The sequence below is a fragment of the Variovorax dokdonensis genome (assembly GCF_030316895.1).
GTDB lineage: Bacteria > Pseudomonadota > Gammaproteobacteria > Burkholderiales > Burkholderiaceae_C > Variovorax > Variovorax dokdonensis.
Genome location: NZ_JASZYV010000001.1, coordinates 1,476,145 through 1,704,759, shown reverse-complemented (window position 1 = coordinate 1,704,759; position 228,615 = coordinate 1,476,145). Strand labels below are relative to the sequence as shown.

Sequence of the window (228,615 nt, the reverse complement as noted above, 5' to 3'; positions counted from 1 at the left end):
AGGCGTGCCAGCCGTTCCTTGCCGGCGGCGGCGGCTTCCGAATTCGGATAGGCCTTGCTCAGGTCTTCCAACGTGCGGCGAGCACCCTTCATGTCCTTCAGCTCGATCTGGCAGTTGGCGATGGACAGCACGGCTTCGGGAGCCTTGGCATGGTCCGGCGCCAGCGACAGCATGGAGCGGAAGTTGGCGATGGCCTCGTTGTAGTTGCGCGTGGCGTACTGTGCGTTGCCCAGCCAGAACAGGGCCGAGGGCGTGTAGCCGCTCTGCGGATAGCGCTTGACGAAATCGGCGAACGAAGTCTGCGCCTGCGCGAACTGGCCAGCCCGGAAGATGCCCAAGGCTGCGTCGAAGTCGGCCTTTTCTTTCGGGTCGGCATTGAACTCGCGACCGTCCACGTTGACCGATGACGGACCGGCCGCCTTGGCGGCTTCGGTCTGCTTCTGTTGCAGGTCCGACAACGCCTTTGTCAGCTCTTCGTTCTTGCCGGTCATGCGCTGCAATTCGCCGCGCATGGCTTCGATCTGCGTCTGCAGATCGAGCAGGCTGCGGCGCAACTGCTCGCTATCTTCCGTCGAGCGCTGGCGCATGGTCTCGACCCGCTGCCGCAGATCGAGAATGGCGCGACGCGCCTCTTCGTCCTCGAACAAGGCGGCGTTCGCGCCAGCCGTGGCGCTCACGAGTGCGGCAGCCAGAACCAGCTGCCGCCAGGCGAGGCGCGGTTTCATCGACGGTAGACGATCTCGGCGCGGCGGTTCTGCGCCCAAACGTCTTCACCCGTACCTTGCGCCGCGGGCTTCTCCTTGCCGAAGCTCACCGCTTCGATCTGCGAGTCGTTCACGCCCAGGAGGGTGAGCGCACGGCGCACAGCCTCGGCACGCTTCTGGCCCAGGGCCAGGTTGTACTCGCGGCCACCGCGCTCGTCGGTGTGGCCTTCGATCTGGATGGCTCGGCTGGGGCTGGCCTTGAGGAAGCGGGCATGGCCATCGATCACCGATTGGTATTCGGGCTTGATGGTGTAGCTGTCGTAGTCGAAGTAGACGATGCGCGCCACGCCGACCGGGCCGGCCGCGTTCATCGCATTCGGATCGACCGTGACGGGGGCCACGCCACTGGCTGAACCGCCGGCGCCTCCCTGGCCGTCGGTGACCGGCGCTTCATTGAGCTTGGTGCTGGAACAGCCCGCGACGAGCGCGAGGGCAGCCAGGGAAAGGATTGCACGATTCAACATTCTTGAACTCCTCTGAGTAGATTTCTGCGTCATTGCTTCTGGAACGGACCCCAGTCCGGCTCACGGATGTCTCCCGCCTGCCCCGCCAACCGCGCCTTGATCTTTCCGTCGAGTGTGGTGGTCATCAATGCCTCGCGCCCTTGCAGGTTCGTGGCATAGACGATCAATTTACTGTTGGGCGCGAAGCTCGGGCTTTCGTCCGAGCTGGTATCGGTGATGGCGGTGGCGGTGCCGCCGGCAAGGTCCATGACGTAGAGCTTGAAGGCGCCGCCGACTCGCGAGATGTAGGCGAGCCAGCGTCCATCGGGACTGATGGCCGGGGAGATGTTGTAGCTGCCGCTGAATGTGACGCGCTCGGGGTTGCCGCCGCTCGTGCCCATCCGGTAGATCTGAGGGGCGCCCCCTCGATCGCTGACGAAGTAGATGTAGCGTCCGTCCGCGGAATAGACGGGCTCGGTGTCGATCCCCGCGCTCTGCGTCAGCCGCTTGGGCTCGCCCCCGCTGGCTGGAATCGTGTAGAGCTGCGAGCCACCGTCGCGGCTGAGCGTGACGGCCAGCGTACTGCCATCGGGCGACCAGGCCGGCGCGCTGTTGGAGCCCTTGAAGTTGGCCACCAGTCGGCGCTGTCCGCTGGAGACGGTGTGCACGTAGACCACCGGCTTGCGCGACTCGAACGACACGTACGCCAGCTGGTTGCCGCTGGAGGACCAGGCCGGCGAGATGATCGGCTCCGGGCTGTTGAGCGCAGCCTGGGCGTTCTCGCCATCGGCATCGGCCACCCACAACGCGTATCGGCTGCCTGTCTTGGTGACATAGGCAATGCGCGTCGAGAAGATGCCGCGCTCGCCGGTCAGTTTCTCGTAGATGAAATCGGCGATGCGGTGCGCTGCCAACCGCAGGTCGGCTTGCGGCACGGTGTAGCTTTGCCCACCCAGGTCTTGGCCCTTGACCACGTCCCACAGGCGGAAACGCACCGAATAGCGGCCATCGCCCATGCGCTGCACGCTGCCGACGGCCAGCGAATCAGCAGTGCGCTGGCGCCACAGGTTCAGGTCGGGGCGCGAGTTCTCGTCGAGCTGGTCGCCCGAAGCGTCCACGCCGCGGAACTGGCCGCTGCGCTCCAGATCGGCCTTGATGATGGCGGAGATCTTCTGCGGTGATGAGCCTTCGCCGGCAAACGGCGCGATGGCGATCGGCAATTGCGTGAGGCCGACGCCGCTCACCTCGACTCTGAATTGAGCCAAGGCCGGGACGACAGGAGAGATTGCAAGAGCCGCCACGAGAGCGCGGCGAGAGACTGGGAATGCAGAAGGAGTCGTTTGAAATACTGGCAACGGCTTTTTCATGCGTATCGATGAGGGTTCGGAGCGAGAAAAGTTCCACTCCGGCAATTGCCGCCAATGGTACACAAGCTCCCGGAGGCCTCGTCACAAGTTGTAGAAGTTGCGGTGCGATCCTACAGGGGCGCCCGTAGAATTCTCGCGCATGCAGTCCCCCTCCCCCGCGGCCGATCCCGCCGCGAGTCTTTCCCTTCCCAAACGCCTGGCCCGACTGGCCGTCTGGTTCGTCGGCTCCAAACGCTGGTGGGCTTTGGGCGTGGGCGCCGCCTTGATCGCGGCGCTGACCGAGCCCCTCATGCCTGCGCTGGTCAAGCCATTGCTCGACCACGGCTTCTCCGGTGGCCTCGAGCTTTGGATGGTGCCTGCGGCCGCGATCTCGCTGTTTGCGGTGCGCGGCATGGCGCAGTTCACGTCGCAATATGCGTTGGCCCGGATTGCGAATGAAGGCATGCACGCCTTGCGCAGGGTGCTGTTCTCACGCCTCATGGACGCCGAGCTGGCGCTCTTCTCCCGCCAATCGGCCAGCGCGCTTTCGAACACCGTGGTCTACGAGATCCAGGCTGGTTCGATGATGCTCGTGCAAGCCATGCTGGGGCTGTCGCGCGACGGCTTCACGCTGGTGGCGTTGCTGGTCTACCTGATCTACCTGAACTGGAAGCTGACCCTCATCGTCGGACTGATGGTGCCGGGCGTGGCCTGGGTGATGAAGGTGTTCTCCAGGCGCCTTTACCACCTCACGAAGCTGGGACAGAAAACCACCGACGAACTGGCCTACGTCGTGGAGGAAAACGTGCTGGCCCACCGCATGGTGCGGCTGCACGGCGCGGAAGGCGCCCAGAAGGATCGCTTCGACAAGCTCAGCCAACTGCTGACGCGCCTGGCGGTCAAGTCAACGATCGCGTCGGCCGCCATGACGCCGATCACGCAGTTGCTGGCCTCGATCGCCCTGTCGGTGGTCGTGATGATCGCGCTCTGGCAAAGCGGAGACCAAGGCCTGACGGTGGGCGGCTTCGTCGCCTACATCGCAGCCATGGCGATGCTGATCGCGCCGATCCGGCGCCTCTCCGACATGGCCACACCCATCTCGCGAGGCCTGGCAGCACTCGAGCGTGGCCTGGGCATGGTCGACACGGTGCCGCGCGAAGGGCAAGGCAGCTTTTCGGTCGAACGATCCGAGGGGCGCATCGAACTGCGCGGTGTGGTGGTCGGCTACCGCGGCGAGGACGAAGCGCGCGCGCTCGACCGCGTCGACCTGGACATCGCCCCCGGCGAGGTCGTGGCACTTGTCGGCCCCTCGGGCTCCGGCAAGACCACCCTCGTCAACCTGCTGCCGCGTTTCGTGCTGCCCATGTCGGGGCAGATCCTGCTCGACGGCCATGACATCGCGCAGTGGAACCTGCAGAGCCTGCGCTCGCAATTCGCGATGGTCAGCCAGGACGTGGTGATGCTCAACGACACGCTGGCCGCGAACGTGGCGCTGGGCGCATCGATCGACCGCGAGCGGGTGCAGTCTTGCATCGAGGCGGCCAACCTTTCCGCGCACGTGCAAGGCTTGCCTGAAGGGATCGACACCATCCTCGGCCACAACGCCACGCAACTCTCAGGCGGGCAGCGCCAGCGCCTGGCCATTGCACGGGCGCTGTACAAGAACGCGCCCATCCTGCTACTGGACGAAGCCACGTCCGCGCTGGATACGGAGTCAGAGCGCCTGGTGCAGGAAGCGCTGGCGCGTCTGATGCAGGGACGCACCACGCTCATCGTGGCGCACCGCCTGTCGACCATCCAGCATGCCGATCGCATCGTGGTCATGGACCATGGCCGCATCGCCGAGCAGGGCAACCATGCCCAATTGATGGCCTACGACGGTTTGTACGCGCGGCTGCAGACCTTGGCGCAACGCAGCGCCGAGCCCGCGCAGGAAGTGATGCTCTGACGGCTAGAGCAGCACGATGTCGTACTGCCCCTGCCCTATCGCCTGCTCGGCCTGAAGCGAGATCGGCTTGCCGATGAAGTCGGACAGGCCTGCAAGGTGCTGGCTTTCCTCGTCCAGGAACAGTTCGATCACCTGCGGCGACGAGACGATCCGGAACTCGCGCGGCGTGAACTGCCGCGCCTCTCTCAGGATCTCGCGCAGCACGTCGTAGGCGACGCTGCGCGCGGTCTTGACGATGCCTTGCCCGCCGCAGGAAAGGCAGGGCTCGCACAACATGTGGGCCAGCGATTCGCGGGTGCGCTTGCGCGTCATCTCCACCAGTCCCAGCTGCGAGAAACCGCCGGCGGTGGTCTTGACCCTGTCGCGCGCCAGTTGCTTGCGGAATTCAGCCAGTACCTGCTCGCGATGGTCGTCGCGGGTCATGTCGATGAAGTCCACGATGATGATGCCGCCCAGGTTGCGCAGGCGCAATTGCCGCGCGATGGCCTGCGCGGCCTCCAGGTTGGTCTTGAACACCGTGTCGTCGAAATTGCGGGCGCCGACGTAGCCGCCGGTGTTGACGTCGACCGTGGTCAGGGCCTCGGTCTGGTCCACCACGAGGTAGCCGCCGGACTTGAGGTCGACACGCCGACCCAGCGCACGAGCGATTTCCTCATCCACGGAAAACAGGTCGAAGATCGGCCGCTCACCCTTGTACAGCTGGAGCTTCTCGGCCGCCTTGGGCATGAACTCGCGGCCGAACTTGAGCAGCACTTCATGCTGCTCGCGCGAATCGATGCGGATGCTCTGCGTGTCTTCGTTCACGAGGTCGCGCAGCACGCGCTGAAGCAGGCTCAGGTCCTGGTGCAACAGCGACACCGGCGGCTTGATGCCCGCCATCTCGCGAATGCGAAGCCAGGTCTTGCGCAGGTAGGCGATGTCTTCGGCCAGTTCGGCGTCGGACGCATCCTCGCCATTGGTGCGAAGAATGAAGCCGCCCGTGTTCGTGGGCACCACCCCGTTGTTCTCGGCGGCGGCCGCAGCCTGGCCCAGCGCCAGCATCCGCTGTCGCAGCGCCTCGCGCAGGTCGTTCGGAATCTTCTGCGACACGCCGATGTGATTGTCCTGCGGCAGGAAGACCAGCAGCCTTCCAGCGATGCTGATCTGCGTGGACAGGCGCGCACCCTTGGTCCCGATGGGGTCCTTGATGACCTGGACCAGCAACGACTGCCCCTCGTGCACCAGACGCTCGATGGGCACGGCCGGGCCATTGCGCTCGCGATGATCGCGATCGGGCGTGGCGGCGCTGTTGGCAGACCTCGACCCCGGCGCAAACGGCGCAATGATGTCGGCGACGTGCAGGAAGGCCGTGCGCTCGAGCCCGATGTCGATGAACGCGGACTGCATGCCCGGCAGCACGCGCGAGACCTTGCCGAGATAGACGTTGCCCACGAGGCCCCGTTCGAGCGTGCGCTCCACGTGGAGCTCCTGGACGGCGCCCTGCTCGATGACGGCAACCCGTGTCTCCTGCGGCGACCAGTTGATGAGTATTTCTTGCATGGTCAAAGCCTGAAGCCCGCCCCGCGCAGCAATTGCGCGGTCTCGAACATGGGCAGCCCCATGATGCCTGAATAGCTGCCGCTGATGTGCTCGATCATGGCTGCCGCCCGCCCCTGCACCGCGTACGCGCCGGCCTTGCCCATCGGCTCGCCGCTGGCCACGTAACTGGCGATCTGGGCGTCGCTCAGCACGCCGAAGCGCACCCGGGACTCGCTCAGTGCGGTCAGGCGCTTGCGCCCGCTCTGCAAGGCTATGGCCGTCAGCACGCGATGCGTGCCGCCTGAAAGCGCCTTGAGCATGCGGCGCGCGTCGTTGCCGTCTTCCGGCTTGCCCAGAATCTCGCGACCCAGGGCCACGGTGGTGTCCGCGCACAGGATGGGCGCTGCCGCCAACTCGCGCCTGCGATGCCGCGCCACGGCGGCGTCCAGCTTGAGTGCGGTGACCCGCTGGACGTAGGCCGCGGGTGCCTCGCCGGCGCGAACCGCCTCCAGGGCCTCGGCGTCTTCCTCGTCCGAAAGCGCCACCAGCAAGTGGTGCATCACGCCCAGTTGGTCGAGCAGTTGCGCTCTGCGGGGGCTTTGCGAAGCCAGATAGATGAAGGCAGGCGAAGCGCTCATTCTCGATGGTAGGGATGGCCGGCGTTGACCGACCAGGCACGGTAGAGCTGCTCGACGAGCAGCACTCGCACCATGGCGTGCGGCAGCGTCAGGTCGGACAGGCGAATGGATTCGTGCGCGGCGGCGCGCAGTGCCGGATCGAGTCCGTCCGGCCCGCCGATGACCAAGGCGACATCTCCGCCCTCTTCCTGCCAGGATTTGAGCCGACCCGCCAGTTGCTGAGTCGTCAGGCGTGCGCCGCGCTCATCGAGCACGACGAGCCGCATGCCCTTGGCGATGGCCGCCTCGATGCGCGAGCGCTCGGCCGCGTAGAGCGTTTCGAGCGTCTTGGAGCCACGAGGCTCGGTCTTGACCGCTCGCAGTTCCAGCTTCAGTTCGGGAGGGAAGCGCTTGGCATAGTCGTCCCAGGCGGTCTGCGCCCAGTCGGGAACACGCAGCCCGACCGCGACGACCAGCAGCTTCATCGGCCGCTGGCGGCCGTCTTGCGCGCAGGCGCCTTGCGGGCTGCGGTCGTCTTGCGGGCAGCCGTGGTGGTCTTGCGTGCCGGGGTCTTCTTGCCCGCCACCGGCTTGCCGATCACCTTCTGCACAGGACCTGCCGCCGGCTTGGGAGCAGCGCGCTTGCGGCTTGCCGCGCCGGAGCGGGTCGACGAGGCGGACTTCTTCGCGGCAGGCGTCTTGGCTGCCGGCGTGCGTTTGGCGCTCGCGCCCTTGCCTGCGCTGCTGCGGGCAGCCTTGGGCTCCGCGCTATCGCGCACGGCGGCCTGAGGCCTGACCGGCTTGGGGGCACCCAGTTTCACGCGAACAGGCTTTTCGCCCCAGATGTCTTCGAGGTGGTAGTACTGGCGGATGGCCGGCTGCATGATGTGCGCCACCGCGGCACCGCAGTCGACGATGATCCATTCGCCGTTGTCCTCGCCCTCGGTGCGCGGCTTGGCGAATCCGGCTTCGCGCACGGCGTCGCGCACGCTGGCGGCCAGGGCCTTGGTCTGTCGGTTCGAAGTGCCGGAGGCCACGATCACGCGCTCGAACAGCGGTGACAGATCCTCCGTGTCGAAAACCTGGATGTCCTGCGCCTTGACGTCCTCCAGGCCATCGATGATGGCCCGCTGCAATTTCTGGGTGTCTTTCTTGGCGGCGGATTCAGAGTTCATCAGGTGTTCGCATAAAGGTGGTGTAGATCAATATAGCGCGCAACGGCGGGCGGAACCAGACTGGAGAGGTCTTCGCCGCGCGCTGCGCGGGCACGGATGTCGGTGGCGCTGATTTCCATCGCGGGCAGTTCGATGGTCCAAAAGCGTGCGCCGCTTGGGCGTCCCGTCAGACTGTCGGGGTCGAATGCCGCGCTGCGGCCTGCAGGATCAGGACGCTGTGCTACACAAACGATAGCGAGCGCCAGGATCTCCTGCCAGCCGTGCCAGGTGGGTAGCGCACGCGCCTGGTCGGCACCGAGCAACAGCATCAATTCTGCATCAGGACGTTGCAGACGCATCTCGCGCAGCGTATCGAGCGTGTAAGTGGGGCCGCTGCGGCGGATTTCGCGGTCGTCGACCACCGCCCCAGGCAAGGCTTCGAAAGCCAACCGGGCCATGGCCAGGCGATGCTCGGCGGCGCTCAGGCCATGCGCCTTGTGCCATGCCTGCCCGGTCGGGAAGATCCGCAGTTCGTCCAACTTCAACTGGGTGATCGCAGCAAGGGCCAGCGCCGCATGGGCGTTGTGCGGCGGATCGAACGCACCACCGAAGATGCCGATGCGGGCAGCGGCCTCGTCGGCCGGGCCTGCGGGATTCAAAGCCATTCGCGGCGCACCAGGAAATCGCTATACAGGCGAGCCTCCGGCGAACCCGGCTCGGGCTCGCGCTGGTAGGACCAGCTGGCCAATGGAGGCATGGACAGGAGGATCGATTCGGTCCGCCCCCCCGATTGCAGTCCGAAGTGAGTACCGCGATCCCAGACCAGGTTGAATTCGACGTAGCGGCCGCGGCGGTACAACTGGAATTCGCGCTGCGCCTGTCCGTATTCGGCGTTCCGACGCCGCTCCACGATCGGAAGATAGGCTGGCAGGAACGCATTGCCTACGGCGCGCAGCATCTCGAAGCTCCGCTCGAAGCCGAGTTCGGAAAAGTCGTCGAAGAAGATGCCGCCGACGCCGCGTTGTTCGTTGCGATGACGCAGGTAGAAGTAGTCGTCGCACCAGGTCTTGAAGCGCGGATACTTGTCGTCGCCAAAAGGGGTCAGCGCGTCGCGGCACGTCGAGTGGAAATGCCGGGCGTCGTCTTCGAAGCCGTAATAGGGTGTGAGGTCCATGCCGCCGCCAAACCAGCAGACCGGCTCGCCCCCTTCGGGCAGCGCAGCCAGCATGCGGACGTTCATGTGGACCGTGGGCACGAAGGGGTTGCACGGGTGAAACACCAGCGATACCCCCATCGCCTCGAAGGCGACGCCGGCAAGTTCAGGTCGGTTCTGCGTGGCCGATGGCGGCAGCTTGGGGCCGCGCACCTGCGAGAAACCGCAACCGGCCCGCTCGAAAAGCTCGCCGCCTTCCAGGATGCAGGTCAGTCCCTCGCCTTGAAGCTGCTCCTGAGGCGCCTTTCGCCATGCGTCGCGCTTGCAGGCCTTGCCATCGGCTGCCTCTACGGCCGCCATGATGCGCTCCTGCAACTCGCGCAGGAACTGGCCGACCGCAGCGGGATCCGTTCCCTGCATCAGTTGGCTGGGCCGCGCGCCTGCACCGCTCGATACCCGATGTCCTTGCGGTACTGGGCGCCATCGAACTGGATCCTGGAGGCCACTTCGTAGGCCCTTTGCTGAGCCAGCTTGACGCTGTCGGCCAGCACGGTCACGCACAAGACTCGCCCGCCGCTCGTGCGCAGTTCGCCGCTGTCCATGGACGTGCCCGCATGGAACACCACGGCTTGAGGCGTCTCGGCCGGGATCCCGGAGATCCGGTCGCCTTTGCGCGGATCCAGCGGATAGCCCGCAGCCGCCATGACCACACCCAGGGCGATGTGACGGTCCCACTGCAGATCGACCTGGTCCAGCGTGCCTTCCACGCCGTGCATCAGCACTTCGTACAGGTCGGACTTGAGCCGCATCATGATCGGCTGGGTTTCCGGGTCGCCCATGCGGCAGTTGAACTCCAGCGTCTTGGGGTGACCCGCGCTGTCGATCATGAGGCCCGCGTACAGAAAGCCGGTGTAGGGAATGCCGTCCATTTCCATGCCGCGCACGGTCGGCAGGATGATCTCGCGCATGACGCGGGCATGGATCTCGGCGGTCACCACGGGCGCCGGAGAATAGGCGCCCATGCCACCGGTGTTCGGCCCCTTGTCGCCGTCGAGCAATCGCTTGTGGTCCTGGCTGGTGGCCAGAGCCACCACATTCTTGCCGTCGCACATCACGATGAAGCTGGCTTCTTCGCCGGCGAGGAATTCCTCGATCACGACACGAGCGCCACCGTGGTTGTGGGAGACGCCGAACTTGTTGTCCAGCAGCATGAAGTCGATGGCTTCGTGCGCCTCGGCCACGGTCTGGGCAACGACCACGCCCTTGCCTGCGGCCAGCCCGTCCGCCTTCACCACGATAGGCGCGCCTTCCTGGTCGACATAGGCATGCGCCGCCGCAGCGTCGGTGAAGGTTTCGTACTTCGCCGTCGGGATCTTGTGGCGCTTCATGAAGTCCTTGGAGAAGGCCTTCGAGCTTTCCAATTGCGCGGCCGCCTTGGTGGGGCCGAAGATGCGCAGGCCATTGGCCCGGAACTCGTCCACCACGCCAGCAGCCAGCGGGCCTTCGGGGCCGACCACGGTGAGCGCGATCTTTTCTTTCTTGGCCCAGGCGCACAGCTTGGCCGGATCGGTGATGTCGACCTGCGTATAGCGCGAGTCGCCTTCCGTGCCGCCATTGCCGGGAGCGACATAGACGCGGCTCACGCGCTCGCCTTTTGCCAGGCGCCACGCCAGTGCGTGTTCGCGGCCGCCGCCTCCGATGACCAATACCTTCATGCGCGCGCCTTATTCATCCAGGGAAGCGTTGTGATAGACGTCCTGGACATCGTCCAGGTCTTCCAATGCGTCCAGGAGCTTTTGCATCTTCTGCGAATCCTCGCCCTGGAGGTCGATCGAGTTCTCGGCGCGCATGGTGACCTCGGCCACCTCGGGCTTGAGGCCAGCGGCTTCGAGCGCGTTCTTGACGGACTCGAAGTCGCCCGCGGCAGTCAGCACCTCGATGGCGCCGTCATCACCGGTGACGACATCCTCGGCGCCCGCTTCGAGCGCCACTTCCATGAGCTTGTCTTCATCCGTACCCGGAGCGAAGAACATCTGCCCGCAATGCTTGAACTGGAAGGCCACCGAGCCTTCGGTGCCCATGTTGCCGCCGTACTTGTTGAATGCGTGGCGCACTTCGGCCACCGTGCGGACGCGGTTGTCGGTCATCGTGTCGACGATGATGGCCGCACCGCCGATGCCGTAGCCTTCGTAGCGGATTTCCTCGTAGGTCACGCCCTCGAGGTTGCCGGTGGCCTTGTCGATGTTGCGCTTGACGGTGTCGGCCGGCATGTTGGCGGCCTTGGCCTTTTCGACCGCCAGACGAAGGCGGGGATTGGCATTGAGGTCGCCGCCGCCCTGGCGTGCCGCGACCATGATTTCACGGATGACTCGTGTCCAGATCTTGCCGCGCTTCTCGTCCTGCCGGCCCTTCCGATGCTGGATATTGGCCCATTTGCTGTGTCCGGCCATGGCTTTTCTTTCTAGCTTTCTTTCGTTTCAAGGCAAGCTTCGATCTTACTTGGCCGGCGGCGTACCCAACGCGGAGGATCACAGATTTTCACAAGGGGGAATCTGCGCATAATCGGTCGATGCAGAACCCGCCCACGCCGACCGGCTCGTCCAACCTTGCGCCTCATGCGCAGCTGTCCGACTACTACAAGGACGAGTCGGAACACCGGGCCTTCCTCCAGCGTATCTTCGATGAGACAGCGCCCGACTACGAGCGCATCGAGCGGGTGCTGGCGTTCGGCTCGGGCCGGTGGTATCGCCGCAAGGCCCTCGAACGCGCGGGCCTCACCGCCGGAATGCAGGTGCTGGACGTCGGCATCGGTACGGGCATGGTGGCGGCCGAAGCGCTGGCGATCATCGGCCCGACTGGCAAGCTCGTGGGCGTCGACCCCAGTCCCGGCATGATGGGCGAAGTGCACCTGCCCGGCGTCGAGCTGGTGCAGGGCATGGCCCAGGCACTGCCCCGCCCCGATGCCAGCTGCGATTTCCTCAGCATGGGCTACGCACTGCGCCACATCGACGACGTGACGGCGTCCTTTGCCGAGTTCCATCGCGTTCTGCGGCCGGGCGGCCGTCTGGTCATCCTGGAGATCACGCGGCCGCGCACTTCGCTGGGTATGTCGGCGCTCAAGCTCTACATGCGCAGTGTGGTGCCCTGGGTCGCCAGGCTGGCCGGCCAGAAGAAGGATTCGGCCGAACTGTGGCGCTACTACTGGGACACCATCGAGGCGTGCATTGCGCCCGAAGCGGTGATGCAGGCACTGCGCAATGCCGGATTCCGGGATGTTCGCCAACATCTGGAACTGGGCATATTTTCCGAATACACCGCGAGCAAGGCCCCGTGAGCGTCTCCGATACCTTGAGTTTTTCCCCGCTGCAGGTTCGTCGCCTGCCTTTGAGCCAGCTGCGCGGCAGCATCGATGCCTCATTACCTGCACTGGGCGCCCTGGCCTATGGCGAAGGGGGCGGCGCCGACTGGATCGCCCCGGTCGAGGCCACACCCCTGGGCTCCGCACCCGCAATGGCCGACCTTTGGCAAGCCGGCGCCGAACTGCGCAGCGGCTGCGCAGGCGCTGCGCGTTGGCGGTCAGACGGCCAATGGAGCCTGGGCATGATCGAGCTGCACGAGCAGCGCCAGGGCGACCTGGAAGAGCTGGCCTACCAGGGCTACCGCCAACTGTTCGACGCGCTCAAACAGGCAGGCACGCCCCACCTGCTTCGACTGTGGAACTACCTGCCGCGCATCAACGAGGACGGCGGCGGCCTCGAACGCTACCGGCAGTTCAACGTGGGACGACAGCGCGCCTTCACCGACGCCGGGCTGGGTGTGCTCGAAGGCGCACCGGCGGCTTGTGCCCTGGGCGTGCACCGCGGCGGCCTGTCGATCCGCTTCCTGGCCGGGCAACGTGCGCCCGTTGCCATCGAGAATCCGAGACAGGTCTCCGCCTATCGCTACCCCTCGGACTACGGCCCACGTCCTCCGCTCTTCTCCCGTGCGGCACTGGCCGAACTGGGTGACGATCAACTGGCGCTTTTCATCTCGGGCACCGCCAGCATCGTGGGACACGCCAGCGTGCATCCGGGCGACGTGGCCGAGCAGACGCGCGAGACGCTGCGCAACCTGCAGGCGGTGCTGGACGCCGCGCATCGTCGCTGCGACGCCCGCTACTCACTGGACGAGCTGCACCTCGTGGTCTACGTGCGGCACCCCGCTCAGGCCCCGACCATCCGCGACGTCCTGGTCAAGGCCCTGGGCCCGCAAGCCCCCGCCCTGCGGCACGCGGTGTTCCTCGAAGCAGATATCTGCCGCCACGACCTGCTGGTCGAGATCGAAGCCCATGCCGTGGCGTCCGGGGCGCTCTCGCGCTGAGCAGCAAGGGTAGAAGATGCCGAACCTTGTGCGTGGCGCCGGGATGTACGCCCTGTTGCTGTTTCTCGGCCTGATCTCGCTCATCTGGAACCTGCTGGCGCTGCCCCTTCACCTGTTGCCCGAGCGCCAAGGCCGCGCCGTGGGGCGCGCCGGCATCGCGTATGGCTACCGGCTGTTCTGGTCGGCGGCCCAGGCCTGCGGCCTGATGCAGATCGACGACCACTGCCTGGACGTGCTGCGCAACGAGCGTGGCCTCATCATCGTGGCCAACCACCCCACCATGCTCGACGCGCTGCTGCTGGTGGCACGGCTGCCGCGAAGTGCCTGCATCATGAAAGCGAGCCTGCTGCGCAACATCTTCCTGGGCTCGGGGGCGAGGCTGGCGCGTTATGTCAGCAACGCATCGGCGCGCATCATGATCCGGCAGGCAGTCGCCGACTTGCGATCCGGCGGGCAACTGGTGGTCTTTCCGGAGGGCACCCGCACGGAAACACCACCGCTCGACACCTTCCGGCCCAGCGTCACCCTGATCTCGCGCATGGCGCAGGCGCCCATCCAGACCGTCTTCATAGAAACCGACACGCCCTACCTGCGAAAAGGCTGGCCCATCGGACGCGTCCCGCCCCTTCCGATCCGGTTCCGACTGCGGCTGGGCCGGCGCTTTTCGCCAGAAACCAACGGCAACAATCTTCTGGCCGAACTTGAACGCTACTATCGCGAGTCCCTTGAAGAGCGCGCCTTCGACGCTCCAGATGCATGCCCCAACCAGAACCTTCGCGTACCCACCTCGTCCTGATTCCCAGCTACAACACCGGCGAACGATTGTTCTCGACCGTCGCCGCTGCGCGCGCCCAATGGGCGCCGGTATGGGTGGTGATCGATGGCAGCACCGACGGTACCGGTGAGCGCCTCCAGACCATGGCGGCGCAAGACCCGGGCCTGCGCGTGTGGTGCCTGCCCACCAACGAGGGCAAGGGCTCTGCCGTGCTCCATGGCCTGCGCGAAGCGCATGCGGCGGGCTTCACCCACGCCCTGACCATGGACTCGGACGGGCAGCACCCGGCCGATCTCATCGCCGAATTCATGCGACGCTCACAGGCGCGGCCCGAAACCATGGTGCTGGGCAAGCCCGTCTTCGACGCCAGCGCGCCGTTGCTGCGCGTGCGCGGCAGGCGCATCTCCAACACCTGGACCCAGGTCGAGACGCTGTTCGCCGGCATCGGGGATTCGCTGTATGGGTTTCGCGTGTATCCGGTTGCCGAGTTGCTGTCCATCATGGAGGCGCAGCAATGGATGCGCCGCTTCGACTTCGACACCGAAGCCGTGGTGCGTCTGGCGTGGCGCGGCGTGAAGCCTGTGGACGTGGACGCACCGGTGAAATACCTCAAGCCCGAGGAAGGCGGTGTCTCGCATTTCAACTACGTGCGCGACAACCTGCTGCTCAGCTGGATGCACGTGCGCCTGATGCTCGGCTTCGTGCTGCGCCTGCCGGTGCTGATCGGGCGGCGCCTTTTGCGCCTGCCACCGTTTCAGGCCTGACCCCGCCCCGGAATCGCCGCCAGGCGCGACGATGGGCGGTCAATGGCCCAGTTGCGCCCAGGCCTTGTCCAGCCGCTTGATGCTCACCGGCTGCGGTGTGCGCAACTCCTGCGCGAAGAAGCTCACCCGCAACTCCTCGAGCAGCCAGCGAAATTCTCGCAGCCGCTCGTCCTGCACGCCCTTGCGCTCCGCCACGAGTCGCCAATAGCGCGACTCCTGCGGCCGCAGCTCGGCAAGCTTCTGGGCATCGCGGGCTGGATCGGCGCGCAACTTCTCCAATCGCAAGACGATGCCCTTGAGGTAGCGCGCGAAGTGCTGCAACTGCGTCCACGGCGTGTCCGCAATGAAGCGCTTGCCGACCAGCCGCTGAAGTTGCTGCGCCGCATCCTGCACCGATTCGGGCTGAACTTTCGTGTCCTTGATCTTGCGAGCGGCTTGCGCATATTCGGCAAGCACGACGCCCGCCAGCCGCGCGATCTCGTTGGCGATGAGCGTGAGGCGGCCGCGCCCCTCTTCCAGCCGACGCGCGAACGACGCCGCGTCGCTCGGCAATGGCTCCAGCAGAAACGCGCGCTCCAGCGCCACGTCGATGATCTGGGCCCGCAATTCCTCCATGGTGCCCAGCGGCATGAAGGCCATCGCCATCTTCTGCAGATCGGGGATGTTCTTCTCCAGATACTTGATGGCGTCGCGAATCTGCAGCGCAAAGAGCCTGCGCAGACCGGCGCGATGGCGCAGCGCGGCCACCTCGGGCTCGTCGAAGACTTCGATGCGCACGGCGTCGCCATCGTCCACCAACGCGGGAAAACCGATCAGTGTCTGGCCGCCGCGTCGCAGTTCCATCAATTCAGGCAGTTCGCCGAACGACCAGTCGGCGTAGCGCCGATCGGCTTGGCCGGCAGGCGCGTTGCTCTTGCCGGCGGCATCCGGCTTTGCCTCAGCCCCGGAACGCGATGCGACCGGCGCTGCCTTTTCCGTCGCCACGGATGGCGCTTGCGCGGCTTTTCTGGCTTGCAGGCCCGCCAGCGCCTGGAATGCGCCCCGCGCCTTGGTACCGAGCTCCGAGCGCAGCGCGCCCAGGTTGCGGCCAATGCCCAGCTGTCGCCCATGCTCGTCGACGACCCGCAGGTTCATGAACAGGTGCGGCGCCAGCATCTCGAGCTTGAAGTCGGCGCGCTTGACGTCGAGCCCGGTCATCTCGCGCACATGGCGCAGCAAGGCATCGGTCAGTGAACCCTTGCCAAATTCCTCCGGCGTGCCCAACAGCCCGGTCAGCTTGGAAGCGGACTCGGGCAGCGGCACCAGCCGTGCGCGGGGCTTTTGCGGAAGGCTCTTGAGCAGCGCCTGGATCTTGTCCTTGAGCATGCCTGGCACCAGCCATTCGCAGCGCTCTTCGGCAACTTGGTTGAGAACGAACAGCGGCACCGTCACGGTCAGGCCGTCGCGGGCGTCGCCCGGCTCGTGCAGGTAGGTGGCCGCGCAATCGACCCCGCCCAGCTTCACCGTCGGTGGAAAGGCCTGGGCCGTGATGCCGGCGGCCTGATGGCGCATCAACTCCTCGCGGGTCAGATGCAGCAGCTTCGGCTGCTCCCTGGAGGCGGCGCGCCACCAGCGTTCGAACTGGTCGCCACTGGCCACGTCCGCGGGCACCTGTGCGTCGTAGAAGGCGAAGATGAGCTGCTCGTCGACCAGCACATCCTGGCGGCGCGACTTGTGTTCGAGCTGCTCGACCTCGCGCACCAGCTTGCGATTGGCCTGCAGGAAGGGCAACTGGCTGTCCCAGTCCTGCGCGACGAGCGCCTCGCGGATGAACACCTCGCGGGCACCGGCCGGATCGACCTGCGCATAGTCCACGCGGCGGCCGCTGTAGACCACCAGGCCATAGAGCGTCGCACGCTCGAAGGCGACGACGCGCGCTTCTTTCTTCTCCCAGTGCGGATCGAGCACCTGTCTTTTCAGCAGATGGCCCGCAGCCTGTTCAATCCAGCGTGGTTCGACGTTGGCGATGCCGCGCCCGAAGAGGCGCGTGGTCTCCACCAGCTCCGCGCAGACGATCCAGCGCCCCGGCTTCTTCTTCAGGTGGGCGCCGGGATGCCGGTGGAACTTGATGCCGCGCGCACCCAGGTATTCGCCGGAGCCCGCGCCCTCCTCGTCCAGCTTGCAGCCGATGTTGCCCAGAAGGCCCGAGAGCATCGACAGGTGCAGTTGCTCGTAGGTGGCCGGCTGCTGGTTGAGCCGCCACTTGTGCTCGGTGACCACCGTCAGCAGTTGTGAATGCGTGTCGCGCCACTCGCGCACCCGACGCACGTTGACGAAGTTCTGGCGCAGCAGCTGCTCGTACTGCCGGTTGCTCAGCTTGTGCCGATCGCCCTCCTGACCGTGGCCGCCACGGGCCTCGTGGATCCATTGCCAGAGACGCAGGTAGCCGCTGAACTCGCTCTTCTCGTCATCGAACTTGGCATGCGCCTGGTCGGCCTGGGCCTGTGCTTCCAGCGGACGGTCGCGCACATCCTGCACCGACAAGGCTGACGCGATGACCAACACCTCCTGGAGCGCGCCGCGCGTGCGGGCTTCGAGAATCATGCGGCCGACCCGCGGGTCGAGCGGAAGTCGCGCCAGTTCGGCGCCGGTGGGCGTCAATTCGTTGGCGTCGTCGACCGCACCCAGTTCGCCCAGCAACTGGTAGCCGTCGGTGATGGCCCGCTTCGACGGCGCCTCCAGAAACGGAAAGCGCTCCACATCGCCCAGGTGCAGCGACTTCATCCGCAGGATGACCCCGGCGAGCGAACTGCGCAGGATCTCCGGGTCGGTGAAGCGGGGGCGCGCCTTGAAGTCATCCTCCGCGTACAGCCGGATGCAGATGCCATTGGCCACGCGCCCGCATCGGCCGGCGCGCTGGTTGGCCGCAGCCTGGCTGATCGGCTCGACCTGCAATTGCTCGACCTTGCTGCGCAGGCTGTAGCGCTTGACCCGGGCGGTGCCCACGTCGATCACGTAGCGAATGCCCGGGACGGTCAGCGACGTCTCGGCCACGTTGGTGGCCAGCACGATGCGGCGGCCGGCGTGGGCCTGAAATACGCGATCCTGCTCGGCCTGCGACAGGCGTGCGAAAAGCGGCAGGACCTCGGCATTGCGCAGCAGGGGCTGGTGCGCGAGGTGGCGCCTGAGATGGTCGGCGGCTTCGCGAATCTCGCGCTCGCCGGGCAGGAAGGCGAGGATGTCACCCGAGTCACGCGGGTCGCGCCACAGTTCGTCGACACCTTCGGCGATCGCATCGTTGACGTCGTGGTCCCGCGATTCCTCGAACGGTCGCCAGCGCATCTCCACCGGATAGGTCCGGCCCGAGACCATGATGACTGGCGCCGGCACGGGCTCGGCCGCGCCGGGCCGGAGCGAGGCGAAGTGTCGCGCAAAGCGGTCCGCGTCGATGGTGGCCGACGTGACGATCACCTTGAGATCGGGCCGCCGCGGCAGGATCTCGCGCAGGTAGCCGAGCAGAAAGTCGATGTTCAGCGAGCGCTCGTGCGCCTCGTCGATGATCAGCGTGTCATAGGCCTTGAGCAGCGGATCGGTCTGCGTCTCGGCCAGCAGGATGCCGTCGGTCATCAGCTTGACCGATGCGTCGCGCGACAGGCGGTCCTGGAAGCGAACCTTGTAGCCCACCACCTCGCCCAGCGGCGTGTTCAGCTCTTCCGCAATCCGCTTGGCCACCGAACTGGCTGCAATCCGGCGTGGCTGCGTGTGTCCGATCAGGCGGCCTTTTCCGGGCGCGGCATGGATCCGCCCGCGCCCCAGGGCAAGCGCGATCTTGGGCAGTTGCGTGGTCTTGCCCGAGCCGGTCTCGCCGCACACGATGACGACCTGGTGAGCTTCGATGGCGGCGGCAATCTCGTCGCGCCGGGCGGAAACCGGCAGCGCGTCGGGGAATTCGATCTTCAGTGCGGGCGGGGAGACAGTGGTGTCAGACAAACGAAATGGCCGGGCGGCAAGCCCGGAAGAAAAGCTTCGTGGACAATCGCGGGATTATCCCCGCCCGACGCTTGCGGCGTGGCGGATTGCCGCCGGCCCCACTGTTCCCAGCTGCATGTCCACTGTCTTCAACTTCACCTTCGTCCCGTGGTTCCGGTCGGTCGCGCCGTACATCCACATGCACCGCGGCAAGACCTTCGTCGTGGCCATGGCGGGCGAGGCCATCGCCGCCGGCAAGCTGCAGGCCATCGCCCAGGATCTGGCGCTGATCCAGAGCATGGGCGTGAAGGTCGTGCTGGTGCACGGCTTCCGGCCGCAGGTGAACGAGCAGCTGCGCGCCAAGGGGCACGAGGCGCGCTACTCGCACGGCATTCGCATCACGGACGAAGTGGCGCTCGACTGCGCGCAGGAGGCCGCCGGCCAGTTGCGCTATGAGATCGAAGCCGCCTTCAGCCAGGGCCTGCCCAACACGCCGATGGCCGGCGCCACGGTGCGCGTGATCTCGGGCAACTTCATCACCGCCCGTCCGGTCGGCGTGGTCGACGGGGTGGACTTCATGCATTCGGGGTTGGTGCGCAAGGTGGACGTGGCCGGCATAAGGCGTGCGCTCGACTTCGGCGCCATGGTGCTGCTGTCGCCCTTCGGTTTTTCTCCCACTGGCGAGGCCTTCAACCTGACGATGGAAGAGGTCGCCACCAGCGTGGCCACGGCCATCCAGGCCGACAAGCTGATCTTCCTGACCGAGGTGGCCGGCATCGCCCAGGACCCGAGCCAGCCGGCCAGCGAAGACAACCCCATCGACACCGAACTTCCGCTGGCGGACGCCAAGAAGCTGCTGGCCTCGCTGCCCGCGCCCCAGCGCCCGACGGACACCGCCTTCTATCTGCAGCACTGCGTGAAAGCCTGTGCTGGCGGCGTCGAGCGCAACCACATCATCCCGTTCTCGGTGGACGGCTCGCTGTTGCTCGAGGTGTACGTGCACGACGGCATCGGCACCATGGTGGTCGACGAGAAGCTCGAAAGCCTGCGCGAAGCCACGGTGGACGACATCGGCGGCATCCTGCAACTGATCGAGCCTTTCGAACGGGACGGCACCCTGGTCAAGCGCAGCCGGACCGAGATCGAACGCGACGTCAACCTCTACACCGTGATCGAGCACGACGGCGTGATCTTCGGCTGCGCTGCGCTCTACCCGTACCCCGAGGCGCGAACGGGCGAAATGGCCGCGCTGACGGTCTCGTCGCAATCGCAGTCGCAAGGCGACGGCGAGCGCATCCTCAAGCGCGTGGAACAGCGCGCCAAGGCGATGGGCATGGAAAGCATCTTCGTGCTCACCACCCGGACGATGCACTGGTTCATCAAGCGCGGCTTCAAGCAGGTCGACCCGGAGTGGCTGCCCGAGGCGCGCAAGAAGAAATACAACTGGGATCGCAAGAGCCAGGTGCTGGTCAAGCGGCTGGGCTGATCGGCTCTTTGCCCGGCGCGCAGTGCCCGGGCCCCGCGCCGCATCCGGCAACGTTGTCGAATCGTTGCGCCTACGTGCAGTGGCCGATAATCGGCGGCATGAATCCCCTGCTTGCCAAGCTGCAGCCGTACCCTTTCGAGCGGCTGCGGCAGCTGTTCTCCGGCGTCACGCCGGACCCGGCCTTCTCGCCCATCAGCCTGGGCATCGGCGAACCGCGCCATGCTACCCCCGGCTTCATCAAGGACGCCCTCACCGCCGGCATGGGCGCTCTGGCCGTCTACCCTGCCACGGCGGGCGACCTGAAGCTGCGCCAGTCCTTCACCCAATGGCTGCACAAGCGCTACGGGCTTGACCTCGACCCCGCCACCCAGGTGCTGCCGGTCAACGGATCGCGCGAAGCTCTGTTCGCGCTGGCCCAGACGGTGGTCGACGGGCGGCGCGAGCCTGCGCCCTATGTGCTGTCGCCCAATCCGTTCTATCAGATCTACGAAGGCGCGGCCCTGCTCTCGGGCGCCGAGCCCTACTACGTGCCCAGCGTGCCGTCGCGCAACTTCGCGGTCGACTGGGCCAGCGTGCCCGAAGACGTCTGGAAGCGCACCCAGCTGATCTTCGTCTGCTCGCCCGGCAACCCGACCGGCGCCGTCATGCCGCTGGACGAATGGAAGCGGCTTTTCGACCTGTCCGACCAATACGGTTTCGTCATCGCCTCGGATGAGTGCTACAGCGAGATCTATTTCCGAGACGAGGCGCCTCTCGGTGGCCTGGAGGCCGCCAAGCGCCTGGGCCGCGACGACTTCCGCAATCTGATCGCCCTGACTTCGCTGTCCAAGCGCAGCAACGTGCCCGGCCTGCGCAGCGGCTTCGTGGCGGGTGACGCGGCCATCATGAAGTCGTTCCTGCTCTACCGCACCTATCACGGCAGCGCCATGAGCGGCGCCGTGGCGGCGGCCAGCGTCGCCGCCTGGGGCGATGAGTCGCACGTGGTGGACAACCGTGCCCAATACCGCGCCAAGTTCGCCGCCGTCACGCCACTGCTGGAACCCGTGCTCGACGTTCGACTGCCCGACGCCAGCTTCTACCTGTGGGCCGGCGTGCCCGCAGCCTGGGAAGGCGACGATGCCGCCTTCGCTCGCGCCCTCTACGCTCAATACAATGTGACGGTCTTGCCGGGCTCCTACCTGGCGCGCGAGGTGAACGGCGTCAACCCCGGCCGAGGCCGAGTGCGCATGGCCCTGGTGGCCGACACCGCCGAATGCGTCGAAGCCGCCCGGCGCATCGTCCGCTTTGTGCAGCAAGGGCGCTGATCGCCCGCCCGCCAAATCCAGTTTCAACCTCCATCATCAACATGACCCAGCAACTCCAGCAAATCATCGACGCCGCGTGGGAAGACCGCGCCAACATCTCGGCCGCCGAGGCTTCCAAGGAAGTGCGCGATGCCGTCGAGCACGTGATCGCCGAGCTCAACAACGGCCAGTTGCGTGTCGCCACGCGCGAGTCCGTGGGCAAGTGGACCGTGCACCAGTGGATCAAGAAGGCCGTTCTGCTGTCGTTCCGTCTGCGCGACAACGAGCAGATCACCGCCGGCTCGCTGGGCTTCTACGACAAGGTGCCGACCAAGTTCTCGCACCTGTCGGCCAGCGAGCTGAAGGAAGCCGGCGTGCGCATCGTGCCGCCGGCCGTGGCGCGCCGCGGCAGCTACATCGCCAAGGGCGCGATCCTGATGCCCTCGTACGTCAACATCGGCGCCTACGTCGGTGAAGGCACGATGGTGGACACCTGGGCCACCGTGGGTTCGTGCGCGCAAGTGGGCAAGAACGTGCACCTGTCCGGCGGCGTGGGCCTGGGCGGCGTGCTCGAGCCGCTGCAGGCTGGCCCGACCATCATCGAAGACAACTGCTTCATCGGCGCACGCTCCGAAGTGGTCGAAGGCGTCATCGTCGAAGAGAACTCGGTGATCGGCATGGGCGTGTACATCGGCCAGAGCACCCCCATCTTCAACCGCCAGACGGGCGAGATCACCTTTGGCCGCGTGCCCACCGGCAGCGTCGTCATCAGTGGCGGACTGCCCAAGACCACGGCAGGCGGCGTTGCCTACAGCACCTACTGCGCGGTGATCGTGAAGACGGTCGACGCCAAGACGCGTTCCACCACGTCGCTCAACGACCTGCTGCGCGACTGAGTTTCGGGCGCCGCCATGAGAACCAATCCATTCGTTCTCCTGGCGGCAGCTGACAAGGATGGTCCAGGGAGGATGGGCACGGCGATTGCAGCCCGAGAAAGATTGCCAAAAAACGTCACCTCGAGGAGAAAGACCGCATGAGCACCATGGAGCGCATCCTTCGCCTGATGGCCGAGCGCAAGGCTTCGGACATCTACCTGTCGGCCCACGCACCGGCGCAGATCCGCATCAACGGGCAATGCCTGCCGATCAATGCCCAGGTCCTGCCGCCCGAGGCGCCTCTGTCTCTCCTGTCCGAAATCGTTCCCGCCGAAAAGGTGGACGAACTGAAAAAAAGCGGCGAGCTCAACACCGCGGTCGCCCTCGAGGGCGCGGGCAACTACCGCATCAGCGCATTGCGCCAGCGGGGCACCTATGCGGTCGTCGTGCGACACATTCCGGCACGCATCCCCTCCTTTGATGAGCTGAGCCTGCCACCAGTGCTCAAGACGCTGGTGATGGAAAAGCGCGGGCTGATCCTGATGGTGGGTGCCACCGGCGCCGGCAAGTCGACGACGCTCGCCTCGATGCTGGATTACCGCAACGAGAACGCCAGCGGCCACATCCTGACGGTCGAAGAGCCGATCGAGTACATCTACACCAACAAGAAGTCGCTGGTGAACCAGCGCGACATCGGCAGTGACACGCAGTCGCTGAAACTGGCCCTGAAGAACGCGCTGCGCCAGGCACCCGATGTGATTCAGATCGGCGAGATCCGCGACCGCGAGACGATGGACGCCGCGATCGCCTACGCCCAGTCCGGCCACTTGTGCGTGGCCACGCTGCATGCGAACAACGCCTATCGCGCGCTCAACCGCATCCTGAGCTTCTACCCCGTCGAAGTGCGCCCCACCCTGCTGGGCGACATGGCGTCGGCCATGCGCGCCATCGTCGCGCAGCGCCTGTTGCGCACGCCCTCGGGTTCGCGCGTGCCGGCGGTCGAGATCATGCTCAACACCCAACTGGTGGCCGAACTGATCGAGAAGGGCGACCTCTCCGCCGTCAAGGAGGCCATGGAGCAATCGCTGGCCGAAGGCTCCCAGACCTTCGAGGAAGACATCGCCCGCCTGATCATCAACAACCAGATTGACCGGGCCGAAGGCCTGGCCAATGCCGACTCACCCACCAACCTGATGTGGCGCCTGCAGAACCGCAATGCGCCGGCCAACGCGCCACGCCAGGAAGAACGCGCCCTGCTCGACCAGGTGGAGGAACCGACCTTCACCGAAATCACGCTGGACGTGAAATTCTGACCCTGCCGAATGCCCCGTACGCTGCTCCTTGCCGAAGAACTCATCGCCCTTTCCTCCGTCACGCCCGAGGATGGCGGTTGCCAGACCCTGATCGGCGAGCGGCTGGTACCGCTTGGCTTCGAACTTGAAACCATCGCCAGCGGCCCCGACGACTTCCGCGTGACCAACCTGTGGGCGCTGCGCCGTTCGGCCCATCCCGCGGCGCGCACCCTCGTCTTCGCCGGGCACACCGACGTGGTGCCTACCGGCCCGCTGGAGCAATGGACGACGCCGCCCTTCACGCCCAGCCATCGCGACGGCAAGCTCTACGGCCGTGGCGCCTGCGACATGAAGTCCTCGCTGGCCGCCTTCGTCGTGGCCATCGAGGAACACCTGGCGCAGCACCCCGAACCGCAGTTGAACATCGCGCTGCTGCTGACCAGCGACGAGGAAGGCCCGGCCGTCGATGGCACCGTGGTCGTATGCCGCCGCCTGGCCGAACGCGGCCAGAAGATCGACTACTGCATCGTCGGTGAGCCGACTTCGGTCGAGCGCTGCGGCGACATGATCAAGAACGGCCGCCGGGGCACCATGAGCGGCCGACTCACCATCAAGGGCGTGCAAGGTCACATCGCCTATCCGCACCTGGCGCGCAACCCGGTTCACCAGTTCGCACCGGCGCTGGCGGAGCTGGTCGCCATCAATGCGGCCGGCGGCTGGGACCAGGGCAACCGGTTCTTCCAGCCCACGAGCTGGCAGATCAGCAACTTCCACGCGGGCACCGGCGCCAGCAACGTCATTCCCGGCACTGCGGTGGTGGACTTCAACTTCCGCTTCTCCACCGAATCGACGCCCGAATCGCTGCAGCAGCGTGTGCAGGGCGTGCTAGATGCCCACGGGCTCGACTACGAGCTGAAATGGACCGTGGGCGGACTGCCCTTCCTCACGCAGCCGGGCACGCTGGTGTCGGCCGTGCAGCAGGCCATCCGCGACGAGACCGGCATCGACACCGAAATCTCGACCAGCGGCGGGACGAGCGACGCCCGCTTCATCGCTCAGATCTGCGAGCAGGTGGTCGAACTCGGGCCGGTCAACGCCAGCATCCACAAGATCGACGAGCACATCGCCGTCGCGGACATCGAGATGCTGAAGAACATCTACGCCCGCACCCTGGCCAGGCTGGGCCCGAACGCGTCGGACGCCGCGGCATGAGCACCGTCATCGAACTGGTCGACGAGGCAGCCCGCGAACTGGAAGCCGCGAAAGTCGCCTTCGGCCACGGCACGCAGAACGCCTTTGACGAAGCCGCCTGGCTGGTGTTGTGGCGGCTCAGGCTGGGCCTCGACGCGCTCGAGGAATCGGCCGAGCGCGAGGTTGCCGAAGCCGACGCCGCCAAAGTCAGGGCGCTGGTGCGCGAGCGCATCGAGCGGCGCGTGCCGGCCGCCTATCTCACGCGCGAAGCCTGGCTGCAAGGCATTCCCTTCTACGTCGATGAACGCACCATCGTGCCGCGCAGCTTCATCGCGGAGTTGCTCGCCGACGGCAGCATCGACCCCTGGCTGGGCGAGCACACCCGGCAGGTGCTGGACCTGTGCACCGGCAATGGCAGCCTGGCGGTGCTGGCGGCCATGACCTATCCCGAAGTGCGCGTGGAAGCGGCAGACCTTTCTACCGAGGCGCTGGAAGTGGCGGCGATCAACGTCACCCGCCACGGCCTGGACGATCGCATCACGCTGCTGAAGTCGGACGGCCTGGGCAGCGTCAACGGCCCCTACGACCTGGTGCTGTGCAACCCGCCTTACGTCAATGCCCGAAGCATGAGCGCTCTGCCCGCGGAATATCGCGCAGAGCCGGAAATGGCCCTGGCTGGTGGCTCGGACGGCATGGATTTCATCCGCAACCTGCTCGCGCAACTGCCCGAGAAGCTGTCGCCGCAGGGCGTGCTCGTGCTCGAGATCGGCAACGAGCGCGAGCATTTCGAGGCTGCCTTTCCCAAACTGGAAGTCGTCTGGCTCGACACCAGCGCGGGCGATGACCAGGTGCTGCTGCTGACCCGCGAAGCCCTCGTGAGTCGCTGACGCCCGTTTGATGCGCTTTGGACCGCGGCATGCGGCGCGGGCCGACGCGCCGGATCGACCGGGCCATCCTTGAAACAACGGCGCGCCCCGCCGCGCGCCATACTCCCACCGATGCTCGGCAGCGCAGCCTGCAAGTCGCCGCGCCCCATTCACTGTTCCACCACCATGATCACGCTCAAGAACGTCGTCTTGCGCCGAGGCAGCAAAGTGCTGCTCGACAACGCAAGCGTCACCCTCAACCCCGGCGAGAAGGTCGGCCTCGTTGGCCGAAACGGCGCCGGCAAGTCCACGCTTTTCGCACTGCTCAACGGCACGTTGCATGAAGACGGCGGCGACTATTCGCGCCCGGCGGGCTGGCAACTCGCCCAGGTGGCGCAACACATGCCCGAAACCGACGAACCGGCGACCGACTTCGTCGTGGCCGGCGACACGCGCCTCGCGCAGCTTCACGCCGAACTCGATCGGCTCGAAGCCGCCCACCTGGCCGCGCCGGACGACATGGACATCGGCATGGAACTGGCCCACGTCCACACCGACCTGGCCGACGCCGGCGCGCACGACGCGGTTCCGCGTGCGCAATCGCTCATCCTGGGGCTGGGCTTTCAGATCCACGAGCTCATGCAGCCGGTCAACAGCTTCTCCGGTGGCTGGCGCATGCGCCTGCAACTGGCCCGTGCACTCATGTGCCCGAGCGACCTGCTGCTGCTCGACGAACCCACCAACCACCTGGACCTCGACGCTCTGGTCTGGCTGGAAAGCTGGCTGCAGCGCTATGCGGGCACGATGATCGTCATCAGCCACGACCGCGAGTTCCTGGACGCGGTGACCGACGTCACCCTGCACATCGATCAGGCGCGCCTGACGCGCTATGGCGGCAACTACAGCAAATTCGAGGAGATGCGTGCGCTGCAGATGGAGCAGCAGCAGGCCGCCTTCGCACGCCAGCAGGAAAAGATCGCGCACCTGCATAAGTTCATCGACCGCTTCAAGGCCAAGGCCAGCAAGGCCAAGCAGGCCCAGAGCCGGGTGAAGGCGCTGGAACGCATGGAGAAGGTGGCTCCGCTTTTGGCCGAAGCCGACTTCAGTTTCGAGTTCAAGGAGCCGCAGAACATCCCCAACCCGATGCTCACCATCAGCGGTGGCGCATTCGGGTACGCACAAGAGGACAACGCGCCCAAGGTCATCCTGCGCGGCGTCAACCGCTCGGTGCTGGCCGGCCAGCGCATCGGCATCCTCGGCGCGAACGGCCAGGGCAAGTCCACGCTGGTCAAGACCATCGCACGGACGATGAAAGCCGTTGCAGGCACCGTGACCGAGGGCAAGGGCCTGTCGATCGGCTACTTCGCCCAGCAGGAACTGGATGTGCTGCATCCGTCAAGCAATCCGCTGGAACACATGGTCCGGCTGGCACGCGACCTGGGCGCCAACGCGCCCCAGCGCAGCACCGAGCAGGATCTGCGCGGTTTCCTGGGCAGCTTCAACTTCAGTGGCGAGATGGTCAAGCAGGCCGTCGGCACGATGAGCGGCGGCGAGAAGGCGCGACTGGTCCTGGCCATGATGGTCTGGCAGCGCCCCAACCTGCTGCTGATGGACGAACCCACCAACCACCTGGATCTGGCCACGCGCGAGGCGCTGGCCGTGGCCCTCAACGAGTTCGAGGGCACGCTGATGCTGGTCAGCCACGATCGGGCGCTGCTGCGCGCGGTTTGCGACGAATTCTGGCTCGTCGGCCGTGGCGGCGTCTCGGATTTCGACGGCGACCTCGACGACTACCAACGCTACCTGCTGGAAGAATCCCGCCGCTTGCGCGAGGCCGCGCGCGCTGCCGCACTGGTGGAGGCCGCACCCGAAGTGGTCCCGACCCCGGCGCCCGAGCAAGGCAAGTCAGCGCCGGTGCCGGCCGCCGCGCCCGAGAGTCCGGCGCTATCCGGCAAGGAGCAGCGACAGCAGGATGCGGCCGCGCGCCAGAAGCTGGCTGAACAGCGACGGCCGCTTCAACGCGAGTTGGCCCGGATCGAGGCCAGGCTGACGCCAGCAGGGGAAGAGCGCGATGCCTTGCAGGCCAAGCTATCTCAAAACCTGTCCTCGGAGCAGTTTGCCGAGACAGGCCGACAGCTGAAAGCGCGCGAAGACGAGATCGCTCAATTGGAGGAACAATGGATGCTCCTCTCGGAACAATTGCAAGGGCTTACGCAATAAACGTCCAAGTTTGTGGCCCCATTCGGAAAAGCCAGCCTGAGATTGCGTCAAGTCCTGCTTGCTTATGTTGCAATTATGAGACAATTGAGCCTTCGCGATCGGTGACGGTTGGCAGCAAAGTAGCCAACAGCGGGCCGGCGCCCCGACACTGGGGTGCGCGCTTTATGCCCGACGAACGAAGAGCGGGGACAAATACAGAGGAACTGAGGAATGAACGAAGAGGACATTGCTGCCTCGATCGAACGCCTGATGGCGCGCGTCGACTACTACCTGCACTGCGAGCTCGACGAGGAGTACGACCACGACCGGCCGGATTCAGCGCGCAAGCTGCTCGAAATCGCCATCCGTCACGAGTTGCTGCGCGCCAATGCCATCGGCATCGTCAGCAACGTCGTCACCAGCGCCAGTGAAGGCGGACCGGAAACGCGCTGACTTGCAGCCAGGCCGAGGCAGATGGTCGAAGGGGCGCTGAGCGCCCCTTGTTTTTTTCAGACCGCGCGTTTGCCTACTGAACGGCCTGAACGGCGCTCCAGTCCTGCGCGGCGCCAGCGCTTCTCACCTGGTTGGCCGCGCCTGCCGACCCCAACACCCGTTCGCGCACCACCCCGTCACCGCCGATCACGAAGGCGTGCACGCCATCCACGCCTTGGCGTGCCGGCCAAGCCAGGAAGCTGCAGCCCTTGTTGGCCGCTGCATCGGACAACAGGCGGTAGTGGTAGCCGTAGAGCGCCGCATCCACCGGTGTGTCGGCACCCATGACGAGCGCATCCGGCCCCAGGGGGCTTTCAGGGCCATCGACGGCAGGCCAATAAAGGCCGTCGCGCCGATCCGCACTGCTCACGATCCGGCTGGCCGGCTGCCCTTGGCTTTGGGCAAAGCGCGCCTGCGCCGCGCACAGTTGCTTGAGCGTCTCGATCGCGCCGAGTTCGTTGCGCCCGATCCGCCGCCGGTTGATTTCCGCCTGGGCCGCCTTCACATCGAAGGACCAGCCTTTCGCACTCTTGACCAGCGGTGCCGGGAAGTGCCAACCGTCACCCACCACCAGTTCGGCCCGCGTGTCGGAAGTCTGCTCGATCGAATGCGCTTTGTTCCAGGCTTCGAGGAAGGCATAGGCATCTTCCATGCTGACGTCGTGCTCGGGCACATAGCGCATGAAGTGGGCGCCCAAGACCGTCTGAACGCCATCCCGGTCGCTCAGTGCGATCGCCGAATTCAGCGCCTCGGCTGCGGCCTGCGGGCTCGCGTAGCTGGCCTGGGCGTACACCGCCGTCACGGGGCCCCACACCAGCGCGGTGGCCACAAGCATGGCGCGCAACATCGATTTCTTGCTGGTCATGTGAGATTACCTCCGCCGTCCGCCACCCATGTGCCCACCGCCGCCGGCGCGAGCACCGCCGCCCATACGGGCACCGCCGCCGCCCGAGAACGACCGGTTGGCGCCACCGCGCTGAGCGCTGGCGTGCTGGATATTTCCGCGCTGGGCCTGTTGCCGGACCTTGGCGCCATTGCCGGCATCGCGGAACGCGTTGTCGTGATTGGCTGCTCTCGAACGCGCCTGGGCCGACGCGCGATCCCTGTTCTGCCGCGATGCCGCGCTTTCGCGCGCCTGACCACCGCCCTGCCCGACGCGGTTTCCAGCCGCGCCTTGGCCGGACCGGTTCTGGGCGGCCCCGCCCTGAGCCATGCGGCCGCCGCCGTCGACACGATGGCCTGGAATCGACTGGCCGGTGCGCGATTGAAAAGACTGCGCCGCCCGGTCGCGCGCGGCATCACGGCCGCCTGGCGCAGCGCCTCGCCCACCTGCAAGATTGCCACCGCCACGATCGCGGTTGGCCAGGCCGGACTGGCGCTGAGCGTCGAAGCGATTGCGATTGGAGGCGCTGTTGTAGGGCGTGGACCCGCGGCGCGCCGCGTTGTGTTGGAAGTTGGTCTGGTTGGCGCTCAGTCGGTTGTTGACGTTGATGTTGTTGTACCGATTGACGTTGATGTTGACGTCTCCGCGGCCCCAGTTGAAACCGCCCCACATCGAATTGACCGCGGCCACGCCCAGCCCCCAGCCGATACCGGCCACCAGAGATGTGGCGAAGACCGAGCCTGGCAGCGGCGGGTAGTAGTAAGGCGGATAAGCGGGATACGCCCAAGCGCCGTAGACGACCGTCGGGTTGTACTGCGGCACATAGACGACCTGTGGATTCGCGGGCTCGATCTGGATGATCTGCTGCGGACCCTGCGACTGCACCGTCACGGTCTGCTGCTCATTGCTCTTGAGCGAACCGGCCGCCTGGGCCTGGCTGCGCAGGCGCTGAACGGAATCCATCACGTCATTGGGCTGATCGAGAAACGCGTTGCCCATCTGGACGACCCACTGCGGCTCTCGACCGGCCATGTCCATGACCGAGGGAAAGGCCAGCAGCGACTTGACGCTCGGGTCCCAGGGTTCGTTCTCGACCGCCTTGACGGCCGCATCACCACTCTGACTCGGATTGCGCTTGGACCAGTCCGCCGCTTCCTTGACGTCGTCCGGATAGGTGGAGGCCATCAGCAACTGCGACAGCACCGCATCCGGGTAGAGCGCTACCGGCGCCATCAACTGGTCGAGTTGAGCGTTGTCGAGCTTGGGCGCGTCCTGCGCCGAAGCCAGAGCTGTGCCGCACATGAGCAGCACGCAGGCCAACCATCGGGAAAATTGTCCAGTCATACCTTCTGATCCTCTCGCCTGACTCCCTGGGAGCGATGTGGACGACGCACCGACAACGTGCGTCTGGTGCGACGAGCATAGTCGATTGCCGGCCACAGTAACCAGACAGAGACAAGTGCACGAAGTTGTGCCAGCCGCAATCCCTTGAATGGAGCCGGGCGATGTCCACCGGGCCCGCCGCGGGGCGCCGCTTTCATGCAAGCTTGGCGCCTCGTCAAACATCGCCATTCGCAGGAGCATCAATTGAGCACTTCGACCGAAACCGCCATCCTCGCCGGTGGCTGCTTCTGGGGCATGCAGGAACTGCTGCGCCAGCATCCGGGCGTCATCAGCAGCCGCGTCGGCTACAGCGGCGGGGATGTGGCCAACGCCACCTATCGCAACCATGGCACCCATGCCGAGGCCGTCGAAATCGTCTTCGATCCGCACAAGCTGAGCTTTAGGCAACTGCTGGAGTTCTTCTTTCAGATCCACGACCCGAGCACCAGGGACCGCCAAGGCAACGACCGGGGCACCTCGTATCGCTCGGGCATCTACTACACCAGCGAAGCGCAGCGGCAGACGGCGCTGGACACCATCGCCGACGTCGACGCCTCGGGCCTGTGGCCCGGCAAGGTGGTCACCGAGGTCAAGCCGGCCGGCCCTTTCTGGGAAGCGGAGCCGGAACACCAGGACTACCTGCAGACCTACCCCGACGGCTACACCTGCCACTGGGTTCGCCCCGGCTGGGTGCTGCCCCGCCGCAAGGCGGCCTGAGCGCGCAGGCGCGTCCTCAGAGGCGTCGGATGCGCTGCGCCCAGGACGCAGCGCCGCGCGAGATGTTGCCGAAGGCCAGTTCGAAGGCCGGACGGGCCTGCCGGAACGGGTCGGCGATGTCGGTGTCGCCCAGGCGGAAGACCTTGCCGCGCACGACCGGATAGCGCCGCTCCAGTTCCTCTCGGTGGTGCTGCTCCATCACCAGGATGAGATCGGCGCGCTGGCACATCATGCTGTTGACCTGCTGGGCACGGTGCGCGCTCAGGTCCATGCCGTTTTCCTTGGCCAGCTGCACCGACAGCGGATCTGCCGGTTCGCCCACCAGCGCTCCCAGGCCCGCCGACCACACGGTGGCGCCCGAAAGCTCCCGCGCCAAGGCCACCTCGGCGAGTGGGCTGCGGCAGATGTTGCCGATACATATTGTCAGGATGCTCCTCATGCCCCAAGTTTAGGCTCGGGGTCGACCGAAGGTTAGATGGCCAGACGGTTCGTTGACCATGGTTTCGGCGCGATGCATACTTTCATCTGACATTTTCAAGGGGGCCGAGCCAATGTCCCTGACGCTTCAACTGACCACCATTTCGAATGCCCACCGAGGAGCGCTGCGCTCGCTGACCACCGCGTTCGGCCTCGGACTCGGCGCGCTGGCGCCCGCTTTTGGCGGTGACGATTCGTTGCGACTTGCCACGATGAGCGAGACCGAATTGCAATCCGGCATGCAAAGCGGCGTGCAGGCCGTCCTGCAGCATGTCCCGATGAAGATGGAAGATCATTCCGTGCTGGTGGGCGCCGAGTATTCGTCGGCCACTCGGACCGCCACGTACCACTACGTGCAGGCCACGCGACTCGACCCCGAAGTGCTGCGCCTGCGGCTCATGGCCAAGAACTGCAGCACCCCCAACACACGCGCCATGATGAAGCGGGGCATCCGCTTCCAGCACCTTTACAGCGTCGGCGATGACGAATACAGCGTCACTGTGAGCGACGAACACTGCCCGCCCACGGCGATGCCGAGAAGCTGACGGCGCGACGCCGTTTCAATCCAGCCGGGGCAGGTAGCGCACCGACAGCACGCCGTTGATGGCGGCCAGGTCGGCCAGCAGCGCGTCGCGAACGGCGCTGTCCACATCCACCAGCGTGTAGGCCATCTCGCCACGGGAGTGGTTGACCATGTTGTGGATATTCAGGCCCGCTTTGGCCATGGCGGTGGAGATCTGCCCCAGCATGTTGGGCACGTTGGCGTTGGCGATGGCCACGCGGAAGGCCGATTCCCGCGACATCCTGATCGACGGAAAGTTGACCGCATGCGAGATGTGGCCGTTTTCCAGGAAGTCGCGCAACTGGTCGGCCACCATCACGGCGCAGTTCACTTCGGCCTCGCAGGTGCTCGCGCCGAGGTGAGGCAGGCAGATCACGCGTTCATGGCCCAGCAGCGCCGGGCTCGGGAAGTCGCACACGTAGGCGCCGAGCTGGCCACTCTCCAGCGCGGCCAGGGCCGCCGCTTCATTCACCACTCCTTGGCGCGAGAAATTCAGGAGCACGCCGCCGCGCGGCATCAGGCTCAGGTTGTCGGCGTTGACCAGATCACGCGTTGCCGGCAGCAGCGGCACGTGCAGCGTGACGAAGCGCCCTCCGCGCAGCACTTCCGCCACGCTGGCCGCGCGCCGCACCTGCGACGGCAGGCTCCAGGCGGCGTCGACGGTGATCTCGGGGTCGAATCCCAGCACGTCCATGCCCAGCTTGATGGCGGCGTCTGCCACCAGGCTGCCGACCTTGCCCAGGCCGACGATGCCCAGGCTCTGGCCCTGCAACTCGAATCCGGCAAAGGCGCTCTTGCCGCCCTCCACCGCCTTCTCGACGTCGTCGGACTGGCCAGCCAGGGCGTCGACGAACCGCAATGCACGCGCCAGGTTTCGCGCGGCCATCAGCATTCCCGCCAGCACCAGTTCCTTGACGGCGTTGGCATTGGCTCCAGGCGCGTTGAACACCGGCACGCCACGCGCGCTCATGGCCGCGACGGGGATGTTGTTGGTACCTGCTCCGGCGCGCGCGATGGCCCGCACGCTGGGGGGAACCGTCATCGCATGCATGTCGGCAGAACGCACGAGCACCGCATCGGGGCAGGCGATGTCGCGGCCACAGACGTATCGCTGCGGCGGCAGCCGGCCCAGGCCCTTGGGGGAGATCTCGTTGAGCACGAGCACCTTGAAGATCGCGCCCGCCTCATCCATGGCGCGCCTCGAAGCCCTTCATGTAGGCCACCAGTGCCGAGACGCCCTCGAGCGACATCGCGTTGTAGATCGAAGCACGCATGCCACCCACCGAGCGGTGCCCCTTGAGCTGCACGAGTCCGGCAGCCTGAGCCCCCTTGAGAAAGGCATCGTCGAGCGCCGGATCGCGCAAGGTGAAGGGCACGTTCATCAGCGAACGGTCCGCGGGCGCCACCGGGTTCGCATAGAAGCGATTGCCTTCCAGGTACTGGTAGAGAAGGCCCGCCTTTTCCTTGTTGCGCCGCTCCATCGCGGCCAGCCCGCCCTGGTCCTGTATCCAGTCGAGCACCAGGCCGACCATGTAGATCGCCCAGGTCGGCGGCGTGTTGAGCATGGAGTCGGCCTGCGCCTGCAGGCCATAGTCGAAGGCCGAGGGCGTGATCGGCAGCGCATGGCCCAGAAGGTCTTCGCGAACGATGACAATGGTCACGCCCGCCGGGCCCAGGTTCTTCTGCGCGCCCGCGTAGATCAAGCCGAACTTCGACACGTCGATGGGCCGCGACATGAAGTCGCTGGACATGTCCGCCACCAGTGGCACAGCGCCGACGTCCGGGGTGAAGTGGTACTGCACGCCGCCGATGGTCTCGTTGGAACAGATGTGGACGTAGGCGGCATCGGGGTCGAGCCTCCAGCCCTGGCGTGGCGGAATGCAGGTGTAGCGCTTGGCCGCGCTGCTGGCGGCGATGTTGACGTGCGCGTACTTGCGCGTCTCCTGGATGGTCTTGAGCGACCATTCGCCGGTATCGACGATGTCCACGCTGGCATGCCCGCGCAGGAGATTCATCGGCACGATCGCGTTCTCGCCGATAGCGCCGCCTTGCAGGAAGAGCACCTTGTAGTGCTCCGGCACGCCCAGCAAGTCCCGCAACAGTCGCTCGGCATGGGCATGGATGGCGACGAACTCCTTGCCGCGATGGCTCATCTCCATCACCGACATGCCGCTGCCGTGCCAGTCGAGCATTTCCTGCGCTGCACGGCGCAGAACCTCTTCGGGCAAGGTTGCCGGGCCGGGACTGAAGTTGAAGACACGCTGAGTCATCGACGAACCTCCATGCCTGCTTCGAAGGGGGACCGACCGGCCACTCGCCTCGCTGGATCGTGAAATCTTGCATCGAACTGGCTTGGAGGCAATGAACGTTAACCCGAGCGACTTTTATAGTTCCAACTGTGCCACTTTGTGAAACGACGAACAGCGCGTTTCGCTGTCGAACCAGGCAGAAGCAACCCCACCCCGCATGCAACAAACCGGTTTCCTGACCATGCTGAACCCGTCCGGCGAGCCCTACTCGCTCGGACAGCCGCTGCATGTCTACGACCGTGAGCACCTGCTCGGCATCCTCGACCCGCTGCCGCTGCTGCACAACGGGACGCAGGTCCATATCGAGGGGTTCGTCGCGCAGCCGATCATCCTCAAGGAGGATCGGCACGTCGGACGATTGATCTTCCTGGAGGTCTGCGCCTTCCTGTTGGCCAACTTTCCGCAGATTCAGTCGATCAGCTTTCGACTGACGCGCCACATCGACGTGCTTGGCGCGGGGGAGCGGCAGGCGGCCGTTCGCACCGAGACGATGCTGCGCATCGGCGCTTCGGATGTGAACATCGCGCCGCACCCGGACGCGAGCCCGGGGCATTTCGTGGTGTCAGGCGTCTGGGTCTACAACAACCAGAACCTCGCCGCCCTGCACGAGGTGCTGGAAGAACAGCGCGCGCTCTACGCCGACGTGCCGATCGGCTCGCAGACGGCCACGCGCGCGGGGGTAGTAGCGCACCTACGGGCCCTCATCTTCGGCCGCAAGCAACGCTGAGGAGCCAGCCGGAGGCTCAGGCCGGCAGCGCGCGCTCCAGCAGCGCGTCGACATCGATGCCACGGGTGTCGATGGCACCCACCACGCGTCCCCACTGGGCATCGAGCCGCGTCGCCACGAAGGCATCGGCCACCGCCGCGGGCGCATGCTTGCGAAGAAGGACGGCCTGCGCGGTCAGCACCAGGCGCTGGGCGAAGCGGCGACCCAGCCCTTCAAGTTCGGACGGATCGGTGGCCAGCATCTTGCGGAGCGCCGCCACCTCGGCCTGCACGGCGGCGTCGGCGCTGGCGCCTTCGGCCAGTTCGTCCAGCAGGTCGAAAGCGGCCTGGGGCTCGCGGCCGATGGCACGCATGACGTCCAGGCACATCACGTTGCCCGAGCCTTCCCAGATCGAGTTGACCGGCGCCTCGCGGAACAGGCGGGCCATCGGGCCGTTGTCCACGTAGCCGTTGCCGCCGAAGACTTCCATGGCCTCGCCGGTGAGTTCGACGGCGCGCTTGCACACCCAGAACTTCGCAGCCGGTGTGATGACGCGCTTCCAGACACGCTGCGCGGGATCGTCGCCGTTTTCGTACGCCTGCGCCAAGCGCATGGCCAGCACCAGCGCTGCTTCGCTCTCGAGCGCCAGGTCGGCCAGCACACCGCGCATCAGCGGTTGCTTGACCAGCACGTTGCCGAAGGCCTTGCGCTGTCGGGCGTAGGCGATGGCCTGCACCGACGCTTGGCGCAACATGGCCGCGCTTCCCAGCACGCAATGCAGGCGCGTGTAGGTGGCCATCTCGATGATGGTGGGAATGCCCCGCCCCTCCTCCCCCAGGAGGATGCCCCAAGCGTCCTGGAACTCGACTTCACTACTTGAATTGCTGCGGTTGCCGACCTTTTCCTTCAGGCGCTGGACGTGCACCGGGTTCTTCGTGCCGTCCGGCTTCCAGCGCGGCACGAAGAAGCACGACGGGCCGCCGTCGGCAGTGCGGGCCACCACCAGGTGCGCGTCGCACATCGGTGCCGAGAAGAACCACTTGTGGCCGCGGATCAGGTATTCGCCACCGCGACCACCCGCGCCGACCGGCGTGGCCGTGGTGCTGTTGGCGCGCACGTCGGAGCCGCCCTGCTTCTCGGTCATGCCCATGCCGATCCAGATGGAGGACTTCTGCTCGATCGGCACGTCGCGCGGATCGTAGGCGTCGTTCATCAGCTTGGCGCCGTAGGTGGCCCACAACTGCGGTTCCTTGCTCAGCACCGGGATCGACGCCTGCGTCATCGACAGCGGGCACATGGCGCCCGCCTCGACCTGACCTTCCATGTAGAAGTGCGCCGCCCAAGCCGTCCAGCGGCCTGGCCTGGCCGGCTCCTTGAACGCCAGCGACACCGAGCCAGCCTCGCGGTGCATGCGCATGAGTTCGTGCCAGCTGGGATGGAACTCGACACGATCGATGCGTCGGCCGCGCGCGTCAAAGGCGTCGAACTCCGGTGTGTGCCGGTTCGCCAGTGCCGCCCATTCCCAGGTCCGCGCGTCGCCCAACCTGGCGCCGTAGGCAGAGAGCGCGTCGCCCGCCCAAGCTGCGCCTGCACGCTCCATGGCCTCGCGCAGCGGCGCATCGGTGGCGTAGAGGTTGTAGTTGGTCAGTTCGTCGAACTGATTGCTGATTTCGTGCGTCTGCCAATCCATGTGCGGCTCCTCGGGGCTCGTGCGGCGCGCAGCCGCGTTGGGTCGATCGACGAGTCTAAGAATTTCAGGCGGCACAGGTGTTCGGATTTGCACCGCGCCCGCGCCCGCGCCCGCGGACACGCCGGGGCGACCATCCCTGCGGTCATGCCGCGGCCACGCGTGCGTGTTCAGATTTGCCGGATCTGCGGCCTTGTGTTTTGATGAAAGCCGCCTTTGCTCATGGGATCGGAGATGGACCTTCAAGAACTGATCAAGCTTTGCCTGCAAGCCAGCGTCATCATCAGCGTCTATGCGCTGGGGCTGGAGGCGACACCGAAAGACCTCGTCTTTGTACTCAAGCGCCCTGCCCTGCTGGTGCGCGCGCTGCTGGCCATGTTCGTGATCATGCCGGTGGTGGCCATCGTGCTGTTGAAATGGTTCGACCTGCCCCATGCCTTGCAGGTGACGCTGGTTGCACTGGCCATCTCGCCCATTCCGCCGCTGCTGCCCAAGCGACAGAGCAAGGGGGGCGGGCATTCTTCGTACGCCCTGGGCTTGATGGTGTGCATGGCACTGCTGTCCCTCATCCTCATACCGCTGTGGCTGCATTTGCTCGGATCCATCTTCGGGCAGAGCTTCAGCGTGCAGATGGGCGCGGTGACGCTGGTGGTGCTCAAGATGATCATCGGCCCCATCCTGGCGGGGATGCTGGTGCGTGCGCTGGTGCCCGCCGCTGCCCAGGGCATGCTTCGCCCGGCCATCCTCTTGGCCGGCTGGTTGCTTCCGCTGGCAGGCCTGATCGTCCTGCTCGCCATGCACAGCGCCTTGCTCGAAGCGCTGGGGCATGGCGCGTGGATCCCGTTGCTGGTGTTCATCGTCATCGGCATCGCGGTCGGCCATATCCTTGGCGGACCGGATGCCGATTCACGCCTGGTGCTGGCGGTATCGACCGCCTCGCGCCATCCCGGCATCGCCTTCGCGCTGGCGGCCTTCAACTTCCCGCAGGATCGCGGTGTGCCGGCGTTGATCGCGCTCTACCTGCTGGTGAGCATCATCGCGACGATCGTCTACATGAAGTGGCTGGCCAAGCGCACAGCCGACCAGCCAGAGGCGGCCGAGTCCTAGAAGCCGCTTTCGCGGCGCAGCACGGCGGCCAGTCGTGTCAGGCCTTCGATCAGCACGCTGCGGCGTGCGCCTTCGACCTGCACCTGCCCGCGCGTTTCCTGCTGGGCTGGCGGGGCGGCGCTCAGTTGCACCAGCACATGGAAGAGCGCGGGCGTGGGGGTCAGTTCCTTGCCCGTCTTGGCCGTGGGCAGCGGTCCGCCATGACGGTTGGACAGCATCGGGCTTTCGAGCTGCGCGGTTCGGGTGGTGCCGATGGCGATCACCTTGCCGTCGATGGGCGTGAATTGCCCCTCGGGATAGAAGCGCACGCTCGCGCCCGGCTCGATGCGGTGCACCTCGTCCGGCTTGACGTAGGCATCCACCTGCCAGCTCGACGGGTCGTACAACACGCCGATGGACTCGCGCGTGCCGATCCACTGCCCTGATGACCACTGCGGATCCACGTCGCGCCACAGCCCCGCAAAGGGCGCCTGCAGGTGCAGGCGCTCGATCTCGGAGCGCGCCGCGCTTCCCTCCTGAAGCTCGACGCCCAGCCGCTGGCGCAACGCGGCTTCCTCACCCAGGCCGCCGGGATCGGCCAACAAGCCCAGCAGCCGTGCGTCGTAGCCGCGCGCTCCGGCTTCGCTGCGGCGCAGCTTCTCGTCCACGTCCGGGTGCCCCAAGGTCACCAGTGTCTGGCCTGCCGCCACCGTGCCGACAGGATGGATCTCCCGAAGCTGAGCCGGATAGGGCGCGAACACCCGAAGCTGACGCTCCGCGCGCGCCATGCCCCAGCCGTGCACCTGGGTCTGCCAAGGCAGCGCCAGCAGCACGATCAACCCACCCAGCAGCGCGCCCAGCACCCATCCGCGCGAGGTCGGGATGCCTTGGCGCGCCTGCCACCAGTGCTGCATCTCGCGCCAGATCGGCCGCAGGATGAACCAGCTGACCTCGACTGCGAACAGGAAGATGCCCAGCGCCTTGAAGAAGAACAGATACACCGCCACCGCGATGCCCGCGAAGATGATCAGCCGATACACCCACGTGGCGATGGCAAAGGCGATGAGCAGGCGCCGCTCGCGTGGCCGGAAGGGTTCTGGCCAGGGCTCTTTCAGGCCCAGCAGCCGGCGCCGGATGGCGACCTTGGCCTGTGCCTGCGCGCGCTCGTGCAGGTTCGGAAAATCGATCAGGTCCGACAGGATGAAGTAGCCGTCGAAACGCATGAAGGGGCTCGCATTGAGCGCCAGCGAAAGCACCCATGCGGTGGTCGCGAGGTAGAAGAAGGCGTCGCGCAGCGCGCCCGGTTCGCTCAGCGCCCAGCCCAGCGTGGCCAGGCCGGCGAGCCCCAGTTCGGTCAGTATCCCGGCGCTGGCGATGGCCAGGCGCGCGCGCGAACTTCGCAGCTTCCAGGCTTCACCGGTGTCGGTGTAGAGCATGGGCCACAGCACCACGAACGCGATGCCCATGTGCGCCACCTTCAGCCCCAGTCGCGTGGCGGTGAGCGCGTGGCCCATCTCGTGCAGCGTCTTGCCCACGATGAGCGCAAGCGCGAAGCCGAGCAGGCCCTCGGGCGAGAAGGACTCGATCACCGCGTTCTTGAAAGTGTCCCACTGGTGCGCGACCATCACCAAGCCGAGCAGGGTCAGCGCGACCACCAGCCAGGCCGTGAAGGGATGGAACAGCCCATCTAGCCGTCGGGCCAGCGACTGGAGCAAGCGCTGCGGCCGCACCAGCGGCACGCGGAAGAACAGGTAGTGATGCAGCCAGCCCTTCCAGGTCAGCCAGGGGTTGCCTTCGCTGCGCTGGCGAAGCCGGTCGACCGCATCGTCGCCAGGGCGCAGCAACTGGTGCTGTTCCAGGAACTGGCGGAACTGCAGCACCTGGTCCGCGTCAGGCTTGAGTGCGGTCTGGCTCGCAATCTGCTCGCTGATGCGACGCGGGCTCTGTCCCCAGCGCAACAGGCATTCGAATTCGAACCAACCGATGCGATAGAAGCGATTGACCACGGTGTCCTGGATCATCCAGGTCGGTTCGCCGTCCGCGCCTGCGGCCGCTTCGCCGAGGCGCAGGTCTTCGCGCAGCGGCGGCACCGGCAGCTCCGCGGCCATGGCGGCGGGATTGACCATCATGATCGCTACCAGCCCAGCCAGGCGCGCGCCGTCGAAATCGGCCGGCGCAGCAGGTAGTAGCCCAGCACCACACGCCCGCCATAGAGCTTGGCCGTGCCATGCAGGCCGAGCCGGCGCTCCGGCCCTTCGCCTTCCTCGATGCTGACCAGCAGCCGATAGGCGACCACGCCTTCGTCGGTCGTGCGCGCCTGGTAGCTGGTCTCGAGGATCTTGCCTTCCAGCGGCGTCAGCGGATAGGCGGCCAGATAGAGCGTGACGCGCGCACCCGGTTCGAGCGCGATGGCATCGGCCACGGGAAGCTCGACACGCATGGCCGGCTTGGACGGGTCGGCCACCTGCAGGATGCGCTCGCCGGTGCTGACGGGCTTGCCGATCCAGTCGTTGGGATCGCTGTACACCGCCACGCCAGCGCGCGGCGAGACCACCTGGGTGCGCTGCAACTGCGCCAGCACGCCCGACAGCTCCGACCGGCGCTGCTGCGCCTTGCCGGTCAGCACGGTCAATTCGCCCTTGCTCTGCGGATTGTCGAAGGCCCGCTGGCTCGCCGCGATGAGCTCGGCATCGGCCACCGCAACCTCCTTGCGCAGCACGTCGGCTCGATTGCGCAGCGTGGTCTCGTCGAGCGTGAACAGCGGCGTGCCGGCTTCCACCGGCTGGTTGGGGCGCACCTGCATCCTTGCGATCACGCCATCGATGGGCGAGCTGATGACCTGGGCCTCGCGCGAAACGATTTCGGCCGGCGCGAGCGCTGTCTGCCGCACCGGAACCAGCAGCAGCGCTGCCAGCACGGCCAGTCCAAGCAGGACTTGACGCTTGCTCGGCCGCCAACCCCGCAACTTGCCCTGCCCGCTCAAGGTGCCCCAGCAATAGGCCCAGGTGCTCCACAGGCCTTGCAGCGGCTGCAGCAAGGGCTCGGGCGGCGGCGCATCCTGAAGGAAAAGTGCCAGGCCCAGGCGCTCGCCGTTTCGGCCGTGCAGGGGCACGCACCAAGCGCCGGCCGGCCACCACTCGGCCCAGCCGTCAGCCACTTCGGCAGGTGGATCGAGGTCGGCGCGGGCCACCCAGGCCGGCTCCCGCCCTGTCACTTTCGGGCCCAGCCAGCGCATCGCGCGGCGCAGCCAGACCAGGTAGGGCGAGTCTTCCTGCGGCTTGGCCAGGCCCGACACGCAAAGCAGTTCGTAGTGCTGCGCGCCGTGCTGCGCAAACACCAGCGCCTGACGAAAGCGCAGCAGCGGATACAGGTCGTTGGCGATGCCGAACGCAAGCGCGTTGAGCGATTCGGCGGCCAGGGCCTTGTCGCGCAGCGCCGCGATGGTCAGCAGCAGTTGCGGGGGCGGTAGTTGCAGTCGGTCGTTCACTGCGCGGCCGGGAAGCGCGCCACGCCGCTCATGCCGGCGATGAGGTCCGGATAGGCCTTGTCGAGGCGGGCCTCGAGTTCGACCGTCTGGGCGATCGCGTCGACACGGGCGCTGATGGCACTGACCTTGGCGGGATAGGTCTTGCCCGTCTCCATGATGGTGACCTGAAACGCCTGGCCCGGCTGAACCTGCCGGATCATGGCCGAAGGCACATTGAGCCGCACCTTGAGCGCGCTGTCGCTCACCAGGTCGAACAACGGCGCTCCGGCCTGCACCGTCTGATAGGGCTTGGCGTAGACCTTGGCCACGCGCGCATCGAAAGGCGCGCGCACCTGGCAATAGCCTGCCTGGGTGACGGCCAGGCGCCGCTCGCCCAGGGCCTTCTGCATCGCGGTGTTGGCCATGGAGACCTCCAGGTCACCCACGGCGTTGAGGTCGCGCAGGCTTCGCTTGGCGTCGAGGTTCTCGCGCGCCTGCGCCAATTCGGCCTCTGCGATGTTGGCGCGCGCCTGCTGCTCGCGGCATTCCAGCGGGGCCATCAGTTCGCCCTTCGGCACGTTCTGGCCGAGCGAGAACTTGAAGGCGCCCAAGGTGCCGTTCATCTGCGCGGCCAGCGTGGTCTCGAGCTCAGGCACCAGCAGAACGCGGATGGCATTCGGATCGATGACGGCCGGCGTCGGCGGAACAGCGGGCGCTGCGCTCGATTGGGCAAATGCCGCGCTCGCCATGGCCATGCACAGGGCAGCGGCCCCACGGAACAGGAATCTCATCTTCACTTGGCCAGGTTGGGGCTGCCGTCGCCAGGCACCGCGCCGATCAGCCGGTAGGTCTCCATGTTGTTGGTGATGCGCTCGATCTCGGCGGCCAGCGTCTTCACGTCGTGGCTTTCGATTTCCTTGGGAAACACATCCAGGCCCACAGAGTTGTACAGGCGCCCCCAGGCGGCTTCCGCGGCCGACTGCGCTGCCTCGCGCTGGTAGCGCGACAACAGGTAGCGTCCCTCCGCACGGATGACTTCCAGCTCCGAGCCGACCGAAGTCTTCCTGGCCGAACGCGAGTAATCCAGCAGGTCGGTATCGACTTTCAGGCTCTGGTTGGCGAACTGCAGCTCCTGCATGGTCAGCGCATAGCGCAGCGCACCGATGCGCACTTGCGTCAGCACCGCCATCGACAAGGCGACGCGGCGCATGTCGTCGGTCTTGGCCTGCGACTCCTGCGCCGCATTGAGCGACGGCAGCTGCAGCAGGCGCAGCAGGTTGATCGACACATCGATGCCCGCGGCGCGCCAGTGCTCGTTGTAGAGGTAGGCGTTGGAGTCGTAGCGCGCGCCCAGCGACACGCCCACGTTGGGCCACAACTGCGCCTTGGCGATGTCGAGATCGCGCTGGTTGACCCGGGCGCGATACCACTCTTCCTGGATCTCCGGGCGGCGGACGAGGGCCAGTTGCTCCAGCTGCGAAAGATCAGCCCCGAGCTTGGGCAGGCTGGGGTCTGGCGCATCCACCAGCTGCATCGGCGCGCCCGGCGGCAGCGACATCAGGGCACGCAGTTCGGCCTGCGCGAACTCGAGGTCCTGCCGCCGCGCGGTCAGCAGCGAGACCGAGTCGAGCAAAGCACGCTGGTAGGCCAGGATCTCCTGGCGCGGCAACAGCCCCTTGTCCTGGGCCTCGCGTGCCTGGCGCAGCGCGTCCTGCGTGCGCGCCAGCAGCCCGTCCACCTGCGGCAGCAGGCGCTGGGCGCCCAGTGCCCGCCAGTAGGCGCTGCGCACGTCCTGCAACACGTTCTGTGCCACCTTGCGACGGCGCTCTTCGGCCATCAGCATCTGGTCGGCCTTCTGCGCGGTGCGGTAGTAACCCACGGCAAAGTCCAGCGTACTCCAGGAAAGCCCCAGGCCGGCGACCGTGTGATAGCGCTCCTCGGACGTGGAAGGCCGCAGGCTCACCTGCCGGTCCTCGATGCCGATGGACGTGCCGCCCGAATCGTTGTTGCGGCCCGACCTGCCTGCCGACGCCACGAGGCGCGGCAGCATTTCGTGGCTGGAGACATCGCGCAGGTTGGCGGCCAGCGCACTTTCCATCAGCTTGAGCCGATAGTCGAGGTTGTACTTGAGGGCTCGCGCCGCCGCCTCGTAGAACGTGATCGGCCCCGTCACGGGCTCCTGCTGCTCGTACATGCGCAACTGGTCGACCTTGGCGCGATCCTTGTTCTCGTCCTCCGTGAATGGCTTGGGCTCCTTCACCGCGGCGCATGCTGTCAGCAGCACGGCGATGCCGATCGAAACAGGCGTTCTGAGTCTATGGATGGGCATGTATCGGACTTTTTTTATTGAACGAGATGTGAATACAGGCGCGACGCCGCGAGCTTGAGCTGGTCGCTGAAGGCAGAGGCACTGAGCGCATGCGGATCAGCGTCGCCGTCGACGGGCACATCGGCGACGGTATCCAAGCCAAGCGGCCGCTGCGGTGGCTCCCCTGACGCAGCCTGTGCCAGCCGCGATTCGTCGGGCGACACGGCCGGGGCCTTGGCCAGCGGCGCGCGCTGGCCGCCCGCCTCGCCGTCGGGCACCAGGCGCTGCGACGGGCCGCGCGTGAGGCTTTCGGGCGTCTGCCCGAAAAGCGAGGGATCGGCCAGCAGGCCGTCCGCCGTCAACGCCACCCGGCCGTGGCGGCCCAGGAAGCGCGCCATCTCCAACTGCGCCAGCAGGTTGTTGTTGCGCACCACCTCGCCCACGTACTCGCCTTCTGTCGAGCCGAGCCCGTAGGTGACGGAAGCGGGTGGATCGAGCAGGCTGCGATCGATCACCAGCCCGATCTCGGTGCCATCTGCCGCCACGCGGTCCGCGTATTGCTGGATCGCGCTTTGGCGCACCACCGGCTGCACGAACAGGCCGGGCTCGACGCTGAGCGTGGTCGTCGGTTGCTGCGGGAACAGTTGAAAGCGGCCGAAGTAGTCCGGGCTGCCGCCATCCACGCGCGGCGCCGAGATGTCGAGGTGGATGACCAACTGCGCCAAGTCGGTCGCGCCGGCGCGGTCGACCAGCGTGTAGGTGAACACGTCCCGCAGGATCTGGCCGAACCCTGCTGCCGCCAGCACCTCGGGATTGGTCATGTCGATGCTGTAGATGTAGCTGCCGTCGGCATTGATGACCAGGGTGCCGTAGCGTCCGGCCAGGGCTTGGCCCAGCGTGCCGGTGGTGCCGCTGCCCGCCTCTTCGCCGGTGCGGATGGCGCCCACCTGCAAAGCGTCCCCGCCGTCCACGTCCGAATCGTTGGGCAGCACATTGCCGCCGGCCTGGGGCGCGACCACCTGGTCCGACGCGATGTTGCTGTCGTCGCGCGCCACCGGGTTGTCGTTGGCGCCGCGCACGACGATGAGCAGGTTGGCCTGCGAAGTTGCACCAGCGGTGTCCCGCATCACGTAGCTGAAGCTTTCGGTGAGCACTTCGCCATTGGTGCGCATGGCCTGCACCAACGGGTTGTCGTTGTCGACCACGTAGCGGAAGCTGCCGTCGGCGTTGATGACCAGCGTGCCGTAGAGGCCGGCGACGACGCCGCCCGCGTCGCCGGTCGCGCCGGTCTCGCTGGTATAGCTTTGCACCTGCTTGGTCTCGTCGTACTGCGTGCCGTCGACATCCGAATCGTTGTCCAGCACATTGCCGGTGCCGTCGCTGCCCGGGGTGCCGTTGTAGATGCCGCCGGCTTCCACCGCGACCGCTGCGTCGCTGCGGGCAACGGGGGTGTCGTTGCTGCCGTCGATGACGATCTCCAGCAGCCCGGTGTCGGTTTCTCCCAGCGGATCGGCCACCACGTAGGTGAACGAGTCCAGCAGCTTGTCGCTGCTGGTGCGCAGGGCCTGCACTTCGGGCAGGCTGTTGTCGAGGGTGTACGACCAGGTGCCGTCGGCAAAGATGACCAGGTCGCCGTACTGGCCGCGCAGCACCTGCCCGACCGTGCCCGACGAGTCGACCCGAAGCAGCGTCCCGGTGCGGATGCCGATGATGGTCATCTCGTCGCCGTCGAGGTCGAAATCGTTGTCCAGCACGTTGCCGCTGGGGTTGGTGCCGGGCGTGCCATTGTCGATGCCGCCTGCTTCCACGGCGACTGCCACATCGGGCACGGTGAACGGCGGGTTGTCGATGCCGAAGACTTCGATGTAGAGCTGTGCGCGGTCGGTCAGGTTGCCGTTGTCGCGCACCTCGTAGGTGAAGTACTCGTTGAGGAACTGACCTGGCTGCAGGCCCTGCACGTCCAGGTTCCGGGCGTCGACTCGGTAGACGTAGCTGCCGTCCGCGTTGATCGACAACGTGCCGTAAAGGCCGACGATGTCCACCGTCGTGGCCGCCACCGCGGTGAGCGTCGGGTTCGAGGCTTCCGACCCGACGCCGATGCCGGAGACCACCTTGCCATCCGGCACATCGACATCGGAGTCGTTGGGCAGCACATTGCCCACGGCGTCGACGCCCAGGGTGGGGTTGCGGATGGTGCCGGCAGCGGCGATGTCGTTGTCGTTCACGGCAAACGGCGCATCCCACGCACCGTCGATGGTCACGACCAGCTGGGCGATGTCGAACTGGCCGGCCAGGTCCACCGCGCGATAGCTGAAGGTGTCGGTCAGGCTGTCCTGGTTGCCGCCGCGCATGCGTTCGACCAGCACCGCGGCGTTGTCCACCACATAGGTGTAGCTGCCGTTCGCCTGCACGGTGAGCGTGCCGAAGCGCCCCACGATGCTGACCGGCTGCGCCACGCCCACGGCGGTGAAGGCGCCGCCGTCCGTCTCGGCGCCGGTGCGGATGCCATCCAGCCGGCGCGGATCGAGGTTGTCCACGTCGGTGTCGTTGCCCAGCAGATTGCCGCTGGGATTGATGCCCGGCGTTGCGTTGGCGGTGCCGCCCGATTCCATGGCGGCAGCCGTGTCGTCGATCGCGACCGGCGTGTCGTCCGTGCCCTGGATCGTGATGACCAGTTGCGCCGTGGCGGTCGCATTCAGCGCGTCGGCCACCGTGTAGTTGAAGGTCTCGGTCAGCGTCTGGCCAGGCAGCAGCGCCTGCACCGTCGTGTTGGCGTTGTCCACCTCATAGGTGTAGCTGCCGTCGGCATTGAGCGTGAGCCAGCCGTACTGAGCCGTGAACCGGGTGCCGACGGTACCGGCACCCGTGGCCGGCAAATCGAAGGCGGAGACACGCTTGGTCTCGCCATTGAGGTCGACATCGGTGTCGTTGGCCAGCACGTTGCCGGTGGCGTTGCTGCCCGGCGTGCCATTGGCGACGCCGCCGGCTTCGATGGCGGTACCGGCGTCGTTGGCGGCGACCGGGTTGTCGTTGGCGCCCTGGATCGTCACGGCCAGCTGCGCCGTGTCGATCAGCGTGCCGTCGCTCACCGTGTAGGTGAAGTAGTCCACCAGCGTGTTGCCCGACAGGCGCAGTGCCTGCACCGCCGCATTGGTGTTGTCCACCACGTAGGTGTAGCTGCCGTCCGCGTTGAGCGTGAGCGTGCCGTAGGCCCCGGCCAGCGCCGTGCCCACCGTTCCGGCCGTGCCGCTGCCCGTTTCCTGACCGGTGCGCACCGCCGAGACCGACAAGGCAGCCGCCAGGTTGTCGATGTCGCTGTCGTTGCCCAGCACATTGCCCGTGCCGTTGCTGCCGGCCGTGCCGTTGGCCACGCCGCCCGCCTCCACCGCGATCGCCACATCGTCTGTCGCCACCGGCGCATCGTCGGCGCCCTGGATGGTGATGGTCAGCACGGCCACGTCGGTCGCACCCAGCGCGTCCACCACGGTGTAGGTGAAGGTCTCCGTCAGCGTCTGGCCTGGGGCCAGCGCCTGCACGGTGGCGTTGGCGTTGTCCACCACGTAGGTGTAGCTGCCGTCGGCATTGAGCGTGAGCGTGCCGTACTGCGTCGCCGATGCACTGCCCACCACGCCCGCCGAGGACGTGCCATCGATCACGTAGCCCTGTACCGTCTTGGTTTCCGCGTTCAGGTCGACGTCGGTGTCGTTGCTCAGCACGTTGCCGGTGGCGTTGCTGCCGGCCGTGCCGTTGCCCGTTCCGCCCGCCTCGATCGCCGTGCCCGCATCGTCGGCGGCGACGGGGTTGTCGTTGGCGCCTTGGATCGTCACGGCCAGCTGCGCCGTGTCGATCAGCGTGCCATCGCTCACCGTGTAGGTGAAGTAGTCCACCAGCGTGTTGCCCGACAGGCGCAGTGCCTGGACCGCCGCGTTGGTGTTGTCCACCACGTAGGTGTAGCTGCCGTCCGCGTTGAGCGTGAGCGTGCCGTAGGCCCCGGCCAGCGCCGTGCCCACCGTTCCGGCCGTGCCGCTGCCCGTTTCCTGACCGGTGCGCACCGCCGAGACCGACAAGGCAGCCGCCAGGTTGTCGATGTCGCTGTCGTTGCCCAGCACATTGCCCGTGCCGTTGCTGCCGGCCGTGCCGTTGGCCACGCCGCCCGCCTCCACCGCGATCGCCACATCGTCCGTCGCCACCGGCGCATCGTCGGCGCCCTGGATGGTGATGGTCAGCACGGCCACGTCGGTCGCACCGAGCGCGTCCACCACGGTGTAGGTGAAGCTCTCCGTCAGCGTCTGGCCTGGGGCCAGCGCCTGCACGGTGGCGTTGGCGTTGTCCACCACGTAGGTGTAGCTGCCGTCGGCATTGAGCGTGAGCGTGCCGTACTGCGTCGCCGATGCACTGCCGACCACGCCCGCCGAGGACGTGCCATCGATCACGTAGCCCTGTACCGTCTTGGTTTCCGCGTTCAGGTCGACGTCGGTGTCGTTGCTCAGCACGTTGCCGGTGGCGTTGCTGCCGGCCGTGCCGTTGCCCGTTCCGCCCGCCTCGATCGCCGTGCCCGCATCGTCGGCGGCGACGGGGTTGTCGTTGGCGCCTTGGATCGTCACGGCCAGCTGCGCCGTGTCGATCAGCGTGCCATCGCTCACCGTGTAGGTGAAGTAGTCCACCAGCGTGTTGCCCGACAGGCGCAGTGCCTGCACCGCCGCATTGGTGTTGTCCACCACGTAGGTGTAGCTGCCGTCCGCGTTGAGCGTGAGCGTGCCGTAGGCCCCGGCCAGCGCCGTGCCCACCGTTCCGGCCGTGCCGCTGCCCGTTTCCTGACCGGTGCGCACCGCCGAGACCGACAAGGCAGCCGCCAGGTTGTCGATGTCGCTGTCGTTGCCCAGCACATTGCCCGTGCCGTTGCTGCCGGCCGTGCCGTTGGCCACGCCGCCCGCCTCCACCGCGATCGCCGCATCGTCTGTCGCCACCGGCGCATCGTCGGCGCCCTGGATGGTGATGGTCAGGTTCGCGATGTCGCTCAGCCCGCCCACATCGGTGATCTCGTAGCTGAACACGTCCTGCAGCGTCTGGCCTGCCGACAGCGCCTGGACGGTCGGATCGTTGTCGTTCACCACATAGGTGTAGCTGCCGCTCGCGTTGATGGTCAACGTGCCGTACAGGCCGGTGATGATGGTGGTCGGCGCCACGGGCGACAGAGGACCAGCCTCCCCCTCGGGCACGTTGCGCACGCCGGTGACGGTTCGGCTTTCACCGTTGGTGGGGCTGTCCACGTCCGTATCGGCCACGCCGCCGTTGGCATCGCCCAGCAGAACGTTGCCGGTGGCGCTGCTGCCGGCCGTGGTGTTGTTCGTTCCCCCGGCCTCCACGGCGGTACCGGCGTCGTCCGTCGCGACCGGCGTGTCGTTGGCGCCCTGGATGGTGATGGTGAGCGTTGGCGTGTTCAGCGCCGCGGCGTTCGCCGAATCAGCCAGGGTGTAGGTGAACACCTCGGTCAAGGTCTGGCTGCGCAGCAGCAACTCCTGGACCTGCGTGTTGGCGTTGTCCAGAACGTACCGGGCGGCGCCGTTGGCGCGCACGTACAAGGTGCCGTACTGACCAACGATCGCATGCTCGGTGCTGCTGTTGTCGTTGTCGGCGATGTTCACGGAACTGCCCGTCGACGGATTCGTCACGTTGGTCAGGTGCAGCACGTCCCCATTGGTGGCGATGTCGACATCGGTGTCGTTGGCCAGCATGCTGCCCGATGGATTCACGCCGGGCGTGCCGTTGAAGGTGCCGCCGGCTTCGATCGAGATGGCGACGTCGTTCACGCCGACCGGCAGGTCGTTGACCGGTGCCAGGACGATGGCCACGGTGTCCACGTCCTGCAACTGATCCTCGACGGGTTCGCCGGGCGTGCCGTCGTTGTCGGCATCGCCGTAGTTGCCCCGGTCTCGGGTCGTGACGGTCAGCGTGTCGTTGCCGTTGTAGTTGGCGTTGCCCAGGTAGGTCAGCCGGGCCAGCAGATTGTTGAGGTCGGCCACATTGCCGCTCAAGGTCATGGTCGCGGTGCCAGCGCCCGTGATGGTCAGGCCGGCGGGTGCCGTTCCACTGAAGTTCAGCACGCCGCGGGTCACGGCCAGCGTGACATCCAGGACCCCCGCGGTCGGGCCGTTGTCGATGTCTACATCGCCGACGGTGATGGCCCCGAGGTTCAGCACCACATCTTCCAGGCCGGCTTGTTGCCCCGGAACCGTGTTGACCGGCGCATCGTTGATCTGCACATAGCCCACGTTGGCGCCGTTAGTGCCACCCTCCCCGACAGTGCTGGCCACCTGCCCCAAGGTGCTGCCATCGGTGTCGATCCGTGGGCGCATCTGACCGATCGGGTCCAGCTGCGAGATCACCGTCGGGGCCTCGACACGGTAGTTGCCCGCCGCCAGCGCGCTGAAGTAGAAGACGCCGTTGCCGTCGGTGACGGTCGAGAACTCTCCGTCGTCATTTGTACCGAAGACGCCGTCGCCGCCCGCCCATCGCAGCGTGATGTTCTGCCCGGCCAGTAGCGGGCCGTCAGGTGTGAGGCTGGTGGTTGCCGACTTCGTGTCGTCCCACAGGGTGCCGGAGATCAGGCCCAGCCCTGCGCCTTCGGCAACGCGATAGTCGTTGACGCCTCCGCTGCCGTCGCGCTCTCCATCGGCACTCGCATCGGCACCGACATCGCTGCCGCCCCATTCGGTGAACGTCTCGGGCAGGCTGCTCCAGGTGAGCACCGCATCGGTGGTGGCGTAGGCCGTCTTCGCATCCACCGTCACGCTGTAGTTCACCACCACACTCGTGCCGGCGGCGATGCTCGCAAACTGCAGGTGGATGCCGGTGCTGTCGGACGTATTCGTGATGCCGGCGTCCACGAACTGCTGGGCAGTGGTCAGCACCTGGCCGTTGATCGTGATGCTCGACAAGGTGTAGCTATTGACCCCCGCAAAGGCGTCGTTCAACTGCACGTCGTAGGCCGTGGCGTTGCCGCTTTGCGTGAACGACACGGACACGTCAGCGGTGCTCGTCGTGGCACTGGCGTTGGACTCGAAATCGGTCACCTGCTTGACCATGCCAGTGAAGGCGGGCTCGACGATCACCTCGTTGAGCGTATCGGTTGCGCGAGCCCCGCTGCTGGCAGTCACGGCTTGCGCAGACACGGCGAGCGTGGTGCCCGCGACGTTGCCGGCTACGTTGGCGACCCGCGCATTGAACTCGATCACCACGCCTTCCAGATCCGAATCGGCTTCCGAATTGGTGATGTTCCCGAGTTGGAAAGTCACGACGGTCCGTCCATTGACCACTGCGGTCGTCACCACGCCGGCCGCGATCGTGGCATCCGGACTCTGGCCGCTCAGGTCGGGCTTGATGAACTGGCCAATCTCGCTTTCGCTGTTTCCTGTGACAAACAGCGTACCGTCGGCGTTGAGGGTGACGGTACTCGTCACACCACCATTGGAGACGATCGCGATCTTGATCGTGCCGTCGTTCTGGAAGACCAATCCAGCATCGAGCGTGACCTGCACGCGATAGCCGTTGTTCAGACCCTCGGGGATCAAGGACACCAGCCGGTAGCGCACAAGTTCTCCCACGGCCACCGTCTCCAGTGCTCCACCGGTGCCGCCATCCGCGGGCGGTGTCGAGTCGAGTCCACCGATGCGCGAAAGCTGCAATGCGCTCGCCACCGGCACCTTGGTGACGGCTTCGACGCGGTAGTCGTTGAGCGAACCCTGGTTCAGCAGCCCATCCGTGCCAGTGCGCTCGCCGCCCGCAGCGGTGACGGGAACGGTGTCGTTCAGGCTGGTCCATTGCACCTGGGCCGTGCTGTCGATGCTCTGGCCTTCGACGGCCTCCGGCGTGACTTGCGCCGTCACGCGCAGCGTGATGCTGCCGCCGGCCAGGATGTCGACGTTGGCCCCATCGGCTGTGCGCAGGATGCCGTCGGCACCGAGCACGAAATCGGGCCCGCCGTTGCTCGTCGCGCCGCCGCCGTAGACGGCCGAGCCGATCAGCGCAACGTTGGTCAGCAGCGGAACGGGGACGTTGCCAGCAGTCGGAAAGGCCTCCAGCAAGCTGATGTCGTAGGCGTCGTAGCCGCTGTTGTTGGTGATGGTGATCGTGTATTCGATCAGGTCGCCGCCATCCACGCCGATGGCCGAGTCGATCGCGGATGTCTGCGTAAGCGTCAAGGTGGGCTCGCGCAGCGTGACCGACGGCTGCGCGCCCGTCATGGCCACCGTGCGGTCCACGGCTGCGCCGGCGGGTGCATCGCCGTCCGGGTCGCTGTAGACGATCTGAGCGACGTTGCTGAGTACGCGGCCCGCCTGGTTGCCGCTTTCATTGCTCGCCACCAGGCGCACGCGGATCACGAAGCTGTTGTTGCCCGCGTTGTTGTCGGCCGAGGTGGCGTTCGCACTGAACGTCATGCGCGCATCGACGCCGTCTGTGCCAATGGCGCCGCCGGAGCTTACCGACACGCCGCTCACGCTGCCGTTGAAGTCGGCCGCCAGGGCGCCGCTGCCGCCCGCGCCGGCCACGGTGATCAGCTGATAGCCCTGGCCACCGCCGAAAGACATGTCCAGCGCCAAGCCGGGCGGAATCAGGTCGTCGATGCGAAGGCTGTTGGTCGTGCCCTCGGGCAAGGTGACGACGATGTCGTAGAGGATGGTTTCGCCCACCACGACGTCGGAGCCGACCGTGCCGGCCGAGCTGGTGTCGCTCGCGTCCAGCGTGCCATCCGCGAACACCTTGGTGATCGTCGGTGCCGCCACCTGCTGGGCCGAGATGTCGGTCGGATCCACGGGGGTGAAATCTTCTCCGCCCTTGACCGACGCGTATCTGTTGAGTTCTGCGACCGTCTGAAGCGTGCTGTCGGCTGCAATGCTCGACGTCACCTGGACGTCGTAGATCAGGACGAGCACGTTCGCTCCGCTCGCGTCCGCGGCGCTTCCCGGTCTGCCGGGCAGCAGAGAGGCACTGCCGGCCACCGGATCCTGAAAAATCACGACGTTGCCCGTCACGATGTAGTCGACGTCGTTCACCAGTTCGGTGCCGTCGCCGCGGAAGACGCGCAGCGTCCCGGACAGACTGCCCGTCGCGAAGGAAAGGCCCAGAGGCAGCGTGACCGTGGTCCTCACGTCGTAGGCTCCGCCGCCCCCGCTGTTTTCGAGGGCGGTGGCCATGCGAATGGTGTCGGCCCCATCGAGGCCGCTGATATCGCCGTTGACGTCGGTGATCTGCGTGACTGGCGACGTGAACGGCACGCCGGTGTCGCCAGGCAGGGCCCAGCCGTTGGCACCGGCGCCGGTGATGGTGCCAAAGCTGCTCGACACCACGCCTTGCGAAATCGAGACCACGGGCTCGGCGATGGACGAGATCGGCGCCGCGTCTTCAGAGGTGAGCGTATCGCCGGCCGAAGTCAGTTGGTTGGACTGCGCGATCACCGCCACCGTGCGCTGGTCGCCGAATGGCGTGTCGGACACCTCCATCGTGAACAGGATCTCGACGCGTCGGCCCTGCAAGAACGGCGAGTCGTGATCGCCGAAGTCGAACACGATGTAGTTGCCGTTGACCACGCTGGTCGGCGCGCCGACCAGGGTGTCCGTGATCGTGTGGTTGGGCCCATAGGCCCATTGGCCGACGGCGTTCCCGTTGGTCCAGCTGATGCCACTCACGTCGAACAACGGCAGCGGCATGTAGGCGCTGAGCGTGAAGCTCTCGTAGTCGCCGGTCTGCAGGTCGTAGCTGATGCGGAAGGTCACCACGTCGCCAGGCCGCAGCTCGACATTGGCCGGCGCCGCTGCGCCGTTGACCGTGTCCACGATGATGTCGATCTTGTTCACCGGCACGTCGATCGTCGTGCCATCGCTGTCGGAGGCCTCGCCCCCGGTGTTGAAGCGGTCCACCAGCACCGTGCCGGTGATGGTGGCGTTGTTGCCGATGGAGTCGCCTTCGTTGATGGAGCCGCCATCGCCGACGTAGCTCTGGTCGATCGTGGTCTGGTAGGTGATGGTCGCCACGGTCTTGCCGTCGACGACGCTGTCGAACGCCAGGTCGCCCACAAGCGCGGCCAGTGCGGCGCCGTTGTCGCGGATCGCCTGGGCCAGATCCAGCTCCATGGTCCACAGGCCGGTGGCCGGATCGTAGGTTCTGCTGGTGGGCGTGATGGGCACGGTGACCGTTGTGCCGTTCATGGTGAAGGTGAACACGCCGGAGCCATCCACCAGGGTCTGGCCGTTGCTCGCCTGGTCGATGATCACGAGCCGGCCTTCGTCCAGCGGCGTGCGCCCGAACGCAAAGTAGTCGGACATCTCGACGTTCAGCGTGTAGGTGACTGTGTCGCCTGGCGAAGCGCCTGTCGAGCCCACGTCGGTCGTGATCTCGGATTGCTTGTAGACCACCATCGGCAGGACCTGGAAGGCCTGCGAATTGCCGCTGCCGCTGAGCTGCGCGCCGTCGGCGGGCACGTCGCGGGTGTCGAGGGGCGTCCAGGTTGCCGTGGCGGTCGGCGCCGCGATGTTGACCGTGGCGGGCGCTCCCGTGACCGGATTGAGGATCGGAACACCGTCGGAGTCGACTTCCGGCACGTAGAAGTTGACCGTCGTGTCGACCGAACCGCTCAGCTGGCTGTACGTCACTTCGTAGTGGCTCAGGTAGGCGCCTGCGGCCAGCGTCGACGCGATCACGCCCGAATCGGTGATGACCGTGCCGTCCTGCAGCGTGATGGAGCTGACGGTGCCGTTCGCGCCAGGCACGATGCTGGTCACGATGATGTCCTTCGGCAGGTCCTGCTCGATCACCACATTCGTCAGTTGCTGATCGCTGGGCGTGCTGCCGGTCACGACGAAGCTGCGCGTGAAGTTGGGTCCGGTGGCGGTCTGGTCGTCCGGGACCATGTCCGTCAGCGTCAGATCCACCATGGTCGGATTGACCACGTAAGCGTGGGTTGCGCTTTCGAACTGCGACGGATCGACGGTCGGATCATCGGCCGAGGTGTTGCCGAACTGGAAGCCGCCGCGCGCACGAATGGACAGCTGCGGCGCGCCATCCGTCAGGCTGGTGTCGGCCAGGTCGCTCAACTGAAACGTGAGCACGACGTTGACCGGCGGCTGGCCCGAGATGATGCTGGCCATGGGCAACTGCACCACCACGAACTGGTCGCCCGCACGCAGGCCGTAGTCGGCGGCGTAGACGATCACGGGTTGCCCGGTGATGTCCTTGGCCAGCGGGTGCGTGGCCTGTCCGTTGGCGTCGAAGGTCAGCACATAGGACTTGATGACCTGACCCTGGTAGGTGGCCGAGACGAAGGTGACGCCATCGTCCACCTCGGCGCCCACGCCATCCTTGCCGGTCGCCGGGATGAACACGTCGATGAACGGGGCATAGCCCACTTCGGCCGCAGGGTTGGTGAACGACGCGGTGACGGTGAAGGTGCTGCCCAGCAGCACGTCGTCGCCGCCGGAGGACAAGGTCACCGTCGGCGTAGCCAGGAGGCCGTCGAACCCGGCCAGCGCGTCGGCACCGAGCACCAGCGCCTTGTCGACCTCGCCCGCGGTGGTTTCGAGAACCCAGTTGCCGCCGTCGGCGGTAGCGCCGGTGGCATCGGCGGACGCGCCGACATCGGCGCCGGTCCAGCGCGCGAGCTCGTTAACCAGTGTCTGGCCCGCCATGCCGGCGCCCACGTTGCAGCCGTAGAGCTGGATGTCGGCATCGACCGTCAGGTAGGCCTGCCAGCCTTGCAGTTGCGGCGCCAGGTCATCGACGTTGTTGGCGCTGATGAGCGCACTGCCCAGACTGAACTGGCCCGCCGCGCCATGCGACAGGATCTGGATCGAATCCACCTGCCCCAATTGGGCAAGGGCGGCAGAGATGGCCGCCAGACCATCCTGGGCAGCATCGACCACCAGCACTTTCACATCCGGGCCGACCTGCGACTGCAGTTGTTCCGCCTGTTCCACGCGGCTGTCGATCACCAGCAGATGCTGCGGCGCGATGGTGGGTGCGGCAGGTTCGCCCTGGGCCGCCTGCTCGCGCGCCGTGGCGGGCTTGGTGGTCTCGGCGGCGGGCGTGGGTTGCGTGTTGCTGCGCTCGGCGCTCGGGGCCTCGGTCGGTCGGGTGGTATCGCCCTGGTGCTGCTGGTCGGCGGCTGCAGCGGCAGCACCGTCGAACATGATGCGCGGCTCCAGTGCCAGAGCGCGGCTTTGCGGTCGAAGGACGGGACTGTCGCCGGTCGATGCGGATCGCGACTCGGGCACGGTCGCAGCTGCTCGGTCAATCAGCGCCTGGCCGCCGGAAAGCCCCCATGTCTTCATCAGTGCCCCGAACAGTCCCATGCCATCGTTCTCCTTGGTTAGGGCAGCTTCGACGGGCCGCAGGGAAAGATTGCCATGTGTCCCTGCCGCATCGTGTGTGCGTTCGCCCGCAAACAGCAAGCGGCGGCCCACTTATCCCTATTCAAGCCGGAGGATAAACGAGTCGAACCGGTATTTCAGACGAACTGCACAGGTGCAAGGGAAATTTCATCTTGCATGGAAACGCAATCGCTACAAGCTGCGACGCGCCAACTGAAGGCCGCCGCCGGTGGTGTTGAAAGAGATCGTGGGCGCGCTGAAATCGGACAACGCAGCGCCGAGGCCGATTTCCCCGCTGCCATGCAACACGCATTCGTCGCGCCGTAGTGCGATCTCGTTGCTCGCGCCCGTTGCGGTATGAAAGCGCACCCATGTGCCATAGGTGCTGATGTCAACCAAGACGCACGTCCCGTTGCGTGCCTCGATGCGCGCATGCAGGCGCGACACGCGTGGGTCGTTCACGACAAACTGGGCTTCGTCGACTCGGCCGAGATGGATGGGCAGATCTTCCGCGCGAAACCTGCCGCGCACGTCCAGCCATGTCAGCTCGATCTGGCCAAAGCCGGTATCGACAGGCTTGGCCGGCGGCATCAGCGTTGCCGGCATGGTGAGGAACTCGGTGACCTCGTCCTGCCAGTCGATCCGGTAGACCACCGGCATTTCGTTCTTGCCACGAATGTTGATGGGGCCGAGGTTGCGGCAGCGGGCATCGATGCCGTGCAACTGCTCGACGACCGATTCCGTGGCCCAGATCTGGCTGGGGCCAGCCAGGTCGCTGAGCCGCGACGCGAGGTTGACGGCGTCACCGTAGCAGTCGCCGTCGATCTCGACCACGTCACCAGCGGCAACGCCGATCTGCAGTTCCATGCGCAGGGCCGCCGGCCAGGTCTGAAGCCGCTTCTGATGGTTGCGCTGTAACTCAAGAACGGCATGAGTGGCTGACGCGCCATCGGCAAACACCGCGAAGACGCCATCACCAAGCGACTTGACGACGCGCCCGCCCTGCCGTTCGCATACACCACCGATCCACTGGATCAGGCGTGTGACGACATCGGTGGCACGAGCATTGCCCATGGCCTCGAAAACCCGAGTGCTGCCCGTCAGATCCGCGAAAACGACCGTGGCGTGGACGCCCATGTGAGTGTTGACTGTTTCTGGCCTGCCAAGAATGCGTTTTCATTATGGCAAAGCGGGAGTTCCATACGGAGAAAAGCTGCTTTGACGACGGCCCAGGGGTCCCTCGCCGATGCTTTTTTGCACTAACCGAACCGCCTCCGCGCCCCCATCTGCAGACGTTCAAAAAAAGTTAATACGAAGGTAGCCATTTCTGAGACGAGTTCGAGGAAGTGTGTGAAAAATGTTGTTTTCAAACAAGATTTCGGGGACCTCCTCCTTGTGAAGGATCGCAGCAACATTTAATGTCTCTCTGCAACCAATAGTCACCGGCATATCCGGAATCATGAAATTGCGAAAGCTACTGCGTCTCTTGCCACTGTCAGGTTTCGGTCGCCGCCGCACCGAAGATCGCCGTGCGGGCGAGATCCGCACGGCCATGCTCCAGATGCTGCGCACCCACGGCCGGGACTACGGCATTGTTCGCGTGGCCCAGAAGGTTCAGTTCGCAGACAACCTCGAAGCGCTCTGGTACCTGCGCCAGGACGTGATGACGGCGTTGAGTGATTTCGACGGAGAAAGTGCGGCGCGGCATCAGATGCGCCAGATCAACCGCATGTTCAAGGGCCGCCTGCCGGACGCCCTGGGTCCCCGCGACCATCGCCGCCTCGGCGCCTGAACGCGACTCGCCTTCAGTGAGCGTGGGGATGGCCGTGTGGCTCGTGCCCATGCCCCGCGTGCAACGGGCCATGCCCCCACACCATGAAGACATCCCGCTCATCCGCCGCGACTTCCACCTTCGCGCCGACGGGCAGAAGTACCTTGGTCGGGACATGACCGAACGGCAGGCCGGTCAGCACCGGCACCTTGATCTGGCTGCGCAGGCGCTCGACCACGCTTGAAAAACCGAAGCCGCGGTCGTAGCCCGCGATCTTGCGCATGCCAGTGAACTGGCCCAGAACGATCGCCTTCTGCCTTGCCAACACGCCTGCCAGGCGCAATTGCTCGAGCATGCGCTCGATGCGGTAGGGATGCTCATTCACGTCCTCGAGGAACAGCACGCCCTTGTCGATGGCTGGAAAGTACGGCGTCCCCAGCAACGAAGTTAGAACGCACAGGTTGCCGCCCCACAGCGTGGCACCCCGAACGGGCCGGGGCAGCGCCGCGGCGTCGCCCACGTCCTTCGCCGGCATGCGCCAGCCTGTGCCTTCGCCCTGCCCTTGCAGTAGGTCGTCGAAGCAAGCTTGCATGATGTCGTCCGCGCCCGGTTCGGCACCGAAGTCTTCGCCGACCGCAGGGCCTGCCCATGTCACGGCCCCGGTCTTCGCCAGCAAGGCGTTCTGCAGCGCAGTGAAGTCGCTGACGCCGACGAAGGCCGTGCCGCGCTCGCAAGCCTTGGCCAGCGCCTTGTAGGGCAATGCGTCGAGGATCCGGGTCAGCCCATAGCCCCCGCGGCTGATCAGCGCCACGTCGGCGCCGCTGGCTGCCGCCCGGCCGATGGCGGCCAATCGCGTGGCATCGTCGCCGGCGAACCGCTGGTGCACGGCCAAGGCTGCTTCGTCGATCTCGACGTCATGGCCCAGGGCGCGCAGTCGAGCCACCCCGCGCCGAAAGGCGGCCTTGTCGCGAACGGCGCTGGCGGGAGAATAGATGTAGATGTGGCGGTTGGTTTTCACGGGGCGAAGTATCCCATCGCCTCGTGCACGGCCCGCAGCGTGTGATTGGTGGCAACACGGCGCGGACCCTTGGCGCGCGCAAACCCTCGAAGCGCGGCCTCGTGGCCACGGTCCGGAAAGGGAGCTCGCCATTCGTCGACCATGCCTGGCGCGTCCTCTTCGGGCACGACGACCAAGCCCCGCACAGGAACGATGGCTGCGAGTGCCTCGGCCAGTTCCCGCATGCTCTGAACGGCAAGCAGCACGAGCGGCCCTGGCGCCTCGCGCGTCAGCCATTGGGCCAGCACGTCCCGGTGCCATTCGATGGTGTGGACAGACGCTCGTTTGGGCTTGTCGCTGCGGCCAAAGCCGATCAGGTCCGGCGCCAGCACCCGTGGGCAACCGGAGGCCAGCAGCGCCGAGACGAGCGGCAACATCTGCTGGCTCCATTGGCCGGCGCCGTGCAGACAAACCACCGTGGGACTCGCGAAGGCGCCCGCCCGAGCATCGGCCGCGGTGTCCAGCCATGCCAACTGCAACCCGGACAGCGCGGGCAGGTCACTGCAATAGCGCACCGGCCAATCCGGAGGCGGCAATGCCGCGAAGCGAGCCGCGGGCGTGCGCAATGCGTCGTCGCGCAGGGGTTGTGCGATATCGCGGGCGGCATTGCGGCGAGCCTGGAAAAAAGTCTGGAGCACCTCGGCGCACGCGGACGCCAGGACGCCGCCGACCACCTGGGTTTGATGATTGAGCCGCGGGTCCGCGAAAAGATCGAGCACCGAACCCGCCGCACCCGTACGCGGATCTGCAGCGCCGAACACGACGCGCGAAAGCCGCGCATGCAGCATCGCGCCGGCGCACATGGCGCATGGCTCGAGCGTGACGAACAGTTCGCATCCGTCGAGCCTGTAGTTGCCCAGAGTCCGCGCCGCTTCGCGCAGCGCAGCAACTTCGGCGTGGGCGGTGGGGTCGTGGCACGCCACCGGCGCATTGCGCCCGACGGCGAGCAACTGCCCGTCCTTGACCAGCACGGCGCCGACCGGCACCTCACCGTCGATTTCGGCGGCCCTTGCCTGCTCGATCGCCAAGGCCATCCAGCGCTCATCGCTGCTTACTGGCAAACCCTGCGGATGCTCGGCGCTCACCGCGCTTCGTCCGGCATGGGCCGGGGGGTCTGCATGGCGGCGTCCAGAGACTGCTTGAACTGCTGCTCCACCTGCCGCGGACTGCCCGAAGGAACCTGTGGCATCGCCTCGCCGCTGCCCGCCCGGGACGACGCTGGCGAAGCGCTTCCACCCAGTTGCTTGCCAACCAGCAGCGCCACGATGGCCAACGCGACAAGCAATGCTGCCAAGCCGAAGATCCGCATGAGTTCAGTTTCCCTGCGATTGCACCGAAACGCCTGGCACCAGGCCGCATGCGCGCATCCACTCCGCCAGGGCCTGCTCCTGGGCATTGCCGGCACTGTAGATCGCATGCATGGCCGCGTGCGCCTCCGGCCGATGCTGGTTGAGCTTGACGGCGCACTGCAACGACATCACCCGCAACTCCAACCCCACGATGCCGGTGAGCATCTTTTGCTGGAATTCTTCGCCGAGCGCCCGCCATTGGGCGTCATAGGCAGGCTCATGCTCCGAGATCAGACGCTTGAGCAATGCATCCTTTTCGTCGGGCGATTCGACCAGGCGCGCATCGACGACGCACTGTACGGACAGGTAGTTCCATGTTGGTACGCGCGCCAGATCCGGATAGACCGAAGGCGACATGTAGGCATGCGGGCCCTGGAACAGCACCCGTGCGCGCGGACGCGCCTGCAGATGGCGCCACAGCGGGTTCGGCTTGGCGCAGTGGCACCAGATCGTGAGGCCGTCATCGTCTCGTTCCTGGACCACCATGGGCAGCTGACTGATGAACGGCAGCCCCTCGTCGTCAACCGCGGCAAGCGCCGCAAACGGGTGGGCGCGCATCAACTGAAGAGCGACGGCGCGGTCGCGCGCTTCAAAACGAGATGGGAGATACATCGATCATCCTGCGGGCCGGATCTGGGTTGGAGGAATTCTGGGCAGCGGAGCCAGCGCCCTAGTTTGCCAGCACCCCGTAGCTTTCAAGCTTTTCCATCATGGCTGCATCGAACTCGGCCAGACTGGTACGCAGCGACTCGAGTGCCGACTGCATCGTCGCAAGATCTGCCTCCCGCCTGGCGGCGGACTCGAGCAGTTCGCAATCACGCACGACACGATCGGCACGAACGATCCTCGCCGCGCCACGAATCTTGTGCGCACAAGAGGCCGCCTCGGCATGCTCCCCGGCATTCACATGCTGCCCCAGCGCCGCGATGTCGCCTGCATTGGACTGGATCAGCGCCTGCAGGAAGCCGGCTTCCATCTTGACGTTCCCACCCGAAAAATCGTGCAGCAACTTCGCATCGAATGGCTCCGATGAATCCTGTTCGGGCTCCGGCGCGGGCTCGGGCTCGATGGAAGGCGCCACAAGCAACGGATCGCTGTCGAACGCGCCGAACTGGCTGCTCGGCCGATCCTCGTCAGGCGCTGGGGTGCCCGGCTCGTCGGGCAGGTAGCGCAGCAGCGCCTCCTGCAGCACGTCGATGCTCAGCGGCTTGAGAAGGCATTCGTCCATGCCGACGTCCAGCGCAAGGCGCCGCTCTCGCTCCTGCACGTGCGCGGTGCAGCCGAGCACAGGCGTATGCGGCAACATGCGTTCGCGTTCGATCTTCCTGATGCTGCGGGTGAGTTCATAGCCATCCATGACCGGCATCGAGCAATCGGTCAGGATGGCGTCGATGCCGCCGCGCTCCCATCGCTCCAGCGCAACGCGACCATCCTCGGCCAGATCGCAGCCGAATCCCAGGAAAGCCAACTGACGCTCGATGAGCAGACGATTGGCCGGATGATCGTCGACAACGAGCACCGTACTGCGCTCGCGCGATGCCACATGAGCAGCCGGCCGAGCCACGTCTTCCACCGGCTGCTCGAGTCGACCGGCGCTGCCGTGCTCGAACACGGGCAAGCGCAACGCGACATGGATGGACGTACCGACACCACGCTGGCTTGTCACCCACACGTCGCCGCCCATCCTCGCGCACAGCCGCTGGACGATGGGCAGTCCGAGCCCCGTCCCTCCCAGCGTGCGAGGCCCCGCCTCCTCCGCCTGGAAAAACGGCTTGAACAGGTTCTGCACATCTTGCGGTGCGATACCGATGCCCGTGTCGACCACCTGCAGTTCGATGGACTCGCGTTCAGCCTGGACGCCGTGGCTGGACAGGACGATCCGAACGCCGCCCTCATCGGTGTACTTGATCGCGTTGCTGACCAGGTTGTTCACGATCTGGCGCAGGCGAACCGCGTCGAACACGTGCCATTCGGACAAGGCGGGATCGATCTCAAGCTCAATGCGCAGCCCGCGCTGCCGAGCCAGGCTGCCAAACACATTGACCACATCTCGCACCACCGGAGGCAACTGCGCTGGGCTCGGCGAAATCTCCAGGGCGCCTGCCTCGATCTTGGAGATGTCGAGGATGTCGTCGATCAGGCCGAGCAAACCGCGCGCCGAACCGCTCGCCAAGTCGACGCTCGCGCGGTCGCGCTGCGACAGGTTGCCTTCGCGAAGCAGGAGTTCGAGCACGCCCAGCACCGCATTCATCGGCGTGCGGATCTCGTGGCTCATGGTGGCCAGGAAGTTCGACTTCGCCCGATTGGCCGCTTCCGCCTTGACGCGCGCCGATTCGATGAGTTCGACCAGATGATGCCGCTCGGTCATGTCGACCACGCCGGTCACCATCGCCACTCGCTTGCCGCCCGGCTTGAGCGAAATGGGCGCGGCCCAATGCATCAGGCGGCGATCCACGCCTTGCAACGAGACGTCAATGTCTTCATTGATGTGCGTGCCATCGGCCAGCATATGTAGATATCGCTCGTGGACGATATCCGCCATCTTCCGGGTTTCTTCGCTGTCGGTCGGGCGCGTCGACTCGGGCATCGTCTTGCCCATGAGCTCGGAGCGCTCCCTGCCAAGCAAACGAGAAAAAGCACTGTTGCAGTAGACCAGGCGCGCCCGGTCGTCACGCAGCGCAATGGCATGCGGCATGCCTTCGAGCATGGCCTCCTGGTACTCCAACTGGTCCCGAAGCTCTGCTTCAGCCGCCTGCCTGCGCTCCACCTGCTTTCGCAGCGCGGCTGCGCGCCACGCGAACAAGGCAAGCCCCAACACCATGAGTCCCAAGGCCAATCCAGCCCATTTCAGGTAGAGCGCCCAGTCGATGGAGGGCCGGCTGAAGAACATGCCGTTGGCACGGACGTGCCGCAGTTCATACTCCGGAATCGCGATCAGCGACTTGTCGATGATGGACAAAAGCAGTTGCTGATCCTGGCGAACCCCGAAAGCCACCTCGATCGGCGCGTCTTCCACCGAGCCCACCACCTTGAGACGGTTGGGATAGAACTGCTGGACGATGTAGTTGGCCGTGTCGATGTTGGCGAAGGTGATGTCGGCACGCCCGTTTGCGACGTAGTCGAACGTGGCGACGACCGACTCGGCCGGCACCAGGCTCAGGCTCGGCACGTCGCGCTTCATCTCCTCGGCCAGATTGTTCGGGGCGAAGTAAGCCAGACGCTTGCCTTCCAACTGCTGCGGCCCGTTGATGAACGGGTCCTGGGCATGCCCGACAAAGACCCAGTTGTCGGTGAAATAGGGGCGCGACAGCTTCAGTCCGACCGGAGCTTGGTCGCCGCCAACCACCACCGGAAAGATGTCTGCCTGCTGGCCCGGCTGCACCATTTCAAAGCGAAGGCCCGATCGCTCCTGGATTCGATCGAGCACCTGCAGCGACAAGCCCACGTAGCGCTTGTTTCGCGGATCGACGAACACGAAGGGCATGAAGTCCGTGGGATGCCACCGCACGACTGGGTGGGATTCAATCCACGCCTGCTCTGCCGACGTGAACTGCACCCGCTCTTCGAGCCCATGCAAGCTCGGTGCCCAACGCTCGGAGATGTCGGTCTTCATTCGCTCCGGCATGGCCGCCAATGCACGCCCGAACAACATGGGCAGCATGGTGCTTTGAGGTGCAAAACCGAAGTTCATCGAAGCGGACCGGCCTTCGTCGAACCCGCCAATCTGCAGCTTGGTGAGTTGGTAGTGATTCGACAAGTACCGGGTGGTGACATCGAGGTCGACAAACACGTCGAGCTTCTCGCTGGCAACGGCAGACATTGCCACCAGGCTGCTGCCGTAGGGGAAGAAGCCGGCCTGCGGATACGCTCGCCTCAAGCTATCCAGCGAAACGCTTCCTTCGATGTAGCCGACCCGCAGCAGTGAAGCGCTTGGGCGCGAGCGGCTGCGAAGCTCCACCTGTGCCCAGCGGTAGTTCGCATAGGGCAAGACCTGGAGCGCACTGCGCTTCGCTTCCTCGTCGGTCAGGGAGGGCAAGACATCCACTTCGCCGCTCGACAGGCCCCTGCGTGCGTCTGCCATCGTGGAATATCGGCGTAGGCTGACCTGCAGTCCAAGTGCGGAGGTCACCGCGGAAAGATAGTCCGCCGATATCCCCTTGTACTCGCTTCTCAGCCCGACCAGGTCATAGGGAATATGGGCGTTGGGCACCACCCCGACTCGCAAGACCGATTTGCTGTCCAGCCAAGCCCGCTGACCGGATTCGAGCCCTTCGACCAGTTGCGCCAGGCTGACTGTGGACTGCAAACTCAATCGAGATTGGTCTGACGACGCTCCGGACGCCGGCGCGGACCATGCCCCCACCAACAACAAGATGGCAGCGGAAACCTTCACCCAGGAAAGGCCACGGTCCCAAACTGCCAACGCAACCTTCATGGAAGAGCACCGGCTCCGGGGGGAGCCTCAAGTAACGAGATTATTGGCCCGCGCAAAGTCCACCAGCTCGACGAGCGTGGAAATATTCAGTTTCTCGAACAGGCGTGCTTTGTAGCTGCTGACCGTCTTGTTGCTGATCAGCAAGGCTTCTCCAATTTCCTTGTTGCTCATGCCGCGCGCCAATTGCTGAAGCACGGTCAGCTCCCGATCGGACAGCGTCTTGAGCAATTCGGCCCCACTTGTACCCGTGCCGCTTGTCGAGCTGGAAATGGCAGAACTTGGAAACACGCTGTAACCGGACATGACCGCCTGAGCGGCCTGGACGATCGACGTCATGCCCTCCGATTTACTGAGAAATCCGTTGGCGCCAGCCTGAAGTGCTCGCGTCGAAAAAATGGCTTCCTGCTGCGCAGAAAGCACCAGTACCTTGACGCTTGGTTGAGTCGCCTTGACGCGCTCGATGAGCTCGAGCCCGTTCATCTTTGGCAAGTCAAGATCCAGAAGCACCAACGCAGGCTGGAGTTCTCGAATCAAGCTGAGGGCGACCGGCCCGCTATCGGCTTCGCCAACGACTTTGTATTGGCCACTGCCTTCCATGACGGACCGCACGGCGAGCCGAATAGCAGGGTGGTCGTCAACGATAAGAATGCTGTGCATGTGATCCCCTTTAGGAATGGTTACTGCCCAGACTCGCTCGCTCCCCCTGCTCTGCCGCAAGCGCGTTCGATACCGGCTCCCTTTACCTTGTTGCGTGAAGATTCTAGGCGACGGGCCACGTCGCAGTACTACTTTTTGTTGCTATTTTTTCGTTGGTAACTCAGCTTTTATTGCCCGCATTGTGTCTTAAGCAGGATCAATGTTGTGCAAAGTTTCGGCAATGCGCTTGGCCCAAATTTCCGCGTCTTGGGCACCCCTTGCCTCCACCATGACTCGAAGCAAAGGCTCGGTACCACTGGGGCGAATCAGCACGCGACCGGAGTCGCCAAGCTCGAGTTCGGCCCGTTCGCTGGTCTTGATCAACTTGTCGTTGCTCTTCCAATCCTGACCCGGTTTGAGTCGGACGTTGATCAGCACCTGCGGAAAGAGCACGAGGCCCTCCAACAATTGCGCCACGGACTTGCCGCTGCGCACACACGCCTGCAGAACCTGCAGAGCACTGACGATGCCGTCTCCTGTCGTTTGACGATCGAGCGCCAGCAGGTGACCCGAGCCCTCCCCGCCAAGCAGCCATCCGCGCTTGTCGAGTTCTTCCAGCACATATCGGTCGCCGACCTTGGCTCGGACGAAGTCAACGCCCAACCGGCGCAATGCGACTTCCACCGCCTTGTTGGTCATCAGCGTCCCGACCACGCCGGGCACCTTGTCCCCTCGGCCAAGCCGCTCCTTGACCATCAACAGCAAGAGCTCGTCCCCGTTGAAGAGCCGGCCTTGCGCATCGACGAGTTGAAGCCGGTCCGCATCGCCATCGAGTGCAATGCCGTAGTCAGCACCATGCGCTGCGACGGCTTCGATGAGCGCCTGGGGATGCGTTGCACCGACACCCTTGTTGATGTTCAGACCGTCCGGCGCACCGCCGATGGCAACGACGTCCGCTCCGAGCTCATGAAAGACCTGGGGCGCCACCTGATAGGCCGCGCCGTGCGCGGAATCCACGACCAGTTTCATACCGCGCAGACTGAGGTCGGTGGCGAAGGTGCTCTTGCAGAACTCGGTGTAGCGGCCCGTCGCGTCATTCATGCGGCGAGCTCGGCCTAGGTTGGCCGAATCAGTCCACTTCGGTGGCTCTTCGAGCAACGCTTCGACTTTTTCTTCCCACTCGTCGTCGAGCTTCGTCCCGTGGGCGCTGAAGAACTTGATGCCGTTGTCCGGAAATGCGTTGTGACTGGCGCTGATGACCACACCCAGGCTGGCGCGCTGGGCACGCGTGAGATACGCGACGCCAGGGGTCGGCAAAGGGCCCAGCAGCACCACGTCGACGCCAGCCGAATTGAAGCCAGACTCGAGCGCACTTTCGAGCATGTAGCCGGAGATCCGGGTGTCCTTGCCGATCAGCACGACAGGCCGCGACTCGCTGGTCTTGAGCACTCGGCCCACGGCATGCGCAAGGCGAAGTACGAAGTCCGGCGTGATTGGAAATTGCCCGACGGTGCCTCGGATGCCATCGGTACCAAAGTATTTTCTGCTCATGTTTCGTTTTCCTCCGGGCCGCATTGTCCATTGCCTTGGACGCCGCAAACCTCATTCTTCTGATGTATGCGTCGGCCGCTGCTCGAGCATGGCCTGCCACACCGCCAGCGCGGCAACCGTGGCGGCCACATCATGCACACGCACGATGCGCGCCCCACGGTCGACAGCCAGGAGCGCCGCCGCCACGCTAGGCACCGCACGCTCCGCCGCAGGCCCGATGCCGGTCACCACACCCAGCGACGATTTTCGGGACCATCCGGCCAACACGGCGTGATTCAAGGACAGCAATTCCGCTTGCCGAGCCAGCAGTTCGAAGTTCTGCGCAACGGTCTTGCCGAAGCCGATTCCAGGGTCGAGCACGATGCGATCGGCCGACACGCCATTTGCCTGCAGCGTGATCGACCGCTCGCCAAGAAAGGCCTTGACCGGCGCCAAGACGGAATCGCTCATCGGTGCGGCCTGCATGGTCTGCGGGTCTCGGTGCATGTGCATCAGGCAGACACCGCAACTGGCGTGCTGCGCAACGACATCGAGCGCGCCCGGCTGCCGAAGCGCCCAGATGTCGTTGATGATGTCCGCGCCCGAATCCAGCGCTGCGCGCATGACGTCCGGCTTGTAGGTGTCGACCGAAACCGGCACGCCGAGGCGAACGGCTTCTTTCAATACGGGCATGACGCGCGCCAGCTCCTCTTCGAGAGGGACCGCCGGGCTGCCTGGCCGGGTTGATTCGCCACCCAGATCCAGGATGTCGCAGCCCTCCTCGAGCAACCGTTCGCAATGGCGCAGCGCGCTCGCCGGCCTGTCGTGGGTGCCGCCGTCCGAAAAGGAGTCGGGCGTGACGTTGACGATACCCATCACGCGTGGCCGCAACAGATCGATTTCGAAGCGCGAAGTCTTCCAGCTCTTCATCGATTCATTCATCAAAAAAAAACGGGGCACCAGGCCCCGTCATCGGTCTTTCCGCGTCGATCAGGCCGCCGAAGGCGCCGGATCGGGCTTGACCGCCGGCGTACCGCCGCCACCGCCCGAGGGTGGGATACGCGGGGTCCAATCCTTTGGCGGACGCGGTTCGCGGCCAGCCATGATGTCATCCAATTGCTCTGCGTCGATGGTCTCCCATTCGAGCAGGGCCTTGGCCATGGCATGCATCTTGTCCTTGTTCTCTTCGATGAGTCGGCGCGCCAGGGCGTATTGTTCGTCGATGATGCGACGCACCTCGCCGTCCACCTTCTGCATGGTGGTCTCGCTCATGTTGGTGGTCTTGGTCACCGAACGGCCGAGGAAGACTTCGCCTTCGTTCTCCGCGTAGACCATCGGGCCGAGCGATTCGCTCATGCCGTATTTCATGACCATGTCGCGTGCCAGGTTGGTCGCGCGCTCGAAGTCGTTGGAAGCGCCGGTGGTCATCTGATTCATGAACACCTCTTCCGCAATGCGGCCACCGAACAGCATGCTGATCTGGTTGAGCATGTATTCGCGGTCGTAGCTGTAGCGATCGTTCTCGGGCAGGCTCATCGTCACACCCAGAGCGCGGCCGCGCGGGATGATGGTGACCTTGTGAACCGGGTCGCACTTGGGCAGCAACTTCCCGATCAAGGCATGGCCTGACTCGTGATAAGCAGTGTTGCGGCGCTCTTCCTCGGGCATGACCATGCTCTTGCGCTCGGGGCCCATGAAGATCTTGTCCTTGGCGCGCTCGAAGTCCTGCATCTCCACCACGCGGGCGTTACGCCGCGCAGCCATCAGAGCTGCCTCGTTGCAGAGATTGGCCAAGTCGGCTCCGCTCATGCCGGGCGTACCGCGGGCGATGATGCTTGCAGACACATCCTGACCCAGCGGCACCTTGCGCATGTGGACATTCAGGATCTGCTCTCGGCCACGAATGTCCGGCAGCGTCACGTAGACCTGGCGGTCGAAACGGCCCGGGCGCAGCAAGGCGGCGTCCAGGATGTCCGGACGGTTGGTGGCCGCCACCACGATGACGCCGAGGTTGGTTTCGAAGCCATCCATCTCGACGAGCATCTGGTTGAGCGTCTGCTCGCGTTCGTCATTGCCGCCACCCAGGCCAGCGCCACGCTGACGGCCAACGGCGTCGATTTCGTCGATGAAGATGATGCAGGGAGCGTTCTTCTTGGCGTTCTCGAACATGTCGCGCACACGCGCCGCGCCGACGCCGACGAACATTTCGACGAAGTCGGAGCCCGAGATGGAAAAGAACGGTACTTTGGCTTCGCCTGCGATCGACTTGGCCAGCAAGGTCTTGCCGGTGCCGGGCGGTCCGACCAGCAAAAGCCCGCGCGGAATGCGGCCGCCAAGCTTCTGGAACTTGGCCGGATCCTTCAGGAAGTCGACGACCTCCTTAACTTCTTCCTTCGCCTCATCGCAACCAGCGACATCCGCAAACGTGACCTGGTTGCTGTTTTCGTCGAGCATGCGCGCCTTGCTCTTGCCGAAGCTGAAGGCGCCTCCCTTGCCGCCGCCTTGCATCTGACGCATGAAATACACCCACACCCCGATCAGCAGGAGCATGGGCCCCCAGCTCACCAGCAGGGTCATGAGCAGCGAGCCTTCTTCGCGCGGCTTGACGTCGAACTTGACGTTGTAGCGAATCAGATCGCCGATCAGCCCACGGTCGAGATACGTGGCGGTGGTGCGGATCTTCCGGTCGTCAGTCGTGATTGCCACGATCTCGCTGCCGCCCTGGCCTTCTTGGATGGTTGCGCTCTTGATGCGGCTGGCCCGCACGTCTTCCAGGAAATCGGAATAGCCCACATTGCCGGCGCCGGCTGCGCCACGGGTGTCAAACTGCTTGAACACAGTGAACAGCACCATGGCGATCACAAGCCACACGGCGACCTTCGAAAACCACTGATTATTCAAACGACGCTCCAGTCGAGGGAATCTGAAAAGACAAACACGCCGGGCTGGCATATTTGGACGGCCCCAATCGGCCATTTGGCGCCCATTTTAGGCTTTTCAACCTGCAAAATTCTGTAAAAGCCCTAGAGCCACCACAGACGCGTCGCGGATATGACCAAGGCCGTTGCTTGAGGCCAATTTGTCAAGCGCCTTTGAGGCCGATTCCGACGAGGAAAGTCTCCGACGATCGGTCTCTCGACGCCTTGGGCTTGATCGGCTTGACTACCTTGAAGATCGATTTGAACAGGCGAACCTGCTCGTCGTAGCCGCCCCCATGAAAGACCTTGGCAACCAGCACTCCTTCCGGACGAAGATGCTGCTTGGCGAATTCCGTGGCCAGCTCGATCAAATGGGTAATGCGCGCGGCATCGGCCGAGGCGATTCCGGAGAGGTTGGGCGCCATGTCGGAGACCACCAGATCGGCTTTCCGTCCTTCCATGGCCGCTTCCACGCGCGCAAGAACGTCCTCGTCCCGGAAGTCGCCCTGCAGGAACTGCACGCCCTCGATCGGTTCCATGGGAAGCAGATCGACGGCAATGATCGCGCCGTTGAGCTCGCCGACGGCAGCGCCCGCAGGGGAAAGGCGGCGCCGCAGGTATTGGCTCCAGGCGCCGGGTGTCGAACCCAGGTCGACCACCACCTGCCCGGGCCGGACCAGCCCCAGGCTTTCATCGATTTCCTTGAGCTTGTAGGCGGCGCGCGCGCGGTAGCCTTCCCGATGGGCGAGCTGGACCCACGGGTCGGTGACATGGTCGTTCAGCCATGCCTTGTTTATCTTCTTGCTCTTGGACTTGACTTTCATTGTGGGCCCGATAATACGGATATGCCCGCCATTCAACTCACCCCTGCCCAGCGCAAGGAATACCGCGCCCAGGCGCACCACCTGGATCCCATCGTGATGATCGGTGGAGACGGGCTCACGCCGGCCGTCAAGAAAGAGGCCGACGCCGCCTTGAAGGCCCATGGCCTGATCAAGGTTCGCGTGTTCTCCGACGATCGGCTGGCTCGCGAAGCCATGCTCAAGACGCTGGCCGAAGAACTCGACGCAGCGCCTATCCAGCACATCGGCAAGCTGCTGGTCCTCTGGCGCCCCAAGCCGGAAAAGGCCCGGCGCACGGAAGACGAAGAGCGCAAGCCAGGTCCTCGCGACATCAAGGTGCTCAAGTACGCCAAGCGCGCTGGCCAGAAGCCTGAAATCAAGACGCTGCGCGTGCTGGGCAATCAGCGCCTGACGGCAGGTGGCAGCATCAAGCGCGCCAAGCCTCGTCAGGTCTCGCCGAAAAAACGGGGGCTAGGCGATTGAGCACGCCCCCGACATTGCCTGCGACCGGCGCCATGCGGCACGTCGTCTGCATGAAGTGGGGCACCAAGTACGGGCCGGAGTACGTCAACAAGCTTTACGCCATGACCCGCCGGCACCTGAGCGGCCAATTCCGCTTCATCTGCCTGACGGACGACGCCGTCGGCATCCGCAAGGAAGTGGAGTGCTTTCCGATTCCGCCCGTCGAGATTCGGCCGGAGCTGCCTGGAGTGCGCGACCGTGCATGGCGCAAGCTGACGACCTTCAGCGCCGATCTGGGCGATAAGTACGGTCTCGAGGGCACGGCACTCTTCCTCGACCTCGACGTGGTGGTGGTCGGCAGTCTGGACGAGTTCTTCACCGTGCCCGGTGAGTTCCTCATCATCAAAGACTACCGTCGCCCCTGGCGCGTGACTGGCAACTCTTCGGTCTACCGCTGGAAAATCGGCGCACTCACGGATGTGCTGGCCTATTTTCGCGAGCACGAAGTCGCCATTCGGCAGAAGTTCCGCAACGAGCAGACCTACCTGTCTGACTACCTGCACGGCAAGGGCAAGCTCGCCTATTGGCCCAGCGAGTGGTGCCCTAGCTTCAAGTACCACGGCATTCCGCTGTGGCCCTCGAACTACTGGCGCCCGCCGTTCGTGCCTGAAGGCGCCAAGGTGATGGTGTTCCACGGGGAATGCAATCCGCCGGACGCCTTGGCAGGACGCCGCAACCGTCGGTTTCGCTACATCCAGCCGGCAACCTGGGTCGCCGAGCACTGGCACGAATAGGCGCAGGAAGACAGCGGACCGCGGCCGTGCCAGCGCTCTTGACTAGCGCGACTGAGGCGGTCGCAAGAGCCGCCAAAGCACAGCACCGGCGCAGGCCCATTGCGCCAGGTACAAGCCAGTACCCACGCCGTGCCACATCTTCAGGTTCTGTCGCGCAACGATCCGGGGCGCGACGCCAAATTCCACCACCAAAGCCAGAAGCAGTCCCAGGATGATGAAGAGCACGGCAGCGTCCACCGATGGCGCCGCGTCAAGGCTGCTGCGAGACAAGCCCAACAACAGCACCGCGCATCCCATCGATACCCAGGTCTGAGCCGTGAAAAGATGCGCGGCCATGTTGCCAGCAAGCGCAGGCGTCGGCAGGTGGCGAAACAGCAGCGGCACGACAAGAAATCCCACCACCGTCAGGCTGCACCACCAGAATGCAGCGGCAAGTACGGGTAGGCGCTCGTTGAAAGCTCGCATGAAGCCGGTGCCGCTCGGGGATCAAAGATAGCGGACGGAAACGATCTCGTAGCGCTTGATGCCGCCTGGCGCCTGAACCTCTGCGGTATCGCCCTCCTCCTTGCCGATCAGCGCGCGGGCGATCGGGCTCGAGACATTGATCAGCCCTTGCTTGAGGTCAGCCTCGTCTTCGCCGACGATCTGGTAGCGCACGGCATCGCCCGAAGATTCTTCTTCCAGGTCAACAGTCGCCCCGAAAACGACCTTGCCATTGCCATCGACCGCGCTCGGATCGATCACCTGGGCAATGGAGAGCTTGCCTTCGATTTCCTGAATGCGCCCTTCGATAAAGCCCTGGCGGTCCTTGGCAGCGTCATAGTCGGCGTTCTCGCTCAGGTCGCCCTGGGCGCGCGCCTCTGCGATCGCATTGATGATGTTCGGGCGTTCGACGGTCTTGAGTCGGTGCAGCTCTTCCTTGAGCTTCTCGGCACCGCGCTTGGTGATCGGAAAGGTAGTTGCCATGTCTCTTGATCTCTTAGGCGTCAAAAAAGCGAAACCGCCGAACGTCGCCGTTCGGCGGTGACAAAGTAGCTCGCCGGACAAGTGTAGAAAAAACTAGATCAGTTTTCGACCCGTCAGGCGACGGAGGATGCCCAAGGGGCTCGCCTCGGGATTGTATTGGCTCGCAACGGGCAGGTGCAGGGTCTGCTCCATCATGAATTGCCCTGACATGACCGCATGCGAAGTCTGGTCCGAAAAGCATACCCAGGTCGAACCTGGGGCGAATGGCACCGTCTCCTGGGGGCATTCGCGTTGATAGTCGAGATCGGACTTCATGCCGTCGTGCAGTTGAAGCATGAGGTGGTCGTACTCGCTGCGCAGCGACTTGGTCACATGCAGCTTGTGAAGCATCTTGGCCTGCCATGGCGAATAAGCCTTCGTGCGCGGCAGGAAGCGCTTCGCAACCGCCTCGAACGGCTCGCCCACGCGCCAGACCCTTGGCGTGCCGTGCGGGTTCAGGTTGGTGAACACTCGCAGGATCCGCTCCCCGTAGTTTGGACGCGACGGAAATGCATCGACATGCAGCCGACGATCGTCTGCGCGCCACGACTGAGCCCGCCCCTCCACCTGCATCGGGCGAAAGCTCGTCGGCGCCAGGCGAAGCGCCGGTCCGTAGGCAGGCAGAAGGCGGTCGATGAGTCCCATGGCCTGCGTACGAAAGCGCCCGATCATGTCGGCTGCTGCCTGTTGTGCAGCGGCTTCGCCTTCCACGCCCTTGATCCTGCCTTGCGCATCCAGGCTGATGTTGCGAACGCCCTTGGCAAGAACGGCAGGATCCAGCAGGCGCTGCTCTTCCTTCTCTGGGACAAAGCCCAGAAACGGAAACAGCAGGACCTTGCCAGCCTCCAGCGCTTCGATCCAGCGCTGCTGTGAAGCTGGCGTCAAGTCGCGCCACTCATCCTGGCCAATCGTGACGAGTTGCGTTTCCATGTGGGACCCTCGCCTTCGGCCTTCAGCCGGCTGCCAGTTGCGCGTGCATCTCCTGGACGGAAATGACACCGAGCTCGTCCAGGTAGCTCATGCCCTCGACCGCCGCTTCGGCACCGAAGATCGTGGTGATGATGTTCACCCGGGCGAGCAACGCCGAGGTTCGGATCTGCCGCGAATCGGTAATGGCGTTGCGGCGCTCCTCCACCGTGTTGATGACCAGAGCAATCTCGTTGTTCTTGATCATGTCCACGATGTGCGGACGACCTTCGGTCACCTTGTTGACCGTCGCGCAGGCGATGCCGGCAGCCTCGATGGCGGCGGCAGTGCCCTTGGTGGCGATCAGCTCGAAGCCCAGCTTGGCCAGTCCGCGGGCGACTTCCACAGCGCGCGGCTTGTCGTTGTTCTTGACCGAGATGAACACCTTGCCGGACTTGGGCAGGTGCGTCCCCGCGCCAAGCTGCGACTTGACGAATGCTTCGCCAAAGGTCTTGCCGACCCCCATCACCTCGCCGGTCGACTTCATCTCCGGCCCAAGGATCGGATCGACGCCAGGGAACTTGACGAATGGGAACACCGCTTCCTTGACGCTGAAGTAAGGCGGCGTGACTTCACGCGTCATGCCCTGCTGGGCCAGCGACATGCCGGCCATGCAGCGCGCAGCCACCTTGGCCAACTGGATGCCCGTGGCTTTGCTGACGTAGGGAACGGTGCGGGACGCGCGCGGATTGACTTCCAGCACGTAGATGACGTCCTTGCCATCCTTTTCCTGGATGGCGAACTGCACGTTCATGAGGCCCACCACGTCGAGAGCCTTGGCCATTGCGGCGCTCTGACGCTTGAGCTCCGCCACCGTCTCGGCGCGCAGGCTATAGGGCGGCAGCGAACAAGCGGAGTCGCCCGAGTGCACGCCGGCCTGCTCGATGTGTTCCATCACGCCGCCGATGAGCGTTGCGCCCTCGGCATCGCGAATGCAGTCCACATCGCATTCGACCGCGTCGTTGAGGAAGCGGTCCAGCAGAACCGGAGAATCGTTGCTCACCTTGACGGCTTCGCGCATGTAGCGCTCGAGGTCGCGCTGCTCGTGCACGATCTCCATCGCGCGACCACCCAGCACGTAGCTCGGGCGCACCACCAGAGGGTAGCCGAGCTCTGTCGCCTTCTCCAGGGCCTCCGCCTCGGTACGGGCCGTGGCGTTGGGAGGCTGACGCAGTCCGAGTTCGTGCAGCAGCTTCTGGAAGCGCTCGCGATCTTCGGCGGCGTCGATCATGTCGGGGCTGGTGCCGATGATCGGCACGCCGTTGGCTTCCAGGTCGAGAGCGAGCTTGAGCGGTGTCTGGCCACCGTACTGCACGATCACACCCGTCGGCTTTTCCTTGTCGACGATCTCGAGCACATCTTCGAGCGTGAGTGGCTCGAAGTAGAGGCGATCGGAGGTGTCGTAGTCGGTCGACACGGTTTCGGGATTGCAGTTGACCATGATGGTCTCGTACCCATCCTCACGCATCGCCAGTGCGGCATGCACGCAGCAATAGTCGAACTCGATGCCCTGGCCGATCCGATTGGGACCGCCGCCGAGCACCATGATCTTCTTGTTGTTCGTCGGCTCCGCCTCGCACTCATCCTCGTAGGTGGAATACATGTAGGCCGTATTGGTGGCAAATTCTGCCGCGCAGGTGTCGACGCGCTTGTACACCGGGCGCACACCCAGCGCACGGCGCTTTTCGCGCACGGCAGTATCGGTCGTGCGCAATTGCTTGGCGAGACGACGGTCGGAGAAACCCTTCTGCTTGAGCACGCGCAGCGTGTCCGCATCCAATTCGTCGAGCGACTTGGTTTCGAGTTCGAGCTCGATCTTCACGATCTGCTCGATCTGCACCAGGAACCACTTGTCGATCTTGGTCAGGTCATGCACCTCGTCGACGCTCATGCCTTGGGCGAAGGCATCGCCCACGTACCAGATGCGCTCGGGGCCGGGCTCGCCCAACTCCTTCTCGAGCACCTCGCGGTCTTGCGTCTTCTCGTTCATGCCGTCGACGCCGACCTCCAGGCCCCGCAATGCCTTCTGGAACGACTCCTGGAAGGTACGGCCCATCGCCATTACCTCGCCCACCGACTTCATCTGCGTGGTCAGTCGCGAATCGGCCTGGGGGAATTTCTCGAAGGCGAAGCGCGGGATCTTGGTGACCACGTAGTCGATCGAGGGCTCGAAGCTCGCGGGCGTTGCACCCCCGGTGATCTCATTGCGAAGCTCATCGAGCGTGTAGCCCACGGCCAGCTTGGCGGCGACCTTGGCAATCGGGAAGCCGGTTGCCTTGGAAGCCAGCGCAGAAGAACGCGAAACCCGCGGATTCATCTCGATGACGATCAGACGTCCGTCCTTCGGGTTGAGCGAGAACTGGACGTTCGATCCGCCCGTGTCCACACCGATCTCACGCAGCACCGCCAAGCTGGCGTCGCGCATGATCTGGTATTCCTTGTCGGTCAGGGTCTGCGCCGGAGCAACGGTGATGGAGTCGCCCGTGTGCACGCCCATCGGGTCGAGGTTCTCGATCGAGCAAACGATGATGCAGTTGTCCGCCTTGTCGCGCACCACTTCCATCTCGTATTCCTTCCAGCCAAGCAGCGACTCTTCGATCAGCAGCTCGTTGGTGGGCGAGGCTTCCAGGCCGCGCTTGCAGATGGTCTCGAACTCTTCGGGGTTGTAGGCAATGCCACCGCCCGTCCCGCCGAGCGTGAAGCTCGGCCGGATGACGGTCGGAAAGCCCACGTTCTTTTGCACCGCCCAGGCTTCGTCCATGGAATGCGCAATCCCGGAGCGGGCCGAGCCCAGTCCGATCTTGGTCATTGCATCCTTGAACTTCAGGCGGTCTTCGGCCTTGTCGATGGCTTCGGGCGTGGCACCGATCAGCTCGACCTTGTACTTGTCGAGCACGCCGTTGCGCCACAGGTCGAGCGCGCAGTTCAGCGCGGTCTGTCCACCCATGGTGGGCAGGATCGCGTCGGGGCGCTCCTTGGCAATGATCTTTTCGACGGTCTGCCAGGTGATCGGCTCGATGTAGGTCACATCCGCCGTCGCCGGGTCCGTCATGATGGTCGCCGGATTGCTGTTGATCAGGATGACCTTGTAGCCTTCTTCGCGAAGTGCCTTGCAGGCCTGCACGCCGGAGTAATCGAACTCGCAGGCCTGACCAATGATGATCGGGCCGGCGCCGATGATGAGGATGCTCTGAATGTCGGTACGCTTAGGCATTCATCGCCTCCGCCTTGTGTTTTTCCATGAGGGCCGTGAAGCGATCGAACAGGTAGCCGATGTCACGCGGGCCGGGCGATGCTTCAGGGTGACCCTGGAAGCAGAACGCCGGCTTGTCCGTGCGGGCGAGACCTTGCAACGTGCCATCGAACAGGCTGACGTGCGTCGCGCGCAGGTTGGCTGGCAGCGTTTTCTCGTCCACTGCAAAGCCATGGTTCTGGCTGGTGATTGAGACGCGGCCGTTGTCCATGTCCTTGACCGGATGGTTCGCGCCATGGTGGCCGAACTTCATCTTGAAGGTCTTGGCCCCACAGGCCAGCGCCATGATCTGGTGACCCAGGCAGATGCCGAACGTGGGAATCCCGGTATCGATCAGCTCGCGTGTGGCAGCGATGGCGTAGTCGCAAGGCTCCGGATCGCCAGGCCCATTCGACAGAAAGATGCCGTCCGGCTTGAGCTTGAGGACGTCTGCAGCAGGCGTTCTGGCAGGCACCACGGTGATGCGGGCACCGCGCTGGGCCAGCATGCGCAGGATGTTCTTCTTGACGCCGAAGTCGTACGCCACGACGTGGAACTGGGGCGTGATCTGCACGCCATAGCCGGCGCCAGGCTTCCATTCGGTCTGGGTCCACTCGTAAGTCTGCGCGACCGACACGACCTTGGCGAGATCCAGGCCGACCATGGCCGGTGCGGACTTGGCTGCGGTAATGGCCTTCTCGATCAGGGCTGGCGTCACAGCCTCCCCTTCAGCCAAGCCCAGGATGCAACCGTTCTGAGCCCCGTGGGTACGCAGATGCCGCGTCAGCTTGCGGGTGTCGATGTTGGAAATGGCAACCGTGCCGCTTCGGTTCAGGTAGTCCGACAACGACGAAGTGCTGCGGAAGTTGGACGCCACTTGCGGCAGGTCACGAATGATCAGGCCCGCGGCATGAATCTTGTCGGCTTCGATGTCTTCCTCGTTGACGCCATAGTTGCCGATGTGCGGATACGTCAGCGTGACGATCTGCTGGCAGTAGCTGGGGTCGGTGAGGATTTCCTGATAGCCGGTGATCGCGGTGTTGAACACCACTTCGCCGACTGTGGCGCCGGTGGCGCCGATCGAGTTGCCGAGAAAGACCGTGCCGTCTGCGAGCGCCAGGATGGCGGGCGGGAAGGCTCCCTTGAGGGACAAAAGCACTGGGTTCTCCGGAAGGATGATGGCCCACAGCGAACCCAAGAAACAACTCGGGCTTGCAACTTTCGTCGAAGGATTGGCGTGTGTTGCCTAGGTTGGCGCGGCGGGCGAGGTTCGAGCGGGAAAGCCGCTCATTATAGCCGGGCCATTCACGTTTCTACCGAGATGTGGCCGCCATTGCTGCACTCGCATGGAGGCAGATCGCCGCAGCCGCCGCCACATTGAGCGACTCTTCCCCTCCGGGCTGCACGATCCGGATGGAATGGGTGGCGCGTTGCTGCAACTCGGCAGAGACACCCTGGCCCTCGTGGCCCAGCAGCCAGGCGCAGGGATGCGGCAACGAGCGCTCGGCCTGCGCCTCGTGTAGCCATTGCCCCTGGTGCGAGCTGGTGGCCAGCAAGGGCAACCCCAAGCCGTCCAGTTGTTCCGGCAAGGCGGCTTCGATCAGCCGCAGTCCAAAGTGCGCCCCCATGCCCGCGCGCAGGACCTTGGGCGACCACAGCGCCGCCGTGCCTTTGAGCGCGATCACCTGCTCGAATCCGAAGGCCGCCGCGCTTCTCAGCACGGAACCTACATTGCCTGCGTCCTGCAGGCGGTCGAGCACGACGGCCGCCGCCCCCGGTCGCACCGTCGGCGCCTCCGGAAGATCGATCACGAAACCCATGGGAGCTGGCGACTCCAACCCGCTGACCTCGCGCAGGAGCGCATCGGGCACCACCACGGTCCGTGCAGCGCTGCCCGCCCATTCGGCCTCGGCTTGGGTCCAGGCCGACTCGGCAAACACGGCGGTCGAAGCGCGAAGTCCACGCACGAGCGCTGCGCGGCAGAGATGATCGCCTTCGAGCCAGATGCGACCGACGCGTCGGTAGGCGCCCGGATCCTGCGCCAGCCGACGCAGCTCCTTGAGCAGCGGGTTGTCCCGCGAGTTGATGTGCGTGGGGCCTGCTTCGCTCATCGGGGGACCGGAAGGGGCAAGCTCGATCCGGAGTCGATCTGCATGTTTGCCTGAGGCATCGTGGACGTGTACACCGGTACGACTGCGAGACTCGGCGCGGCGGCCACGGGCGCAAACGATCTGCGGTGATGCTCGCAAGCACCATGCGTGCGCAGCGCAGCCAGATGCTCGGGTGTGCCATAGCCCTTGTGCGCGGCGAAGCCGTAGTTGGGGTACTGCGCGTGCAACTCGTCGCAAAGGCGGTCCCGATGCACTTTGGCCAGAATCGAGGCTGCCGAGATCGCCCTAACGCGTGCGTCGCCGCCGATCACGGCTTCTGCCAGCACGTCGAGCACCGGCAGCCGGTTGCCATCGACCAGAACCTTCCCAGGCTTGAGGCGCAATCCGTCCACGGCGCGACGCATGGCAATCATCGTCGCCTGCAAGATGTTGTGAGCGTCGATCTCTTCCACACTGGCCGAGGCGATGGAGCAGCACAACGCCCTTTCCATGATCAGGTCGTAGAGCCGTTCACGCTTCAGCGGCGTGAGCTGCTTGGAGTCGGCCAGTCCGCGGATTGGCCGCCGGTCGTCCAGGATGACGGCCGCCGCCACCACGGGGCCCGCCAACGGACCACGACCCGCCTCGTCGACGCCGGCCAACAGCCCGGGCGTGTCCCAGGACAAGGTGGCTTGCTTAGCTTGCAAGAACTTTCTCGATCGCATCGGCACAGAGTGTGGGCGTGTCGCGCAGCAATTCTTCGTGCAGCGCGGTGAATCGTTGCGTCAAGTTACTCACCTTGGCCGGCGAGCGCAACCAATCGAGCGTCGAACGCGCCAGCGCCTCGGGGGTCGCTTCGTTCTGGATCAGCTCGGGCACCACGAAGTCGCGGCACAGGATGTTCGGCAAGCCGACCCAGGGCTGCAACTGCTTGGTCAGCATCAGCCGCCAAGTCAGATAGTTCATGTTGTAGGCGATCACCATCGGGCGCTTGAAGAGGGCCGCCTCGAGCGTCGCGGTGCCACTCGCAATCAGCGTCACGTCGCAGGCAGCCAGTACCTCGTGCGATCGTCCCTCGATCAGATGAACCTGCCCCTCCAGGCCTGCAGCACCGATCATCTGGCGCGCCTCGTCGATGAGCGTCGGCAGCGTCGGCAACACGAGCTGTAGGTGGGGCTCGGTCTTCCGCATCAGACGTGCGGCGTCGAGAAAGCGCGGCGCGATGTACCGCAGCTCCGATCGCCTGCTGCCCGGCAACAACGCCACGACCGGCGCCTGGGTCGACAAGCCCAATTTGGCGCGCGCAGCGGCCCGGTCCGGCTCCATCGGGATGACTTGCGCCAGAGGATGCCCAACGTAACTGCCTGCCACGCCGTGGCTGGCCAGAAGCTCAGGCTCGAAGGGGAAGATGCAAAGCACATGGTCCGCCGCAGCGCGAATGTTCTCGATGCGACCGGGCCTCCACGCCCAGATCGACGGACACACGAAATGCACCGTGCGAATCCCTGCGGCCCGCAAGTCCGCTTCCAGGCCCAGATTGAAGTCCGGAGCGTCCACCCCGATGAAGACGTCGGGGCGTTCGTGCAACACTCGCGCCTTGAGCTGACGCCGAATGCTCGCAATTTCCGGGTAGTGCCGAAGGACCTCGATATAGCCGCGAACCGCCAGCTTCTCCTGCGGCCACCACGTCTGGAAACCACGCGCAACCATCTGCGGACCGCCAATGCCGATAGCCTGAACGTCCGGCCACCGCGAATGGAACCCGTCGAGCATCCGACCGGCGAGCAAGTCGCCAGAAGCCTCCCCCGCGACCATCGCGAAGCGCCGCTGCGAAGCGTTCATGTCGAGAGGCTCAGCGCGCGATGCCGCGCGTCGCATCGGCCAGGAAAGCGTCCATCAACGCCACTTCAGCCTTGGCCGATGGCATCTGGCTACCGAGTTCGCGGATGGCCTGACGCGCCTCTTCGAGCGTCTTGCCCTGACGGTACAGCAGCCGATGCATCTGCTTGACCGCGGCCAACTGCTCGCTGTCAAAGCCGCGACGTTTCAAGCCGACGACATTGAAGCCTCGCACCGCCAAAGGGTTGCCGTCCACCAGCATGAACGGAGGCACGTCTTGCGTGACTGCGCTGGCAAAGCCGAGCATCGCGTGCGCACCAATCTTCACGAACTGATGAATCCCCGTGAGTCCGCCCACCGTCACCCAATCACCGAGGGTCACATGCCCGGCGAGCGTCGTATTGTTGGACAGCGTGGTGTGATCGCCGATGACGCAGTCGTGCGCGACATGCGTGTAAGCCATGATCCAGTTGTCGCTGCCGATGCGCGTCGTGCCGCCAGCCTGCGGCACGCCAAGATTGAAGGTGCAGAACTCACGCACCACGTTGCGATCGCCGATCACCAGTTCGGTATCTTCGCCCGCGTACTTCTTGTCCTGCGGCTGCGCGCCGATGGAGCTGAACTGAAAAAACCGGTTGTCTCGTCCGATCGTCGTCCGGCCTTCGACAACGCAGTGCGGCCCGATGGACGTGCCCGCGCCGATGCGTACCTTGGGCCCGATGATGGCGTACGGTCCCACCGACACCGAGGCATCGAGCTCGGCTGCGGCATCGACGATCGCCGTAGGATGAATCTGTGTCATGCGTCGAGCAAGGCCAGCGCGATCACTCGGCGTTGAGTGTCCGCATTGCGCACATGAGTTGCGCTTCGCAGGCCAGTTCTTCGCCGACCATGGCACGACCCGTGAACTTGGAGATGCCAGCCTTCATGCGGCCGATCTCAACCTCCAGCGTCAGTTGGTCTCCCGGCTCGACGGGGCGCTTGAAGCGGGCACCATCGATCGCGGCAAAGTAGTAGATGACGTTTTCGTCCGGCACGATGTCCAGCGAATGAAAAGACAGCAGCGCGGCAGCTTGCGCCATGGCTTCCAGCATCAGCACGCCTGGCATGACGGGGCGATGCGGAAAATGCCCATTGAAGAAGGGCTCGTTCATCGTGACGTTCTTCAATGCCGTGATGCGCTTTCCCTTTTCCATGCTCAGCACCTTGTCGACGAGCAGGAATGGATAGCGATGCGGCAGCAACTTCAGGATCTGATGGATATCGAGCGTGGTCGTCATGATGTCTTATCGTCGTTGCGCGCGAGGGCCTTCTCCAGGACCTTGACCCGTTCGCGCAACGCATGGAGGTTTCGCAGTGTGGCAGCGTTCTTCTCCCACGCCGCATTGTCATCGAATGGAAAAAAGCCGGTGTAGTGGCCCGGCTTGAGAATCGAGCGACTGACCAGCGTTCCCGCCGTCACATGCACGCCGTCGACCAGGGTGAGATGGCCGGAAATCATCCCCGCTCCTCCCACTGTGCAGTTGGCACCGATCCGCGCACTGCCTGCTACGCCTGTGCATGCGGCCATTGCTGTGTTGCGGCCGACATGGACGTTGTGGCCGATCTGGATCAGATTGTCGAGCTTGACGCCGTCTTCGATCACCGTGTCGTCCAGCGCGCCGCGGTCGATGCAGGTATTCGCGCCGATCTCCACGTCGTCGCCGATACGCACCGCGCCCAGTTGCTCGATCTTGACCCAGCCCTGGCTGGAGGGAGCCAGCCCGAAGCCGTCGGCACCGATCACGACGCCGGGATGGAGAAGGCATCGCGCACCGATGACGCAATTTTCGCTGACCGTCACGCTCGCCTTGAGCACAGTCTGCGCACCAATACGAGCGCCACGCTCGACCACGCACAGCGGCCCGACTCGCGCCGTTTCGTCGACCTGCGCGGTCGGATGAATCACTGCGCTGGGATGGATTCGTTCGACCTCGGGCGGCGCATGCCGCGCCTTCCACAGCTGCGTCAATCGCGCGAAGTAGAGATACGGATCGGGCGTGAGGATGTAGTCGCCGCGCAATCGGGCGGCCTCTTCGGCTGGCGCCGAAACGATGACGCAACCCGCCTGCGAAGCAGCCAGGTCCTTCGCAAACTTGGGGTTGGAAAGAAAGGAGAGCGCCTCGGCGGTAGCGGACTGCAACGGCGCCAGACGCTCGATCATGCGCCCGCCGTCCCCATGCAGTTCGCCACCCAAGGCGTCGACAATGGCCTCGAGTTGCAATGCCATACAAATAGCAGGCTTGCCTGCGTCTACCTAGGGTTGGACGCCGACGGATCGCTGCTGGCGCCGCCCGCGTTCAGTGCACGGATCACCTTGTCGGTAATGTCGTGCTTGGGGTTGATGTAGATCGCCTCCTGAAGGATGGCGTCGTAGCGGTCCGACTCTGCAATCTGCTTGATGACGCGATTGGTCCGATCGTAGACCGCCTGCAATTCCTCGTTCTTTCGAGCATTGAGGTCTTCCTGGAACTCACGGCGCTTGCGCTGGAATTCGCGGTCCTGATCGATCAGGGCACGTTGGCGCTGGGCGCGCTGCGTGTCCGAAAGCGTTGGCGCCTCGCGCTCGAAGCGTTCGGACGCAGCCTTGAGAGCTTCGCCCTGGGACTGAAGGTCCTTGTCGCGCTTGGCAAACTCGGCCTCCAGCTTGGCCTGCGCCGCCTTGGCCGGCAATGCCTCACGCAACACGCGATCCGGGTTGACGAACCCGATCCGGAAGCTTTCCTGGGCCTGCGCCGGACTGCCGAACAGTGCCAGCGCACAAGCCAGCACCGCAACGGCACGAAACAAATGATTCATCAGAAGGAAGTTCCGATCTGAAATTGGATGCGCTGAATTCTATCCTTGGGGATGTAGCCAACCTGGTTGACTGCACCCACCTCTTCGTCCTGATACTGGACCGGGAATGCATAGGCAAGGCGCAGCGGACCCAGCGGTGAAATCCAGCTGATGCCCACGCCCACCGAAGCGCGCAACTTCTTCTGCGCCTCCCATTGGGCGTCGGTGATACCGAGGGTGCGGTCGGTGAACACATTGCCAACGTCGAAGAAGCCGTACATCCGCAACGTCCGGTCATTGCCCGCCCCGGGGAAAGGCGTGCTCAGTTCAGCATTGAAGATGGCCTTCTTGGTGCCGCCCAGCGCAGCGCCGGTCACGGCGTCACGCGGACCCAGAGAATTCTGCTCGAAACCACGGATCGAACCCAGACCACCCGCATAGAAGTTCTTGAAGATTGGGTAGACCTCGTCGCCGTACGCCTTCGCGTAGCCCAACTCGCCGTTGAAGGCGAGCGTGTACTGCTTGTTGAGCGGGAAGTACTGCTGCAATTGGTAGCTGCCCTTGTAGTACTTCATGTCGCCGCCCACACCGACTTCGAGGCCGGCGCGTTGCACTCGGCCGCGAGTGGGCACCAAAGCACTGTCTCGCGTGTCGCGAGCCCAGGCGATGGTCAAAGGCACGCCGGTCTTTGTGTCGTCGGAGCACGCCGTGATGTAGTCGCCCTGAGTCGCGCAACCGAAATAGTCGCGGTAGGCCTGCGGCGTCTGCGAAGCGAGGTTGGAACCTGGCTCGAAGCTGTATCGCTCGAGACCGGCGCCAAAGTACACCGTATCGACTTCGCTGAACGGCACGCCAAATCGCAGCGTACCGCCCTCGTTGATCAGCCGGTAGTCACCATCCTGCGTGTAGTACGGGCGCGTGGTGCGGTAGTAAAGGTCGAACGTGCGCGAGATGCCTTCTTGCGTGAAGTACGGATTTGTACTCGTCAGCTGAATGTTGCGGTTGTATTTGCTGGTATTGACATTCAGGCCGAGGTAGTTGCCCGAGCCCAGGAAGTTCTCCTGCTGAATGCCGAAACTGAACGACACCTTTTCTGCCGTCGAGAAGCCCGCCCCCAACTGCAATGACCCGGTGGGCTTTTCAACCACCGACACAGCGAGGTCGACCTGATCAGGCGTGCCGGGCACTTCCTGGGTTTCGATGTTGACGTCAGTGAAGAAGCCCAGGCGGTTCACGCGGTCGCGCGACAGCTTGATACGGTCGCTGTCGTACCACGAAGCCTCGTATTGACGGAACTCACGGCGAATCACTTCGTCGCGCGTCCGGTTGTTGCCGCTGACGACAAGCCGACGCACATAGACGCGCCGGGCGGGTTCCGCCTGCAGGACCAGCGCGACGCGGTTGTTGGTCCGATCGATCTCGGGACGAGCCTGCACGCGCGCGAACGCGTAGCCGAAGCTACCGAAGTAGTCCGAGAAAGCCGTTGTGGTCTGCGTGACCTGCTCGGCGTTGTACGGCTCGCCAGGCTCGATGGTGATCAGCGACTTGAACTCATCGTCGCGGCCCAGGTAGTTACCCTGAAGGCTGACACTGGACACCACGTAGCGCTGCCCTTCCGTCACGTTGATCGTCAACGTGAGATCTTCGCGATCAGGGGAAACGGCGACCTGCGTCGAGTCGATGCGGAACTCGAGATAGCCGCGCTGGAGATAGTAGGAGCGAAGCGTTTCCAGATCGGCGTTGAGCTTGGCGCGCGAGTATTGGTTGGACTTGGTGTACCAACTCAGCCAGCCGCCCGTGTCCAGATCGAAAAGCCCGCGCAGCGTGGACTCGCTGAAGGCCTTGTTGCCGACGACGCGGATGTCCTTGATGCGGGCTGGCTCGCCCTCGGTGACCGTGAAGGTCAGGTTGACCCGGTTGCGCTCGATCGGCGTAACGGTCGTGACCACTTCGGCGTTGTAGAGGCTGCGGCTGATGTACTGCCGCTTGAGTTCCTGCTCGGCCCGATCAGTCAGCGCCTTGTCGTAGGGTCGACCTTCGGCCAGGCCGACTTCGCGCAAGGACTTGACCAACGCATCCTTGTCGAATTCCTTGGACCCGACAAAATCGACTCCGGCCACCGTGGGGCGCTCCTCGACGATGACCACCACCACATTGCCGCTGACATCGATCCGAACGTCCTTGAAAAGACCAAGATCGAACAGTGCGCGGATGGCGGCGGACGCGCGCTCATCGGTGTAGGTGTCGCCCACGCGGATCGGCATGGACGCGAAGATGGTGCCCGGCTCCACGCGCTGAAGGCCTTCGACGCGGATATCCCGCACCGTGAATGGCTCGACTGCCCAAGCCGCAAAGGCTGAAACCGCACCGGCCACCACAAGGACAACGCTGCGCAGACGGAAGCGGCTAGATCTTGTTTTCATTCTGAGATTTGGCCGACGGCGTTCGGCCACAAAGAGGTTAACCAAAGAGCCGGGTCACGTCGTTGAACAGCGCGATCGACATCATGAGCAGCAGAACGGCGATACCACCGCGCTGAAGCCGCTCCATCCATGCATCGGACACGCCGCGACCAGTCAGGCCCTCCCAAAGATAATACATCAGGTGCCCCCCATCGAGGACTGGGAGCGGCATCAGATTGAGCACACCCAGGCTGACGCTGATCAAGGCCAGAAAGCTCAGGTATTGCGTGAGCCCGAGGCTCGCGGATTTGCCAGCGTAGTCGGCGATCGTCAGCGGACCGCTGAGGTTCTTGATGGAGGCTTCACCGACCACCATGCGACCGAGCATGCGAACAGTCAGGGCAGAGACTTCCCAGGTGCGCACGGCCCCGGCCCAAATGCCGTCCAGCGGGCCCTGTCGCACCGTGACGGTCTGCGGGGCCGCGCCGACATAGGCACCAATGCGGCCAACGGCGGTCTCGCCCTCCATCCTTACATCGGGCTCGACGTCCAGGCTAATTTGTCGGCCGCCCCGCTCAATGCGCCAGACCTGGGCCTTCGGGCGAGCACCGTCCACCGAGGTCCGAATGGCCTCGCGCAACTGTTGGCCGTCGACGATGGAGGTTCCGCCGACCGAAAGCACCCGATCGCCCTTTTGCAATCCATCCCGCTCGGCCGCGCCGCCCTTGATGACCTCGCCAATGTCGGGCTGGGTCAACGGCGCGACGATGCCAATGCGGCGAAACATGCTCGCGTCTGCATCCTTGCCTTCGATCTGACTCAAGGCAAGACGGACGGTGTGCACTCGGCCTCGACCGTCGCTGTCGACCTCCAGGTCGAGGTCTTGCTGCTCCAGCGCACCGCGAGTGATGCGCCAGCGCAGACCTTCGAAGGATTCAACAGGCTCCAGGTCGCCGTCGAAACCGGCCCGGAGCACGCGCTCCCCACCGCGTAGACCAGCCTCTTCCGCGATGGTGCCGGCGGCAGGCCGTGCCAAGAGGGCGACTGGCTCCTCAATGCCGATCCAGTTGACGCAGGCGTAGAGCACGATCGCCAGCAGAAGATTGGCCAGAGGCCCCGCCGCCACGATCGCTGCGCGGGCCTTCAGGGACTGGGTGTTGAAGGCGCGATGTCGCTCATGGGCCTCGACCGGCGCCTCGCGCTCGTCGAGCATCCGCACGTATCCCCCAAGTGGAATGGCCCCGATGACGAATTCCGTGTCCTGCCCTGCTCGCTGGTGGCGTGGCTTCCAGCGATAGATGACTTTGCCAAACCCAATGGAGAAACGCAGCACGCGCACGTTGCAGGCCACCGCGACGCGGTAGTGGCCCCACTCATGCACAGCGACCAGCACCCCGAGAGCGACGATGAAAGCGATGATGGTCAGCATGGGGCGATGGTGGGCAAGGCGATGAGATCAGGTTGCCAGACGGTCTGCGGCTGAATGTGCTGCGCGGCGCGCCCTCGCATCCAGGTCCAGGAGATCGGCCAAGGACTGCGGCTTGGAGGGCAACACCGCCTGCAAAGTTTCCAGGTTCACGGCATGAATATGGTCGAAGCGCAGTCGCTCATCAAGAAAGCGCTCGACGGCCACTTCATTGGCCGCGTTGAGTACAGCGGTTGTGCCAGGGGCGGCACGCATCGCCTGCCAGGCCAGTTCCAGCCCAGGGAACCGGCGCTTGTCCGGCACCTCGAAGGTCAGCGATGCCATGGTGCGGAAATCCAGCCGCGCCGCACCGCTTTCCAGGCGCTCGGGCCAAGCCAGCCCGCATGAGATGGGCACGCGCATGTCAGGCGTACCGAGTTGGGCGATCACCGACGCATCCGTGAACTGCACCATCGAGTGAATGACACTCTGCGGGTGGATGACGACCTCGATCTGCTCGGGCCTGACGCCGAAGAGGAAACGCGCCTCGATCACTTCGAGGGCCTTGTTCATCATGGTGGCGGAATCGACCGAAATCTTGCGCCCCATGACCCAATTGGGATGAGCGCAGGCCTCCTTGGGCGTCACGCTGTGCATCGTCGAGGGGTCGCGCGTGCGGAACGGGCCGCCAGAGGCAGTCAGCAGGATCTTGTCGATGCGCCGCGCCCAGGTGCTCGCGTCTTCGGGGAGCGACTGGAAGATGGCTGAATGTTCGCTGTCGATCGGCAACAGCGTGGCGCCGCCCTGCTGGACCGCGGACATGAACAGTTCGCCCCCGACCACGAGAGCCTCCTTGTTGGCCAACAGCAGTCGCTTTCCTGCACGCGCCGCGGCAAGGCAGGGGGAAAGGCCCGCCGCGCCGACAATGGCGGCCATGACGGCGTCCACCTCGTCATGCGCTGCGATGGCTTCGAGTGCGTCAGGCCCACGCAATACCTGGGTCGGCAGATCGTTTCGCCGCAGCAAATCGGCCAGTTGCGCTGCATGCGCATCGCTGGACATCACGGCGTAGCGGGGGCGAAACCGGGCGCACTGTGCCAGAAGATCGTCAACCCGGGTCGCCGCCGACAGCGCAAAGACTTCGAAACGATCCGAATGTCGAGCAACGACGTCCAGAGTGCTGACTCCGATCGACCCGGTCGAACCGAGGATCGTCAGGCGCTGCCTCAAAGACATGTTCATAGAAAGGCCAGCATCATGGCCAGCGGAAGAGTCGGCAAGAGCGCGTCCACTCGGTCAAGCACACCGCCGTGACCTGGCAGGAGTTGGCTGCTGTCCTTGGCACCGGCGCTTCGCTTGACCAGCGACTCAGCAAGATCGCCCATCACGCTCATCGCAGCAAGGAACACCGCGCCGATGATCAAGAGAGGCCATCCACGATCCCACAGACGGGTATAGAGGCTCGCCACCTCGGCCCCCGCCGAGCGATCGGCCCAGACCCAGCAAAGTGCCAGCACCACGACACCAACCATGCCGCCCCAAACGCCCTCCCAGCTTTTACCCGGGCTGATGGCAGGTGCCAGGCGCTCCTTGGTCAGGCGCAATCCGAATGCACGGCCGGCGAAGTACGCAAAGATGTCTGCGACCCAGACAAGCACCAGAATCGAAAGCAGGAAATTGATGCCAACGAGCCGCGCCTGAACCGCCGCGAGCCAGGCCACCCAAAGTACGAGAACGCCGCCCGTAAGGCGCAACGCTCGCGGCAGTCGCGGCCAACCGCTGACTCCGATGCGCAGCAAAAGGATGCCACCGATCACCCACGCAGCGCCAACACACAGCCACAGCCCGCGCCAGGAGTGCTCGAGCCAGCCGAGCAACCATGCTGCACTGCAAAGCGCCGCGCAAAGCACACCCATGAGCACCGAGGCGCCGAAGCCGCAGCCGTTGAGCTTGCCCCATTCCCATCCAGCAGCGCCGATCAAGACGACCATCACGCAGGCGAACGGCACATACGACGGATAGAAGAGCGCAGGCAGAAGGATCGCCAGCAATACAAGCGCGGTAATGATTCGTAGCTTGAGCATGCGTTTCAGGCAGTAGGCTGGTCCGCGGCAGGCGATTCGGTCAGTTGAGCCGACGTCAGCCCGAATCGCCGCTCTCGCTTGGCAAACGCGCCGATGGCTTCATCCAAGGCAGCCTCGTCGAAATCCGGCCAAAGACGATCGCTGAAGTAGAACTCCGAATACGCGCTTTGCCAAAGAAGGAAGTTCGAGATGCGCTGCTCGCCGCCCGTGCGGATGAACAGGTCCGGATCGGGCACATGAGACAGTGCCAGCGCGCGATCGAGCGACGCCTCGGTGATGGCCTCGCCCTCCTCGGCCAGGCGAGCCGCCGCTTGCGCAATGTCCCATCGCCCCCCATAGTTGAAGCAGACGTTGAGAGTGAGCCGGGTGTTGCCGGCAGTAGCCTGCTCAGCCTTGGCAAGCCCTTGCGCAATGCGCTCGGAGAGGTTCGAGCGTTCGCCGACAAATCGCAGACGCACGCCGTCTTCGCGCAGACGTGGCACCTCACGGCCCAGCGCGAGCGCCATCAGTTCCATCAGGCCTGAAACCTCTTCTTGCGGCCGATTCCAATTTTCCGAAGAGAAGGCAAACACCGTGAGCACGCGCACGCCCCGATCGGCGCAAGCCTGCACGCAACGCCTCAGGGATTCAACGCCTTGGCGGTGCCCTGCCACTCTAGGCAGGAAGCGCCGAGTGGCCCAACGGCCATTGCCATCCATGACGATGGCGATGTGGTGAGGCGCAGCCGGCTGCGCGCGGCTATTGGCCATGCAATTTGGACCCTGGCCGTCAGACGGCCAGAACTTCCGCTTCCTTGGCGGCGACGAGCTTGTCGATCTCTGCGATGAAGCGATCCGTGATCTTCTGGACGTCGCCTTCAGCGCGCTTCTGGTCATCTTCCGAAGCCAGCTTGTCCTTGACCAGCTTCTTGACGCCTTCGTTGGCATCGCGACGCAGGTTGCGCATGGCCACCTTGGCCTGCTCACCCTCGGTGCGAACCAGCTTGGTCATTTCCTTGCGGCGCTCTTCGCTCATCGGCGGCATCGGCACGCGGATCAGATCACCCATCGATGCAGGATTGAGGCCCAGGTCGCTCTCGCGGATGGCCTTCTCGATTTTGGCGCCCATGCCCTTTTCCCAGGGCTGGACGCTGATGGTGCGCGAATCGAGCAGTGAAACATTGGCCACCTGGCTCAGCGGAACCTGGGAGCCGTAGTACTCCACGTGCACGGTGTCGAGCAACGCTGGATTGGCTCGGCCGGTACGAATCTTGGTGAGGTTGTTCTGGAAGGCAGCCAGCGACTGCTTCATCTTGGCTTCAGCCTGGGTGCGGATGTCGGCGATAGTGGTCATTTCTTGCGTTCCCGAAAGACAGATGCCGGCGCGCCACTGGGGCGGCCGGCACCCTGCATTGTGTCAGGTCAGGCGTGCACCAGTGTGCCTTCGTCCTCGCCCATCACAACGCGGCGCAGAGCGCCACTCTTCAGGATCGAGAACACCTTGATCGGCAGCTTCTGGTCGCGGCACAAGGCAAAGGCGGTGGCATCCATGATGCCCAGGTTCTTGCTGATGGCTTCGTCGAAAGACAAAGTGGCGTACCGGGTGGCGCTCGGGTCCTTGTTGGGATCTGCGCTGTAGACGCCATCGACCTTGGTGGCCTTGAGGACCAGTTCGGCGCCAATCTCGGCGCCGCGCAGAGCGGCCGCCGTATCGGTGGTGAAAAAGGGATTGCCCGTGCCTGCGGCAAAGACCACCACCTTACCCTCTTCGAGGTACTGAAGCGCCTTGGGGCGAACGTACGGCTCGACCACCTGTTCAATGGCGATCGCTGACATCACGCGGGCCACCAGACCCTGGCGATCCATCGCATCGGCAAGCGCGAGCGAATTCATGACGGTCGCGAGCATGCCCATGTAGTCGGCGGTCGCCCGGTCCATGCCAGCCGCTCCCGCGGCCATGCCCCTGAAGATATTCCCTCCCCCGATGACCACGGCCACCTGAACACCGAGGCCGACCACCTCGGCCACCTCGGCCACCATGCGCTCGATGGTGCCGCGATTGATCCCAAAGGCATCGTCTCCCATCAACGCCTCACCCGACAGCTTCAACAAAATACGCTTATGGGCGGGGCGGGGCTGGGACATAGGCACTTCCTTGATCTGGATGGGCGGAGGGAGTTTAAAGGGAGTTGGGTGCCACGCCACCCCCTACTGAGGGGGCATGGCGACAGGCCGTTACTGCGCGGCAGCAGCCTTGGCTGCAGCCACTTGGGCAGCCACTTCGGCCGCGAAATCGTCAGCCTTTTTCTCGATGCCTTCACCCACGACATAAAGGGTGAAGCCCTTGACGCTGGTATTGGCAGCCTTGAGCATCTGCTCGACGGTTTGCTTGTCGTTCTTCACGAACGGCTGGTTGTGCAGCGAAACTTCCTTGAGGTATTTCTGCACAGCGCCCTCGACGCGCTTGGCCACGATCTCGGCCGACTGAGCCGGCTTGCCTGCAGCCTCGGCGGCCTTGCGATCCTCGTCGGCCTTGCCGGCGGCAACTGCACGTTCCTTCTCGATCAGGTCGGCAGAGACGTCGGACGTCGACAGCGAGACTGGCTTCATCGCAGCGATGTGCATCGCGACATCCTTGGCAGCCACATCGTCACCCTCGAACTCCACGACCACACCGATGCGGGTGCCATGCAAATACGAAGCCAGCTTGGCACCCGAAGCGAAGCGCTTGAAGCGACGGAAGCTCATGTTTTCGCCGATCTTTCCGATCAAACCCTTGCGCACGTCTTCCAGCGTCGGACCGAAGCCATCCTGGCTATAGGCCATAGCACCGAGCGCGGCGATATCAGCGGGGTTGTTCTTGGCGACGAGTTCTGCGGCAGCATTGGCCATGGCCAGGAAGCTGTCGTTCTTCGTGACGAAGTCAGTTTCGCAGTTGATCTCGACCATGGCACCAGCGTTGCCGTCGACATAAGCGGTCACCACGCCTTCGGCGGTAACGCGCGAAGACGCCTTGCCAGCCTTGTTGCCCAGCTTGATGCGCAGCAGTTCTTCTGCTTTTTCCATGTTGCCGTCGGCCTCGGTAAGGGCCTTCTTGCATTCCATCATGGGCGCGTCGGTCTTGGCGCGCAGCTCGGCGACCATGCTTGCGGTGATTGCCATAACGTTTCTCCGTTACTTTCAGTGATCAGGTTAAAAAAAAGGGGCGTCAAGGCCCCTTTTCCAGGCGCTCAAGGCGCAGATCAGGCGGAAGCGCCCTCTTCGACTTCCACGAACTCGTCGCCACCCTCGGCAACGGCCTTGGCCACGTCGGACACTGCGCTTGCACGACCTTCGATGATGGCGTCTGCGATGCCGCGGGCGTACAACTGGACGGCCTTGGCGGAGTCGTCATTGCCAGGAATGACGTAATCGATGCCTTCGGGCGAATGGTTGGAGTCCACCACGCCGATCAGCGGAATGCCCAGCTTCTTGGCTTCGGCAACGGCGATCTTGTGGAAGCCCACGTCGATCACGAAGATGGCGTCGGGCAGCGCACCCATGTCCTGGATGCCGCCGATGTCCTTCTCGAGCTTGGCAATCTCACGTGTGAACGTGAGCTGCTCCTTCTTGCTCAGGCTGTCGAGGCCAGCTTCTTGCTGGGCCTTCATGTCCTTGAGGCGCTTGATGGAGGTCTTGACCGTCTTGAAGTTGGTCAGCATGCCGCCGAGCCAACGGGTATCGACGAACGGAACGCCGGCGCGGCGGGCTTCGTCCGCGACGATTTCGCGAGCTTGGCGCTTCGTGCCCACCATCAGGATGGTGCCGCGATTGGCGGTCAACTGCTTGGCGTACTTCATCGCGTCCTGGAACATCGGAAGCGACTTTTCCAGGTTGATGATGTGAATCTTGTTGCGCTGGCCGAAGATGAACGGGGCCATCTTGGGATTCCAGAACCGGGTCTGGTGGCCGAAGTGAACTCCGGCTTCCAGCATTTCGCGCATGGTGGTCGACATTTGAATGTGCTCCAAAGGTTGGGTCTTAAATCCGGCCCTTCCTTGCGCGCCACGCTCGAACTTGAGGAGCGGACTGCGCAACACCTTGGGCGGGCCGGTTTGCGGATGTGCTTCGCTCGATGACGCCAGACACTGCACAACTAGCAAAGCCGTTGCGCAAATGCATCAAATCAGGGTATGCGCCTGTTGAGCGAAACCCAAAGAGTATAGCACGCAGGACAACCCCGTTTAGCCACTTTTGCCCAGGTGCATTACGCTTGCAACCTATGTTGCCCGACCTCTTCCAGACCCGACAAGCCATCCGCAGTGGCGCACTTGGCGCACGCACCGAAATGGAGCGCTGCCTGAGTATTGCTACGTCCGAGGCTTGTCACCATGCCTTCATCGGTCCCCTATTCGAGAGTGCGCCGACGAACGCTGAGCGCGTCCCCGCCGATGCGGCGCTGGCGGGCCTCGCCGTATCGATCAAGGACCTGTTCGACATTGCCGGGCAACCGACCCCCGCCGGTTCCGTCGTTTTGTCTCACTCGCCACCGGCACCGGCAGATGCTCCCGCGGTCGCTCGGCTCGTCGCGGCAGGCGGTGTGCCCATCGGGCGAACCAATATGTCGGAGTTCGCCTTTTCGGGGGTCGGCGTCAATCCGCACCATGGCACGCCCGCCAATGCAGCTGACGGTTCGACGAAACGCGTGCCTGGTGGCTCGTCGAGCGGAGCCGCCGTTTCTGTCGCGACCGGAGCGGCGTTCATTGGCCTGGGCTCGGACACCGGCGGCTCGATTCGCATACCCGCTGCGTTGAACGGCATCGTGGGTTTCAAGAGCACGGCCCGATGGGTCCCGACGCAGGGTGCGCTACCGCTTTCAACAACTTTGGATACGGTCTGCGCCATGACCCGGTCGGTGCGCGATGCGATCCTCGCGCATGAGATTCTTGCGGCGCGCCGGGTCTCGGCCGGCCCAAACCACTTGCGCGATTGCCGCTTTGCTGTGGCTCGCGAACTGTTCCAGGACGGCATGGATCCTGCCGTGGCGCGAGCATTCGAAAGCGCGCTGAGCAAGCTGTCAGTGGCCGGAGCTCGCATCGAAGAGATCTCGCTTCCCGCGCTGGCCGACTTGCCCGCCATCAATTCCACCGGGGGATTTTCCGCGGCAGAAAGCTATGCCTGGCACCGACTCCTTCTGGAGCGCAGCGCCGCCGGCTACGACCCGAGGGTTGCGCAACGCATTCTTCGCGGTGCGCCGATGCGGGCATTCGAATACATCGACCTCATCCATGCCCGCGCCCAGTGGATCGATCGGATGACGGCAGCCCTTGAAGGCTTCGACGCAGTGCTCTCGCCGACGGTGCCCGTGACGGCTCCGCCTATCGCCGACGTTGCTCCGGGAGCCGAGCGCGACGATGCATTTTTTGCGCTGAACGCCCTGCTTTTGCGCAACCCATCGGTCATCAACATGCTCGATGGCTGCGCCATCTCCTTGCCTTGTCATTCCGCTGGGGACCTCCCGGTCGGACTGATGATCTGGCATGCGGGACTGCGTGACGATCACATTCTCGGCATTGCCCTGCTTGCCGAATCACAGTTGCGCGAGTAACTGCCGGCCGGCGCCAGATCTCGTGTGGCTCTGAAAGCTCATCAAAGTGCTTCAAAGCGCTGAATTAGGGTCAGATCCCTTTTAGGGCGCGAATTTATCAGGGTTAACCCTGCAATACTTCTCGGACCAAAGAGAACTAAAGGTTTCTTTCTTGGGCTAGCGCCATATCCTTACAACTGAAACTACAACAAGGAGCAGCCCAATGAACATCCAGTCCCGCCTTGATCGCCTTCTTGCCGGCCCCCCGGCGGAAATTGTCGACGCGGTCGCTGCGTCGCGGGCGCTGTTTCGTGTCTCGCACCTGCTCCAGGAGCGAATCGATGCCGAGCTGTCGGACTTCGGCATCGACATGCGCGAATACCTGGCACTCGTGCTCATCGCCGACGATGCCTCGGAGCCTCTCCGCCCCTCTGTCCTGAGCAGTGCTCTCGACGCGACCCGCACCCAGGTCACACGCCTGCTGGACGGCATGGAGCGCAAGGGCCTGGCTCGGCGACTTCCCGGCAGTCAGGACGACCGTCGCAGTCTGCACTTGGTGCTGACCCAGTCCGGCCGACAGACCCTGGAGCGCGTGACGCCAAGCGTCCATGCGGCCTGCTTGTCGGGATGGGCCGGTTTGGGAGCGGGACAGACCACCCAAACCCTCGCGCTGTTGCGCATCATGCTCAAGTGGCTGACGCCCGCGGCAACGCCGCCGGACCTGTCCATGGCCAGATAGTCAAGCGCGCCCACAAGGCCTCGCGCCCCTCTGCCGATTTGGCCCATTGCCTCGTCTATGCTCGCTCTTCCGCGCGGTCGGGAGCGCTGAAACCGATCCGGCCCCTGTCGCGCCTCACATAGACACAGTTCAGACTCATGAGAATCGCGATCGTGGGCGCCGGCGTCATCGGCGTAACCACCGCCTGGGAGTTGGCGCACGACGGACACGAAGTCGACGTCTTCGAGCGTCGAAGCGCCGTTGCCGAAGAATCCAGCTTTGCAAATGCGGGCGTCATCGCGCCCGGCTACGTCACGCCGTGGGCAGCGCCCGGCATGGCAGGGAAGGTCTTGCGTTCGCTGTTCTCGAAGCATGGCGCAGTCAAGCTGCGCTGGCCGCTCGGCGGATCGGAGCTCCAATGGATATCGCGCTGGCGTCAAGCCTGCGCCCTCGAGACCTATCTGAAGAATCGTGCGCGGATGCAGCGCCTGGCCTTCTACAGCCGCCAGCGTCTGCATGGCATCGTGACCGAACGCGAGATCGAATACGACCACAGCCAGGGCTACATGGTGCTGCTGCGCGGAGCGGCGGAACAAAAGCTCGTTCAGCCAGGCCTGGAGGTGCTGCGCGCAGCGGGAACCAAGTTCTCCGAGATCGACGCCGACGAGGCAAGGCGCATCGAGCCTGCCCTGAATACTCAGACTGAATTGACAGGCGCCATTCACCTGCCCGAGGACGAGGTGGGCAACTGCAGGCAGTTTGTCTCGCTGCTCAAGCGCGAGGCCGAGTCGCTGGGCGCCCAGTTCCATTTCGGCTGCGACATCGCGCCCCTCGACCGCGCCCATCCGCGATCGCTTCGGCTTGCAGCCGGCTCGCCTGAAATTGCTTACGACGCCGTCATCGTCTGCGCGGGCCTGGGAAGCGCCGACCTTCTGCGTCCCATCGGCGTTCACATCCCCATGGTGGCCGTCTACGGGCATTCAGTGGGCGCCGCCATCGGAGAAGCAGCTCTGGCGCCGGTGAGCGCCGTGATGGACGAACGATTCAAGGTCGCGATCAGCCGCATGGGGATGCGTCTGCGCGTGGCCGGCGGGGCCGAGTTGGGCGGGACGCCCGGGGAGCCGAACAAGAAAGCGATCCAGACGCTCTTCAAGGTGCTGCACGACTGGTTTCCGTCGGCCGCCCGCATCCAGACTGGGTTGCAGATCTGGAAAGGCGCACGACCCATGCTTCCCGACGGACCGCCCGTACTCGGGGCGAGCGGAGTGCCCGGCGTATGGCTCAACCTGGGACATGGGTCGAGCGGCTGGGCGCTTTCCTGCGGCAGCGCACGGGTGCTGGCCGATCTGATCGCAGGACAGGACGCCGGCATCGACCTGGAAGGTCTGAGCATCGAACGCCTCAGTCAAACCTGACATCGCTGCGATGGGAAAGGCAGATTTCAGACATGCATCGAATCACCGCCTACTATCAAGCCGACCTCTTCGACGTGGCCGCAACCCGTCGGATTGAAAGAGCCGCCGCAGCAAAGTTACCTGCGCATGCCCTGATGCGCCGCGCCGGCCTCGCTGTGGCGCGACTCGCCGCGGCACTTCATCCGCACGCCCGCGCGATCTGGATTGCCTGCGGCCCCGGCAACAACGGCGGAGATGCCTTCGAGGCCGCTGCGCAATTGCGCGAGCGCAGCTTTCATCCCATCGTGACTTTTGCAGGCGACGAAGCCCGCCTTCCAGACGACGCCAGAGATGCGTTGGCGCGCGCCCGAGCCGCGGGGGTTCCGATCCTCGAGGACGCGCCCACTGAGCATGACCTGGCCATCGATGCCCTCCTCGGACTTGGCGCCACCAGGGCGCCAGAAGGCCGCATGGCGCAATGGCTCACGCAGATCTATGGCGCAGGAAAGCCGGTGTTGGCCGTGGATCTTCCATCCGGCCTGGATGCCGACACCGGTCATTGCAGCTTCGACTTCGGCCCGGGCGCGCCGGGCCAGCGCCACTGCCTGAGCCTGCTGACACTCAAGCCGGGGCTGTTCACAGCCCATGGCCGCGATGCTGCGGGCGCCGTATGGTTCGACGATCTGGGCTGTTCTTCCGATGGCGAAGCGCCTTGTGCCCGACTCGCCGGAGAGCCCACGTTTCGCCCGCGTGCGCATGCCTCGCACAAGGGCTCCTTTGGTGACGTGGCCATCCTGGGTGGAGACCAGGGCATGACTGGCGCAGCGGTGCTTGCGGCGACTGCCGCGCTGCATGGCGGCGCCGGACGGGTGTTCCTGGCCTTGCTCGACCCGCGGCCGCCTTCGCTCATCGAGCCATGGCCCGAACTGATGCTGCGCAGGCCGGAGCAACTGGCGTTGGAACACCTGACCATCGTCTGCGGTTGTGGCGGCGGCGACGCCATCCGCACTCATCTCGCGCGCGTGCTCGCGCAAGCCCCTCGACTCGTACTTGATGCAGACGCCCTCAATGCCATCGCGGACGACGCTGCGCTAGGCACATTGTTGACGCAGCGCAGCCAACACCGGTTGGCGACAGTCATGACGCCCCATCCCTTGGAGGCGGCGCGCCTGCTGGGCTTGTCCACGGCTGTGGATGTGCAAGCGGACCGCCTTGCTGCCGCAGCAAGCCTGGCCAGGCGCTTTCAGGCTACGGTCGTACTCAAAGGGTCAGGGACCGTCGTTGCCTCGCCAAACGAGGTGCCGACGATCAACCTCACTGGCAATGCGCGCTTGGCCACCGGCGGCACTGGCGATGTCCTGGCGGGAATGATCGGTGCGGCCCTGGCTTCAGGCCTTCCTGCTTTGCAAGCTGCACAGGGGGAAGTTTGGCGCCATGGCGCCATCGCCGACGCCTGGCCTCATGACAAGCCACTCACCGCAGGGGCACTTGCAGCGACCTGACAGGGCTTAACGCTGGCTCAGCCACGCCCCACGAAGGGCATCTTGGTGGCCATCACCGTATGGAAGAGCACATTGGCCTCAAGCGGCAGATTGGCCATGTAGAGCACGGACTGTCCGACTACCGACACATCCATCAGCGGCTCTACGGCGATCTCGCCATTGGCCTGGGGCACGCCCTTGGCCATTCTCGAGGCCAGTTCGGTCATGGCATTGCCGACATCGATCTGCCCCACGGCGATGTCGTACTTGCGCCCGTCCAGCGACGCTGTCTTGGTCAAACCCTGAACGGCGTGCTTGGTCGCCGTGTAGGCCGGCGAGTTGGGGCGCGGCGCAGAGGCCGAGATCGAGCCGTTGTTGATGATCCTGCCGCCCCTCGGGTTCTGCGTCTTCATCACGCGGAAGGCGTGCTGGATGCAATAGAACATGCCGCTCAGGTTGATGTCGACCACGGCCTTCCATTGCTCAGGCGTCCAGTCTTCGAAAGGCCCGGGCGGATTGCCGACGCCGGCGTTGTTGAAAAGCAGGTCCACGCGGCCAAAACGACTCACAGCGGTCTTGAAGAGCGTTTCGACCGAAGCAGGATCGGACACATCGGTAGGCACAGCAACGGCGCGTTCGCCCGCACCAGACTCTTCGGCCACCGCCTTCAACGGCTCGGCCCGGCGCCCCGCCAGCGCGACGCGCCAACCGTCGCCCAGCAAGGCCAGCGCCGCGGCGCGGCCAATGCCGGTGCCGGCGCCGGTGACGATGGCAACTCGTTTGTCGGGAGTGGGTTCGGTCATGTGCAGATATCTCCTGGTTTTCTTTGAGGCATGAAAGCTTAGCGGCGCGCCGTGCGCCCCTTGCCCTTCATCTTGCCGGTGGCCTTCTTGACCGCGCTGCGCAGCGCCTGAATGGGTGACGCGGGCGCACGCTTGGCCTCGCCTTTGAGGCGGCCGGAGCGCTTGTCAGCCGCCTTGGTCGGCACGCCCGTGGGTATCGAGCCCTTGTCCTTGCCGGCTCGATGCTGCAACTCTTCTCCCTCGCGCACGAGGCGGAAGTCGATTCGGCGACCGTCGAGGTCCACGCGGCTGACCTGCACTCGCACGCGCGAGCCGATGGCATAGCGGATACCGGTGCGTTCGCCACGCAATTCCTGGCGCGCCTCGTCGAACTTGAAATATTCGCCGCCAAGTTCGGTGATGTGAACCAGCCCTTCCACGTACATCGCATCCAGCGTGACGAAGATGCCGAACGTGGTGGCGGCCGTGACCACACCGCCATATTCCTCGCCCAGATGTTCGCGCATGTACTTGCACTTGAGCCATGCTTCGACATCGCGACTGGCCTCGTCGGCACGACGCTCGTTGGCGCTGCAATGCAGTCCCGCAGCCTCCCAAGCCTGGACTTCCTGCGGCGAGGCCACGGCCGGCTTCGAGGCGCCGCGCGATTGCGGTGGCTTGACGCGTGCCGCCAGCCGCTTGGCCAGCTTGGCATGCGCCTCCCCGGGCGTAGGCAACATGGGCAACTGGTACTTAGTGCGGCCCATGATTGCCTTGATCACGCGGTGTACCAGCAAGTCCGGGTAGCGCCGGATGGGGCTGGTGAAATGCGTGTAGGCCTCGTACGCCAAGCCGAAGTGGCCGCTGTTGATCGGCGTGTAGATCGCCTGCTGCATCGATCGAAGCAGCATGGTGTGGATCTGCTGCGCGTCGGGCCGCTCCTTGGTGGCTTCTGCCACCGCCTGGAACTCGGCCGGACGCGGCTCGTCGCTGATCGACATGCCGACGCCCATCGCCTTGAGATAGTTGCGCAGCACCTCTTTCTTTTCGGGCGTGGGGCCTTCGTGCACGCGATACAAGCCCGGATGCTTGCCTTCAGCGATGAAGTCGGCGCTGCAGACGTTGGCCGCGAGCATGGCTTCTTCGATGAGCTTGTGCGCATCGTTGCGGGTGCGGGGCACGATCTTCTCGATGCGACCAGCGTCGTCGCAGATGATTTGTGTCTCGGTCGTCTCGAAGTCCACGGCACCTCGCGCGGTGCGGGCTTTGAGCAGCGCTCGGTACACGTCGTGCAGGTTCAGCAGATCCTTCACCCGGTCCTTGCGCTTGGCAGCCTCGGGCCCTCGCGTGTTGGCCAGAATCGCGGCGACCTCGGTGTAGGTGAATCGCGCGTGGCTGAACATGACGGCCGGATAGAACTGATAGGCGTGCACTTCGCCCGCCGCGTTCACCAGCATGTCGCACACCATGCAAAGGCGCTCGACTTCAGGGTTCAGCGAGCACAAGCCATTGGAGAGCTTTTCAGGCAGCATGGGAATCACGCGGCGCGGAAAGTACACGCTGGTCGCGCGATCGTAGGCGTCGATGTCGATCGCGCTGCCTGTGGTCACATAGTGGCTCACGTCAGCGATGGCCACCAGCAGGCGCCAACCCTTGCCACGGCCGACGCGCGCGGCCTCGCAATACACGGCATCGTCGAAGTCGCGCGCGTCTTCGCCGTCGATGGTGACCAAGGGCACGTCGGTGAGGTCGACGCGATGCTTCTTGTCGCTTGCCCGCACCCGGTCGGGCAGCGCCTTGGCCTGGGCGAGGCATTCCTCGGAGAACTCGTGCGGTACGCCGTACTTGCGGACCGCGATCTCGATTTCCATGCCAGGATCGTCGATCTCGCCCAGCACCTCCTTCACGCGACCCACAGGCTGGCCGAACAGGGCGGGCGGTTCCGTCAGTTGCACCACCACCACCTGACCGACCTTGGCGGGACCGGTGGCGCCCTTGGGAATCATGACGTCCTGACCGTAGCGCTTGTCTTCCGGCGCGACGAGCCAGATGCCGCCTTCGTGCAGGAGCCGGCCAATGATCGGCTGCTCGGAACGCTGCAGGATCTCGACCACTCGCCCCTCCGGACGCCCTCGCCGATCGTGCCGCACGATGCGCGCCTTGACGCGATCCTTGTGCAACACGGCGCGCATTTCATTGGGCGGCAGATAGATATCTGCATCTCCGTCGTCACGCACCACGAACCCATGGCCATCGCGATGACCCTGGACGACTCCTTCAACTTCTTCCGACAGCCCGCCGGATTGGCCTAGATTTTTGATATGATTCCTCTCGTTCCTGAAATTCAACGTGTGTTGCAGGTAGACCCTCAAGGTTAACTCAGCAACACGCATGCCCAGGTGGCGGAATTGGTAGACGCACTAGTTTCAGGTACTAGCGAGTAACATCGTGGAGGTTCGAGTCCTCTCCTGGGCACCAAACACCAAGTCCCCTGTAGGTCTTTCTTGCAGGGGATTTTTGATGATGGGCTTGCCCGCATTCAGGAATACATCAGCCCAGGTGGCGGAATTGGTAGACGCACTAGTTTCAGGTACTAGCGAGTAACATCGTGGAGGTTCGAGTCCTCTCCTGGGCACCAAGCTCTCAGCAAGCTTCAGAACAGACCCCGTAGATCCATGATCTCCGGGGTTTTTCTTTTTCACGAGGCCGTGGCGGAGCCGCCACATCGCCAACCTTTCACCGCCCTCACGAACTGGCGCGCACCACCAGTTCGAAGCCCACGTCCACGCACGCCCGCTCCGGTAGCCCGCCTCGCATCAACGTGAGCAGCATCCTCGCCGCCGATTCGCCGATCTCCCGGCGCGGGGTGCGTACCGTCGTCAAGGGCGGCACCATCTGGTCGCTGCCGGTCAGATCATTGAAGCCGGCAATCGCAATCTGCCGCGGCACTTCGATGCCCATGCGTAGCGCTGCCAGCAACGCACCCTGCGCAAGATCGTCGTTGTTGAAGAAGATCGCATCCACAGCCGGCCTGACGCTGACGATCTGCTCGAACATCGCGGCGCCCAGCGCCAGTGATGACGGCGAGGCGTTCAGCCACTCGAGCGATGGCGCATACAGGCCAGCGCGCTCCATCTCGAGCCGCCAGCCTTCCTGACGGCTTATCGTGCGCGGATCGAGCTGGGCGGCTGCAAACGCGATGCGCCTGCGGCCTCGCCCCAGCAAGTGGCGCGTCATGGCTGCGCCTGCCTCCTGCTGCGAAAAGCCGACGGAATGGACGCCCTTGTCTGGCGCTATGTCCATGGCGTGCACGCACGGAACGCCGCTGGCTTCAATCAACGCACGGGTCGCCCTGTTCTGCTGCAGGCCAGTGACGATGAGCCCCGCCGGCCGATGCGGAAGCTGCTCTCGCAGCAATTGCTCTTCCTCGCCTTCGCGATAGTTGGTCACGCCAATCAACATCTGAAAGCCTGCCGCTCGCAGTACACCCTGCGCAGCGTCGATCAGGTCGACGAAGAGCGCATTCGAAAGCAGCGGGATCAACACCGCCACATGCGTGCCGGAACGCGATGCCAGGGCGCGCGCGGCCGGATCTGGCACGTAGCCGAGGCGAGCAGCAGCCTCTTTGACCTTGGCGACCAGCTCAGGCGCCACCGCCCGCTCACCGCGAAGGGCTCGCGAAACAGTGATCGGGCTGACGCCCGCGACGCGCGCGACGTCCGCCAACGTGACTCGCCCGCTGGCCCGCGGACGCAATGGATTGACGCTCATGATTCGGGCAAACCCCTAAGACAACGGCATGGTTAAACTATAGGATAGCGCTATCCCAAAAGCCCTCACTAAAGGGCAAACCCTTCCCAAGAGACAAAACTTCACACGCATTGCGTCTTTGGACCGAACTGGTGGTTCTGGCGCCCAATTCGGATAGCGCAATCCAATATGCAAGCATCCTCCTTAGTCGTGATGGGCGTCGCCGGCTGCGGAAAGTCGAGCGTCGGTCATGCAGTGGCGCAGGCGCTCGGCTGGTCGCTGATTGAGGGCGACGACTTCCATAGCCCGGCCAATCGGGACAAGATGAGCCGTGGCGTCGCGCTGACCGACGAGGATCGCGCCGACTGGCTGTCGGCGCTCGGTCAGCAGATCGGCGGATCCGACACCCCGGTCGTACTCACCTGTTCTGCGCTCAAGCGCGCCTACCGCGACGGTCTTCGGCAGGCCAATCCGAAGGTGCTTTTCCTGTTCCTCAAGCTTGATCGCGCGAGTGCTGCGCAGCGCGTCGCTTCGCGCGGCGAACACTTCTTCTCTCCTGCCCTGGTGGACAGCCAGTTCGCCGCGCTGGAGGAACCGGACGCCGAAGCCGGCGTCCTGACCGTTGACGCCACGGCCTCCCTCGCACGCATCACCCAGGAAGCAGTGCGCTGGCTCGAACAGAACGACAGCCAAGTCAACTCAGCCCCGGAGAAAACATGACCTCCCCTGAATCCCAAGCTCCCGTCGGCCGAGCCCAGCGCACGCTGAACATTCTTATGGCCGCCTGCCTCGCCGTGATGGCACTGGCGGTCTTCATCAACGTGGTCCTCCGCTACGGCTTTGGCAGCGGCATCGCGGCCAGCGAAGAGCTGTCGCGACTCTTGTTCGTCTGGATGGTGTTCATCGGCGCAACGGCCGCCTATCCGGCCGGCGAACACATGGCCTTCACCGGGCTCGTCGGGCTGCTGCGCGACCGGCCCGCCGCCTTCATGGCAATGACGGTCCTGATTCGCCTGCTGGTCATCCTGGGCTCAAGCCTGGTGGCGTGGGGCGCGTGGCAACAAGTCGTCGTGGGGATGGGCAGCCGCTCGGTGGTGCTCTCCTATCCGACCGCGCTCCTGCCTCTGCCCGCTCTGCTCTGCTCTGCCGCGATTGCCTTGATGGCCTTGCGCCAGCTGTTGGTTGGCGAGCCCCTGGACCTGGGCCACGCCCACGAAGCGGAGTAATGCAATGAGCAGCGAAGCCTTGGCGTTCATCGTCTTCTGCGGCGGCATGCTGGTGCTGATGGGCATCGGCATGAACATGGCCCTTGCGCTGGTGCTGACCGGCGCCGGCATGGCCTGGGTACTCGGCTTCTGGGACACCCAGTTGCTCGCGCAGAATCTTGTCGCAGGCGTTGACAGCTTTCCCCTGCTGGCCGTGCCCTTCTTCATCCTGGCCGGCGAACTCATGAACGCCGGCGGCATCAGCCGTCGGATCATCGACATGGCGCAAGCCTGGGTCGGCCACATCCGCGGCGGCCTGGGCTACGTCGCCATCGGCGCGGCAGTGCTGATGGCCAGCATGAGCGGCTCGGCGCTGGCCGACACCGCCGCGCTGGCGACCATCCTGCTGCCGATGATGCGCAAGGAAGGCTATCCGCTCAGGACATCGGCCGGCCTGCTGGCATCCGGCGGCATCATCGCGCCGATCATCCCGCCATCGATGCCCTTCGTCATCTATGGCGTGACCACCAACACGTCCATCTCCGCACTGTTCCTGTCAGGCATCGTGCCCGGCCTGCTGATGGGCGTGGGACTGATCATCACCTGGCGTCTCGTGCTCGGTCGCCTCGAGATGCCGCACGGCAACCCCATTCCCATGGGACAGCGCCTGCGAGCCACTGCGAGGGCGTTCTGGGCCATGCTGATGCCGGTGATCATCATCGGCGGCATGAAGAGCGGTCTGTTCACACCGACCGAGGCTGCAGTCGTTGCTGCCGTGTACGCCCTGTTCGTCGCCTTCTTCGTCCACCGCGAGATGAAGGTCGCCGAGCTCGAAGGCGTGCTGGTGCGCGCTGCCCGCACGACCGCCATCGTCATGTTCCTGTGCGCTGGCGCCCAAGTGGCCAGCTACATGATCACCCTGGCGGATCTGCCGGGCGTTCTGACCGGCTGGCTTGGCCCGCTGATCGAGCAGCCGCGGCTGTTGATGCTGGTGATGATGATCGTGCTGGTGCTCGTCGGCACGGCGCTCGACCTGACGCCCACCATCCTGATCTTCGCGCCAGTCATGCTGCCAATCGCCGTCAAGGCCGGCATCGACCCTGTGTACTTCGGCCTCATGTTCGTGCTCAACGGAACCATCGGCCTCATCACGCCGCCCGTGGGCACCGTGCTCAACGTGGTGGCGGGCGTGGGGCGGCTACCGTTGTCGGAGGTCATCCGCGGCGTCAACCCGTTCCTGCTGACCTACACGCTGCTCTTGCTCCTGTTCGTCGCCTTCCCGCAGATCGTCACCTTGCCGATCGCGTGGATGCGCTGAGTTGCTTCGTTCATTCCGCTTTTTCCGTCACCCAAGGAGACTTCCATGACGCTCACCCGACGCGCCCTGTGCGCCACCGTCGCAGCCGCAGCCCTGGCTGCCCCATTGCTTGCTCAGGCACAGGACATCAAGCCGCGCCTGATCCGCTTCGGCTATGGCCTCAACGAGAACAGCAACCAGGGTCGCGCTGCCAAGTTCATGGCGCAGCAGATCGAGAAGAACTCAGGCGGCAAGATGAAGATGCGCGCCATCGGCGCAGCTGCCCTGGGCCCGGACACCCAGATGCAGCAGGCCCTGATCGGCGGCGCGCAGGAAATGATGGTCGGTTCCACCGCGACGCTGGTCGGGATCACCAAGGAAATGGCCCTGTGGGACACGCCGTTCCTTTTCAACAACGCCAAGGAAGCTGACGCGATCCTCGACGGCCCCGTCGGCCAGAAGGTGATGGACAAGCTGCAGGAGAAGGGTCTCGTCGGCCTGGTCTACTGGGAAAACGGCTTCCGCAACCTCACCAACAGCAAGCACCCGGTGGCCAAGGCCGAAGACCTGGGTGGCATCAAGCTGCGCGTGATGCAGAACAACGTCTACCTCGACAGCTTCAAGTTGCTGGGCGCCAACGCCATTCCCCTGCCCTTCTCCGAGCTCTTCAGCGCGCTGGAAACCAAGACGGTGGACGGCCAGGAAAATCCGTACAACACGATCCTGTCCAGCAAGTTCTACGAGGTGCAGAAGTACCTGAGCGTGACCAACCACGTGTACAGCCCGTGGATCATCCTGGCCAGCAAGAAGTGGTGGGACGGCCTGAGCAAGGACGAGCAGAAGGTGCTGCTCGACGCTGCCGTCGCCGCGCGCGACTTCGAGCGCAAGGACACCCGCGAAGAAGGCGCGAAGGCACTGGCCGACCTGAAGGCCAAGGGCATGCAGATCAACGAAGTGCCGGCCTCCGAAGTGGCGCGCATGCGTGAAAAGCTGGCGCCGGTCAACACTGCCATCGCCAACGAGGTCGGCACCGGCCTGTGGCAGGAAACGCAGGCCGCGCTCGCCGCGCTGCGCAAGTAGGCAAGACGAAAGCGCCGCGCTGGCGCTTTGCCCTGCCGCTCCTCAGATCGGCAGGGCGACCAGATCGTGGCCCTCGGTGGCCACGACGCGAGCACGGGTGAACTCACCCACCTTGAGTTGCTTGCTGATCTTCTCGGGCGGCAGCAGGCGGACCACGCCGTCGATCTCGGGGGCGTCCGCATAACTGCGACCCACCCCGCCTTTGCGGCCCAGCGCGGGGGCCGAATCCACCAGAACCTGCATCGTCGCGCCGATCCGGCGGCGCAAGCGCTCGGCCGATACGGACTCCGCCACTTCCATGAAACGCGCACGGCGCGCCTCGCGCTCCTTCTCGGGCAGCATGCCGGGAATGTCATTGGCCGCCGCTCCCTCCACGGGGCTGTAGGCAAAGCATCCCGCGCGGTCGATCTGCGCTTCACGCACGAAGTCGAGCAGGTGCTCGAACTCTTCTTCCGTCTCGCCGGGAAAGCCGGCGATGAAGGTGCTGCGGATCACCAGTTCGGGGCAGAGCTCGCGCCAGCGCGCCAATCGATCCAGGTTTCTTTCGCCTGAAGCAGGCCGCTTCATGCGCTTGAGCACGGCGGGATGGCTGTGCTGGAAAGGCACATCCAGGTAAGGAAGGACGTGGCCGCTGGCCATCAGCGGAATGACTTCGTCCACGCTGGGGTATGGATAGACGTAGTGCAGTCGGACCCAGGCGCCATAGGGCTCGGCAATTTCGCCCAGCGTGCGGACCAGTTCCAGCATGCGCGTCTTGACCGGCTTGCCGTCCCAGAAGCCGGTGCGGTACTTGACGTCGACCCCGTAGGCGGATGTGTCCTGGCTGATCACCAGCAGTTCTTTCACGCCGCCTTCGAACAGAGCCTTGGCCTCCTTGAGCACGTCACCCACCGGACGCGACACGAGGTCGCCTCGCATCGACGGAATGATGCAGAAGGTGCAGCGGTGATTGCAGCCCTCGCTGATCTTCAGGTAGGCGTAGTGCTTGGGGGTGAGCTTGATGCCCATCGGTGGCACCAGGTCCGTGAACGGATCGTGCGGCTTAGGCAGGTGCGCATGCACCGCATCCATCACCTCCTGGGTGGCGTGCGGCCCGGTCACGGCCAACACGCTCGGGTGCATCTGCCGAACGAGATTGCCGCCGTCCTGGCCGCTCTTGGCGCCCAGGCAGCCGGTGACGATCACACGCCCGTTGTCCGCCAGCGCCTCGCCAATGGTGTCCAGGCTTTCCTTGACGGCGTCATCGATGAAGCCGCAGGTGTTGACGATCACCAGGTCAGCTCCTTCGAAGGTCTTGGCGGTCTGGTAGCCCTCGGCGCTGAGCTGGGTCAGTATCAGTTCGGAATCGGTCAGGGCCTTGGGGCAGCCCAGGCTCACGAAGCCTACCTTTGGGATGGCAGCTTCTGAAGTGGTCTTTTCGTGGGTGGCGAGTTCGCTCATGGGCCGTATTGTCCCAGGAGTGGCGGACGAAGGCACTTCTGGGCGCCATCGACCGTGGAACCCGTGGCGGTGCTATGGGCCCAAAAGGCCTTGGCCGCTCAGTTCGGCCGCTTGATGCCGAAGGCGCCCAGCACCTGCTCGGTGTTCTTCTGCATCTGGTCTTGCAACTGCTGAAGCGCCGTCTTCGATTGCTCTGCGTAGCTGCCCCAGAAATTCTGCAAGAGCGGCGACTGCATCGACATGAAGCGGGCCCAGCTTTCGGGCGTCAGGGTTTCCGCCCGGTCCGCCATCTGAGACTGCATCTCGGTCATCGCCTGGATGTTCTTCTCAAGATAGGGCCCCATGTAGCCCTGCAGCGCCTGCCCATAGAAGCGGATGATGCTGGCCAGCACCTGTTCGCTGAACATGGGCGTGCCGCCGGCCTCCTCTTCCAGAATGATCTGCAGCAGGATGCTGCGTGTCAGATCGTCGCCGGTCTTGGCGTCGCGCACGACAAATGCTGCTCGCTGCATCACCAGTTGCTTGACCTCGGCCAGCGTGATGTACGAGGAGGTCTCCGTGTCGTAAAGCCGCCGGTTCGGATACTTCTTGATCACGCGCTGCGCCGGTTTGGCGCCAGCCTTCTTGCTCTGCACAGAGAACTCCTTTAGATATCACGGATGCCCGAGGGCGCGAGCCATTCTAGGGAGCGACTTTGCTGCGCCGCGCCAAGGTTTTCCCTCTCCGGGATTCCATCAACCCAGCGTGCAAGCGTACTCTGCGCCGCAGACCTTGCAGTGTGCGGTTTCTGCCCGCTCCTGGTCGGCAAGCCGGAACTCCAGAAGGTGCTTGACGCCGTTGAACACCCAGCAGCGCGGGCAGTGCTCGTGCCCGGCCATCGGCAGGTAGGCCCGAGCGCGTTGCTCAGCGCGTTCGCGCGTCACGGGCACGCCATGCCGTTCCGTGCGCGCCACATCTTCGGCCGCCATGGTTTCGGCGCGACCGTTGGCGCGATCGTTGAGGCCGTAGACCACGCGGGCGAATTCCAATGGTGCCTGCCGGACGAGCGCGGCCAACCGCTCGCTTGCAGGCTCATCGAATTCGCTGTTGGGATCGGAAGACTGCATGATGGGCAGCATCTGTGGCCGTGAAATTTCCGCCAAGGTAACACAACCGGTGCTTCGTCAACCAGCGCCATCTGTAGGAGAAATGCGTCGCTGCGATCGAGCAGACCCACAAGAGCAAGGGCGCTCGAATTCGTGCCGAACGGCGGCCCAAAAATGCCAAAGGGCCCGTCGTTGCCGACGGGCCCTTTGGGTGCAATTCTGGTAGGCGCGAGTGGATTCGAACCACCGACCCCCACCATGTCAAGGTGGTGCTCTAACCAACTGAGCTACGCGCCTGGGAAGCCTCGCAGTATAGCAAAGAATTTGGCCCTCAATCAATCAAGGCCTAAAATCAACGACGCCGAGCCGAACGAACGCCCGAGACGGCGCGCACCGTTCCGAGCACTTGCGACAGTCGATTCGCATCCGTGATCTCGATGGTGAAAGTCATCCACGCCGTTCCTCGCACCGACTGGGTCTGCACGCCGATCACGTTCATCTTCTCGCGTGCGAACACGTCGGAGATGTCACGCAACAGGCCCTGTCGGTCGGCGGCTTCCACCGCCACGTCGACGGCGTAGACGGCGCCCACGTCGCCTTTGGTGTTGCCCCAAGCGACTTCGATGTCACGCTCAGGATGACCGCTCACCATGGTGCGGTAGTTGCTGCAGTCCTTGCGGTGGATGCTGACGCCATGCCCGCGCGTGACGAATCCACCGATGGCATCGGGAGGCGCAGGCCGGCAGCACTTGGCCAACTGCGTCATCAGCGAAGAAACGCCCACCACCAAGACGCCACCCGACGACTTGTCGGACGCACGCGACTTCTTGATCGACACGCCCTCATCCGCGGGCGGCGCTGGCTCTGCCGGACGCAGCAACGTCTCGATGCTGCGCAGCGAAAACTCATCCTTGCCCACCACCTCGAACAACTGGTCGGCCGTCTTGAAGCCAAGGCGTGCAGCCAAATCGTCGAGCTTGAGCGCTGTCTTGCCTTCGCGCTGCAGCAGCTTTTCGACCGCCTCGCGACCACGCGCGATGGTCTCGTGGGTCACCAGGGCGTTGAACCAGGCGCGCACCTTCGCACGCGCCCGATTGCTGGCCAGGTACCCAAGCTCGGCATTGAGCCAATCGCGCGATGGCCCGCCTTCCTTGGAGGCGATGATCTCCACCGTCTGGCCGTTGGACAGCGGCGTATTCAACGGAACCATCGCGCCGTCGACGCGCGCACCTCGGCAGCGATGCCCCAGGCTGGTGTGAACGCTGTAGGCGAAGTCAACCGGGGTTGCGCCCTGCGGCAGCTCGACGATCGCGGCGTCGGGAGTGAGCACGTAGATCCGGTCGTCGAACAGCCCCTTGGCCTGCTCGCCGCCGGACAGGTCACGTTCCCACGCCAGCAGCTGGCGCAGCACTGCAATCTTGGCGTCGTACTCCCCGCCAGCCCATACGCCCGCGTAACCCTTAGTGCCGGCTTCCTTGTACGCCCAATGCGCCGCTACGCCGTGTTCGGCATGCTCGTGCATCTGCTCGGTGCGGATCTGGATCTCGATCGGGCGCCCCCCCGCCCCGATGCCCATGCCGGATCCGCCGGCAGGCGCCGACTCTCGAACCACGGTGTGCAGCGACTGGTAGCCGTTGGGCTTGGGCCGCGCGATGTAGTCGTCGAACTCTTCGGCGATGGGCTGGAAGCGCGAATGCACCCACGCCAGCACCGCATAGCAGTCCTTCACGTCAGCCACAACCACGCGCAAAGCCGTGATGTCGAAGACCTGAGCGAAGTCCAGGGACTTGCCGCGCATCTTCTTGACGATGCTGTAGATGTTCTTCGGCCGCCCCTGAACCGTGGCGCGGATGCCTTCGGCGGCCAGGTCCTGTTCGAGTTGCAGCCTGAGTTGCTCGACGTAGCCTTCGCGCTCGGCCCGCTTCTCTTCCAGCAACTGGGCAATGAGCTTGTAGGTTTCCGGTTCGAGGAAGCGGAAGGAGAGGTCTTCCAGTTCCCACTTGACCTGCCAGATGCCCAGGCGGTTGGCCAGGGGCGCGAACACTTGCAACGACTCGCGCGCGAGGTTTTCCGGCACCGGCGTCTTGATCTGCGCGGCATAGCGCAGCGTCTGCAGCCGCGAGGCCAAGCGCAGCATCACCACGCGAAGGTCGCGCGAAAACGCCAGCAGCATCTTGCGCACGTTTTCGGTCTGCGTTCCCGCGCCTTCCAGCAGGTGCCCGGCGCCAGCCGCAGTGCGCGCCTGGGCCTGCACCTGGACGAGCTTGGTCGTCTCCACAGCCAGGGAGGCGAAGTTGTCGCCAAAGACCTTGGCAATGACTTCCTGCGGGCGATTCAGGTGCTGGCAGGAATAAACCAGATAGCTGGCCGCTTGCATGGCCTCGGAGCCACCCATGTGGGCAACGATGGCCGCCACCGCGTCCGCATGCGCCAGGGTGTTCTCCCCGGTATCGAGCGTTTCATCTGCAATGAGCGGAGCAGCAAAGGCTCGCGCACGGGCGAGCATGTTCTCGACCGGAGACAGCTCGGCCGTGGCGGCTGAAAGCGCGGTCTCGGCCATGGCCCCATCGGCCGCAACCACCGCGCTAGAAGAAGAGCGTGCCAAAGGCCTGTTTCCCCTGTAGTCAGTGAAGGAGGAAGTCGGCGACCACCTGACGCTGATTCAAGGCGACCAGCGTGGGCGCATGGCCCACATTCTCGAACTCGACCAGGCGGGCGCGCGGTCCGCGCTCAGTCATGGCTTGCGCCGTGGCGCTCGACAAAAGATCGGACTGAGCGCCGCGCAACAGCAAAGTGCGAGCCTGGATGGCGTCGTACAGCGCCCACATGATCGCCTCGCCTTGCGAGATGGCCTCGGGCGTCAGCGCACGGATCGGCTCGCCGATGGCGGGGTCATAGTGAAGCACGTAAGGCCCGCCTTGCTGTTCCGCCACAACCTTCGAGCGACCGTCGGCACTGCGCGACGAGGCTGCCACCAGCATGGGACGCGACAAAGCCAACCACTCCTCGGGCGTATGCGCGCCAAAGCCGGTCGACAGGGCCCACATGGCGTCGGCCGCCTGCTGCACGCTGTCATAGCTTCCACTCTTGCCGACGTAGGCGCCGATGCGCTCGATCGCCTCGCGATTGACGACGGGGCCGACATCATTGAGCACCAGGCGGCGGATCGGAGCCGGCATCGGCAACTGGGTATTTCCGGCAATGCCCATTCCGATCAGCCCCCCCATGCTGGTCCCCACCCAATCCAGGGACTCGATGCGGCTTGCCGCGTGCAGCTGCGTCAGCATGGCAAACACGTCTGCCGCATAGGTCGGCACTTGATACGCGTTGGGATCGCGCAGCCAATCGCTCTGTCCGCGACCCACGATGTCGGGACAGGCGATGCGAATGCGGCCATTCGAGCGCTCAAGAAGCGTCCGCGCCAGCGCGTCGAAGTCCCGGCCCTGGCGGGTCAAGCCATGCACACAGACGACCAGATGAGGCGCCTGCGCGTCGCCCCAGAGCCAGTACGCCATGCGGTGGCCGTCCTGATTGTCGGGACACGCCACGAATTCGAGCTGGGGTTCTGTCATGTTCTCGGGCAGCGTGTGACCATAATGTTCTCGTTGCATCTTATTCAATCTCCGGAGTTCGTTCACATGCTCAAAGGCAAAACTGCGCTCGTCACCGGTTCCACCAGCGGCATTGGCCTGGGAATCGCAAAATCGCTCGCCGCCCAAGGCGCCAACATCATCGTCAACGGTTTTGGCGACTCCAAGACACCCCAGGACGAGCTTGCGGCACTAGGCGTAAAGGTGGCCTACCACGGTGCCGACATGAGCAAGCCGGCGGACATCGAGGACATGATGAAGTTCGCCGCCAGCAAGTTCGGGCGCGTGGACATCCTGGTCAACAACGCCGGCATCCAGCATGTGTCGAACATCGAGGATTTTCCGCCGGAGCGCTGGGACGCCATCATCGCCATCAACCTGAGCAGCGCCTTTCACACCACCCGCCTGGCCATTCCGGCCATGCGCGAGGCCAACTGGGGCCGCGTGCTCAACATCGCCTCGGCGCATGGGCTGGTGGCCTCGGCGGGCAAATCGGCCTACGTCGCAGCCAAGCACGGCATCGTCGGCATGACCAAGGCGGTGGCGCTTGAAACGGCTACGACCGGCGTGACCTGCAATGCGATCTGCCCGGGCTGGGTGCTGACTCCGCTGGTCCAAAAGCAGATCGACGACCGTTCGGCCCGAGAAGGCATCACCGTCGAACAAGCCCAGAAGGACCTGTTGGGCGAAAAGCAGCCTTCGCTGCAATTCACGACCGTCGATCAGCTGGGAGGTCTGGCTGCGTTCCTGTGCTCGCCGGCTGCGGACCAGGTACGAGGAGTGGCCTGGCAGATGGATGGCGGCTGGACGGCCCAGTAAGCCCCGTCCGGCAGAACCAAGTTGGGCGCTGCCGGCGCCCAACTCAGACGGTCCTACTTCAGCTGGACCGAGCCGTTGACGTTGACCACCACATTGGCCTTGCCCGGTTCCACGGGGACAGGCGCATCGGCGGAAGCAGACGCCGCCATGGGCGCCCGCATGGCCATCACCTTCGGCATGGGCGAGCCTTGGTTGACTGAAACCTCGCGCAAGGTGTAGCCGGAAAAGCCAAATCCCTTGGCCAACTCTTCCGCCTTTTTCTTGAAGGCGGCGATCGCGAGGGTCTGCGCCTCGGTCTCGGCCTTGTCGCTCGCCTCCGGGCTCAGCGCAAAGGCGATGTTGCTCACGGTCAGCGTACTCACACGGCCCGCCGCCTGGGTGACGCGAGGAAAGTCCCGTCCCTGGAGCACCAGTTCGGCGTTTCCTTCCCAGCCATTCATGGCGCCGTCCCGCGTGTAGCGAGGATGCAGATTGAAGTTTCCGGTTCTGACATCCATCTGCCCGGCCTTCGCGTCCGGGCGCACGGCTGCCAACGCACTGTCCAGCGCCTGCTTCAACTCGGCCTGAACGCTTGTCGCATCCGTCCCGTTCTTGTGGGCGCGCAAGGTGATGCTGAGCAGATCCTGCTGAACCTCTACGCTGCCATCGGCCGACAACTGCAGCACGTTCATCGGGGGCGGGTTCGCGCCCGGCTGTGCCATGGTGGCCACCGTCGCCCACATGGCGACGCAGGCAAAGGCTGCTTTGGTAATAGCTCTCAAACCGAAAAGATCCCTTCAAAAAGTTTGTCCGTCATACAGACGAAGTGCGGGCAGTGGCGGGCTTCAACGCGCGATCGACCTTCCGCCGTCCTCCGCCAGCGGAAGCCCAGACGCAGCGTCCGGCCCCGAGCCGGACCTGCCCTGCATCCAGTGGGTACGCACCTGCTCGCGCAGTTTGGCCAATTCGGCAGGCGTCAGGTGGTAGCCATCCGAATCCTGCGCGGCCACCGGACTGTCGGCCTGGGAGACAGACACGCCGGTCACGGCGGCGCCCGCCCGCTGGGCCGCTCCCTGCTGGCGCGGCAGTTCGGCGGCCCCTGCAACCGTGGTCGCCAGGGTGCCAGCCAGCAAAACGGTCATCGAAAGCACGTCCGCACGGAGCATGGCTTGTCCAATTCCATCGAAAGTATCAAAGGAACCGACTTTGCCATCCAAAGGTGTCCGCTTGATCCTCCGACCGAATAAGACCGCAAGTTTTGTAACTTTGCGTTAATCCGAGATCAAATGGTCGTCAATTGCCCAACTTCGGCTACAGAATCGACGCTGTTACAAATTCAGTGTTGTTGAAATGACTCAGACACCTGCACGCACCGACAAGATCGTGATCGTCGACGACGATGCCCGCATCCGAGATCTGCTGCGCCGCTATTTGACGCAGGAGGGTTTCGAAGTCATCGTGGCCGAAGATGGCAAGGCGCTCAATCGCATCCTGCTGCGCGATACCGTCGACCTGATCGTGCTCGATCTGATGATGCCCGGCGAGGACGGGCTGTCTGTCTGCCGACGGTTGCGCGCGGCCAACGACCGGACCCCCATCATCATGCTGACCGCCAAGGGCGAGGATGTGGACCGCATCGTCGGTCTGGAAGTCGGCGCCGACGACTACCTGGGCAAGCCCTTCAACCCGCGCGAACTGCTGGCCCGCGTGCACGCCGTGCTGCGTCGCCGCCCGCCGATGGAGGCACCCGGCGCGCCGTCCACCGACAACGAGACCGTCACGTTCGGCCCCTTCAGCTTCGACCTGGGCTCGCGCACGCTGCGCAAGGACGGCGAAGAGGTGTCGCTGACCACCGGCGAATTCGCGATGCTCAAGGCATTGGTGCGCCATCCGCGACAGCCACTGTCGCGGGAAAAGCTGGCGCAACTGGCGCGCGGCCGCGAATTCGAACCGTTCGACCGCAGCCTGGACGTGCAGATCTCCCGCCTGCGCAAGCTGGTCGAAACCGATGCCGCCGCTCCGCGCTACATCCAGACGGTGTGGGGCGTGGGCTACGTGTTCGTGCCGGACGGCACGACCTGATGCCCGTGGCCGCAAGCGGCCCCCAGACGACCCAGTCCAGCCCTCTTGCGGAAGAGGGTTCGGCAGTCACGGTTTCCAGCCCGTTGGCCAATGCCGCTGGCCCGCGCAGGCGGCGCTTGCGTCTAGGGTTGAGTCTGTTCTGGCGGACCTTCTTCCTGCTCGCCCTTCTGTTGGTGGGCAGCACCGTCGCGTGGCTGCAAACCTTCCGGCAGCTCGAATACGAGCCCCGCGCCATCGAAACAGCCCACCAGATCGCCTCGCTGGTCAACCTGACCCGGGCGGCGCTGGTCTATTCGGACGCCATCACGCGCGTCTCGCTGATCAAGACCCTCGCCGAGCAGGAGGGCGTGCGCATCGTGCCGCGCGAGCCGACCGACCGGTTCGTCTCCTACGCCAACGGGACCCTCGACGTGCAGGTCACCGAAGAGTTGATCGCCCGGCTCGGCCCGGGCACGACCGTGGCCAGCAGCGTGAACGACGAGGCCGGCCTGTGGGTGGGCTTTGCCATCGAGGGCGACAACTATTGGCTGCTGCTGGATCCGGCGCGTTTCACACGCCTTGGCGGACGCACCTGGCTGGTCTGGCTGGCGACGGCGATGGGCTTGTCGTTGGCTGGCGCTGCCCTGATCACGAGCTTCATCAATCGACCGCTTAGCCAGCTCTCGCGCGCTGCGCGCCAGTTGCGCGAGGGCGAATACGAAGTCGAACGCCTGGACGAAGGCGCGCGTACCGCGGAGATCCGGGCCGTGAACATCGGCTTCAACCGCATGGCCGACCAGTTGGCCAAGATCGAGCAGGATCGAGCCGTGATGCTCGCAGGCATCTCGCATGATCTTCGAACCCCGTTGGCACGGTTGCGGCTGGAGACCGAGATGAGCGTCGCCGACGAAGATGCTCGCGCCCACATGGCAGCGGACATCGCGCAGCTCGACGCGATCATCGACAAGTTCCTGGACTACGCCCGGCCCGACCACGTCGACTTCAAGCCGGTCCAATTGCGCGATGTGATCGACGCCTGCTGCTATGCGCTCAAGGACCAGGAGGATGTGCGGATCGGTGTGGAAGTGTCGCCCGACCTGCGCGTGATGGCCGACGAAACCGAGTTGATCCGCGTGATCTCGAACCTGCTGGAAAACGCTCGCCGCTACGGAAAGACACCTGGAACCGACGCCACCCGGGTTTCCATCCAGGCGCAGGCGCACAACGACGCGGTGCTGATCAAGGTGCGCGACTATGGCCCGGGTGTCGCACCAGCCATGCTTTCGCAGCTCACCAAGCCCTTCTTTCGAGGCGACGTCGCGCGAACCTCTGCCGCCGGCGCTGGATTGGGGCTGTCCATCGTGTCCAAGAACATCGAACGGATGGGCGGCACCTTTGCGCTCACCAGCACACCAGGCCGTGGCTTGGCGGCGCACATCCGGCTGCCGCGGGCTGCGTCGATTCGAGCCAGCGCTACGCCCTCGCCAGCCAGCTCGACGGGGTCTCAACCGCCGAGCGGCACAGGCCAGGCCGGCAAGCCCCCACAGGCAGCCTGACGCCCGGGCCGGGTCGGCTTCAACGGTGAAGCAGAACGATGGCGCGCGCCTCCATGGCGCGGCCCTCGCCCACCGGGCCCATCTTCTCCGCTGTCTTCGCCTTGACGTTGACGCGTTCGGCCGGAATGCCCAGGCCCTTCGCAATGCGCTCGCGCATGGCCGGAATGTGCGGCGCCAGCTTGGGCGACTGGGCGACGATGGTGCTGTCGACATTGCCGATCAGCCAGCCCTCGTGTCGCACGCGCCTGGCCGCCTCGGCAAGGAGAACCATGGAATCCGCACCACGGAACGCCGGATCAGTGTCCGGGAAGTGGCGCCCGATGTCCCCCAGGCCCGCTGCGCCGAACAGCGCATCGGTAATCGCATGCAAGAGAGCATCCGCATCCGAATGGCCGAGCAGGCCCGCATGGTGCGCAATCTCGACGCCGCCGAGCACCAGCGGACGGCCGGCAACCAGTTGGTGAACGTCCCAGCCTTCGCCGACGCGGATGTCCATCGGGCTCATCTGGAACCCCTCGCACGCAGGACCGCCTCGGCCAGTTCGAAGTCCTCGGGATACGTGACCTTGATGTTCAGCGAACTGCCGTTGACCAGGAGCGGCGAAAGGCCGAGTGCCTCAATGGCTCCAGCCTCGTCGGTCACGGCGTCGCCGGCCTTTTCCAGTGCATCCTGCAAGATACCCAAGCGAAACATCTGCGGGGTTTGCGCCAGCCATTTGTCGGCGCGGGTCAGTGTGCTTTGAACCCGGCCTTCGGGGGTTGCCGCCTTGAGTGTGTCGGCAACACGAAGCGCCAGCAGACCACCGACGGCGTCGTGTTCGCAGGCTGCGACGAGGGCCTCGATCTGTGAAGGCGCCAGCAGGCAGCGCGCTGCGTCGTGCACCAGGACCCAGTCGCTGGGCTTGGCTCCCAAGCGGCGCAGTGCCTGCAGGCCGTTGCGGACCGACGCGGCGCGGGTGATGCCACCCACTTGCAGCAGTCGCTCGTTGGCGTCGCGCGGAAACGCCGGCAACGCGCTCGCCACTTCGGCGTCGCCCGGTGCCACCACGAGGGCCAACGTGGCCAGGCGATCCGTCACTGCCCGGAACGCCTCCAGCGTGTGCGCAACCAGGGGCCGCCCGGCCAGGCGCCGGTATTGCTTGGGCGTTCCGGCGCCGGCGCGACTGCCGTTGCCGGCACAAGGAATGAGAACGTGCAGGTGCGTAGGGTTAGGAGCGTGCATGCGGTGCGTCAGAGTTGGGGGCATTCTAGAATTGGTGCCGACTCATACACCCCGCTCCCCTTCGGCGCGGGGTGTTCTGCTTTGTTTGTCCAGTCACCCTCATGGATCTGCCTTCCATCGCACCCGGCAAGCGCTTCACCCTGCCCCGCCCTCCGCTGTCCGCCGACGCCCTTCTGCTCGCACGGCTTGCCGAACGCGAAAAGACAGCTGGCCGCGCGACAGCCGTGTTTGCCGCCGACGCCAATGATGCTCAGCGCCTCCTGGAAGAAGTGGCCTTCTTCGCGCCGGAGTTGCGCTGCGCCCTGTTCCCGGATTGGGAAACGCTGCCCTACGACAGCTTTTCACCCCATCAGGACCTGATCAGCGAGCGACTGGCCACCTTGTGGCGCATCAGCCAGCGCGAGGCAGACTTGGTGGTGGTGCCGGCCACGACGGCGCTATACCGTCTGGCGCCGCCGGCTTTCATGGGCGGCTACACCTTCCACTTCAAGACGGGGCAGAAGCTCGACGAAGCCAAGCTGCGCAGCCAGCTCACCTTGGCCGGCTACAACCATGTGACCCAGGTCGTCAGTCCGGGCGAATACGCGGTCCGCGGGGGCCTGATCGACCTCTTCCCGATGGGCTCGTCCATGCCGTTTCGGGTCGACCTGTTCGACGACGAGATCGACTCGATCCGCACCTTCGACCCCGATACGCAGCGCAGCCTCTATCCGGTGCCTGAAGTGCGCCTCCTGCCTGGCCGCGAGTTTCCGATGGACGACGAGGCGCGCGCGCGTTTTCGCAGCCGCTGGCGCGAACTGCTCGAGGGCGATCCGACCAAGAGCCGCATCTACAAGGACATGGGCAACGGCGTAGCTACAGCCGGCATCGAGTACTACCTGCCCCTCTTCTTCGAAGAAACCGCCACCGTCTTCGACTACCTGGGCGAAGCGGCCACCGTGGTGCTCCATGGCGAGCTGGAATCGGCTTTCCAGCACTTCTGGCAGGACACGAACGAGCGCTACCGGCTGGTGCGGGGGGATCCCGAGCGTCCGACCCTGCCGCCCGAAGCCCTCTTCCTCACCGCCGAGCAGTTCCACACCTGCGCCAAGCCGTACGCCCAACTGGCGATTCGCGGCGGCCCGGGCGAAGATGCGGCCCCGGCCTACGCAGAGTTCGATCGCCTGCCCGACCTGTCGGTCGTTCGCGGCGCCGAGGATCCGCTGTCGCGCCTGAAAGAGCATCTGGCTGCCAGTGCGAATCGGATGCTGGTACTTGCCGAGAGTGACGGCCGACGCGAAAGCCTTCTCGACTTCCTGCGTGCCAGCGGCGTTCAGCCGCCGGCCTTCGACAGCCTTGCCGAGTTCCAAGCCGACGGCAGCGAGAAAGTGGGCATCGCCACCGCCGCACTGGCTGCGGGATTCGCGTGGCGCGAGCGGGGCATCGACTTCGTCACTGAGACCGAATTGTTCGCAGCCGCGCCCGGCACGCGTCGACGCAACAAGCGCCAGGAGCAAGTCAGCGATGTCGAGGCGCTGATCAAGGACCTGTCCGAGCTCAAGGTGGGCGATCCGGTGGTGCACAGCGCGCATGGCATCGGTCGCTACCGCGGCCTCGTGAACATGGACCTCGGCCAGGGCACGGACGCCGAAGGCAGGCCACTGCTGCAGGAATTCCTGCACCTCGAATATGCCGACAAGGCCACGCTCTACGTGCCGGTGAGCCAGTTGCACCTGATCAGTCGCTACACGGGCGTCAGCGCGGACGAAGCGCCACTGCACAAGCTCGGCTCGGGCCAATGGGAAAAGGCCAAGCGCAAGGCTGCCGAGCAGGTGCGCGACACGGCGGCAGAACTGCTCAACATCTATGCCCGCCGCGCCGCGCGCGAGGGCTTCGCGTTCCGCTTCTCGCCACAGGACTACGAGACTTTCGCCAACGACTTCGGCTTCCAGGAGACCGCCGACCAGCAAGCGGCCATCCACGCCGTCATCCAGGACATGATCTCTCCGCGGCCGATGGACCGCCTTGTGTGTGGCGACGTCGGATTCGGCAAGACCGAGGTCGCACTGCGTGCCGCATTCGTGGCGGTGACCGGTGGCAAGCAGGTGGCGTTTCTCGCGCCGACTACCTTGCTGGCCGAGCAGCACTATCAAACGCTGGTTGACCGCTTCGCCAAGTGGCCGGTGAAGGTGGCCGAGATGAGCCGCTTCCGCTCGACCAAGGAGATCACGGCTGCCGCCAAGGGCTTGGCCGACGGATCGGTCGACATCGTCGTGGGTACGCACAAGCTGCTGTCGGAAAGCGTCAAGTTCAAGAATCTCGGGCTGCTCATCATCGACGAGGAACATCGCTTCGGCGTGCGCCACAAGGAGGCGATGAAAGCCATGCGGGCCGAGGTGGACGTGCTGACGCTCACCGCCACCCCGATCCCGCGCACGTTGGGCATGGCGCTCGAAGGTTTGCGCGACCTGTCGGTGATCGCCACCGCGCCGCAGCGGCGCTTGGCCATCAAGACCTTTGTTCGCAGCGAGAACAATGGCGTGATCCGGGAGGCCGTGCTGCGCGAACTCAAGCGCGGGGGGCAGGTCTACTTCCTGCACAACGAGGTCGAGACCATCGAGAATCGCCGCGCCAAGCTGGAGGAACTGTTGCCAGAAGCCCGCATCGCGGTGGCGCATGGCCAGATGCCCGAGCGCGAACTGGAGCGGGTGATGCGCGACTTCGTGGCACAGCGCTTCAACCTGTTGCTGTGCTCGACCATCATCGAGACCGGCATCGACGTGCCAAGCGCGAACACCATCGTGATGAGCCGCGCCGACAAGTTCGGCCTGGCCCAACTGCATCAATTGCGAGGGCGCGTGGGGCGCAGTCACCATCAGGCCTACGCCTACCTCATGGTGCCCGACCTCGACGGACTGACCAAGCAAGCCACGCAACGTCTGGAGGCGATCCAGCAGATGGAAGAACTGGGCTCCGGCTTCTACCTGGCCATGCACGACCTGGAAATTCGTGGAACCGGCGAGGTACTGGGCGAGAACCAGAGCGGCAACATGATGGAGATCGGCTTCCAGCTCTACAACGAGATGCTGTCGGAGGCTGTGCGCTCGCTCAAGGCAGGCCAGGAGCCTGACTTGCTCTCACCCTTGTCGGCCACGACGGAGATCAACCTGCACGCGCCCGCCCTCCTGCCTGACGACTACTGCGGCGACGTGCACCTGCGCCTTTCCTTCTACAAGAAGCTCGCAACCGCCAAGACGCCGACGCAAATCGATGCGTTGCTCGAAGAAATCGTCGACCGATTCGGCAAGCTGCCACCACAGACTCAAACCCTGATCGACGTCCATCGCCTGCGTGTGCTGGCTCGCCCCTATGGCGTGACCAAGGTGGATGCAGCGCCGGGCGTCATCAACATCACGTTCAAGAAAGATCCGCCGGTCGACCCGATGGCGATCATCGGCCTGATCCAGAAGAACCGTCACATCAAGCTGGCTGGCAACGAGAAGCTGCGCATCGAGCGCGAACTCAAGGAGCCCAAGGACCGCGCACAGATGGTGCGCGACGTGCTTCGCAGCCTCGGCCAGCCGACCACGCAAGAAAGCATCCCTGCATGAATGACAGATATCCAGCGACCGAATTTGCCCCCGGGCTCGTCGTCCAGCGTTTTGCGCCGCCGCTGCGGCTCTCGGACTTTCGCCTGATTGCCTTCGACATGGACTCGACGTTGATCAACATCGAGTGCATCGACGAAATTGCCGATGCGGTGGGCAAGAAGGCTGAAGTGGCCGCCATTACCGAAGCCACGATGCGAGGAGAGATTGCCGATTTCAAGGAAAGCCTGCGCCGCCGCGTCGCTTTGCTCAAGGGCGTGCCAGTGGCTGCGCTTCAGCAGGTCTATGACGAGCGCCTGCGGCTCAATCCTGGCGCGGAGCAACTGGTGCATGCCTGCAAAGCGCAAGGACTGAAGGTGCTGCTCGTCTCTGGCGGCTTTACCTTCTTTGCGAACCGTGTTCGCGACCGACTGGGAATCGACTTCGCCCGATCCAACCTGCTGGACGAAGCGGGCGCTCATCTGACGGGCCGGGTCGTGCAACAGAGTTGGGGAGACATCTGCGATGGTGCGGAAAAGCGCCGCACGTTGCTCGAAGTCGCCTCGCTCATGGGCATCTCGCCTGGCGAATGCATCGCCGTCGGTGATGGCGCCAACGACCTGCCGATGATGGGCGAGGCGGGGCTCTCGGTGGCCTACCACGCCAAGCCCAAGGTCCGAGAGCAAGCGATGGTGGCCATCAATGAAGGCGGACTGAACCGCCTGCTGGACGTATTGCTTTGAGGACGAGCCCGCCCTACTACTGATAGGACAGCGTGAACGTCGCGACGGCCTTGAGTGTCCCCGCGCGAAGCGCTCCGGTGCGGATGTAGCGGGCAGTCAGCGGAATGTTGAACGTACCCCCGGAGGCGAACGTTGGGCCGACATAGAACTGATTGGTATTGCCCGATGCTGCGGAGTCGGGACCGAACTTGACCGGCGAACCGCTGCGGAGCACTTGGACCCCAATGCCCTCCGCCGTCGCGCCGCTCGCCATCTTCAACACGTCGGTGCGATTGCTGATATCGGCCGCGTCCGTCAGCGTCATAAAGACGTTCAAGGACTTCTGGCAGTCTGCAGTCAGTTTGAATGACTTGGAGGCCCCGGTCGTCCCCACACCCGCTTGAAACTGACTTGCAGTAGCCTCGCCGAGATCCACCACGAGATTGTTCTGAGCGATCGTGCACGTTCCCGCCGAGATGGAGCCGCTGACCGCGCCGGACAACATGCCCGGTTTCGCCCAGGCGCCAGCCATGTCCGAGGACCGCAAGGTAATCTTGACCTTAGGTATTGATGTCAATGCACCAGGCGTCACACCGACCGTCGATGTCCGGACAAACTCGGTCACGATCGTGAAACTCCGAGGCTGGTATGTACCGGGTATCAAATTGAATGCGCACGAAAATGTCGTCGCACCTGTTCCGCGCAGAATGACGTCGTTGGCAGAGCATTCCGGCGCACTGACCGTATAGCGCACGCCCACGCCCTCCAGGTTGGTCGGGTACACGTCATCGAATCCGCTCACCGGCGCGGCGTCAACCCTGAGATCCGAGTAGCTGGTGTAGTTCGTAGTCACCGGAGATGCCCAGTCGCGGCAATTCAGGGTTGACGAGTTGAGGATGGTCGTGCCGATGCGGGTACCGGGACTCTCGTTGGCTGGCGTGGTGACGTTACCGGCGCTGACGGAGTCGTTGCCATCGAAAAAATCGCAATCTCCATATGCAAAGGCGGAAGAGCCAGTCAGCAGCAAGAACAAGGGAAGCAGCGCCTGAAAGAGCCACCGCCGAACAGAAGCTGGGTGGCCGCGCCTCGGGGCCCGGACTTTGCCCGGCTCAATGATTGTCTTCATGGTATTCCCTGAATAGATAATTTGTTGATGCCCTGAAGGCGTAGCTGCCTATTGGACGATGGCGTCCGCGGTGGCCTTGGCACTCTTGTCGCCGGGCATTTGTGCAGTCATGCCCGCCACGCAACCGGCCTGTACGGACACATACGAAGTCGCACCCTCTTCCGCCTTTGGCAAGCGATAGTCGACGCGGCATTGCTCGGAGGCACGGTCGCCCCACTTGACGATCAACGCGCCCTTGTCATCGACGCCGCGGACGAAGATGCGGCTGTCTTGCGCCACGACGCCAACATTGCGGCCATTGGCATCGAGCACGTCGGCGCCAAAGGGCAAAGCTTCGCCATTGACTTGAGGTGCCTGAATGAGCGCAGCACGTCCGGTCACCGTCTGGAACTGAACCATGGGAACAGCGCCAGCGCGAGGAACAGCCTGTTCCGAGGTCGATTCAAACTCCACGTTGGTGGAACTGCCCTTGGGGTCGATGCTCACCAGGTTGAGGGAGTAGGGTTGCATGTAGGGCACCACTGCATAGCCGCGGCTGTCCACTTCGACGCCCGATGCGCTGCTGACGCTCGCACCCTCCGCGCCAGGCGCATGCACGATGCCGAACGTATTGCCCACGGTCTGCGACAGCGTCACACCGCCGGGGTGCGCCACGATCGCGCCGCTGACGCCAGCGGAAACCTGGCTGGTCCTGGCGCCGGAACTGGCCGACGCCGTCATCTGACCAAGGTTGCCGGTATAAGTGCCGCTCACGCCTCCGTTGCCGGTGCTTTCGCCGTTGTTCTTGCCGTAGGAACCATAGGCGTTGTACGAAAGTCGACGCTCTTCGCCCACTGTGCCGCTGATGCTGGTCTGCGCGCTGGTGGTGTCGCCGTACTTGGAGACACTGCTCGTCATCATCGGCGCATACGCCGAGTGACCCAGCGGAATCGTGAAGTTGACGCCGACCTGGTCCGACACTCGCCCGATGCCGTCACGCGTACGTCCGGCCGTGATGCTGAAGCTCCCCCAACGGAAGGCATTGCTGTAGCCGGCCTGGTAGAAGACATCGGCCTTGTCGCGATTCCAATATTGTTGTGACGACGCCGTCAGGAACACGGATCCATAGCTGCCGAAGTTTTGGTTCAGCACGAGTTGCAGGCGGTCACGTTGACGTGCCAGCGCGTCGATGTCGCCGCCGTACTTCGCCAGATCACGCACCATGGCTGCATCAGAGAAACCGAGGTAGTTCGGCGTCGAATAGCGGTAAGCCGCCAGCGCGACGTTGGTGTTCGAGGACGCCAGGAATTTGTTGTACGACGCGCGCCAGCTCGTGCCGTTCCAGGATTGCGCGCCGGGAATTTGCGTATTGGCGGCGGTCACGTCAATGGCCACGGCCCCGTATTCGGAGTTGAGTGCTGCGCCAGCATTCAACGCCGTATAGCCTTGGGAGCCAATAGCGCCCCCATATGCCGTGATGCTGTTGCTCAAGCCACGTTGGAAGGTGGCCTGGCCGAACTCCGGAGCGTCTCTCAGAGCGTCGTTGCGCAACCGGCCTGCAGTCGCCGAAAAGCGGGAGATCCCCGGGCGCAGCGATTGAGGCACGGCGGCGTAGGGAACGACGAAGCTGTTCTTGCGCCCGTCGGCCTCAGTCACTGTCACGTCGAGGTTACCGCCGTAGCCCGTGGGGTACAGATCGTTGATCTCGAACGGCCCCGGCGAAACGCTGGTCTCGTAGATGACTTGGCCGTTCTGACGAATGGTCACGCGAGCATTGGTTTGCGCCGTGCCGCGGACGATCGGCGCGTACCCGCGTTGCGAGTCGGGCAGCATCCGGTCATCGGTGGCCAGTTGGGCGCCGCGGAACGAGACCGTGTCGAAGATCTCGCCAGAGGTGAACGAATCGCCGAGCGTCGCCTGTGCCCCCAGCGCCTGCACGTCGTGCTGCACATAGGTCGCAATGTTGTCGTAACGCGTGCCCGCGTGGGTTGAATTCGTGAGCGAGCCCTGGTTGCGCAGACGCCAGCCATTCAGATTCACGCCACCGTTGAGCCCCAAATAGTGGCTCTGCGACGTGTCTTGGCCATCGAAGTGGCTCACGTAGCTGTTGGCGCTGTAGTTCATGAAGGCCGCATTGACGCCATAGTCCCAACGGTCCGGCGACACATAGCCGCGCGCCGAACGCCGCATGAACTTCTGCGCGATGCTCAGATCCAGGCGCTGCTCGCCGAAGTCGAAGTCGACCGTGGCGCCAGGCACGTGCTGACCCACAGCCATGCAGGCACCCTTGTCGTCGGCAGCGGCCTTGTCCGCGCCAAGCGCTGCATCGACCTTTGCGAAGTCGACGCCCAGTTCCTCCAGCATCTTTCTGGTGAAGCACGGATAGGCGCTGGAACCGGCATCCGCAGCGACGAAGCGCACGTCATCGCGGATTCGCCGCTCGGTGTTGACCCAGATGTCGACCTTGTAGGTGCCGGGCGAGACCGTGTTGCCCTTTTCGAAGCGGCTGACATCCATCTTTTCACCGGCCCGCGCTCGCAGGAAGGTCGTATCGAACGACAGCGCGGGCTCATCGGCGCCAACTGCAGCCATCGCTTGGCCGGACATCACACACGCCAACACCGACATGGCGGACATCACCGTCAGGCGGCCCGCGGTCGCAGACGATCTACCTACGCCAGCCTTGTGGCGCGAAGGAGGCGAAGAGCAGCGTGTGGAGGTCTTTTGCATGTCTGTCTCGATGTCGTTGGTGCGCGGCAAATTCTTGGAAGGCGCGCGTCTCCAGCGCACGCGGCATCAGGCCGACGTGCGATGGGAAAAAGCTGGTTCGGAAGAAGTGGGGCGATGAACCGCCCCGGCCGGCTCAGCCGGTTGGGCTACTTGGCGATGGACGCCTCACCGGGCAATGCCGCGGAGTAGTCGCTGATCGCGGTGAAGCGCACCTTGGCGCCTTGGCCGACCGCATTCATCTTCGGCACCGTCAGGACGGTGGTGCCGGACGGCGCAACCATGCCGCCTTGATCGTTCTTGAAAGTCTTGTTGCCGTTTTGGACTTCGAACTCGCTGAACGAGACGAAGTAAGGCGTGGGATTGGTCACCTGAAGGGCTTGGCCGTTGCCTGAGGGATCGGCCACCACTGCCCAGGTGAGCTTGGCAGGCGCATCGACTGGCTTGCCTTCGAGTTTGTCAGGCCGCGCAAAGATCTTGATGCGGGTACGCAAGGCGAGTTGCAGCGTGTTGGCTTTCGCAGCTTCGCCGGTGGGCTTGGGCGGAACGTCAAGGACGTTGAGCCAATAGACCGACTCACGGTCTTGGGGCAATTGCCCGCCCGAAAAGATGACGCGGAGCGTCTGCGACTTTTGCGGCGCCATCCGGAAGATCGGCGGCGTCACCACAAAAGGCGCTTTGGTCTCGCCGGGGCCGGCGTCGGCATTGCCGTCGTCGACCCAGACTTGAACCAGCGAGGGTGAGGTGCTGTCGTTGTCGAGCTTGACCGAGACTTCACGGTCGGCCAGCGGGTAGATCACCCGCGTGCCGCCGATGATGACGCTGGCGTCGGCGTGACTCGCAACGAATGCTGCAGCCAGCGCAATGGCGGAGGTCAATTTGGACAACTTCATTTTTTCAGCTCGCTAAAGGAATTAATTGCAAAAAAGAATTCAAGAAATCAATGGCGGCACCCGGATTACCGGGTGCGCCAGATTCAAGAATTATTGGTATTGCATCGTGTATTGAACGGTGGAGCTCACGGAACCTGCCGTAGCGGCACCGGTGGCGTAGTAACGGCCGTAATAGACGAGGTTGGCAGCACCGCTGGCAATCGTGGCACCGTTGGCGGCAACAGCGTTGTTCGAGTTGGTGGTGACGTTGATCGGCTGCTGATCCTTGTTGAGCAGTTCGATTTGAACGTTCGTGGCAGCGCCAGCGCCAGCGGTGTTCACGAGGCGGCCGCTTGCTTGGTCAACGGTCGGGCCGTTTTCGAAGCGAGCCACAACCTTGGTCGCCGAGCCGGTGCAGCCGGTCAGCGCGAACTTGATGTCGGCGGGGCTCGAGGTACCGGCCGTTTGGCCAGCAGCGGCCAGCGAAGCCTTCGAGACGCTGGGCAGCGTGATGGTCTTGTCGCCTGCACCGGCAGCAGCGCCGTTGATCGAGCAGGTCGTGTCGGTCACGGTGCCGTTGAAGGTGATGGTGCCGTCAGCAGCTTGTGCGCCGATAGAAGCGAACGTGGCAGCGGCGACGATGGCGACAGCAGAGAGATTGAATTTCATTTGAATTTCCGAGGTTGTGATGGATTAATTGCCTCAACGCCCTCGCACTGTCTTTTCCATAAAGATCCGACAGGCGCCTCCCGCAACCAATGTGTCTTGAAGAACATCTTCGTTGACTCATTGATCACATCTGTTCGAGCGAGTGACAATTGAAGTTTAAGTACCGCAATGGTTCAAAGTTGTGCGACGCAACCAGCTTGCGGAGACGATGTTTCCTGTTGCGCTACAGAAATTTCTTCAGCGTGAACCTGTTCACGTATACAAACAATGCCGGCAGACGAAGGCAGCGTTGACCCCTTCGCGAGAGCAATTAACAGTTGCCTATTGCTGCATTGCCGAGCGATGGGCCTGACGCTTCCGGACAAACAGACAAGACCGCCGCGTGAAGGCCAAGAACCGGGGCCGGAAAACGAGCGATGGCATGCTGCTTGCTGCGCTCATGGTTTTCCTTGGAGGAACACTGTGCGGCTCGTGGCACAGTGGTCCGCTTGTTCTGAATCCGCAGGAAGACCATAGAACCATGACCCTCGTTAGAACTTCCGTGCGCCCCGTGCAATTGGGCGTGCGGCACCTCGTAGCCGCAGCTGCACTGATTGCCGTCGGCAGCACCGCAATGGCCCGCGATCTGGTGGTGGCACTCAAGACGGAACCGAGCTCGATGGACCCGCAGTACCACGCGCTGACGCCGAACATCCAGCTTTCGCAATCGCTTTTCGATCCGCTGGTGTGCCCGACGGCCGATCTGGCGCTCAAGCCTTGCCTGGCGACGGAATGGAAGGCGGACGGCAACACCTGGACCTTCAAGCTGCGCCCCAACGTGAAGTTCTCCGACGGCTCGCCATTCACCGCGCAGGATGTTCTTTTCAGCTTTGACCGCGTACCGAAGGTGCCGAACAGCCCCTCGTCGTTCAAGCTCTACCTGCAGCACATCACCAAGGTGGAGGCACCGGACCCGCTCACGGTGAAGATCACCACCGATGAGCCCTACCCCCTGCTGCCCAATAACCTGGGCAGCCTGCCCATCATGTCGGCCAAGGCTGCCGCGGGATCTGCGCCGGAAGGCAAGACCACCACCGAACTGAACAGCGGCGACGGCCTCGTCGGAACCGGACCCTACAAGTTCGTCAGCTGGAAGCGCGGGGCCGAGATCGTTTTCGAGCGCAACCCCAACTACTGGGGACACAAGGTCGATTTCGACAAGGTCATCTACAAACCGATCAGCAACCCGGCGGCGCGGGTCGCCTCGCTCCTGTCGGGCGACGTCGACCTCATCGAGGACCCGCCGACGGACGATCTGGAACGGCTGAAGAAGGAGCCGAAGCTCAACGTGATCTCCAAGGCATCGGTGCGCATCATCTATGTCGCGCTCGACCAGAACGGCGACAAGACCCCTGGCATCCCCGATGCCGACGGCAAGAACCCGCTTTTGGACAAGCGCGTGCGCGAGGCCATGTCGCTTGCCATCGATCGCAAGGCGCTGGTCGACCGCATCATGGGTGGCGTTGCCACGCCCGCGGCGCAGCTGTTGCCCTATCCCATGCTGGGCGCGAGCAGCAAGCTGACGAACGCGCAGAAGCCTGACGTGAACAAGGCCAAGGATCTTCTCAAGCAAGCCGGTTATCCCAACGGCTTCTCGCTGGTGCTCGGCACTCCCAACGGCCGCTACATCAACGACACGAAGATTGCACAGGCGCTGGCTTCGATGTGGACGCGCGTGGGCATCAAGACCACGGTGGACGCCGCCGCACCGCCCGTGTTCTTCAAGAACCGCAACGCCTACCAGTACAGCGCCTACCTGGCTGGCTGGGCCACGGCAACCGGCGAAATGTCGAACACGCTCAACTCGCTGCTGGTCACGCCGAACAAGGACAAAGGCGTCGGCACGACCAACATGAGCCGATATTCCAACCCTGCGATGGACAAGCTGGTCGAGGCCGCCGGCACCACGATGGACGACAAGCAGCGCGGCGCCCAGTTGGCACAGGCCAGCGAGATCGCGATGGCCGACTACGCCATGCTGCCCATCCACTTCGAGCACTCCGTCTGGGCCATGAAGAAGGGCCTGAAGTTCGACGCCCGGGCCGACCAGGAAACCCTGGTCCAGTACGTGACGGTCACCAAGTAAGGAACCGGGGGGCGGCGCAGCCGCGTCGCCCGCCACGCACACCATGCTTGCCTACATCATCCGGCGCCTGCTGCAGGCGTTGCTGGTCGTTTTCGTCATGTCGGGATTGGTCTTCATCGGCCTCTACGTCGTGGGCGATCCGGTTGAAATGATGGCCAGCCCCGAGGCGACCCAGCTCCAGCGCGACGAGATCCGGGCCAACTTCGGGCTGGACCGCCCGCTTGTCGAGCAGTACGCCATCTTCATGGGCCATGCGGTGACGCTGGATTTCGGGCGCAGCTTCCTGACCGGTCAGCCGGCAATGTCGCTCATCCTCGAACGCATGCCGGCCACCTTGGAACTGGCGTGCGTGGCCATGCTGATGGCGCTGCTGGTGGGCGTGCCGCTGGGCATGTATGCCGGATTGAGGCCGCAGGCACCGGCGTCGCGCGCCATCATGACCGGCTCTGTGCTGGGCTTCTCGCTGCCCAACTTCTGGGTGGCGCTGATGCTCATCATGATCTTTGCCGTGCAACTGGGGTGGCTGCCTGCCAGCGGCCGCGGTGACACGGGCGGCATTGGCCTGTCCCTGATGACCGCCGACGGCTGGTCGCACATCCTGCTGCCGGCGTTGACCATCGCGCTGGCCAAGGGCGCGTTGCTCGTTCGCGTGACGCGAGCGGCCACCCGCGAAGCGCTGCCGCAGGACTACATCAAGTTCGCACGCGCCAAGGGCCTCGCCTGGGGCCGCATTCTTCGCGTGCACCTGCTCAAGAACATTCTCATTCCCATCGTGACGATCAGCGGACTGGAATTCGGTCAGGTGGTGGCGTTCGCGGTGGTCACCGAATCCATCTTCGCCTGGCCCGGCATGGGCAAGCTACTCATCGACTCCATCGTCACGCTGGACCGGCCGGTGGTGGTGGCCTACCTGATCCTCATCGTGTTCTTCCTCGTGCTGCTCAATCTGGTGGTCGACATCCTCTACTCGGTTCTGGACCCACGCGTTCGTCTGACAGGAGCCAAGGCATGAGCGCCGTACTCCCACCCATCGACTCGACGGTGCTGCCGCCGCCCGAGACGCCCTGGCAGCGATTTCGCCGGGAATTCTTCGCCAGCCGGCTTGCCGTCATAGGCCTCGTACTTCTGGCGGTGGTGGTCGGTGCCGCCCTGGCCGCGCCCTGGATTGCGCCGCAGAACCCCTACGACATTGGCAGCCTCGACATCTTCGACGCCAAGTTGCCGCCGGGCAGCGCGAGCACCGACGGCCAGATCACCTACTGGCTCGGCACGGACGGCCTGGCGCGCGACCTGCTTTCCGCCATGCTCTATGGCATGCGCATCAGCCTGCTGGTGGGCGTGGTGTCGGTCGCCGCGGCACTGGCCATCGGTAGCGCCGTGGGGCTGACCGCCGCCTATTTCGGCGGCAAGGTCGACGCGGTCCTGATGCGCATCGTCGACATCCAGCTCTCCTTCCCAGCGATCCTGCTCGCGCTCATCCTGCTGGCCACCTTGGGCAAGGGGGTGGACAAGGTGATCATCGCGCTCATCGCCGTGCAATGGGCCTACTTCGCGCGAGCCGCGCGAGGCGCTGCACTGGTGGAGCGCGGCAAGGAATACATCGAGGCCGCGCAGTGCATGGCCCTGGGATCGCCGCGCATCCTCTTTCACCACATGCTGCCCAACTGCATGCCGCCGCTCATCGTCATCGCGACGATCGACCTGGCGCATGCCATCGCGCTCGAAGCCACGCTGTCCTTCCTGGGCGTGGGCGTGCCTGTGACTCAGCCTTCGCTGGGGATGCTCATCGCCAACGGATTCGAATTCATGCTGTCCGGCCACTACTGGATCTCGTTCTTCCCGGGCATCGCACTTGCCCTGGCCATCGTGGCGATCAACCTGGTCGGCGACCACTTGCGCGACGTCCTCAACCCGCACAACGATCGATGACGAGCAGCACCGACGCAGTCCTGGACATCCGGGGCCTGAAGACCCACTTCTTCACCCATGGCGGCGCCGTCAAGGCGGTGGACGGGGTGGACTTGCGTGTGGAAGCCGGCGAAATTCTCGGCCTGGTCGGCGAGTCCGGCTCGGGCAAGAGCATCACCGGCTTCTCGATCATCGGCCTGATCGACGCGCCCGGACGCGTGGTCGACGGCAGCATCCGCTTCCGCGGGGAAGAACTGGTGGGCGCCACCGAGGCGCGCCTGCGGGCGCTGCGCGGCAAGGAGATCGCCATGATCTTCCAGGACCCGATGATGACGCTCAACCCCGTGCTGCGCATCGACACCCAGATGATCGAGGCGATCCAGGCGCATGAAAAGGTCAGCCACGCCGGGGCGCGGGCACGGGCCCGCGATGCCCTGGCGCGCGTGGGCATCCCGTCGCCCGACGAGCGCCTGACCACCTATCCGCACCAGTTGTCCGGCGGCATGCGCCAGCGCGTGGCGATCGCCATTGCGCTGCTCAACGAACCGCGCCTGATCATCGCCGACGAGCCCACCACCGCGCTCGACGTGACGATCCAGGCGCAGATCCTCTACGAGGTTCGCAAGTTGTGCCGAGAGACCGGCACGGCACTGATATGGATCACGCACGACCTGGCCGTGGTTTCCGGGCTGGCCGATACCGTGTCGGTCATGTACGCCGGGCGCGTGGTCGAAAGCGCGCGCACGTCGCAGGTGGTTCACGCTCCCGCGCACCCCTACACGCGAGGCTTGATCGACTCCATCCCGACGCGCCAGACCCACGGCAGCAGCTTGCGGCAGATCTCGGGCATGACGCCATCGTTGCTTCATCTGCCGAAGGGCTGCGCCTTCCGACCGCGCTGCAGTCGCGCCAGCGATACGTGCCTGGAGGCGCCAGAGCCAACCGAGCCTCGTCCTGGCGTGACGGTGCGCTGCTGGCATCCACTGGGATGAATCCCAATCCTCGATGAACGAAACGCTCGAATCTCCCTCGGCCAGCGACGCCACCGCTAAGAACGACAAGGCGCCGCTGCTCACGCTGCGCGGCATCCACAAGCGCTATGTGCAAGGCGTCGATCTCGCCGGCCGCATTGCCAACCTGGTGGGGGCAAACAACCGGCCCGCAGTGGTGCATGCCGTGGATGGCGTCGACCTGGAAATACGGGCCGGAGAAGTGATCGGCGTCGTGGGCGAATCCGGCTGTGGCAAATCAACGCTGGGCCGGGTGGTGGCAGGCATCCATGCGCCCAGCGAAGGCGAAGTGCTCTGGGAAGGCCTGCGTGTCGCGCACGCAGCCGGCAGCCCGCAGCAGCGAAGCTGGCAGCTGGGCGTCCAGATGATCTTCCAGAACCCCATGGCGGCCCTCAATCCGCGCATGCGGGTGCTCGACATCATTGGCGAGGCGCCAGTGGTCCACGGCGTGATCGCCGCGCGCGACAAGGTCCGCTACGTCGGCGACCTGATGCTGCAGGTGGGCCTGGACCCGAGCTACGCGCAGCGCTATCCGCACCAGTTCTCGGGCGGGCAGCGCCAGCGCATCGGCATCGCCCGCGCACTCGCCGTCAAGCCGCGCATGATCGTTTGCGACGAGGCGGTCGCGGCGCTGGACGTCTCGATCCAGGCGCAGGTGCTCAATCTCTTTGCGCAGTTGCGCCGCGAGCACGACCTGACGTATCTCTTCATCAGCCACAACCTGGGCGTGGTGGGGCACATCTCGGACCGGGTGGTGATCATGTACCTGGGGCGCATCGTGGAATCCGCGCCCACCGAGACGATCTTCTCGCGCCCCAATCATCCGTACACCCAGGCACTTCTGGCCGAGTTGCCGACGCTGGACGCCAAACGCCGCGACTACCAGCCCATCCAGGGCGAGCTTCCGTCGCCGCTATCGCCCCCCAGCGGCTGCACGTTCCATCCGCGCTGCCCGCATGCCATGGCCCGCTGCAAGGTAGAAGCGCCCATGCTGAAATCGGTCGGTGGCGGCCAAAGCAGCGCCTGCCACCTCAACGACGCCGCGCCCGCGGCCTGAACCCCATGACAGACATCGTCCAGTCTCGAGCCACGACGCCCTTCCCGCCTTTCACGCTTCGCCTGCCCGAAGCCTACGCCATTCCGCTCATCTGCGACTCGCCGCACAGCGGCGTGCTGTACCCAGAAGACTTCGGCCATGCGATGCCTTTCGAGCAGCTTCGCTCGGGCGAAGACACCGACGTGCATGTGCTTTGGAACGCCCTGCCCTCGGTGGGCGCCACGTTGCTCGCGGCCGAATTCCCGCGCAGCTACATCGACCCCAATCGCGACATCGACGACATCGACCCCGAGATGCTCGACCGCCCTTGGCCGGGCGCGCCGCTGGCGCCCAGCGAGAAGACGCGTCTGGGCATCGGTCTGATCTGGCGCAAGGCCGGCCAGGCCAAGGAAGTGCCCATCTACGACCGCCAGCTCAGCCCCGCGGAGGTGCAGGCGCGCATCGACAACTACCACCGCCCCTATCACGCGGCGATGCAGACGCACATCGAATCCGCCTATGCCCGCTTCGGTTCGGTATGGCACCTCAACCTGCACTCGATGCCGGCCAACTCCTATGAAGGCCTGCAGATCAAGTCGGACCATCCGCTGGCCGACTTCGTCCTGGGGGACCGCGACGGCACCACCTGCTCGCCGGAGTTCATCCAGATGGTGGCCGAGTCGCTGCGCAAGCGCGGCTACAGCGTCGCGATCAACGACCCGTTCAAGGGCGTCGCGTTGATCGCGCGACTCGGCCGGCCGGCCGAACGCCGCCACAGCATCCAGATCGAGGTGCATCGCGGGCTGTACATGGACGAAGCCACGCGAGAACGCAGTGCGAACTTCAACCAACTGCAGGCGAACCTGGCCGAGGTGGCCGGCGACATCGCCGCCTATGTGCGTAGCCAGCTTCGCTGACCGCCCTACATCTTCACCTCCTATTCAGAAAGCCCCGCCATGAGCCTCATTTCCGAGATCGAGCACGAGCACGCGGCACTCACCGCCATCCGCCGCGACATCCATGCCAACCCCGAACTGGCCTTCCAGGAGCAGCGCACGTCAGACCTGGTCGCCGAGAAGCTGCAAAGCTGGGGCATCGAAGTCCATCGCGGCCTGGGCAAGACCGGCGTGGTCGGCGTTCTGCATGGCGCGCGCGGCCCCGGCAAGCGCAAGCTGGGTCTGCGTGCCGACATGGACGCACTGCCCATGCCCGAGCACAACCGGTTCGCGCACGCATCGAAGATCTCCGGACGCATGCATGGCTGCGGCCATGACGGCCACACCACCATGCTGCTGGGCGCCGCGCATCATCTGTCGCGCCACCGCGATTTCGAAGGCACCGTGCACCTGATCTTCCAGCCCGCCGAGGAAGGCGGCAATGCCGGTGCGCGCGCCATGATGCAGGACGGCCTGTTCGATCGCTTTCCCTGCGACGAGGTCTACGGCATGCACAACATGCCGGGCATGCCCGTGGGCATCTTCGGGTTCCGGCGTGGCGCGATGATGGCGTCGAGCAATCGCTTCGACATCACCGTGCGCGGCGTGGGCGGCCATGCGGCCATGCCCAACAAGGCGGTCGATCCGATCGTCATCGCCTGCGAGATCGTCGGCATGCTGCAGACGGTGATCTCGCGCCAGAAGGACCCGATCGACACCGCCGTGCTGTCGGTCACCCAGATCCATGCTGGCGACGCCTACAACGTCATTCCGGACGAGGCCGTGATCCGCGGCACGGTGCGCACCTTCAGCACCGAGGTGCTCGACCAGATCGAAGCCCAGGTGCGCCGGATCGCAGAGACCGTGCCGCAGGCATTCGGCGGCACTGGCGAACTGAGCTTCTATCGCGCCTATCCGCCCCTGATCAACCATGCCGAACAGACCGACTTCGCCAGTGCCGTGGCCGAGCACACCTTCGGCCAGGACCGGGTGCGGCGCGAGATCCCGCCTGTGGGCGGCGCAGAAGACTTCTCTTTCTTCCTGGAAAAAGTGCCCGGCACCTATGTCTTCGTCGGCAATGGCGACGGCGACCACCGCGAGGCCAGCTACCACGGCATGGGCCCCTGCCAGCTTCACAACCCCAACTACGACTTCAACGACGACCTGCTGCCGGTGGGCGCGACCTACTGGGTCAAGCTCACGGAAGCCTTCTTCGCCCGCGGCTGATCGCCGTCGAACGCGCCTTCGCCGGCGCGAATATCAGGAGACACGCGTGAGCAACGAAGCCGTGGTGCGCTACGACGCCACACAACTCACCGATTTCGCAGACCGCCTGTTGCGCGCCGCCGGCCTTGCCGATGACGCGGCCGCCTGCGTGGCGCGCACGCTGGTCGATGGCGACCTGCTCGGCCACGACACCCACGGACTGGCGCTGCTGGCCGGCTACGTGAAGGAACTGGAATCGGGTGGCATGCGCAAGAGCGGCGACCCGATCGTCATCTCGGACAAGCCCGCCGCAGTGCTGTGGGACGGCCAGCGGCTGCCTGGCCCCTGGCTGGTGCACCAGGGCATCGACTTGCTGCTGCCCAGGGCGCGCCAGTTGGGCAGCGCCACGCTCGTCATCCGGCGCAGCCACCACATCGCGTGCCTGGCCGCCTACATGCTCAGGGCCCTGGACGAAGGCATGTTGCTGCTCCTGGCCTGTTCCGACCCCAACACCGCCAGCGTGGCTCCTTTCGGCGGCACGCAGGCCGTGTTCACCCCGAACCCGCTGGCGCTCGGCTTTCCGCTCGACGAGGGCAGCGGCGTGATGGTCGACATCTCTGCCTCGATCACCACCAACGGCATGAGCAATCGCAAGCGCGCGGCCAAGGAGCGCTTCAACCACGACTGGCTGATCGACGCGCAAGGCCGGCCAGGGAACGATCCGCAACTGCTGTTCGACGATCCGCCCGGAACGCTGCTGCCGGTGGGTGGCCTCGACCACGGCCACAAGGGCTACGGCATGGCGCTGCTGGTCGATGCACTGACCGGCGGCCTTGCTGGACACGGGCGCGCCGACCCGCCCGAAGGATGGGGCGCCACCGTCTACCTGACCCTGCACGACCTGGATGCCTTTGGCGGAAAGGACGCCTTCCTGCGGCAGATGACGCACATCGCCAATGCCTGCCGCACCAACAGGCCAGTCGACGCGACCAGGCCGGTGCGCCTGCCCGGCCAGGCCGGACTCGATCGACGCGCGCGTCAGGCGGCGCTGGGCGTCGGCCTGCACCCCGGCATTGCACCGGCGCTGACACCACTGGGTGAGCGGCTGGGCGTGCCGTTCCCAGTGCCGCTCGTCAGCCCTTCCAGGTGAACGGGAACTTCAGCTGCTTGAAGAAGCCGTTGGGCACGTAGTCGCCCACGACACCGTAGCGCTCGGGCCAGAGACGGTCGCTCTTCACGGCCGTGCCGAACAGGTAGTCCAGGAACGCGTAATGCGCGGCGTAGTTCTTGTCGATCGCCTCGTCGTCCTGGCTGTGGTGCCAATGATGGAAGTTGGGCGTGACGATGAGGTAGCGCAGCGGGCCGAGCCGCACGCTCACGTTGCAGTGATTGAAGACCGCCTGGAAGCCCACGATGATGATGTAGGCGTCGATCACCGCCTTGGAAAAGCCCAGCACGAAGATCGGTGCCAGCACCAGGGTGCGGGTGATCAGCAGCTCCAGGATGTGCTGGCGCGAGCCGGCCATCCAGTCCATGCTCTTGACGCTGTGGTGAACCGCATGCAAGCGCCAAAGCAGCGGGACCTCGTGGTAGGCGCGATGCGTCCAGTACTGCACCAGATCGGCCACCAGGACGATGAGCAACAGCCCCGCCCAGAACGGTAGCTGAGCGACCCAGCCGCGAATGCCGTCGTTGGCGGCCCAGCCGAAGAACTCGTGCACCGCCAGGTTGGTGGCCAGCAGCACGAAGCCGACGATCATGTGGTTGACGATGAAGTGGTGGAAGTCGGTCTGCCACTCGGCGCGGAAGATCGGCTGGTCCTTGCGCAGGGCAAAGAGCTTCTCGATGAAGATGAAGATCAGCGACGAACCCAGCAGGTCGAGAATGAACCAGTCCAGGCCGATATAGGGCGTGCCATCGGGAAAGTTGGGATCCACGTTGACCTTGTGCCCACCCAGCAGCGCGGCAGCAGCCACCAGCAGGAAGGCAAAGCTCGACAGCCAGCGCGTGCGGTTGAAGACGATGTTGACCAGCGACAGGCCACCCGCCACGACCATCGCCGCCAGCAGCACGTAGCGCATCACGTTGACGTCGTAGCTCTTGCGAAGCTCCGGCGTCGACAGGTACTGCGGGAACAGGAACACCAGCACCGCCAGAAAGCTCAGGATGCCCAGGGTCAGGGCAATGATGCCGGTAACCAGGCCCTTGCCACGTTGCAGCTCGCCGTGGCCTTCGGCGAGCTTGTTGAGTTTGTCGATATCCAGCATTTCTGCCCTCCTCGTCTGTTGTTATTGCCATCGACAGGGCGGGACGTGATTCAGCCCTTGAGTGCCTGCCCCAGCCTGCCGATGCCTTCTTCGATTTTCTCGGCATTGGCGGTGGCAAAGCTGAGCCGGAACGTCGCCACGTCGGGGTCTTGTGCGAAAAATGGCGCTCCCGGCACGAAAGCCACACCCTTCTCGATGGCGCGCTTGGCCAGTTGGTTGGCATCGGCCAGCTTACCGCCCGCACCCGTCAAGCGGGCCCAGAAGAACAGGCCGCCCCCAGGCTGGGTGAACGAAACGGCGTCGCCCATTTCGCGCTTGAGCGCCGCGCCCATCGCGGCAGCGCGCTGTCCGTAGACCTCGCGCACATGCGCCAGCGTGGCCGGCATGCGGCCGCTCTTGAGGTACTGGGCGGCAGTTGCCTGCGCAAACGTGCTGGTGTGCGCGTCGCTGAACTGCTTGCACATGGTCGCCTTGGCCAGCAGTTCGGCCGGCGCGATCATCCAGCCGATGCGCAGCCCGGGGCTCAGCACCTTCGACAGGCTGCCGCAGTGCACGAGCAGCTCGCGGCTGCCAGGCACCTGGGCGGTGAGCGCCATGAGCGAAGGCGGAGGCGCTTCGCCAAAGTACAGGTCACCGTACGGATCGTCCTCGACGATGACGGTGCCGTGCTTGACGGCCGCCTGCAGCACCTTCTTGCGACGCTCCAGGCTCAGCGTGCCTCCGCTGGGGTTGCCGAAGGTGGGGATCAGGTAGACGAACTTGGGCTTGTGCTCGGCGATCAACGCCTCGAGCTTGTCGGCGTCCACGCCATTCGCATCGACGGGCGCGCTGATCAACTGGGCGCCGTAGAGGCGGAAGCACTGGATGGTCGCCAGGAACGTGGGGCCTTCGACGATGACCTTGTCGCCGGGAGAGATCAGCGTCTTGCCCAGAAGGTCCAGCGCCTGCTGGCTGCCGGTGGTGACGATCAGCCCATCGGGCGCCACGTCCACGCCCTTGTTCTTCATGAACGACGACAACTGGGCGCGCAGCGGCTCGTAGCCCTCGGTCGCGCCGTACTGGAGGGCGCCGCCAGGCTCTTCGTCGAGCGCGCGGCGGCTGGCTTCGCGCAGCCCCTCGACGTCGAACATGGCGCTGTCCGGGAACCCGCCCGCAAAGCTGATGATGCCGGGCTTGCCCAGGAGCTTGAACAGCTCGCGAATGGCAGAGGTTTCTACGTTGTCGAGGCGGGACGCGAATTGCATGGAGGTCTACCTGATGGACTGCGGGCACGCGGCGCGGGGCGCCGCAACACAAACACGCATTTTCAACCATCCCGCCTACAAGCATCCACGCCGTCGGCTGCGACACTGTCCGGCCAGCGCGGGAACTGCCGCCGCCTTATGGACTCCCATTGGCGCAAACCCCGCACATCAAGGAAGGAACACGATCGATGTTGAGTACAGAAGAAATCCGCGCCACGCTCACCCTGTGCCTCATGGCAGCCTATGCCGACGGCGACAAGCACGACCGTGAGCGCGAACAGATCCGCCAGGTGGCGGAAGGCTTGGCGCAAGACGCCCAGGTGAACCTGCCCGGCCTCTATCAGGACGTTTTGCTGCGGCGGGTGAATCTGCCCGACGTTCTGTCTCGATTGCAGGGCGACGACGCGCGGCAGGTGGCCTACGAGATGGCCGTGTGCGTGTGCGATGCCGACGGCCAGACCAGCCCTCGGGAACGTGCGTTCCTGGACCAGGTCCGCGATGGGCTGGGCATGGGCGCGGCCGCAGCCACTCAGGCACGCACCGCCGATCCGTCGGCCTTTGCCGATCAGGCCGAATCCCTGGCGACAGCGCCGCTGCAGTCGCCGCCCGTCGCCGTCGCGACGGTGCCCGTGCCCGAAGTCGTGTCGGCCGGCTTGCCAGTGCCCCATCCCGCCGCGGTCGACCAGCTCCAGAGCGCAGACGTTGCCGCCCCGAAGGCATCGGGCAAGGTGCCTCAGGCCGAGATGGACCGCAAGATCCTCAACGCATCCATCCTGAACGGTGCGATCGAGCTGCTGCCCGAAAACCTTTCCACCCTCGCCATCATCCCGCTGCAGATGCGCCTGGTCTACCAGGTGGGGCAGAACTACGGGTACGAACTCGACAGCGGCCACATCAAGGATCTGCTCGCCACCTTGGGCGTGGGCCTGACCTCACAGTACCTTGAGCAAGCCGGCCGCAAGCTGCTCGGCGGCCTGCTGGGCAAGGCGGGCAAGGGACTGCTCGGCGGTCTGGGCAAGCAGGCCGTGAGCAGCGGGATGAGCTTTGCCTCGACCTATGCGCTCGGTCATGTGGCCAACCAGTACTACGCCGGCGGGCGCACCCTGAGCACCCAGATGCTCAAGGATGCCTACGCCCACGTGATGAGCGACGGCAAGAACCTGCAGGCGCGTTACCTGCCACAGATGCAAGAGACGGCGCGCGGCCTGAACACGGCCAAGATCCTCTCGATGGTCCGCGGCGGCTGATCAGGCAGGCGCCAGCGGCACGAAGATGCCCGGCATGCCGATGAACCCCGACACGTGGCGCACATCGCGCACCCAGCGGCGCAGCGCGGGATAGGCATCGAGATCGATGCCGCCCTCGGGCGCCAGCGCCACATAAGGGAAGCAGGCCAGGTCCGCAATGGTCGGCCGGGCATCAGCGCCCTCACCCACCAGCCAGCGTTGACCCGCCGACGCACGCTCGGCGAGATGGTCGTCCATCAAGCGGAACAGCGCATGGGCGCCGGCCCTGGCAGACCGCACGTCCAGCGCATAGCCGAATGCGTCGTGAAGCCGGGCGGCCGATGCCGTCGCGGTGATCTCGTCGGCCGTTGCCAACCACATGGCGATCTCGCCGCGCAGCCTGGGCGACTCGGGATACCAGCGATTTTCCTGGTCGTAGCGGCTGGCCAGATAGACCAGGATGGCCTGCGCATCGCGCAGCATGAACCCGTCGTCATCGATCACGGGCAACTGTCCGCGCGGATTGACATTGGCCAGGAATTCGGAGGACTTGTGCGCCTTGCCGGGATGAAAATCCACGGCCACCGGCTCCCACGCCAGGCCCAGCCAGGACAGCATCTGCCGCACCTTGAAGCAGTTGCCCGACAGGGGATAGTCATACAGACGGATCATGCACCGCCCTCCATGCTTCGCGGCGTGGCCAGCGTCCCATACCGGTGCCCGCGCTCGCGCAGCCAGCGGCGGTAGGTCACCGACATGGTGTCGGCGCGCGTCGGCGTCTCCATGCGTCCTTCGAGCGGCAACAGCTGCGGTCGGTGGTTCTCCAGGATCGGCTTGTCCTGGCCGAAGATGGTGTGCTGGAACGCGACCAGTTCGGCATCGCTGCTCACGTCGTCGAAGTAGGCCAGCACCGTGTGGGCAATGACGCGAGTTTCGCTCACGGGCTGCACGAACAGGCCGATGGCGTCGCGCGCACCCTCGCGCGAGCTCGACTTGTAGAGCATCGCGGCAAATGGCTGCATGACGCGATAGATGTAGGCGGCATCGCTGCCCTCGGCATGCGCGGCCGACGAGCGCGGTTGCCAGAAGCGGCAGTCGGTCGCCCAGATCTCGCCGGTCGTCTCGTCGACATCGACCTTGTAGGGCGTGACCTCGGTGTGCGGCAACTCGCCCAGGTAGTGCGCATGCACGTAGGGAAAGTGCGCCATGTCCAGGAAGTTCTCGATCACGCGCAGGCCCGACGTTCCCACGCCCACCGGGCCGCAATCGACGATCCGGCGGCCTTGCTCTTCGTATTCGGGGAACGCGAACAGCTCGCGCGCCGGCCGGCCGCCGGGACAGATCCACGCATAGCCATAGCGCGCCTGCACCAGCAGCGGGTCGCCATCGCATCGCGCATGCAGCGCGCCTTGGGCGTCGTGCCAAAGCGCGACCTCCTGATCGAGCAGCATCGTGCGCCAAGGCTGGACCTCGCTCGCCGTAGCCATCGCGCCAAGCGAGCCCGCCACCAGCCAGCTTTCCGTCACGCTCGGATCGGTGCATCGAAGACTCATGGCTTGCCTCCGTTGACGGCTTCGATCTGTGCGCGCAACTGGCGCGCGGCGGCGTGGCGCGCACGCAGATCAGAGTGGGTTTCGCACCGCAGGTGCAGCATGGTCAGCTCGGGCTGCGCTTCGAGCAGCAGCGCCTGCGCCGGCTGCCCGTCCAGCGCGCCCAGCCATAGCACGTCACCGCCGTCGCGCTGCCAGCCGAACTGCGCCAAGGCAAGGCGCGTGGCCGTGGCGCTCGCACGCACCGAGAGCGTCCGCAGCGCCTGCCAACCTTCGGGCAAAGGATGCAGCGGCGGTTCGGTGGCAGGCGCTTCGGGCGAGTCCAGCCGGGCCCAGACGATGCCGCCGCGCTCGGCGCAGGCAAAGGTCTTGACGCACAGATTGGCCGGTGGCGTGCGGTCCGGATGCGCCGGAATGCGCTCGCACTGCGCGCTGTCGGCCGCGTACGACCAGCCGTGATACGCACAGCTGAGCCGACCGTCCACCACCTGGCCCAGCGTCAGGCGCACGCTGCGATGCGGACAACGGTTCTCCCACACCTGAGGGCTGCCCGCCTCGGAACGCCACACGGCCAGTTCCTGGCCCTGCGCGAAGGCCGCGACCACGTCGCTGGCGGGGGCCACATCGGTGCTCGGCAAGAGCGGGAACCACCGCCCGCGCGTCGCTTGGGTCGTGTCTTGCGGGGCCGACATCACTTGCCGCCCACGACGCCTTCGACGAACCAATCCATGCTGCCCAGCTCAGAATCCGCCAGGGACTTGCCCGCGGCGATGCGCAACTTGCCAGCCTGGTCCTTGATGGGGCCGCCGAACACCTGGAACTTGCCCGAGGCGATGTCCTTGCTCTTGGCCTCGAGCAGGTCCGCCGTGGCCTTGTCGACGCGCGGCCCCGGCGCAGCCATGCGGATCACCCCGTCCCCAATGCCGCCGAAGTAGAGCGAAGGCTTCCACGTGCCCGCCATCACCTCGTTGGCCACGCGCGTGTAGTAGCCGCCCCAGTTGTGCGTCACGCCGGTGATGTAGTTCTTGGGCGCGTACTTGCGCATGTCGGAATGGAAGGAGATGACGCCCACGCCGCGCTCCTCCGCGGCAGTCGCGACTGCCGGCGTGTCGGTGAAATGCGTCAGCACGTCCACGCCCTGGTTCATCAGCGCCGTGGCCGCGTCGCGCTCGCGCGGCGGGTCGAACCAGCTGTTGATGAACACCACCCGCACCGTCGCGTTGGGATTGACGCTGCGCGCGCCCAGGGTGAAGGCGTTCAGGTACCACATGACGTCCGGAACCGGCAAGGCGCCGACCAGACCCAGGTTGCCCGACTTGCTCACGCGCGCCGCAGCCATGCCGGCCAGGTAGCCGCCTTCGTGCCACTTGGCGTTGTAGCCGCCGAAGTTGGCGGCCGTCTGGTAGCCGCTGGCGATCAGGATCTTCACGTCCGGGTTGTCCTGCGCCACCTTGAGCATCGGCTTCATGTAGCCGAACGAGGCGCCGAAGATCAGCTTGCAGTCGTCCGACACCAGCTCGCGGGCCACGCGCTCCGCGTCAGGCCCCTCGTTGACGTCGGCAATGGCGCGCACGTTGACCTTGTTGCCTAGGTTCTTTTCCATTTCGGCGCGGCTGAGGTCGTGCTGGTGCGTCCAGCCCGAGTCGCCGACCGGCCCGAGATAGACGAACCCGACCTTGAGCGGATCGGCAGCCAGGCTGCGCATGCTGGTGCCCATGGCGGCCAGCGCAGAAAGAGTGATCAGGGTGGATCGGCGATTCATCATGGTTGTTGTGCGGTCGTCGGACGAAGACAAAGCGTGGACGATAGTTCGCCCGACCCTCCTGCAAAAGGGGCTTGCGCGGCATACTTCGTTTCATTTCTGAAACGATGATCGATCTTTGTGCCTGACGACCTGAAGTCCGTGGAAGCGTTCGTCCACATCATGAAAAGCGGCAGCCTGACCCGTGCCGAGCAATCGTCGGGCATGTCCAAGGCCAGCCTGTCGCGTCATCTGGCGCAGCTGGAGGCTTCGCTGGGGGCGGAGCTGATTCAGCGGGGATCCCGTCACCTGCGCCCCACGGAAGCGGGCCGTGCCTTCTTTGCGCGCTGCGAGCCCATGCTGGTCGAGCTGACCCAGCGCCTGGACGATGCCCGCACCGAGGTGCAGGACCTCTCGGCCGGGCGCACCGGCACCCTGCGCGTCCTGGCCGATCCTCAGTTCGGAACGGCATTCGTCTGCCAGGTGGTGCGGCTGTACATGGCGTCGTACCCCGGCGTGCACTGCCGGATGGACATCGCCGGTATGCCCGGGTCGCTCTCGCCCGAAGAGGCCGACTGCTACGTCTGCGCAGCGCCCCCCGATTCGCAGCAGTTGGTGCTCAAGTCGATCGGGCAACTGGGATTCGGCCTCTACGCCAGCCCGAGTTACCTGGCGCGTGCCGGCGCTCCCGATACGCCGGACGCTCTGGCGGAGCACGATGCCATCGTCCTGCACGACGCACTGGGCCGAGGCGACCTGACGCTGCTGCGCGGTCGCGCCCACGCCCTCATCCGCCCCAGGGCCGCCTTTTCCACCAACGACCATTGGGTGATGAAGACGCTCTGCCTCGACGGCCTGGGCATTGCACTGATGCCGGATTACTTCGTGCAGCCCGAACTGCGCCACCAGGGGTTGGTGCCGGTCCTGCCGGAATGGAAGCCCGCGCCCCGGCGCATCCACTGCGCGTTTCGGCGCCAGCGTTATGCAGGCTCGAAGCTGCGTGACTTCGTCGACCTGATGGCGCGATGCGTGGTCGACATCGATTCGTTCAATCTGTACGTGGGTGGCGCGCGGCCGGCCTGAGGCGTTTCGTTTTTTTGTCCCACGGCGGCCGTCCAATGAGTACTTTCGTGTGAAATCATTCACACGTCTTGGTTAACATTCACTCACAAAGTGTCAATTGACATACCAAAGTATTAGCGATCCACAACAATGGGGGTATGGACAAAGAACACGAAACCAATTTTGGATGGTGGACGGACAAGCCCGTTCGCGAAGACCGAGGCACCTCTTTCGCCCCCCTGTCGACGCCGCGAAAAGCGCCGGACGAACCCGTCTGGATCAAGGCCGCGGTCATTCTCACCATCATGTTCGTCTTCGGGATCTCGGTCCTGCGCCTGCTCCACCTCATTCCCTAACGCCCGCGATGACCACGCCGTCGAAGGACCTCCATTCCGACAAGAAACTGCGCCTCAACGCCGAGCAATGGCAGACCCTGCAGGGGCTGGCCACGGATCCGGCCGCGGCCAAGATCGAGCGCCACGCCGCGCGAATCGGCCGCCTGACCTCCAACGGCCTCGTCGCGCTGGACCGGCGCGGCTGCGCCTACCTGACGATCTTCGGCTTTCAGCGCCTGCGCCAGGGACGCTGAGCCCAAATGCACAGGGCCGGGTTGCGCTTAGGTACCGCCTGACTCAGCGCCCCAGCCCACTGGCAGACGCCGGCGCGTCCAACACCTCGCGCACCCTTGTCGCCAGTTCGTCGACAGTGAAAGGCTTGCCGAGCAGTTGCACACCCGGGTCCAACACGCCGTTGTGCACCACCGCATTGCGGGTGTAGCCGGTGGTGAACAGCACCCGCAGCCCCGGGCGACGCCGCAGGGCTTCTTCGGCCAGGCGGCGGCCATTCACCTCGGGCATGACCACGTCGGTGAACAGCAAGGCGATGTCCGGATGCGCATCCAGCAGCTTGAGCGCGGCCGCGGCGCCGTCGGCTTCGAGCACGCGATAGCCCAGCTCGCCCAGTGCGGCCACCGAAAACTGCCGGACGGCCGGCTCGTCCTCGACCACCAGCACCAGTTCCCGCCCATCGCCCCTGGGCGACTGCACTTCCGCAAGCGCAGGATCCTCATCCTGGGATGGGCCGGTCAGCCGCGGCAGGTACACCTTGACCGTGGTTCCGTCACCCGGCTCGGAGTAGATCTTCACGTGGCCGCCCGACTGCTTGACGAAGCCGTACACCTGGCTGAGCCCCAGCCCCGTACCGCGCCCGACCTCCTTGGTGGTGAAGAAGGGGTCGAAGGCCTTGGCCAGCACGTCCGCCGTCATGCCCGTTCCGGTATCGCTGACCGCGATCAGCACGTACTGCCCGGCCGCCAGCCCTGGCGCGTCGGCCGTGTAGCGCTGGTCGAGATGCGCATTGGCCGTCTCGATCGTGAGGCGTCCGCCCTCCGGCATGGCGTCCCGGCCATTGACCGCCAGATTGAGGATCACGCTCTCCAACTGATTCGGGTCGGCATGCGTGCGCCACAGCCCGCCGGCAAGCACGGTTTCGAGCCGCACGTCGCCGCCCAGCGATCGGCGCAGCAGGTCCGACATGCCGGCTACGACCTTGTTGGCGTCCAGCGGCTCCGGCTTGAGCGGCTGCTGCCGCGAAAAAGCGAGCAGCCGCTGCGTGAGTTGCGCGGCGCGCTTTGCGCCCTCGCGCGCCGAATCCACATATCGCCGGGCGCCGGGGTCGCCATCCACGAATCGGCGTGCCAGCAGGTCGAGCGAGCCCACCACCACCGCCAGCATGTTGTTGAAATCGTGCGCGATGCCACCGGTGAGCTGGCCGACGGCCTCCATCTTCTGCGCCTGGCGCAGCGCCTCCTGCGTGCGCGTGCGCTCCGCTACCTCCTCGGCCACCCTGCGCTCCAGCGTCTCGGTGAGCTCACGCAGGGCGATCTCGGCGCGGTGCCTCTTGGTGACGTCCTGGAACAGCACGGCGACCTGGCGGCGTTCCGGCGGCTCCAGCCGAAAGGACGCCAGTTCGAGATAGCGACCGGTGTGCACCAGCTCGCGCTCGAAGCGCACAGGCACGCCGGTCAAGAGCACGTTGCGGTAGATCTCCACCCAGCCGTCGGCCTCGTCGGGCACCATGTCGCGCACGCGTTGCCCCACCACATTGGGAATGCCGGCGTTGTCGGCATAGGCCGGGTTGGCCGCCACGTGGACGTAGTCGCTCAACGGGCCATGCGGACCATCCAGAAACTCGATGATGCAAAAGCCTTCGTCGATGGCCTCGAACAGGGCGCGGTACTGCCGCTCGCTCTCCAGCAGCGCAGCCTTGGTGGACTTGAACAGCTCCGCCTCGGCAGCCTCGAGCTTGTGGCGCTCGGCATTTCGCTCCGTCACGTCGAGCGCGAACTGGTAGATGCCCAGCGGCTTTCCCGAACTGTCCTGCAGCGTGCTGAAGGTCATCTCGTGCGTGCGCGGCGGCTCTCCCCATTCGAGCTGGATCGTGAACTCGTGCCCGGCCAGGGCGGCCCGCCACGCGCGCGCCACCTCGTCGGCGATGGGCCCTTGCAACGCATCGAAGACGCTGGCGCCGATCGTCGGAGGCGTCGAGTACAGCGGGGCCAACCCCCGCCGCGCCGCACTGTTGATGGCGCTCCAGCGGCCTTCGCGATTCACCGCCTGCACCATGGCATGGGTCGAATCGACGATGGTGGCGAACAGGCGCCGCTCGGCCAGGGCGGCCTCCATGCGCGAGACGAGCTTGCGGTTGCTGTCCTGCAGCGCCAGCTCGCTTTCGGCCAGCCGGCTGCGGGCGATGACCTCCTGCGTGGTCTCCCAGACGGCGCACAGCAGGCCGCAAATCTCTCCCCCCCGATTTCGCAGGGGGGAGTACGAGAAGGTGAACCAGGCTTGCTCGTCCTGCCCATCGCGGTTGGTGATCAGCAGCAGGTCACGCTGGTAGAGCGCCTGCCCGCGCATCGCCGTTGCCACCAGTTCGCTCACATCCGGCCAGACATCGGCCCAGACCTGGGCCAACGGCGCGCCCATCGCATGCGGGTGCTTTCCTCCCAGGATGGGGACGTACAAGGGGTTGTAGACCATGCTCAACGAAGGCCCCCAGGCCAGCCACATCGGAATGAGCGAATCGAGCATGAGCTGCACCGCCCCGGTCAGTTCCGCCGGCCACTCCTGCCTGGGTCCGAGATCACTGCGGGACCAGTCGTAACTGTCGAGGAATCCCTCTGTGCGCGCGACCGGTGCTGAGTTGGTGTCTTCTTGGTTCATCGAGCGCCCTGGCGCAACGTGGCGCCCATGCAAAATTGCGGCGCAGTATTGCATGGCCGCATCGCGGTTCTTGACAGACAAAGCCGCAGATTCAAGCGCTTGCGCCGGCACAATCGCCGTCCTTGCCCATCGTCCTCAAAGGCACCCATGCCCCTTCCGCCCGACCACCCCCTGACCTCGGAGGTCGTCACGACCGAGGCCGAGCTTCGTGCGCTGATCGGCGAGCCCGCCGCGCTGACCTGCGCGAAGATCAGCCAGCGCCTCAACGCGATGACGCGCAGGTTCGTCGAGCGCTCGCCCTTCGTCTGCCTTTCCACCAGCGACGCGGCGGGCCATTGCGACGTGAGCCCGAGAGGCGATCCGGCCGGCTTCGTGCGAATCCTGGACGACCGGACCCTGCTCATCCCCGAGCGTCCGGGCAACCGACTGGCCGATTCGCTGCGAAACATCCTGGCGAATCCCCGCGTCGGCCTGCTCTTCGTGGTGCCCGGCGTGAGCGACACCTTTCGCGTGAACGGCCGCGCCACAATCACCGTCGACGCCGCGCTGCTCGCCCCTTGCGCCGTCGAAGGCAAGCCGCCCTTGCTCGGCATCCTGGTCGACATCGAGGAGGCCTACACGCAATGCTCGAAGGCCTTCCTGCGCTCGCACCTCTGGGACCCGGCCCGGTTCGTCGATCCGGCCAGCATGCCGACCGGCGGCCAGGTGCACCGCGCGATCCAGGGCGAGCAGTTCGACGCGGAGCATTACGACCGCGAACGGGCCGAGCGCTACCGGCGCAGGGACGGGTTCTACTGACGCTACGCCGCCCGCCCGCATCGAGCGCGGCTCAGGGCGTCACAGTCGGCTCCGGCAGCACCGGGCCTGCCGCCCTGCCCTTGCGGCGCTGCGACCGGAAGAACGACCACACCTGCCAGGCCACCAGCACGCCGATGGCGCCCAGCAGCGTCGCGCTGATCGGCCGGGTGACGAAGATGCTGAAGTCGCCTCGGCTGAGCAGCATGGCGCGGCGGAAGTTCTCTTCCATCATCGGGCCGAGGATGAAGCCCAGCATCAGGGGCGCCGCTTCCATGTCCAGCCGCAGGAAGGTGTAGCCGATCAGGCCGAAGACGGTGGTCGTGTAGATGTCGTCCAGGCTGTTGTTGATGCTGAAGGTGCCCACGCAGCAGAAGAACAGGATGGCCGGGAACAGCACGTTGTACGGGATCTTGAACACCGACAGCCAGTAGCGCACCAGCGGCACGTTCAAAAGCACCAGGAAGCAGTTGCCCACCCACATGCTGGCCACCAGGCCCCAGAACAGGTCCGGGTGGCCGGCGATCATGTTGGGGCCGGGCTGGATGCCTTTGATGATGAAGGCGGCCATCATCAGCGCCATCACCGGGTTCTCGGGAATGCCGATGGCCATCAGCGGAATGAAGCTGGTGCGCGCAGCCGCTTCGTCCGCCGCTGCCTGGCCGGCCACGCCTTCGATGGCACCGTCGCCGATCTCGTGCTTGTACTTCGACAGCCGCTTGTCGGCCGCGTAGGCGGCGAACTGCGCGATGGTGGGGCCGCCGCCGGGAAGAATCCCCAGCGCCGAGCCGATCACGCTGCCGCGCAAGGCGCTCGGAATGATGCGCTTGAACTCGGCCCAGGTCGGAATCAGCTTGATCTTGCCGTTGAAGGGCGTGAGCGTGCTCTTGCTGTCCAGGTTCTTCACCACCTCGGCAATGCCGAAGCAGCCCAGCGCGATGCTGATCAGGCCGATGCCGTCGCTCAGGAACGGCAGGTCCATCGTGTAGCGCATCATGCCGCTGTTGACGTCGGTGCCCACCATGCCAAGCAGCACGCCGACCATGGCCATCGCCAGGCCGTTGAGCAGGCTGCCACTGCTGACGAAGCTCACGCAGAAAAAGCCCAGCAGCATCAACGCGCAATAGTCGGCCGGCCCGAACAGGAAGCCCACTTCGCCCAGCGCAGGCGCCATGGTCGACAGCACCAGGATCGCCACCGTGCCGCCGATGAAGCTGGATATGCCCGCGGTGAACAGCGCCAGGCCCGTCTTGCCCTTGAGCGTCATCTGGTAGCCGTCGATGCAGGCCACGATGCTGCTGGCATGCGGGATCTTCATCGTGATCGCGCTGACGCTGTCGCCGTACTGCGCGCCGTAGTAGATGCCGGCCAGCATGATCAGCGCCGAACTGGTGGGGATCGAATACGTGAGCGGCAGCAGCAGGCTGATGGTCGACAGCGGGCCCAGGCCCGGCAGCAGGCCCACCAGCGTGCCCACGGTGCAGCCCAGGGCGCAGTACAGCAGGTTCTGCAGCGTCAGCGCATGCTCGAACCCGAATGCGAGGTTGTGCAGGACTTCCATCATTGCCCCAGCAGCGGAAGGTTCAGCCCGAGCAGGTTCTTGAAGGCGAACGCCACGGCAATCAACCCGATGGAGATCTTCACGTTGCGCACCCATGAGTACGGCGTGCTGGCCGCCGTGCCGCAGAACACCAGGAAGACGATGCCCACCAGCATGTTCACGTGCTCGGACACGAAGGCGAAGCCGGCCAGGCTGAGCAGCACCAGGGCGATGTTCTTGACGCTGTGGTTGAGCGGCACCGGCGGCACGAAGTGCGAACGCACCACCGTCAGTAGGCCGATCAGGAACAGGATGCAGCTGATCATGAAAGGGAACAGCCCCGGCCCGCCCCGGCTGAACTGGCCGATCGGGTAGTGCCGATAGGCGATGCCGCCGAACAGCAATGCGATGGCCATCATGACGAGGCCACGGATGAAGTTTCGATTCTGGAAGTTCATGGTCCGGACCTGCGCGCGACAAGGGTCCGGCCGTCCGGGCGGTACGGCGATGCTGACAACATCTCTGAGTGCTCCTGGGGGTTGAGCGCGGCCTGCCACTGGCTGCGCGATGGAGCGCGATCGTAGGAACGGACGCTTTCAGTCAGCTACCAACAAAGGGGTCGACTTTCAAAATACGTACATCCACTAACCGGGCGATGCGGGAGTACCCGGATCACGTCATGAGGCAAGTCGATCTCAGGCGCCAAAAGGGGGCGCAGACCATCGCGATGCGCACCGCGCGCACCATGCCGGAGGACGGCGAGAGCCCCAGCGCTTCGCCAAGGGCGAAACTACATTTTCGAACAGCGTGCGGGGTTCGGTTCGCGGGTCTGTGTGCTAGAACGCCATGTGTGCCGCATGCGGTGGCGCGCATTTCTCACCATCATCCCGACAGCCGGAGGTTTTCATGAGCTTTTTTGGCAAGATTTTTTCCAAGATTTTCCCTTCGGCCAATGCCGCCGAGGTCACGGCCGCCCCACCACCGGCACCGGCCGCGACGACCACTGCGGCACCTCCGGTCGCTGCGCCGCCGCCTTCCATCCCGCTGGGTGATGTGGCCCCGATCCTCGACGCCATGCCCGGCGCTGCCGCGCTGAACTGGCGGACGTCGATCGTGGATCTGCTCAAGCTGCTCGGCCTGGACAGCAGCCTGGCCGCGCGCAAGGAACTGGCCACCGAGTTCACCTATTCCGGCAGCGACGAGCCCGGCTCGGCCGCCTGGAACATCTGGCTGCACAAGCAGGTGATGTCGCGCATCGCGGCCAATGGCGGCACGCTGCCTCCGGAACTGCGCGACTGATCCGGCACCCCCGCAGAAACAAGACGGCCCCGCGATGCGGGGCCTTTTTTTGCGCGCTCGCTCGACCCTAGAGCGCAGCCGGAGCGCCCGCCCTCTTTCTGAGCAGCCTCCGAATCAGCGGCACCACCCAGATCACCAGTGTCAGCACCGCCAGACCGGCGGCGATGGGGCGGGTGAAGAACAGCATCATGTTGCCGTCGGCCTTGATGAGCGAGGTGATGAAGTTCTCTTCCAGCATGCCGCCCAGCACCACGCCCAGGATGGTGGGCGCGATGGGAAAGCCGTTTTCCTCCAGCAGCCAGGCCAGGATGCCGGCCACCAGCATCACGCCGATGTCGAACACCGAGTTGTTGATGGCAAAGGTGCCGACGATGCAGAAGATGAGGATGAGCGGCATCAGCAGATTGGCCGGCACGCGAAGGATGCGCTTGGCCACCTTGATGCAAAGGATGCCCAGCGGAATCATGATCAGGTTGGCCATCACGAAGAGCATGAACACCGCGTAGATGTTCTGCGGGTTCGTGGTGAACAGGGTCGGGCCAGGGTTCAGGTTCTTCATGTAGAGCACGCCGATCACGATCGCGGTGATCGAATCCCCCGGAATGCCGAACACCAGCGCCGGGATCCACGCGCCGGCCAGCGCACTGTTGTTGGCCGCGCCCGATTCGACGATGCCTTCCACATGGCCGGTGCCGAACTTCTCGGGCTCCTTCGAAAACTTCTTGCTCACCGCATACGACATCCATGCCGCGATGTCGGCACCCGCACCTGGCAGCGCGCCCACCACCGTGCCCAGCGTGCTGCCGCGCAGGATCTGAACCGGATAGCGCTTGGCCAGCCGCCACTGGCCCGCCAAGACGCTGCCCACCTTTTCCACCGCCAGCTCGCCCGGCGGCGAGGTGTCGACGGCGTGGCGGATGACCTGCGAGATGGCGAACATGCCGATCATCATCGGGATCATGCCGATGCCGCCCGTCATCTCCGCGTTGCCCAAGGTAAAGCGGGGAAAGCCCGCCGGATTGTTCAGGCCGATGCAGGCCACCATGAGGCCCAGCAGCAGCATCACCACGCCCTTCAGCGGGCGATCCGACGTGATGAACACCGCGCAGGTCAGGCCCAGCAGCACCAGCCAGAAATACTCGAACGAGCTGAAGTTGAGCGCGAACTCCGCCAGCGCCGGCGAAGCCACGATCAGCACCACGGTGCCGAACAAGCCACCCACCGCCGAGAACACCAGGCCCGCGCCCAAGGCCACTTCGGCCTGCCCTTTTCGGGTGAGGGCGAAGGCTTCGTCGGTGTAGGCCGCCGAAGCCGGCGTGCCCGGTATGCGCAGCAGGCAGCCGGGAATGTCGCCCGAGAAGATGGCCATGGCCGTGGCCGTGACCATGGCGGCAATGGCCGGGATCGGCTGCATGAAGAAGGTCACCGGCACCAGCAGCGCAATGGCCATGGTGGCGGACAAGCCCGGCACGGCCCCCACGAACAATCCGTAGAGCGATGCGAGCACCATCACCAGCAAGGTGTAGGGGTCGAACACCATCGCGAAGGCTTGCGCCAGAGCTTGTTCCATCCTGCGTTCTCGTTCCCGTTGGGTCTAGGGTCAGGCGCGAAGCATTACCAGGCGATGGGCTGCAGCACGCCCCACGGCAGCGGCACGCGCAGCAGCTTGTAGAAGGCGAAATGGATGACCAGCGACGCAACCACCGCCACCAGCACGGCGAGGCCCGGCCGCACGCCCAGCGCCAGCATGCAGGCCAGAAGGACGAGCGACGCGCAGACCAGGAAACCCAGCGCCTGCCCGGCCAGCATGTAGAAGACCACGCCCACCACCACGGCCAAAAGGGCGAGCACATGGCGCGGCATGCGCGCCCATGGACCCAGCCGGACCCAGGGCTCGACCGCCCGCTCGCGCCAGCCGCGCAGGGTCAAGATGGCACCGCAGATGCAAAGGCCGGCGGCGATCAGGCCCGGGAACATGGCGGGGCCCACCTGCTGGCCCGGAATCTTCGGAAAGCCTTGCACCACCACCAGCACCACGGCGCCGATCAGCATCAGCAGCACGCCGAAGATGGCGTCGCTGATCTTCATTTGGCGATGCCGACCGCCTTCATCGTGGCGCCCAGCTCGGCGTCCGACTTGGCCATGAACTTGCCGAAATCGTCCGGTGCCGCGTAGGTGACGCCGAAGCCGCGCGAAGCCATGAAGTCGGTGTATTCCTTGCTCTGCGCGACCTTCTTGATCGCCGCGGCCAGCTTGTCGCGGATGTCGTTCGGGATGCCCTTCGGTGCCACGATGCCGCGCCACGCGGCCATCGACCAATCGCTGCCAATGGCGGACTTGAGCGTCGGCACGTTGGGGTATAGCGTGGAAGGCTTGTCGCTCATCAGCGCCAGGCTCTTGACCTTGCCGGCGTCGATCAGCGAGCGCGCCTCGGGCAACGAGACCGGCGCGATGTCGACGCCGCCGGCCACCATGTCCTGCAGGCCCGGCGCGGCGCCGTTACTCGGCACCCAGGGCACGGCCGCGGGGTCGATCTTCTGGTCGCGCAGCAGCCCGGCGATGGCCAGGTGCCAGATGCCGCCCTGCCCCGTGCCCGACGCCTTGTGCTTGCCCGGGTTGGCCTTGATGTCCGCCAGCAGTTCCTTGACGTCCTTGTAAGGCGCATCGGCGCGCACCTGCACGCCGGCCGGATCGGCGTTGACCAGGCCGATGGGCGTGTAAGACGCGCCGGTCAGCTCGGTCAGGCCCTGCCAGTGCATCATGCCGATCTCCACCGTGGCCAGGCCGATGGTGTAGCCGTCCGGCGGCGCGGAAGCGATGGCCGCATGTCCCACCACACCGCTGCCGCCGGTGCGGTTGACCACGTTCACGGGCTGGCCGAGGTCTTTCTCCAGAAGGCTGCCGATGATGCGGGCGGTGGCATCGGTGCCCCCGCCGGCGCCCCAGGGCACGATGAGGGTGATGGGCCTGCTGGGGTAGTTTTGCGCCATGGCCGGCGCGGCGGCGCCCCAGAGTGCGAGGCTTGCGAGCGCCGCGGTGGCGCCTTGGGCAAGGAAGGAACGGCGTGAACGCACTTGCATGCAAAGTCTCCTATCGTTCTTCGACAAGTAGCGGTTTTTCACACGCGTGTGCCGATGCGGCAATAGGGAATCAGCTTACTTGCGCCTGCCGCCAGACTGTGTTGTGAAAGCGGTTTCTTGACCGATGATCCCGGGCCATGAAAAAAGAAAACATCGCGCCGTTCTTCGCCTTGCTGCATGCGGCCAACCCCGCACCCGAGACCGAGCTCGAATACACCACGCCCTTCGAGCTGATGGCCGCCGTGCTGCTTTCGGCGCAGGCCACCGACGTCGGCGTCAACAAGGCCACGCGCCGCCTGTTTCCGGTGGCCAACACGCCGCAGGCGATCGTCGACCTGGGCGAAGAGGGATTGGCGGAGTACATCAAGACCATCGGCCTGTACAAAAGCAAGGCCCGGCATCTGGTTGAGGCGAGCCGTTTGCTGTTGGAACGGCACGGCGGCGAAGTGCCCAACGACCGCGCTGCGCTCGAGGCGTTGCCCGGCGTGGGCCGCAAGACCGCCAACGTGGTGCTCAACGTCGCCTTCGGCGAGCCGACGATCGCGGTGGACACCCACATCTTCCGCGTGGGCAACCGCACCGGCATGGCGCCAGGCAAGACGCCGCTCGAAGTGGAGAAGAAGCTCGAGAAGCGTGTCCCGCCCGAGTACCGCCTGCATGCACATCACTGGCTGATCCTGCATGGGCGCTATGTCTGCGTGGCGCGCACGCCCAAGTGCTGGGAGTGCGCGGTTGCGGCGCTTTGCGACTACAAGCCCAAGACGCCGGCGCCCAAGGCCAAGGCCAAGGGGCGCTGAATCGGCTCCATCGATCAGGCGCTACCGCGCTGAGGAAATCCACCGCCAAAGGCCATCAGATCGCCCCAGCCAATGGACTGCGACGGCCATTCGCTGGCCTGTTCAACGTGGCGCTTGCCGGCCTGCAAGAGCAGCACAGCGCGCATCACGCCCGCATGCGTGACCCACAGCGCAGGGCGCCCCGATGCGCGCCAGTCGTCATGCGCCTGCGCCACACGCGCCATGAAGATGCCGGTGCTCTCCCCGCTGCCGCCGGCACGCGCGTGGCCGAAGTCGTTCATCCACGCGTCGAAGTCAAGGCGGGGCACGTCGGCCCAGGGGCGACCTTCCCAGGTGCCGAAGTCCATCTCGGCGATGCGCGGGTCGATGCGAAGGCGCAAGTCGGGGCGCAGGGCCTGCAGCGCGTGCGCCAGCAGCAAGCAGCGCGCGCGCGGCGACGCGATCAGGTCCAAGTCCGGCGACAAGCCAGGAGCGATGCGCTCGGCGATCTCCTGCGTCGGCTGCACCAACGCGGCGACGTCCGAGCGGCCATAGCAAAGCCCCGCCGCGCCGTCGACCGGCCCATGCCGCAGCAGGCTGAGGCTCACGACAACTGCACCGCCAGGGCCAGGTAGATCGCCACCTCGCACAGCTGCTGGGTGGCGCCCAGGGCATCACCGGTGAAGCCGGCCAATCTGCGGCGCAGCATGCGGATCATCCAGGCCACCACGCCCACCACCAGCACCCCCGCACCCAGCACGTTTTCGAACGGTTGCGTCCACCCAAGCAGCGCCAGCGCCGGCAGCGACCACAGCAATGCCACGGTGAGCGCCTGGCTGCTGATCGAATCCGCAACCGGCTTGGCCTTGGCGTCGTCGCGGTCCACGTAGGGCAAGGCGCGCATCACGAAAAGCGGGCAAAAGCGCGACAGCACATGCGCCGCCACCAGGCCGGCCAACGCGGCCAGATCGTCCTGCGCTGCCAGGGTGGCGAGCAGCGCCACCTTCAGCCCGACCACCAGCACCATGGCCAACGTGCCGTAGCTGCCGATGCGCGAGTCCTTCATGATCTGCAGCGCGCGCTCGCGGTCCGCGGAGCCGCCCAGGCCATCGGCCAGGTCCGCCAGTCCGTCTTCGTGGAAGGCGCCCGTCAGGCAAGCCGTGACCATCAAGCCGATGAGCGCCGCCGCCAGTGCGCCCGCCTCGCCGGGCAGGAGCAGCAGGCCCGCCCACATCGCCGCCGCGCCCGCCGCACCGACCACCCAGCCCACGCCAGGAAAATGCCCGGCGCTGGCGCGCAGCATCTCCGGGCTGTAGCCCACCCAACGCGCCAGCGTGCCGGTCACCGGAATGCGGGTGAAGAACTGCAAGGCCACCAGAAAGTGCCGCAACCCCGTCACGCCGTACCTCCGCCGGCTTCGGACTGGCGCGAGACGCCCGCCGAATCGAAGCTGGCCATCTCGCGCAGGATGGCGCAGGCCGACACCAGCAGGGGCCAGGCCAGCGCGGCGCCCGAACCTTCGCCCAGCCGGAGGTCCAGCCGCAGAAGCGGCGAAAGGCCAAGTTGATGCAACAGCAGCGCATGGCCCGGCTCGGCGGACTCGTGCGAGGCCACGCAGCGCTGCGTGACCCAGGGCTGCAGCGCATGCGCCACCAGCACCGCGGCGCCAGTGATGAAGCCATCGACCACGATCACGCGCCGTTGGCTCGCAGCCTCGAGCACGGCGCCGACCAGGGTGGCGATCTCGAATCCGCCCAGGGCAGCCAGCGCATCGAGCGGACTGCGTGCCTGCTCGTGGCGCGCCAGAACCTCGGACAACACTTCGCGCTTGTGCCGAAGGCCCGTCGCGTCCAGGCCCGTACCGGGGCCGACGCACTGCGCCAGATCCAGCCCGCCCAGCCGCGCGAGAAGCAGCGCGGCCGACGAGCTGTTGCCGATGCCCATCTCGCCCAGCAGCAAGGCATTGCCAGGCAGGCCGCGCACGATCTCGCGGCCATTGGCGATGGCCTGAGCGCATTGCTCGGGCGTCATGGCGCCTTGCACCAGGGCGTCGGCGGTGCCCGGCGCGATCCGGCGCACCAGCAAGCCGGGCTGCGGTTCGAACTCGCGACGCACCCCGCAATCCACCACGGTCAGCGCCAGCGCGTGCTGCCGCGCGAGCACGCTCACCGCCGCTCCGCCTGAAAGAAAGTTGTGCACCATCTGCCAGGTGACGTCGGCTGGATAGGCCGACACGCCACGTCCGGCCAGGCCGTGGTCGCCCGCGCAGACCAGCATCTGCGGCTCGCGCAGCACGGGTTGCGCATCGCCCAGCACCTGCGCGATGCGCAAGGCCAGGGCCTCCAGCCGGCCCAACGCACCGACCGGCTTGGTCTTGTTGTCCAGAAGACGCAGCACTTCGGCGGTGAAGGCGGCATCGCGCAGGTCGCGAATGTCGGAATGCGCCGAGCCGGCGGCGTCGATGTTGTTCATGTTTTCGTTGGCGAGATGAGTCCGGCCAGAACGCCGGGCTCGAAGTATCGGTCCACATAGTCGGCCAGGCCGTCGAACACGCTGTCGAGCGTGGCGACGCCTTCGCCGAACAGGGCGCGCAATGCGCGGTCGTCCTCGAACAGGCCATGCAGGTAGCAGCCCAGTACGTTGCCTTGCGCGTTCTGCCAACCCAGGCCATCGGGCAGCACCACGCTGGGCACGTCGCCCGCCGCCACCAGCGAGGGATGCGGCGCGGTCTGCCCATGGTGGATCTCGTAGCCTGCCACCTCGACACCCGCCAGCGCGGCCCAGGATCCTGACATCGTGTCGGCAAAGCGCGCCCGGCGGCGGCGCACCGTCTTGTCCGGCTCGAACACCGTCACCAGCGGCAGCAGGCCGAGGCCGGCCGCATTGCCGTCGATGCCATGAGGATCGACGAGCGCCTCGCCCAGCATCTGCAGCCCGCCGCAGATGCCGAGCACCCGCCGCCCTGCCCGCGCATGCGCGACGATGGCGGCATCCAGGCCCTGCGCACGCAGCCAGGCCAGGTCGGCACTCGTGGCCTTGGAGCCGGGCAGGATGATGGTGTGCGCGCCTTCCACGTCGGCCGGCGAGCGCGCCCAGCGCAGCCGCACGCCGGGCAGCCGGCGCAATGGCTGGAACTCGTCGAGATTGCTGATGCGCGGATAGGCAATGACCGCGATCTGCATCGTGTCGCCGCTTGCGCGTGACTCGCCGGCAAACCGACCTTCGTCATACAGGCCGTCTTCTTCAGGCAGGCCGTGCTGCCACCACATCGGCAGCGTGGCCACGGTGGGCACGCCGGTCAGGCGCTGCAGGTCCTGCGGCGCCGGCGCGAGCAGCGATGCATCGCCCCGGAACCGGTTGAGCACGAAACCCGAAAGCCGCGCCCGGTCGGCCTCGGGCAACAGCGCCCAGGTGCCGTAGAGATGCGCGAAGGCACCGCCGCGATCGATGTCCGTCACCAGCAGGCTGCGCGCATCGGCATGGCGTGCCACGCGAAGGTTGACGATGTCGCTGGCCATCAGGTTGATCTCTGCCGGCGAGCCCGCCCCTTCCATCACCACCACGTCGTTTTCGGCGCGCAGTGCGTCGAGCGATTGCGAGATGGCCGGCCACACCAGCGGGCCACGCTCGCGCCAGGGCACGTCGGCCAGGGCGGTGTCAACCCGGCCGAGCAACACCACCTGGCTGCGGGTGTCCGCCTCGGGCTTGAGCAGGAGCGGATTCATCCGCACGTCGGGTTCGCAATGTGCGGCCAGCGCCTGGAAGTACTGCGCGCTGCCGATCTCCCCGCCTTCGACCACGCGCGCGTTGTTGCTCATGTTCTGCGCCTTGAAGGGCGCCACCTTCAGTCCTTGCCGCGCATACCAGCGGCAAAGGGCCGTCGCCAGCCAGCTCTTGCCGGCACCACTGGTCGTGCCCAGGACCATCACGCATCGGGAATTCATGGTGGAAGTGTCGCCCAGGTCGATGGCGCCGGCGACGAAGGCGGACCGGGAAGCACTCAGGTACGCGACAGCGCATTGCGGCCAGGCCGCGACGCCTTCGCGTCCGACGCCGCTGCCTTCAGCAGTTTCTGGAACGACGGGCATTCAGCGTGGCGAGGCGCCGGACACACCGCGGCATGCTTCAGGCTGCGGCTCATCGCGCGCAGCCGCGCAACAGTGCGGTCGATCTCGTCGGCCTTGGTGGCCAGTAGCCGGCGGTCGATGTCTGGCTCGCCATTGGGCAGGAACATCGAGCGGATCTCGTCGAGAGCGAAGCCTGCTGCCTGCCCCAGGGCAATGAGTGCCAATTGATCCAGCACCTCCGGCGCGTAGCGTCGGCGCGCGCCCTGCTCGCCCAGCGGCGAGATGAGCCCCTTTTCGCCGTAGTAGCGCAGCGTCGACGCAGGCACGCCCGAACGACGGGCGACTTCGGAAATGTCCATCGGCGAATCCATTGGTGACTTGACTTCAAGTTGACTTGAACTTGCATAGTGATGCCACGACACGCACCCGTCAACCGGAAGGAACCAACACCATGCAATTCGCCGACATCGCAACCACGCTGGCCGTCGGGCTCGGAGCCACCGCGCTCATGGACCTCTGGCTGTTGCTGCTCCAACGCGCCGGCGTGCCCACCGGCAGCTTTGCACTCATCGGCCGCTGGGTCGGCCACTTCCGGCAGGGGCGCTTCGCGCATGACGCCATCGGCAAGGCCCCGCCCATCGCCGGGGAAATGGCGCTGGGCTGGCTCGTTCACTACGCCACCGGCGTCGCCTACGCCGGGCTGCTGGTCGGCATCGTCGGCCCTTCCTGGCTCGATCGCCCGACCGTGTTGCCGGCCCTGGTCTTTGGCATCGCGACCGTCATTGCGCCACTGTTCGTCATGCAACCGGCGATGGGTGCCGGCTTTGCGGCGTCCCGCACGCCGACGCCCATGCTCGCCTGCCTCAGAAGCCTGGCCAACCACGCCGTCTTCGGCCTGGGCCTTTTCGTCAGTGCCGCCGCCGTCGCCTGGATGGCTCGGTAACGGCATGCATTCCCCCAAGCGCCGCATAGGCCTTCGTTCCGTGCGACATCAAGACCGCCCGGATGTTCAGTTGTCATGTCGCCAAAGCCTGGAGCGCCTTGGCGCGGCGCTTGCTTGCTAAGGCGAGTCACCCAGAATTCGATCCATGATTCCCAAGAAATACGCGCCGATGCTCTTCGGCTTCATCCTGTCCGGCCTGATGTCGCTGCTGGTCTCCGGCGTTTCCACCTATCGCGTGATCGGCGCGGCCGAAAACTTTCTGCCCACCTGGGGCACGTCGTGGGCGACCGCGTGGTCCATCGCGTTCCCGGTGGTGCTGGTGGTGGCCCCGCTGGCCCGTCGCCTGGTCGATCTCCTCGTGCGCGACACGCGCGAGGTCCACTAGCGCCCGTTGCCGCTCAAAAGCCGCGCAGGTCCGTCACCGGCAGCGTCAGCGCGGGCTGCTTGGTGATGAGGGCCAGCGTGCCGGCAATGGTGTCGATGTCGTTGTCGAAGCATCCGTGGCTGGCGCGGATGAACTGGTCGGGCTCGGCCACGCGGACCCGGTCGGCCTCCAGCAGGCGCGTCCGGTCGCCCAGTCCCGCCACGGCGAAGGCATTGCGCCAGTTGCCCAGCGCCTCGCCGGTGGCGGACGATCCATCCCACGCGGCATAGGCGGGATCGAGCACGTTGGCCATCCCAAGCAGCGGCGTACGGACATCCGGCTCCAGCGCGTTCGACACCAGGTACAGCAGCGACTTGCGGTAGATGGCCGCCACGCTGTCGTCGCGCTCGTTCTTCTCCGAGAGGATGTTGAGGTAAAGCCGCTTCATCAGTTCCTGGTGCGGCGCGTAGTAGCGATTGGCAAACTGCACGGTGCAGGCCGGCGCATAGAGGTGGATCGACGCGATGCGCTGCGACAGCCCGCGCTGCGTCAGCACCTGGAGCATGTGGCCCAGGATGATGGATCCCGCCGAATGCCCCACCAGGTGGATCTCCAACTCGTCACCCCACGTGCGGCAAAGGTTCTGCAGCGCGGTGACGAGCAGGTCGCAGCCGCGCGTGGGGTTGCAGGCGAAGTCGGCGTTCTCCTTCATCTCGCTCCACAGCGGGCGGGCCAAGGGACGGCCGATGGTCTTTTCCACCATCGCGTCGGTCGCTTCGATGAGGCTGTCACGCAGCCCTCCCGCGCGCGCGGGTTCGCGCCGGAACGCATCCCCGATGATGTCGCCGATGGACTCCAGCAGCCCCGTCTTCCACACGAGGAAGAGCGGGTAGCAGCCGTTGCCGATGAAGTAGCGCCCCATGACGCGGGCGCGCATGATCGCGTCGGCCTCGCTGTTGAGTCCGCCGTGGGCATAGATCACCAGCCGCCTCTTTCCGTCCGGCGACTTGGGCGACATCGGATCGCGGAACCACTGATCTGGCAAGCCGCAGGCCTGGAACAGCAAGGCGCGGCTCAACTCGTCCTGCGTCAGGTACTTCTGCACTCGGCCATCGTTGCCGAGAACGATGCTGTGTTCGTAGGCCCGCGCTTCGTCCCAGGCGCTGGCAGGCGCGGCAGCGCTGCGATCGTTGACTGCGACGGTGCGGCTCGACAGGCGCCCGACCACCACGCCTCGCACGCCCAGCGACGCCACCCACGCATCCATCGCGTTGGCCAGCCAGTCTTCATAGTGCAACAGCGCGAAGCCGCCGGCACCCCAGTCCGGTCCCCAGGAGTTCTGGATGACGAAGCCATGGGTGTTGAAGCCCACCAGCGCGAACGCATGCCCGCCGGTCTTGGAGGCCCGGCCGTCGAAGTCGATGCGCGGCAGCGTCTCGTGCGTGAGCTTGGCCGAGCGCGTCGGTCTGACGTTCTGCCAACCCTCATGGGTGAAGGCCGACACATACACCGCGCCGACCTGATGGATGGCAGCCTGCAGGTCCGTGATCGACTGGATGTCGACGCGGAAATAAACCCCCAGCGTCAGGTCGGCAGCGCGCTGCGCATAGCCGTAGCGCGGCCGGCTGACGCCGCCAGCGTCGTACGGCCAATCGTTTTCCAGGCAGACGCCATGGTGGAACCAGCCCTTGAGCGCGCCCCTGCAACTCGAGCCGTCGTAGTCCTCGCCGGCGTACTCGTCGTAGCGGCGCGCAAAGTTGTAGAGCATGCGCGGGCTCACCGATTCCAGCTTGGCCGGGCAATCGGCCTTGCGCCAGCGCGCGTAGTTCACGACACAGGCCAGCCCGAAGCCGGTGCAGGCGCCCTCCTGCCCCTGGTCGAGGATCAGCTTGGCCCGGGTGTAGATCGAGAGGTACTCGCCCACCTTCTCCTGCGATGGGCATTCGTCTGGCAAGGTCAGGGGTGGCGGCAGGTAAGGCCGGTCGCGCAGGTCGGTGGGATCCTTGCGCACGTCGAGCGTGCGGGCCGCCTTGACCGGCATCGCGCTGACTGCCTGCACCGCGGGCGCCACCGCCTTGCCGCGCCTTCCCTTGGCGCTGATGCGCGCGCCGGTAGAAGCCACCAAGGTCGGCACCGCCACCACCGGCCAGACGGTGCTGGCGATCTCGAACACGCTGCGAAAGCGGTCCAGCCCGTGCGAGCCGCCGTTGACCAGCTTGCGCGCCGCTGCGTAGTTGCTGGCCGCGAGCGCCTTGCGCATGGCGTCGACGCGGTCGGCCAGAAAGCTGACGAGCAGCATTGAGGCGATCTCCGGCGCGTTGGCCCAGTCGGGGTTACCCACCAGGTCGATGCCCAGGCGCTGCGAGTAGGTCCTGTAGTTGGCCTTGCCGGTCAACTGCACGAAGCCGCGGCCCCGGTAGCGCGCACCGTCGCCTGGCGCGTCGTTGCCCAGGCGCCCGTCGTACGCGCTGAAGGGCGGCAGGCCCGGCTTCGTGTTGAACTGCGACGGGTATTCGGAGATGGGCAGAAAGCCTTCGCTCTCGGCGCGGATGGTGCCCAGCGCGGCCAGGATCATGGATCGATCGGTCAATCCTGCTTCGGCCAGCGACGCACACACATAGGGCAGGTAGCGCGCAATGTTCGAAGGCTTGGTCGCCGGGAACAACCTGCGCACGGACGCAAGGTCCAGCGAGAGCTCCAGCGGCTGCGGTGCCTGCAGGCCCAGCAGCACCTGGCAATACGGACCGACGATGCCGTCGGCCAGAATGCCCACGCCGGCCTGCCAGCGGCGTGCCGCCGCCTCCGTGTCAGCGTCGAAGTCACTGCCGGTGGCGAGGCCCGGAAACACCGCCGCCTCGCTCCCCAGTTCCTTGGCCAGCCTGGCCTTGAGTGCCTTGACCTGCGCGTTGTCGTCGCCCTTGACCAGCAGCATGTCGGTCTCCTCCGCCCGGCATGAGCGGGCGACGCACATTAATCCTCCAACGACGCTCCCGGCAACCCGGCAAACGGACTAGCGCCAATGCACGAGGGCCGACCGCAGCGCGTCCTGGGACTCGGGCGGCATCACGTTCAGGCGCGCAAAGCCCGGCAGGCCCATCGTCGTGGTGTGGCGCAGCTTGATGCCATGCGCATGACGCAGATGAACCACCAGGTCGATCAGGTCACCCCCGATCCGATCCGGCGGCGGCCGGGCGCAGAAAAAGCTGGTGGTGCTGGGCAGGCAATGCCAGCCCATGGCTTCGAGGCATTGGATCTGCCGGCTCTTCCATTCCCGCAACCGCTCATGGCTGCGCGCCACCCATTGCTGCGTGGCGGCCGTCGCCCAGCTTTGCAGCAGCGCCACGCCATGCGCGCCCACCGGCCACGACGGCTGGAGGGCCTCGATCCGATCGGCCAGACCGCTGCTTCTGCCGATGCCCTGCTGGCGCGAAGGCGCGATTGCATACGCCCCGCGAACGCCAGTCAGGCCCAGGGCCTTGTTGGGCGTCCAAAGCGCCCAGGCTTCGGGGACATCGGCCGGCGCACCCTGCAGCTGCAAGGGCGTGTAAGCGCGGTCGATCACCACCGCCAGCGCCGATGTCATCGCCGCATGAGGCACGGGCGCAGCCTGCCCCGTGGGGCTCGACGGATCGCAGACCCAAACCAGATCCGCCTGCTCAGGCTCGACCAGCGGCAGCCCGTGCGCTTGCGCGGCGCGGGCGTAGTCGCCGTAGCCGGGCTTCGGCACCGCCACGCCACGGCCGCCGAGAATGGCGACGGCCGCGCTGATGCGCGAGATGAATTCGCTCGCGCTGGCGGCCAGGTGAACTCGCTCCGCTTCGACGCCGTGAAAGTCGGCAAGACGCGCTCGCAGATCCCGGTAACTCGGATCCGGGTAGCGCGTCGAATCCGCCGCGGCGACCGCCGCCAGCGCATCCGGGCACGGCCCACAGGCATTGGCGTTGGTCGAAAAGTCGTGCAGCGGAACGCCCAGCGCGTCCGGCCCGCCATGCACGGGAGCGGGCGACATCATCGCGGCATCGGCAGCGTCATCGCCGCGTCCGTCGTTGCATCCGACGCCCACAACGCGAGGCTGCCAGCCAGCGCACTCAGCACGACGGCCACGCCGGCAAGGCGCAGGGCGCGCGTCGTGTCGGCCTTGGCCGGCAGTCGGCCGCTTTCATTGAGCAGGTAGACGCCCGGTTTGCCCAACCGAACGCCCAGCAACATGGCCATCGCGGCCATGGGCCAGCCTCCGTTGGGCGATGGCGTGCGCCGGGCCTGCGAATGCAGGCCGATGATCCACCTGCGGTCGGCCAGTGCCAGCAACAGCGCGGTGACACGCGCGGGCACCCACGACAGCACGTCGTCCGCCCTCGCCGCGAATTTGCCGGCCCATTCCCAGTTCCGGCCGCCGCGCGCACCCCGGTAGCCCCACATCGCATCGGCCGTGTTGGCGAAGCGGTACAACGCGGCGCCGGGCAGGCCCGCCAGCACGAACCAGAACAGCGGCGCCACCACCGAATCGCTCAAGTTTTCTGCCAGCGATTCGATGGCGCTTTCTCGCACGCCGTGCTCGTCCAGCCCGCTCACGTCGCGGCTGACGAGGCGGCCCAGCCGCTCACGACCCACGTCGAGCGAAACAGCCAAGCCTTGTTCGACGGCCTGCACTTCGCTGGCAAGCATCCGCCAAGCCAGCATCGGCTTGAGCAGTGTGCCGGCAAGCGGCACGGCGATCCATGGCGTCAGTGGTTCCAGAAGGCGTTGCCCTGCCCAGGCCACCCACAGCACGATGCAGGCGCCCGCCGCCCAGGCCAATGCGCCCGCCAGGAAGCGTGTGGCCGGCCCGCCGTGCGGTGCGTGGTCGGCCGGCGCAATCCGGCGGCCCGCCCAACTTAGGTAACGCCCCATCCAGACGACCGGATGCAGCCGAGCCGGCGGCTCACCCAGCAGCCGATCGATCGACAGTGCGCACCACAGCACCAGGATCGGCACCCAGGCGCCGTCGCCGGTCACCAGATCAATCCTCGATGCCCCGCTGCGCGGGAATGCCGGCCTTGAAGGCATGCTTGACCATCTGCATCTCGGTCACCGTGTCGGCCAGCGCCACCAGTTCGGCCGGCGCTCGGCGACCGGTGAGCGCCACGTGCACCTCGCGCGGGCGCTCGCGCAGCGTTGCGAGCACCTCGTCGAGCGGCAGCCAGCCGTAGATCAGCGGATAGGTGATCTCGTCGAGCACGACCAGGAAGTAGCGGCCCGATAGGATCGCTTCGCGCGCCCTCGCCCATCCGTCGCGCGCGAGCTGGGCCGAGTGCTCCAGGTCCTGGCTCTTCCAGCTGAAGCCGTCGCCCAGTCCTTCGATGGGAATGCCGATCTGCTCGAACATGCGGTGCTCGCCGAAGCGCGCACTCGGTACCTTCATGAACTGATAGATCTTCACCGCCTTGCCGCGGCCGTGCGCGCGCAGCGCAAGCCCGAAGGCGGCCGTGCTCTTGCCCTTGCCGTCGCCGGTGTTGACGATGACCAGGCCGCGGCGTTCGCCCTCCGGCTTGTCGTAGGGCTTCGCGGTGGGTGGCGTTTCGATCTTCATGCTGGTTGCCCTTTTCCGGTTCTGTCTATTGCGGCAGCACGACCCACTGGCCCGCCACCTGATGAATCGCGATCCGATGGTCGAACACGCTGGCCAGCGCGGCCCGGCAGGCCGCATCCGCCGCGCGGCCCTGATGCACGACGCGGCCTTGCGCCAGCACCAGCAGCTCGTCCGCCTGCAAGGCCATGCCGAGCTCGTGCAGAACGCTCACGACCGTGTGGCCGGCGTCCACCAGGGCACGCACGGTGAGCAGCCAGTCGGCCTGGTGCGGCGCATCGAGGTTGGCCAGCGGCTCGTCCATCAGCAGCACGTCGGCGTGCACCGCGAGCGCGCGCGCCAACAGCACCCGCTGGCGCTCGCCGCCGGACAGTTGGCCCAGCGGGCGCTCACGCCAGTCCCAGCTTTGCGTCTGCCGCATCGCGTTTTCGACGGCGGCGCGATCGAGGGCACTCGGCGCGCCGAGCCAGGCCTGATGCGGCAGGCGCCCGAGCATGACCACATCGTGCGCCAGCAGATCGTCCGTGCCGCCCTCGTTCTGGCCTAGCCAGGCGAGCGTGCGGGCGCGGCTCCTGCCGCTCCAATCCTCCATGTCGCGGCCCATGAGTTGCACGCGCCCGCGAGCCGCGGGAAGCAGATGGGCCAGCGCCTTCAGCAGCGTGGTCTTGCCGGCGCCGTTCGGGCCGACCACCGCCGTCCATCGGCCCGCCGGAATGGCGAGCGCAGGCACATCGAGAATGCGCCGCCCATGCAGAACGACCTGCAGGTCGCGGGCGCCGATCGCAACCTGCGTCACAGGCGCCTCCGATGCATGAGCCACAGCAGGTAGCCACCGCCGAGCAGCGCTGTCACGCCGCCGACCGGCAATTCCTGGGGCGCCAGGACCCAGCGCGCCAACACGTCGGCCGCCAGCAGCAGTGCGCCCCCCATCAATGCGGACAGGAAGACGAGCCAGTTGTGCGTCGGCTTGACCACGCCGCGCACCAGGTGCGGCGCCACCAGCCCGACGAAGGCGACCAGGCCGACCTGCGCCACGGCCGCGCCGGTCGCCAGCGCCAGCGCCGCGATGAGCGCCACGCGGATCCACGGCAAGGCGATGCCGAGGCTGAGCGCGCTGGCCTCGCCGAGCGTGAGCGCATCCAGCGCACGCGCAAAACCCACCGACGGCACCAGGCACACCAGCAGCGCACCACCGAGCAACGCGACACTCGGCCAACCGAGGAAACCGGTGGTGCCCAGCACAAAGGCTTGCATGGCCCGCATGATGTCGGGCACCCACAGCACCACCATCGCCGCCACGGCGCCGAGCACCATGCTGACGACCACGCCCGCCAGCAGCAGCCGCAGCGTCTGCTGCACGCCGCGCGCCAAGGCCAGGGTCACCATCACGGCCAGCACGGCGCCGAGGAAGGCCGCACCGGTCATACCCAGCCGAGCGGCCCAGCTGCCGGCGCCGGGCGACGATCCAAGCAGAACCAGCAGCACAGACACGCCAAGGTTCGCGCCGGATGCGCTGCCCAGCAGGTAGGGATCGGCCAACGGATTTCGGAACAGGCCCTGCGCCAACGCGCCGCCGAGCCCCAGCAACGCACCAGCCAGCCACGCGCCGATGGAGCGCGGCAGCCGGATGTCGCGCACGATCTGCATCGCCGTCGCATCGCTCAACACCTGGCGCACGCTTTCCAGGCCGGTGCTGCCGATGCACACGCCGAGCACGACAAGGCCTGCGCCGAGCAGCGCCATGGCGCAGGCAAAGCCCGCCTTGCTGCTCATGCCCGCACCGCTCATGGGAAGTGCTTCTCCAGGCAACGCGCCATGATCTGCGCCGCCTCGACCATGCGCGGCCCGGGCCGCACAAGCACGTCACCCTCCGCGGCCGTGAAGACGCAGACGCGGTTGTCACGCACCGCGTCGATGGTGTCCCAGCCCGGTCGCGCGGACAACGCCACCGCATTGCGATCGCCCACCATGATCACCTGCGGATTGGCGCGCACCACGAATTCCGGGTTGAGCTTGGGAAACGGCCCAAGCGATGCAGGCACGACGTTGGCCGCGCCCAGGCGTGCGAGGGTCTCGCCGATGAATGAGGATTCGCTGGCTGCATACGGCGCGCTGTTGACCTCGAAATAGACGCGCTTGCCGCGCGCTCGCTTCGGCACCTGCGCGGCCGTTTCGCTCACGCCGGCGTCCAGCTGGCGCCAGAGCGCGTGCGCCTGCGGCTCACGGCCCAGCACCTGGCCGACCTTGCCCAGCACGCGCTCCATGTCCTTCATCGACTTGGGCTCCAGTGCCATCACCCGCAGGCCCAGGCCTTCGAGGCGGCCAGTCACGCGGGCCGACTTGGCCAGCAGCACCAGATCGGGCCGCAGCGCGACGATGCGCTCGACGCTGGCATCCTCCAGCCCGCCGACACGCGGCAGCTGCCGGGCCGCCTCAGGCCAGTTGGAATAGTCGTCAACGCCCACCAGCCGGTCGCAAGCGTCAAGCGCGCACACTGTCTCGGTGAGCGACGGCAGCAGCGAAACGATGCGCTGCGGCGGCTTGTCGATCGTGATGGCGACACCCCGATCATCGACCAGCGTCTGCGCGCTCGCCAGGCCCACCGTCCAGAACGGCATGGCGGCCAGCACGGCCTGCACCACGAGGAACCGCATCGCGCGCATCATGGCGCCGGCTCCTTGATGACGAGCGGCAGCCCGGCCACCATCAGCGTCACCCGCTCGCAGGACGCGGCGACGCGCTGATTGAGCAAGCCCAAGGCATCGACGAAGCGACGCGTGTCGCGGCCCAGGGGAATCACGCCCAGCCCGATCTCGTTGCCCACCAGCACCACCGGGCCGCGCGCCTCGCCCAGCGCCAGCAGCAGCGCGTTGATCTGGGCGTCGGCGTCGTCGGCAATGTCAGGCTCGGCACCCGCATCAGGGCCAGCCGGCATCAGCAGTTGCGTGAGCCAGACCGTGAGGCAGTCGATCAGCACCAGCGTGTGCGGTGCTTGATGCGCCCGCAGCGCCTCGGCCAGCTCCCGCGGCGCTTCCACCGTTTCGAGCCGAGGCACGCGCGCTGCCCGATCCAGGCGATGCCGCGCGATGCGCTCGCGCATCTCCTCGTCGCCGCCCAAGGCGGTGGCCAGCAGCACCGCGCGGTGCGCCGAAGACTGCGCCAGCCACTGCGCCGCGAGCGATTCGCCGCGCCGTGACTTGCCGCTTTTCTGGCCGCCCAGGATCAGCTCACGCCGAGCCGGTGCGGCCAGATCGCTGCGCTGCATGCTCAGAAGGTTGGGCTCCACTTCAGTCCCACGTAGAAGGTGCGGCCGTCGGTGGCGTAATTGCGCACCAGTTGGTAGTCCTTGTCGGTCGCATTGTCGAGCCGGAGCAGCAGGTCCAGATCCCGGCCGAGCTTGCGGCTCACGCTCAGGTTGAGCAGGCCGTAGCCGCCCAGCTCGATCGTGTTGGCCGCATTGGCATAGCGTGAGCCGGAGGCGATGACTTCGGCGCCCAGCAGCCACTGCCCCAGGCGCCAGTCCACACCCAGCGTGCCGTACTGTCGAGCACGTTGAACCAGCACGTTGCCGGTGTCCAGATCGCGCGGGTTCTGCCAGTCGAAGGAGCCGCGCAGCGACACGTCGCCGATGCGGTGCGTGGCCGTCAGCGTCACGCCTTCGTACTGGGCACGCGCCGTGTTGCCGTAGCAGCCGAAGAAGGACTGGCACGCGCTCGACGAATAGTCGAATCCGATCAGGTTGGTCACACGGTTGTGGAAAGCCGTGATGCCGAAGCTGCTCGCGTCCTGCCTCCACGTCAGGCCGGCCTCGTAGTTCGTGCTTTCCTCGGGCTGCAACGTGGCCACGCCGTATTCGCTGAAGCGCTGGTACAGCGTGGGCGCACGGAAGGCCGTGCCGGCCGATGCGCGGATTCGCCAGGCCGGTGTGATCGCGAAGCCGTAGGCGGCGCTGCCGGTCGTGAAGTTGCCGAACTCGCTGTCGTCATCCTCGCGAATGTTCAACTGCAGCGTGTGCGGACCCTGCGCGAAGCCGTAGCCCAGTGCCACCCCGTTCTGCGCACGCTTGCCCGACAGGCCCGGCGCCGCATAGGGGCCGATGCCGGGTGCGTTGTCCAGCTCGTCCTCACGTCGCTCCAGGTCGGCCGTCAGGCGGTGCGGGCCGAACTGCAGTTCGTTCTGAAGCAGGTAGCCACGCAGGCGCGTTTCGGTTTGATAGAAGTCCGGCGTGCTTCGGTAGAGGCTGTAGGAATCGGTGACGGACAACTTGGTGCGATAGTGGTCGGTCCATTGCGATGACCAGTTCAGGCCCGCGGTGCGCAACTTCTGATGGTTGCGGTCGTCCACCGGATTGGCCGGGTCCCAGCCGAAGTTGTCGTAGTCCGAATCCATCGTGTTCGCCAGCAGCGTGCCTTCGATGCGCTGGCGCGGATTGATCTGCAGGCCCAGCCTCACATTGCCGGAGGTGGTTTCGTAGCCGTCGCGGTCCGTGTCGAAGGTTGCGGCGTCGGTCGTCGCGTTGAAGCCCTTGCTGCGCTCGCTGCTCACGCCCAGCGAGTAGTCGAACAGACCGCTTGCGCCACTGACGCCGGTCTCGGCGCGCCAGAGCGAGTGGGAGCCGACGCCCACGCCCACATACGGCGCAACGCCGGCCTCGCCCTTCTTCGTGAACAGCTGGATCACCCCGCCGATGGCGTCCGATCCGTAGACAGCCGCGGCCGGGCCGCGCACGACCTCGATGCGGTCGATCTGCGACAGCGCAATGGCCTGCCAGGGCGCGCCGCCCGTCGACTGCGAATCGACACGAACGCCGTCGATGTAGACGGCGGCGAAGCGCGTTTCAGCGCCGCGGACGTAGACGCTGGTCGTGGCCCCCGGACCGCCGTTGCGGGAGATCTGGATGCCCTGCACCCTGGCCAGCACATCGGCCACGCTTTGTGCGCCGCTGCGCTCGATCGCTTCGCGGTCGATCACCGAGACATCGGCCAGCGTGTCGGCCAGGCGCTGCGGTGTGCGCGTGGCCGTGACCACGGTCTCTTGCAGGGCGGGGGCCGTGGTCGGCAACGCCGATTGCGCCCAGGCGCCGGCGGCCATGGCCAGGCTCGTGGAAACGAACAGGGGACGCGCAAGCGTGCGCGTGCGGCGGCGCGAAGCGGCACCGTTGCGGTTGGAAAACTGATTCATCGTGAATCCGAAAACAAGCAACCCGATCCGGCTTCCCCGCCGGATGTGTGGGCGTCATGGAACGCCCATCGCCGTGGCGACATGCGTTCCTCCTCGTTGGCCGGTATCCGGGCTGACAGCCTTTCGTCGCCTTCCCAGGCACCTGTTTCAGGGCGCCCAGTGGCTGATTGACGAAAGTGCAGGCGTGCGCGCGGTACGCCATGGCTGCTGTTTGACCGTTGCGGGGGCAGCGCAGGCCAGCCATGTCCGTGAAAACGGCACCAGGCTCCTGCTTCCCGTTGAACTGCGCCGCGTGAACCACGGCGCGAGCACCAACGGCGGCGATTCTAATGTCACCCGATGGTGGCGCCCCATACAATGCGCTCCCATGTCTGTCGCCAGCCCCATCGACCAGATCGCCGAACGCGTCGAGCGTCTTCTGGTTCGTCATGAAGAGTTGCAGCGCACCAACCTGCTGCTTCAAGAACAGGTCGATGCGGTCACCCGCGAGCGCGACGCGCTCAAGTCCCGGCTGGCCGCGGCACGCACGCGCATCGAGGCTTTGCTCGAGAAGCTGCCGACGGACGACAGTTCCCAAGACCAGGCATGAATCACATCGAAGTACAGATCATGGGGCAGAGCTACACGCTCGGCTGCCCCGAAGGCGGCGAGACCCAGTTGCGCGAGGCGGTGGCGCGCGTCGACGCCGCGATGTGCAAGATTCGAGACGCCGGCAAGGTCAAGGCGCGCGACCGCATTGCGGTGCTGGCTTCGCTCAATCTTGCTTTCGAGCTGGCGCAGTTGCAGGACGCCGCCAACGCCGCAGCGGCCGCGCCTGCGCCTTCCGCAACGGCCGCCGGGCCGCAGGAGTCCGATCCGCGGCTGTCGCAGTTGCTCCAGAGGCTCGACGGCGCGCTGGCCGGCGATGGCCACCTGCTCTGAGCAAAAACAACGCCGCGATCTCGGCCCGGCCTGCACGCGCTCGCCTCAACAGGCGTAAAATTCGAAGCGTCTGCGGTGCGCGTCGGGCTTTATATTTCCTTGAACCAATGCTCTATGGAGCCCGGGCTTGGTAAATTGCTTGGCGGGCGTGATCATCTCGCGTCAGATGAACCCGAAGCCCTGCTGCCCTCGCCCACCTGAACCCTGCGTTCAGGATGACGGTCCGGCGGCATTCGCAGACACCTTTTTCCTTGTGCGTGCCGCGTCGGCACCACATCTTGCGGCCGCCAAACCAACTGCGCGGCACGCATTGCCGGGTTGACCCCTATTGAACCGGGCGGCCCCGGGTAAACTCAGGCACTTGTTGCTTCCATGACCGTGGCGCCCGCTCACAGCGCGGCGCGATGCGCTCAGCGTCTTTCAGGCGCGCAATCCCTTCTTGGCAACGGCCCCGCATGTCGGGGCCGTTTCTTTGTCTTTTTCCATTTTTTCGTCCGCGCCTTCCCATGTCGATTACCCCCTGGATCATCCTTGAACTCGCCGCCCTGGGTCTGGGCTCGGGCTTCCTTGCGGGGTTGCTGGGGATCGGCGGCGGCATGGTGATGGTGCCCTTCATCACCATCATCCTGGGCGAACGCGGCGTGGCGCCGGGAATCGCGGTGAAGATGGCCATCGCGACTTCGATGGCGACCATCATGTTCACGTCCATTTCGAGCGTTCGCGCGCACCACAAGCGCGGTGCTGTTCGCTGGGACATCGTGCGCCATCTGGCGCCTGGCATCGTCGGCGGCAGCCTGATCGCGAGCATGGGTGTGTTCGCGCTGCTCAAGGGCGCATGGCTGGCCATCTTCTTCTCCGTGTTCGTCGCCTTCTCCGCCACGCAGATGTTCCTCGACCGCAAGCCGCCACCGTCGCGCCAGATGCCGGGCACCGTGGGCCAGGTCGGTGCGGGCGGCCTCATCGGCTTCCTGTCGGGCCTGGTGGGCGCGGGCGGCGGCTTCATCAGCGTTCCGTTCATGACGTGGTGCAACGTGGCCATCCACAATGCAGTGGCCACCAGCGCGGCGCTGGGCTTTCCCATCGCGGTGAGCAATGTGGTGGGCTATGTCATCAGCGGCCGCTCCGCTTCGGATCTGCCTTCCGGCTCGTTCGGCTACATCTGGCTGCCTGGGCTGCTCGTCATTGCGGTGTGCAGCATGCTCACGGCGCCGCTGGGAGCCAAGGCGGCGCATGCGCTGCCGGTCAAGCGGCTCAAGCGCGTGTTTGCCACCATCCTCTACGCGCTGGGCGCGTACATGCTCTGGAAGGGCCTGCACGCCTGACACTCCGGCGGCGCGTGGGGTCAATGGCCCTGCACTCGCGCCGCTTGTCTAAGATGGTGCGCACTGCGGCAGTGCGCCGTCCCACCCATCCTCAGAAGAGAGTGCGCATGAAGATCATCCTTGCCGTCGACGGCAGTGCCTACACCGCCAAGGCCCTCGACTACGTCGCCACCAATCGCGCCATGTTCGTGGACGGGCACGAACTGATCGCCGTGCACGTCTGCACCGGCATCCCTGGTCATGTGACGCGCCACGTCAGCAAGGACGTGGTCGACGACTACTACCGCGACGAACAGGACAAGGTGCTCGGTCCCGTCAAGGAGAAGCTCGCGGCGCTGGCCATCAGCAACTACCGGATCGATGCGCGCCACGGCCACGCCGCCAAAGAGATCATTGCTTCGGCCACGCAGAACGGGGCCGGCTTGATCGTCATGGGCACGCACGGCCACGGCATCTTTGGCCGCGCGCTGATGGGCTCGGTGGCGACCAAGGTGGTGGCCGAGAGCGACACGGCGGTGCTGCTGGTTCGCTGACGCGGCGCGGCGCCTGCCGCGCATTTGTCGTCAGTTGCCGAACAGGCCCTTGTGCTGCTCCCGAAGCAGCGCCTTCTGGACCTTGCCCATGGTGTTGCGCGGCAGTTCGTCGACGACGAAGCATCGCTTGGGAATCTTGAAGTTGGCCATCTGCGCCTTGAGGGTCGCGATGATCTGATCCGGATCGAGCTTCGCCCCCGCCCGGGCAATGACCACGGCCACGCCCACCTCGCCGAAGTCTGGATGCGGTGCGCCGATCACCGCGCTTTCGGCGACGCCAGGCATTTCGTTGATGACGCCTTCGATTTCTGCCGGATAGACGTTGTAGCCGCCGCTGATGATCAGGTCCTTGCTGCGGCCGACGATCGTGACGTAGCCCAGCCCGTCGATCTTGCCCACATCACCGGTCTTGAAGAAGCCATCGGCGGTGAATTCTTCCTGGGTCTTCTCCGGCATGCGCCAATAGCCCGCGAACACGTTGGGGCCGGCCACCTGAATCGCACCGATCTCGTCGGTGGTGCAGTCTTCATCTCGTTCGTTGCGCACGCGCAGCTGCACGCCCGGCAACGGAAAGCCGACCGTGCCGCCGCGGCGTTGGCCCTGCACCGGGCTGTAGGGGTTGGACGTGAGCATGACGGTCTCGCTCATGCCGTAGCGCTCGAGGATGGTATGGCCGGTGCGCTCCGTCCAGGCATTGAAGGTCTCGATCAGCAACGGCGCGGAGCCAGAGATGAACAGCCGCATGTTGCGCACGGCCTTCTTGTCCAGCGCGCGTTCACCCAGCATGCGCACGTACAGCGTCGGGACACCCATGAACACCGTCGCGTCCGGCAGCCGCTCGATGACGCGCTTGGGGTCGTACTTCGCAAACCAGATCATCTTGCTGCCATTGAGCAAGGCGCCGTGGATCGCCACGAACAGCCCATGCACGTGGAAGATCGGCAGCGCATGGATGAGCACGTCGCCACCCTCTTCCGCGCTGCGCCAGCCCCAGTAGTCCTTGAGCACGCGCGCATTGGACAGCAGGTTGCCGTGCGTGAGCATCGCGCCCTTGCTGCGACCGGTGGTGCCGCTGGTGTAGAGAATGGCGGCCAGGTCGTCCTCGCCCTTGATGGCCACGCGATGGCGATCGCTGCACTGTGCGGCCAGTTCGAGCAGCGTTCCGGTGCGATCGTCGTTCAAGGTAAAGACATGCTGCGTGCCGGCAGCCTGCGCCAAGGGTGCGGCCCAGGACGCGTTGGCGCTGCTGCACACCAGCACGGCCGGCTCGGCATTGCCGATGAAGTATTCGATCTCGCTGCTGCGATAAGCCGTGTTCAGCGGCAGGAAGACATAGCCCGCGCGCAACGTGGCGAGGTACAGCATCATGGCCTCGACCGACTTTTCCACCTGCACGGCGATGCGTGCACCGGGCTCCAGCCCCAGCGCGTCGAGCAGGTTGGCGATCATGGCGCTGGCCCGGTCCAGATCGCGCCAGGAGTAGAAAAGGCCGTTGTCCGTCTCGACGGCCACGGCGTCCAGATCGCGCGGGAAAGCAGCGCGCAGCGCGGCAAACAGATTGGCGTTGTCGGTGTTCTTGGTCATGGTTGCGCTCAGTTGTCTCTTCAGAATCTTGGGGTGCGTTTTTCCAGGAATGCGCCGATGCCTTCCCGATGCTCGAGCGTGTCGGCGTAGGCGTAGGCATCGGCCACCAGCGCATCGATGCCAGCGCCTCGCGCCAGGGCGGTGAAGGTGGCCTTGTTGGCGCGCGCCGCCCGCGGCGCCAGCGTTGCAATCTTGCCGGCATGCTCGACGGCGGCGGCGGCCACATCGGCATCGGGCAACACACGAAGCAGAAAACCCGCGTGATACAGCCGCTGAGCGTCGTGCACGCCGGCCGCGAACAGCATGTCGCGCGCCAGCACGTCGCCCACGGCGCGCTGCACGAGCGCCGCCTCGCGTGGGGCCATGGGAAATCCGAGCTTGGCGATGGGTGCGCCAAAGCGGCATGACGTGCCGGCGATGCGGATGTCGCAGCAGCTTGCGATCTCGACGCCTGCGCCCATGCAGGCCCCTTCGATCTGCGCGACCACCGGCACAGGGCAATCGAGCATCGCCTGCAAAGCGCCCCACACCTCCGCCTCATGGAACTGCGTCAGCTGCGCGGTGTCGTAGCGAAAGCCGGGGTACTCCGAGATGTCGCCGCCGGCGCAGAAGTTGCCGCCATCGCCTCGCACGATCACGCAGCGCAGTCGGGCATCGGCATTGAGCGACTCGAAAACCGCGCGAAGCGCGAGCCACATGCCGCGCGTCATGGCATTCAGGCGCGGTGGATTGGACAGGGTCACAATGGCCAACGCGCCGTCACGTGCAAGGCGCACGCCGTTGCTGCTCGTTGATTCGGCTCCGGCCACGTCGTTCGAAGTGTCTCGACTGTCTTGGTTCACGCAGCGCACTCCATCAATCCCGCAGGCCATCGATTTCGCGCGATACAGGAATCCGCCCTTGCGCCAGCAGGGTGCGATGCTTGTCCAGACGCTTGAGGTCGTAGAGGTAGTTCACCATCAGCCCATAGGACTGCTTGAGCCCCTTGGGCGATGGGTCGCCGCCCCAGTTGAGCCGCTCCACTCTTGCACCGTTGCCCAGATGGAAGCGCGCCACAGGGTCGAGGGGCTGTCCGTCCTTCAACTCGCTGCCGAGGTAGCGAGCGCTGGCGCGAACCAGCCATTGGCGGACGGGTGACTTGTTCTCCAGCGCCAGCGGCTGCTCGAGCGAACGCAGCAGGTCGGGTGCTTCCACCTTCGGCAGTCCCAGCGCACGCGCCAGCTCGGCGCGGCGCTTTTCGTCGGTCGCTTCCAGCAATGCGGCAGCGTTCTTGTTCAGCCATCCACGCAGGCCGGGAATGGGCGAGAGCGTGGCAAACACCTTGAGCTTGGGAAACTCCTCGGACAGCGTCTCGACCACGCGCTTGATCAGCGAATCGCCGAAGCTCACGCCGCGCAGCCCCACCTGCGTGTTGCTGATCGAATAGAAGATGGCTGTCGTGGCGCGCGTCAGGTCGCCTGCGGCCGCGGTCTCGTCGAGCAAAGGCGTGATGCCGTCGCTGATGTGGTCCAGCAGCGCAACCTCGACGAAGATCAGCGGCTCATTCGGCAGGCGCGGGTGGAAGAAGCCATAGCAGCGGCGATCGCTGTCCAGGCGGTTCTTCACATCCGCCCAGCTTCGGATGTCGTGCACGGCCTCGTATCGGATCAGCTTCTCGATCAGCGATGCGGGCGAATCCCAACTGATGCGGCGCAGTTCGAGAAAGGCCACGTCGAACCAGGTGGAGAACAGGTGCTCCAGTTCGGCTTCCAGCGCCACCAGCCGCTTGTCCTCGCGCAGGTGCGGCAGCAGTTCCTCGCGCAGGTCGATCAGGAAGCGCATCCCCGCCTCGCCCATCGAAAAGCGCTGCAGCAGTCGGGCGCGGGGCGACACCAGCGCGCGGCGCAGTCGCACCTCGGCCTGGCCCGCCTCTTCGCCGCGCTCCACGGCGGCGTCGAACTGCGCGCGGGCCGACTGGATCTTGTTGGAGTCGGGCGCAAAGCGCTCGCTCATCAGGATCCACACATCTCGCCGGCCATCGGCATCCAGCGAGGCATAGGCCTTGGCCACGTCCGCGGCGCGGCGGCCCGCTTCCACCTCGCTCAGGCGAGCATCGACGATGGCCTGCAGGTCGGACAGCATCTTGCGCAGGTCGCGCGGCGACAAGGCCTCGCCGGGGCGACGCAGCGTGGCTTCGAGCCGCTCTTCGAGCGAACGCGGGCCGCGTGGCGCGCGGATGCTCTCGGCCAGGCTGCGCATGCTGTTGCCGGTCATGGTGAGGATGGAGGTATTGCTCATGATGTGGCGATCCTTGATTTCGACAGGCGTGCCACCTCGCGCAGCGCCTCGCGTTGCCGGTTCAGGTGCGTGCGCATCGCGGCCTCGGCGCCCTCGCTGTCGCGGGCGCGCAGCGCGGCGAACACGGCCATGTGTTCGGACAGACTCTGGTCCAGCCGCCCAGGCGCGTGCAACTGCTGCAGCCGCGCGAGCTTGAGGATCTTGCGCAGATCGCCGATGACCTGCGCCAGCCAGCGGTTGTCCGCCAGGAGAATGATGGCTTCGTGGATGGCGTAGTTGGTGGCGTAGTAGTCGTTGATACGGCCCGCTCGGGCGTGGCGCTCCAGCTTCTCATGCAGCGCGGTCAGCGTCGCGATGTCGGCGTCGCTGGCGTTGCGCGCGGCCTCGAAAGCGCAGCGGCCTTCCAGCAGGGCGATGACCGGGAAAATCTCGTCCAGGTCGCGTTGCGTGACTTCGGCCACGAAGCAGCCTCGGCGCGGCTCGTGGCGGAGCAAGCCTTCGGCGGTGAGCACCTTCAGCGCTTCCCGCAGGGGCGTACGCGAGATCTCCAGCCGGGCACACAGCGCCGCTTCGTCCACGAAGCTGCCTGGGGCGAGGCGGCCGGCGAAAATCTCTTCGCGCAGCGTGGCCGCGACCTCGTCGTGAAGGGAGTTGTGAACCACGCGCAAGACTTCGTCCGAGATGGCTGCTGGATAATTACGCGTAATTATGAGAAAGACCGACGCGGCGGGCAACCCCCTGCCGCCCAAGCCAAGGCGCCGCGTGCGCGCCGTGTCGCCGCTTCCGATGCGCGATGGCGTGAGCGCTAGCTGGGTGATGCTGCCGGACGGTCCCTGGTCCACGCTGCTCGATTTCTTCGAGGAACGGTTTCCGCTCGTGACGCGCCAGCAGTGGCACGACCGCATGCGGGCTGGCCTGGTCGCCGATGCCCAGGGTCGGCCGGTCGAGCCCGAGGCGCCGTACCGCGCGCACCAGCGCCTTTGGTACTGGCGCGAACTCGACGACGAAGCGGACATCCCTTTCGAGGAGACGGTGCTGTATCGAGACGAGCGCATCCTGGTGGCGGACAAACCGCATTTCATGCCGGTGGTGCCGACCGGGCGCTATCTGCAGAGCAGCTTGCTCGTGCGGCTGAAGCGCCGCCTGGGCATCGAGACGCTCTCGCCGCTGCATCGGATCGATCGCGGCACTGCGGGCATCGTGCTTTTCTCGGTCGACAGCGCACTGCGCGAACCGTACCAGGCGCTGTTCCGAGACCGTGCCGCGCACAAGCAGTACGAGGCGATCGTTCATTGGCGGCCTGGGCTGGAGCTGCCGGCCGTGCATCGCAGCCACCTGCGCGACGACGAATCATTCCTGCGCACGTGCGAACAGTCTGGCGCGCCACCGAACTCCGAATCGCGCATCGAACTGCTGCGGGCCAATGGCCGCTTCGCGCATCTGAAGCTGGAGCCGGTCAGCGGCCGCAAGCACCAGTTGCGCGTGCACTGCGCCGCCCTGGGCGCGCCGATCGTGAACGACGACTACTACCCCAAACTTCTACCGGAAGGCCCGGACGACTTCTCGCGACCGCTGCAGCTGCTCGCCCGGGCGCTGAGCTTCGTCGATCCCTTGGACGGCCGCGAACGACACTTCGAGAGCCAGCGCCGCCTGGGCATGGAGTCCCAGGTGCACGCTACGGACAGTTGAAGTAGTGTCAGCGCGCCGCGGCCTGCGGCGCTGGAGTCACCCGGCCGGCACTCCAATAGAGCCAGACGCCGAAGGCGATCATCGGCACGCACAGCCACTGGCCCATGCTCATGTGAAGCGCCAGCAGGCCGAGGAAGTCATCGGGTTCGCGGAAGAACTCGGCAATGAACCGCATGGCCCCATAGCCCATCAGGAACACCGCCGACACCCGGCGCGGCAGGCGCGGCTTGCGTGCGTAGAGCCACAGGATGATGAACAGCAGCAGGCCTTCGAGCAGGAACTGATAAACCTGCGAAGGATGCCTGGGCATCATCGAGCCGCTTTGCGGAAAGACCATGCCCCACGGAAGATCGGGGCTGGAAAAGCGCCCCCACAGCTCGCCGTTGATGAAGTTGCCGACGCGCCCCGCCGCCAAGCCGGTGGGCACGCACGGCGCGACGAAATCCATCACTTGCCAGAATGGCCTGCCGCGCGAATGCGCATACCAGACCATGGCCGCGATCACCCCCAGCAAGCCGCCATGAAAACTCATGCCCCCCTGCCAGACGAAGAACACTTCGAGCGGATGCGTGAGGTAGTAGCCCGGCTTGTAGAAGAGGCAGTAACCGAGCCGCCCGCCCACCACCACGCCCATCACGCCCAGGAAGAGGATGTCTTCCACGTCCTTGCGCGTCCACGGCTGTGGCAGGGACACCGAGCGGAACGGCTCGTGCGCGAGCCGACGCGTGCCCAGAAAGTAGAACAGGCCAAAGGCGACGAGATAGGTCAGGCCATACCAGTGGATGGCGATCGGCCCGAGCTGCAGCGCAACGGGGTCGATGTGGGGATACATCAGCATCTCTTTATTGTGCCTGCGCGCGCTGACGCTGCCGTTGCACGAACTGCACGAAGCGCTGCAGCGCGGGCCGCTCGACCTCCGGCGGCCACACCAGGCTGGTCTCGCAATCGGGCAGCGTCGCAGCGACCTTCTTGCCGCGCCCGCCGCGCCGCACGGGCAGCACCAGTTCGTCCGCCTTTCGATAGACCACGCCGGCACGCCTGAACTGCATCACGCTTTCCGGCACCCAGGCCACGCCCAAGCCGCCCCACACGAGGTTGACGATGGTCTGCATCTGGATTGCCTCTTGTGCGACCACTGGAACGCGCCCCGTGCCGTGGTAGAGCCCCAGGATCGCATCGTGAAGCGACGGCACGATCCGCCGGGGAAAGATCACCAGCGGCTCGGCCAGGACTTCATCCAGGGGCACGTCGCTGCGTGAAGCCAACGGGTGCCGGGAAGGCAGTGCCAGCACCAGCTGCTCCTGCGCCACAGATAGGCTTTCAAGTCCGGGCGGGGCCGCGCCGGGTGAATGCAGCATCAGCCCGGCATCGATGTCGCCGCGTGCGAAGGCCTCCAGTTGCACGTCGCCGGTCGCCTCGACCAATTCAAGCGCCACATCGGGGCTGGCCGCGCGAAAGTCGCGCACCCATGCCGGCAGCTGCTCGAAGCCGATGGTGGAGACGAAGGCCAGCCGAACGCGCCCCACCTCCCCCGCCGCGGCGGCGCGCGCACGCTCCGGCAGCGAATTTGCCCGGGCCAGCAGTTCGCTCACTTCGGGCAAGAGTGCTTCGCCGGCGGGCGTGAGCGCCACCCGGCGGCGGGTGCGATCGAACAAGCGCACTTCGAGCGCCTTTTCGAGTTGCGCAATGGCCTGCGTGACGGGCGGCTGCGTCATGTGCAGCCGCGCCGCCGCACGGCCGAAATGCAGCTCCTCGGCGACCGCCAGGAACTGCCGCCAGGCACGAAGCTCAATGTTTCGACTCATTCACACAGCATATCAATGGCCCCAACTAAATGGATTGGAAGCTATCAATGAAGCAAGGGACAATGTGACCCCCACGAGAATCGATGGAAATACCGCGATGGACACCAAGACGATCCAGATCAACCGCCGCAGCGCCAACATCACCGAGGGCAAGGCCCGCGCCTCCAACCGCTCCATGTTCTACGCCATGGGCTACGAGGAAGGCGATTTCAAGAAGCCGATGGTCGGCGTGGCCAACGGACACAGCACCATCACCCCCTGCAATTCGGGCCTGCAAAAGCTGGCGGACGCCGCCATTGCCGGCATCGAGGAAGCCGGCGGCAACGCCCAGGTGTTCGGCACGCCGACCATCTCCGACGGCATGGCCATGGGCACCGAGGGCATGAAGTACTCGCTGGTCAGCCGCGAAGTGATCTCGGACTGCATCGAAACCTGCGTCGGCGGCCAGTGGATGGACGGCGTGGTCGTCGTCGGCGGCTGCGACAAGAACATGCCCGGCGGCATGATGGGCATGCTGCGCGCCAACGTGCCGGCCATCTACGTCTACGGCGGCACCATCCTGCCGGGCCGCTGGAAGGGCCAGGACCTGAACATCGTGAGCGTCTTCGAGGCGGTCGGCCAGAACGCGGCCGGCAACCTGAGCGACGAAGACCTCAAGGAGATCGAGCAGCGCGCCATTCCGGGCACGGGCTCCTGCGGCGGCATGTACACCGCCAACACCATGTCCAGCGCCTTCGAGGCGCTGGGCATGAGCCTGCCCTACTCGTCGACCATGGCCAACCCGCATGACGAGAAGGAAAACTCCGCCCGCGAATCGGCCAAGGTGCTGATCGAGGCGATCAAGAAGGACCTGAAGCCCCGCGACATCGTCACCAAGAAGGCCATCGAGAACGCGGTGGCAGTGATCATGGCCACCGGTGGTTCGACCAACGCCGTGCTGCACTTCCTGTCGATCGCCCATGCGGCCGGCGTCGAGTGGTCCATCGACGACTTCGAGCGCATGCGCAAGAAGGTGCCGGTGATCTGTGACCTCAAGCCCAGCGGCAAGTACCTCGCGGTCGACCTGCACAAGGCCGGCGGCATCCCGCAAGTGATGAAGATCCTGCTCAAGGCGGGCCTGCTGCACGGCGATTGCATGACCATCACCGGCCAGACGATCGAGGAAGTGCTCAAGGACGTGCCCGACACGCCGCGCGCCGACCAGGACGTGATCCGGCCGATCGACAAGCCGATGTATGCCGAGGGCCACCTGGCCATCCTCAAGGGCAACCTGTCGCCCGAAGGCGCTGTCGCCAAGATCACAGGCCTGAAGAACCCGGTCATCACCGGCCCGGCACGCGTGTTCGACGACGAGCAGTCGGCCCTGCAGGCCATCCTGGACGGCAAGATCGTCGCCGGCGACGTGATGGTGCTGCGCTATCTGGGCCCCAAGGGCGGACCGGGCATGCCCGAAATGCTGGCGCCGACGGGCGCGCTGATCGGCGCCGGCCTCGGCGAAAGCGTGGGACTGATCACCGACGGCCGCTTCTCCGGCGGCACCTGGGGCATGGTCGTGGGCCACGTCGCCCCCGAGGCCTATGCCGGCGGCTTGATCGCCTTCGTGAACGAAGGCGACTCCATCACCATCGACGCGCACCAGCTCAAGCTGGAACTGAACGTGCCCGAAGCCGAAATCGCCAAGCGCAAGGAGGGCTGGAAGGCTCCGGCGCCACGCTACACGCGGGGGGTGCTGGCCAAGTTCGCCTTCAACGCGTCGAGCGCCAGCTCCGGCGCGGTGCTCGACAAGTATTGAGCGGACGGCCCGCTTGCAAGGCCGTCGCCCGCGGCCTTGCCGGCGGGCGGCGGCGAGTCATGCGCCTCAGAGCGCCATCGACGGACGCTGCGCCATCGCGGCACGCCAGCGCAGGACGTTGGGGTGCCGCTGCTCGTCTGGCCGGATCTTCACCACCCGCGCGAAGTCGACGGCCACGACTGCCGTGATGTCGGCCACGCTGAAGCGCTCGGTCGCGACAAAGCCTCGGCCTTCGAGCCGCTGATCGAGCCAGAGCAGAAACTGCTGCACCCGGGCAAGGCCGCGCTGCGCCAGTTCGGGAATCTGCGCGTAGTCCACCGGCCCCGGCAGCGCCCGGTTGGCCATGGCCGGCGCGCTGTTTCTCATGGCCTCGGCAATCCCTAGCAGGCCTTCGAACTCGATGCGCCAGTTCCAGCTGGCGATCTCGGCTTTCTCAAGCGGCGTGATGCCCAGAAGCGGCGGCTCGGGGTAGCGCGCTTCAACGTAAGCCGTGATGGCCGCGTTGTCCGTCAGCGACGCGCCATCGTCGGCCACCAGCAGCGGCACCGTGCATTGCGGGTTGAGCGCACGATACGGCTCGCGCAGATGTTCGCCATTGCGCAGGTCCACTTGGACGGTGTCGTGCTTCACGCCCTTCTCCGCCAGGAAGATACGCGCACGGCGAGGGCTCGGCGCCGTGCTGCAGTCGTAGAGGGTGATCAACGCGGTCTCCTCGTTCCGCTAGGACTCCGCACCGTCCAGCTTGTCCTGCGTCCGCTTCTCGAAGTCTTCGGCATCGTGCCGCTCATGAAGCTGGCTGGACGGCTGTCCCCATGTACGGTTGACCATGCGCCCGCGCTGTACCGCCGGCCGCTTGGCGATCTGGTCGGTCCAGCGCAAGACATGGCTGTATTCGTGCACCTGCAGGAATTCGCCCGCTTCGTACAACTGCCCCTTGACCATCGTTCCGTACCACGGCCAGACGGCCATGTCGGCGATGGTGTAGGTGTCGCCTGCCAGAAACTCGTGATCCGCAAGGTGCTTGTCCAGCACGTCCAATTGCCGCTTCACTTCCATGGCATAGCGGTCGATGGCGTACTCGATCTTGACGGGCGCGTAGGCGTAGAAATGCCCAAAGCCGCCTCCAAGAAACGGTGCGCTGCCCATCTGCCAGAACAGCCACGACAAGCACTCCGCACGCGCGGGTGGGTCTGCAGGAAGAAAGGCACCGAATTTCTCGGCCAGGTACAGCAGGATCGCACCGGACTCGAAGACGCGAATGGGCGTTGGACCGCTGCGATCCCAAAGCGCGGGAATCTTCGAGTTCGGGTTGGCCGCGACGAAGCCGCTGCCGAATTGCTCGCCCTCGTTGATTCGAATGAGCCAGGCGTCGTACTCGGCGCCCCGTTGGCCTTGCTCGAGCAATTCCTCCAGCATCACGGTCACCTTCACGCCATTGGGCGTGGCCAGCGAATAGAGCTGGAAAGGGTGCCGGCCGACCGGAAGGTCCTTCTCATGCGTGGCGCCTGAAATCGGACGGTTGATGTTCGCGAACTTGCCGCCGTTATCGCGGTTCCACGTCCAGACCGTGGGCGGCGTGTAGCCAGGTGAAGCGCTCATCCATGGATCTCCTTAGCTGATGAACGCTGCAGTATGGGTGCAATGCCCGAGCGCTGCAGGCATGGGAGCGACGCGTTGTCGCGAACGCGAACAGCGAGCTGGTCGGGCGCGTGGCCGAAATCAGCGGCGCCGGTCGCGGGAGCGGCTGTTCAGCATGCCCAGTTGGCTGCGCTGGCGATCGATGCGGTCCTGGCGACGCACTTCCTCCCGCTCCATGGCCTTGCGTTTGGTATAGCCGGACCAATCCGCCCAGGCCCACCAGGCCAGCGCCAAGCCGAATGGCGACAGAACGACGAGCCAGCTCCACTGCGCGACCGGCCCCACCTCGAAGAATTTGAGGGCCACCAGCAGCAGGCCCAGGCCAAGGAACCACATCGTTTACGCTCCGCATTCAGCGGCAGATGTGCAACACCGACTCGTCGGGTGCCCATGCACTGCCTACAATGAACCAATAGTCACCAAATGTAGCGCAGCCTTGACTGCGCGAGGTTCCCATGATGCGCTCGCTGTTGTTTTTTCTTTGCCTGTCCGCCGGGGTCTCGGCGCCTGCTCTGGCCGACCTGGAACTGGCCAAGTCGAAGAACTGCATGACCTGCCATGCGGTCGACAAGAAGGTGATCGGCCCGTCATTCAAGGACGTGGCCGCCAAGTACAAGGACGATGCCGGCGCCGTGGACAAGCTTGCCACCAAGATCCTCAAGGGTGGCTCCGGCGTTTGGGGCCCAGTGCCCATGCCTGCCAACACGCAGGTGAGCGAGGCCGACGCGAAGAAGCTGGCCGCCTGGGTGCTTCAGGCGAAATAGCAGCCGGCTTCTGCTGCCCTGCGGGCTTTCAGATCTGAGGGTTGATGTCGGTCGGCGCCTTCTGGCGCTCGATGCGATCTTCCAATTGCCCGATGTGCGCGGCCGTGGTGTTGTCGGACTGATCGACGCGTGACTTGAACGCGGCCTCCAAGTGCTCCACCCGCGCGATGAACTGGCGCTGCGCCTCGGCCAGTTGGGCGGCGCGCGCCTGTTCCTGCGCATCCAGGTAGGTCCGCAGTTCGGTGAAGCGCGAGGCCTCGGCCTTGTCGGCCAGCTCGCGCTGAACCTGCATTTCCTTCGAATGCCGGCGCGTCTCGAGCATCACGGTGCTTTGCAGATACAGCACATAGGCCAGGCAGATGACGCCCAGCGCAATGGTCAGGCCGAGCATGATCAGCCCCAGCGGCGCAGTCGTTTCCATGAAGCCCAGCGACATGGTCGTGGGCGTTGAAAGTTGCGTCCAGTTGAGTGCCGCCAGTGCCGCAATGAGCAGCACGACGAGCAGGACGATTCCGGTTCGAAGACGCATGATTGAACTTCCTCCTGACGTTGGGTTTGTAGGTGCGTTTGTAACCCAAGTCCAGGTCCGGCCCGTGTGGGACACGGGCGCGGCCGCTGAAGGACTCGCACCGGCCGGGCGAGTCAGGGGTGCGCTCAGTTGGTCTGGGAAAGCTGATCGAGGATCGCCGGGTTCTCGAGCGTCGAGACGTCTTGCGTGATGGCCTCGCCCTTGGCAATGGAACGCAGCAGGCGACGCATGATCTTGCCGCTGCGCGTCTTGGGCAGGTTCTCGCCGAAGCGGATGTCCTTGGGTTTGGCGATCGGGCCGATCTCCTTGGCCACCCAGTCGCGCAGCTGCGCGGCAATCTGCTTGGCCTCGTCGCCCGTGGGACGCGACCGCTTGAGCACCACGAACGCGCAGATGGCCTCGCCGGTGAGGTCGTCCGGCCGGCCCACCACGGCGGCCTCGGCCACCAGATCGGTCTTGGCGACAAGCGCGGATTCGATCTCCATGGTGCCCAGGCGGTGGCCGGAGATGTTGAGCACGTCGTCGATGCGGCCCGTGATGCGGAAGTAGCCACGGTCGGCGCTGCGCACGGCGCCATCGCCGGCCAGATAGACGTTGCCGCCCATCTCCTCGGGGAAATAGCTCTTCTTGAAGCGCTCGGGATCGCCCCAGATATTGCGGATCATCGATGGCCAGGGCCGCTTGATAACCAGCATGCCGCCCGCACCATTGGGTAGGTCCTTGCCCGTCTCGTCGACGATGGCCGCCATGATGCCCGGCAGCGGCAACGTGCACGAACCCGGCACCAGCGGCGTGGCACCCGGCAGAGGCGTGATGACGTGGCCGCCCGTCTCGGTCTGCCAGAAGGTGTCGACGATCGGGCAGCGCTCGCCGCCGACGTTACGGTGGTACCACATCCACGCCTCCGGGTTGATGGGCTCGCCCACCGAACCGAGGATGCGCAGCGAAGACAGATCCCAGTTCTTGGGATGGACCTTCTCGTCAGAATCGGCCGCCTTGATCAGCGAGCGGATGGCCGTGGGCGCCGTGTAGAAGATCGACACCTTGTGCTTCTCGATCATCTGCCAGAACCGGCCGGCGTGCGGGAAGGTCGGAACGCCCTCGAACACCACCTGCGTCGCGCCCGCGGCGAGGGGGCCGTAGGCCACGTAGGTGTGGCCGGTGATCCAGCCGATGTCGGCGGTGCACCAGAACACGTCTTCGGGACGGATGTCGAAGGTCCATTCCATCGTCATCCGCGCCCAAAGCATGTAGCCGCCGGTGGAGTGCTGCACGCCCTTGGGCTTGCCCGTGGAGCCGGAGGTGTAGAGGATGAAGAGCGGATGCTCGGCGCCCACGGCGGTGGGCGGGCAGTGAATGTTCTGGCCTTCCAGCACCTCGGCGAAGGTCCTGTCCCGGCCTTCGACACGGTTCCAGGGGCTGAGCGTGCGCTCGTAGACCAGCACCGTCTTGATGCTCTCGCAGCCGCCCAGTGCGATGCCGTCGTCGACGATGGATTTGAGCGGCAGCTCCTTGCCGCCCCGAAGCTGGAAGTTGGCGGTGATGACGGCCACCGCACCGGCGTCGATGATGCGCTCGTTCAGCGCCTTGGCCGAGAAGCCGCCGAACACGACGCTGTGGGTGGCGCCGATGCGCGCGCACGCCTGCATGGCCACCACGCCCTCGATGGTCATCGGCATGTAGATGATGACCCGGTCGCCCTTGCCGATGCCCTGCGACTTCAGCGCATTGGCGAACTGCGAGACGCGCACCAGCAAATCCTTGTAGGTGATGCTGCTGACCTGGCCGTCGTCCGCCTCGAAGACGATGGCGGTCTTGTTCTCGACCGGCGTGCCGATGTGGCGATCGAGGCAGTTGGCGCTGGCATTGAGCTCACCATCGTCGAACCAGCGGTAGAAGGGGACGTTCGATTCGTCCAGCACGCGCGTGAAGGGCTTGGTCCAGTTCAGCTTTTCCTTGGCCTGGCGCGACCAGAAGCCCTCGAAGTCCGTCTCGGCCTCCTTGCACAGCGCCTCGTAGGCCTCCATGCCGGCAATGCGCGCGCCATTACGGGCGGCATCGCTGGGAGGGAACACCCGGTTCTCGACCAGCACGGATTCGATCGTGTTCGTTGCGTTGCTCATGCAGCTTGTCTCCAGTATTCAACGGGTACAGCGGAAATTATGGGCGCCTCGTACTTACGGGCCACTGACGCTCGCTGGATGGTAGCCCTTGCCAATCATGCCCGCGAGCTTGGACACAATCGCACCATAGAATCCCTGGCACTGCATCCAAGCCCGGATGTCTGACCATCCCTGATTTCCCCATGTCCATGCCCAACCCGTTGCTTCCGCCCGGAGGATCGTCCTCGCCGATGCGTCCCCTGCCCAAGCTGATCTTCGCCAGCCGCTGGCTACAACTGCCGCTGTACCTGGGGTTGATCATTGCCCAGGGCGTGTATGTGGTTCACTTCCTGGTCGAACTGCTGCACCTTGTCGAGGCGGCGTTCGGAAGCGAGAAGGCGCTGCAGGCACTGGTCACCAGCATCGGCTACAAGACCAGCGCTCCCATCACCACGCTCAACGAGACGGTGATCATGCTGGTGGTGCTGGCGCTGATCGACGTGGTGATGATCTCCAACCTGCTGATCATGGTGATCGTCGGCGGCTACGAAACTTTCGTCAGCCGCATGGACCTGACGGGGCACCCCGACCAGCCCGAGTGGCTCAGCCACGTGAATGCGTCTGTGCTCAAGGTGAAGCTGGCAATGTCGATCATCGGCATCAGCTCGATCCACCTGCTCAAGACCTTCATCAACGCAGACAACTACACCGAGAAGGTGCTGATCGCGCAGACGGTGATCCACGTCGCCTTCCTGCTGTCGGCCATGGCCATCGCCTATACCGATCGCCTGATGATGGGCAACGGCGAGAAGCACTGATTCGCAAGGCCGCTCAGCGCCCGATCATGTTTTCCGGCACCACCCACTGATCGAACTGCGCGGCCGTCAGGTGGCCACTGGCAATGGCCGCCTCGCGCAGGCTCGTGCCTTCCTTGTGCGCCTTCTTGGCAATGGCCGCGGCCTTGTCGTAGCCGATGTGGGTGTTGAGCGCCGTCACCAGCATCAGTGAGCGCGACACCAGTTCCTTGATGCGCTGCCGGTTGGGCTCGATGCCTGCGGCGCAGTGGTCATTGAAGCTGACCATGCCATCGGCCAGCAGGCGCACGCTCTGCAGGAAGTTGTGGGCCACCATCGGCCGAAAGACATTGAGCTCGAAATTGCCCGACGCGCCGCCGAAGTTGATGGCGACGTCGTTGCCGAAGACTTGCGCCGCCAGCATCGTCACCGCTTCGCTCTGAGTCGGATTGACCTTGCCGGGCATGATGGATGAGCCGGGCTCGTTTTCCGGGATGCTCAACTCGCCGATGCCGCTGCGGGGGCCACTGGCCAGCCATCGAACGTCGTTGGCAATCTTCATCATGCTGGCGGCCAGGGTCTTGAGCGCGCCATGCGCGTTCACCAGGCCATCGACAGAGGCCAGAGCCTCGAATTTGCTGGGCGCCGTCACGAAAGGCAGCCCGGTGAGCGCAGCCAGCTCTTCGGCCACTCCTTCGGCATAGCCTTTGGGGGCATTCAAACCGGTGCCCACGGCCGTCCCGCCAAGTGCCAGTTCGCACAGGTGCGGCAACGCATCCTTCACGTGGCGCTCGCCGTGCGCCAGTTGCGCCACCCAGCCCGACATCTCCTGCCCCAGCGTGAGCGGCGTGGCGTCCTGCAAATGGGTGCGCCCGATCTTCACGATGCCGTCGAAATCCCGCGCCTTCTTCTCCAGCGTACCGCGCAGCTTGGCGATCGCGGGCAACAGCCGATGCGTGATGGCCTCCACCGCGGCCACGTGCATCGCGGTGGGAAAGACGTCGTTGCTCGATTGGCTGCGGTTGACGTCGTCGTTGGGATGGACGAGCCGCCCTTCGCCGCGCTCGCCGCCCATCAGCTCACTGGCCCGATTGGCCAGCACCTCGTTGACGTTCATGTTGGTCTGGGTGCCCGAGCCCGTCTGCCAGACCACCAGCGGAAATTCGTCGGGGTGCTTGCCTGCCAGCACCTCGTTTGCGGCGGCAATGATCGCGTCCGTCTTGCGCGCATCGGCCAGGCCCAGTGAGTGATTGACCCTGGCGGATGCCCGCTTGACGAGTGCCAGTGCCCGGATGATCTCCGCCGGCTGCCGCTCGCCCGAGATATCGAAGTTCTGCAGCGATCGCTGTGTCTGCGCGCCCCAGAGTCGATCACCGGGAACCTCGATCGGGCCGAAGGTATCGCGCTCGACGCGGGGTGAGCTGGAGGTGCTGCGCATCTTGATTCCCGGATTGGTAGAAAGGTAGTCGCACCATAGCGCCGGCGAATGCCCCGCGCATGCGACGGCATGCTTTTCCCACGCCAGTTCCCTGGTTCGCCGGTTCGCACGTTTGACTTACCTCATGCCGTGAAGTTATTATCGACGGCTTCAAACGATTCGTTTGGGTATCTGGCGCGGCACTGCCGCTTCGGGATGCTCGAAGAATCTCGCCGGTGCTACTCGCGGACTGAACATGCGTCCCGTCGCGGCACTGGTTTGTTCTTTGCCGGGCCATGGGTGCCCCGGCCTATTGCCCCGGAACTTCCGGGGGCCGATGCCACGCCATCCCGCGCGCCGTCACCGTCGTCGATCTTTCGCCCCAGCCAAGTGCCAAAGCGATCGAGAAGCGACTTGGCGTCAGTGCGCGCCGCAGGGGCATCGCGCGTGTCACGAGAAAAAGGAGGAAAAAACATGGCCAAGTCCATCGAGATCGACCACGTCTTCAAGGTGTTCGGCGATCGTCCACAACAAGCCATGGAATTGGTGCGCAAGGGCGCCACCAAGCAGCAGGTGCTGGAGCGCACCGGCCAGTCCATCGGCGTCTTCGACGCATCCTTCGAGATTGGCGCCGGCGAGATCTTCGTCGTCATGGGTCTGTCGGGTTCGGGCAAGTCCACGCTCGTGCGCCTCATCAACCGACTGATCGAGCCGACCGCCGGCCGGATCGTCATCGACGGTGCCGACATCAATCGATACAGCGACGCGCAGTTGCGCGAGCTTCGGCGCAAGGACATCAGCATGGTGTTCCAGTCCTTTGCCCTGATGCCGCACATGAACGTGCAGGCCAACGCTGCCTTCGGACTTGAATTGGCCGGCGTGAGCCGCGCGGAACGCCTCCCGCTGGCAGATGCCGCGCTGGAACAAGTGGGGCTCGCAGGTTGGGGCCAGAGCTACCCCGATGAACTGTCGGGCGGGATGCAGCAGCGCGTCGGCCTGGCCCGCGCGCTGGCCTCCGACCCGTCGATCCTGCTGATGGACGAAGCGTTCTCGGCCCTCGACCCGATCATCCGCACCGAGATGCAGTCCGAGTTGCTGCGGCTGCAGCAGGTCAAGCGCCGGACGATCGTCTTCATCTCGCACGACCTGGACGAAGCCATGCGCATCGGCGACCGCATCGCCATCATGAAAGACGGCCAAGTGGTCCAGGTCGGTACGCCCGATGACATCCTGCGCAATCCCGCCAACGACTACGTGCGCGATTTCGTGCGCGGCGTGGACGCGTCGGTGGTGTTCAAGGCGGGCGACATCGCACGTCGGGCGCCCACCGTGGTCAGCGAGCATGCCGATCGCGGCTGCCGCGCGGCGCTGAGCATGCTGGAAGACCAGGATCGCGATTTCGCCTACGTGCTCAGCCCGGATCGACGCTACCTGGGCGCCGTCTCGGCCGACTCGCTGCGCGCCGCGCTGCGCGGCCACACCGGGCCACTGGGCTTGCATGCGGCCTTGCTGCCCCAGGTGCAGACGATCGAAGCCGACCAACCCGTGGCGGATCTCTTCGGCCATCTGGCGCAGGCGCCCTGCCCGTTGCCGGTGGTCCAGGACGGTCGCTTCCGTGGCGTCATCAGCAAGACCACCTTGTTGAAGTTCCTCGACCGCGACACCCCGCATATCGAAGCCGGCACCGCCGTGGCGCATTGAGAAACGAGGAGAGCCCTTCATGACCGAACTCGCATCCAACACCACGACCGCCGAATCCGCATCGACCGTGGCCGATCCCTGGGCCGCCGTCGGCCAGGCAAGCTCCGCCGTCAATGCAAGCGCTGCCGACCCATCGGCCAATGCCGGCGCAATGCCTGCTGTCCAAGCGGCCCCTCAGACCTACCTCGATCCCTGGACCGGCAGCATGGACCCGGTCGCAAGTGGCGCGGGCGCCATCGACGCACCGACCCAGGTCGCCCATGCGGCGAGCAACGCGGTTGCTGCTGCCCCGGACGCGCATTCGGCCGGCGGCTTCGCGCTCCATCAACTCTGGGATGGCACTTTGCCCGTCGAACAGTGGATCAACCAGGGACTGGATTGGGTCGTCACTCATTTCCGCCCTCTTTTCCTTTCAGTGCGCGTGCCTGTCGACCATGCGCTCGGCGGCATCGAAGACGCCCTGACCGCTCTGCCCGCGCCCGCTGTGATCGCGATCGTGGCCTTGCTGGCATGGCAATTCGCAGGCCGCGGCGTGGCCATTGGCATCGGCATTGCGCTTTCGGTGATTGCCATGCTCGGCATCTGGCCCGAGGCCATGACGACGCTGTCGCTGGTGCTGACGTCGCTTGTGTTCTGCATGGTCATCGGCCTGCCGCTGGGCGTGCTGCTGGCGCGCAGCGACCGGCTCCAGCGCTTCATGCGCCCGCTGCTGGACGCCATGCAGACCACGCCCGCCTTCGTCTACCTGGTCCCAGTGGTCATGCTGTTCGGCATCGGCAACGTGCCGGGCGTGATCGTCACTGTCATCTTTGCGCTGGCCCCACTGGTGCGTCTGACCGACCTGGGCCTGCGCCAGGTCAGGCCTGATCTGGTAGAGGCCGCGCGCTCGTACGGTGCGTCCCCCATGCAACTGTTGCTCAAGGTGCAGTTGCCGCTTGCCATGCCTTCGATCATGGCGGGCATTAACCAGGCACTGATGATGTCGCTGTCGATGGTGGTCATTGCTTCGATGATCGCGGTCGGCGGCCTGGGCCAGATGGTCCTGCGCGGCATTGGCCGGCTGGACATGGGACTGGCGACCGTGGGTGGGCTCGGCATCGTCCTGCTGGCGATCTCGCTCGACCGCCTCACGCAGGCGATGGGGCGCCCTCAACGCGCCGCAGGCCAGCGCTGGCGCAGCGGGCCGGTCGGCCTGCTGTTGGGACTGGCGAAGCCGCGCTCCGCCGCCTCGGCTGCTTCGGCCCCACCCGCCTCGCCGGGTATCGCCGCCGCAGCCTCCGGCGGAGGACTGGCCGCCACCGCTTCGCATTGAAATCCGCATTCACGTCAGAGAGGAGAGACTACCGATGACCATTCACACTCGATCCAACCTCAGCAGCCTGCGCACTTTGCGCAGCGCCGTCATCGCTGCATGCCTGGGCGCACTGGGCGCAACCGGCGCGCTGGCCGCCGACCTCCCGGGCAAGGGCATCACCGTCATGCCGGTGCGCAGTTCGCTGGCCGAAGAAGCCTTCCAGACGCAACTGGTGGTCCGTGGCCTGGAACGCCTCGGGTACAAGGTAGCGTCGACGAAAGAGATCGAGCCCGCCACCGCACACGTCGCGGTCGCCAACGGCGACGCCACCTTCATGGCCAATCACTGGACCGGGCTGCATGATGCGTACTACGCCAACACTGGCGGCGACGCCAAGCTGTGGCACCGGGGCGTGTACATCCGCGGCGCGGTGCAGGGCTACCTGATCGATCGCAAAACGTCCGAGAAGCATCGAATCGAGAACGTGGACCAGTTGCGCGACCCGAAGATCGCTGCACTGTTCGACACCGACCGCGACGGCAAGGCCGATCTGACCGGCTGCACGCCCGGCTGGGGCTGCGAACTGCTGATCGAGAACCACCTGACGGCTTACAAATTGCGCGATACGGTCACGCACAAGCAAGGCAACTACCCCGCCTTGATGGCGGACACCATCCAGCGCTACAAGGCTGGAAAGCCGATCCTCTACTACACCTGGACGCCCTACTGGGTCAGCGCCGAGCTCGTGCCCGGCAAGGACGTCGTGTGGCTGCAGGTTCCCTTCTCGTCCTCGCCTGGCGGCAAGAAGGTGGACACCCGCCTGCCCAACGGGAAGAACTACGGCACCCTGCCGTCGGAGCAATGGATCGTGGCCAACAAGGCCTTCATCGACAAGAACCCTGCGGCGGCCAAGCTGTTCTCGTTGATGACGCTGTCCATTTCCGACATCAACGCGCAGAACCTGCGCATGCGCGCCGGCGAGGACAAGCCCGCCGACATCGCGCGCCATGCGGACGCCTGGATCGCCGCGCATCAGAAGCAGTTCGACGACTGGGTCGCGCAGGCCAAGGCAGCCAGTAGCGCCGACTGATTCGCTCTGCCGCCGGTGCCTGCCGCCATGTCCCACGGCGGGCAGCCGGTGCGTGACGGATGGGATAATTGCGGTCTGCCCCCGATCGACCCATCCAATCACATGCCTACGACCATCCAAGCCGCAGACCTGACCGAATCGATCAGCGCCGCGCTGCAGTACATCAGCTACTACCACCCCGCCGACTACATCGCCCACCTGGCCCGCGCCTACGAGCGCGAACAGAGCCCAGCCGCCAAGGACGCGATGGCGCAGATCCTCACGAACAGCAAGATGAGCGCCACGGGCCACCGCCCGATCTGCCAGGACACCGGCATCGTGAACGTGTTCCTCAAGGTGGGCATGGACGTGCGCTGGGAAGGCTTCGAGGGCAGCCTGGACGATGCCATCAACGAAGGCGTTCGCCGCGCCTACAACCACCCGGACAACACGCTGCGCGCCTCGGTGGTGGCCGACCCCCAGTTCGCTCGCAAGAACACCAAGGACAACACGCCGGCCGTGATCTTCACAGAGATCGTGCCCGGCAACACGGTCGAAGTCACCGTGGCCGCCAAGGGTGGCGGCAGCGAGAACAAGAGCAAGCTCGTCATGCTCAATCCCGGCGACAGCGTGGTCGACTGGGTGCTCAAGACGGTGCCGACGATGGGCGCCGGCTGGTGCCCACCCGGCATGCTGGGCATCGGTATCGGCGGCACCGCCGAGAAGGCCGCGCTGATGGCCAAGGAAAGTCTGATGGACGACCTGGACATGCACGAACTGCAGGCCAAGGCCGCCAGCAAGGCAGACCTGAGCGATGTCGAGAAGCTGCGCCTGGAGCTCTACGAGAAGGTCAACGCACTGGGCATCGGCGCGCAGGGCCTGGGTGGCCTGGCCACCGTGCTGGACATCAAGATCAAGATGTATCCCACGCACGCGGCCAGCAAGCCCGTGGCCATGATCCCCAACTGCGCGGCCACGCGCCACGCGCACTTCGTGCTCGACGGCTCCGGCCCGGTCTACCTCGAGGCGCCCTCGCTCGACCTGTGGCCCAAGGTCGATTGGCAACCCGACACGCAAAAGAGCACCCGCGTCGACCTCGACACCCTGACGCCCGAAGTGGTGGCGAGCTGGAAGCCTGGCCAGACCCTGCTGCTCAACGGCAAGATGCTCACCGGCCGCGACGCCGCACACAAGCGTATTCAAGGCATGTTGGCCAAGGGCGAAAAGCTGCCGGTGGACTTCACCAACCGAGTCATCTACTACGTCGGCCCGGTCGATCCGATCGGTGACGAGGCCGTCGGACCCGCCGGTCCCACCACCGCTACCCGCATGGATGGCTTCACCGAGATGATGCTGGCGCAGACCGGCCTGATCGCCATGATCGGCAAGGCCGAGCGCGGCCCGGTCGCCATCGAGGCCATCAAGAAGCACAAGAGCGCCTACCTCATGGCCGTGGGCGGCGCTGCCTATCTGGTCAGCAAAGCCATCAAGAAGGCCAAGGTCGTGGGCTTCGAAGACCTCGGCATGGAGGCCATCTACGAATTCGAAGTGGTCGACATGCCGGTCACAGTGGCGGTCGACGCGGGCGGCACCAGCGCGCACATCACCGGCCCGGCCGAGTGGAGCAAGCGCATCGCCAGCGGCGAGTTCAAGGGCATCGAACTCACCACCGCTTGAACCCATCGGCCAACGCCGCAGCCCTGTCGCAAGACGCAGCCATCGGCGTCTTCGACAGTGGCGTCGGTGGACTGAGCGTGCTTCGCGCGATGCGCGAAGAGCTGCCTGACGAGCACTACGTCTATTTTTCCGATTCGGCCCATGCGCCCTACGGCGAGCGCGATCCGTCGCACGTCGTCGAGCGCACGGTGCATGCGGTCGAGCAACTGCGCAACGCCGCCCCGGGCATCAAGCTGTTCGTCATGGCCTGCAATACGGCCACCGCAGCAGCCGTCCACGTCGTGCGCGAGCGCTGGCCCGATCTGCCGGTGGTGGGCATGGAGCCTGGCCTCAAACCTGCAGCGACCTCAACCCGCAGTGGCACGGTGGCGGTTCTCGCAACGCGCAGCACGCTCCAAAGCGCCAAGTTCAATGCGTTGAGGCAAGTGATCGCCGAGCAATACCCCAAGCTCGTCGTCCGTGCGATTGCCTGCGACGGCCTGGCCGGCGCCATCGAGGTCGGGGATGCGCCGCTGGCCGAAGCGCTGGCGGTGCGCTACCTCGATGAAGCAGGCCCGCTGGGCAGCGGCTCGGGCGAGGCAGACGCCGTGGTCCTCGGCTGCACACACTATCCCTTCGTGCTGGACGCGTTGCGACGTCACGCGCCTGCGAACGTTGCCTTCATCGACACCGGCGCGGCCGTGGCTCGACAGGCACGGCGCAAGCTGGCGGAGCATGGCCTGCTGCGCAAGTGCGACCTCGACAGCCCCGCGACCATCGAGCTCCGAACGAGCGGCGATCCCCAAGCCTTGCATGCGTTTGCGGCGCAATGGCTGGGCTTTGCCGCGCGCCCCGAGAGCGGCGCCTAGGCCGCCGCGCGGCGTAGCGCGAGCGCCCTCAGGCTGGGCTCTTCTCGATCGCCGCTGCTCGGCCGCGCTTCATGTCGATGGGAAGCAGCAAGAGCAATCCCGCGATGAACAGCACAGTCGTTGCAAGGATCGCCACACGCTGGTTTCCGTGCGTGGCCCAGGTCACAAGGCCATACGCCAGCGGACCGATGATGGCAGCCAGCCGCGTGGCGAAACTCCAGAGCCCGAAGAACTCCGCCATCTGCAGCGGCGGCGCCAAGACGCCTACCATGGCCCGTCCCGCGCTCTGGCTCGACCCCATCGCCAGGCCAGCGATAGCCGCCGCGACCCAGAATCCCCCTTTGGTCGTGACCGAAGCGGCGATGAGGCACACGGCCATCCAGGCGACCAGCGTGATCGACAGCGCCAGCCTGTGACCCAATCGGTCCTGCACATAGCCGAAGGTGAAGGCGCCACCGGCAGCCGCCAGATTCAGCACGAAGATCAGAACCATGGTCTCTTGCGGCTTGAAGCCGATCACCTGCTCCGCATAGATGGCCGCGAGCGTGATCGCTACGGCGACGCCGCCCTGGTAGCACACGGTGCACGCCAAGAGCCACACGAAGTCCCGGTAGCGGCGCGCGCCTTGCCAGGTCGACCTCAGCTGCTGCCACGCGCCGATACCCCTATCCACCCGAGGCTGCGCCCGCTCCGGCAGCAAGGAAAAGGTGACTGCCGCGGCGACCGCATAGATGCCTGCCGTGATCAACATGCAAACCGGAACAAAGTGCGACGCGGGAAGGCCCTGAGCCTGCGACCAGAGCACGTAGCCGAGGCTGATACCAAGGGCGAGCATTCCACCCACGTAGCCGAAACTCCATCCCCAGCCACTGACCTTGCCCATGCCCTGCGCAGTGGCAAGTTCGGGCAGGAATGAAGCGATGAGCGACTCGCCGTAAGAATAGAAGGTGTTCGACACCACGATGAACAGCATCGCGGCAATGACGGCTTCCGTGCCGGACAAGCGCGGCGTCCACGCCAGCAACGCCGTTCCCACCACGCAGCCGATGGTTGCCAGCATCAACAGGCGCTTCTTGCCGGCATGCAGGTCGGCCCAGGCGCCAAGCGCCGGCATGCTGAGCATCACGATGGCATACGACAGGCTCAGCGCACTCGTCCATGCGAGCGTCGCCCAGTGAGCGCCCTTCGCCAGGCCTCCGACAAAGTACGCCGAGAACACGGCGGTGATCACCACCGTCGTGTAGCCGGAGTTGGCGAAGTCGTACATGGCCCAGCCAAAGACTTCGCGCTTGCGTACCCCTGGACGGAGTGCTGATGAAGAGTCGTGCAACAACTGCGGCTTTCCGTGAACAAGAACGACGGAAAGCATAGCCGAGCGTTGCACGCAAGAGCGGCGGCGTCATCCGGGGGGTGGCGCAAACCGCGCGACCCCGAGAGGATCCGTTCTAGTGCAGGTGTCGCGGGCGGCGGCCGCCGCCGTGGCCGCCCGCGCCGGGGCCGCCACTACCCCCTCGTGGACGCTTGCCGATCTCCAGTGAACTGACCAGTGCGTCGAAACGGTCGGAGAAGAGGCGATCGATTTCGGCCACCACTCCCCCCAACTCGGCGCCCTCGAAGTGGCGCTCCATCAAGTGCACCACGTCCTCCACAAGAAGGTCGCGCTGGACCTGCATGATCGCGGCGGGATTCGGACCGACGAAAAGCATGACGAAGTCGTCGCGCGACTCTTCCTCAGGGTCGCCCTCTTCCTCGTCGTAATCGGTGTCGTAGAAGGTCACTTCAATGGCCGCGCCGCGCTCGGCCAACTCATTCAAGCTCATGCACATTTCGTCGAGCGCATGACGGAAGTCCTCGTCGCCGGCCACCGTCCAGCACATCTGCAGGACGTGTTCCTTCTGCTCGAAGCGGATGCCGGGCTCCTCTTCATAAGAGCTTGCCGCGGCGTCGACCAGGGACTTGGCACCTGCGTACTGCCAGATGGGTTTGAGGGCATCCTGGATCTGCGCAAAGCTCACGTCTGCGCGCAAAGGCACGTCGCCGTGCACATGGATTTCGAATGGAGCGTTGTAGCTGGACATGTCTTGCTCCCTTGTCATGTGGTGGTGCCCGGAGCCGGGGTCGAACCGGCACGCCCCGTTGAAGGGAAAGCGGGGGATTTTAAGTCCCCTGTGTCTACCAATTTCACCATCCGGGCGTCGCGTTGCTCCGTCGTCGAAGATACCCCAAAACAAATCAGCCCCGCCAAACCGATGGCGGGGCTGAAGTGCCGGGCGAAGCACGTAGTTTACGCCAGGCCACGGACGGCACGCGGATGGGCGCAAGCGAGCCCCGGTGGGGCGGCCCCACCCGCCCTACCAAACACGTCATCGACGAAAGCATCGTGCGTCTCGTGGAACGGAGCCGCAGCTCGCAGAGCAAATCAAAAGAAATAGCAAACCCAAGGAGATGTTTTGTCGGACGACATTACGATTGAAAATCAATTTTCCCAATTATCGATGAGAAATTTCGTTGAATATTAGCAACACACCCGACAGCGCAACGCATTCATCTACCATATTTGCGAACGAAGCCAGCAGTTTAATTCCCACCATATCCCGCAAATGTCCTCATCAATATTCATGATGAAAATTGACATGAATCGTCAAATGCGGATCTGGTGGAATGTCGTCCACACATGTCATTTCAGCCTCCACATTCGCTCAAGATCTGGTCAGAGACCCGCCCTCTCGGTACAAGCCTCCAGCGCGCAGAGGCTGCCGTACGAGCCCAACCGCGCAACGCGCGATCCAGGTGGCTTCTTTTCGAGCTGGTTTGCATTCTGGGAAAATGGGAGCGAGCCCTAATTCAATTGGAAATTTGGGCCAAACTTGAAAACGCGTCGAAAGATACCCTCAGAATTTTTCGGAATTTAATTCAAGGAGAAATTCAGCGCGAGAAAATTCTTAGTGGCCTTGCGGCACCTTCCATTTGTGGCGCCCCCAACGGTCTGACTGCAATTTGGATGCTCAAGTTGGCGCAAGCCATGCGCGCTGTTGCCCATGCCGGCAACGATCCGCTCGCAGCCATCGCTGCGGGCGACGCGATGCGCCGAGCCGCGTTGGCAGAAGCACCGCAATCATCGGGGACTGCAAATGGGTCACTGAATTTCCAATGGCTCACCGATTCAGACACTCGGCTCGGGCCGGTGTGCGAGATGACGCTGGCTGAAGGCTATCGATGGCTTGCCTTCGGAAATATCTGTCGGATCGACAGAGGCACATCGGGTGGTCTGCTCGATCTCATCTGGGCCCCCGCCCAGATTGAACTGCGTCACGGCGAGACGATCGCGGGTCACCTACCCATGCGCTATCCGTTGAAAAAGGACGATCGCGATGAGTTGCTGATGTGCCGGGAAACGGCTTGGACCACGCTGGGTGAAACAGGGATCCTGGGCCATGGACAGAAAGTCTGGCGCACCGACCAAGGCAACCTGGCGCTGCACGACCTCAGGACCTGCGTGTTCAATTGAGCCTGCGCCCCGTATTCCGGGGCGGTGGGGCAACCGCGTCAATTGAAGGTGGAGGCGCGAACCAGAGTCGAACTGGTCTAACCGGATTTGCAATCCGGGGCATAACCGCTTTGCTATCGCGCCAAAATCGATGCCTCGCAGCGAAGACCTATGCTTGATCTGTCGCTGACAAAAAAGGGAAGCTTTTGCTTCCCTTTCCTGTAGGTAATTCTGGAGCGGGAAAGGAGGCTCGAACTCCCGACCTCAACCTTGGCAAGGTTGCGCTCTACCAACTGAGCTATTCCCGCATCTCGAAGCCTTCGATTATAGCGCAGTTTTTTGCGCTATGGCCGCCAGGCACGACGATGAACTCGTCGCAACGACTCAATGTCGCGACGAGTTCAATGCGAGATCAGTGCTTGACCTTGCCAGAGCCTTCGCCCGGCTGAACGGAGCGCTGGCGAGCCAGTTCCGCCATCGCGGCCTGCGATGCCGCCACCTCTTCGTCAGACAAAGGCGTCGGTGGCTTTTCCAATGCAACCTCGAGCACCTTGTCGATCCACTTCACCGGAATGATCTCCAGGCCGTTCTTGACGTTCTCGGGAATGTCCTGCAAGTCCTTGGCGTTCTCTTCAGGAATCAGCACCGTCTTGATGCCCCCGCGCAAGGCCGCCAGCAGCTTTTCCTTGAGGCCGCCAATCGCTGTGACTTCGCCACGCAACGTGATCTCCCCGGTCATGGCCACATCCCCGCGCACCGCGATACCGGTGAGCGCCGAGACCAGTGCCGTCGTCATCGCGGCGCCTGCGCTCGGACCGTCCTTGGGCGTAGCGCCATCGGGAACGTGGATATGGATGTCGCGCTTCTCGAAGACGTCGTCGCGAATGCCCAAGCGGCTAGCGCGGCTGCGAACCACCGTGCGTGCGGCTTCGACCGACTCCTTCATCACGTCGCCCAGCGAACCGGTGCGCGCGATCACGCCCTTGCCTGGCATGCTCACCGCCTCGATGGTCAGCAAGTCGCCGCCCACCTCGGTCCATGCGAGCCCGACAACCTGACCCACCTGGTTCTGCTGCTCGGCACGGCCGTAGCTGTACTTGCGCACACCCAGGAAGTCGTTGAGGTTGTCTGCGTTGACGGTGACCAACGGCGTCAGCTTCTTGAGCTGGATGCCCTTGACGACCTTGCGGCAGATCTTCGACAACTCGCGCTCCAGCGAACGCACGCCAGCCTCACGGGTGTAGTAGCGCACGATGTCGCGCACTGCTTCCTCGGTGACGAGAAGTTCGCCTTCCTTCACGCCGTTGTTCGACAACTGCTTGGGCAGCAGGTATTTCAGCGCGATGTTGGTCTTTTCATCCTCGGTATAGCCCGAGAGGCGAATCACTTCCATCCGATCCAGCAGCGCTGGCGGGATGTTCATCGAGTTCGAAGTGGCGACAAACATCACGTCGGACAGGTCGAAGTCGACCTCAACGTAGTGATCGCCAAAGGTGTGGTTCTGCTCCGGGTCAAGCACCTCGAGCAGCGCCGAAGACGGATCACCGCGGAAATCGGTGCCCAGCTTGTCGATCTCATCGAGCAAGAACAGCGGATTGCGCGTGCCCACCTTGTTGAGGCTCTGCAGCACCTTGCCCGGCAACGCGCCGATGTAGGTGCGGCGGTGCCCGCGGATCTCCGCTTCATCGCGCATGCCGCCAAGGGCCATGCGCACGTATTTGCGGCCGGTAGCCTTGGCTACCGACTGGCCCAGCGACGTCTTGCCGACGCCCGGAGGGCCCACGAGGCACAGGATAGGCGCCTTGACCTTGTCCACGCGCTGCTGCACCGCAAGGTATTCGAGGATGCGGTCCTTGACCTTTTCAAGCCCGTAGTGATCCTCGTTGAGCACCTCCTCGGCATGACCGAGGTCGTGCTTGATCTTGGTCTTTTTGCTCCAGGGCAGGCCGACCAGAACGTCGATGTAATTGCGCACCACCGTCGCTTCGGCCGACATCGGCGACATCAGCTTCAGCTTCTTGAGTTCGGCGTCGGCCTTCTTGCGCGCCTCCTTGGGCATCTTGGCGAGCTTGATCTTTTTCTCGATCTCCTCGATGTCTGCGCCGTCCTCGCCCTCGCCAAGCTCCTTCTGGATGGCCTTGACCTGCTCATTCAGATAGAAGTCGCGCTGGTTCTTTTCCATCTGGCGCTTCACACGCCCGCGAATCTTCTTGTCGACATTCAGGATGTCGACTTCGCGCTCGAGTTGGGAGAACAGGTTTTCCAGCCGATCCTTGACCTTGTCGAGGTCCAGCACGCTCTGCTTGTTTTCAAGCTTGAGCGGCAGGTGGGCGGCAATGGTGTCGGCCAGCCGACCGGCAGCATCGATGCTCGAGATCGACGTGAGGATTTCCGGCGGGATCTTCTTGTTGAGCTTGACGTACTGGTCGAACTGCTGCATCACCGCGCGGCGCAGCGCTTCGACCTCGTTGTCGACCGCGCCAGAGCCATCAGCAGCCTCCACGGGCGTGACGTTGGCGCTGAAGTGCGTCTCGTGATCATCGATCTGGTTGACCTTGGCGCGCTGCTGGCCCTCGACCAGGACCTTCACGGTGCCGTCTGGCAGCTTGAGCATCTGCAGGATGGTCGATACACAACCGACCTCGAACATGTCATCGGTCGAAGGCTCGTCCTTGGCGGCGGTCTTCTGCGCCACCAGCATGATGCGACGCTCGGCCTCCATGGCCAGTTCCAGCGCCTTGATGCTCTTGGGGCGGCCGACGAACAAGGGAATGACCATGTGGGGGAACACCACCACATCTCGCAGCGGCAAGAGCGGCAGGTCGACCGGGTCGGAAGGCAGGGGGGTATGTCCGGACATGGCAATCCTTCTGGGAATATCAGACAAAGATGGTCAGGATCGCGCGCTTTTCAAGAGCGCGCGGCAAACCCGAGGGAAACGCGCATCGATGCGCGGCCAGGAGAAGTGCGCAAGACTGGGCCACTAGGCCTTCTTGGCCGCCTCGCGGTACACAAGCAGCGGCGGCTTGTTCTCGTCGATGGTGGATTCATCGACGACCACTTTTTCGACATTGGCGGTGTTTGGCAGATCGAACATCGTGTCGATGAGCGACTGTTCGAGGATCGAACGCAGGCCACGCGCGCCGGTCTTGCGCGCCAGCGCCTTGCGCGCAATGGCCTTGAGCGCGGCGGGACGTATCTCGAGTTCCACGCCCTCCATCTGCATCAGCTTGTGGAACTGCTTGACCACCGCGTTCTTGGGCTCGGTGAGGATGCGCACGAGCGCGTCCTCGCTCAGTTCAGCCAGCGAGGCAACCACGGGCATCCGGCCCACCAGTTCGGGGATCAGGCCGAACTTGATCAGGTCCTCGGGCTCGACTTCACGGAATACCTCGGTCAAGCTGCGCTGCTTCTTGCTGCGCACCGCAGCACCAAAACCGATGCCGGACGCCTCGGTCCGGTTTTCGATGACCTTTTCGAGCCCAGCGAAAGCGCCGCCGCAGATGAACAGGATGTTGGTCGTGTCGATCTGCAGGAAGTCCTGGTTCGGGTGCTTGCGTCCACCCTGGGGCGGAACGCTGGCCATCGTGCCTTCGATCAGCTTGAGCAGCGCCTGCTGCACGCCCTCCCCCGACACGTCTCGCGTGATGCTGGGGTTGTCGGACTTGCGGGAGATCTTGTCGATCTCGTCGATGTACACGATGCCGCGCTGTGCGCGCTCGACCTCGTAGTTGCAGCTTTGCAGCAACTTCTGAATGATGTTCTCGACGTCTTCGCCGACGTAGCCAGCCTCGGTCAGCGTGGTGGCGTCCGCCATCACGAACGGAACATTGAGCTGCCGCGCCAGCGTCTGGGCCAGAAGCGTCTTGCCCGAGCCGGTGGGCCCGATCAGGAGAATATTGCTCTTGGAAAGCTCGACATCGTCACCGCCGGCCTTTTCCTTGTGCTTGAGCCGCTTGTAGTGGTTGTAGACGGCGACCGCCAGCATCCGCTTGGCGGCCTCCTGCCCGATGACGTAGTTGTCGAGATTCGCCTTGATTTCCGACGGCGCGGGCAGGTCGCCCTTGGCCTCACGGCCTTCCTCGGCGGCGGGCAACTCGTCACGGATGATCTCATTGCACAGGTCGATGCACTCGTCGCAGATGAACACCGAAGGCCCGGCGATGAGCTTCTTCACCTCATGCTGGCTTTTGCCGCAGAAGGAGCAGTAAAGCGTTTTCTCGCTGGAAGAGCCTTTTTTGTCGGCCATGGAGGGATGCCTCGTAACGGGAGTGTGTCAATGATAGCGAAACAAAAACGGCGTTCTCCATGTGGAAAACGCCGTGCCGAAGAGCGGGCGGCAAGCCGGCTCAGCCGCGCTTGTTGATGACCTGGTCGACCAGGCCGTATTCCTTGGCCTCGTCGGCCGTGAGGAAATAGTCGCGCTCGGTATCGGCCTTCACTTTTTCAAGCGGCTGGCCGGTGCGCTCGGCCAGGATCCGGTTCATCTGGTCCTTGGTACGCAGGATGTCCCGCGCGTGGATCTCGATGTCAGTCGCCTGGCCGCGTGCGCCGCCCAGGACCTGGTGAATCATGACCTTCGAATTAGGCAGCGAAAAGCGCTTGCCCTTTTCGCCGGCGGCCAGCAGGAACGCGCCCATGCTGGCTGCGAAGCCGATGCAAAGGGTGGAGACGTCCGGCTTGATGAACTGCATGGTGTCGTAGATCGCCATGCCGGCGCTGACGCTGCCGCCCGGGGAGTTGATGTAGAAGGAGATGTCCTTGTCAGGATTCTCGCTCTCGAGGAACAGCAACTGCGCCACCACGAGGTTGGCGGTCTGGTCGTTGACCTCGCCCACCAGGAAGATCACGCGCTCCTTGAGAAGGCGCGAGTAGATGTCGTACGACCGCTCGCCGCGGCCCGACTGCTCGATCACCATCGGGATCATCCCGAGGGCTTGTGTGTCCTGTGCGCTCATGTATTGCTCCGACAAAGTGCGTGTACTTTACCCAAACGAAATGGGGCTCGTGCGCCAAAGCACAAGCCCCATGTCCGACCAGGGACGCGGCGGCAGGCGCCGCGTCAGACTCAAGCCTGTTGCTGCTGAGCCATCAGTTCGTCGAAGGCCACCTTCTTTTCGGTGACCTTGGCCTTGCCCAGCACGAAGTCGGTGACGTTGTTCTCAATCACCACGGCTTCGACCTCGGCCAGTCGGCGCGGTTCGCTGTAGTACCAGCGCACCACGTCGGCCGGACGCTCATAGCTGGCGGCCATTTCTTCCACGTGAGCCTTGATCTGCTCCGGCTTGGCCGTCAGGTCGTTGGCGCGAACCAACTCGGCCACCACCAGGCCCAGGCGTACGCGACGCTCGGCCTGCGGGCGGAACACCTCGTCGGGGATCGGCGCCTTGTCGGCGTCCTTGATGCCGCGCTGCTTGAGTTCGGCGCGAGCATTCTCGACCATGCGTTCGATCTCGGCTTGCACGCTGGCATTGGGCAGGTCGAGTTCGGCGTTGGCGATCAGCGCATCCATGACAGCCGTCTTGTTGCGCGCCAGCAGGCGGAACTTGACTTCGCGCTCCAGATTCTTGCGGACATCGGCGCGCAGGCCTTCGACCGTCGCATCCTCGATGCCCAGCGACTTGGCCAATTGCTCGTTCACTTCGGGCAGGTTGGCCGCTTCGAGCTTCTTGACCGTGACCATGAAGTCGGCTTGCTTGCCGGCCACTTCGCGGCCGTGATAGTCCTCGGGGAAAGACAGCGGGAACGTGCGGCTGTCGCCCACCTTCAGGCCCGCCACGGCGTCCTCGAACTCCTTGAGCATCTGGCCTTCGCCCACGATGAACTGGAAATCTTCGGCCTTGCCGCCCTGGAATGGCTCGCCATCGATCTTGCCTTCGAAGTCAACCGTCACGCGGTCGCCGTCTTGCACGGTCGAGCCCTGGGGACGCAGGGCGAAAGTGCGGCGCTGGCGGCGCAGGATGTCGATGGTCTTGTCGATGGCGTCGTCACCCACTTCGGCGTCGAGCTTTTCGACGGTGGCGGACGTCAGATCGTTGATCTTGACTTCGGGGAACACCTCGAACACCGCGTCGAAGGCCATTTCGCCTTCGGGGGCGCCGTCCTTTTCGGTGATGCGGGGCTGGCCCGCCACGCGCAGCTTGGCCTCGTTGGCAGCCTGGGAGAAGGCTTCGCCGACCTTGTCGTTCATGACCTCGTAGTGCACCGAGTACCCGTAGCGCTGGGCCACGACACTCATCGGCACCTTGCCCGGGCGGAAGCCGTCCATGCGAACGGTGCGCGCCAGCTTCTTGAGGCGGCTGTCGACCTCGGACTTGATGACGCCGACCGGCAGGGTCAGGGTCATCTTTCGTTCGAGCTTCTCGAGGGTTTCAACATTCACGGTCATTTCCATTTTTCCTTGGGGAGGTTCGTCTCTGCTCTGGTGCGCGGGGCCGGACTCGAACCGGCACGCTCTTGCGAGCGTCAGGACCTAAACCTGGTGCGTCTACCAATTTCGCCACCCGCGCCGGCTGCTTATCGCAAAGACTTCAAGCAGATTCTTCTGGTTGCGGGCATCTTCGCCTGGAAGGTTGGCCATCGACGTGGCACCGACCGGCCGAAGCCGCCCGCGAAATTGGACAACCTGTTATTTTAATCTGCTTCGCAATGACTTCCGGCCGGGGTTCTAGGGGGTTTCCTTGCGAACCCGGAACCAGGCGGCATACATGGCCGGCAGCGCCAGCAGCGTCAGGACGGTGGCCACCACGAGGCCGCCCATGATGGACACCGCCATTGGCCCCCAGAAACCACTGCGAGACAGCGGAACCATGGCCAGCACCGCGGCAGCAGCGGTCAGCACGATGGGCCTCAGGCGCCGAACTGCCGATTCGACGATCGCCTCCCAGGCCGGCACGCCGTTGGCACGATCCTGCTCGATCTGATCGATCAGGATCACCGAGTTGCGCTGGATCATCCCCATCAACGCGATCACGCCGAGCAGCGCCACGAAGCCGAACGGCCGGTTGGAGATCAGCAGCGCCGCCGCCACGCCGAACAGACCCAGCGGCCCGGTGATGAACACCAGCATGGCGCGGCTGAAGCTGTGCAACTGGAGCATCAACAGCGTAAAGACGATGAAAAGCATCACCGGAACGCCGACGACGATCGACGACGATCCCTTGCTGCTTTCTTCCACCGCGCCTGCCACGTCGATGCGGTAGCCCGCGCCGCCGTTGTCCTGCCATTGCGCCTCGAGCTTGCGCAGTTCGGGCAGAAGTTGGTTGGTGACGGTGGCACCTTGCAGTCCCTCGGTCACGTCGCCCTGGACGGTGATGGCGTAATCGCGGCCTTCGCGCCACAACACGCCCGGCTCCCAGCTGAACACCGGCTTGGCGATCTGCGACAGCGGAATCGCCTGCCCCGATGCCGTCGGTACGTAGGCGCTGCCGATGTCCGAGATGGCCTCGCGTTCGTTGGGCGTCTGGCGCAGCACGATGTCGATGAGCTTGTCCCCTTCTCGGTACTGCCCGACGTTGGTGCCGCTGAACATGGTGCGCGAAGCCTGGGCGATGGACTGGCTGGTCACGCCCAGGGCGCGGGCCTTGGCCTGATCCACTTCGAGCCGGATCACCTTGACCGACTCGTTCCAGTTGTCGTTCACGCCGCGCATGTTGGGGTTGGCGCGCATCGTTTCCTTGACCTGATCGGCAAACGCACGAAGCTGCGCCGGATCGCTGCCGCGCACGCGGAACTGAACCGGGTACGCCACCGGCGGCCCGTTGGGCAGCAGTTTGACCCGCCCGCGAACTTCAGGGAATTCCTGCGCCAGCAGTTCGGGGAACAGCTTGCGAAGCCGCTCGCGCTCCTTCAGGTCGCTGGCCAGCACGATCAATTGCGACACGTTGGTCTGCGGGAACACCTGGTCCAGCGGCAGATAGAAGCGCGGCACGCCCGAGCCGACCCAGGTCGTCACCGACTTGACGCCCTCCAGTTCCATCAGCCGCTTTTCCAGCCGCTTGGTCACTGCCTCGTTGGCGGCGAAGGACGTTCCTTCCGGGAACCAGGCATCGACCAGGATTTCCGGGCGGCTCGAGTCCGGGAAGAACTGTTGCTGCACCTTGCCCATGCCCACCACGCCGAGCGCGAACAGCAGAACGGTGCCGCCGATGGTCAGCCAGCGGTGTGCGACGCACCAGTTCACCGTGCGCCTGAACGCGTTGTAGAAGCCTGTGTCGAACAACTCGTGCGGCGGCGCATCCGGCTCGCGCGGCTTGACCTTGAGCATGAGCGTGCCGAGGTAGGGCACGAAGTACACCGAGACGATCCACGACAGGACCAGCGCAGTCACTGTCACCGCGAAGATGGCGTAGGTGTATTCGCCGGTAGTGGAGCGCGCCATGCCGATGGGCAGGAAGCCGGCCGCGGTGATGAGCGTGCCCGTCAGCATCGGCTTGGCCGTGACGTCGTAGGCGAAGGTGGCGGCGCGCTTCTTGTCGTAGCCCTCCTCCAGCTTTCTGACCATCATCTCCACGGCAATGATGGCGTCGTCCACCAACAGGCCCAACGCGATGATGAGCGAACCCAGCGAGATCTTGTGCAGGCCGATGTCCAGGTAGTTCATCGCCAGGAAGGTCACGGCGAGCACCAGCGGAATGGTGATCGCCACCACGAGGCCCGGCCGCATGTCCACGTACCACCCGAAGCGCCCTCCCCTGTGTAGGCCCAGCGAGAGAATACTGACGCCCAGCACGATGACCACGGCCTCGATCAGCACCTTGATGAACTCGTTGACCGAAGTCGACACCGCCACCGGCTGGTCCTGCACCTGCGCCAGGCGCATGCCGACGGGGAGGTGACTGCCGATCTCCGCCGTCGCGGCCCTCAACGACTTGCCCAGCGCGATGATGTCGCCGCCCTTGGTCATTGCCACGCCGAGGGCGATCACCTCGCGACCCTCGTGGCGCACCTTCACCGTGGGCGGATCGACATAGCCCCGGTGCACCTCGGCGATGTCCGACAGCTTGATCTGCTTGCCCGAGCTGCCGCGGATGGGCATGTTGCGCAACTGCTCAACGTCGTTGAACTGGCCGGCCACGCGCACCTGAACCACGTCCTGCGGCGACTGGATCGTGCCGGCGCTTTCCACCGCGTTCTGCGCGCCGAGTTGGGCCAGCACGCCGTTGAAATCCAGGCCCAGTTGCGCCAGGCGCTTCTGCGACACCTCGATGTAGACCTTCTCGTCCTGCACGCCGAAAAGCTCGACCTTCGACACGTCCTTGACCCGCAGCAACTGCTGGCGCACGTCGTCGGCATGCACCTTGAGTTCGGCCGGCGTGAAGCCTTCGGCTTCCAGCGCGTAGATGACGCCGTACACATCGCCGAACTCGTCGTTGAAGAACGGCCCCTGAATGCCCGACGGCAACGTGTAGCGCATGTCGCCGATCTTCTTGCGCACCGTGTACCAGACGTTGGGCACCTCGGACGGCCGCGAGTTGTCCTTGATCTGGAAGATGATCTGGGACTCGCCCGGCTTGGAGTAGCTGCGGATGATGTCCGCATAGGGCACCTCCTGCAGCGTGCGCTCGAGCTTGTCGGTGACCTGCTCGGCCACCTGCTGCGCGGTCGCACCCGGCCAGTAGGTGCGCACCACCATCGCACGGAAGGTGAACGGCGGGTCCTCGTTCTGCCCCAGCTGGAAGTACGCCACGCTGCCCAGCAGCATGAGTACCACCATCAGGTAGCGGGTGAGCGGCGCATGCTCCAGCGCCCATTGCGACAGGTTGAATCCGCGCTTGCCCTCGGGCGCCGCGCCGGTGGGATTGGAAGACGTCATCCGATCGTCCTCAGCGGTTCACGGGCACGGTGGCGATGGCGGCGGCGGGTTCGGCCGGGCGCGCGTATTTGTCCTTGTACAGGCTGACCTTTTGCCCAGGCGACAGCACATGCACGCCTGCGGAAACGACCAGCATGCCCGGCGTGAGGCCGGATGCGATCACGGCTTCGTTGCCATCCGCCGTTGCCACCTGGACCGGCTGCAACTGCACCGTCATGTTGGACTTGTCGAGCACCCATACCGCGCTGCCCTTGCCCTGGGCCGCCTGGCGCAAGGCGCTCGTCGGCAGCTTGATAACTGGGGCGCCCACATGAGACAGCGACTGCGGCCGCGCATAGACCGTGGCGCCAAGTGGCGGCGCCTTGTCCGCGTCGATCGCCACCTTGACGGTGTAGGTGCGCGTGACCGCATCGGCACTGGCCGCCACCTCGCGCACGGAGCCCTTGATCACCGTGTCGCCCTGCTCGGCCCAGCGGCGGACCATGACGGGCGAGCCCAACGGCACTGCATCCACCTGGTCTTCCGGCACCGAAAACACCACGTCGCGTGCGCCGTCGTGCGCCAGCCGGACCACCGGCGTGCCGGCGCTCACCACCTGGCCAGGCTCCGCGTCGATGGACGTGATGACGCCCGATGCGTCCGCCACCAGGCGGGTGTAGCGCGCCTGGTTGCCTTGCGACGCGACTTGCGCCTGCGCCTGTTCCAGTTGCGCCTGTGCAGAGCGGTACGTGCTCTCGCGCCGCTCCAACTCGGCGGCGCTGATGAAGTTCTGCGCCCTCAGTTCACGGTAGCGTTTGAGGTCGGCCGAAGCCAGGTCGCGGCTGGTGGCTGCGGCCACGGCCTGGGCGCGGGCCGCATCGGCTGCCAACTGGTAGTCACGCGGATCGAGCTGCGCGAGCACGGTGCCCGCCGCCACATGCTGACCCAGCTGCGCCTGCCGCTCGGTGATCTTGCCCGCGACACGAAAGCCCAGTCGCGATTCCACCTGGGCCCTCACCTCGCCCGAGAACTCGAGCGCGGTGTCGAAACGATCTGCGCCCACCTCGACCACCTTGACGGCGCGCACGGGTTCGGGCGGGGCCTCGGCCTGCTTGCAGCCCGTCAGACCGACGGCGACGAAGGCGGCCGCGATGACCGGACCCTTGCGCCAAAGTCGATGAGACAAACCTCGAAGGAAAGCAGCGGAATGGTTCGGCACAGTCATGGCGCAAGCCCGGCTAAATGAACAACGGCCGAGCTAATGACCGGCCGGTTAGTAATCTATTGGAAGCGCTTTACAAAGTCAAACGAAGAAACGAGTCTTTCGCACTGAGCCTCGACGCGTCGGCTCACCGATTCCTGCGCGGCAAATGGACGCCGTGCCTACCGCACAATCCCCGCGTGCCCGATCGCTCATTGACCACTCCCGCCGCTTCGTCCGAGCCTGCCGTTGCCGGCGTCCACTACGAGAACTTTCCGGTGGCCTCATGGCTGTGCCCGCCGCAGCTTCGTGCTCCGATCGCGGCCATCTACGGCTTTGCCCGCACGGCCGATGACATCGCCGACGAGGGCGACGCCACCCCCGAAGAGCGTCTGGCCGAGATTGCCGCCTTCCGGCTCGACCTGGCTGCCGCGGCCAGCGGCAAGTCCGACTCCGGTCGATGGCCAGCCGTCTTCCAGCCACTGGCGGGCGCCATTGCGCAATTCGATCTGCCCGAAGCCTTGCTCGCCGACTTGCTCGATGCCTTCAGCCAGGACATTCGCAAGACGCGCGACGGCGCCGCCTACGCCGATCGGGCGGAACTGCTCGACTACTGCGCCCGCTCCGCCAATCCGGTGGGTCGGCTTCTGCTGCATCTCTACCGCATCGACGATGCGCAATCCTTGCGCCAGAGCGATGCAATCTGCAGCGCCCTGCAACTGATCAACTTCTGGCAGGACGTCTCCGTCGACCTGCCGCGCGGGCGCTTCTACCTGCCCCTGTCGGACTGCGCGGCGCACGGACTGTCGCGCGAGGACTTTCGTGCCTTCCGCCCGCTGGGTGCCTCGCTGCCGCCTGCCGCGGCACTCGCGCTGATCGCCGCTGAAGTCGAATGGGCGCGCCAGCTGATGCAAAGCGGAGCGGCCCTCGTCCACCGCATCCCCGGCCGCGCCGGCTGGGAACTGCGACTTGTCGTGCAAGGCGGCCTCGCCATCCTGGACAAGATCCAGGCCCGGCGATTCGACACCTTCTCGCACCGTCCCAAGGTCGGTGCGCGCGATGTCCCGCGCCTTGCGTGGCATGCACTGCGGATGCGGGGACAATCCCGGCACGCATGAATCCAGAACAATACGTCCGCGACAAGGCCGCCGCCTCGGGCAGCAGCTTCTACTACGCATTTCTTTTCCTCCCGCCGCCCCGGCGCGCGGCCATCACCGCCTTCTACGCCTTCTGCCGCGAAGTGGATGACGTGGTCGACGAGGTCAGCGACCCTGGCGTGGCCGCCACCAAGCTGGCCTGGTGGCAGACCGAAGTGGCCCAGGCCTTTGCCGGCAAGCCGCAGCACCCGGTCATGCAAGCGCTCATGCCGCATCGCGAAGCCTTCGGCATCGAGGAGCGGCAATTGCAGGACGTGATCCGCGGCTGCCAGATGGACCTCGAGCAGACCCGCTATCTCGACTTCCCGGGCCTGACCCGCTATTGCCATCTCGTGGCCGGCGTGGTGGGCGAAGTGTCGGCGCGCATCTTCGGCCAGAGCCAAGCGGCGACCACCGAGTACGCCCACAAGCTGGGGCTGGCGCTGCAACTGACCAACGTGATCCGCGATGTGGGGGAAGACGCCATGCGCGGCCGGATCTACCTGCCGGTCAACGAGTTGCAGCAGTTCGACGTCAAGGCCCACGAAATCCTCAATCGCCTGCACTCCGAGCGCTTCGTCGCGCTGATGCGTTTTCAGGCCGAGCGGGCGCATCGCTGCTACGAAGAGGCCCTTGCGCTCCTGCCCGACGCCGACCGTCGCGCCCAGAAGCCCGGGCTCATGATGGCCAGCATCTATCGCACCTTGCTGCAGGAAATCGAACGCGACAACTTCCAGGTGCTGCACCAGCGCGTCAGCCTCACGCCGCTGCGCAAGCTTTGGCTGGCCTGGAAAGTCCAGGCGCTGGGTCGGCTGTGAGCCGGAGCCGGTTCGCCGCATGAGACTCGCAATCGTGGGTGCCGGCTGGGCCGGACTGGCCTGCGCGGTTCACAGCGTGCGCCTGGGCCATGAGGTGCACGTGTTCGAGGCCGCACGCACCGTCGGCGGTCGCGCCCGACGCATCGAGGCCAGCGCAGGCCCCGTGCTCGACAACGGCCAGCACATCCTCATCGGCGCCTACAGCGCGAGTTTGGCGCTGATGCGCGAGCTAGGCGTGGACCCGGACCGGGCGCTGCTGCGCCTGCCGCTGCGCCTGCGCTTTGCCGACGGCAACGGAATTGCCATGCCGCGCCTGCCGGCTGGCCTGGATCTGCTGGCCGGCATCGCCACCGCTCGCGGTTGGTCGGTGGCCGACAAGCTGGGGTTGGTCCGAACCTCCTTGGCCTGGCGCTTCTCGGGCTTTCGATGTGCGCCGACCGCGACTGTGGCCGACCTTTGCCGCCGCCTGCCGGCACGCGTCATGGCTGAGCTGATCGAGCCGCTGTGCGTCTCGGCGCTGAACACGCCGGTCGAGACGTCGAGCGGCCAGGTGTTCCTGCGCGTCCTGCACGACGCATTGTTCGCCGAGCGCGGCGGCGCCGATCTGCTGCTGCCGCGCGTGGACCTCGGGCAGTTGCTGCCCGATCCCGCCCTCGCCTGGCTGAAGGCACACGGCGCGACGCTGAAGCTCGGCCATCGCGTGCAGAGCCTGCGTCCGCAGGGCGCGGGCTGGCAGGTCGATGACGAGCCATTCGATCACGTGGTGCTGGCCTGCGCGGCCTGGGATGCGGCTCGCCTCGTGCATGCCAGCGGCGTGGCAGCGGCGCCATGGCTGGCCGCGACCGAAGGTTTGCGCTTCACGGCCATCACCACCGTCTACGCCGACGGAGCGCGGCGGCCGCTGGATGCGCCTGTGGTGGCCTTGCGCAGCAGTGCGCAGGCGCCCGCGCAGTTCGTGTTCGATCGCGGACAGCTGGGCGGACCTTCGGGCTTGCTCGCCTTCGTGGTCAGCGCGAGCGATACGCAGAAGGCGTCGCTCGAAGAGGCCGTGCTGGCACAAGGCGCGACGCAGCTCGGCGAACCGGGCCTGAGACCGGTGCGCACGGTGATCGAGAAACGCGCCACTTTCGCCTGCACACCTGCGCTGAATCGTCCGCCGGCGCGGATCGCAGACGGACTATGGGCCTGCGGCGACTATGTCGAAGGCCCCTATCCGGCCACGCTGGAAGGCGCCGTCCGCTGCGCCGCGGAGGTGGCTCGGGCCCTGCCGCCTGCACAAGCCCCGGGCGCCCCGCCCGTCTACCAACCCCAGAGGTAGCGCTTGGACGTCCAGCCCGTGACCTTGCCGAGCTTGACCTTGACCCAGTTGCCCTGGCGGCCCAGGGTGCGCAGGATCTCGCCGTACCGGGCCTTGGCCAGCACGCGGTAACTGGTGCCCGGCCCGCTACGGATGTTCAGGCCTTCCACCTTCGCCACATGGTGCGCCTGACGGTTGGTGACCGAGCGGGCGATCCAGCCGGTGTCGCCCTCGAAATCGCGCACCTTGTACCAGCCGCTCTTGTTGCCGATCACCTGCAGCGGGAAGCCCCGACTCAACTCCCACTGAACCTTGTAGCGGGTGCTCGGCCCGGAACGAAGGTGCGCGCCCTCGGTCGCCGTGGCGATCATCTGGGCGGCATGCGCCAGCGTCGCGCCCCACAGCAAGGACATGCCCAGAAGCAGCGGAAAGATCCATCGGGTGGCCAGATTCATGCGTGATTCCTCCTCGTTCGCAATGCAAAAGCCTCGTGTGTTCACATCGAGGCGCGCGAGTTCCCGAGGATCTGAAAGTTTTTCTTGGGGATTGCCCGCACCTGCGGGTCCGGCACTGCCCGCTGCAACGCGATGCGGGGTGCGATTCAGCGGCCGGCGCCGAAGGCGTCCGCCTCACCCTGCTGGGTGCGCACAGGCGTCAGGTTCGCGCCCCAGGTTCCGTTGGCGGGGCCGCGCTGCAATTCGTCGAGGACGATGCTGTGCTTGTCCATGAGGCGATAGAGCGTCATGCGCGAAACGCCCAGTTCGCGCGCTGCATGGGTCACGTTGCGGCCCATGCGGTGCAGGGTATGGCAGATCACGTCGCGCTCGGCGGCCGTGCGCGCCACGTTCAGCGCCACGCCCACAGCCCCCTGCGCAGCTTGCAGGCCCAGGTCGGATGGGGAGATCAGTCGCCGCTCGGTCATGACCACCGCGCGCTGCACGCGGTTGTAGAGCTCGCGCACGTTGCCGGGCCAATCGTGCGACTGCATCGCCTCGAAGGACTGGCGCGAGAAGCCACGGGCCGGCGTGCGGCAGGCGGCCGCGCAGCGTTGATAGAAATACTGCGCGAGTACCGGCACGTCTTCCATGCGCTTTCTCAAGGGTTGCACGTCGAGCGACAGCACATTGAGGCGATAGAACAGGTCTTCGCGGAAACGCCCGACCGCCACCGCTTCGGCCAGGTCGACGTGCGACGCGGCCACCACCCGTGCGTCCACCTTCAGGTTGCGCACTGCACCCACGCGCGCAATCGTCTTCTCCTGCAGGAATCGCAGGAGGTTGGTCTGCAAGTCCATGGGCAGATCGCCGATCTCGTCCAGGAACAGCGTGCCGCCGTGGGCCGCCTCGATCAGGCCGCGACGCTCGGTGGAGGCGCCCGTGAATGCGCCGCGCTCATGCCCGAAGAGCTCGGAATGGATGAGCGTGGGCGCGATGGCACCGCAGTTGACCACCACGAACGGTCCGCTGGCACGATGCGAGCACTGGTGGATGGCGCGCGCCGCCAGCTCCTTGCCGCTGCCGCTCTCGCCGCCGATGAGCACCGGGGCATCCGTGGCCGCCACCTTGCGGATTTCGGCGCGCAGGCGGGTGATCACGGGGCCCTGCCCTTCCATGCCGAGTGCGTCGTTCACATGCATCTCTCGATGGCGCCGGCGGCGCAGAACGGCGCGCTCGCTGGCGTGGTGCAGCCGCAGCGACAGCTCGGCGCCATCGACCGGTTGCAGCAGGTGATCGAAGAAGGCGTCGAGCACCAGATCGCGAAAGGCAGGCACGTTCAGCGCCTGCGCCTCGCACAGGGCGATCCATTCGGTCCCCTCGCGCTCGAGCAGCGCCTCCACCGCTTCGGAGGGCAATGGCAGGTCCGTGCCGACGACCAGCAAGGCCGCCAGAAAGTCACCGTTCGACTGCAGGCGCTGCGCCGCCTGCACGCTTCGCGCGTGGCTGACCGCCCAGCCCTGCGCGACGAGCTGCGCGGCGATGCCGCTGGCATCCCCATCCAGCGTCAGGCACAGAACGTCAGGCGGTTGCATGAAATCGAGGCAGGTTCTTCAGCAGAAGCACGGTCGCGGTTCAGAAGGTCATGGGCATGCGCAGCGTGAGCGTGAGGTCGGGCGTGTCGCGCGTCAGCCCCGCACCGACCGAGACGTTGAGGTTGGTGCGATCACTCAGGCGGAACGAATAGCCCAGCAACAGCGAGGCCAGTTGCGTGCGCACCGAGCCACGCACCTTCTCCCCGTTCTGCTCGGTCGGGCCGATCGAATACAGCTCCACGCCGATCGAGAAGGACGAGCGTTCGTTGATGGACAGGCCCATGCCGAAGTTCATGCCCCACACGTCTCCCGGCTTGACGTCGCCGAGCAGCTCGATCTGATCGTTCAGCACAGTCCGCGTCACGCCGTCACGGCCGAAGTTGTAGGTGTACGAAATGCCACCGAAGAACACCGCCGGGTCGCTCGGATACAGAAACGTCAGGCTCGGCTGCAGCGAATAGAAGCCCGAGCCGGTCGGTGCCTCCAGCGGCAGGCCGGTGCCCGTGGTGTTGCCCAGGCAGCGCGTCACGCAGTCGGTGGGCACCTCGAACGGATCCTTGCCGGTCCGGGTCTTGAACCGAAGTCCGCCGACCACGTAGGGCCAGTTCTCGCGCGCGCTGAACATCTGATAGCGCAGCGCCAGTTCCACATCGCCGATGCCGTTGCCCTTGGTGTCGAACACGTTGTCCTGAGCGGCGCCGGTGAACACCTCGCGGCTGACGGTGGAGTCGGAGCGGATCACGTACGGCAGCTTCGCCTCCACCTCCATCTTGTTGGAGATGCCCCATCGGCCGGTGATGGTCGGCACCATCATGTTGCGCTTGACCTCGCGCACATCGATCAGCCCGATCAGGATCGCCGGAATCACCGTGTAGCCCACCAGTGCCACCCGGTCGTTCGACGAATAGCTGTACTGGAACGAGGGCTCGAAGACGAACTTTCCGCGCGGCGTGAGGATGCTCGGCTCGTCGAAGATCTGCGCCATCGGCGGCGCCGCCTGCTCCTTGGCGGGCGCCACGCCCACAGACACCGGTCGCGCCGCTTCGGGAGCCTGGGCCGCGGCAGAGGCTGCGGTGGCGGCAGCAGCCGCTGCCGCTGCCTCGGCGGTGCCAGGTGCCCGCACGGGTGGCGATGGTTTGCGCGCCTCCTGCTGGGCAGCCTCTGCCTTCTCGGCCGTCTCGCGCTGGCGCGAATCCTGGTCCGCCAGCTGGCGCTTGAGCGTCTCGATCTGGCGCCCCTGCTCCTCCACCAACTGCTGCAACGCGTCCAGGCGCTTCGCGGTCGGCGTGGCATTGCGCCCGCTCTGGGCCCATGCTGGCGTGGCGGCGCATGCGAGTGCCGCGGATAGCGCAATAACTCGCAAACGATCCGGGAATCGTCTGACCATGTCCCCTCGCACTCCTTGTTTCTTCGGCCAAGTGAGGCGGGCAGGTTATGCCTTTGGTATGCGTGACGGAAGATGCAATTTGCAAACAAAGGTAATCACCTCATCGCCAAAATTCATCGACGTCACATGGACGAGACGGTTTCGGTACGAGGCCGATCGCTTGCCACGCGGCGGTGCGCACGACGCGGGCCTTGGCAAACTTCCTCCTCATGGATGAGGTCCCGGTGTCATGTGCCTGTGACAGTCACACCGCTGACACACACTGCCATCGCACCTCCCTGCACCGCCTTGATGCGAGGGAAATCACGGGCACATGCATGGAACTGCGTCCAGTGGATGTGACAGGTGGCGCCGCCATTTCGCCTCAACGGCGGTCTTTTGCGCCGACCGAAAAATAACGAATCGTCCCGCAAGCCGCATGGCGCCTGCGATGCGAAGCGAATGCACACACAAGTACTACATGCTGGCCTCGAAGTTGCAGTGTGGCGCGCTCGATTTGCGTGCATCGCAGATCGAGCTGTTTGCAAACATCAACCTAACCTGGAGCCTTCATGAAAAAGACACTGCTAGCGTCCGCTCTTGCCATGGCCTTCGGAGTTGCCGGAGTGGCGCATGCCACCGCCAACGATCAGACAAGTGGAGATGGAGGGACGAACACATCGACCGACACGACGACGCTGACCGTTTCGCCGACCATCACGGTCACGAAGACGCCGACGACGACGAACACCACCACCAACACCAACAGCGGCTCGGGTGATGCCAATGCTGAAGCTGCACGCTCTGCCGCGCTCAACAACGGCTCGACCGGCACCTTCAGCAATGCCTTCAACACCACCAGCGTGGCAGCGAACAGCAGGCTCGAAGGCACGGTGACGGGCAACACCATCTATGGCCTGGGCAACAACGCCACCAACTACGGCTCGGCCGCAGGCGGCAAGGGCTATGGCGGCACCGGTGGCACCGGCAAGGGCGGCTCTGCTTCGGGCAGCGCTTCCGGCGGCAACGGCGCAGTGGGCAACGGCGGCATGGGTGCAGTCAGTGGTGAAGCCAGCAACGGCGACGCCAGCAACGGCAGCGCCACCAATGGCAGCGCAACGGCCGGCAACGGCGGACGCGGCTCCGGCGGCAACTCCAGCGGTAGCAGCGACGGCGCCGGCGCATGGGCCAACGGCGCGAACGGTGGACGTGCCAGCAGCGCCGGCAACGGCGGCGGCGGTGGCGACGGCGGCGGCGCCATGGGCGCACGCGGCGGCGGCGCAGGCGGCGGTGGCGACACCGGCAGCGCAGCAGCAGGCGGCGGCGGCGACGGCGGCGCGGCTGGCTATGCACGCGGTGGCGGCGGCGGTGACACCGGCAACGCCAACGGCGGACGCCGCAATGGCGGCATGGGCGGTACCAACACCGCAGGCGCGGGCGGCGCGGGCGGCTCCAACACCGGCGGCGCCGGTGCGGCAGGCGGCACGGGCGGCACCAACACCGGCGGCGCCGGTGGCACGGGCGGCGCAGGCGGCACCAACACCGCTGGCGCAGGCGCATCGGGCGGTGCAGGCGGCACGGGCGGCGCTGGCGGCGCGGGCGGCGCCGGTGGCACGGCGACCGGCGGCAACGGCGGCACGCACACGGCAGGCGCAGGCACCGGTGGTGCAGGCGGCTCTGGCACGAACGGCAGCGCGACCAATGGCAGCGCCAGCAACGGCAGCAACACCACTGGCAACGGCGGTGCGGGCGGCAGCGGCAGCGGTGGTGCAGGTGGCGCGGGCAACGGCGGCACCAACACGGCCGAAGGCGGCACCGGTGGCGCTGGCAACGGCGGCATGGGCGGCGCAGGCGGCACGATCACCGTGGACGCCGGCACGTTCAACATGTCCAACACCATGACCAGCGTCGGCCAGTCGGCCGCGGGCGTCATGCTGGCCAGCCAGAACAGCGGCATGGCCTCGTTGGTACAGCAGAGCGTGAACGTTCAGGCCAACCTGACCGTCGGCGCTCCCTGAGCGAGGCAAAGGCTGACTTGAGAAGCGCCGCGCGCACCGTGCCCCGGTGCGACGCGCGCGGCGCGTGAGCCGCCACACCTATGGCGGCGCTCCATCCAGGAGTCGATGTCATGACCCAACGCCTTCGATCGACAGGCGCCTGCCTTGTGATCCTTGCCGCCGGCATCGTGCCGGCTTTCGCGCAGACGTCCGGGGCCGGCCTGGCTGCCGACGCGCCGATGTTCGCCAACCCGGTCGGCGAGGACACCCTCGTCGCCTATCGCGGCGGAGCGCAGGTTCACAACGACATGGTGCTGTCCGGCACCACGGCGGAAAACTCGGCACGCAACGTCTCCACCGGTTCCAATGCCATCGACGGCGGCTCGTTCCAGAACATGAGCGGGCTGCCGGTGGTGATCCAGAACTCGGGGGCGAACGTGCTGATCCAGAACGCCGTGATCCTCAATGTGCAGATGAACTGAGAAAGGCCTGACGTGATCCGTCGTCTTTCGCTCTGCACCGCCTTGCTGGCGGCGTGCCTTCCGGCCGCCGCGCAGCAGGCCTACATTCCCGGGCTGGGCAGCGGCGACTTCGTGCTGCCCATCACGAGCATCAAGCAGGCACGAAGCCGCACCACGCTGATCCAGAAGTACGACTTCAGCTGCGGCTCGGCCGCGTTGGCCACGCTGCTGACCCACCACTACGGCATGCCCACCAACGAGGAGACCGTCTTCCAGCAGATGTATGCGCTGGGCGACCAGGCCAAGATCCGGCGCGAGGGCTTCTCGTTGCTGGACATGAAGCGCTTCCTGGCCGCGCGGGGCTTCCAGGCCGACGGCTTCGAGCTGCCGCTGGACAAGCTCAACGAAGCGCGCGTACCGGCCATCGTGCTGATCAACGACAGCGGCTATCACCACTTCGTCGTGGTCAAGGGCCTGCAGGGCAGCCGGGTGCTGATCGGCGATCCGGCGCGCGGCACGCGGGCCATGGAGCGCAGCGCCTTCGAGGCCATCTGGCCCAACAAGCTGCTTTTCGTCATTCACAACCGCATGAACGAAGCACGCTTCAACGTGGCGGCGGAGTGGCGCTCCATCCTGCGCGCACCGCTGGCCGATGCCATCGACCGAAGCGCCATGAGCGATTTCACCTTGCCCAAGATGGGCCCGGGGGATTTCTGATGGCACGCCTGCCGTTGCAACGTCTTGCCGCGGGCTGCCTGGCCGCCGCGGCCGCCTGGCCCGCGCTGATCGAAGCCGAGCCGCTGGTGCGGCATCAGGAGATCTGGATGGCGGTGAGCGACCGGTCGCTCGATTCGCAGCGCGGCGGCTTCGACCTGGGCGCCGGCCTGTTGGTGAGCTTCGGCATCACCCGGGCGGCTTTCGTCAATGGGGAACTGGTGGCCCAGACGCAGCTCAACTTCGGCCAGTTGGACAAGATCACGCCGATGCAGGCCGCAGAGCTGAGCCGCCAGATGAGCGCGCTCAACCTGGTCCAGAACGGCCCCGGCAACAGCGCGCCCGACACACTCGGGCCCATGGGTGGTACCGTCATCCAGAACACGCTGAACAATCAGAACATCGCCAACCACACGGTGATCAATGCCAACACCAACGGCATGAGCCTCATGAAGGACCTGAACACCGCGACCACGATCACCGACGCGATCGCGCGTTCGGTGGGCGGCCGCTAGGTCGACCTTTCGTCCAGTTACCAGGGCAGCGTGAAGGTCTTGCAGTTGGTGAACGACTTGATCGCCTCCTGCACACCTTCCTTGTAGCCCAGGCCCGAGTCCTTGATGCCTCCGAAAGGCGTCAGCTCGATGCGGTAGCCCGGAACCTCCCACAGGTTGACGGTGCCCACCTTCAGCTCCTTCGCGAAGCGCGTGGCGTCTTCCAGGCGGTTGGTGCAGATACCCGATGAAAGGCCGAACGCCGTTCCATTGGAGATCGCGATCGCCTCGTCGATGCTCCCGAACGTGATGATGGGCGAGACGGGGCCGAAGGTCTCTTCGCGCACGACCGTCATTTCGGGCCGGACGCGGTCCAGCACCGTGGGCGAGTACAGCGCGCCTTCGCGTTGATTGCCGACCAGCAACCTCGCGCCCTGCGCGACCGCTTCGTCCACCAGTTCCTGAAAGCGCAGCGCGGCTGCCTCGTCGATCACCGTGCCCATGTCGTTGGACTTGTCCATCGGATCGCCGAAGTTCCAGGCGCGCGTCTTGGCCACCACCCTTTCGGTGAACTCTGCGGCCACCTTCTCATGCACCAGCATCCGCTTGACGGCGGTGCAGCGCTGGCCCGAGTTCTTGTACGACCCTTGCACGGCCAGGTCGCTGGCCCGATCGAGGTCGGCGTCGTCCATGACGATCAGCGGGTCGTTGCCGCCAAGTTCGAGCACGATGCGGCGATAGCCAGCCTTGGCGGCGATGTACTTGCCGATCGGAACGCCACCGGTGAAGGTGATGAGGTCCACATGCCGGTTGGTGAGCAATTCGTCGGCGATCTCTCGCGGATCGCCCGTCACGACCTGCAGCATCTCGGGCGGCAGCCCCGCCTCGTACAACAGGTCGGCGAAATAGTAGGCGGACAGCGGCACCTTCTCCGAAGGCTTGAGCACCATCCGGTTGTTCGTCGCCACGGAAGGCACCACCTTGTGCGCCACCTGGTTCATCGGATGGTTGAAGGGGGTGATGGCCGTGATCACGCCCAGCAGCGGCTCGCGTGTCGTGATGACCTTGCGCTTCTTGCCATGCGGCGTGAGGTCGCAAGAAAAAACCTGGCCGTCATCGCGCAATGCCTCGTTGGCGCCGAAGTTCAGCACGTCGGCCACGCGGCCGATCTCGTAGATGCTGTCCTTCTTCGACAGGCCCGACTCGCTCGTGATGAGCGTGGAGGCCTCCTCGGTCCGCTCACGGAGCAACGCCGCCGCCTTGTTCAGGATGGCCGAGCGCTCGTAGCGCGAAAGCGTGGGCACGTAGGCCTGCGCGATGTCGAATGCGCGTCGCACCTCGTCCAGGCTCGCCATCGGCGCCGTGCCCACGCGTTCGCCGGTGTAGGGGTTGCGCACGTCGATCGCACGCGCAGTGCGCAGCCGCGCACCGCCGATGCGAAGCGCCTCGGCGCGAAACTCGATGCTCTCCAGGATGGCGCTCATGCTGCCTCTTTCAATGGTGTGCCGATGAAGTTCTTGCCGCGCGCTCCGGTCAGGGCGAAGGCGACCATCCGGTCCGCCTGCTCGTCCGAGACGCCGTAGTCGGCAAAGCGTGTCTTGACGCCCAGGCCCTCGATGAATGCTGCCAGGCGCTGGGGAGCCTTCTCGAGCGGGCCCAGGGCGCGCTCGAGCACCGCATCGCGTTCCGCATCGCGGCCGATTGCCCGCATCAGGACCATCGGCAGCGAGAACGAGCATGCGATGCCGTGTGGCAAGCCGTAGCGCAGCGTCATCTCGTACGAGATCGAATGCGCCAGCGCGGTGCGCGTGTTCGAAAAGGCCATGCCGGCCTTCAGGGCCGCCAGCGCCATCTGACCGCGCAGATCGACGTCTTCAAGACTTTCCATCAGGCGCGGCAGCGCATCGAGGATCTCGTGCACGGCGGCAACCGCAAAGGTGTCCGACACGGGGTTCGCATTGACGTTCCAGATGGACTCCAGCGCATGCGACAGTGCATCCAGCCCACTTTGCAGCGTGACCGATGCGGGCAGCGAGAGCATCAACTGCGGATCGATGATGGCGACGCTGGGCCAGGTTTCGTTCAGGTGCAGCGAATGCTTCTTCTGCGCCGCGCGATCCCAGATCGTGGCCCAAGGCGTGACCTCGCTGCCGGTGCCTGCGGTGGTCGGCACGGCGATGAGCGTCTTGACGCGGGCAGGCCGGAATGCCTGCCCGGCGGCCAATGCGGCAATCAGTTCGTCGAAGCTTCCGGACTCGGTGCCCACCATCAGCGCCTTGGCCGTGTCGATGGCGCTGCCGCCGCCAACGGCGATCAGCACCTCGGCGGATTCCGGTGCTTGCCAGAACTGTTCGTAGAGCGCGCGCAGTTCTGCGACGTCGGGATTGGGCCGGACATCGTCGATGACGCAGCTCAGCGACCCACCCAGCAGCTGCTCCAGCCGCCCGACCAGGCCAAGCTGCCGCGCTTCGGGAAAGGTGACGACCGCGGCCTTTCGGCCCTCCAGCAGCTTCGGCAGCGACGACAGGGCGCCTGCCCCGTACACGCTGCGCACGGGGTTCAGATATTCATGGGACATACAGAGCCTCTAAGTGGACGCAGCGACGGCGTGATTCAGTGCAAGGTCGAAAACGTCGAAGTTGCGCAAGCGGCGATGCGGGGCCACGCCCTGCAGCCGGCGATTGAACAGCAGCGGCACCTTCTGCTCGGAGATGCCGCCATGCGAGCGCAAAGGCACCGTCAGGCCGCTCAGGTCGTGCTTGGCCCCGCTCGTTCCGAGAACCGTCAGGTGATCCCCGATCACCACCAGATCGCCGATGCGGTCCGGCGCCAGTTCGAATCGCTCGACGGCCTGCTCGCGCGTGACCACCATTTCCACGCCGGGCAGTGCGGCCAGGGCTCGGGCCACCTGTTCGCGCGCAGGCTGTTCGACGTAGATGGTGGCGAAGGAGCCGAGTGCGCCGTGATGAACGACGTACGGATCGGTGATCGGCAAGATGACACGGGTGGCGCCCGCGCCGAACCGGCTGTCCAGTTCCTGCTGGAGGTACAGCACGCAGGGATTGCCGGCGGCGTCGGTCTTGGGGCTCATGCCGTGGTCGGCGGTGAGGCCGACCACCGCGCCCAGCGCATCGAGCTTGGCGAGATAGCCGTCCATCATCGCGTAGAAGGCGTTGGCTTCAGCCGTGCCGGGCGCGCACTTGTGCTGCACGTAGTCGGTGGTCGACAGATACATCAGATCGGGCCTGCGTTCCTCCAGCAGGCGCACGCCGGCCGCGAAGACGAACTCGCTGAGTTCGGCGCTGTACACCGACGGCACGGGCATGCCCACCAGTTCAAGGACCTTGTCGATGCCGCATTCCGCCAGCGTCGCCTTGTCCGCCTTCTCGGCGGAAAAGCAGATGCCCTTGAGGCCATGGCCGAGCAGCGTGCGCAGCTTGTCCTTTGCCGTCACTGCGGCCACCATGGCGCCGGCCTCGCCGAATGCCGCCAGCAGCGTGGGCGCCCGCAGGAACTGCGGGTCGTTCATCATCACTTCGCGGTCGGCTTCCACGTCGTAGAAGTAGTTGCCGCAAATGCCGTGCACCGACGGCGGCACGCCGGTCACGATGGAGACGTTGTTCGGATTGGTGAAGCTCGGCACCACGCAATCGGCGATCAACGAACTCCCGTTTGCCAGCATGCGCTCGAAGAACGGCGCCACGCCGGCCTGGATGGCCTGGGTGATGTAGTCGGGCTCGCAGCCATCGACGCACACCACCACGACCGGCGCGCGGGGCTTGGCGTAGTGCCGTCCATTGGCCTGGACGGTTTCGGCATGGGGCGACATCAACGTGCTCCTTTCTGGATCCAGGCACGCAGCCGGGTCGATACGTAGTCGGCGACCATCACCATGGCGATGATCACGAGGATGCAGGTGGCGGTGTCCTGGTACTGGAACAACTTCATGCTGCCCACCAGCTCGAACCCGATACCGCCCGCGCCCACCATGCCCAGCACGGTCGCCTGGCGCAGGTTGGTTTCGAAGCGGTAGAGCACGACGGCGATCCATGCGGTGATCACCTGCGGCAGCACGCCGAAGATGATGGTCTGGATCGGGCCCGCGCCGGTGGCGCGCAGCGCTTCGATCGGGCCCTGGTCGATTTCCTCGATCGACTCCGAGAAGAACTTGCCTAGCATGCCCGCGCCGTGTACCGCCAGGGCCAGCACGCCGGGGAACGGGCCGAGCCCCACGGCAGCCACGAAGATCAGCGCCAGGATGATCTCGTTGATGCCGCGCGTGACGTTGAACACCTGCCGCGTGAACTGGTAGACGACCATGTTGGGCGTCAGGTTGCGCGCCGCGAAGAAGCACACCGGCACCGCGAGGATCACGGCCAGCAGCGTGCCCCAGACGGCGATCTGCACCGTCTCGATGGCGGGCACGATCAGCTTGTTGATGAAGCCCCAGTTGGGCGGCAGCATCCGCGAGAGAAAGTCGCCGATCCACGGCAACCCCTTGGCCAGCTCGCTGAAGCTGACCTGCGCGCCGGTGGCGGCCCACCACAGGACGGCGACCACGGCCAGGCCGGTGGCGATGCGCGGCAGCCAACCGAGCGAGCCGCCTGGCTTGGCCACCATGAAGGTGTAGGAACCGATCTGCATGGTCAGGCCTCTTCCAGTTCAAGGTGCCGCAGGGCCGGCGCTGGCGGCGAGCGCAGGGGCGATGCGCTGCGCGAGTCGCCTTCGTCAAGCCCGGGGTAGATCTTGTGAAGCACGTCGCCATTGAGCTGATCCGGCCCGCCCTCGAAGACGATGCGGCCGCCCGACACGCCGACGATGCGTTCGCCGAATTCGCGTGCGTAGTCGATCTGGTGAAGGTTGCACACCACCGTGATGCCGAGCTCGCGACTGGCCTGCTTGAGGTAGTTGAGCACCGTGCGCGAGGTCTTCGGGTCCAGGCTGGCCACCGGCTCGTCGGCCAGGATGATCTTGGGCTGCTGGGCCAGCGCACGGGCAATGCCCACGCGCTGCTTCTGGCCGCCCGAGAGCGTGTCGGTGCGCAGCTCGGCCTTGTCTTCCAGCTCGACGCGGCGCAGGCATTCCAGGGCGATGGCCACGTCCTTGCGCGGAAAGATCTGCAGCCAGGACAGCACCGAGGGCACCGCACCGAGACGGCCGGTCAGCACGTTCTTCTGCACCGACAGGCGGGGCACCACGTTGTAGTGCT

General features: G+C 65.3%; 196 protein-coding genes, 7 tRNA genes and 1 riboswitch (2 of these 204 cut by a window edge). Of the genes, 73 read left to right on the top strand and 130 right to left on the bottom strand.

The features are described from left to right. The 3 genes in view from ybgF to tolB are tightly spaced (at most 29 nt apart) and all read right to left on the bottom strand, a layout consistent with a single transcriptional unit that may run on beyond the window. Window positions 1–725: the 5' portion of a tol-pal system protein YbgF gene (gene ybgF, locus QTH91_RS07840; protein ID WP_286659424.1), read on the bottom strand. Its footprint begins 7 nt before the window's first position; 725 of the gene's 732 nt are visible here — the first part of the coding sequence; the start codon lies at window positions 723–725; its stop codon lies beyond the left edge, outside the window. Continuing rightward, window positions 722–1,228: a peptidoglycan-associated lipoprotein Pal gene (gene pal / locus QTH91_RS07835; RefSeq protein ID WP_286659423.1), complete on the bottom strand. Its 507-nt coding sequence runs from the start codon at window positions 1,226–1,228 to the stop codon at window positions 722–724. The genes ybgF and pal overlap by 4 nt, the downstream gene beginning before the upstream one ends. Window positions 1,229–1,257: 29 nt before the next feature. Further along, the gene (gene tolB / locus QTH91_RS07830) at window positions 1,258–2,574 is read right to left on the bottom strand and encodes a Tol-Pal system beta propeller repeat protein TolB (RefSeq protein WP_286659422.1); all 1,317 of its coding nucleotides are present in this window, start codon (window positions 2,572–2,574) and stop codon (window positions 1,258–1,260) included. 139 nt (window positions 2,575–2,713) lie between these two features. On the opposite strand from tolB, the gene msbA reads away from it, so the two are divergent. Next, entirely contained in the window at window positions 2,714–4,501 is a 1,788-nt protein-coding gene (gene msbA, locus QTH91_RS07825; RefSeq protein ID WP_286659421.1) for a lipid A export permease/ATP-binding protein MsbA, read from the top strand. A gap of 3 nt (window positions 4,502–4,504) precedes the next feature. Here msbA and rng read toward each other — a convergent pair whose 3' ends face one another. The 8 genes from rng to QTH91_RS07785 are packed head-to-tail and all read right to left on the bottom strand — an operon-like array spanning window position 4,505 to window position 11,392. Beyond that, on the bottom strand, window positions 4,505–6,040 hold the full coding sequence (gene rng / locus QTH91_RS07820) for a ribonuclease G (protein ID WP_286659420.1): 1,536 nt from the start codon (window positions 6,038–6,040) through the stop codon (window positions 4,505–4,507). Between the two features lie 2 nt (window positions 6,041–6,042). Next, complete coding sequence (locus tag QTH91_RS07815) at window positions 6,043–6,657, bottom strand: Maf family protein (RefSeq protein WP_286659419.1); 615 nt, start codon at window positions 6,655–6,657, stop codon at window positions 6,043–6,045. Continuing rightward, window positions 6,654–7,121: a 23S rRNA (pseudouridine(1915)-N(3))-methyltransferase RlmH gene (gene rlmH, locus QTH91_RS07810; protein ID WP_286659418.1), complete on the bottom strand. Its 468-nt coding sequence runs from the start codon at window positions 7,119–7,121 to the stop codon at window positions 6,654–6,656. The genes QTH91_RS07815 and rlmH overlap by 4 nt, the downstream gene beginning before the upstream one ends. After that, complete coding sequence (gene rsfS, locus QTH91_RS07805) at window positions 7,118–7,810, bottom strand: ribosome silencing factor (RefSeq protein ID WP_286659417.1); 693 nt, start codon at window positions 7,808–7,810, stop codon at window positions 7,118–7,120. Before rsfS ends, rlmH begins: the two co-directional genes overlap by 4 nt. Further along, complete coding sequence (nadD, locus tag QTH91_RS07800) at window positions 7,810–8,454, bottom strand: nicotinate (nicotinamide) nucleotide adenylyltransferase (protein ID WP_286659416.1); 645 nt, start codon at window positions 8,452–8,454, stop codon at window positions 7,810–7,812. Before nadD ends, rsfS begins: the two co-directional genes overlap by 1 nt. Further along, window positions 8,445–9,362, bottom strand: coding sequence for an oxygen-dependent coproporphyrinogen oxidase (gene hemF, locus QTH91_RS07795; RefSeq protein ID WP_286659415.1), 918 nt, complete (start codon window positions 9,360–9,362; stop codon window positions 8,445–8,447). Before hemF ends, nadD begins: the two co-directional genes overlap by 10 nt. Then, window positions 9,362–10,657 carry a phosphoribosylamine--glycine ligase gene (purD, locus tag QTH91_RS07790; RefSeq protein WP_286659414.1) on the bottom strand — a complete coding sequence of 432 codons (1,296 nt, stop codon included), beginning with the start codon at window positions 10,655–10,657 and terminating at the stop codon, window positions 9,362–9,364. Before purD ends, hemF begins: the two co-directional genes overlap by 1 nt. Window positions 10,658–10,666: 9 nt before the next feature. Next, window positions 10,667–11,392, bottom strand: a complete 726-nt coding sequence (locus QTH91_RS07785) for a YebC/PmpR family DNA-binding transcriptional regulator (RefSeq protein WP_286659413.1) — start codon at window positions 11,390–11,392, stop codon at window positions 10,667–10,669. Between the two features lie 119 nt (window positions 11,393–11,511). On the opposite strand from QTH91_RS07785, the gene QTH91_RS07780 reads away from it, so the two are divergent. The 4 genes from QTH91_RS07780 to QTH91_RS07765 are packed head-to-tail and all read left to right on the top strand — an operon-like array spanning window position 11,512 to window position 14,840. After that, entirely contained in the window at window positions 11,512–12,276 is a 765-nt protein-coding gene (locus tag QTH91_RS07780; protein WP_286659412.1) for a class I SAM-dependent methyltransferase, read from the top strand. Next, entirely contained in the window at window positions 12,273–13,301 is a 1,029-nt protein-coding gene (locus QTH91_RS07775; protein WP_286659411.1) for a chorismate transformation FkbO/Hyg5 family protein, read from the top strand. The genes QTH91_RS07780 and QTH91_RS07775 overlap by 4 nt, the downstream gene beginning before the upstream one ends. A gap of 16 nt (window positions 13,302–13,317) precedes the next feature. Then, the gene (locus QTH91_RS07770) at window positions 13,318–14,097 is read left to right on the top strand and encodes a lysophospholipid acyltransferase family protein (RefSeq protein WP_286659410.1); all 780 of its coding nucleotides are present in this window, start codon (window positions 13,318–13,320) and stop codon (window positions 14,095–14,097) included. Beyond that, on the top strand, window positions 14,058–14,840 hold the full coding sequence (locus QTH91_RS07765) for a glycosyltransferase family 2 protein (protein WP_286659409.1): 783 nt from the start codon (window positions 14,058–14,060) through the stop codon (window positions 14,838–14,840). The genes QTH91_RS07770 and QTH91_RS07765 overlap by 40 nt, the downstream gene beginning before the upstream one ends. Before the next feature lie 39 nt (window positions 14,841–14,879). Here the strand turns inward: QTH91_RS07765 and hrpA are convergent, their stop codons facing one another. Continuing rightward, window positions 14,880–18,809, bottom strand: coding sequence for an ATP-dependent RNA helicase HrpA (gene hrpA / locus QTH91_RS07760; RefSeq protein ID WP_286659408.1), 3,930 nt, complete (start codon window positions 18,807–18,809; stop codon window positions 14,880–14,882). Between the two features lie 115 nt (window positions 18,810–18,924). Between hrpA and argA the strand changes: the two genes are divergently transcribed. The 8 genes from argA (at window position 18,925) to QTH91_RS07720 (ending at window position 28,433) form a co-directional block, all read left to right on the top strand. Then, complete coding sequence (gene argA, locus QTH91_RS07755) at window positions 18,925–20,274, top strand: amino-acid N-acetyltransferase (RefSeq protein ID WP_286659407.1); 1,350 nt, start codon at window positions 18,925–18,927, stop codon at window positions 20,272–20,274. Between the two features lie 98 nt (window positions 20,275–20,372). Continuing rightward, a complete protein-coding gene (dapC, locus tag QTH91_RS07750; protein ID WP_286659406.1) occupies window positions 20,373–21,578 on the top strand; it encodes a succinyldiaminopimelate transaminase in 1,206 nt (401 codons plus the stop codon). A gap of 41 nt (window positions 21,579–21,619) precedes the next feature. Next, entirely contained in the window at window positions 21,620–22,453 is an 834-nt protein-coding gene (dapD, locus tag QTH91_RS07745; protein WP_286659405.1) for a 2,3,4,5-tetrahydropyridine-2,6-dicarboxylate N-succinyltransferase, read from the top strand. 137 nt (window positions 22,454–22,590) lie between these two features. Continuing rightward, window positions 22,591–23,745: a PilT/PilU family type 4a pilus ATPase gene (locus QTH91_RS07740; protein ID WP_286659404.1), complete on the top strand. Its 1,155-nt coding sequence runs from the start codon at window positions 22,591–22,593 to the stop codon at window positions 23,743–23,745. A gap of 9 nt (window positions 23,746–23,754) precedes the next feature. Next, on the top strand, window positions 23,755–24,936 hold the full coding sequence (gene dapE / locus QTH91_RS07735; protein ID WP_286659403.1) for a succinyl-diaminopimelate desuccinylase: 1,182 nt from the start codon (window positions 23,755–23,757) through the stop codon (window positions 24,934–24,936). After that, on the top strand, window positions 24,933–25,802 hold the full coding sequence (prmB, locus tag QTH91_RS07730; RefSeq protein WP_286659402.1) for a 50S ribosomal protein L3 N(5)-glutamine methyltransferase: 870 nt from the start codon (window positions 24,933–24,935) through the stop codon (window positions 25,800–25,802). The genes dapE and prmB overlap by 4 nt, the downstream gene beginning before the upstream one ends. 165 nt (window positions 25,803–25,967) lie before the next feature. Continuing rightward, window positions 25,968–28,001 carry an ABC-F family ATP-binding cassette domain-containing protein gene (locus tag QTH91_RS07725; protein ID WP_286659659.1) on the top strand — a complete coding sequence of 678 codons (2,034 nt, stop codon included), beginning with the start codon at window positions 25,968–25,970 and terminating at the stop codon, window positions 27,999–28,001. 210 nt (window positions 28,002–28,211) lie between these two features. After that, entirely contained in the window at window positions 28,212–28,433 is a 222-nt protein-coding gene (locus tag QTH91_RS07720; protein ID WP_286659401.1) for a hypothetical protein, read from the top strand. A gap of 73 nt (window positions 28,434–28,506) precedes the next feature. Here QTH91_RS07720 and QTH91_RS07715 read toward each other — a convergent pair whose 3' ends face one another. Both QTH91_RS07715 and QTH91_RS07710 read right to left on the bottom strand, forming a co-directional pair. After that, window positions 28,507–29,337: a DUF2950 family protein gene (locus tag QTH91_RS07715; protein WP_286659400.1), complete on the bottom strand. Its 831-nt coding sequence runs from the start codon at window positions 29,335–29,337 to the stop codon at window positions 28,507–28,509. Window positions 29,338–29,343: 6 nt separating this feature from the next. Then, the gene (locus QTH91_RS07710; RefSeq protein ID WP_390368107.1) at window positions 29,344–30,699 is read right to left on the bottom strand and encodes a DUF3300 domain-containing protein; all 1,356 of its coding nucleotides are present in this window, start codon (window positions 30,697–30,699) and stop codon (window positions 29,344–29,346) included. Window positions 30,700–30,942: 243 nt separating this feature from the next. Between QTH91_RS07710 and msrA the strand changes: the two genes are divergently transcribed. After that, window positions 30,943–31,455 carry a peptide-methionine (S)-S-oxide reductase MsrA gene (gene msrA, locus QTH91_RS07705; RefSeq protein WP_286659399.1) on the top strand — a complete coding sequence of 171 codons (513 nt, stop codon included), beginning with the start codon at window positions 30,943–30,945 and terminating at the stop codon, window positions 31,453–31,455. A gap of 16 nt (window positions 31,456–31,471) precedes the next feature. Here msrA and QTH91_RS07700 read toward each other — a convergent pair whose 3' ends face one another. After that, window positions 31,472–31,894, bottom strand: a complete 423-nt coding sequence (locus QTH91_RS07700) for a low molecular weight protein-tyrosine-phosphatase (protein ID WP_286659398.1) — start codon at window positions 31,892–31,894, stop codon at window positions 31,472–31,474. Between the two features lie 112 nt (window positions 31,895–32,006). Between QTH91_RS07700 and QTH91_RS07695 the strand changes: the two genes are divergently transcribed. After that, complete coding sequence (locus tag QTH91_RS07695; RefSeq protein ID WP_286659397.1) at window positions 32,007–32,477, top strand: hypothetical protein; 471 nt, start codon at window positions 32,007–32,009, stop codon at window positions 32,475–32,477. Between the two features lie 15 nt (window positions 32,478–32,492). Here the strand turns inward: QTH91_RS07695 and QTH91_RS07690 are convergent, their stop codons facing one another. Further along, window positions 32,493–33,686, bottom strand: a complete 1,194-nt coding sequence (locus QTH91_RS07690; protein WP_286659396.1) for a phosphoglycerate dehydrogenase — start codon at window positions 33,684–33,686, stop codon at window positions 32,493–32,495. After that, a complete protein-coding gene (gene serC, locus QTH91_RS07685) occupies window positions 33,679–34,764 on the bottom strand; it encodes a 3-phosphoserine/phosphohydroxythreonine transaminase (RefSeq protein WP_286659395.1) in 1,086 nt (361 codons plus the stop codon). Before serC ends, QTH91_RS07690 begins: the two co-directional genes overlap by 8 nt. A 220-nt stretch (window positions 34,765–34,984) precedes the next feature. Here serC and QTH91_RS07680 point away from each other — a divergent pair, with 220 nt between their 5' ends. Then, complete coding sequence (locus tag QTH91_RS07680; protein ID WP_286659394.1) at window positions 34,985–35,530, top strand: hypothetical protein; 546 nt, start codon at window positions 34,985–34,987, stop codon at window positions 35,528–35,530. A 16-nt stretch (window positions 35,531–35,546) separates the two neighbouring features. Here the strand turns inward: QTH91_RS07680 and QTH91_RS07675 are convergent, their stop codons facing one another. Beyond that, window positions 35,547–37,199 (bottom strand): isovaleryl-CoA dehydrogenase, encoded by a 1,653-nt coding sequence (locus tag QTH91_RS07675; RefSeq protein ID WP_286659393.1) that lies wholly within the window; start codon window positions 37,197–37,199, stop codon window positions 35,547–35,549. 231 nt (window positions 37,200–37,430) lie between these two features. Here QTH91_RS07675 and QTH91_RS07670 point away from each other — a divergent pair, with 231 nt between their 5' ends. Continuing rightward, complete coding sequence (locus tag QTH91_RS07670) at window positions 37,431–38,303, top strand: bile acid:sodium symporter family protein (RefSeq protein WP_286659392.1); 873 nt, start codon at window positions 37,431–37,433, stop codon at window positions 38,301–38,303. Here the strand turns inward: QTH91_RS07670 and QTH91_RS07665 are convergent. The 6 genes from QTH91_RS07665 to QTH91_RS07640 form a co-directional block, all read right to left on the bottom strand. Further along, a complete protein-coding gene (locus tag QTH91_RS07665; RefSeq protein WP_286659391.1) occupies window positions 38,300–40,411 on the bottom strand; it encodes a site-2 protease family protein in 2,112 nt (703 codons plus the stop codon). The genes QTH91_RS07670 and QTH91_RS07665 overlap by 4 nt on opposite strands. Window positions 40,412–40,416: 5 nt before the next feature. Then, window positions 40,417–41,769 carry an efflux RND transporter periplasmic adaptor subunit gene (locus tag QTH91_RS07660; RefSeq protein ID WP_286659390.1) on the bottom strand — a complete coding sequence of 451 codons (1,353 nt, stop codon included), beginning with the start codon at window positions 41,767–41,769 and terminating at the stop codon, window positions 40,417–40,419. Next, window positions 41,766–42,539, bottom strand: coding sequence for an efflux RND transporter periplasmic adaptor subunit (locus QTH91_RS07655; RefSeq protein WP_286659389.1), 774 nt, complete (start codon window positions 42,537–42,539; stop codon window positions 41,766–41,768). The genes QTH91_RS07660 and QTH91_RS07655 overlap by 4 nt, the downstream gene beginning before the upstream one ends. A 2-nt stretch (window positions 42,540–42,541) precedes the next feature. Further along, complete coding sequence (locus QTH91_RS07650; protein WP_286659388.1) at window positions 42,542–44,077, bottom strand: TolC family protein; 1,536 nt, start codon at window positions 44,075–44,077, stop codon at window positions 42,542–42,544. Between the two features lie 14 nt (window positions 44,078–44,091). Then, window positions 44,092–56,400, bottom strand: a complete 12,309-nt coding sequence (locus QTH91_RS07645) for a cadherin-like domain-containing protein (protein ID WP_286659387.1) — start codon at window positions 56,398–56,400, stop codon at window positions 44,092–44,094. A 210-nt stretch (window positions 56,401–56,610) separates the two neighbouring features. Continuing rightward, window positions 56,611–57,555: an adenylate/guanylate cyclase domain-containing protein gene (locus QTH91_RS07640; protein WP_286659386.1), complete on the bottom strand. Its 945-nt coding sequence runs from the start codon at window positions 57,553–57,555 to the stop codon at window positions 56,611–56,613. A 322-nt stretch (window positions 57,556–57,877) separates the two neighbouring features. Here QTH91_RS07640 and QTH91_RS07635 point away from each other — a divergent pair, with 322 nt between their 5' ends. Further along, the gene (locus tag QTH91_RS07635) at window positions 57,878–58,210 is read left to right on the top strand and encodes a hypothetical protein (protein ID WP_286659385.1); all 333 of its coding nucleotides are present in this window, start codon (window positions 57,878–57,880) and stop codon (window positions 58,208–58,210) included. A gap of 13 nt (window positions 58,211–58,223) precedes the next feature. Here the strand turns inward: QTH91_RS07635 and QTH91_RS07630 are convergent, their stop codons facing one another. The 10 genes from QTH91_RS07630 to QTH91_RS07585 form a co-directional block, all read right to left on the bottom strand. Further along, complete coding sequence (locus tag QTH91_RS07630; RefSeq protein ID WP_286659384.1) at window positions 58,224–59,207, bottom strand: LD-carboxypeptidase; 984 nt, start codon at window positions 59,205–59,207, stop codon at window positions 58,224–58,226. Continuing rightward, the gene (tadA, locus tag QTH91_RS07625) at window positions 59,204–60,331 is read right to left on the bottom strand and encodes a tRNA adenosine(34) deaminase TadA (RefSeq protein ID WP_286659383.1); all 1,128 of its coding nucleotides are present in this window, start codon (window positions 60,329–60,331) and stop codon (window positions 59,204–59,206) included. The genes QTH91_RS07630 and tadA overlap by 4 nt, the downstream gene beginning before the upstream one ends. After that, on the bottom strand, window positions 60,328–60,555 hold the full coding sequence (locus QTH91_RS07620; protein ID WP_286659382.1) for a hypothetical protein: 228 nt from the start codon (window positions 60,553–60,555) through the stop codon (window positions 60,328–60,330). The genes tadA and QTH91_RS07620 overlap by 4 nt, the downstream gene beginning before the upstream one ends. Window positions 60,556–60,559: 4 nt before the next feature. Then, the gene (locus tag QTH91_RS07615) at window positions 60,560–61,207 is read right to left on the bottom strand and encodes an FMN-binding negative transcriptional regulator (protein ID WP_286659381.1); all 648 of its coding nucleotides are present in this window, start codon (window positions 61,205–61,207) and stop codon (window positions 60,560–60,562) included. A 58-nt stretch (window positions 61,208–61,265) separates the two neighbouring features. Continuing rightward, window positions 61,266–64,907, bottom strand: a complete 3,642-nt coding sequence (locus QTH91_RS07610; RefSeq protein WP_286659380.1) for an ATP-binding protein — start codon at window positions 64,905–64,907, stop codon at window positions 61,266–61,268. Between the two features lie 150 nt (window positions 64,908–65,057). Continuing rightward, entirely contained in the window at window positions 65,058–65,687 is a 630-nt protein-coding gene (locus QTH91_RS07605; protein ID WP_286659379.1) for a response regulator transcription factor, read from the bottom strand. 186 nt (window positions 65,688–65,873) lie between these two features. Then, window positions 65,874–67,217 carry a phosphoglucosamine mutase gene (gene glmM / locus QTH91_RS07600; RefSeq protein WP_286659378.1) on the bottom strand — a complete coding sequence of 448 codons (1,344 nt, stop codon included), beginning with the start codon at window positions 67,215–67,217 and terminating at the stop codon, window positions 65,874–65,876. 51 nt (window positions 67,218–67,268) lie between these two features. Beyond that, complete coding sequence (gene folP, locus QTH91_RS07595; protein ID WP_286659377.1) at window positions 67,269–68,126, bottom strand: dihydropteroate synthase; 858 nt, start codon at window positions 68,124–68,126, stop codon at window positions 67,269–67,271. Between the two features lie 60 nt (window positions 68,127–68,186). Beyond that, the gene (gene ftsH, locus QTH91_RS07590; protein ID WP_286659376.1) at window positions 68,187–70,097 is read right to left on the bottom strand and encodes an ATP-dependent zinc metalloprotease FtsH; all 1,911 of its coding nucleotides are present in this window, start codon (window positions 70,095–70,097) and stop codon (window positions 68,187–68,189) included. A gap of 181 nt (window positions 70,098–70,278) precedes the next feature. Next, window positions 70,279–70,938, bottom strand: coding sequence for an RlmE family RNA methyltransferase (locus tag QTH91_RS07585; protein WP_286659657.1), 660 nt, complete (start codon window positions 70,936–70,938; stop codon window positions 70,279–70,281). Between the two features lie 21 nt (window positions 70,939–70,959). On the opposite strand from QTH91_RS07585, the gene QTH91_RS07580 reads away from it, so the two are divergent. Both QTH91_RS07580 and QTH91_RS07575 read left to right on the top strand, forming a co-directional pair. Continuing rightward, window positions 70,960–71,439 carry a YhbY family RNA-binding protein gene (locus QTH91_RS07580; protein WP_286659375.1) on the top strand — a complete coding sequence of 160 codons (480 nt, stop codon included), beginning with the start codon at window positions 70,960–70,962 and terminating at the stop codon, window positions 71,437–71,439. Between the two features lie 32 nt (window positions 71,440–71,471). Continuing rightward, window positions 71,472–72,212, top strand: a complete 741-nt coding sequence (locus tag QTH91_RS07575) for a glycosyltransferase (protein WP_286659656.1) — start codon at window positions 71,472–71,474, stop codon at window positions 72,210–72,212. A 42-nt stretch (window positions 72,213–72,254) separates the two neighbouring features. Here QTH91_RS07575 and QTH91_RS07570 read toward each other — a convergent pair whose 3' ends face one another. The 21 genes from QTH91_RS07570 to rpsB all read right to left on the bottom strand — a co-directional run bounded on the left by QTH91_RS07570 (window position 72,255) and on the right by rpsB (window position 94,025). Next, a complete protein-coding gene (locus tag QTH91_RS07570) occupies window positions 72,255–72,677 on the bottom strand; it encodes a DUF4149 domain-containing protein (protein ID WP_286659374.1) in 423 nt (140 codons plus the stop codon). Between the two features lie 21 nt (window positions 72,678–72,698). After that, entirely contained in the window at window positions 72,699–73,178 is a 480-nt protein-coding gene (greA, locus tag QTH91_RS07565; RefSeq protein WP_286659655.1) for a transcription elongation factor GreA, read from the bottom strand. 93 nt (window positions 73,179–73,271) lie between these two features. Continuing rightward, the gene (kdoO, locus tag QTH91_RS07560; protein ID WP_286659373.1) at window positions 73,272–74,147 is read right to left on the bottom strand and encodes a Kdo hydroxylase KdoO; all 876 of its coding nucleotides are present in this window, start codon (window positions 74,145–74,147) and stop codon (window positions 73,272–73,274) included. A 22-nt stretch (window positions 74,148–74,169) separates the two neighbouring features. Then, window positions 74,170–77,397 carry a carbamoyl-phosphate synthase large subunit gene (gene carB, locus QTH91_RS07555; RefSeq protein WP_286659372.1) on the bottom strand — a complete coding sequence of 1,076 codons (3,228 nt, stop codon included), beginning with the start codon at window positions 77,395–77,397 and terminating at the stop codon, window positions 74,170–74,172. Then, window positions 77,390–78,574: a glutamine-hydrolyzing carbamoyl-phosphate synthase small subunit gene (gene carA, locus QTH91_RS07550; RefSeq protein WP_286659371.1), complete on the bottom strand. Its 1,185-nt coding sequence runs from the start codon at window positions 78,572–78,574 to the stop codon at window positions 77,390–77,392. Before carA ends, carB begins: the two co-directional genes overlap by 8 nt. 154 nt (window positions 78,575–78,728) lie before the next feature. Further along, a complete protein-coding gene (locus QTH91_RS07545; protein ID WP_286659370.1) occupies window positions 78,729–79,526 on the bottom strand; it encodes a TrmH family RNA methyltransferase in 798 nt (265 codons plus the stop codon). Then, on the bottom strand, window positions 79,523–80,230 hold the full coding sequence (gene rnhB / locus QTH91_RS07540) for a ribonuclease HII (protein WP_286659369.1): 708 nt from the start codon (window positions 80,228–80,230) through the stop codon (window positions 79,523–79,525). The genes QTH91_RS07545 and rnhB overlap by 4 nt, the downstream gene beginning before the upstream one ends. Beyond that, window positions 80,202–81,347 carry a lipid-A-disaccharide synthase gene (lpxB, locus tag QTH91_RS07535; RefSeq protein WP_286659368.1) on the bottom strand — a complete coding sequence of 382 codons (1,146 nt, stop codon included), beginning with the start codon at window positions 81,345–81,347 and terminating at the stop codon, window positions 80,202–80,204. The genes rnhB and lpxB overlap by 29 nt, the downstream gene beginning before the upstream one ends. 10 nt (window positions 81,348–81,357) lie before the next feature. Then, window positions 81,358–82,146 carry an acyl-ACP--UDP-N-acetylglucosamine O-acyltransferase gene (gene lpxA / locus QTH91_RS07530; protein ID WP_286659367.1) on the bottom strand — a complete coding sequence of 263 codons (789 nt, stop codon included), beginning with the start codon at window positions 82,144–82,146 and terminating at the stop codon, window positions 81,358–81,360. 22 nt (window positions 82,147–82,168) lie between these two features. Then, window positions 82,169–82,624, bottom strand: coding sequence for a 3-hydroxyacyl-ACP dehydratase FabZ (fabZ, locus tag QTH91_RS07525; protein ID WP_286659366.1), 456 nt, complete (start codon window positions 82,622–82,624; stop codon window positions 82,169–82,171). Further along, window positions 82,621–83,613, bottom strand: coding sequence for a UDP-3-O-(3-hydroxymyristoyl)glucosamine N-acyltransferase (gene lpxD, locus QTH91_RS07520; protein ID WP_286659365.1), 993 nt, complete (start codon window positions 83,611–83,613; stop codon window positions 82,621–82,623). The genes fabZ and lpxD overlap by 4 nt, the downstream gene beginning before the upstream one ends. A gap of 23 nt (window positions 83,614–83,636) precedes the next feature. Continuing rightward, window positions 83,637–84,182, bottom strand: a complete 546-nt coding sequence (locus tag QTH91_RS07515; RefSeq protein ID WP_286659364.1) for an OmpH/Skp family outer membrane protein — start codon at window positions 84,180–84,182, stop codon at window positions 83,637–83,639. Continuing rightward, a complete protein-coding gene (gene bamA, locus QTH91_RS07510; protein WP_286659363.1) occupies window positions 84,182–86,584 on the bottom strand; it encodes an outer membrane protein assembly factor BamA in 2,403 nt (800 codons plus the stop codon). The genes QTH91_RS07515 and bamA overlap by 1 nt, the downstream gene beginning before the upstream one ends. Window positions 86,585–86,621: 37 nt before the next feature. Then, window positions 86,622–87,992, bottom strand: a complete 1,371-nt coding sequence (rseP, locus tag QTH91_RS07505) for an RIP metalloprotease RseP (protein ID WP_286659362.1) — start codon at window positions 87,990–87,992, stop codon at window positions 86,622–86,624. A 27-nt stretch (window positions 87,993–88,019) separates the two neighbouring features. After that, window positions 88,020–89,198 (bottom strand): 1-deoxy-D-xylulose-5-phosphate reductoisomerase, encoded by a 1,179-nt coding sequence (ispC, locus tag QTH91_RS07500; RefSeq protein ID WP_390367218.1) that lies wholly within the window; start codon window positions 89,196–89,198, stop codon window positions 88,020–88,022. 8 nt (window positions 89,199–89,206) lie between these two features. Continuing rightward, complete coding sequence (locus QTH91_RS07495) at window positions 89,207–90,052, bottom strand: phosphatidate cytidylyltransferase (RefSeq protein ID WP_286659360.1); 846 nt, start codon at window positions 90,050–90,052, stop codon at window positions 89,207–89,209. Between the two features lie 5 nt (window positions 90,053–90,057). Continuing rightward, complete coding sequence (gene uppS / locus QTH91_RS07490; protein ID WP_286659359.1) at window positions 90,058–90,801, bottom strand: polyprenyl diphosphate synthase; 744 nt, start codon at window positions 90,799–90,801, stop codon at window positions 90,058–90,060. 19 nt (window positions 90,802–90,820) lie between these two features. Beyond that, window positions 90,821–91,384, bottom strand: a complete 564-nt coding sequence (gene frr / locus QTH91_RS07485; protein WP_286659358.1) for a ribosome recycling factor — start codon at window positions 91,382–91,384, stop codon at window positions 90,821–90,823. 68 nt (window positions 91,385–91,452) lie between these two features. Beyond that, window positions 91,453–92,175 (bottom strand): UMP kinase, encoded by a 723-nt coding sequence (pyrH, locus tag QTH91_RS07480; RefSeq protein WP_286659357.1) that lies wholly within the window; start codon window positions 92,173–92,175, stop codon window positions 91,453–91,455. 90 nt (window positions 92,176–92,265) lie between these two features. Then, window positions 92,266–93,192: a translation elongation factor Ts gene (tsf, locus tag QTH91_RS07475; protein ID WP_286659356.1), complete on the bottom strand. Its 927-nt coding sequence runs from the start codon at window positions 93,190–93,192 to the stop codon at window positions 92,266–92,268. Window positions 93,193–93,272: 80 nt separating this feature from the next. Then, window positions 93,273–94,025: a 30S ribosomal protein S2 gene (gene rpsB / locus QTH91_RS07470; protein ID WP_286659355.1), complete on the bottom strand. Its 753-nt coding sequence runs from the start codon at window positions 94,023–94,025 to the stop codon at window positions 93,273–93,275. A 266-nt stretch (window positions 94,026–94,291) separates the two neighbouring features. Between rpsB and QTH91_RS07465 the strand changes: the two genes are divergently transcribed. From QTH91_RS07465 to QTH91_RS07450, 4 genes are all read left to right on the top strand, one after another. Continuing rightward, complete coding sequence (locus QTH91_RS07465; protein WP_286659354.1) at window positions 94,292–95,617, top strand: amidase; 1,326 nt, start codon at window positions 94,292–94,294, stop codon at window positions 95,615–95,617. A 202-nt stretch (window positions 95,618–95,819) separates the two neighbouring features. Further along, window positions 95,820–96,335, top strand: coding sequence for a MarR family winged helix-turn-helix transcriptional regulator (locus tag QTH91_RS07460; protein WP_286659353.1), 516 nt, complete (start codon window positions 95,820–95,822; stop codon window positions 96,333–96,335). Between the two features lie 137 nt (window positions 96,336–96,472). Next, entirely contained in the window at window positions 96,473–97,729 is a 1,257-nt protein-coding gene (locus tag QTH91_RS07455; RefSeq protein ID WP_286659352.1) for a D-amino acid dehydrogenase, read from the top strand. A gap of 32 nt (window positions 97,730–97,761) precedes the next feature. Further along, on the top strand, window positions 97,762–99,210 hold the full coding sequence (locus QTH91_RS07450; RefSeq protein ID WP_286659351.1) for an NAD(P)H-hydrate dehydratase: 1,449 nt from the start codon (window positions 97,762–97,764) through the stop codon (window positions 99,208–99,210). A 17-nt stretch (window positions 99,211–99,227) separates the two neighbouring features. On the opposite strand, the gene QTH91_RS07445 is transcribed toward QTH91_RS07450, so the two are convergent. Beyond that, a complete protein-coding gene (locus QTH91_RS07445; protein ID WP_286659350.1) occupies window positions 99,228–99,992 on the bottom strand; it encodes an SDR family oxidoreductase in 765 nt (254 codons plus the stop codon). A 38-nt stretch (window positions 99,993–100,030) separates the two neighbouring features. Further along, complete coding sequence (gene rnr, locus QTH91_RS07440; protein WP_286659349.1) at window positions 100,031–102,364, bottom strand: ribonuclease R; 2,334 nt, start codon at window positions 102,362–102,364, stop codon at window positions 100,031–100,033. On the opposite strand from rnr, the gene QTH91_RS07435 reads away from it, so the two are divergent. Then, window positions 102,365–102,449, top strand: a tRNA-Leu gene (locus QTH91_RS07435). A gap of 75 nt (window positions 102,450–102,524) precedes the next feature. After that, window positions 102,525–102,609: transfer RNA gene (locus QTH91_RS07430), tRNA-Leu, on the top strand. Window positions 102,610–102,716: 107 nt separating this feature from the next. On the opposite strand, the gene gntR is transcribed toward QTH91_RS07430, so the two are convergent. Next, window positions 102,717–103,742 carry an HTH-type transcriptional regulator GntR gene (gene gntR / locus QTH91_RS07425; RefSeq protein ID WP_286659348.1) on the bottom strand — a complete coding sequence of 342 codons (1,026 nt, stop codon included), beginning with the start codon at window positions 103,740–103,742 and terminating at the stop codon, window positions 102,717–102,719. Window positions 103,743–103,910: 168 nt separating this feature from the next. On the opposite strand from gntR, the gene QTH91_RS07420 reads away from it, so the two are divergent. Genes QTH91_RS07420 through QTH91_RS07405 form a run of 4 tightly spaced genes read left to right on the top strand, consistent with a single transcriptional unit; the run spans window position 103,911 to window position 107,303 of the window. Beyond that, window positions 103,911–104,441 carry a gluconokinase gene (locus QTH91_RS07420; RefSeq protein WP_286659347.1) on the top strand — a complete coding sequence of 177 codons (531 nt, stop codon included), beginning with the start codon at window positions 103,911–103,913 and terminating at the stop codon, window positions 104,439–104,441. Then, window positions 104,438–104,947, top strand: coding sequence for a TRAP transporter small permease subunit (locus QTH91_RS07415; RefSeq protein ID WP_286659346.1), 510 nt, complete (start codon window positions 104,438–104,440; stop codon window positions 104,945–104,947). The genes QTH91_RS07420 and QTH91_RS07415 overlap by 4 nt, the downstream gene beginning before the upstream one ends. 4 nt (window positions 104,948–104,951) lie before the next feature. After that, window positions 104,952–106,244, top strand: coding sequence for a TRAP transporter large permease (locus QTH91_RS07410; protein ID WP_286659345.1), 1,293 nt, complete (start codon window positions 104,952–104,954; stop codon window positions 106,242–106,244). Between the two features lie 45 nt (window positions 106,245–106,289). Next, complete coding sequence (locus QTH91_RS07405; protein WP_286659344.1) at window positions 106,290–107,303, top strand: TRAP transporter substrate-binding protein; 1,014 nt, start codon at window positions 106,290–106,292, stop codon at window positions 107,301–107,303. Window positions 107,304–107,345: 42 nt separating this feature from the next. Here QTH91_RS07405 and rimO read toward each other — a convergent pair whose 3' ends face one another. The 6 genes from rimO to QTH91_RS07375 form a co-directional block, all read right to left on the bottom strand. After that, a complete protein-coding gene (gene rimO / locus QTH91_RS07400) occupies window positions 107,346–108,743 on the bottom strand; it encodes a 30S ribosomal protein S12 methylthiotransferase RimO (RefSeq protein ID WP_286659343.1) in 1,398 nt (465 codons plus the stop codon). 98 nt (window positions 108,744–108,841) lie between these two features. Further along, on the bottom strand, window positions 108,842–109,378 hold the full coding sequence (gene phaR / locus QTH91_RS07395) for a polyhydroxyalkanoate synthesis repressor PhaR (protein WP_286659342.1): 537 nt from the start codon (window positions 109,376–109,378) through the stop codon (window positions 108,842–108,844). A 99-nt stretch (window positions 109,379–109,477) separates the two neighbouring features. Beyond that, window positions 109,478–109,849, bottom strand: a complete 372-nt coding sequence (locus tag QTH91_RS07390) for a hypothetical protein (RefSeq protein ID WP_286659341.1) — start codon at window positions 109,847–109,849, stop codon at window positions 109,478–109,480. Window positions 109,850–110,048: 199 nt separating this feature from the next. Continuing rightward, window positions 110,049–110,125, bottom strand: a tRNA-Val gene (locus QTH91_RS07385). A gap of 55 nt (window positions 110,126–110,180) precedes the next feature. Further along, window positions 110,181–112,388, bottom strand: coding sequence for a RelA/SpoT family protein (locus QTH91_RS07380; RefSeq protein ID WP_286659654.1), 2,208 nt, complete (start codon window positions 112,386–112,388; stop codon window positions 110,181–110,183). Between the two features lie 64 nt (window positions 112,389–112,452). Next, the gene (locus QTH91_RS07375; RefSeq protein ID WP_286659340.1) at window positions 112,453–113,439 is read right to left on the bottom strand and encodes an alpha/beta fold hydrolase; all 987 of its coding nucleotides are present in this window, start codon (window positions 113,437–113,439) and stop codon (window positions 112,453–112,455) included. 27 nt (window positions 113,440–113,466) lie between these two features. On the opposite strand from QTH91_RS07375, the gene QTH91_RS07370 reads away from it, so the two are divergent. Beyond that, on the top strand, window positions 113,467–114,237 hold the full coding sequence (locus tag QTH91_RS07370) for a 3-hydroxybutyrate dehydrogenase (RefSeq protein WP_286659339.1): 771 nt from the start codon (window positions 113,467–113,469) through the stop codon (window positions 114,235–114,237). Between the two features lie 53 nt (window positions 114,238–114,290). Here the strand turns inward: QTH91_RS07370 and QTH91_RS07365 are convergent, their stop codons facing one another. Then, window positions 114,291–114,998, bottom strand: a complete 708-nt coding sequence (locus QTH91_RS07365) for an SIMPL domain-containing protein (protein WP_390367208.1) — start codon at window positions 114,996–114,998, stop codon at window positions 114,291–114,293. Between the two features lie 63 nt (window positions 114,999–115,061). Then, entirely contained in the window at window positions 115,062–115,382 is a 321-nt protein-coding gene (locus QTH91_RS07360) for a hypothetical protein (RefSeq protein WP_286659338.1), read from the bottom strand. 184 nt (window positions 115,383–115,566) lie between these two features. Between QTH91_RS07360 and ompR the strand changes: the two genes are divergently transcribed. Together ompR and QTH91_RS07350 are read left to right on the top strand one after the other, a co-directional pair. Next, entirely contained in the window at window positions 115,567–116,298 is a 732-nt protein-coding gene (ompR, locus tag QTH91_RS07355) for an osmolarity response regulator transcription factor OmpR (RefSeq protein ID WP_286659337.1), read from the top strand. Further along, complete coding sequence (locus tag QTH91_RS07350) at window positions 116,298–117,833, top strand: sensor histidine kinase family protein (RefSeq protein WP_286659336.1); 1,536 nt, start codon at window positions 116,298–116,300, stop codon at window positions 117,831–117,833. Before ompR ends, QTH91_RS07350 begins: the two co-directional genes overlap by 1 nt. Before the next feature lie 19 nt (window positions 117,834–117,852). Here QTH91_RS07350 and ispF read toward each other — a convergent pair whose 3' ends face one another. Continuing rightward, window positions 117,853–118,329, bottom strand: a complete 477-nt coding sequence (ispF, locus tag QTH91_RS07345) for a 2-C-methyl-D-erythritol 2,4-cyclodiphosphate synthase (RefSeq protein WP_286659652.1) — start codon at window positions 118,327–118,329, stop codon at window positions 117,853–117,855. Window positions 118,330–118,334: 5 nt separating this feature from the next. After that, a complete protein-coding gene (gene ispD, locus QTH91_RS07340; protein ID WP_286659335.1) occupies window positions 118,335–119,054 on the bottom strand; it encodes a 2-C-methyl-D-erythritol 4-phosphate cytidylyltransferase in 720 nt (239 codons plus the stop codon). 101 nt (window positions 119,055–119,155) lie between these two features. Between ispD and mfd the strand changes: the two genes are divergently transcribed. Further along, the gene (gene mfd, locus QTH91_RS07335; protein WP_286659334.1) at window positions 119,156–122,644 is read left to right on the top strand and encodes a transcription-repair coupling factor; all 3,489 of its coding nucleotides are present in this window, start codon (window positions 119,156–119,158) and stop codon (window positions 122,642–122,644) included. Then, on the top strand, window positions 122,641–123,363 hold the full coding sequence (serB, locus tag QTH91_RS07330; protein ID WP_286659333.1) for a phosphoserine phosphatase SerB: 723 nt from the start codon (window positions 122,641–122,643) through the stop codon (window positions 123,361–123,363). The genes mfd and serB overlap by 4 nt, the downstream gene beginning before the upstream one ends. A 16-nt stretch (window positions 123,364–123,379) precedes the next feature. Here the strand turns inward: serB and QTH91_RS07325 are convergent, their stop codons facing one another. The 4 genes from QTH91_RS07325 to QTH91_RS07310 all read right to left on the bottom strand — a co-directional run bounded on the left by QTH91_RS07325 (window position 123,380) and on the right by QTH91_RS07310 (window position 128,715). After that, complete coding sequence (locus QTH91_RS07325; protein WP_286659332.1) at window positions 123,380–124,468, bottom strand: fimbrial protein; 1,089 nt, start codon at window positions 124,466–124,468, stop codon at window positions 123,380–123,382. 48 nt (window positions 124,469–124,516) lie between these two features. Further along, window positions 124,517–127,177 carry a fimbria/pilus outer membrane usher protein gene (locus tag QTH91_RS07320; RefSeq protein ID WP_286659331.1) on the bottom strand — a complete coding sequence of 887 codons (2,661 nt, stop codon included), beginning with the start codon at window positions 127,175–127,177 and terminating at the stop codon, window positions 124,517–124,519. 146 nt (window positions 127,178–127,323) lie between these two features. Then, window positions 127,324–128,067: a fimbrial biogenesis chaperone gene (locus tag QTH91_RS07315; protein WP_286659330.1), complete on the bottom strand. Its 744-nt coding sequence runs from the start codon at window positions 128,065–128,067 to the stop codon at window positions 127,324–127,326. Window positions 128,068–128,157: 90 nt separating this feature from the next. After that, on the bottom strand, window positions 128,158–128,715 hold the full coding sequence (locus QTH91_RS07310) for a fimbrial protein (RefSeq protein WP_286659329.1): 558 nt from the start codon (window positions 128,713–128,715) through the stop codon (window positions 128,158–128,160). Between the two features lie 520 nt (window positions 128,716–129,235). Here QTH91_RS07310 and QTH91_RS07305 point away from each other — a divergent pair. From QTH91_RS07305 to QTH91_RS07270, 8 genes are read left to right on the top strand one after another with little or no spacing between them, the layout of a single operon-like run. Beyond that, window positions 129,236–130,840, top strand: coding sequence for an ABC transporter substrate-binding protein (locus QTH91_RS07305; RefSeq protein ID WP_368389458.1), 1,605 nt, complete (start codon window positions 129,236–129,238; stop codon window positions 130,838–130,840). 43 nt (window positions 130,841–130,883) lie between these two features. Further along, the gene (locus QTH91_RS07300) at window positions 130,884–131,852 is read left to right on the top strand and encodes an ABC transporter permease (RefSeq protein ID WP_286659328.1); all 969 of its coding nucleotides are present in this window, start codon (window positions 130,884–130,886) and stop codon (window positions 131,850–131,852) included. After that, window positions 131,849–132,769 (top strand): ABC transporter permease, encoded by a 921-nt coding sequence (locus tag QTH91_RS07295; protein ID WP_286659327.1) that lies wholly within the window; start codon window positions 131,849–131,851, stop codon window positions 132,767–132,769. The genes QTH91_RS07300 and QTH91_RS07295 overlap by 4 nt, the downstream gene beginning before the upstream one ends. Then, window positions 132,766–133,740, top strand: a complete 975-nt coding sequence (locus QTH91_RS07290; RefSeq protein ID WP_286659326.1) for an ABC transporter ATP-binding protein — start codon at window positions 132,766–132,768, stop codon at window positions 133,738–133,740. The genes QTH91_RS07295 and QTH91_RS07290 overlap by 4 nt, the downstream gene beginning before the upstream one ends. Before the next feature lie 13 nt (window positions 133,741–133,753). After that, a complete protein-coding gene (locus tag QTH91_RS07285; protein WP_286659325.1) occupies window positions 133,754–134,815 on the top strand; it encodes an ABC transporter ATP-binding protein in 1,062 nt (353 codons plus the stop codon). A 5-nt stretch (window positions 134,816–134,820) separates the two neighbouring features. Continuing rightward, a complete protein-coding gene (locus QTH91_RS07280) occupies window positions 134,821–135,711 on the top strand; it encodes an N-formylglutamate amidohydrolase (RefSeq protein ID WP_286659324.1) in 891 nt (296 codons plus the stop codon). Window positions 135,712–135,750: 39 nt separating this feature from the next. Beyond that, window positions 135,751–136,956, top strand: a complete 1,206-nt coding sequence (locus tag QTH91_RS07275; protein ID WP_286659323.1) for a M20 aminoacylase family protein — start codon at window positions 135,751–135,753, stop codon at window positions 136,954–136,956. Between the two features lie 46 nt (window positions 136,957–137,002). Further along, on the top strand, window positions 137,003–138,085 hold the full coding sequence (locus QTH91_RS07270; RefSeq protein WP_286659322.1) for an Ldh family oxidoreductase: 1,083 nt from the start codon (window positions 137,003–137,005) through the stop codon (window positions 138,083–138,085). On the opposite strand, the gene QTH91_RS07265 is transcribed toward QTH91_RS07270, so the two are convergent. Continuing rightward, window positions 138,069–139,202: a sterol desaturase family protein gene (locus QTH91_RS07265; RefSeq protein WP_286659321.1), complete on the bottom strand. Its 1,134-nt coding sequence runs from the start codon at window positions 139,200–139,202 to the stop codon at window positions 138,069–138,071. The two genes, QTH91_RS07270 and QTH91_RS07265, sit on opposite strands and share 17 nt — an antisense overlap. Window positions 139,203–139,252: 50 nt before the next feature. Next, window positions 139,253–140,446, bottom strand: coding sequence for an aminotransferase-like domain-containing protein (locus QTH91_RS07260; RefSeq protein ID WP_286659320.1), 1,194 nt, complete (start codon window positions 140,444–140,446; stop codon window positions 139,253–139,255). Window positions 140,447–140,637: 191 nt separating this feature from the next. Between QTH91_RS07260 and QTH91_RS07255 the strand changes: the two genes are divergently transcribed. Then, window positions 140,638–141,693, top strand: a complete 1,056-nt coding sequence (locus QTH91_RS07255; protein ID WP_286659650.1) for a YcjF family protein — start codon at window positions 140,638–140,640, stop codon at window positions 141,691–141,693. Here the strand turns inward: QTH91_RS07255 and QTH91_RS07250 are convergent, their stop codons facing one another. The 4 genes from QTH91_RS07250 to QTH91_RS07235 are packed head-to-tail and all read right to left on the bottom strand — an operon-like array spanning window position 141,694 to window position 144,984. Continuing rightward, entirely contained in the window at window positions 141,694–142,344 is a 651-nt protein-coding gene (locus QTH91_RS07250; RefSeq protein ID WP_286659319.1) for a glutathione S-transferase family protein, read from the bottom strand. Next, on the bottom strand, window positions 142,341–143,225 hold the full coding sequence (locus QTH91_RS07245) for an aromatic ring-hydroxylating oxygenase subunit alpha (RefSeq protein WP_286659318.1): 885 nt from the start codon (window positions 143,223–143,225) through the stop codon (window positions 142,341–142,343). Before QTH91_RS07245 ends, QTH91_RS07250 begins: the two co-directional genes overlap by 4 nt. Beyond that, window positions 143,222–143,914, bottom strand: coding sequence for a Rieske 2Fe-2S domain-containing protein (locus QTH91_RS07240; RefSeq protein ID WP_286659317.1), 693 nt, complete (start codon window positions 143,912–143,914; stop codon window positions 143,222–143,224). Before QTH91_RS07240 ends, QTH91_RS07245 begins: the two co-directional genes overlap by 4 nt. Continuing rightward, entirely contained in the window at window positions 143,914–144,984 is a 1,071-nt protein-coding gene (locus QTH91_RS07235) for a BMP family ABC transporter substrate-binding protein (RefSeq protein WP_286659316.1), read from the bottom strand. The genes QTH91_RS07240 and QTH91_RS07235 overlap by 1 nt, the downstream gene beginning before the upstream one ends. A gap of 120 nt (window positions 144,985–145,104) precedes the next feature. Between QTH91_RS07235 and QTH91_RS07230 the strand changes: the two genes are divergently transcribed. The 3 genes from QTH91_RS07230 (at window position 145,105) to QTH91_RS07220 (ending at window position 146,614) form a co-directional block, all read left to right on the top strand. Continuing rightward, window positions 145,105–146,046 (top strand): LysR family transcriptional regulator, encoded by a 942-nt coding sequence (locus QTH91_RS07230; protein ID WP_286659315.1) that lies wholly within the window; start codon window positions 145,105–145,107, stop codon window positions 146,044–146,046. 137 nt (window positions 146,047–146,183) lie between these two features. Next, entirely contained in the window at window positions 146,184–146,381 is a 198-nt protein-coding gene (locus tag QTH91_RS07225) for a hypothetical protein (RefSeq protein WP_286659314.1), read from the top strand. An 8-nt stretch (window positions 146,382–146,389) separates the two neighbouring features. Next, complete coding sequence (locus QTH91_RS07220; RefSeq protein WP_286659313.1) at window positions 146,390–146,614, top strand: hypothetical protein; 225 nt, start codon at window positions 146,390–146,392, stop codon at window positions 146,612–146,614. A gap of 43 nt (window positions 146,615–146,657) precedes the next feature. Here QTH91_RS07220 and QTH91_RS07215 read toward each other — a convergent pair whose 3' ends face one another. Further along, a complete protein-coding gene (locus QTH91_RS07215) occupies window positions 146,658–149,246 on the bottom strand; it encodes a PAS domain-containing protein (protein WP_286659312.1) in 2,589 nt (862 codons plus the stop codon). A 147-nt stretch (window positions 149,247–149,393) separates the two neighbouring features. Here QTH91_RS07215 and QTH91_RS07210 point away from each other — a divergent pair, with 147 nt between their 5' ends. Next, window positions 149,394–150,044: a pyridoxamine 5'-phosphate oxidase family protein gene (locus tag QTH91_RS07210; protein ID WP_286659311.1), complete on the top strand. Its 651-nt coding sequence runs from the start codon at window positions 149,394–149,396 to the stop codon at window positions 150,042–150,044. A 31-nt stretch (window positions 150,045–150,075) separates the two neighbouring features. Here the strand turns inward: QTH91_RS07210 and QTH91_RS07205 are convergent, their stop codons facing one another. Then, the gene (locus tag QTH91_RS07205; protein WP_286659649.1) at window positions 150,076–151,602 is read right to left on the bottom strand and encodes a tripartite tricarboxylate transporter permease; all 1,527 of its coding nucleotides are present in this window, start codon (window positions 151,600–151,602) and stop codon (window positions 150,076–150,078) included. Next, complete coding sequence (locus QTH91_RS07200; protein WP_286659310.1) at window positions 151,602–152,039, bottom strand: tripartite tricarboxylate transporter TctB family protein; 438 nt, start codon at window positions 152,037–152,039, stop codon at window positions 151,602–151,604. The genes QTH91_RS07205 and QTH91_RS07200 overlap by 1 nt, the downstream gene beginning before the upstream one ends. Window positions 152,040–152,487: 448 nt before the next feature. On the opposite strand from QTH91_RS07200, the gene QTH91_RS07195 reads away from it, so the two are divergent. After that, a complete protein-coding gene (locus tag QTH91_RS07195) occupies window positions 152,488–152,880 on the top strand; it encodes a DUF3597 domain-containing protein (RefSeq protein ID WP_286659309.1) in 393 nt (130 codons plus the stop codon). Window positions 152,881–152,947: 67 nt separating this feature from the next. Here the strand turns inward: QTH91_RS07195 and QTH91_RS07190 are convergent, their stop codons facing one another. Genes QTH91_RS07190 through QTH91_RS07180 form a run of 3 tightly spaced genes read right to left on the bottom strand, consistent with a single transcriptional unit; the run spans window position 152,948 to window position 155,960 of the window. Then, the gene (locus QTH91_RS07190; protein ID WP_286659308.1) at window positions 152,948–154,450 is read right to left on the bottom strand and encodes a tripartite tricarboxylate transporter permease; all 1,503 of its coding nucleotides are present in this window, start codon (window positions 154,448–154,450) and stop codon (window positions 152,948–152,950) included. A gap of 44 nt (window positions 154,451–154,494) precedes the next feature. Then, window positions 154,495–154,968, bottom strand: a complete 474-nt coding sequence (locus QTH91_RS07185; protein WP_286659307.1) for a tripartite tricarboxylate transporter TctB family protein — start codon at window positions 154,966–154,968, stop codon at window positions 154,495–154,497. Beyond that, window positions 154,965–155,960: a tripartite tricarboxylate transporter substrate binding protein gene (locus QTH91_RS07180; protein ID WP_286659306.1), complete on the bottom strand. Its 996-nt coding sequence runs from the start codon at window positions 155,958–155,960 to the stop codon at window positions 154,965–154,967. The genes QTH91_RS07185 and QTH91_RS07180 overlap by 4 nt, the downstream gene beginning before the upstream one ends. Before the next feature lie 137 nt (window positions 155,961–156,097). Between QTH91_RS07180 and nth the strand changes: the two genes are divergently transcribed. Further along, window positions 156,098–156,757, top strand: a complete 660-nt coding sequence (gene nth / locus QTH91_RS07175; RefSeq protein WP_286659305.1) for an endonuclease III — start codon at window positions 156,098–156,100, stop codon at window positions 156,755–156,757. 14 nt (window positions 156,758–156,771) lie between these two features. On the opposite strand, the gene QTH91_RS07170 is transcribed toward nth, so the two are convergent. From QTH91_RS07170 to QTH91_RS07150, 5 genes are read right to left on the bottom strand one after another with little or no spacing between them, the layout of a single operon-like run. Further along, the gene (locus QTH91_RS07170) at window positions 156,772–157,344 is read right to left on the bottom strand and encodes a histidine phosphatase family protein (RefSeq protein WP_286659304.1); all 573 of its coding nucleotides are present in this window, start codon (window positions 157,342–157,344) and stop codon (window positions 156,772–156,774) included. Next, complete coding sequence (locus QTH91_RS07165; RefSeq protein ID WP_286659303.1) at window positions 157,341–158,135, bottom strand: adenosylcobinamide-GDP ribazoletransferase; 795 nt, start codon at window positions 158,133–158,135, stop codon at window positions 157,341–157,343. Before QTH91_RS07165 ends, QTH91_RS07170 begins: the two co-directional genes overlap by 4 nt. Then, on the bottom strand, window positions 158,132–159,208 hold the full coding sequence (cobT, locus tag QTH91_RS07160; protein ID WP_286659302.1) for a nicotinate-nucleotide--dimethylbenzimidazole phosphoribosyltransferase: 1,077 nt from the start codon (window positions 159,206–159,208) through the stop codon (window positions 158,132–158,134). The genes QTH91_RS07165 and cobT overlap by 4 nt, the downstream gene beginning before the upstream one ends. Next, window positions 159,205–160,680, bottom strand: coding sequence for a cobyric acid synthase (locus tag QTH91_RS07155; protein ID WP_286659301.1), 1,476 nt, complete (start codon window positions 160,678–160,680; stop codon window positions 159,205–159,207). Before QTH91_RS07155 ends, cobT begins: the two co-directional genes overlap by 4 nt. A 56-nt stretch (window positions 160,681–160,736) precedes the next feature. Next, on the bottom strand, window positions 160,737–161,162 hold the full coding sequence (locus tag QTH91_RS07150; protein WP_286659300.1) for a helix-turn-helix domain-containing protein: 426 nt from the start codon (window positions 161,160–161,162) through the stop codon (window positions 160,737–160,739). Between the two features lie 92 nt (window positions 161,163–161,254). Here QTH91_RS07150 and QTH91_RS07145 point away from each other — a divergent pair, with 92 nt between their 5' ends. Continuing rightward, window positions 161,255–161,746: a DUF2938 domain-containing protein gene (locus QTH91_RS07145; protein WP_286659299.1), complete on the top strand. Its 492-nt coding sequence runs from the start codon at window positions 161,255–161,257 to the stop codon at window positions 161,744–161,746. Between the two features lie 145 nt (window positions 161,747–161,891). Then, window positions 161,892–162,131, top strand: a complete 240-nt coding sequence (locus QTH91_RS07140) for a DUF2798 domain-containing protein (RefSeq protein WP_286659298.1) — start codon at window positions 161,892–161,894, stop codon at window positions 162,129–162,131. A gap of 13 nt (window positions 162,132–162,144) precedes the next feature. Here the strand turns inward: QTH91_RS07140 and QTH91_RS07135 are convergent, their stop codons facing one another. From QTH91_RS07135 to QTH91_RS07095, 9 genes are all read right to left on the bottom strand, one after another. Further along, complete coding sequence (locus QTH91_RS07135) at window positions 162,145–165,042, bottom strand: C1 family peptidase (protein WP_286659297.1); 2,898 nt, start codon at window positions 165,040–165,042, stop codon at window positions 162,145–162,147. A gap of 78 nt (window positions 165,043–165,120) precedes the next feature. Then, a complete protein-coding gene (locus tag QTH91_RS07130) occupies window positions 165,121–166,122 on the bottom strand; it encodes an aminotransferase class I/II-fold pyridoxal phosphate-dependent enzyme (protein WP_368389457.1) in 1,002 nt (333 codons plus the stop codon). Continuing rightward, window positions 166,119–167,114, bottom strand: a complete 996-nt coding sequence (gene cbiB, locus QTH91_RS07125) for an adenosylcobinamide-phosphate synthase CbiB (RefSeq protein ID WP_390367220.1) — start codon at window positions 167,112–167,114, stop codon at window positions 166,119–166,121. Before cbiB ends, QTH91_RS07130 begins: the two co-directional genes overlap by 4 nt. Continuing rightward, window positions 167,110–167,679, bottom strand: a complete 570-nt coding sequence (cobO, locus tag QTH91_RS07120; RefSeq protein ID WP_286659295.1) for a cob(I)yrinic acid a,c-diamide adenosyltransferase — start codon at window positions 167,677–167,679, stop codon at window positions 167,110–167,112. Before cobO ends, cbiB begins: the two co-directional genes overlap by 5 nt. A gap of 25 nt (window positions 167,680–167,704) precedes the next feature. Then, entirely contained in the window at window positions 167,705–168,472 is a 768-nt protein-coding gene (locus QTH91_RS07115; RefSeq protein WP_390367212.1) for an ABC transporter ATP-binding protein, read from the bottom strand. After that, a complete protein-coding gene (locus QTH91_RS07110; protein WP_286659294.1) occupies window positions 168,469–169,464 on the bottom strand; it encodes a FecCD family ABC transporter permease in 996 nt (331 codons plus the stop codon). The genes QTH91_RS07115 and QTH91_RS07110 overlap by 4 nt, the downstream gene beginning before the upstream one ends. Then, on the bottom strand, window positions 169,461–170,342 hold the full coding sequence (locus QTH91_RS07105) for an ABC transporter substrate-binding protein (RefSeq protein WP_390367213.1): 882 nt from the start codon (window positions 170,340–170,342) through the stop codon (window positions 169,461–169,463). The genes QTH91_RS07110 and QTH91_RS07105 overlap by 4 nt, the downstream gene beginning before the upstream one ends. Further along, the gene (locus QTH91_RS07100; RefSeq protein WP_286659645.1) at window positions 170,339–170,941 is read right to left on the bottom strand and encodes a bifunctional adenosylcobinamide kinase/adenosylcobinamide-phosphate guanylyltransferase; all 603 of its coding nucleotides are present in this window, start codon (window positions 170,939–170,941) and stop codon (window positions 170,339–170,341) included. The genes QTH91_RS07105 and QTH91_RS07100 overlap by 4 nt, the downstream gene beginning before the upstream one ends. Window positions 170,942–170,943: 2 nt before the next feature. Then, a complete protein-coding gene (locus QTH91_RS07095) occupies window positions 170,944–172,857 on the bottom strand; it encodes a TonB-dependent receptor domain-containing protein (RefSeq protein ID WP_390367214.1) in 1,914 nt (637 codons plus the stop codon). A gap of 81 nt (window positions 172,858–172,938) precedes the next feature. After that, window positions 172,939–173,188: riboswitch (cobalamin riboswitch) on the bottom strand. 36 nt (window positions 173,189–173,224) lie between these two features. Here QTH91_RS07095 and QTH91_RS07090 point away from each other — a divergent pair. The 4 genes from QTH91_RS07090 (at window position 173,225) to QTH91_RS07075 (ending at window position 175,633) form a co-directional block, all read left to right on the top strand. Further along, window positions 173,225–173,446: a DUF904 domain-containing protein gene (locus tag QTH91_RS07090; protein ID WP_286659293.1), complete on the top strand. Its 222-nt coding sequence runs from the start codon at window positions 173,225–173,227 to the stop codon at window positions 173,444–173,446. After that, entirely contained in the window at window positions 173,443–173,778 is a 336-nt protein-coding gene (locus tag QTH91_RS07085; protein ID WP_286659292.1) for a cell division protein ZapA, read from the top strand. The genes QTH91_RS07090 and QTH91_RS07085 overlap by 4 nt, the downstream gene beginning before the upstream one ends. 506 nt (window positions 173,779–174,284) lie before the next feature. Continuing rightward, window positions 174,285–175,100, top strand: coding sequence for a sulfite exporter TauE/SafE family protein (locus QTH91_RS07080; RefSeq protein ID WP_286659291.1), 816 nt, complete (start codon window positions 174,285–174,287; stop codon window positions 175,098–175,100). 107 nt (window positions 175,101–175,207) lie between these two features. Then, entirely contained in the window at window positions 175,208–175,633 is a 426-nt protein-coding gene (locus tag QTH91_RS07075; RefSeq protein ID WP_286659290.1) for a universal stress protein, read from the top strand. A 30-nt stretch (window positions 175,634–175,663) separates the two neighbouring features. On the opposite strand, the gene QTH91_RS07070 is transcribed toward QTH91_RS07075, so the two are convergent. The 4 genes from QTH91_RS07070 to QTH91_RS07055 all read right to left on the bottom strand — a co-directional run bounded on the left by QTH91_RS07070 (window position 175,664) and on the right by QTH91_RS07055 (window position 180,162). Further along, on the bottom strand, window positions 175,664–177,217 hold the full coding sequence (locus QTH91_RS07070) for a malonate--CoA ligase (RefSeq protein WP_286659289.1): 1,554 nt from the start codon (window positions 177,215–177,217) through the stop codon (window positions 175,664–175,666). Window positions 177,218–177,237: 20 nt separating this feature from the next. Then, complete coding sequence (locus QTH91_RS07065) at window positions 177,238–177,993, bottom strand: enoyl-CoA hydratase/isomerase family protein (RefSeq protein WP_286659643.1); 756 nt, start codon at window positions 177,991–177,993, stop codon at window positions 177,238–177,240. Window positions 177,994–178,072: 79 nt separating this feature from the next. Continuing rightward, window positions 178,073–179,470 (bottom strand): malonyl-CoA decarboxylase, encoded by a 1,398-nt coding sequence (locus QTH91_RS07060; RefSeq protein ID WP_286659642.1) that lies wholly within the window; start codon window positions 179,468–179,470, stop codon window positions 178,073–178,075. A 20-nt stretch (window positions 179,471–179,490) separates the two neighbouring features. Next, entirely contained in the window at window positions 179,491–180,162 is a 672-nt protein-coding gene (locus QTH91_RS07055) for a GntR family transcriptional regulator (protein ID WP_286659288.1), read from the bottom strand. Window positions 180,163–180,202: 40 nt separating this feature from the next. Between QTH91_RS07055 and QTH91_RS07050 the strand changes: the two genes are divergently transcribed. Next, window positions 180,203–181,183 (top strand): pseudouridine synthase, encoded by a 981-nt coding sequence (locus tag QTH91_RS07050; protein ID WP_286659287.1) that lies wholly within the window; start codon window positions 180,203–180,205, stop codon window positions 181,181–181,183. A gap of 7 nt (window positions 181,184–181,190) precedes the next feature. On the opposite strand, the gene lgt is transcribed toward QTH91_RS07050, so the two are convergent. After that, window positions 181,191–182,021, bottom strand: coding sequence for a prolipoprotein diacylglyceryl transferase (gene lgt, locus QTH91_RS07045; protein WP_286659286.1), 831 nt, complete (start codon window positions 182,019–182,021; stop codon window positions 181,191–181,193). Between the two features lie 4 nt (window positions 182,022–182,025). Beyond that, complete coding sequence (locus QTH91_RS07040) at window positions 182,026–182,988, bottom strand: LysR family transcriptional regulator (protein ID WP_286659285.1); 963 nt, start codon at window positions 182,986–182,988, stop codon at window positions 182,026–182,028. A 97-nt stretch (window positions 182,989–183,085) separates the two neighbouring features. On the opposite strand from QTH91_RS07040, the gene ilvD reads away from it, so the two are divergent. Further along, on the top strand, window positions 183,086–184,780 hold the full coding sequence (gene ilvD / locus QTH91_RS07035; protein ID WP_286659284.1) for a dihydroxy-acid dehydratase: 1,695 nt from the start codon (window positions 183,086–183,088) through the stop codon (window positions 184,778–184,780). A 66-nt stretch (window positions 184,781–184,846) separates the two neighbouring features. Here ilvD and QTH91_RS07030 read toward each other — a convergent pair whose 3' ends face one another. The 3 genes from QTH91_RS07030 to QTH91_RS07020 all read right to left on the bottom strand — a co-directional run bounded on the left by QTH91_RS07030 (window position 184,847) and on the right by QTH91_RS07020 (window position 186,754). Continuing rightward, window positions 184,847–185,482 (bottom strand): glutathione S-transferase family protein, encoded by a 636-nt coding sequence (locus QTH91_RS07030; protein WP_286659283.1) that lies wholly within the window; start codon window positions 185,480–185,482, stop codon window positions 184,847–184,849. Between the two features lie 18 nt (window positions 185,483–185,500). After that, on the bottom strand, window positions 185,501–186,379 hold the full coding sequence (gene yghU / locus QTH91_RS07025; protein ID WP_286659282.1) for a glutathione-dependent disulfide-bond oxidoreductase: 879 nt from the start codon (window positions 186,377–186,379) through the stop codon (window positions 185,501–185,503). Between the two features lie 120 nt (window positions 186,380–186,499). Next, complete coding sequence (locus tag QTH91_RS07020) at window positions 186,500–186,754, bottom strand: TIGR04438 family Trp-rich protein (RefSeq protein ID WP_286659281.1); 255 nt, start codon at window positions 186,752–186,754, stop codon at window positions 186,500–186,502. Between the two features lie 122 nt (window positions 186,755–186,876). On the opposite strand from QTH91_RS07020, the gene QTH91_RS07015 reads away from it, so the two are divergent. Then, window positions 186,877–187,182 carry a c-type cytochrome gene (locus tag QTH91_RS07015; RefSeq protein ID WP_286659641.1) on the top strand — a complete coding sequence of 102 codons (306 nt, stop codon included), beginning with the start codon at window positions 186,877–186,879 and terminating at the stop codon, window positions 187,180–187,182. Window positions 187,183–187,210: 28 nt separating this feature from the next. On the opposite strand, the gene QTH91_RS07010 is transcribed toward QTH91_RS07015, so the two are convergent. Further along, window positions 187,211–187,711 carry a LapA family protein gene (locus QTH91_RS07010; RefSeq protein WP_286659280.1) on the bottom strand — a complete coding sequence of 167 codons (501 nt, stop codon included), beginning with the start codon at window positions 187,709–187,711 and terminating at the stop codon, window positions 187,211–187,213. A gap of 125 nt (window positions 187,712–187,836) precedes the next feature. Continuing rightward, window positions 187,837–189,834 (bottom strand): acetate--CoA ligase, encoded by a 1,998-nt coding sequence (gene acs / locus QTH91_RS07005; protein WP_286659279.1) that lies wholly within the window; start codon window positions 189,832–189,834, stop codon window positions 187,837–187,839. Between the two features lie 182 nt (window positions 189,835–190,016). Between acs and QTH91_RS07000 the strand changes: the two genes are divergently transcribed. Beyond that, on the top strand, window positions 190,017–190,631 hold the full coding sequence (locus tag QTH91_RS07000; RefSeq protein ID WP_286659278.1) for a TIGR00645 family protein: 615 nt from the start codon (window positions 190,017–190,019) through the stop codon (window positions 190,629–190,631). A gap of 13 nt (window positions 190,632–190,644) precedes the next feature. Here the strand turns inward: QTH91_RS07000 and fumC are convergent, their stop codons facing one another. Continuing rightward, window positions 190,645–192,045 carry a class II fumarate hydratase gene (gene fumC / locus QTH91_RS06995; RefSeq protein WP_286659277.1) on the bottom strand — a complete coding sequence of 467 codons (1,401 nt, stop codon included), beginning with the start codon at window positions 192,043–192,045 and terminating at the stop codon, window positions 190,645–190,647. Window positions 192,046–192,498: 453 nt separating this feature from the next. Here fumC and proV point away from each other — a divergent pair, with 453 nt between their 5' ends. The 5 genes from proV to murI all read left to right on the top strand — a co-directional run bounded on the left by proV (window position 192,499) and on the right by murI (window position 198,613). Further along, the gene (proV, locus tag QTH91_RS06990; RefSeq protein WP_286659276.1) at window positions 192,499–193,725 is read left to right on the top strand and encodes a glycine betaine/L-proline ABC transporter ATP-binding protein ProV; all 1,227 of its coding nucleotides are present in this window, start codon (window positions 192,499–192,501) and stop codon (window positions 193,723–193,725) included. Window positions 193,726–193,744: 19 nt separating this feature from the next. Next, window positions 193,745–195,037, top strand: coding sequence for a glycine betaine/L-proline ABC transporter permease ProW (gene proW / locus QTH91_RS06985; protein WP_286659275.1), 1,293 nt, complete (start codon window positions 193,745–193,747; stop codon window positions 195,035–195,037). A gap of 34 nt (window positions 195,038–195,071) precedes the next feature. Then, window positions 195,072–196,109: a glycine betaine/L-proline ABC transporter substrate-binding protein ProX gene (gene proX, locus QTH91_RS06980; RefSeq protein ID WP_286659274.1), complete on the top strand. Its 1,038-nt coding sequence runs from the start codon at window positions 195,072–195,074 to the stop codon at window positions 196,107–196,109. Window positions 196,110–196,211: 102 nt separating this feature from the next. Continuing rightward, window positions 196,212–197,765: a fumarate hydratase gene (locus tag QTH91_RS06975; protein WP_286659273.1), complete on the top strand. Its 1,554-nt coding sequence runs from the start codon at window positions 196,212–196,214 to the stop codon at window positions 197,763–197,765. Beyond that, window positions 197,762–198,613: a glutamate racemase gene (gene murI, locus QTH91_RS06970; RefSeq protein WP_286659272.1), complete on the top strand. Its 852-nt coding sequence runs from the start codon at window positions 197,762–197,764 to the stop codon at window positions 198,611–198,613. Before QTH91_RS06975 ends, murI begins: the two co-directional genes overlap by 4 nt. Before the next feature lie 28 nt (window positions 198,614–198,641). On the opposite strand, the gene QTH91_RS06965 is transcribed toward murI, so the two are convergent. From QTH91_RS06965 to QTH91_RS06955, 3 genes are all read right to left on the bottom strand, one after another. Then, complete coding sequence (locus QTH91_RS06965; protein ID WP_286659271.1) at window positions 198,642–199,880, bottom strand: MFS transporter; 1,239 nt, start codon at window positions 199,878–199,880, stop codon at window positions 198,642–198,644. 178 nt (window positions 199,881–200,058) lie between these two features. Further along, complete coding sequence (locus QTH91_RS06960; RefSeq protein ID WP_286659270.1) at window positions 200,059–200,691, bottom strand: DUF6806 family protein; 633 nt, start codon at window positions 200,689–200,691, stop codon at window positions 200,059–200,061. Between the two features lie 22 nt (window positions 200,692–200,713). Then, window positions 200,714–200,807, bottom strand: a tRNA-Leu gene (locus tag QTH91_RS06955). Between the two features lie 654 nt (window positions 200,808–201,461). On the opposite strand from QTH91_RS06955, the gene QTH91_RS06950 reads away from it, so the two are divergent. Beyond that, the gene (locus QTH91_RS06950) at window positions 201,462–202,121 is read left to right on the top strand and encodes a type VI secretion system accessory protein TagJ (RefSeq protein WP_286659269.1); all 660 of its coding nucleotides are present in this window, start codon (window positions 201,462–201,464) and stop codon (window positions 202,119–202,121) included. Between the two features lie 49 nt (window positions 202,122–202,170). Here the strand turns inward: QTH91_RS06950 and QTH91_RS06945 are convergent. The 9 genes from QTH91_RS06945 to QTH91_RS06905 all read right to left on the bottom strand — a co-directional run bounded on the left by QTH91_RS06945 (window position 202,171) and on the right by QTH91_RS06905 (window position 213,079). Beyond that, window positions 202,171–202,244 (bottom strand) — tRNA-Cys (locus QTH91_RS06945). Window positions 202,245–202,332: 88 nt separating this feature from the next. Next, a tRNA-Gly gene (locus tag QTH91_RS06940) sits at window positions 202,333–202,408 on the bottom strand. A 104-nt stretch (window positions 202,409–202,512) separates the two neighbouring features. Further along, window positions 202,513–204,960, bottom strand: coding sequence for an endopeptidase La (gene lon, locus QTH91_RS06935; protein ID WP_286659268.1), 2,448 nt, complete (start codon window positions 204,958–204,960; stop codon window positions 202,513–202,515). A gap of 123 nt (window positions 204,961–205,083) precedes the next feature. Then, window positions 205,084–206,349, bottom strand: a complete 1,266-nt coding sequence (gene clpX, locus QTH91_RS06930) for an ATP-dependent Clp protease ATP-binding subunit ClpX (RefSeq protein WP_286659267.1) — start codon at window positions 206,347–206,349, stop codon at window positions 205,084–205,086. 100 nt (window positions 206,350–206,449) lie between these two features. After that, window positions 206,450–207,058, bottom strand: a complete 609-nt coding sequence (gene clpP / locus QTH91_RS06925; protein WP_286659266.1) for an ATP-dependent Clp endopeptidase proteolytic subunit ClpP — start codon at window positions 207,056–207,058, stop codon at window positions 206,450–206,452. 110 nt (window positions 207,059–207,168) lie between these two features. Then, complete coding sequence (gene tig / locus QTH91_RS06920) at window positions 207,169–208,488, bottom strand: trigger factor (RefSeq protein WP_286659265.1); 1,320 nt, start codon at window positions 208,486–208,488, stop codon at window positions 207,169–207,171. A gap of 34 nt (window positions 208,489–208,522) precedes the next feature. Beyond that, window positions 208,523–208,609 (bottom strand) — tRNA-Leu (locus QTH91_RS06915). A 158-nt stretch (window positions 208,610–208,767) separates the two neighbouring features. Further along, window positions 208,768–211,914 carry an efflux RND transporter permease subunit gene (locus QTH91_RS06910; RefSeq protein ID WP_286659264.1) on the bottom strand — a complete coding sequence of 1,049 codons (3,147 nt, stop codon included), beginning with the start codon at window positions 211,912–211,914 and terminating at the stop codon, window positions 208,768–208,770. Between the two features lie 10 nt (window positions 211,915–211,924). Beyond that, window positions 211,925–213,079 carry an efflux RND transporter periplasmic adaptor subunit gene (locus tag QTH91_RS06905; protein ID WP_286659263.1) on the bottom strand — a complete coding sequence of 385 codons (1,155 nt, stop codon included), beginning with the start codon at window positions 213,077–213,079 and terminating at the stop codon, window positions 211,925–211,927. Between the two features lie 215 nt (window positions 213,080–213,294). Here QTH91_RS06905 and hpnC point away from each other — a divergent pair, with 215 nt between their 5' ends. The 3 genes from hpnC to hpnE are packed head-to-tail and all read left to right on the top strand — an operon-like array spanning window position 213,295 to window position 216,366. Continuing rightward, on the top strand, window positions 213,295–214,212 hold the full coding sequence (gene hpnC, locus QTH91_RS06900; RefSeq protein WP_286659262.1) for a squalene synthase HpnC: 918 nt from the start codon (window positions 213,295–213,297) through the stop codon (window positions 214,210–214,212). Beyond that, a complete protein-coding gene (gene hpnD, locus QTH91_RS06895; protein ID WP_286659261.1) occupies window positions 214,209–215,048 on the top strand; it encodes a presqualene diphosphate synthase HpnD in 840 nt (279 codons plus the stop codon). Before hpnC ends, hpnD begins: the two co-directional genes overlap by 4 nt. A gap of 19 nt (window positions 215,049–215,067) precedes the next feature. Further along, complete coding sequence (gene hpnE / locus QTH91_RS06890; RefSeq protein ID WP_286659260.1) at window positions 215,068–216,366, top strand: hydroxysqualene dehydroxylase HpnE; 1,299 nt, start codon at window positions 215,068–215,070, stop codon at window positions 216,364–216,366. Here hpnE and QTH91_RS06885 read toward each other — a convergent pair. The 3 genes from QTH91_RS06885 to QTH91_RS06875 all read right to left on the bottom strand — a co-directional run bounded on the left by QTH91_RS06885 (window position 216,348) and on the right by QTH91_RS06875 (window position 219,761). Beyond that, a complete protein-coding gene (locus tag QTH91_RS06885; protein ID WP_286659259.1) occupies window positions 216,348–216,800 on the bottom strand; it encodes an SH3 domain-containing protein in 453 nt (150 codons plus the stop codon). The two genes, hpnE and QTH91_RS06885, sit on opposite strands and share 19 nt — an antisense overlap. 146 nt (window positions 216,801–216,946) lie before the next feature. Beyond that, window positions 216,947–218,374, bottom strand: a complete 1,428-nt coding sequence (locus QTH91_RS06880) for a sigma-54 interaction domain-containing protein (protein WP_286659258.1) — start codon at window positions 218,372–218,374, stop codon at window positions 216,947–216,949. Between the two features lie 40 nt (window positions 218,375–218,414). Beyond that, the gene (locus QTH91_RS06875) at window positions 218,415–219,761 is read right to left on the bottom strand and encodes an acetate kinase (protein ID WP_286659257.1); all 1,347 of its coding nucleotides are present in this window, start codon (window positions 219,759–219,761) and stop codon (window positions 218,415–218,417) included. Between the two features lie 551 nt (window positions 219,762–220,312). On the opposite strand from QTH91_RS06875, the gene QTH91_RS06870 reads away from it, so the two are divergent. The 4 genes from QTH91_RS06870 (at window position 220,313) to QTH91_RS06855 (ending at window position 223,427) form a co-directional block, all read left to right on the top strand. Beyond that, window positions 220,313–221,758, top strand: coding sequence for a hypothetical protein (locus QTH91_RS06870; protein WP_286659256.1), 1,446 nt, complete (start codon window positions 220,313–220,315; stop codon window positions 221,756–221,758). Between the two features lie 110 nt (window positions 221,759–221,868). Next, window positions 221,869–222,219, top strand: coding sequence for a hypothetical protein (locus tag QTH91_RS06865; RefSeq protein ID WP_286659255.1), 351 nt, complete (start codon window positions 221,869–221,871; stop codon window positions 222,217–222,219). 12 nt (window positions 222,220–222,231) lie between these two features. Then, complete coding sequence (locus QTH91_RS06860) at window positions 222,232–222,915, top strand: C39 family peptidase (RefSeq protein WP_390368189.1); 684 nt, start codon at window positions 222,232–222,234, stop codon at window positions 222,913–222,915. Next, on the top strand, window positions 222,915–223,427 hold the full coding sequence (locus QTH91_RS06855) for a hypothetical protein (protein WP_286659254.1): 513 nt from the start codon (window positions 222,915–222,917) through the stop codon (window positions 223,425–223,427). The genes QTH91_RS06860 and QTH91_RS06855 overlap by 1 nt, the downstream gene beginning before the upstream one ends. Before the next feature lie 17 nt (window positions 223,428–223,444). Here QTH91_RS06855 and phnY read toward each other — a convergent pair whose 3' ends face one another. The 5 genes in view from phnY to phnC are tightly spaced (at most 9 nt apart) and all read right to left on the bottom strand, a layout consistent with a single transcriptional unit that may run on beyond the window. After that, window positions 223,445–224,890 (bottom strand): phosphonoacetaldehyde dehydrogenase, encoded by a 1,446-nt coding sequence (phnY, locus tag QTH91_RS06850; RefSeq protein WP_286659253.1) that lies wholly within the window; start codon window positions 224,888–224,890, stop codon window positions 223,445–223,447. Then, on the bottom strand, window positions 224,887–225,984 hold the full coding sequence (gene psrA, locus QTH91_RS06845) for an iron-containing alcohol dehydrogenase PsrA (protein WP_286659252.1): 1,098 nt from the start codon (window positions 225,982–225,984) through the stop codon (window positions 224,887–224,889). The genes phnY and psrA overlap by 4 nt, the downstream gene beginning before the upstream one ends. 9 nt (window positions 225,985–225,993) lie before the next feature. After that, the gene (gene phnA / locus QTH91_RS06840) at window positions 225,994–227,235 is read right to left on the bottom strand and encodes a phosphonoacetate hydrolase (RefSeq protein ID WP_286659251.1); all 1,242 of its coding nucleotides are present in this window, start codon (window positions 227,233–227,235) and stop codon (window positions 225,994–225,996) included. Next, entirely contained in the window at window positions 227,235–228,050 is an 816-nt protein-coding gene (gene phnE / locus QTH91_RS06835) for a phosphonate ABC transporter, permease protein PhnE (RefSeq protein WP_390368193.1), read from the bottom strand. The genes phnA and phnE overlap by 1 nt, the downstream gene beginning before the upstream one ends. Before the next feature lie 2 nt (window positions 228,051–228,052). Further along, a protein-coding gene (gene phnC / locus QTH91_RS06830) for a phosphonate ABC transporter ATP-binding protein (RefSeq protein ID WP_286659250.1) crosses the window boundary here: on the bottom strand, window positions 228,053–228,615 show its 3' portion. It continues 250 nt past the right edge of the window; 563 of the gene's 813 nt are visible here — the last part of the coding sequence; the start codon falls outside the window, past its right edge — the gene reads right to left on this strand; the stop codon is at window positions 228,053–228,055.

Excerpts from the sequence above, each read along its gene's own strand:
- pal (WP_286659423.1), bottom strand. The coding sequence starts at position 1,228 with ATGTTGAATCGTGCAATCCTTTCCCTGGCTGCCCTCGCGCTCGTCGCG.
- tolB (WP_286659422.1), bottom strand. The coding sequence starts at position 2,574 with ATGAAAAAGCCGTTGCCAGTATTTCAAACGACTCCTTCTGCATTCCCA.
- msbA (WP_286659421.1), top strand. The coding sequence starts at position 2,714 with ATGCAGTCCCCCTCCCCCGCGGCCGATCCCGCCGCGAGTCTTTCCCTT.
- rng (WP_286659420.1), bottom strand. The coding sequence starts at position 6,040 with ATGCAAGAAATACTCATCAACTGGTCGCCGCAGGAGACACGGGTTGCC.
- QTH91_RS07815 (WP_286659419.1), bottom strand. The coding sequence starts at position 6,657 with ATGAGCGCTTCGCCTGCCTTCATCTATCTGGCTTCGCAAAGCCCCCGC.
- rlmH (WP_286659418.1), bottom strand. The coding sequence starts at position 7,121 with ATGAAGCTGCTGGTCGTCGCGGTCGGGCTGCGTGTTCCCGACTGGGCG.
- rsfS (WP_286659417.1), bottom strand. The coding sequence starts at position 7,810 with ATGAACTCTGAATCCGCCGCCAAGAAAGACACCCAGAAATTGCAGCGG.
- nadD (WP_286659416.1), bottom strand. The coding sequence starts at position 8,454 with ATGGCTTTGAATCCCGCAGGCCCGGCCGACGAGGCCGCTGCCCGCATC.
- hemF (WP_286659415.1), bottom strand. The coding sequence starts at position 9,362 with ATGCAGGGAACGGATCCCGCTGCGGTCGGCCAGTTCCTGCGCGAGTTG.
- purD (WP_286659414.1), bottom strand. The coding sequence starts at position 10,657 with ATGAAGGTATTGGTCATCGGAGGCGGCGGCCGCGAACACGCACTGGCG.
- QTH91_RS07785 (WP_286659413.1), bottom strand. The coding sequence starts at position 11,392 with ATGGCCGGACACAGCAAATGGGCCAATATCCAGCATCGGAAGGGCCGG.
- QTH91_RS07780 (WP_286659412.1), top strand. The coding sequence starts at position 11,512 with ATGCAGAACCCGCCCACGCCGACCGGCTCGTCCAACCTTGCGCCTCAT.
- QTH91_RS07770 (WP_286659410.1), top strand. The coding sequence starts at position 13,318 with ATGCCGAACCTTGTGCGTGGCGCCGGGATGTACGCCCTGTTGCTGTTT.
- QTH91_RS07765 (WP_286659409.1), top strand. The coding sequence starts at position 14,058 with ATGCCCCAACCAGAACCTTCGCGTACCCACCTCGTCCTGATTCCCAGC.
- argA (WP_286659407.1), top strand. The coding sequence starts at position 18,925 with ATGTCCACTGTCTTCAACTTCACCTTCGTCCCGTGGTTCCGGTCGGTC.
- dapC (WP_286659406.1), top strand. The coding sequence starts at position 20,373 with ATGAATCCCCTGCTTGCCAAGCTGCAGCCGTACCCTTTCGAGCGGCTG.
- dapD (WP_286659405.1), top strand. The coding sequence starts at position 21,620 with ATGACCCAGCAACTCCAGCAAATCATCGACGCCGCGTGGGAAGACCGC.
- QTH91_RS07740 (WP_286659404.1), top strand. The coding sequence starts at position 22,591 with ATGAGCACCATGGAGCGCATCCTTCGCCTGATGGCCGAGCGCAAGGCT.
- dapE (WP_286659403.1), top strand. The coding sequence starts at position 23,755 with ATGCCCCGTACGCTGCTCCTTGCCGAAGAACTCATCGCCCTTTCCTCC.
- prmB (WP_286659402.1), top strand. The coding sequence starts at position 24,933 with ATGAGCACCGTCATCGAACTGGTCGACGAGGCAGCCCGCGAACTGGAA.
- QTH91_RS07725 (WP_286659659.1), top strand. The coding sequence starts at position 25,968 with ATGATCACGCTCAAGAACGTCGTCTTGCGCCGAGGCAGCAAAGTGCTG.
- QTH91_RS07720 (WP_286659401.1), top strand. The coding sequence starts at position 28,212 with ATGAACGAAGAGGACATTGCTGCCTCGATCGAACGCCTGATGGCGCGC.
- QTH91_RS07715 (WP_286659400.1), bottom strand. The coding sequence starts at position 29,337 with ATGACCAGCAAGAAATCGATGTTGCGCGCCATGCTTGTGGCCACCGCG.
- QTH91_RS07710 (WP_390368107.1), bottom strand. The coding sequence starts at position 30,699 with ATGACTGGACAATTTTCCCGATGGTTGGCCTGCGTGCTGCTCATGTGC.
- QTH91_RS07700 (WP_286659398.1), bottom strand. The coding sequence starts at position 31,894 with ATGAGGAGCATCCTGACAATATGTATCGGCAACATCTGCCGCAGCCCA.
- QTH91_RS07695 (WP_286659397.1), top strand. The coding sequence starts at position 32,007 with ATGTCCCTGACGCTTCAACTGACCACCATTTCGAATGCCCACCGAGGA.
- QTH91_RS07690 (WP_286659396.1), bottom strand. The coding sequence starts at position 33,686 with ATGGATGAGGCGGGCGCGATCTTCAAGGTGCTCGTGCTCAACGAGATC.
- serC (WP_286659395.1), bottom strand. The coding sequence starts at position 34,764 with ATGACTCAGCGTGTCTTCAACTTCAGTCCCGGCCCGGCAACCTTGCCC.
- QTH91_RS07680 (WP_286659394.1), top strand. The coding sequence starts at position 34,985 with ATGCTGAACCCGTCCGGCGAGCCCTACTCGCTCGGACAGCCGCTGCAT.
- QTH91_RS07675 (WP_286659393.1), bottom strand. The coding sequence starts at position 37,199 with ATGGATTGGCAGACGCACGAAATCAGCAATCAGTTCGACGAACTGACC.
- QTH91_RS07670 (WP_286659392.1), top strand. The coding sequence starts at position 37,431 with ATGGACCTTCAAGAACTGATCAAGCTTTGCCTGCAAGCCAGCGTCATC.
- QTH91_RS07665 (WP_286659391.1), bottom strand. The coding sequence starts at position 40,411 with ATGATGGTCAATCCCGCCGCCATGGCCGCGGAGCTGCCGGTGCCGCCG.
- QTH91_RS07655 (WP_286659389.1), bottom strand. The coding sequence starts at position 42,539 with ATGAGATTCCTGTTCCGTGGGGCCGCTGCCCTGTGCATGGCCATGGCG.
- QTH91_RS07650 (WP_286659388.1), bottom strand. The coding sequence starts at position 44,077 with ATGCCCATCCATAGACTCAGAACGCCTGTTTCGATCGGCATCGCCGTG.
- QTH91_RS07645 (WP_286659387.1), bottom strand. The coding sequence starts at position 56,400 with ATGGGACTGTTCGGGGCACTGATGAAGACATGGGGGCTTTCCGGCGGC.
- QTH91_RS07640 (WP_286659386.1), bottom strand. The coding sequence starts at position 57,555 with ATGGGCGTCCACGCCACGGTCGTTTTCGCGGATCTGACGGGCAGCACT.
- QTH91_RS07635 (WP_286659385.1), top strand. The coding sequence starts at position 57,878 with ATGAAATTGCGAAAGCTACTGCGTCTCTTGCCACTGTCAGGTTTCGGT.
- QTH91_RS07620 (WP_286659382.1), bottom strand. The coding sequence starts at position 60,555 with ATGCGGATCTTCGGCTTGGCAGCATTGCTTGTCGCGTTGGCCATCGTG.
- QTH91_RS07615 (WP_286659381.1), bottom strand. The coding sequence starts at position 61,207 with ATGTATCTCCCATCTCGTTTTGAAGCGCGCGACCGCGCCGTCGCTCTT.
- QTH91_RS07605 (WP_286659379.1), bottom strand. The coding sequence starts at position 65,687 with ATGCACAGCATTCTTATCGTTGACGACCACCCTGCTATTCGGCTCGCC.
- glmM (WP_286659378.1), bottom strand. The coding sequence starts at position 67,217 with ATGAGCAGAAAATACTTTGGTACCGATGGCATCCGAGGCACCGTCGGG.
- folP (WP_286659377.1), bottom strand. The coding sequence starts at position 68,126 with ATGAAGAGCTGGAAGACTTCGCGCTTCGAAATCGATCTGTTGCGGCCA.
- QTH91_RS07585 (WP_286659657.1), bottom strand. The coding sequence starts at position 70,938 with ATGAAAGTCAAGTCCAAGAGCAAGAAGATAAACAAGGCATGGCTGAAC.
- QTH91_RS07580 (WP_286659375.1), top strand. The coding sequence starts at position 70,960 with ATGCCCGCCATTCAACTCACCCCTGCCCAGCGCAAGGAATACCGCGCC.
- QTH91_RS07575 (WP_286659656.1), top strand. The coding sequence starts at position 71,472 with ATGCGGCACGTCGTCTGCATGAAGTGGGGCACCAAGTACGGGCCGGAG.
- QTH91_RS07570 (WP_286659374.1), bottom strand. The coding sequence starts at position 72,677 with ATGCGAGCTTTCAACGAGCGCCTACCCGTACTTGCCGCTGCATTCTGG.
- greA (WP_286659655.1), bottom strand. The coding sequence starts at position 73,178 with ATGGCAACTACCTTTCCGATCACCAAGCGCGGTGCCGAGAAGCTCAAG.
- kdoO (WP_286659373.1), bottom strand. The coding sequence starts at position 74,147 with ATGGAAACGCAACTCGTCACGATTGGCCAGGATGAGTGGCGCGACTTG.
- carB (WP_286659372.1), bottom strand. The coding sequence starts at position 77,397 with ATGCCTAAGCGTACCGACATTCAGAGCATCCTCATCATCGGCGCCGGC.
- QTH91_RS07545 (WP_286659370.1), bottom strand. The coding sequence starts at position 79,526 with ATGAGCGAAGCAGGCCCCACGCACATCAACTCGCGGGACAACCCGCTG.
- rnhB (WP_286659369.1), bottom strand. The coding sequence starts at position 80,230 with ATGCGATCGAGAAAGTTCTTGCAAGCTAAGCAAGCCACCTTGTCCTGG.
- lpxB (WP_286659368.1), bottom strand. The coding sequence starts at position 81,347 with ATGAACGCTTCGCAGCGGCGCTTCGCGATGGTCGCGGGGGAGGCTTCT.
- lpxA (WP_286659367.1), bottom strand. The coding sequence starts at position 82,146 with ATGACACAGATTCATCCTACGGCGATCGTCGATGCCGCAGCCGAGCTC.
- fabZ (WP_286659366.1), bottom strand. The coding sequence starts at position 82,624 with ATGACGACCACGCTCGATATCCATCAGATCCTGAAGTTGCTGCCGCAT.
- lpxD (WP_286659365.1), bottom strand. The coding sequence starts at position 83,613 with ATGGCATTGCAACTCGAGGCCATTGTCGACGCCTTGGGTGGCGAACTG.
- QTH91_RS07515 (WP_286659364.1), bottom strand. The coding sequence starts at position 84,182 with ATGAATCATTTGTTTCGTGCCGTTGCGGTGCTGGCTTGTGCGCTGGCA.
- bamA (WP_286659363.1), bottom strand. The coding sequence starts at position 86,584 with ATGAAAACAAGATCTAGCCGCTTCCGTCTGCGCAGCGTTGTCCTTGTG.
- rseP (WP_286659362.1), bottom strand. The coding sequence starts at position 87,992 with ATGCTGACCATCATCGCTTTCATCGTCGCTCTCGGGGTGCTGGTCGCT.
- QTH91_RS07495 (WP_286659360.1), bottom strand. The coding sequence starts at position 90,052 with ATGCTCAAGCTACGAATCATTACCGCGCTTGTATTGCTGGCGATCCTT.
- uppS (WP_286659359.1), bottom strand. The coding sequence starts at position 90,801 with ATGGCCAATAGCCGCGCGCAGCCGGCTGCGCCTCACCACATCGCCATC.
- frr (WP_286659358.1), bottom strand. The coding sequence starts at position 91,384 with ATGACCACTATCGCCGACATCCGCACCCAGGCTGAAGCCAAGATGAAG.
- pyrH (WP_286659357.1), bottom strand. The coding sequence starts at position 92,175 with ATGTCCCAGCCCCGCCCCGCCCATAAGCGTATTTTGTTGAAGCTGTCG.
- tsf (WP_286659356.1), bottom strand. The coding sequence starts at position 93,192 with ATGGCAATCACCGCAAGCATGGTCGCCGAGCTGCGCGCCAAGACCGAC.
- rpsB (WP_286659355.1), bottom strand. The coding sequence starts at position 94,025 with ATGTCGACCACCATGCGCGAAATGCTGGAAGCCGGAGTTCACTTCGGC.
- QTH91_RS07465 (WP_286659354.1), top strand. The coding sequence starts at position 94,292 with ATGTTGCCCGACCTCTTCCAGACCCGACAAGCCATCCGCAGTGGCGCA.
- QTH91_RS07460 (WP_286659353.1), top strand. The coding sequence starts at position 95,820 with ATGAACATCCAGTCCCGCCTTGATCGCCTTCTTGCCGGCCCCCCGGCG.
- QTH91_RS07455 (WP_286659352.1), top strand. The coding sequence starts at position 96,473 with ATGAGAATCGCGATCGTGGGCGCCGGCGTCATCGGCGTAACCACCGCC.
- QTH91_RS07450 (WP_286659351.1), top strand. The coding sequence starts at position 97,762 with ATGCATCGAATCACCGCCTACTATCAAGCCGACCTCTTCGACGTGGCC.
- QTH91_RS07445 (WP_286659350.1), bottom strand. The coding sequence starts at position 99,992 with ATGACCGAACCCACTCCCGACAAACGAGTTGCCATCGTCACCGGCGCC.
- rnr (WP_286659349.1), bottom strand. The coding sequence starts at position 102,364 with ATGCGTGTTGCTGAGTTAACCTTGAGGGTCTACCTGCAACACACGTTG.
- gntR (WP_286659348.1), bottom strand. The coding sequence starts at position 103,742 with ATGAGCGTCAATCCATTGCGTCCGCGGGCCAGCGGGCGAGTCACGTTG.
- QTH91_RS07420 (WP_286659347.1), top strand. The coding sequence starts at position 103,911 with ATGCAAGCATCCTCCTTAGTCGTGATGGGCGTCGCCGGCTGCGGAAAG.
- QTH91_RS07415 (WP_286659346.1), top strand. The coding sequence starts at position 104,438 with ATGACCTCCCCTGAATCCCAAGCTCCCGTCGGCCGAGCCCAGCGCACG.
- QTH91_RS07410 (WP_286659345.1), top strand. The coding sequence starts at position 104,952 with ATGAGCAGCGAAGCCTTGGCGTTCATCGTCTTCTGCGGCGGCATGCTG.
- QTH91_RS07405 (WP_286659344.1), top strand. The coding sequence starts at position 106,290 with ATGACGCTCACCCGACGCGCCCTGTGCGCCACCGTCGCAGCCGCAGCC.
- rimO (WP_286659343.1), bottom strand. The coding sequence starts at position 108,743 with ATGAGCGAACTCGCCACCCACGAAAAGACCACTTCAGAAGCTGCCATC.
- QTH91_RS07390 (WP_286659341.1), bottom strand. The coding sequence starts at position 109,849 with ATGCAGTCTTCCGATCCCAACAGCGAATTCGATGAGCCTGCAAGCGAG.
- QTH91_RS07380 (WP_286659654.1), bottom strand. The coding sequence starts at position 112,388 with ATGGCCGAGACCGCGCTTTCAGCCGCCACGGCCGAGCTGTCTCCGGTC.
- QTH91_RS07375 (WP_286659340.1), bottom strand. The coding sequence starts at position 113,439 with ATGCAACGAGAACATTATGGTCACACGCTGCCCGAGAACATGACAGAA.
- QTH91_RS07370 (WP_286659339.1), top strand. The coding sequence starts at position 113,467 with ATGCTCAAAGGCAAAACTGCGCTCGTCACCGGTTCCACCAGCGGCATT.
- QTH91_RS07360 (WP_286659338.1), bottom strand. The coding sequence starts at position 115,382 with ATGCTCCGTGCGGACGTGCTTTCGATGACCGTTTTGCTGGCTGGCACC.
- ompR (WP_286659337.1), top strand. The coding sequence starts at position 115,567 with ATGACTCAGACACCTGCACGCACCGACAAGATCGTGATCGTCGACGAC.
- QTH91_RS07350 (WP_286659336.1), top strand. The coding sequence starts at position 116,298 with ATGCCCGTGGCCGCAAGCGGCCCCCAGACGACCCAGTCCAGCCCTCTT.
- ispF (WP_286659652.1), bottom strand. The coding sequence starts at position 118,329 with ATGGACATCCGCGTCGGCGAAGGCTGGGACGTTCACCAACTGGTTGCC.
- ispD (WP_286659335.1), bottom strand. The coding sequence starts at position 119,054 with ATGCACGCTCCTAACCCTACGCACCTGCACGTTCTCATTCCTTGTGCC.
- mfd (WP_286659334.1), top strand. The coding sequence starts at position 119,156 with ATGGATCTGCCTTCCATCGCACCCGGCAAGCGCTTCACCCTGCCCCGC.
- serB (WP_286659333.1), top strand. The coding sequence starts at position 122,641 with ATGAATGACAGATATCCAGCGACCGAATTTGCCCCCGGGCTCGTCGTC.
- QTH91_RS07325 (WP_286659332.1), bottom strand. The coding sequence starts at position 124,468 with ATGAAGACAATCATTGAGCCGGGCAAAGTCCGGGCCCCGAGGCGCGGC.
- QTH91_RS07320 (WP_286659331.1), bottom strand. The coding sequence starts at position 127,177 with ATGCAAAAGACCTCCACACGCTGCTCTTCGCCTCCTTCGCGCCACAAG.
- QTH91_RS07315 (WP_286659330.1), bottom strand. The coding sequence starts at position 128,067 with ATGAAGTTGTCCAAATTGACCTCCGCCATTGCGCTGGCTGCAGCATTC.
- QTH91_RS07310 (WP_286659329.1), bottom strand. The coding sequence starts at position 128,715 with ATGAAATTCAATCTCTCTGCTGTCGCCATCGTCGCCGCTGCCACGTTC.
- QTH91_RS07305 (WP_368389458.1), top strand. The coding sequence starts at position 129,236 with ATGACCCTCGTTAGAACTTCCGTGCGCCCCGTGCAATTGGGCGTGCGG.
- QTH91_RS07300 (WP_286659328.1), top strand. The coding sequence starts at position 130,884 with ATGCTTGCCTACATCATCCGGCGCCTGCTGCAGGCGTTGCTGGTCGTT.
- QTH91_RS07295 (WP_286659327.1), top strand. The coding sequence starts at position 131,849 with ATGAGCGCCGTACTCCCACCCATCGACTCGACGGTGCTGCCGCCGCCC.
- QTH91_RS07290 (WP_286659326.1), top strand. The coding sequence starts at position 132,766 with ATGACGAGCAGCACCGACGCAGTCCTGGACATCCGGGGCCTGAAGACC.
- QTH91_RS07285 (WP_286659325.1), top strand. The coding sequence starts at position 133,754 with ATGAACGAAACGCTCGAATCTCCCTCGGCCAGCGACGCCACCGCTAAG.
- QTH91_RS07280 (WP_286659324.1), top strand. The coding sequence starts at position 134,821 with ATGACAGACATCGTCCAGTCTCGAGCCACGACGCCCTTCCCGCCTTTC.
- QTH91_RS07275 (WP_286659323.1), top strand. The coding sequence starts at position 135,751 with ATGAGCCTCATTTCCGAGATCGAGCACGAGCACGCGGCACTCACCGCC.
- QTH91_RS07265 (WP_286659321.1), bottom strand. The coding sequence starts at position 139,202 with ATGCTGGATATCGACAAACTCAACAAGCTCGCCGAAGGCCACGGCGAG.
- QTH91_RS07260 (WP_286659320.1), bottom strand. The coding sequence starts at position 140,446 with ATGCAATTCGCGTCCCGCCTCGACAACGTAGAAACCTCTGCCATTCGC.
- QTH91_RS07250 (WP_286659319.1), bottom strand. The coding sequence starts at position 142,344 with ATGATCCGTCTGTATGACTATCCCCTGTCGGGCAACTGCTTCAAGGTG.
- QTH91_RS07245 (WP_286659318.1), bottom strand. The coding sequence starts at position 143,225 with ATGAGTCTTCGATGCACCGATCCGAGCGTGACGGAAAGCTGGCTGGTG.
- QTH91_RS07240 (WP_286659317.1), bottom strand. The coding sequence starts at position 143,914 with ATGTCGGCCCCGCAAGACACGACCCAAGCGACGCGCGGGCGGTGGTTC.
- QTH91_RS07235 (WP_286659316.1), bottom strand. The coding sequence starts at position 144,984 with ATGAATCGCCGATCCACCCTGATCACTCTTTCTGCGCTGGCCGCCATG.
- QTH91_RS07225 (WP_286659314.1), top strand. The coding sequence starts at position 146,184 with ATGGACAAAGAACACGAAACCAATTTTGGATGGTGGACGGACAAGCCC.
- QTH91_RS07220 (WP_286659313.1), top strand. The coding sequence starts at position 146,390 with ATGACCACGCCGTCGAAGGACCTCCATTCCGACAAGAAACTGCGCCTC.
- QTH91_RS07215 (WP_286659312.1), bottom strand. The coding sequence starts at position 149,246 with ATGAACCAAGAAGACACCAACTCAGCACCGGTCGCGCGCACAGAGGGA.
- QTH91_RS07210 (WP_286659311.1), top strand. The coding sequence starts at position 149,394 with ATGCCCCTTCCGCCCGACCACCCCCTGACCTCGGAGGTCGTCACGACC.
- QTH91_RS07205 (WP_286659649.1), bottom strand. The coding sequence starts at position 151,602 with ATGGAAGTCCTGCACAACCTCGCATTCGGGTTCGAGCATGCGCTGACG.
- QTH91_RS07200 (WP_286659310.1), bottom strand. The coding sequence starts at position 152,039 with ATGAACTTCCAGAATCGAAACTTCATCCGTGGCCTCGTCATGATGGCC.
- QTH91_RS07195 (WP_286659309.1), top strand. The coding sequence starts at position 152,488 with ATGAGCTTTTTTGGCAAGATTTTTTCCAAGATTTTCCCTTCGGCCAAT.
- QTH91_RS07190 (WP_286659308.1), bottom strand. The coding sequence starts at position 154,450 with ATGGAACAAGCTCTGGCGCAAGCCTTCGCGATGGTGTTCGACCCCTAC.
- QTH91_RS07185 (WP_286659307.1), bottom strand. The coding sequence starts at position 154,968 with ATGAAGATCAGCGACGCCATCTTCGGCGTGCTGCTGATGCTGATCGGC.
- QTH91_RS07180 (WP_286659306.1), bottom strand. The coding sequence starts at position 155,960 with ATGCAAGTGCGTTCACGCCGTTCCTTCCTTGCCCAAGGCGCCACCGCG.
- nth (WP_286659305.1), top strand. The coding sequence starts at position 156,098 with ATGAAAAAAGAAAACATCGCGCCGTTCTTCGCCTTGCTGCATGCGGCC.
- cobT (WP_286659302.1), bottom strand. The coding sequence starts at position 159,208 with ATGAACAACATCGACGCCGCCGGCTCGGCGCATTCCGACATTCGCGAC.
- QTH91_RS07155 (WP_286659301.1), bottom strand. The coding sequence starts at position 160,680 with ATGAATTCCCGATGCGTGATGGTCCTGGGCACGACCAGTGGTGCCGGC.
- QTH91_RS07150 (WP_286659300.1), bottom strand. The coding sequence starts at position 161,162 with ATGGACATTTCCGAAGTCGCCCGTCGTTCGGGCGTGCCTGCGTCGACG.
- QTH91_RS07145 (WP_286659299.1), top strand. The coding sequence starts at position 161,255 with ATGCAATTCGCCGACATCGCAACCACGCTGGCCGTCGGGCTCGGAGCC.
- QTH91_RS07140 (WP_286659298.1), top strand. The coding sequence starts at position 161,892 with ATGATTCCCAAGAAATACGCGCCGATGCTCTTCGGCTTCATCCTGTCC.
- QTH91_RS07135 (WP_286659297.1), bottom strand. The coding sequence starts at position 165,042 with ATGCTGCTGGTCAAGGGCGACGACAACGCGCAGGTCAAGGCACTCAAG.
- QTH91_RS07130 (WP_368389457.1), bottom strand. The coding sequence starts at position 166,122 with ATGATGTCGCCCGCTCCCGTGCATGGCGGGCCGGACGCGCTGGGCGTT.
- cobO (WP_286659295.1), bottom strand. The coding sequence starts at position 167,679 with ATGAAGATCGAAACGCCACCCACCGCGAAGCCCTACGACAAGCCGGAG.
- QTH91_RS07110 (WP_286659294.1), bottom strand. The coding sequence starts at position 169,464 with ATGAGCGGTGCGGGCATGAGCAGCAAGGCGGGCTTTGCCTGCGCCATG.
- QTH91_RS07105 (WP_390367213.1), bottom strand. The coding sequence starts at position 170,342 with ATGATGCGCGCGATGCGGTTCCTCGTGGTGCAGGCCGTGCTGGCCGCC.
- QTH91_RS07100 (WP_286659645.1), bottom strand. The coding sequence starts at position 170,941 with ATGCAGCGCAGCGATCTGGCCGCACCGGCTCGGCGTGAGCTGATCCTG.
- QTH91_RS07095 (WP_390367214.1), bottom strand. The coding sequence starts at position 172,857 with ATGAATCAGTTTTCCAACCGCAACGGTGCCGCTTCGCGCCGCCGCACG.
- QTH91_RS07090 (WP_286659293.1), top strand. The coding sequence starts at position 173,225 with ATGTCTGTCGCCAGCCCCATCGACCAGATCGCCGAACGCGTCGAGCGT.
- QTH91_RS07085 (WP_286659292.1), top strand. The coding sequence starts at position 173,443 with ATGAATCACATCGAAGTACAGATCATGGGGCAGAGCTACACGCTCGGC.
- QTH91_RS07080 (WP_286659291.1), top strand. The coding sequence starts at position 174,285 with ATGTCGATTACCCCCTGGATCATCCTTGAACTCGCCGCCCTGGGTCTG.
- QTH91_RS07075 (WP_286659290.1), top strand. The coding sequence starts at position 175,208 with ATGAAGATCATCCTTGCCGTCGACGGCAGTGCCTACACCGCCAAGGCC.
- QTH91_RS07070 (WP_286659289.1), bottom strand. The coding sequence starts at position 177,217 with ATGACCAAGAACACCGACAACGCCAATCTGTTTGCCGCGCTGCGCGCT.
- QTH91_RS07060 (WP_286659642.1), bottom strand. The coding sequence starts at position 179,470 with ATGACCGGCAACAGCATGCGCAGCCTGGCCGAGAGCATCCGCGCGCCA.
- QTH91_RS07050 (WP_286659287.1), top strand. The coding sequence starts at position 180,203 with ATGAGAAAGACCGACGCGGCGGGCAACCCCCTGCCGCCCAAGCCAAGG.
- lgt (WP_286659286.1), bottom strand. The coding sequence starts at position 182,021 with ATGCTGATGTATCCCCACATCGACCCCGTTGCGCTGCAGCTCGGGCCG.
- QTH91_RS07040 (WP_286659285.1), bottom strand. The coding sequence starts at position 182,988 with ATGAGTCGAAACATTGAGCTTCGTGCCTGGCGGCAGTTCCTGGCGGTC.
- ilvD (WP_286659284.1), top strand. The coding sequence starts at position 183,086 with ATGGACACCAAGACGATCCAGATCAACCGCCGCAGCGCCAACATCACC.
- yghU (WP_286659282.1), bottom strand. The coding sequence starts at position 186,379 with ATGAGCGCTTCACCTGGCTACACGCCGCCCACGGTCTGGACGTGGAAC.
- QTH91_RS07020 (WP_286659281.1), bottom strand. The coding sequence starts at position 186,754 with ATGTGGTTCCTTGGCCTGGGCCTGCTGCTGGTGGCCCTCAAATTCTTC.
- QTH91_RS07015 (WP_286659641.1), top strand. The coding sequence starts at position 186,877 with ATGCGCTCGCTGTTGTTTTTTCTTTGCCTGTCCGCCGGGGTCTCGGCG.
- QTH91_RS07010 (WP_286659280.1), bottom strand. The coding sequence starts at position 187,711 with ATGCGTCTTCGAACCGGAATCGTCCTGCTCGTCGTGCTGCTCATTGCG.
- acs (WP_286659279.1), bottom strand. The coding sequence starts at position 189,834 with ATGAGCAACGCAACGAACACGATCGAATCCGTGCTGGTCGAGAACCGG.
- QTH91_RS07000 (WP_286659278.1), top strand. The coding sequence starts at position 190,017 with ATGTCCATGCCCAACCCGTTGCTTCCGCCCGGAGGATCGTCCTCGCCG.
- fumC (WP_286659277.1), bottom strand. The coding sequence starts at position 192,045 with ATGCGCAGCACCTCCAGCTCACCCCGCGTCGAGCGCGATACCTTCGGC.
- proV (WP_286659276.1), top strand. The coding sequence starts at position 192,499 with ATGGCCAAGTCCATCGAGATCGACCACGTCTTCAAGGTGTTCGGCGAT.
- proW (WP_286659275.1), top strand. The coding sequence starts at position 193,745 with ATGACCGAACTCGCATCCAACACCACGACCGCCGAATCCGCATCGACC.
- proX (WP_286659274.1), top strand. The coding sequence starts at position 195,072 with ATGACCATTCACACTCGATCCAACCTCAGCAGCCTGCGCACTTTGCGC.
- QTH91_RS06975 (WP_286659273.1), top strand. The coding sequence starts at position 196,212 with ATGCCTACGACCATCCAAGCCGCAGACCTGACCGAATCGATCAGCGCC.
- QTH91_RS06965 (WP_286659271.1), bottom strand. The coding sequence starts at position 199,880 with ATGTACGACTTCGCCAACTCCGGCTACACGACGGTGGTGATCACCGCC.
- QTH91_RS06960 (WP_286659270.1), bottom strand. The coding sequence starts at position 200,691 with ATGTCCAGCTACAACGCTCCATTCGAAATCCATGTGCACGGCGACGTG.
- lon (WP_286659268.1), bottom strand. The coding sequence starts at position 204,960 with ATGTCCGGACATACCCCCCTGCCTTCCGACCCGGTCGACCTGCCGCTC.
- clpX (WP_286659267.1), bottom strand. The coding sequence starts at position 206,349 with ATGGCCGACAAAAAAGGCTCTTCCAGCGAGAAAACGCTTTACTGCTCC.
- clpP (WP_286659266.1), bottom strand. The coding sequence starts at position 207,058 with ATGAGCGCACAGGACACACAAGCCCTCGGGATGATCCCGATGGTGATC.
- tig (WP_286659265.1), bottom strand. The coding sequence starts at position 208,488 with ATGACCGTGAATGTTGAAACCCTCGAGAAGCTCGAACGAAAGATGACC.
- QTH91_RS06910 (WP_286659264.1), bottom strand. The coding sequence starts at position 211,914 with ATGACGTCTTCCAATCCCACCGGCGCGGCGCCCGAGGGCAAGCGCGGA.
- hpnD (WP_286659261.1), top strand. The coding sequence starts at position 214,209 with ATGAATCCAGAACAATACGTCCGCGACAAGGCCGCCGCCTCGGGCAGC.
- hpnE (WP_286659260.1), top strand. The coding sequence starts at position 215,068 with ATGAGACTCGCAATCGTGGGTGCCGGCTGGGCCGGACTGGCCTGCGCG.
- QTH91_RS06885 (WP_286659259.1), bottom strand. The coding sequence starts at position 216,800 with ATGAATCTGGCCACCCGATGGATCTTTCCGCTGCTTCTGGGCATGTCC.
- QTH91_RS06880 (WP_286659258.1), bottom strand. The coding sequence starts at position 218,374 with ATGCAACCGCCTGACGTTCTGTGCCTGACGCTGGATGGGGATGCCAGC.
- QTH91_RS06875 (WP_286659257.1), bottom strand. The coding sequence starts at position 219,761 with ATGGTCAGACGATTCCCGGATCGTTTGCGAGTTATTGCGCTATCCGCG.
- QTH91_RS06870 (WP_286659256.1), top strand. The coding sequence starts at position 220,313 with ATGAAAAAGACACTGCTAGCGTCCGCTCTTGCCATGGCCTTCGGAGTT.
- QTH91_RS06865 (WP_286659255.1), top strand. The coding sequence starts at position 221,869 with ATGACCCAACGCCTTCGATCGACAGGCGCCTGCCTTGTGATCCTTGCC.
- QTH91_RS06855 (WP_286659254.1), top strand. The coding sequence starts at position 222,915 with ATGGCACGCCTGCCGTTGCAACGTCTTGCCGCGGGCTGCCTGGCCGCC.
- phnY (WP_286659253.1), bottom strand. The coding sequence starts at position 224,890 with ATGAGCGCCATCCTGGAGAGCATCGAGTTTCGCGCCGAGGCGCTTCGC.
- psrA (WP_286659252.1), bottom strand. The coding sequence starts at position 225,984 with ATGTCCCATGAATATCTGAACCCCGTGCGCAGCGTGTACGGGGCAGGC.
- phnA (WP_286659251.1), bottom strand. The coding sequence starts at position 227,235 with ATGTCGCCCCATGCCGAAACCGTCCAGGCCAATGGACGGCACTACGCC.
- phnE (WP_390368193.1), bottom strand. The coding sequence starts at position 228,050 with ATGCAGATCGGTTCCTACACCTTCATGGTGGCCAAGCCAGGCGGCTCG.